Source organism: Mesorhizobium sp. P3_A8 (genome assembly GCF_056402995.1).
The window spans coordinates 57,040-261,491 of sequence record NZ_JBFUGI010000012.1 but is presented as its reverse complement, the minus strand read 5'-3'; the positions used below and the strand labels follow the sequence as shown (position 1 = coordinate 261,491).

Sequence of the window (204,452 nt, the reverse complement as noted above, 5' to 3'; positions counted from 1 at the left end):
GAGATTGAAGCAAAAGCGCCTTGAACAGGATCAACGGTGGCCAGGCAGCCCGACCCGGTCCACCATCGCGCAGCGGGTTGAGTAGCTTCTCGAAGCGGTACCACTTCACCAGACCTGACAATCGATCGAGTGGCGAAGAACCGCCTGCCAACTTGCCGCCCAGAAAGGCTTCCGCCAAGCTCAACTGACCCGTCTGCTTCACTGCCATCGTGATTCCCTCCGAGCGTCAATCTCAGAGAATCACAACCAGCGAATTACGCAACAGGCCCCTCGTGGGGGAGATGCCCGGCAGGGCAGAGGGGGGCGCGAAGGATCACTGCGTAGCGATGCTTGCGCCGCGCCCTGAAGCCATGAGGTAAACATTGGAAATGCCGGCGGGACAGCGCCCCCCTCTGGCCTGCCGGCCATCTCCCCCACGAGGGGGGAGATCGGCAGTTGTCCCTACAGCAACCCAGCCAGTTCCGCCTCGCGGCGCAGATTCTGCCTCGGCCTTGGGCCGATCTGCTGGATCACCAGGCCGGCGGCCAGCGAGCCGAGGTCGCCGCAGGTCTTGAGGTCGCGGCCTTGCGTGTAGCCGTGCAGGAAACCGGCGGCGTAGAGGTCGCCGGCGCCGGTCGTATCGACCAGTTCCCGGATCGCGGTCGCCTGGATGACCACGGTCTCGTCGCCGCGCACGATGACCGAGCCTTTTTCGGACCGCGTCACGGCGGCCATTCTGCAGTCCTTGCGGATCTTGGCCAGCGCCTCGTCGAAGGACGATGTCTGGTAGAGCGACTTGATTTCGTGGCTGTTGGCAAAGACGATGTCGACGGTGCCCGAGCGCATCAGGTCGAGGAACTCGTCGCGGTAGCGGTCGACGCAGAACGAATCCGACAGCGTCATCGAAACCTCGCGGCCCGCCGCGTGCGCCAGCTTCGCCGTCTGCCGGATCGCCTCCTTGGCGCGTGGCGGATCCCAGAGGTAGCCTTCGAAATAGGTGACTTTGGCGCCGGAGGCCTTGTCGGCCTCGACATCCTCCGGGCCGAGTTCGACGGCGGCACCGAGATAGGTGTTCATCGAACGCTCGCCGTCGGGCGTGACGAAAATCATCGAGCGCGCCGTCGGCGGTTCGCCCTTGAGCGGTTTGGTGTCGAAGGCGACACCCTGGGCATGGATGTCATGCGCATAGATATCGCCCAGCGCATCGTTGGAAACCTTGCCGAAGAAGGCGGCGCGTCCGCCGAAGGAGGCGACCCCGGCCGCCGTGTTGCCGGCGCTGCCGCCGGAGGCCTCGATCGCCGGGCCCATGCGGCTGTAAAGCAGTTCGGCGCGCTGCGTGTCGATGAGGTTCATCGCGCCCTTGATGATGCCGTTGGTCTCGAGGAATTCCTCCTCGCACTGGGCGATGATGTCGACAATGGCATTGCCGATGCAAAGCACGTCATAATCCGGCATCAATGTCTCCGCCAAAAACCCGAGCCGGCTTCTTGCCACGCTCGGGCGGGTCTACAGCATGACCCCGAAAATTGGCAACCGATTTTCTGTCGTCGCCCGTGTGATGGCAGCAGCCAGGCGCTACGACAATTCGACCGTGGACGAAGCATTTCTTCGCGGCGTTGCCTACAAGTCAGGCCCGACCGACCGCATCCGAAGACGGTAAGCCCATGTCCGCAAAGAACGACACGACAACCGACCTGGCGTTGCTCGGCGTGCTGGCCGTGCTGTGGGGCGCTTCCTACACCTTCATCAAGATCGGCGTCGAGACGATCCCGCCGGTCACCTTCATCGCCGCCCGCACCTTGATCGCCGGCGGCATCCTGTTCGCCATCATCCGCTGGCGTGGGCTTGCCATGCCGCGCGACGCGGCCACCTGGCGCCGTTTCGCCTTCCAGGCCTGCCTCAACAGCGTCATACCGTTCACGCTGATCGCCGCGGCCGAGCGCTCGGTCGATGCCGGCCTGGCCACCATCCTCAATTCCACCTCGCCGATTTTCACCTTCCTGCTGACGGCGCTCATCACCCGACATGAGCCGGTCACCGTGCGCAAGCTGATCGGTGTCGGCGCCGGCATAGCCGGCATCTGCCTCATTGTCGGCACCGAGGCGCTGGGTGGCATCGGTCACGAACTGTGGGCGCAGGTCGCCATCGTCGTCGCAACGATCTGCTACGCCGCTGCCGCGATCTTCGGCCGTGGCTTCAAGGGCCTCGATCCGATGCTACCGGCGGCCGGCTCGATGCTGTGCGGTGCGGTCATGCTGGTGCCGCTCAGCCTGGTGGTCGATCAGCCCTGGACGTTGACGCCCTCGACCGCATCGATCCTAGCCCTGCTTGGCCTGTCGGCGTTCTCGACGGCGATCGCCTTCGTTATCTATTTCCGCCTCATCCACACGCTGGGTTCGGTCGGCACGACGTCGCAGGCCTATCTGCGCGTGCCGATTGGCGTCGGCATCGGCGCCGTCTTCCTCGGCGAAAGCCTGGGGCCAACCGTGTGGCTCGGCATGGCCTGCGTCGTTGCAGGTGTCGCGGCCATGACCATTCCGGTCAGGAAACCTGCCTTTGCCCGATAGCGATACGTGCTTGTGCTCAAGAGCCGCGCTGCCTATCTCGTGAGCGTCCGCCTTTACGGCGCTGTCCGCTGACCTGGGGTTGAAGCACGGTGATTTTCGACGCTGCCCGCACTGCGGCCTTCGAGCTGCTCTCGCCGCCGTTTCGTGCCGTGTTCTTCAAGACGCTGGGCCTGACCGTGCTGGCGCTGGTTGCCTTGTGGTTCGGCCTGACCAGCCTTGTCGAGTGGCTGGCCCTGCCGTGGCTCCAGACCTTGTTGCCCGGCATACCGTCATGGGCCGGCTGGCTGGGCGGCATCATCGCGGCAATCGCGCTTGCCTTCGGCATGGCGCTGCTTGTTGCGCCGGTCACGGCGGTGATCGCCGGCCTGTTCCTCGACGATGTCGCCGAAGTGGTCGAGCGCACCGACTATCCACGCGACCCGCCCGGCCGTGCCATGCCGGCGCTGCGCTCGATGGTGCTGGCGATAAAGTTCCTCGGCGTCGTTATAGCAGGCAACATCTTGGCGCTCATGCTGCTGCTGGTGCCGGGCATCAACATCGCCGCCTTCTTCATCGTCAACGGCTATTTGCTCGGCCGCGAATTCTTCGAATTCGCCGCCATGCGCTTTCGCCCGGAGGACGAAGCCAGGGCCTTGCGCCGGCAGTATGCCGGCACGGTCTTCCTCGCCGGGCTGGTCATCGCGGCTTTCCTTGCCGTGCCGCTGCTCAATCTGGTGACGCCACTCTTCGCCGCCGCCATGATGGTGCATCTGCACAAGGCGGTTTCGGCGCGCGAAAGCCGCCGCTGAGGCCTTTGTTTTGCGCAATTCCCTAGGGAAAGCGCGATGCGCTTTTCCCGGGAAAACCGTGTCACACTTTTCCTGGAATTGCTTTAACCCGGGGATTTGCCGAACAGCGCCTGCAACTTGCCGAACGGCATGGCGGCGCGGGTGAAACCGAACGTGCCGTCCTGCTGGATTTCGCGCGCCGCCGTCTCCAGCATGCCGTAGGCGAAGTTGGTCAGCCATGGGCCGAGCGAAATGCGCTTCACACCAGCCATCGAAAGATCGGCGATGGTGAAACCCGGTTTCGCCATGACGTTGACCGGCTTGCCGACCGCCGAGCAGACCGTGCGCACCATCTCGACATCGCCGATCCCAGGCGCATAGAGCACGTCGGCACCGGCCTTCTCGAAGGCCTGCAGCCGCTTGATGGTGTCGTCGAGATCGGACTTGCCCCACAAGAAATTCTCGGCCCGCGCCGTGAACACGAAATCGCGTTTCAGCGCCCGCGCCGCCTCCACCGCCGCCGCGACGCGCTCGACCGCATGCGCGAAATCATAGATCGGCTTGTCGGGGTCGCCAGTGTGGTCCTCGATCGAGCAGCCGGCAAGGCCGGCCGCTTCCGCCGCGAAGATGGTTTCGGCGGCCTGCTCGGCGCTGTCGCCCTTGCCTTTCTCGAGGTCGGCCGAGACCGGCAGGTCGGTCGCCGCCGTCACCTCGCGGCAATGGTGGATCATCTGCTCGAAGGTCACGGCGCCGTCCGGCAGGCCGCGCGAAAAGGCAAAGCCGGCGCTGGTCGTCGCCAGCGCCTTGAAACCGAAGGAACCGAGCAACTTGGTCGTGCCCGGATCCCAGGGATTGGGCATGACGAAGGTCGAGGCGTGCAGGTCGCGAAAGATCTTGCCCTTGTCCATGAATGCTCCCCATCATGAATGTCGGGGCGGATGCTATCGCGCTGTCTCCGGCCGGGCAAACGAATGCGCTTGGTTCAGAAGCGTTTCTCGTTCTCTGCTGCCAATTTCTCGAACGCGTCGGAATCCGCGACGTAGCGCGCCGCCGTTTTGTCCCAGTGGTAGGTCACGGAAATGTCGGCGGAGGCGGCCTGTGGGGGCGGCTCATCACAATCCTCTTCGTTCGGCTCGGTCTTGTCGGTTATGGTGGCCTTGATCGCCGCATAGGGTTGGCCGTCGTCCAGCGACTGGAAAGCCAGGTTCTGCGAGCGTTTGTAGGCACAGACATTTTCGTCGAGCGTGTAGATGATGTCGATCAGTTCGAAACGGTCGCTACGCACCAGAATGACCGGTGTCGACAGATAACCCTGGTTCGAATTGAAATGCGTGCTGGAGATCATCAAGGCATCGTCATCTGCGCCCAGGGAGAGTTTGCCGGAGCTGCGAAAGAAGGTGAAGCGGTCGGTCGCCACATTGACTGCATCGAGCAGTTTCGGTTTGCCGGTGAGATCGTAAAGCGCCAGCACGGCATAGCCCTCGGCGCTGTCGGGTGACTCGCCGAGATCGACCAGCATGGCCAACCGGTCCTTGCCGTTGGCCTTTATCGCAAATAGGGCGGCGCTGAAAACGCTGGTTGCTTCCGGCGGCGAGGTGTCATTGTCGGGGCCGGCGATGTGCCGCATCTCGATCGGCGAGGAGCCGACAAAATAATCATCCTTCGCCGTCAAATCCGGGATGAACATCCGGACAAGATCGGCATAGGTGGTATCGGCGTGGCCAACGATGGATTTGCCGAGGTCCGGATTGGCGGCGTGTTCAGCGCCAGCCGTGCCCCACAGCAATGGCAGCAGCAGGCAGGCAAAGGCGAGGCGATGCAAAAATCCTGACATGCTGATTGTCGTCCCCGGCCGCAAGCACCCGCAAAGCTAGCATAGCTTGTAGAACCGTACAGCTCGCCCTTCAAACCCGGGCAATCAGTGGATCGGCACCAGCCCCGCCAGTTCGCGCATGTCGTCGAACAGGATGCCGCCGGCCTGGATCAGGCCATCGCGGTCGGAATAGGGGTCGCCGTGATAGGAGAACACCCGCATGCCGGCGGCTATGCCGGCTTGTGTGCCGGCGACGCTGTCCTCGATGACGATGCAGTCGGCGGGCGCGAAGCCCATGGTCTTGGCCGCATGCAGGAACAGGTCCGGGAACGGTTTGCCGCGTCCGACCATGGTCGAGGAAAACATCGCGTGTTCGAACAGCGGCAACAGCCCGGTCTGGCCGAGCGTGATGTGCATCTTCGAAATCCTGGCCGAGGTGGCGACGCAATAGGGGATGCCGGCCGCGCGGACCGCCTCGATGAACTCCCGCACATAGGGAATCGCCTCGACGCCATGAGAAAACAGGTCCGGCAGGCCGGCGTTCCAGCGATCGACGAAATCGGCGCCGAGCCGAACGTCGGTCGTCTCCTCGATTTCCTTCTGCACCGAGAGCATGCTGCGGCCGGAGAAATTCTTGCGGCAATATTCGAAGTTTGTCGGATAGCCGGCCGCGCTCAGCCATTCGGCAAGGCGCCGGTTGGCCAAGTTCTCCGTGTCGACCAGAATGCCGTCGCAGTCGAAGATCACAAGTTTGGGTATTGGCATCAGGCGGTGCCGGTCGATCCGAACCCGCCCGAGCCCCGCGCTGTGCCGCCGGCGAGCGAACGCTCTTCGACGGCCGCCTGCGTTACAACAGCGAAAACGATCTGGGCGATGCGCATGCCGCGCGTCACCGCAAAATCCTCGTCGCCGAGATTGATCAGCAGCACCTTCACCTCGCCGCGATAGTCGCTGTCGACCGTGCCGGGCGAATTGAGGACGGTGAGGCCGTGTTTGAAAGCAAGGCCGGAGCGTGGCCGCACCTGGCCTTCCATGCCTTCGGGGATTTCCAGGATCAGCCCGGTCGGCACCAGGGCGCGTTTGCCCGGCAGGATCAGCAGCGGCCGGTCGTCGGGCACAGCCGCACGCAGATCCATGCCGGCGGCGCCGGTGCTTTCATAGGCGGGGAGGGGTAGTCCTTCAGCGTGCGGCAATCTGACGAAGCCGACAGTCGGACCGATGACGGAGGAGTTTTGGAGGGCTGCGCGCATAAAATCGATCCTATCGGCGCGATTGCCGATTCGGTCAATTCGCCCACACCGCTATCAACGGCTTTCTTTCAGGCATCACTATGACCCGAGCACATCTCAGCGCAGTTCCATCGGAACCACCGTCGTCTCCTTGATCTCCTCCATCACGAAGGAGGCGGAAACGTCCGACAACGCGACCTTGGCGATCAGCCGCTGATAGAGCCGGTCATAGGCCTTCACGTCGGCAACGCGGGCACGCAAGACATAGTCGAGGTCGCCGGACATCCGGTAAACGCCGGTGATCTCGGGAAAACCGGTCACCGCCGCCCGGAATTTCTGCAGCCAGTCCGGATCATGGTTGGACGTGCGGATCAGGATGAACACCGACAGGCCAAGCCCGAGCTTTTCGGCATCGACCAGCGCCACGCGGCCGGTGATGACGCCATCCTCCTCCAGCCGCTTGACGCGACGCCAGCAGGCATTGCGCGACAGCGCCACGCGTTCCGACAGCTGGTCGACCGACAAGGTGCCGTCGCGTTGCAATTCGGCAAGCAGTTTTCGGTCTATTTCGTCGATATCCAGCGCCATATTGGGATAAATGTCCCATGGAGCGGCAATATACAAGGATATTTTGAGACCGATGAACCGGCGAAGCGTGTCAGGATACTCACTATCGGAACGCAAGCGCTGAAGGGGACCTCAATGTCGCTCGCAAGGATCTTCACGTCTCATCCGGCCAAGGTTGGCGAAACCTATTTCGGCCATATGGGTTTTGCCGCCTGGTTCTCCTCGCGTTTGCTGATGGCGGCGGGCGCCGCACTCATTCACGCTTTCTTGCCGTTTCTGTTTGAGACTACCGCCAGCCGAATCGTCCGCGAGCTTTACGAGCGGACGCACAACAGAGGCACACACGCGACCAAGGAGCCCATGGCTCTTCCGGATCGCGCCTAGAGGACGACAGAAGCGATGTGCCGGTGGGCGGCCTATCTCGGTGAAGCGGTCTTTCTCGAAGACATTCTGACCGCGCCCTGTCACTCGCTGATCGCTCAGAGCCATTGCGCCCAGGAAGCAAAGTCGCCGACCAATGGCGACGGTTTTGGCCTTGCCTGGTATGGCGACCGGCCCGAGCCTGGTCTCTACCGCGATATCCTGCCGGCCTGGTCCGATCCCAATCTGAAGAGCCTGTGCCGGCAGATCAAATCCGGCCTCTTCCTCGCCCATGTGCGGGCCTCGACCGGCGGCGCCACCAGCCGCATGAACTGCCATCCTTTCATCTCCGGTCCCTGGTCGTTCATGCACAACGGCCAGATCGGCGGCTTCGAGAAAATCCGCCGGGCGCTTGAGAATTCGCTGTCCGACGCCGTCTTCGACCAGCGCGAAGGCACCACCGATTCCGAACTGTTTTTTCTGCTGATGATCGACGAGGGGTTGGCTGGCGACCCGCAAGGTGCCGTGTCGCGCGCGACCAGTCGCGTGCTCGAAGCCTCGCGCCGGGCCGGCCTCGAACCGGCGCTGAAACTGACTGCCGCCTTCTCGGACGGGCAGGCGCTGCACGCGGTGCGCTACGCCAGCGACGCCCACGCGCCGACGCTCTACACTTCCGTCTTGCGCAGGGGCGGCCGCTGCATCGTCTCCGAGCCGTTTGATCGCGAAGGCGGCGACTGGCAGGCGATCCCGCCATCGAGCTTCGTCACTATGACTACGGATGGGATCAGCATTCGGCCGTTCGCGCCGGCATCGGCCAGACTGGCACTGGCAGTCTAATCGCAAATTGCGGCGACGCCGCGGGACAGCGCCCCCCTCTGTCCTGCCGGACATCTCCCCCTCAAGTGGGGAGATTGGCAGTTTCGCTTACCGCGCCATTCTTTCAACGTCTGAGATTGGGCGAAAGCCGTCATGACATCTGATCTCCCCACTTGAGGGGGAGATGTCCGGCAGGACAGAGGGGGGGCCGACGTAGAACGCCGACCTCGCTGGCGCAATTCCAATCAAACGCGGCTAATCTTCCGATGCTCAACTCCGCTTGAAGTCGCGCCGCCGCCCGCCATCTTGATTGGGCAAGTGCGGCCAAGCCGGAGCATGATCATGGACCTCGCCTTCTCCTCAACCACCGATCTCGCCACCGCCATCGCCCGTCGCAAAATCTCCGCCGTCGAAGCGCTCGACGCCCATCTGGCGCAGATCGACCGGCACAACGATGGCGTTAACGCCGTCATCTTGCTCGACAGGGAAGGCGCGTACGAAGGCGCTGGACAGGCCGACGCGACACTCGCACGCGGCGCCACGCCCGGACCGCTGCACGGCGTTCCCTTCACGCTGAAGGACACGCACGAAACCGGTGGCATGAAAACCACGGTCGGTTTCCCGCCCTTCGCCGACTATGTCGCCAAACACGACAGCCCGGTCGTTGCCAGGCTTAAAGCGGCTGGCGGTGTGCTGATGGCCAAGACCAATGTCGCGACCCTGCTGTCCGACTGGCAGTCGAACAATCCGCTGTTCGGCCGCACCAACAATCCCTGGAACCTTGAGCGCACCGCGGGCGGCTCCAGCGGCGGTGCTGCAGCGGCGGTCGCGGCCGGGATGACGCCATTCGATGTCGGCACCGACATGCAGGATTCGATCCGCCTGCCCGCCGCCTTCTGCGGTGTCTATGGCTTGAAACCAACGGAACATCGCATCTCGCTGGCCGGCGCCTTCCCCGATCCGGGTGGTGCGGCGCGCAGCGTGCGGCTGATGTCCTGCCTCGGACCGCTGGCACGTAGCGTGGACGATCTGTCGTTGATCTATCGGATCATCGCCGGGCCGGACGGACGCGACACCAATCTGGCGCCGGTGCCTGTCGAGGCCATGCCTAAGCTCGACCTCAAGGCACTGCGCATCGCCTTCGCACCGTCCTTCCCCGGTTTCCTGGTGGCCGGCGACATCAGCGCCGCGGTCGAAAATCTGGCAAACCAGCTGCAATTGGCAGGCGCGATCGTCGAGGAAGCGAATCTGCCCAAGCTCGATCTGCACGACGATCTTGCGCAAGGCGGCGCGCTGATCGGCATGATGATGGAAGCCGCGCAGCCCGAACCGCTGGAGCAGCCGACGTCAGTCTCGCGCTGGTTCGAAGCTCTCGCCCACCGCGACAAATCCATTCTCGCCTGGGAACAGTTCTTCGAAAACTGGGATGCGCTGCTCTGCCCGGTCGCCATGACCACGGCCTTCCCGCATTGCGCGCCGGGCACGCTGATCAAGGTCGACGGCAAGGACCAAAGCTACCGGATGCTGCCGGCCTATGGCGCCGTCTTCAACTACAGCGGCCATCCCGCGCTTTCCATCCCGTGCGGAGAAGATCGCGACGGCCTGCCGATCGGCTTGCAACTGGTCGGCAAGCGCTGGTCGGAATCCCGGCTGCTTGGTATTGCGGCGGCGATGGAGCCGTTCAGCGGCGGCTTCCGCCGCCCGCCCGGCTACTGAGCGAAGCGCGACAACCCATAGGGCGCCAGCAACGGGTCGCGCTCGCCGCCAAGAATCTCCCTTGTGGCAAACAGGCCGACGGCCGGCGCCAGCGTGATGCCGGAATGCATCACCGCGACATAGAGGCCGTCCATGCCTTCGGCACGGCCGATGATCGGAAAACCGTCGATCGGCTTGGGGCGGTAGCCGATGGTGTGGAAATCCAGTTCCAGCCCCTCGGCATCGCGCAACGCTGCCTTCGCCACCGCGAACACGTCGCGCGTGGTCGCTTCGGGGTTCTCGCCGGGATCGCCGCCGGCGAAATCCGAGCCGGCGATGATGCGGCCCTCGGCGGTCTGGCGCATGTGCAGCCTCTCGGCGTGCACCAGCCCGTTCAGCAGCCTTTTGTATGGCCGCGAATGGACGATCAGGCCAGATGGCGTCTCGATCGGCAGGCTGATCCCGGCCGTCGCGGCAATGGCCGGGGCGCCGACGCCAGCCGCGATCACCACCTCGTCGGCGGCAATCAGTCCATGCGATGTGTCCACGCCGGTAATCTTGCCGCCGGCCTGGGCCAGCGCCGAAACCGTGCTGGCAATGACCCGCGCGCCGTGCCGTTCGGCATCCGCGAGCAGGGTCCTGGCCGTCGCAACCGGCTCGGCCACGCCTTCTTCCGCAACATAAACGGCGAATTCTGGAGGCTCTACGAGATTAGGCTCGATTTGCGCCGCCCGCTCACGGCCAACGCGTTCGATGCCGTAGCCCCATGAAGAGTGTTCGGCCGCATAGGCTTCGAGCCGGTCGGGCGGCAGGTCCCAGCACAGCCCGCCGCACCAGGCGAGCGGCAGCCCGGGCAGCACATCTGCCAGCCGTCTCCACTCGGCCATGGCGCGGGTGCGCAGCCGGAAATAGACTTCGGGATTTCCCCAGCTGGCATTGATCCAGGCGAAGGAGTTGGGTGTGGCGACGCCGCCCGCACCGCTTTCGGAAACGACCGTCACCTGTGCACCGGCTCTGGTCAGATGCCAGGCGATCGAGGCACCGATGATACCGGCACCGATGACGATGACCTTTTTCGCCGCGGCCATGCCCGCTCCTCCGTCTCGTGATTCCAAGGGATGTTCATCCAAGTGGCATTCCTACGGCTGCTTGCCAATGTCGAAATGCACTTAGGCTTGATGGAGCGGCATCCGGCGGCGTCCGCGCTGCCGGAGCGGTCGACAGCCCGGCACTACGCTGCTAGAAGCCCGGCCTGTCACACGGAAATCCCAGAGAATGGCCGAAACAATACCAGAGGAAGTGGCGCGTCGCCGCACTTTCGCGATCATCGCGCACCCGGACGCCGGCAAGACCACGCTCACCGAAAAGCTGCTGCTGTTCGGCGGCGCCATCCAGCTTGCCGGCGAGGTCAAGGCCAAGAAGGACAAGATCCAGACCCGCTCCGACTGGATGAAGATCGAGCGCGAGCGCGGCATTTCGGTCGTCACCTCGGTGATGACCTTCGAGTACGAAGACAATGTCTTCAATCTGCTCGACACGCCCGGCCACGAGGACTTCGCCGACGATACCTACCGCACGCTGTCGGCGGTCGATAGCGCCGTCATGGTCATCGACGCCGCCAAGGGCATCGAGCCGCGCACGCTGAAACTGTTCGAGGTCTGCCGGCTGCGCGACATCCCGATCATCACTTTCGTCAACAAGATGGACCGCGAAAGCCGCGATCCCTTCGAGATCCTGGACGAGATCGAGCAGAAGCTGGCGCTGGATACAGCGCCCATCACCTGGCCGATCGGCCGCGGCAAGAATTTCTCCGGCACCTATCATCTGGCGCTGAACGCCGTACGCAGGGGCGACGACGAGAAGGAGCGCACGCCGGTCAACGGCCCCGATTCCAACCGCGTCGCCGGCCTGCTGCCGGAAAACGAGCGCGAGGCCTTCATCGAGGAGCTCGAGCTCGCGCGCGAAGCGTGCAGACCCCTAGACATAGAAGCCTTTCGCGAGGGCCATCTGACGCCGGTCTATTTCGGCTCGGCGCTGCGCAATTATGGCGTGCGCGACCTGATCGAGGCGCTCGGCGCCTTCGGCCCGCCGCCGCGCGCGCAGGAGGCCGACACTCGCAAGGTCGAGGCGACGGAGGACAAGATGACGTCCTTCGTCTTCAAGATCCAGGCCAATATGGACCCCAACCACAGAGACCGCATCGCGTTCGTGCGCGTCTGTTCGGGCAAGCTCGAGCGCGGCATGAAGGCCAAGCTGGTGCGCACAGGCAAGCCGATGAGCCTGTCGGCGCCGCAGTTCTTCTTCGCCCGCACCCGCGTCACTGCGGACGAAGCCTTTGCCGGCGACGTCGTCGGCATCCCCAACCACGGCACGCTGCGCATCGGCGACACGCTGACCGAGGGCGAGGAGATTCTTTTCAGAGGCGTGCCGAATTTCGCCCCGGAAATCCTGCGCCGCGTCCGCCTCGGCGACGCGATGAAGGCGAAGAAACTCAAGGAAGCGCTACACCAGATGGCCGAGGAGGGCGTCGTGCAGTTGTTCTCGCCCGAGGACGGCTCGCCGGCCATCGTCGGTGTCGTCGGCGCCCTGCAGCTCGACGTCTTGAAGGAGCGGCTGAATTTCGAATACACGCTGCCGGTCGAATTCGAGATGTCGCGCTTTTCCGTCTGCCGCTGGATTTCGGCCGACGACAAGGCGGAGACGCTTCGCTTCATCGAGGCGCATCGCGGCGACATTGCCAGGGATCTCGACAACGATCCGGTGTTTTTGGCCCAGCACGCTTTCTCGCTGAATTACGAGGCCGAACGCTGGAAAGCCATCCGCTTCGCCACCATCAAGGACTATCAGGTCCGCGACCAGGCGGCATAGGCGCCTCTTCCTTCTCCCCGTTCACGGGGAGAAGGTGCCCGAAGGGATGAGGGGCAGCGCCGGGGTTGAAGGCTTCTCTCAGCCTCTGGCCGCCTCTTCGATCTTGGCAATGTCGATCTTGCTCATCTGCATCATCGCTGACATCACCCGGCCGGCCTTGGCCCGGTCCGGATCACTGAGCAGGCGCGGCAGCTGTTCCGGCACGACCTGCCAGGAGACGCCGAACTTGTCCTTCAGCCAGCTGCATTGCGACGGTTCGCCGCCACCTTCGATCAGCTTGTCCCAGAAATAATCGACCTCTTCCTGCGTCTTGCAGTCGATCGACTGTGACATCGCCTCGTTGAACTTGAATTGCGGTCCGCCGTTGAGCGCCTGGAACTGCACGCCGTCGAGTTCGAACGTGGTCACCAGCGCTTTGCCTTCATCGGCGTGGCCTTCGGGCCAACGCATCACGCTCAGCACCTTCGAATTCTTGAAGATGGACACGTAGAAATTCATCGCCTCTTCGGCCTGGTTGTCGAACCACAGGCAGGTGGTGATCTTTTGCATGTCGTGCTCCTCCGTTTGCTCTTTGCTATCGCGGTGAAACGGCTGACTCCGAGAATGGTGCCATTTCCGTGCCGTCTACCCAAGGACGGCCGTGCGGCACGCAATCCGACAGGGGTGTGCAATTTATTCAAGGCTCTCGTTTTCGAGGAATCTGGCGCATTGCAAAATTGTGGCCAGACCATACTTGCGCGTCTATAACGCTTGCGGTCCGAATTCAGCTCCGCCGCGCCATTCCTTGGCTGCGGCCAGCCACCAAGGAAAAAACATGCCCGCCTATCGCTCCCGCACCACCACCCATGGCCGCAACATGGCCGGCGCCCGCGGCCTCTGGCGCGCCACCGGCATGAAGGACTCGGATTTCGGCAAGCCGATCATCGCGGTGGTCAACTCCTTCACCCAGTTCGTGCCGGGCCATGTCCATTTGAAGGATCTTGGCCAGCTGGTGGCGCGCGAGATTGAAAAGGCCGGCGGCGTCGCCAAGGAATTCAACACCATCGCCGTCGATGACGGCATCGCCATGGGCCATGACGGCATGCTCTATTCGCTGCCGTCGCGCGAACTGATTGCCGATTCCGTCGAATACATGGTCAATGCGCACTGCGCCGACGCCATGGTTTGCATCTCCAACTGCGACAAGATCACTCCCGGCATGCTGATGGCCTCGCTGCGCCTCAACATCCCAACCGTGTTCGTCTCCGGCGGGCCGATGGAGGCCGGTAAGGTGGTGCTGGCCGGCAAGACCCAGGCGCTTGACCTCGTCGACGCCATGGTGGCGGCCGCCGACGACAAGATTTCCGACGAGGACGTCAAGATCATCGAGCGCTCGGCCTGCCCGACCTGCGGCTCCTGCTCGGGCATGTTCACCGCCAATTCGATGAATTGCCTGACCGAGGCGCTCGGCCTGTCGCTGCCGGGCAACGGCTCGACGCTGGCCACGCACGCCGACCGCAAGCGGCTGTTCGTCGAGGCCGGCCATCTCATCGTCGATCTCGCCCAGCGCTATTACGAGCAGGATGACGAGACGGCACTGCCGCGCAGCATTGCATCGAAGGGCGCTTTCGAAAACGCCATGACGCTCGACATCGCCATGGGCGGCTCGACCAACACGGTGCTGCACATCCTGGCCGCCGCGCATGAGGGCGAGGTCGACTTCACCATGGAGGATATCGACCGGTTGTCGCGCCGTGTTCCGGTGCTCTGCAAGGTGGCGCCGGCCAAGTCCGACGTGCACATGGAAGACGTCCATCGTGCCGGCGGCATTATGGCCATCCTCGGCCAGCTCGATAATGCCGGGCTGCTCAACCGCGATCTGCCGACGGTGCACACCGCGAGCCTCGGCGAGGCGCTTGATCATTGGGATATTTCGCGCACTTCCAGCCAGAGTGTCCGCGATTTCTTCCTTGCCGCACCGGGCGGCGTGCCGACCCAGGTCGCCTTCAGCCAGGATCGCCGCTGGGACGATCTCGACCTTGACCGCGAGAAAGGTGTCATTCGCTCGGCGCAGACGCCATTCTCCAGAGATGGCGGCCTTGCCGTGCTGAAAGGCAATCTGGCGGTCGACGGCTGCATCGTGAAGACCGCCGGCGTCGACGAGTCGATCCTGAAATTCACCGGCCCGGCGCGGGTCTTCGAGAGCCAGGACGCCTCGGTCAAGGCAATCCTGTCGAACGAGATCAAGGCTGGCGATGTCGTCGTCATCCGCTATGAAGGCCCGCGCGGCGGCCCCGGCATGCAGGAAATGCTCTATCCGACCAGCTATCTGAAGTCGAAAGGCCTCGGCAAGGCCTGCGCACTCGTTACCGACGGTCGCTTCTCCGGCGGCACGTCGGGCCTGTCGATCGGCCATGCGTCGCCGGAAGCCGCCGAAGGCGGTGTGATCGGGCTGGTGCAGGAAGGTGACACGATCGAGATCGACATCCCCAACCGCACCATCCGTCTCGCCGTCAGCGACGAGGAGCTTGCCAGCCGCCGGGCCGTGATGGACGCCAAGGGTGCGTTGGCCTGGAAGCCCGAGGAAAAGCGCAAGCGCAAGGTGACAACGGCACTGCGCGCCTACGCCGCCTTCGCCACCAGCGCCGACAAGGGCGCGGTGAGGCACGTGCCGGAGTGAGGTCTGCGCCAGCCCCCTCATCCGACCGCTACGCGGCCACCTTCTCCCCGGCGGGGAGAAGAGGAGAGCGCTGGCGTTTACGACCTCTTCTCCCCTCGGGGAGAAGGTGGCCCGAAGGGCCGGATGAGGGGGCTTGGCTCCGACATCCGGAAAACACCCTTCACGGCATCAACTGATATTCATAAAGCTTCTGGTAAAGCCCGCCCTGCCTGAGCAGCGCCCGGTGCGCTCCGCTTTCCACCACCTTGCCGCCCTCCAGCACCACGATGGTGTCGGCCTGGTGCACGGTCGACAGGCGGTGGGCGATGACGATCGTCGTGCGGCCTTCGGTCAGCTGCTGCAGCGCCTCGCGGAACAGCGCTTCGGATTCGGCGTCGAGCGCACTGGTCGCTTCGTCGAGCAGCAGGATTTCGGCATCGCGCAGCATGGCGCGCGCGATCGAGATGCGCTGGCGCTGGCCGCCCGACAGCAGGCCGCCATTCTCGCCAACATCCGTCTCATAGCCCTTCGCTTGCGCCATGATAAAGTCATGCGCGTTGGCCGCCTTGGCGGCGGCGATCACCTCTTCATCGGTCGCGCCCTCGCGCCCGAGCCGGATGTTGTGCATGATGGTGCCGGCAAACAGGAACGTGTCCTGGCTGACATAGGCGATCTTTTCCCTGAGCGAGGCGAGCGTGGCATGGGAAATGTCCTGGCCGTCAAGCAGCACCTTGCCGCTCTTCGGGTCGTACATGCGCATGATCAGGTTCAGGATGGTCGACTTGCCGCCGCCTGAAGGCCCGACCAGCGCCGTCATCTTGCCGGGCGCAAGGGTCAGGTCGAACCCTTCGAGCACCGGCGGGCCATCCTGGTAGGCGAAGCTGACGGCATCGAACCGGATTTCGCCGGGCCCGGCCCGAAGCGGCTTTGCATCGTGCTTCTCGGCCAGCGTCAGCGGCGTGTCGGCGAGCTGGAACATCATGCGCACGCCGACAATGCCGCTTTCCAAGGAGATCCGGACGCGTGCGAGGCGCTTGGCCGGTTCATAGGCCAGCAGCAGCGCTGCGATGAAGGCCATGATGTTGCCCGGCATCTGGCCGCCCTGCAGGACCAGGAAGCCGCTGACCATCACGGCGCCGGCGATCGCCAGGCCGGCCAGCGTCTCCATCACCGGGCTGGTTACGGCCTCCAGCGCAGCGATGTTGTTGGCCCGATCCTCGACATCAGCCACTGCCTTGTACATGCGCTTGCGCATCAAGCCTTCGAGGTTGAAGGATTTGACCACACGCACGCCGATCGCGGTTTCCTGCATGACCTGAATGATCTGGCCGACCGAACGGAATTCCATCGCGGCGAATTTGCGCACGCGCTTCAGAATGCGGTTGACGCCATAGATGGCCAGCGGCCCGACGACGAAGCAGATCAGCGACAGCGCCGGCTGCTGCCAGACCATGACCCCAATCAGGGCAAGCAGGGTGACCAGGTCGCGCACATAGGAGGTGACGATCAGGTCGAGCACGTTGCGTGCCGCCTGCGCATTGTTGGTCATGCGGGTGATCAGGTCGGATGACGAGGTCGAATGGTAGAATTCGATGCCTTGCGCCAGGATGCGGTCGTAGATCTTGCGCTGCCGGTCGGCAATGATGGCATTGCCGACCCGGCTCATGAAATAGGCCTGGATGAAATTGGCGAGGCCCTTGAGAATGAAAATTCCGGCGACCGCCGCGGCAATCATGTTGACGCGGTCGATCCGTTTGTCGATCACGAATTCATTGGTGATTTCGCGCAGGATCCAGGCGCTGGCAGCCGTCGTGCCGGCCACCACCAGCATCGACAGGATGGCGGCACCGTATCCGAACTTATGCTGTCCGAACGATTCCCTGACCAGCCGCACGATAAGGCGCTGGTTCTCCGCCGAGCGTTCGTCGCGTTTCAGGAACGGCAAGTTCAAGTTCACAAGGGACTTCCATGGTTTGCGACTATGGCCTTGAGTCCGAAGCCGATCGCTGCGTGGACGAAAGGCGGCTTATAGAGCGAGTTAACGCCAGAGGGAACCTTTCGCGGCCGCCGAAAGAAACGGCTGCGGCAAGCTGCCTTTTGCGCCACCATGGCTGGGTGATTCTGCAGGGATGGCGACAGATGGATTTCGACCTTATCGTTCGTGGCGGCACGCTGCCGGATGGCAGGATTGCCGATATCGGCATCAGCGGCGAGACGATCGCGGCGATCGAGCCCAAACTGCAGGGGGCCGCGCGGAGCGAGGTCGATGCAAGCGGCAATCTGGTCTCGCCGCCCTTCGTCGATCCGCATTTCCACATGGATGCAACGCTGTCCTATGGCATTCCGCGCATCAACGCCTCGGGCACGCTGCTCGAAGGCATTGCGCTATGGGGGGAACTGAAGCCGCTTTTGACGCATGAGGCGGTGCGCGACCGCGCGCTCGCCTATTGCGATTGGGCGGTGTCGATGGGCCTGCTCGCCATCCGCACCCATGTCGATGTCTGCGATGACCGTTTGCTCGCGGTCGAGGCCTTGCTCGACGTCAAGAAAACGATCGCACCCTATATCGACCTGCAGCTCGTGGCTTTCCCGCAGGACGGCTTCTACCGCTCACCGAAGGCGCGTGAGAACACCATTCGCGCGCTGGACATGGGCGTCGACATCGTCGGCGGCATTCCGCATTTCGAGCGCACCATGGCCGACGGCACGCGATCGGTGACCGAACTTTGCCAGATCGCGGCAAACCGCGGCCTGATGGTCGACCTGCATTGCGACGAGACCGACGACCCGCTGTCGCGCCACATCGAGCAGCTGGCCTATGAGACGCAGCGCCTGGGCCTGCAAGGCAGGGCGGCCGGCTCACACCTCACGTCGATGCATTCGATGGACAATTACTACGTCTCGAAGCTGCTGCCGCTGATCGCCGAGGCCGGCGTCTCCGCCATCCCCAATCCGCTGATCAACATCATGCTGCAGGGCCGCCACGATACGTTTCCGAAGCGGCGTGGTATGACCCGTGTCAAGGAAATGCAGGCGCTCGGCATCCGTGTCGGCTGGGGCCAGGATTGCGTGCTCGATCCCTGGTATTCGCTGGGCACCGCCGACATGCTCGACGTCGCCTTCATGGGCCTGCACGTCGCCCAGATGTCGAGCCCGGCCGACATGGCGCGCTGCTTCGACATGGTCACCAACGTCAATGCCGCCATCATGGGGCTGGACCACCTCGGCCTGGCCGTCGGCAAGCGCGCCAGCCTTGTCATCCTCGACGCCGGCAATCCGATCGAGGCCCTGCGCCTGCGCGCCGAGCGCATCTGCGTCATCGCCAGGGGCAAGGTGGTGGCTGAGCGGACGAGGCAGGATACCAGGCTTTCCCTGCTTGGCAGGCCGGCGCTGGTGAACCGTAGGCACATAACCACCTAGATACAGCCGATTCCCGGCGCTGGCCTTGCCGATTTCGGGATTTCTCCTCGTCAAAGCGGGCGCTTCCGTTTAGGACGCGGCTGACGCGAGGGAGGAATCGGGATCGGCATGACGCAACCCGTGGCGCAGAATTCCACAATCAGGAACGTGCTTCTGGCCGGCATCTTGCTGATGCTGGCCGGCGACTTCCTGTTTGCGTTGAACGATGCCATGGGCAAGTGGCTGGTCGCCAGTTTCTCGGTCGGCCAGGTCGTGCTGATCCGCTCGATTGGCGCGTTTATCGTGCTTGGCCCGATGATCGCTAACCAGGGCGCCGGCAAACTGTTCCAGATGGAGCGGCCTGGGCTGCAGATCCTGCGCGTGTTGGCGACGACGCTGGACACCGCTTTGTTCTACGCCGCCGTCGTCTATCTGCCGCTCGCCGATGTGATGAGCTTCTACATGGCCGGGCCGATCTATGTCGCGGCGCTGTCGCATTTCCTGCTTGGCGAAAAGGTCGGCTGGCGCCGCTGGGTGGCGATCCTGCTCGGCTTCTGCGGCGTGGTGATCATGCTGAAGCCATCTTCCGCGGCATTCTCGCTGTCGTCGAGCTTTGCGCTCGTTGGCAGCCTCGCCTTTGCCTTCGCCATCATCCTCAACCGGCGGCTGCGCGGCACCAGCGACACCAATCTGGTGACATGGCAGACGATCGGCACGCTGCTGGTCGGCGGCGTGCTGACCATCGGCGCCTGGCAGACGCCTTCGGCACTCGATTTTGGCGCCATGTTGCTGCTCGGCATCGTCTCCTGCAGCGCCCATCTGATGATCACGCGGGCACTCAAGCTGGCGCCGGCCTCGACGCTGGCGCCGCTGCACTACACGCTGCTCCTGTGGGCGGTAGTGTTCGGGCTGGTGTTCTTCGGCGACGTTCCAGGCCCGCGCATCCTGATCGGCTCCGGCATCATCGTTCTCGCCGGCCTGTTCATCTTCCACCGCCAGAAGGTCGTCGACACCACGGTGCCACCCGAAAACGTGCCGAAGGGCGTCAATTGAGGCAGCTCAGGAAAGTATGAAATCGCTTTCCGTCCGCTACTGCATCCAGACAAAGCATACGGCGCGTCACACGAAGCGACGCGTTTAGTCGCTGAAGGCTATCACCCGGAATTCGCCTGGGTTTCCGGTCAAAAGGTCCGGTATTTACATCGATATTTTTTGCGGTGTACGTTGCTTTTGAGGAGCAATACGAGATTGATTCTTGGCCGGGAGAGGCAAGATCAATATCTCTGCAAAGACTGCGATAGAGGGGGGGATAATGGGCAGTTTCTCTATATGGCATTGGCTGATCGTTCTAGTCCTGATCGGCTTGCCATTGGTGTTTGTTCTAAGAGCAGCGCCAGCTGGCGGCAATCGCTTCGGAGAAATGCCGCCTCCGATGAATTTTACTGAAGCTATTTCGAGTTTCTTTCGAAATTATGTGAATTTTTCCGGCAGGGCCAGTCGCTCGGAGTTCTGGTATTCCTACCTCTTCCTTTTCATTGTCGGCGTCATTCTCGTCATAGTTGATGCCGTTGTGAAGAATGAAATTATCTCATCGATATGGAACCTGGCCGCCCTTCTGCCGACACTGGCCATGACCACCCGCCGGCTGCACGACATCAACCGAAGCGGTTGGCATCAGCTCCTGATGGGATTGTTTCCCATCGGTACCATCGCGCTGATCATTTGGTATTGCAAAAAGTCTGACGACACAGTGACGTTGAGTGAAATAGAGCGGGTTTTCAGGTAGACGCGACACAGGCATTCGGGCGCTTGATAGAATCGCGGGAGCGCCAAAGCCGCTGTCACTTGGAATTGCTCTACCCCAAACGCACAGCCGCCAGGTGCAGGGAAAATTCCGGGGCCTCCATCAATGCCTTGCAGCGGGCGAAGCGGCCGTCGGCATAGGCGCGGAAATCGTCGACCGGGTTGTTGTTGGCGAGCTGGATCAATCCCCATAGCGTCCACAACAGATCGCACATCGCCTTGTAGATGACGACCCGGCCGCGCTCCGCAGGCCTCGCCTCGCCGCCGAAATAGGCACGCATCAGCTCCTCGTCCTGGTCCGCGTCGAACTTGCCTTCGACGCTAAGGTCGCCGAGATCCCAGAGCGGGTCGTTCATCCCCGAATATTCCCAGTCGACGATCCACATCCGCTCGCCCGTATCGAGGAAGTTCTCGCATAGCGGGTCGCAATGGCAAGCGACAAGCGGCAGCGAATGGGCTGCCAGCGCCGAGCGCACGCTGTCGGCCTCGCGCACCACGTCGTGATAGCCGGCTGGCAGGGCGACGTCCTTGGTTGACAGCACTTTGAGATAGTCGTCGATCATCGCGAACAGCTCGAAGCGGAAGGGGAACACCGCACCGGAATTGTGCAGCTTGCGGAAGGCTTCGCCGGCGCGGGCGGGGCTGCCCGGCCTTTCCCTGAATTTCTCCGGCGACATCGTCTGCGCGCCAGCGATGAAGCGCGTCACCATCACGCCGGTGCCGGCCTCGGCATGCAGCACTTCCGGGCTGACCCCGGCCTTCGCTGCTTCGCGCGCGGCCACCGTTTCGTTGGCGCGGTTGATGTATTCCTCGGTGCCTTTGCCTGGAATGCGCAGGCAGAGATCGCCGGCCTTGAAGACGAGGTTGGTGAGGCCGCCAAGCCGGTCCAGTGGCCCGGTATAGCCGGCCAGCATGGGAATAGCGCCAAGCGCCGCTCGCACCTCGTCCATCGTCATGCCCCGTGTTTGCCTTCACGCCTTATTTATGGTCGGGACGGTTCCACAGTTTTCACCGTTTGGCTATGATCTGATCGAAGGCAACTCGATCAGGCGGCAAACCAACGATGACGGACGGTAAACAGCTGGGCGCGCTCAGCGCAGCCTATGCCGCGAAGCGGCCGGAGGAAGTGGCCGCCCTCTATGATCGCTGGTCGCAGACCTATGACGCCGATATGTCAGCCGCCGGTTACCGTCATCCGACGATCTGCCTCGCTCTGATCGCCCGCCATTTGCCGCGGGGCGCCGCACCGTTGCTCGATGCCGGCGCCGGCACAGGGCTCATCGGCGAATGGCTTGATATTACCGGCTATCCGCAAGTCGAGGCGCTGGACATCTCGCAAGGCATGCTGGATCAGGCCGCCCGCAAGGGCGTGTATACCGCGCTGCATTGCCTGGCGCTCGGTGGCCAGCTGCCCTTTGCCGACGATGCCTATGCCGGAATCGTTTCGGCCGGCGTCTTCACCTCAGGCCATGTCGGCGTTGAAGGGCTGGACGAATTGATCCGCGTCTGCCGCCCGGGCGGCGTGATCGTGCTGACGGTCAAGAACACGCTGTGGGATCAGGGCTTTGCCGCGCGCATCGCTGAACTCGAAGCGCAAGGCATCGTCACCCGCGCCGAGGAAACGCGCCCTTACGTCTCCATGCCGGGGGAGGCAGACACCGTGCCCAGCCGCGGTCTCGCCCTGCGGGTGAATTAGGCCTTCACTCTCTCCGCTGAAGGATCGTACATCGGCTCGAGATGGATTTTGGCCGGCGTCCGTTCCATCGCAACGACCAGCTCATAGTCGCCCCTGGTGAGAAAATCGTCGCTCACCCCGTCACCGTTGCGCACATAGCCATAGCCGATGTTCCTGCCCAGCGTGTAGCCATAGCCGCCGCTGGTGAGATAACCGACCGGTTCGCCATTGCGCAGGATGGTCTCGCGGCCAAGCAGCACGATTTCGGAATTGTCGACCGTGAAGCCGGCAAAACGCTTCTTCAACGGCGCGCCGCCAACCTTCTCGAGCGCCCGCCGTCCGACGAAATCGGTGTTCTTGCGCAACTTGACCGCCCAGCCGAGCCCGGCCTCCTGCGGCGTGTCGTTGGGCGTGATGTCGGAACCCCAGGCGCGATAGCCTTTTTCCAGCCGTAGCGATTCCAGCGCGCGGTAGCCGACCGGGCGGATGCCGTGCGTCTCGCCCGCCGTCATCAGCGCGTCGAAGACTTCGCCTGTCGCCGCGATCGGCACATGCAGTTCCCAGCCGAGCTCGCCGACATAGGTGACGCGCAGCGCTCGAACCGTGTGGCTGGCGATGGTGATCTCGCGAACATGGCCGAACGGGAAGCCGGCATTCGACACATCGGCCTCGCTCACCGCTGAAAGCACGTCGCGAGCACGCGGCCCCATCAGCGACAGCGTACCGAAATCCTCGGTGACGTCGGTCAGCCCGGCATCGAGGCCCTCGCCGATATGGTCGCTGATCCACGAGGCATCATGGGTGCGGAAACCGGTGCCGGTGACGATGTAGAATTTGTCCTCGGCCAGCCGCGCCACGGTCAGGTCGGCCTCGATGCCGCCGCGCGTGTTGAGAAGCTGCGTGTAGGTCAGCCGGCCGACCGGCTTGCTGACATCGTTGGCGCAGATCCAGTCCAGTGCCTTGGCGGCGTCGGGGCCGCTCAACTCGTATTTGGCGAAGGACGACTGGTCGAAGATGCCGACATGCTCGCGCACATGCCGGTGTTCGTCGCCGACCGCCGCGAACCAGTTCTGCCGGCCCATCGAATAGATGTCCTGCGGCTCGACGCCTTCGGGCGCGAACCAGTTAGGCCGCTCCCAGCCGAGCTTGGATCCAAACACGGCGCGCTGCTGTTTCAGCCTGTCGTAAAGCGGCGAGACGATGCGCGGCCTGCCTGACGCATACTCCTCGTGCGGGAAGCCGATCGTGTAATGCTTGCCATAGGCTTCCAGCGTGCGTTCGCGCACCCATTGTCGGTCGCGGTGCAGGTTGGAAAAGCGCCTGATGTCGACCACCCACAGGTCGAGCGGCGCCTCGCCATCGACCACCCACTGCGCCAATACCCAGCCGGCGCCGCCGCCCGAGGCGATGCCGAAGGCATTGAAGCCGGCGCCGACGAACATGTTGGCGCATTCGGGCGCTGTGCCGAGAATGAAATTGCCGTCCGGCGTGAAGCTTTCCGGCCCGTTGATCATCTGCTTGACGCCGACGGTTTCCAGCGCCGGCACGCGCGCGATCGCCTGGCTCATATGCTGCTCAAAGTGGTCGTAGTCGTCGTCGAACAGACGGAATTCCCAATCGTTGGGCACGTCGCCCCCGGGAAGACCGGTCGTCCATGCCTGTGGGTTCGGCTCGTAGCCGCCCATCACCAACCCGCCGACCTCCTCCTTGAAATAGGTGCGCCGGTCGGGATCGCGCAGCGTCGGCGCATCGGTCGCCAGCCCCGGAATCTTCTCGGTGATGATGTACTGGTGCTTGACCGGCTGCAGCGGCACGTTGATGCCGGCCATGGCGCCGACCTGCCGCGCCCATTGTCCGGCGCAGTTCACCACCTTGTCGCAGGCGATATCGCCCTGGTTGGTCTTCACCGCCGTGATGCGGCCATTCCTCATCTCGAAGCCGGTGACGCGGACATCCTCGAACAGCCTGGCGCCATGCATGCGCGCGCCCTTGGCCAGCGACTGGGTGATGTCGGAGGGGCTCGCCTGGCCGTCGGTCGGCAGCCAGGAGGCGCCGACGAGATCGCCGGTCTCCATCAGCGGCCACATCGCCTTGACCTCGGCCGGGGACAAAAGATGCATGTCCATGCCGAAGCTTTTCGCCGTCGTCGCCAGTCTTTTGTACTCGGTCCAGCGGTCGGCATTGGTGGCTAGCCGCAGGCAGCCGGTCATCTTCCAGCCGGTGGCAAGGCCGGTTTCGGCCTCCAGCCCCTTGTAGAGGTCGACCGAGTATTTGAGCACGCGGGTGATCGAGGCAGACGAGCGCAATTGCCCGACCAGGCCGGCGGCATGCCAGGTCGAGCCCGAGGTCAGCTTGCCCTGTTCGAGCAGCACGACGTCGGCCTTGTGGTCGCGCGCCAGATGATAGGCTGTCGAACAGCCGATGATGCCGCCGCCGATGACGACGACCGCGGCCTGGCTGGGCAAGGTCATGATTTCAGGATCCCGTATTTTGTCCGGTAGTTTTCCAGCGCCGCGTCGAGCCGAACCAGGTTTTCCTCGGTGTAGGCGACGTAGTCTATGCCGGGCGCGTCGAGATAGAGTTCCGACACCATGCTCCACATCGCCTCGCGCAACAGCGAGGCGCATTGCATGGCGGCGTGCGAGCGGCGGATTGCCTCGTCCGGCTCCTTCATGAAATAGGCGGTCAGGAAGGCGAAGGATTCCGCGTCGCTCATGCCGGCGTTGGAGGCGACGCCGGCAAGGTCGAACATGGCCGTGTTGAAGCCGGCATATTCGAAATCGATCAGCCACAGCCTGCTGCCGTCGTCGAGGATATTGGCCGGCAAAAGATCGTTGTGGCCAAAGACGATCGGCAGCAGTTTTTGCGCCCGCTCCAGTTCGTCGGCCAGCGTCAGCAGACGCGGCAAGTCGCTGCGCTTGCGGCTGCCGCCCTCTTCAAGCGTGCGTGCATAGTCGCGGATGACGTGGAACACCCAGAACATGAAGCCGGCGCCGGAAATATGGTTGGGCATCTCCCGATGGAAGCCGCGCATCAGCGCCGCGACGCGGCCAAGATTGGCGCGCACATCCGCGGCCAGATAGGTCCTGGCGCCAAGGAACGCCGTCACCATGATGCCCTGCTCGGAATAATGCACAGCCGGCGCGAAACCGGCGGCATGGGCCGCCCGCGCGGTCATCACCTCACGCTCACGGAAGACATGGTGGAAAGGATAATCCTGGCCGAAGCGCACGACATGCCGTCCGGCAGCGTCACTGACCACATAATTGGCGTTGCTCAGGCCGCCGGGCAGGGGGGCGATCTCGATGGCCCCGGTCCAGCAGGGCAGGGCGCGGATGCGATCTTCGACAATCACGGATTCATCCCTGGTTTGCTGAGCTTCGACTAAAGCGCGTTGCGTTGAAACAGATCCATGCGACGCGCTTTAGGTTCTTGTTTTTATGCATGTCGTTCTCCCAAAACCGAGGTCACTTTTGGGCGACATGCATTAAGCGCCTTGGACAGCGCAACGACGGCGGGGAGAAACGCAAATAATCTCGTCGGTGCGGGACGCCAGGATTGGTATCCCGCACCGCACCGACGAGCCCCTTGGCCAGGTTTTTGATCCCGGCATCCGCCCCCGCGGATCTCTGAATTCCTTGCGCCAGACGCATTCAAGGCGGCCTGGTCAGTGAGTTGCGGCTCTGCCATCGCCCTCCCGTTTTGCAGCTCCGAACCCCTGTTGATGCCTGGATTTCACGCCAGGGTTGCCCGGTTGTCAACAAAAACATGTGACTTTTTTTGGGTGTTTTGCCCGAAAGCAGCCTCCAATCCCTTTAAAAGCACTTGAATTACCTTAAAACCGGTCAAAACTCGAAGTCCGGGAAAACCAAATGGTCCATTCCAAACGCCACGGCGAAATCCTGCGGCTGCTGCAGGAAGAGGGAACCGTCACCATCGCCAGTCTGGCTGATCGGCTGGGTGTTTCGCTGGAAACCGTGCGCCGCGACGTCAAGCCGCTCACCAGCGATGGCTCGGTTCTGAAGATGCATGGCGCCATCGGCCTGCCGTCGATGATCGGCGAAGCGCCGTTCGAACGGCGCATGCGCGAGAATGCCGATGCCAAGCGCGTCATTGCCCGCATGGTCGCAGCCACCATCCGCGACGGCGAATCGGTCATGCTCGACACCGGCACCACGACCTCGTTCCTGGCGCGGGAACTGCTCGGCCACCGGCGCCTGACGGTCGTCACCAACTCGTCTGATATCGCCCGCACGCTGGCCACCATCAACGGCAACAAGGTCTATATGGCCGGCGGCGAACTGCGCAGCGATTCCGGTGCTGCGTTCGGCACCTCGGCCATCGAGTTCGTCAGCCGCTTCTCGGTCAGCCATGCCATCATTTCCACCGGCGCCGTCGATGCGGTGACCGGTGTCATGGACTATGATCTGGAAGAGTCGGAATTCGCCCGCATGGTGCTGTCGCGCGGCCAGCGTTCGCTTGTCATCACCGACCACACCAAATTCGGTCGCCAGGGCCTGGTCCAGGTCTGCGGCTTCGACGGATTTTCCGAACTCGCGACCGACCGCTCGCCGCCGCATGACATCGCCGCCGCCCTGGCGCAGGCCGGTGCGCGGCTCAGCATCGCCGGCGGCGAAGCCGGGTTCTGAGCCAAGGTGTGTTGAGAGTCAGGTTAGGCCGAGTCGGCACCGGAAGCACGGAAAGCCGCCATTTGCGGGCCGGCATCGCATGAGTATCAACATATTCAGCTGAGTTCTTGGGCAAGTCCGATGAGAAGCCCTTCAGGGCCACGGATGTAGCAGAGCCGATACACGTCTTTATACTGGGCGACTTCGCCTACGAGCTGCGCGCCGCGCGTGCGGAGCCTTTCAAGCGTCTCGTCGATGTCGTCCACGGTGAACATGACGCGCAGGTAGCCGAGCGCGTTGACCGGGGCGTTTCGGTGATCCGCGACGACAGGCGGCGTGAGGAAGCGGGAGAGCTCGAGCCGGCTGTGGCCGTCCGGTGTGCGCATCATGGCAATCTCGACATGCTGATCGCCCAGTCCGGTGACACGTCCGGCCCATTCCCCTTCGATCATGGCCTGTCCTTCGAGCTCGAGGCCGAGTTCGCGAAAGAAATCAATCGTCCCTCCGAGGTCTTCGACGACGATTCCTACGTTGTCCATCCGCTTGAGCGCCATGTTTCCAATCTCCAAGGTGTCGTTCCAATCTACAAGGCGTCGACTGGTCCAACAACGGCGGTGCTATGCGGGCAAGGCGCGAAAACTCATCCTGAAGCAGGCGCCGCTCGGCTGGCCGTCGAAAATCTCGATGCGCCCGCCATGCAGTTGCATGATTTCCTGCACCAGGTTGAGGCCGAGCCCGGCGCCATGATCCTGGGGACGCAGCCGATAGAAAGGCTCGAAGATGCGTTCGCGCTCGCCTAGTGGCACGCCGTCGCCTTCGTCCCGCACCTCGATGACGGCGGGCGCGATGACGCCGACGGTGATCTTGCCCGCGCGGCCGCCATGCTCGATGGCGTTCTGGACGATGTTGGTCACGGCGCGTTCGATGGCGGTGCGATCGCCGCTGGCGAAAACCGTTTCCCGTTCCGGCTCGAACGACATCTCGTACCCGGCCGAGAAGGCCATCGGCGCGAGGTCGACGATGACGCCGCGCGCGATGGCCACGAGGTCGACTTTCTCGAAGGATGCGGCTTGCCGGTCGAGGCGCTGCAGGTCGAGCAACTGGTCGGTCAGCGTTGAAAGCCGTGCTGCATCCTGCAGCAGCCGTGCCCGCTCGGGTGTTGCCGGCAGCGAAGCCAGGCGTGTGTTGAGGATGGCGACCGGTGTCCTCAGTTCATGGGCGGCATCGGTCAGGAAACGCTTGTGGCGTTCATAGCCTTTGTCGAGCCGCGCAAGGGCGGCGTTCACCGCTTTCACCAGCGGCGTCACCTCCATCGGCACGTCCTTCAGCGGCAGCTGCACGCCGCGCTGGTCGATGTCGATGCGTTCGGCCTCGGCGGCCGCATGGCCAAGGCCCGACAGCGCGCCGCGCACCACCCAGGGCGTCGCGAACAGCGTGGCCAGCGCCATCAGTCCGGCGAGCGGCAATATGCCCTGCAGGAAGAACTGCGGCGCCTGTCCGAGCAGACGCAGCAGTGAAAGCCCGCCCTTGGTGCCGGTGAAGATCTGGACGTTGCCGGCAGCGGTGTCGGTCCAGCGGATCTTCCCCTCCGGCGGCGCGCTTTGGCCGATTGTATGGTCGATACGCGCATCGCTGATGGTGTCCAGCAGCCCGACGAAAGGCTGGAAGATGGCTGGCACCGTGCCCTCCTGCAGCCGCTGCCCCTGCTTGTCGCGGATGATGAACCAGAGGTCGTGGACATCGGATCGCAGCTTCGTCAGATCCGAGGTCTCGCGCAGGACAAGCTTGCCGCCCGCATCGCGCGCCACCGCGTCCGCCAGCACGTCCATCGTACCGTCCTCATAGTCGTGTGGAATGAGGCCGGTGGCCAGCATGGCGCCGAGAATGCCGACGATGATCAGCGTCAGCATCGCGCATTGCAGCAAGGCAATGCGCAGCACCAGGCTCCATTTGAGCGAACGCGGGCGTTTGATACTCATCGCTCGGCGCTCACGTCGTTTCGCGCAGGAGATAGCCGACGCCGCGAATGCCGTTGATCGTCACCCCGGCATCGGCGTCGGCTAGCTTGCGGCGCAGACGCGAGACATGGGTGTCGAGCGCGTTGGACTGGATTTCGTCGTCGAGGCCGAACACCGCTTCCATCAACGCCTCGCGCTGCACCATGCGGCCGGTGCGTCGCATCAGCGCCTCCAGCACCAGGAGTTCGCGCCGCGGCAGGCTGAGCGGCTCGCCGCGGATTGCAGCCTCGCGATGTCCGACATCGAGTACAAGAAGCCCGGCGCGGATGAATTGCGACTGCATCGGCGCCGGCCGCCTGAGCAGCGCGCGCAAGCGGGCCAGCAATTCCTCGAAGGCGAACGGCTTTGCCAGATAGTCGTCCGCGCCCATGTCCAGCCCGTCGACCTTGTCAGACGTTTCGCCCTTCGCCGTCAGCACCAGAACGGGCGTCGTGTTCTTCGCCGCGCGCAATCTCGGCACCAGCGGCAGCCCGTCGCCGTCAGGCAATTGGCGGTCGAGCAGGATGACGTCGTAGCTGTCGACGGCAATGAAGCCCTCCGCCTCCAGCAATGTGCCGGCGTGATCGACCACCATGTCGTGACGTTTCAGCGCTGCACGCAGCGCCGAGACCATTTCGGGCTCGTCCTCGACCAGCAAGATACGCATCCACCATCCCCAGGTATTCACATCGCTTCGGGCGCTACCGCGCCAACATTGCGTAGACATGGCAAAGCCGAATGGACCGAGGCCGGCAAGTTCTTTCTTTGCGCCGGCGATGTTGCGCAATGTCTATGCAATCCAGTCCCGGCAAACAGCGCCGGTCGGCAGGAACCGCCCATGCCGGCGTCAAGGCGTCGGGCCCGGATATGCAGCAACAGGTTCGGGTCCGGCGCCGAAACGAAATCAAACGCGACACCAAACTGGTTGGCGTGCTGTCGTCGGGAATTGAGGTTGGTTATGTCTGCAAATGATGCTCTGTCTTTTCTCATGGCGTGGACACCGTGGCACCGTTCAGGGTCGGCTCCGTCACGCCATCCAGTTCCAGCCTGGCGGCCTTGATGACGCGCGACATCGGTCCCGAGACTGGCCCCGTGCTGGAGCTCGGTCCCGGAACCGGTCCGTTCACACGGGCGCTGCTGTCACGCGGGGTGAGGGAAGAGGATCTGACGTTGATCGAATCCGATCCGGATTTTGCGGCACTGCTTATGCGGCGCTTTCCCGCCGCCCGTATTTTCGAAATGGATGCCGTCGGTCTGCGCCATCTGTCGCTATTCCAGAATCCGGTGGTTGGTGCTGCTGTCAGCGGGTTGCCCTTCCGCCTGATTTCGCCGCGCAAGACGCTTGCCATCCTCGAAGGCGTCTTCGCCAACCTGCGCCCCGGCGGGGCGCTCTATCAGTTCACGCTCGGCCGGCGCTGCCCGTTCGACCAGTCGCTGCTCGACCGGCTCGATCTCGAGGTGACGCGGGTCGGCCATACCTTTCGCAATTTCCCGCCGGCAACGGTCTATCGCGTCGCCAGGATCAAGACGCTGGGAATCTATGATTGGCGCTTCGCATGACAGGTCCCATGACAGGTCCATTGTCGGCCATTCTCGACTTAGGCCTGGTCGGCGTCTTCTGCCTCGCCTTCACCGAAAAAATCCTGCCGATCCCGCCCTCGCATGTGCTGCTGCTGTTCCTCGGCATGACGGCGGCGCCGGATGTGTCCACACTGGCGATCCTGCTGGCGGTGACGACGCTTGCCTCCTTTTCCGGCTGCCTTGTCTGGTATGGGGTCGGCCGCCGGATCGGATTTGACCGTGCCGACAGGCTGATCGAACGTGCCGGCAGATATGTCTTCCTGCGCCCTGCGACCTACCGCAAGCTTGGCCAGGCCTACCGGCGCAATCATGTCCGAGTGTCCTTGCTGGCGCAGTTCATCCCGACCGTGCGCAATTACCTGCCGATCGCGGCCGGTGCGCTTTGCCTGCCCGCTCTGCCCTTCGCGGCCGCGACGCTGCTCGGCGCCACGCTGTGGAACTTCGGCTTTCTCGTAACCGGCTATCTCCTGCACGGCAGTGGCCAGGATACCTTCACGGTGGGCTTCCGCATCATTGTCGTCGTCGTGGCGCTGGAGACGGCCTTCATGCTGGCGCTGCGCTATGGCCCCGCATGCCGGCGGCGCATCAGGCTGATGCTCGGCTGAGCGTCAGCTCGCCAGTCATGGGATAAGCTCCGCCATCGGCTTTCCTTCGCTCGGCCGCCGGTGTTTAGTCCGGCCATGGCCTTCACCATCCGCCAGTTGCAGTTCTTCATCGCCGTCGCCGAGCAAGGCACGGTGTCGGGCGCCGCACAGAACCTCTCCATTTCGCAATCGTCGGTCACCGAAGCGATCAAGGAACTCGAAAGCGATCTCGGCGTCGAATTGTTCGAGCGCCATCCGCGTGGCCTCAACATCACCCACAAGGGCCACCAGTTCCTGCGCCACGCGACCAAGATCCTCGCCGACGTGTCGGACGCGCGCCGCTCCTTCTCCGGCGAGCAGGCGGTGGCGGGCGGTCGGCTGCAGCTCGGCGTCACCTCTTTGGTCGCCGGCTATGTGCTGTCGGATCTGCTTTCCCGCTACCGCCGCGCCTATCCGGGCGTCGAGGTCTCGGCCATCGAGGACAATGGCGACTACCTCGAACATCTGCTGATCGGTGGCAAGCTCGACATCGCCGTTATGGTCACCTCGAACCTGCGTGACCGCACCGCGCTGCAGTCGGAAATCCTCGAGGTCTCGGCCTACCGTCTGTGGCTGCCGCTCGGCCATCCGCTCGCCAGCGCCGACATTATCAGCATTGGCGATATCGCCGGCGAGCCGCTGATCATGCTGACTGTCGACGAGATCGAGGAGAACACCGGCAAGCTGCTGACGGCGATCGGCGCCAAGCCGCATGTCGCCTTCCGCACCCGCTCGGTCGAAGCGGTGCGCAGCCTGGTCGCCACCGGCGCCGGCGTGGCGCTTTTGCCCGACCTCGTCTACCGGCCATGGTCGCTGGAAGGCGACCGCATCGAATCGCGCGATGTTTCCGGCTCCTTGCCGGTGGTGCAGGTCGGCATGGTCTGGCGGCGCGGCTCCGGCCTGCCGCAGGCGGCGCGCGATTTCATCGGCCTTGCCCAGTCGCAGCGGACGGTCCGCCAGCGCCCCTGATTGAAGAGTGCCAACCTATCGGAAAAACCGATATCGCCTTTCTGATAAATGAATTTGCGAAACCGGAATTTTCCAAGCACCTTCCGTTCCAAGAACCAAAGCCGCCACAAGAGCGACATCAAGTCCACAGGACGAACCGGCAGTTTTACAGTCCGCGCGTGATCTGGCGAAAACCGGAGCGGTTTCGGGGTCATCCGCCAAAATGGGAGATCGATGATGAATTCATTCCTGAAGTCATGCACTGCGCTGACGGTCGCGCTGACCTTCTCGGGTCAGGCCATCGCCCAGGTCAAGGAACTCGGCAAGGGCGAAGGCCAGGTCAACATCGTTGCCTGGCCTGGCTATATCGAGCGCGGCGAGACCGACAAGGGCTATGACTGGGTCACTGCCTTCGAAAAGGAGAGCGGCTGCAAGGTAAACGTCAAGACCGCCAACACTTCGGACGAGATGGTCTCGCTGATGAACGAGGGCGGCTTCGACCTCGTCACGGCTTCCGGAGATGCCTCGCTGCGCCTGGTCGCCGGCAAGCGCGTGCAGCCGATCAACACCGATCTCGTTCCGAGCTGGAAGGCGGTCGACGACCGGCTGAAGGACGCACCCTGGTTCACCGTCGACAAGGTCCATTACGGCGTTCCCTATCAGTGGGGCCCCAACATCCTGATGTACAACACCGAAGTGTTCAAGGAAGCGCCGAAGAGCTGGAACATCGTCTTCGAGGAGATGAAGCTGCCGGACGGCAAGTCCAACAAGGGCCGCGTCCAGGCCTATGACGGGCCGATCCACATCGCCGACGCCGCCAACTATCTGATGTTCCACAAGCCGGAACTCGGCATCAAGGACCCCTACGAGCTGAACGAGGACCAGTACAAGGCGGCACTCGACCTGCTGCGCGTCCAGCGCACCCTGGTCGGCCGCTACTGGCATGACGCCGCCATCCAGGTCGACGATTTCCAGAATGAAGGCGTCGTCGCCTCGGGCTCGTGGCCGTATCAGGTCAATACGCTGGTTGCCGCCAAGAAGCCGGTTGCCTCGACCGTGCCGGAAGAAGGCGTCACTGGCTGGGCCGACACCACCATGATGGAAGCCGACGCGGCTCACCCGAACTGCGCCTATATGTGGCTCGAGCATTCGCTGTCACCCAAGGTGCAGGGCGACGTCTCGGCCTGGTTCGGCTCGCTCCCCGTGGTGCCCGCCGCCTGCAAGGGCAACGAACTGCTCGGCGAGGAAGGCTGCAAGACCAACGGCTACGACAATTTCGACAAGATCAAGTTCTGGAAGACGCCGGTCTCGAAATGCGCCACCCAGAACAACCAGTGCGTGCCTTATTACCGCTGGGTGTCGGACTATATCGGCGTCATCGGCGGACGGTAACGCCATACCCTCCCTTTGTGGGGAGGGCCGACGTGTAGCGTCGGGGTGGGGCCTGTCCGATAGGTCCGCACCATCACCCCACCCGCGGCTTCGCCGCGACCTCCCCCATCATCGAGGGGGAGGTGAAGCGGCGCGTGAATTCGTCCTTGTTTGACCCGGCAAAAACAGACTGACAGCCCATGACCTCTGCCGTCTCCTTCCAGAAAGTCTCGCGCCATTTCGGCAGCGTTCGCGCCGTCGACGCGGTCGATCTCGACATTGCGCCGGGCGAGTTCTTCGCCATGCTCGGGCCGTCCGGATCCGGCAAGACCACCTGTCTGCGCCTGATCGCCGGCTTCGAGCAGCCGACGGCGGGTTCGATCTCGATCTTCGGCGAACGCGCTGAGGGCGTGCCGCCCTATCGCCGCAACGTCAACACCGTCTTCCAGGACTATGCGTTGTTCCCGCATCTGAACGTGCTCGACAACGTCGCCTACGGGCTGATGGTCAAGGGCGTCGGCAAGGCCATGCGGCACAAGGCAGCTGAGGAAGCTCTGTCGCTGGTGCGGCTGCCCGGCTATGGCGCCCGCCGCCCCGGCCAGTTGTCCGGTGGCCAGCGCCAGCGCGTCGCGCTCGCCCGCGCGCTGGTCAACCAGCCCAAAGTGCTGCTGCTCGACGAGCCGCTCGGAGCGCTCGACCTCAAGCTGCGCGAAAACATGCAGGAAGAGCTGAAATCGCTGCAGAAGGCGCTCGGCATCACCTTCGTCTTCGTCACCCATGATCAGGGCGAGGCGCTGTCGATGGCCGACCGCGTCGCCGTCTTCAACGATGGCAGGATCATGCAGATCGGCACACCGGAGGACATCTATCAGCGCCCGAAGACGCGTTTCGTCGCCGATTTCGTCGGCTCCTCCAACGTGCTGCCGCCGGACTTCGTCCAGCGCTATTCCGGCCAGCATCGCTGGGGCAGTTTGCGCCCCGAATCCATTCGCGTTGGCCGCGCCGCAAGCGGCGAAGGTGTCGCCGCTCGCCTCATCTCGACCAATTATCTCGGCGCCACCACCAGGCTGGCGCTCGATGCCGACGGATTGAAGCTGCACGCCATTGTGCCGGCGGGCACGGCCCTGCCGGCAGAGGGCGAAGCGGTCGTGCTCACCTTCAACCGCGAGCATCTGCATCTGATGGACGAGCCGGCATGAGCCTCGACGCCACCATGCCGCGCGCCACGGCTCCCGCCATCTTGCCCGGCAGCGGCGGCATGCGTGGTGCGCTCTCGGACCTGTTCTGGCGCCGGCCGCAATTGCTTCTCCTGCTCATGCTTTTGCCGCCGGTCCTGTGGCTCGGCATTGTCTATATCGGCTCGCTGTTCGCCCTTTTGGCGCAGAGCTTTTTCTCCATCGACGAGTATTCCGGCCTCATCAACCGCCAGTTCACGCTGAAGACCTATGGCGACCTGCTCCAGCCGGCCAATCTCGACATCATCCTGCGCACGGTGACGATGGCGGCTCTGGTCACGCTGGCCTCGGCCATCGTCGCCTTCCCCATCGCCTATTACGCGGCCCGCTATGCCCGTGGCCGCTGGAAGGCGCTGTTCTATCTCGGCGTCATGCTGCCGCTGTGGTCGAGCTATCTGGTCAAGATCTACGCCTGGAAACTGATCCTCGCCAAGGAAGGCATTTTGACCTGGCTGCTGGCCAAGCTGCATTTGCTGTGGGTGCTCGATGCCTGGTTGTCGCTGCCGGTCGTCGGCGGCAATTCGCTGTCGGTGTCGTTCACCGGCACCTTCATCGTCTTCGTCTATGTCTGGCTGCCCTTCATGATCCTGCCGGTTCAGGCAGCGCTCGAACGTGTGCCCGGCAATCTGGTCGAGGCCTCGTCCGATCTCGGTGCTTCGCCAGGGCAGACGTTCCGCAATGTGCTGTTTCCGCTGGCGCTGCCCGGCATCGTCGCCGGCTCGATCTTCACCTTCTCGCTGACATTGGGCGACTACATCATCCCGCAGATCATCGGCACGTCGCGCCTGTTCATCGGCCAGGCCGTCTATTCGCAGCAAGGCACAGCCGGCAACATCCCGCTCGCCGCCGCCTTCACCGTCGTGCCCATCGTCATCATGGGTTTCTACCTCTGGGGCGCCAAGCGCATGGGGGCCTTCGATGCGCTCTGATCGTGGCCAGTCCGCACCTCTTTCGCTGAAGGTCGCCGCCGCTTGCGGCCTGCTGTTCCTGCATCTGCCGATCCTGCTGATCTTCGTCTACGCCTTCACCACGGAGGAGAAGAGCTTCGTTTGGCCACCGCCAGGGCTGACCACGCAGTGGTTCGCCGTCACCTGGAACCGGCCTGACGTCTGGGAGGCGCTGTCGCTGTCGGTGCGCGTCGCCGCCATCTCGACGGCGATTGCGCTGATCCTCGGCACGCTCTGTTCAGCGGCGGTGTCACGGACAAAATTCTTCGGCCGCGAAACCATCTCGCTGCTGGTCATCCTGCCGATCGCGCTGCCCGGCATCATCACCGGCATCGCGCTGCGCTCGGCTTTTTCGCTGGCCGAGATCCCGTTCTCGTTCTGGACGATCGTGCTCGGCCACGCCACCTTCTGCGTCGTCGTCGTCTACAACAATGCGGTCGCCCGCTTCCGCCGCACCTCCGGATCGATGATCGAGGCCTCGATGGATCTCGGCGCCGACGGCTTCCAGACCTTCCGCCATGTCGTGCTGCCCAACATCGCCACCGCGCTGCTCGCCGGCGGCATGCTGGCCTTCGCTTTGTCCTTCGACGAAGTCATCGTCACCACCTTCACCGCCGGCCAGCAGCAGACGGTGCCGATCTGGATGCTGGAGGAACTGATCCGTCCGCGCCAGCGCCCGGTCACCAATGTCGTGGCCATGGTCGTCGTGCTGGTGACGCTGCTGCCGATCCTGTTTGCCTATTACCTGACCCGCGACGGTGACCAGATCGCCGGCAGTGGAAAATGAAAACAGCGAATAGGGAGTAGCGAATAGCGAATAGGGAAGATCGATGGTCAAACCCTAATAGCTACTCGCTATTCGCTACTCGCTCCTGATCAAGGAGACCCCACAATGGACACCCAGATGCTGATCGGCTCGAAATTCGAGAAGGGCACAGAAGCCGAAGAGCCGATCCTCAATCCGAAGACAGGGGCGACCATTCTCAACCTGCCCGAGGCCAGCCAGGTGCAGATCGAGGCGGCGGTCATTGCAGCCGAACAAGCGTTCGTCTTGTGGTCGCGCACGACGCCGGCGCAGCGCTCCGGCTACCTCTTGAAGATCGCCGACCGCATCGAAGCCGAAGCGAAAGAGTTCGCGGCACTCGAAGCGCTCAATTGCGGCAAGCCGATCAATGCCGTGCTCAATGACGAGATCCCAGCGATCGTCGACTGCTACCGCTTCTTCGCCGGCGCTGTCCGCTCGATGCCGGGCGTTGTCGCCGGCGAATATCTGCCCGGTCACACCTCGATGGTGCGGCGCGACCCGATCGGCATCGTCGCTTCGATCGCGCCGTGGAACTATCCGCTGATGATGATGGCCTGGAAACTGGCGCCTGCGATCGCCGGCGGTAACACTGTCGTCTTCAAGCCGTCGGAGCAGACGCCGCTGACGGCGCTGAAGCTGGCCAAAATCCTCGCCGATGTCCTGCCCGAAGGCGTCGTCAATGTCGTGCTTGGCCGCGGCGACAGCGTCGGCAACACGCTGATCAACCATCCCAAGGTCAACATGATCTCGATCACCGGCGACGTCGCCACTGGCAAGAAGGTGCTGCAGGCCGCTGCCAAGTCGGTCAAGCGCACGCATCTCGAACTCGGCGGCAAGGCGCCGGTCATCGTCTTCGACGACGCCGATCTCGGTGCCGTCGTCAACGGGTTGCGCGCCTTCGGCTACTACAATGCCGGCCAGGACTGCACCGCCGCCTGCCGCATCTATGCCGGCAAGAAGATCTACGACAAGCTCGTCGCCGATCTCTCTTCGGCCGTCTCGACCATCAAGTACAACCAGCCCGACGACACCGAAAACGAGATCGGCCCGCTGATCTCGCGCCGCCAGCGCGACCGTGTCTCGAGCTTCGTCGAACGAGCTTCCGAGTTGAAGCACATCGAGATCACCACCGGCGGCAAGCCGGGCGAGGGGTCAGGCTTTTACTACCAGCCGACCGTCGTCGCCGGTGCGCTGCAGGAGGACGAGATCGTGCGCCGCGAAGTGTTCGGGCCGGTCGTCTCGATCACTCGTTTCACCGAAGTCGACGAGGCGGTGAATTGGGCCAATGACAGCGATTACGGCCTGGCGTCATCGGTGTGGACCAAGGATGTCTCGCGCGCCATGGCGACGGCGGCCCGCCTGCAATATGGCTGCACCTGGATCAACACCCACTTCATGCTGACCAACGAGATGCCGCATGGCGGGCTGAAGCAGTCCGGCTACGGCAAGGACATGTCGCTCTACGCGCTGGAGGACTATACCGCCGTGCGGCACGTGATGGTTGCACATGGGTAGCGTCTTCCTTCTCCCCGTTCACGGGGAGAAGGTGGCCCGAAGGGCCGGATGAGGGGCAGCGCAAACCTTGCAAAGTTGGCTCCGCCCCTCATCTGCCTGCCGGCATCTTCTCCCCGTAAACGGGGCGAAGACCTCTACTCCACGATGCGATAGATGTTCCACAGGCTGGTGCCCGACACGACATAGGGCTCTATCTCCTTGCCCCATTTGGCGTGCGCGTCGATCTTGCCGATCTTGGCGAAGAACGATTCCAGCTGGGCCAGGCTTTCGACCTGGTGGTGCGACTCGACCGTTGCCTCCCGGGCGCCGATCGATCCCGTCATGATCTGGAATTTGAGGTCGGCGATACCGACCTGGGAGCCGATCTCGCGTTCCCACTTTTTCAACAGTTCGAGCACGGTCTGCTTGTGCCCGAACTTGGCGTCGATCTGCCATCTGGCGCTGAACATGTTGGTCGTCCTCCGAGATTGCGGTTGAGCCCGCGGTTGATTTACTCGTCCCAGGCCTGCACGACGGTCTGCCGTGCGATGCGTCCGTTCTTCAGCTCCAGCATTGCCGCGGCGAACACTTTCGTGCCGTCCGGATAGGCGCAGGCCTGGGTGAAGGCGAGGCTGTCGCCGTCGGCGATCGTGGTGTCGACCTTGTGGGTCATCGCCCGGCTGCAAATGTCGTCCCAGAAGGTGGCGATCGCCGCGCGCCCGCGGACTTCGCGCGGCTTGCTCGGCGGGTTGTTGCGGTCGATCACCCGCACCACCGCGTCGTCGGCATAGAAGCTCGACAGCATCTTGCCGTCGCGGCCCTCGATCGCCTTCTTGATCGCCGCGCCATCCACAACTTGAGTCTTGGTCAGCATTTTATCCTCCATGTGCCCGTCTTCACGATCGGGCGGTTGATATTCGGTAGGCACTGCCCGGCGCTCGCCGCCAGGCAGGGATTTTCACTGCGACTTCGCCTTGACGGCCGCGAACACGTCGTCGGTCTGCTTCTTGAACGTGGCGAGATCGACCTGGCTGCCGTTGAGGATCGTCGACCAGTGGCGCACGATCGCCGCCATCGCGATCGTCTCCTTGATCTCCTCGTCGCTGGCGCCATTGAGCTTGGCCGCCTCGGTGTGGAAGTAGATGCAATATTGGCAGGGAATCTGTGAGGCGACCGCAAGGCCCATCAACTCCTTGGTCTTGCCGTCCAGAGCGGTTTTCGGGTTGAGCTGGACGCCCTTGATTTCAGCCCAGGCGCCGGCGATCGCGACATCAGGCAAGGTCTTGAACATATCCGGCACCGAGCCGAGCGTTGCCTGGATGTCCTTGTAGGCGGCCGTTGCCGCCGCATCCTCGGCTTTTGCGGGAGTGATCGTGAACAGCGCGCCAATGCTTGCCGCGATCACCAGTGATCTGACATTCCGCTTTGACTTGAGCATTTCATCCTCCGTTCGCAGCGCCTCCCGGCGATATCCGCCTTGGCCTGCATGGGGGAATTGATAGCGCTTACGTCGGCCTGGCCGCTTCGCCCGGACGGGCCATGGCTCTCATGGCCCGTCCGGGCCAGTGTGCCTGGCGGAAAATGCCGCCGCCGCCGCTCGCGATGGCAGGTCGAGCTTAAGCAATATGTTGGCGACGTGGCGCTTGACCGTGTGCTCGCTCAGCCTGAGTTCGGCGGCGATCGCGGCATTGCTCTTGCCGTCGGCAATCAGGCTCACCACCTCGCTTTCCCTCGCCGTCAGCACGGCCGGTTCGGTTGTTTTGGTCCTGGCGCGGCAGTCGGGCTCCAGATGCTGCTCCGACATTGCCCGCACCAGCGCCATCGGCTCGTCCAGGTCGTCCAGCGTGACCCGGCTGGCGTCTTCGAAATGCAGGCCCGAGCCGGTTGCCAGATCCGCGACCAGCCGCGACGCGAGGATGTCGCCTCGGCTGGCGTGCGCGGCGAGTTGCATCGTCACCCGCGCCGTCAGCCCCACGGGCGGCCCGCGCAGTTCGATCTCGCCGACATGCGCGCCCTGCGCGCTGGCCACGCCGATCCCTTGCGCCGCCTCGCGCAGTGCCGCCGCGCAGCGTATCGCGCGCGCCGGCCCATCGAAGCGCGAAATCATCATTTCGCCCTGCGTACCCAGCGCGCGGCCGCCATGGCGCCCGACCAGCGACCGCCAGGTTTCCTGGAAGCGCTCGCTGCGTTCGCTCCACATGCGGTCGCCCATCCGCGTCGTATCGTAGATGCGCGTCACCAGAAGAGCCGCCAGCACGCGATCCGCTTCGGTGACGGCGCGCTCGCCGGTCAGGAATTCCTCGATCAGGTCGGCGACGCGGTCGACATCGCCGGTCCAGATCGGATGGTCGCGCCCGGGGATCTCGACCAGCCGCGCATTCGGGATTTTCCTGGCCAGGAAGCGGCTGGCGTCTGGATCGACCCGCGCATCGTTGCGGCGATGGATGAGCAGCGTCGGCGCGCTGATCGCCGAAAGTATCCCACGCACGTCGATTTCCGCGTTCATGCGTGCCAAGGCTGCAGCTGCCGTCGGGCTCGCCGACAGCCGTTCGAAACGCGCCCACCACTGGGTGAAATGCGCGTCGTCGACCCGGCCCGGCGCGAAATTGGGCAAGGTGGCGCCCGTGCCCCAGGCCGTATCGGCTGTGGCGATGAAGGCCTCCAGGCGGTCCGGCGGCATCACCCATTTGTGGAAATGCGCATAGCCGCCATAGAGCGCCAGTGCCCGCGTCCGCTCTGGATAGGTGGCGGCGAACAGCATTGCCATCGGCGCGCCTTCGGAAGCGCCAAGCAGGGCAGCACGGCCGCTGCCGGTGGCGTCCATTACCGCGCGCACATCGTCCATGCGGGTTTCGAGGCTGGGCAGGTTGTGCGCATCGACACGGTCGGAAAGGCCGGTGCCGCGTTTGTCGAAGAGGATCAGCCGCGAGAACGCCGAAAGCCGCTTCAACAGCCTGGAATAGCCCTCGTCTTCCCAATGCAGGTCGAGATTGGAAATGAAGCCCGGCACGAAGACGAGGTCGAACGATCCCTGGCCGACCACCTGATAGGCGATCCGCACATCGCCACTGAGGGCATATCGGGTCTCGATCGGCCTCACGAGGTTCTTCCGCCCGGCCTGACGATTTCTGATCGTCAAACATAGCAGAGCCGCGTCGATTGCGGCAGCTCAAACTTTAGCGGAGAGGAATATAAGCCCGCGCGGCCGTCGGCGGTTACTCTTGCGAGGCGGCGACGTCGGCCGGGGAGGGCTTGAGCCCGAGCTTGAGATCGGCCTCGGCCGGCGTGATCGGTCGCTTGATCCTAGCCGCGGCCACCATGACGAGCTCGTCAAAACCTTTGTCGCCGCTGTCCAGTAGCTCGAAGAACTGCCGCCGCATCCTCGGCTCCCAGAATTTGTTGATATGCTCGGCGACGCCCGCAACGCCCTCCTCGCGCGGCCGCGAGTGAAAAAAGGCCGCGATCTGGTTGGCCATGCGCACCAGCTTTTCGCTCGTGCTGGTGATGTGGTCTTCGTCATGCGACATGCTGGGCAACTCCCAAGACCACCCGGTCGGGGTGGGTGAAAACATCGAAATCATCGCCGCGCACCAGCGCCACCAGTGTCATGCCGGCTTCTTCTGCGGTGCGGATGGCAAGGGCCGTCGGCGCCGAGACGGCGATGATGAAGGCCGCGCCGATAGAGGCGGTCTTCTGTACCATCTCGACCGACACGCGCGACGTCACCACGACGGCGCCCGAGGCGCCGTCGATGCCGGCTTTGGCCAACGCGCCGGCCAGCTTGTCGAGCGCGTTGTGGCGGCCGACATCCTCGCGCGCCATGACGACGCCCTTGCCGGGAATATAGAAGCCGGCGGCGTGTACGGCTCCGGTTTCCTGATGCAGCGGCTGCACCTTCGATAGCAGCTTGACGGAGCGGACGATGTCGTCGGCATCAAGCGTAAGCTTTGACACACCAACCGCATCGACCGAACGCATCGCTTCCTCAATGGATTCGATGCCGCAGAGCCCGCAGCCGACCGGGCCGGCCAGCCTGCGCCGTCGCGCCTCGAAGCGTGTATTGGCCTGATCCTTCAGCCGGATCTGGATGTCGATGCCGGCGCCATGATCTTCGACCTCGATCGCCTCGATTTCTTGCGGGTCAGCAATGATGCCTTCGGTCAGCGAGAAGCCGAGTGCGAAATCCTCGAAATTGGCGGGGCTCGCCATCATCACCGCATGCGTCGTGCCGGCAAAGGAGAATGCCACCGGCGTCTCCTCCGGCACCATGCGGTTCGCAGCAGCCGTGCCGCTGGCGCGGTGCGCCAGCCGCGATATCTGCGTCGTTGCTTTGCGGCGCGCGGCCAAGATTACTCCGCTGCCTGCAGCGTCGCGATGCGGCGGCTCTGCTCGGCTTGCTCATTATAGTCGCGCTGCCAGTCCGACGGTCCGTTCGAGGCGCCGACCTGAACGGCCGTGACCTTGTATTCCGGACAGTTGGTCGCCCAGTCGGAGAAGTCGGTGGTGATGACGTTGGCCTGCGTGTCGGGATGATGGAAGGTGGTGTAGACCACGCCCGGCGACACCCGGTCGGTGAGCAGCGCACGCAGTGTCGTCTCGCCGGAGCGGCTGGTCAGCCGCACCCAGTCGCCATCGCGCAGGCCGCGGTTCTCGGCGTCATGCGGATGGATCTCCAGCCGGTCCTCCGAGTGCCACATGACGTTGTCGGTACGCCGCGTCTGCGCGCCGACATTGTATTGGCTGAGGATACGGCCGGTGGTCAAAAGCAGCGGGAAGCGCGGTCCGGTCTTTTCGTCCGTCGCCACATATTCGGTGCGGATGAACTTGCCCTTGCCGCGCACGAAGCCGTCGACATGCACGATCGGCGTGCCTTCCGGCGCCTTGTCGTTGCAGGGCCACTGCACCGAGCCCATCTTCTCCAGATACTCGTAGGAAACCTTGGCGAAGCTCGGCGTCGTCATGGCGATCTCGTCCATGATTTCGGACGGGTGCTGGTAGTTCCAGTTCAGCCCCATCGTCTGGGCGAGCTTCTGCGTCACTTCCCAGTCGGCCAGGCCGTTCTTCGGCGCCATCACCTTGCGCACGCGGTTGATGCGGCGCTCGGCATTGGTGAAGGTGCCGTCCTTCTCGAGGAAGGTCGAGCCCGGCAGGAAGACATGCGCGTAATTCGCCGTCTCGTTGAGGAAGAGGTCGTGCACGACGACGCATTCCATCGCCGCAAGGCCGGCGGCGACGTGCTTGGTGTCGGGGTCCGACTGCAAGATGTCCTCGCCCTGCACATAGAGACCCTTGAAGGAGCCGTCGACGGCGGCATCCAGCATGTTGGGAATGCGCAGGCCGGGCTCGTCGTCGATCTTGACGCCCCACAGGGTCTCATAGATGTCGCGCACCGCGTCGCCCGAGACGTGGCGGTAGCCCGGCAATTCATGCGGGAACGAGCCCATGTCGCAGGAGCCCTGGACATTGTTCTGGCCGCGCAGCGGGTTCACGCCGACGCCCGGCCGGCCGATATTGCCAGTGGCCATGGCGAGGTTGGCGATGGCGATGACGGTGGTCGAGCCCTGGCTGTGCTCGGTGACGCCGAGACCGTAATAGATCGAGCCATTGCCGCCGCGCGCGTAGAGTCTTGCTGCACCGCGGATCAATTCCGGGTCGACATTGGCGAGCTTGCCGACGACTTCGGGGCTGTTTTCCGGCAGTGCCACGAACGAGGCCCAGTCCTGGAATTCATCCCAGTCGCAGCGTTCGCGGATGAATTTCTCGTCGAACAGGCCTTCGGTGACGATGACATGCGCCAGCGAGGTGACGACGGCGACATTGGTGCCGGGCTTCAGCGGCAGGTGATACTCGGCCTCGATATGCGCCGACTTGACCATCTCGGTGCGGCGCGGATCGAGCACGATCAGCTTGGCGCCCTTGCGCAGCCGCTTCTTCAGCCGCGAGGCGAATACCGGGTGCGCTGCCGCCGGATTGGCGCCGATGACCATCACCACATCGGTGTGCTCAACGGAATCGAAATCCTGCGTGCCGGCCGAGGTGCCGAAGGTCTGGCCGAGGCCGTAACCGGTCGGCGAGTGGCAGACGCGGGCGCAGGTGTCGACATTGTTGTTGCGGAAGCCCTGGCGGATCAGCTTCTGCACCAGATAGGTTTCCTCGTTCGTGCAGCGCGACGAGGTGATGCCGCCGATCGAGGTGCGGCCATATTGGTACTGGATGCGGCGGAATTCGTTTGCCGTATAGGTCAGCGCCTCTTCCCACGACACTTCGCGCCAGGGGTCGGTGATCTTCTCGCGGATCATCGGGTTGAGGATGCGGTCCTTGTGGGTCGAATAGCCGTAGGCGAAGCGGCCCTTGACGCAGCTATGGCCGCGATTGGCCTTGCCGTCCTTGTAGGGCACCATGCGCACCAGCTCGTCGCCGCGCATCTCGGCCTTGAACTGGCAGCCGACGCCGCAATAGGCGCAGGTGGTGACCATCGAATGCTCGGGCTGGCCGATCTGGATGACGGATTTTTCCGACAATGTCGCCGTCGGGCAGGCCTGCACGCAGGCGCCGCACGAGACGCACTCGCTATCGATGAACAGCTGGTGCATGCCGGGCGACACCCGGCTGCCGAAACCGCGGCCCTCGATGGTCAGCGCGAAGGTGCCTTGCACTTCCTCGCAGGCGCGCACGCAGCGCGAGCAGACGATGCACTTCGACGGATCATAGGTGAAGTACGGGTTGGACTCGTCTTTCGCCATCCATTTGAAGTTTTCCGCGCCGTCGTTTTTCTTGAAGACGTGGTTGTCGCCTTCGTAGCCGTAGCGCACGTCGCGCAGGCCGACGACACCGGCCTGTGTCTGCAATTCGCAGTCGCCATTGGCGGCACAGGTCAGGCAGTCGAGCGGGTGGTCGGAAATATAGAGCTCCATCACGCCGCGGCGGATGTCCTTGAGCTTGCCGGTCTGGGTGTGCACGACCATACCCGGCGCCACCGGCGTCGTGCAGGAGGAGGGCGTGCCGTTGCGGCCATCGATCTCGACCAGGCAAAGCCGGCAGGAGCCGAAGGCGTCGACCATGTCGGTGGCGCACAGCTTCGGGATCTTTATGCCGGCCTCCATCGAGGCGCGCATGATCGAGGTGCCTTCCGGCACCGTGACCGAAAAACCGTCGACCGTTAGCGTCACCTGCTTCTGCGAGGTCGAGGCCGGTGTGCCGAAGTCGATTTCCTGAATGAGACCCATAGCGAGGTTCCTATTCTGCTGCTTCGGCGACAGGCGCCGGCTTGAAATCATCGCGGAAATGGTTGAGCGCGCTCATCACCGGGTAAGGCGTGAAGCCGCCCAGCGCACAGAGCGAACCGAATTTCATCGTGTTGCAGAGGTCCGTGACCAGCGCGATGTTCTTTTCCGGCTCGATACCGCCGGCGATCTTGTCGATGGTCTCGACGCCGCGCGTCGAGCCGATGCGGCAGGGCGTGCACTTGCCGCAGCTCTCGATGGCGCAGAATTCCATGGCAAAGCGCGCTTGCTTCAACATGTCGGCGGTGTCGTCGAACACGGTGATGCCGGCATGGCCGATCAGCCCGTCCTTGGCGGCGAAGGCTTCATAGTCGAACGGCGTATTGAACAGCGCGCGCGGAAAATAGGCACCGAGCGGCCCGCCGACCTGTACTGCCTTCACCGGCCGGCCGGTTGCCGTGCCACCGCCGATGTCATCGACGATTTCGCCCAGCGTCATGCCGAAGGCCGCTTCGAACAGGCCGCCGAACTTGACGTTGCCGGCGATCTGGATCGGGATCGTGCCGCGCGAGCGGCCCATGCCGAAATCCTTGTAGAAGGCGGCACCCTTGTCCATGATGATGGGCACGGAGGCCAGGCTGATGACGTTGTTGATCACCGTCGGCTTGCCGAACAGGCCCTGGATCGCCGGCAGCGGCGGCTTGGCGCGCACCACGCCGCGCTTGCCTTCCAGGCTGTTCAACAGCGAGGTTTCCTCGCCGCAAACATAGGCGCCGGCGCCGACGCGGATTTCGATGTCGAAGGCATTGGGCGAACCCAGCACGTTGACGCCGAGCACGCCGGCCTTGCGGGCGACCTCGACAGCCTTGTTCATCATTGCCACCGCATGCGGATATTCCGAGCGGATATAGACGAAACCCTTGGTCGCGCCGGTGGCGACACCGGCAATCGCCATGCCTTCGATCAGCACGAAGGGGTCGCCTTCCATGATCATGCGGTCGGCGAAAGTGGCGCTGTCGCCTTCATCGGCGTTGCAGACGATGTACTTCTTGTCGGCGGTCGTATCGAGCACCGTCTTCCACTTGATGCCGGTCGGGAAGCCGGCGCCGCCTCGGCCGCGCAGGCCGGACTCGGTAACCTGCTTGACGACATCGGCCGGCGCCATGGCGACAGCGTTCTGCAGGCCCTTCAGCCCGCCGAGCGACTTGTAGGCGTCGAGCGACAGCGGGTCGTTGATGCCGCAGCGGGCGAAGGTCAGCCGGGTCTGCTTGGCCAGGAACGGAATCTTGTCGGGCGCGCCGAGCCAGCGCTTGTGATGGCCACCGGTGAGGAAGCCGCTGTCGAACAGGCTCTTGACGTCGGATGGCTTGACCGGCCCGTAGGCGACGCGGCCCTTTTCGGTCGCCACTTCGACCATGGGTTCGAGGAAATAGGCGCCGCGCGAGCCGTTGCGCACGATCTTTGCCTCGATGCCGCGTTCGGCGAGTTCGCTTGCAATCGCCTTGGCGACCTTTTCTGCACCCAGCGCCAGCGCGCCGGAATCGCCGGGAATGTAGATACGCGGGATCATGAGCGCATCTCCGCGACGATCTCTTCGAGTTTTTCGTCGTCGAGGCGGCCGATCACCTCGCCGTCCAGCATCGCCGAGGGCGCGCAGGCGCACAGGCCGAGGCAATAGACTGGCTCCAGCGTCACCAGGCCGTCGCGGGTCGTTTCGTGGAAGCCGATGCCCAGCAGCTGCTTGAGCTTGGCGGCAACCGCATCCGAACCCATCGACTGGCAGGCCTCGGCCTGGCAGACCTTGAGCACATGCCGGCCGGCCGGGTGGCTGCGATAGTCATGGTAGAAGGTGACGACGCCGTGGACTTCGGCATTCGAGATGTTCAGCGCTTCGGCGATGACCGGCAGCGAGGCCTGCGGCACATGGCCGAACTCTTCCTGGATGCCGTGGAGGATCGGCAGCAGCGGGCCTTCGAGGCCTTTAAGCTCTTGGATGATCGCCGCCGTGCGCGATGCGATCTCGGTACTTGCAGGCTGCATCGTCATGCAGCGCCCTCCCTGGTCGGTAGCGTTCTAGCGCTAAGTCGTTACAAAAACAGAGGAAACCCGCGAAATCAATAAAGCTGATCCGTCGCTTGATAGAAATTTTCTATCAAGCCCGCTCAGCCGCCTTTCTCTACCCTAGCGATGGGTGCGGAAATCGTCTGCCAGCGCCATCGCCTCGTCCAGCAGCGCCTGCACCAGCGGCGTGTGCGGCTCGCGCGGCGTGGCCACCAGCCCGACCGTGTGGCTGGCATCGGGCTCGACGATCGGAATGGCCCGGATCGGCTCGGAAAAGCCGAATGTTTCCGCGAGGTTGAGCGGCATGATCGACGACCATTTGCCGGTGCGGATATGCGAGAACAGCACGATCATCGAGTTGGATTCGAGCGTCGGCCGCACCTGCACGCCGGCCTCGGCAAGATGCTGGTCGATGATGCGGCGGTTCTGCATGTCCGGCGTCAAAAGGCAGAGCGGCAACTGGCTGATCTCGGCCCATGTCACTTTGTCGCGGTCGGAATAGGGGTTTCCGACCGCCGTGATCAGCTGATAGCGCTCGTCATAGAGCGGGACGCTGGTCACCCGCCCGAGCGGCTCGTTGTCGAGATAGGTGATGCCGGCGTCGATGTCGAAATTGCCGAGCAGCGACAGCACCTCGATCGAGGTGCGCGACAGCACCGAGAAGGTGACACCCGGGTGCTTTTCGCGAAACGGCGTCGTCAGCCGCGCCACCATGGCCAGCGCCGTCGGGATGGCGGCAATGCGGATGCGCCCGGAAAGACCATGGCGCGCCGCGCGCATTTCCTCGCGCATGGTCCTCGAATCGCCGACGATGCGGCGCGCCCAGACCAGCACCTGCTTGCCCTCCGGCGTCAGCCCCTGGAAACGCGACCCGCGATTGACCAGCATGACGCCGAGCTGACCCTCCAACTGCTTGATGCCGGCCGACAGGGTCGGCTGGGTGACCCCACACGCTTCCGCCGCCCGGCCGAAATGCTCTTCCTTGGCCAGTGCGATGAAGAATTCGAGTTTGTCGATCATGCCGCGAGCCCTTTTCGCGTGTCTGCAACGTCGCGCCGCTCAGCCACTCGTTAATCATCGTGGATGAGGCAGCCGATAGTGGCAACAGCCAATAACCAATTGATAATATTTGGCTTGCCATCATGGTCGATGCGGGTATCGCGGCAGGGGCGCCGAAGATAGGTTGGTTCGCATGCTCCAGGAGCATCCGCCGGAAATACAAGCGCCTTCCGCTGCCGACCTGCGCGAGGCGGCGCGGCTTCGGGCTGTCGAGCGTTTCGATATTCTGGATACGCCGCGCGAAGCGTCGTTCGACCGCATTACGCGATTGATCAAGACTGTCTTCGATGTCCCGATCGCCATCGTCTCGGTCATTGACGGGCACCGCCAATGGTACAAGGCTTGCGAGGGCTTGGCGACAAATGAAGTCGCACGCAAGGACACATTCTGCCAGTACACGATCCTTCAGGACGAGCCGCTGATCGTCGTTGACGCGACGAAGGATCCACGTTTCGCCGGCAATCCCCTCGTCACGAACGATCCCCATATCCGCTTTTACGCAGGCGTGCCTTTGCGCAGCCGGGATGGCCACAACATCGGCAGCGTCTGCGCGATCGGCTACGCGCCGAGGGAATTTGACGACCGCGACATCGCAATCCTCCAGGATTTTGCCGATCTTGCCATGGATGAGCTGGAACTGCGCCAGCATGCCTCCAGTGATGCGCTGACCGGTGTGCTGTCGCGCCGCGCGTTCATCGATCAGGGCGGCAGGGCCTTTGCGCTGGCGCAGCGGCAGCGCTTCGACTTCTCCTGCATCGTCTTCGATGTCGACCATTTCAAATCGGTCAACGACAATTTCGGCCATGCCGCGGGCGACGAGGTTCTGACTGGTGTAGCCCGGCAATGCAGCGCCATCTTGCGGGACGTCGACATATTCGGCCGCGTAGGCGGCGAGGAATTCGCGGTGCTTCTCTACGCCGGCCGCAACGGCGCGCTTGAATCCGCCGAGCGGCTGCGCGGCACCATCGAGGCCATGCGGCTTGCGCACGGCACGGATGAGATACGGGTCACCGCGAGCTTCGGTGTCGCCGCGTTCGATCCCGCGACAAGCAGCCTGCAGGAGCTGATCGAGCGCGCTGACGCGGCTATGTATCGCTCGAAACACGCCGGCCGCAACCGGACCACGGCGTGGAATCCCCCCGTGGGGGATCAGGCGCGGCCACGGCGCAGGGTGCTGAAGGCCGGCCAGATCGTCTTCAACGCCCGCATGTCGACCATCGACTGCACGGTTCGCAGTCTCGGCGAGGATGGCGCCACCATCGACGTTTCGAATATCGCCGGCATTCCCGGCCAGTTTGTGCTGGCCATCAGGGCGGATCGGTTCGAGGCGAAATGCCGGGTCGTCGCCCAGGCCGAAAGGCGTCTGGAACTCGCCTTCGATTGACCGGGCCCGGCGGTCGGGGCGCTCAATCCACATATTTGAGCCGGCTTACTGTTCCCTCTGAGGCGATGCGGCGTTATGGGGATGAAACCGGGAGATCGACAATGCTGGGCTGGTTCCGTAAGCTGCTGCCACGCGAAGATCGTTTTTTCGACCTGTTCGAGCGCCATTCCCGTACGGTGGTCGGTGGCGCGGAGGCGCTGCAGCAGCTTCTCCAGGGCAAGGACATCGACCGCTGGTGCCAGAAGATCGTCGAACTCGAGGACGAGGCCGATCATATCACGGCGGAAGTCCTGCTTGCCGTGCGGCGCTCTTTCATCACGCCTTTCGATCGCGGCGACATCAAGGATCTGATCCAGTCGATGGATGACGCCATCGACATGATGCACAAGACCGTCAAGACGGTAAGACTGTTCGAAAAGAAGGAATTCGACCCGCTGATGCAGGAAATGGGCGGCGTTATCGTCGCCGCCGCCAAGCTGGTGGCCGAGGCCATCCCGCTGCTCGCCAAGGTCGGTACGCACACGGTGCGCCTCAACGCCATTGCCGAAGAGGTCATGCGCGTCGAAAGCCGGGCCGACGATCTGCACGAGCAAGGGCTGAAAGACCTGTTCAGGCGGCATGGCGGCAGCGACCCGATGGCCTATCTGATCGGCAGCGAGATCTACGGCCAGCTGGAGAAGGTGGTGGACCGTTTCGAGGACGTCGCCAACGAAATCAGCGGCATCGTCATCGAGAACGTCTAGGCAATGGAAGCCACCATCGCCTTTCCCCTGCTGGTCGGCCTCGTCGCCGTCGCGCTGTTCTTCGATTTTCTCAACGGGTTGCACGATGCGGCCAATTCCATCGCCACCATCGTCTCCACACGCGTGCTCAGGCCGCAATACGCGGTGCTGTGGGCGGCCTTCTTCAATTTCATCGCCTTCATGTTCTTCGGCCTGCATGTCGCCGAAACCGTGGGGAAGGGCATCGTCGACGTCAGCATCGTCACACCGGCGGTGATTTTTTCGGCCCTTGTCGGCGCCATTGTCTGGAACATCGTCACCTGGATTGCCGGCATTCCGTCGAGCAGTTCGCACGCGCTGATCGGTGGGCTGGTCGGCGCCGGCGTCGCCAAGGCGGGCACCGGTGCCATCGTCTGGTCGGGCCTTGGCAAGACGGTCGCCGCGATCGTGCTCTCGCCGGCGACTGGTTTTGTCCTGGCGCTCGTCCTCATCCTTGTGGTTTCCTGGCTGTTCGTGCGCCAGACGCCATTCGCCGTCGACAGCACCTTCCGCGTCCTTCAATTCTTTTCCGCCTCGCTCTATTCACTCGGGCATGGCGGCAATGACGCCCAGAAGACGATGGGCATCATCGCCGTGCTGCTCTATTCGCAAGGCATGCTCGGCACGACGTTCTACGTGCCGCTCTGGGTCGTCCTGACCTGCCAGTCGGCGCTGGCGCTCGGCACGCTGTTCGGCGGCTGGCGCATCGTCCACACGATGGGTTCGAAAATCACCCGGCTCAATCCGATGCAAGGCTTCTGCGCCGAAACCGGCGGCGCCATCACGCTGTTCGCCGCCACCTGGCTCGGCGTTCCCGTATCGACCACGCATACGATTACCGGCGCCATCATCGGCGTCGGTGCCGCCCGCCGCGTCTCGGCGGTGCGCTGGGGCATCGCCGGCAACATCGTCATTGCCTGGATCGTCACCTTGCCGGCGACGGCGGCGATTTCGGCTCTCACCTATTTCGTCACAAACCTGGCAGGCTGACGCGGCGCGCCGAAGCCTATTTGTCCACGAGGTTCAGGATGTTGCCGTCAGGATCCTTGAACCATGCGACCTTCATCCCGTAGCCGACATGGATATCGCCTTCCAGCGTCAGGCCGGGCATGTCGTAATGCTCGAAGGTGACGCCCTTCGATTTCAGCGCTTTGACGACATTGCCGATCTCGCCGCCAACCATCCAGGTCACCGCTGTCGCCTTGTTGGTTCCGGCAAATTGGGAGTGATAGACGTTGATGGCGGTGTCGCCGCTTCTGTATACAATCAGTTCACCGCCCTCATCGTGTACCTGTGTCAGGCCAAGTGTTCCCTCGTAGAAGGCCTTCGCCTTCGCCAGGTCCTTCACCGCCAGATTGGCCGTTGCGTTGCTGTTTGCGAGCATGGTCGCCTCCTTCTCCGATTGTCGGTCCCGTGCTGATCGTTGAAATAGGTCGCCTCGATTGTTTGACGACCGCCGGCTGGCCCGATTGCTGACCGCACCGGCATTCGATCATCTGGAAGACGTTTAGCGGGGATGAAGTCCGACAAGCCCGGTCGTTTTTCCTGGCACGCCGAGGCAGCCATTGCTCCACGGCTTGGTTCTGTCCGGAAACTGCATTATCTCAGGCGCAAGCTGCGTAAGGAAAAACTGCCATGTCCGTCACCAAGGAAATCGTCACCGAGCGTCTGAAGACGGTCAACGGGCCGGACTTCACCGGCAACATCGTTGACCTCGGCATGGTTTCCGAGATTTTCATCGCTGATTCGAAAGTGTTCTTCTCGATCACTGTTCCGGCTGCCCGCGCGCAGGAGATGGAACCGTTGCGCGCCGCTGCCGAGCGCGTCGTCAAGGCTATCCCCGGCGTCGCCGGCGCCGTCGTGGCGCTGACGGCGGAGAAAAAGGGGGGCGGCATGGAGGCGCCGGTGCCAGTGCGCCCCGCACCCAGGCCAGCGCCGCCGGCTCAGCCCGCCGCGCCGCGCCCCGCTCCGCACGCTCCAGCCTCGCAAAGCTCGGGCAAGCGTGGCGTGCCCGGCATCGAGGCGATCATCGCGGTTGCTTCCGGCAAGGGTGGCGTCGGCAAGTCGACCACCGCTGTCAACATCGCGCTTGGTCTTGCCGCGAATGGCTTGCGCGTCGGCGTGCTTGACGCCGACATCTATGGCCCGTCCATGCCGAAGCTGCTCAACATCCACGGCCGGCCGCAGACGGTTGACGGCAAGATACTGAAACCGATGGAGAATTACGGCCTCAAGGTGATGTCGATGGGCTTCCTCGTCGATGAGGAGACGCCGATGATCTGGCGCGGCCCGATGGTGATGTCGGCACTGACGCAGATGCTGCGCGAGGTCGAATGGGGCCGGCTCGACGTGCTCGTCGTCGACATGCCGCCCGGCACCGGCGACGCCCAGCTGACCATGGCGCAGCAGGTGCCGTTGGCCGGCGCCGTCATTGTCTCGACGCCGCAGGACCTGGCGCTGATCGACGCCCGCAAGGGCCTCAATATGTTCAAGAAGGTCGACGTGCCGCTGCTCGGCATCGTCGAGAACATGAGCTACTTCATCGCCCCGGACACCGGCAAGCGTTATGACATTTTCGGCCATGGCGGCGCCCGCCGCGAGGCCGAACGCCTCGGCGTCACCTTCCTTGGCGAGGTGCCGCTGGAAATGGGCATCCGCGAAAGCTCGGATGCCGGTGAGCCGGTCGTTGTCTCCAAGCCCGACAGCGCCACGGCGAAAACCTATCGCGACATCGCCGCCAAGGTCTGGGACAGGGTCAATGAGGAACGCGGCGCGGCCGAAGCGGCGGTGCCGAGCATCGTCTTCGAGTGATTTCTGCCCTTCATGGGCTCAGCCGCCGACTTTCTCGCCAAAATTCGAGAAGAACTGCCCGGCCAGTTTCTTGGAGGTCGATTCGATCAGCCGGCTTCCGAGCTGGGCGATCTTGCCGCCGACTTCTGCCTTGGCCGCATATTTCAACACAGTGACATCCGGCCCGTCCGCCGTCAGCGTCACGTCGGCGCCGCCCTTGGCAAAGCCAGCAATGCCACCCTTGCCTTCGCCCTGGATGGTGTAGGAATGCGGTGGCTTGAGGTTCTTCAGCGTCACTTCGCCGTTGAAGGTCGCCTTGATCGGCCCGATCTTCAATACCACTGTCGCGGTCATTTCGGTTGGTGACTTCATCTCGAGGGTCTGGCAGCCGGGGATGGTTGCCTTCAAAACCTCGGGATCGTTCAGCGCTTCCCACACTTTTTGCAGGGGTGCGGCAATGCGCTCCTCGCCTTCGATCACCAAAGCCATGAAAACCTCCCGACAAGACTGTCCGAAGGCCTAACGCACGGCTGGGTGCGTGTCTATCGCACCAAAGTCCCGATTCAGATCGCGCCTGCCCCTTGCCTGCATCCGCGCGTTGTCATATCGATTTGTCATACAAATACGGAGACCATGATGGCTGGCGCCCCCACAGGAAAGAAGAAATTTCGCTCGCAGGAGTGGTTCGACAACCCCGACAACCCGGGCATGACGGCGCTCTATCTGGAGCGTTACCTGAATTACGGGCTGACGCGTGCCGAGCTGATGTCGGGCAAGCCGCTGATCGGTATCGCCCAGACCGGCTCGGATCTGTCGCCCTGCAACCGGCACCATATCGAACTCGCCAAGCGCGTGCGCGAAGGCATCGTTTCGATGGGCGGCATTCCCTTCGAGTTCCCCTGCCATCCGATCCAGGAGACCGGCAAGCGCCCGACCGCGGCACTTGACCGTAACCTCGCCTATCTCAGCCTGGTCGAGGTGCTCTACGGCTATCCGCTCGACGGCGTCGTGCTGACCATCGGCTGCGACAAGACCACGCCGGCGCTGCTTATGGCGGCGGCCACCGTCAACATTCCGGCCATCGCGCTGTCGGTTGGCCCGATGCTCAATGGCTGGCACAAGGGCAAGCGCACCGGCTCCGGCACCATCGTCTGGGAATCGCGCCAGCGCCTGTCGGCCGGCGAGATCGGCTATGACGAATTCATGGATATCGTCGCCTCCTCGGCGCCCTCCACTGGCTACTGCAACACCATGGGCACCGCCACCACGATGAATTCGCTGGCCGAGGCGCTCGGTATGCAACTGCCCGGCTCGGCCGCCATTCCAGCGCCATACCGCGAGCGCGGCCAGATTTCCTACGAGACCGGCAAGCGCATCGTCGAGATGGTGCATGAGGATTTGAAGCCCTCCGACATCATGACGCGCAAGGCCTTCGAAAACGCCATCGTCGTCAATTCGGCGATCGGCGGCTCCACCAACGCGCCGATCCACCTTAACGCCATTGCCCGCCATCTCGGCGTGCCGCTCGACAATGACGACTGGCAGGCGATCGGCCTCAAGGTGCCGCTCATCGTCAATCTGCAGCCGTCGGGCGAATATCTGGGCGAAGATTACCATCATGCCGGCGGCGTGCCCGCCGTGATTGCCGAACTGATGAAGGCGGGACTGCTGCCTTATCCCGAAGCCATGACCGTCAATGGCAAGTCGATCGGCGACAATTGCGAGGGCGTCGCCAACGAGAATACCGATGTCATCCGCACCGTTGCCGAGCCGCTGAAGACCAATGCCGGCTTCATCAACTTCAAGGGCAATCTGTTCGAGTCGGCGATCATGAAGATGAGCGGCATCTCGCCGGAATTCCGCGAGCGCTATCTGTCCAACCCGAAGGATCCGGAAGCCTTCGAAGGCAACGCCATGGTCTTCGACGGCCCCGAGGATTACCACGCCCGCATCGACGATCCGGCGCAAGGCATCGACGAGCACACGATCCTGTTCATGCGCGGCGCCGGCCCGGTCGGCTATCCCGGCGGTGCCGAGGTCGTCAATATGCAGCCGCCGGCCTATCTCATCAAGAAGGGCATCCACGCGCTGGCCTGCATCGGCGACGGCCGCCAGTCGGGCACGTCGGGCTCGCCGTCGATCCTCAACGCCTCGCCGGAAGCGGCAATAGGTGGCGGCTTGGCGCTGCTCAAGACCGGCGACCGCGTCCGCATCGATCTCAGGAAGGGCACCGCCAACATCCTGGTCAGCGACGACGAGATCGCCAAGCGACGCGCGGCGCTGCAGGGCAATGGCGGCTATCACTATCCCAAGCACCAGACGCCATGGCAGGAAATCCAGCGCGGCATGGTCGACCAGTTCGACCAGGGAATGGTGCTGAAGCCGGCGGTGAAATACCAGGATGTCGCCCACACCAGCGGCGTCCCCAGGGACAATCACTGATTGCTCCGGGGGCAATCATTTGATTGCTCCGGAGAACAGTATCTGTGCGCAAGTACTTACATTAACGACAAACGGCGGCTTGATCTGGATCAAGCCGCCGTTTGTCATCCTTGACAAGCGCGCCCAACAAATCCACGATCATGACCAAGGGGTGCATCGCGACGACCCCGTGAGGCGTCAGCCCAACGTTCGCGTCCAAGCTTCTCTATCAGGAGGTGGACGCCATGCCGTCAACAACCGCTATCACCCTATCGCAACTGTCCCGTCTGGTCGGTCTGCCGGGTGCGCCCGTCATCATCGATGTTCGCATCGATGAGGATTTCGACGCCGATCCGCGCTTGCTGCCGGCCTCATGCCGACGCAATTTCAAAACCGTTTCGACATGGGCCCCCGATTTCGCCGGCAGGCAAGTCTCGGTCGTCTGTCAGAAAGGTCAAAAACTCTCGCAAGGCGTGGCCGCATGGCTGCGGCACGAGGGAATTTCCGCTGAATCCCTCGAAGGCGGCTTCGAAGCCTGGCGCGACGCAAATGGGCTTTTGATCCGCACCGAAAATTTGCCGCCGCGCGACGAAAAAGGCCGCACGGTGTGGGTGACGCGGTCGCGCCCAAAGGTCGATCGCATCGCTTGCCCCTGGCTGATCCGGCGTTTCGTCGACCCGCACGCGGTCTTCCTGTTTGTCGAGGCGGCCGAGGTGGCTGCCGTGGCCGACCGCTTCAAGGCCGTGCCTTTCGACATCGACACTGTGTTCTGGAGCCATCGCGGCGAACGCTGCACCTTTGATACGATGATCGAGGAGTTCGGGCTGGAATCAGCCGCGCTCGATCGCCTTGCCTTGATCGTGCGCGCCGCCGACACTGCAAGCCTCGACCTTGTGCCCCAGGCCGCCGGCTTTCTGGCTGCCTCGCTCGGCCTGTCGCGGATGTTTCGCGACGATCTGGAACAGTTGGAAGCAGGCATTCTGCTTTACGATGCGTTCTTCCGCTGGTGTCGAGACGCCACCGAGGAAACGCACAACTGGCCCAGCGCAGGCAAACAGTCATGAGTGCTGTTGTGCCTGCCCATAGGTCGGGCAACGTCGAGGCGCCGGCTGCGCCGACCTTTGCCGAAGCCGTGAAGGTCTGGGCGAAGATCGGACTGCTTAGCTTCGGCGGACCGGCCGGGCAGATCGCCCTGATGCACAGGGAATTGGTCGAGGAGCGGCGCTGGATCGGCGAACAGCGTTTCCTGCATGCGCTCAACTACTGCATGCTGCTGCCTGGTCCGGAAGCCCAGCAACTCGCCATATATATCGGCTGGCTGCTGCACAAGACACTCGGCGGCCTCGTCGCCGGCATCCTGTTCGTCGTGCCCGGCGCGATCGTCATGCTGATCTTGAGCAGCCTCTACGTGCTCTATGGCGATGTGCCGCTCGTCGAGGCGCTTTTCCTCGGGGTGAAGGCGGCGGTGCTTGCCATCGTCATCGAGGCGGTGATCCGCATCGGACGGCGCGCTCTGAAAAACCCAGCCATGGTGTCGATCGCTGTTGCCGCCTTCATCGCCATCTATGCGTTGAATGTGCCGTTTCCACTCATCATCCTGCTGGCGGGCCTGACAGGATGGCTGGGAGACCGCGTTGCTCCCGGCCTGTTTTCCGGATCCGCGCATGGCAAGGGTGCGGTCGCCGATAGCAAGGGTGCGGTCGACCTGATGTTCGAGCGCGGCGAACTGACCCATGTCAAACCGACCAGATGGCATGCACCGCGCACAGTCGCCATCTGGCTGCCGATCTGGCTCGGGCCTGTTCTCGTGATCTGGTGGTTCACCGGTTCTGCCAGTGTGTGGACCGAGATAGGCAGGTTCTTCAGCCTGATGGCGGTCGTCACTTTCGGCGGCGCCTATGCGGTGCTGGCCTATGTCGCGCAGGCAGCCGTCCAGTCCTTCGGCTGGCTTGCGCCTGGCGAAATGGTCGATGGTCTCGGGCTTGCCGAAACCACGCCAGGTCCGCTCATCCTGGTGTTGCAGTTTGTCGGCTTCATCGCCGCGTTCCGCCACTCCGGGTCACTGAACCCGTTGCTTGCCGGATCGCTTGGAGCGCTGCTGACCTTGTGGGTGACGTTCACGCCGTGCTTCTTCTGGATCTTCCTTGGCGCGCCCTATATCGAGGCGCTGCGCGGCAACAGGGCATTGTCGGCCGCGCTCGGCGCGATCACCGCCGCTGTTGTCGGCGTCATCATGAATCTCGCTCTGTGGTTTGCCTTGCACGTCGTTTTCCGTGAGGTGCACGCAATGAGCCTCGGCATGAATGTGCCGGTGCTCTCGTCGATCGACTGGCGCGCGGCGCTGCTTTCCTGTGCCGCGATGATCGCCATCCTGAAGCTGAAGATCGGCATGCTGCCGACGCTCGCCGGATCGGCCCTGGCTGGTGTTTTGCTGCTGGCGGTAGGTGGCTAATGCATGTCGCCCAAAAGTGAACTCGGTTTTGGGAGAACGACATGCATAAAACAAAGACCGCCTGCCTTTGTATTCCGCCTGCTGACCACTTAAGTGGTTGAAAAACGGATTGGAACATCATGGCGCAACGACGCTCTTCCCTCGGTTTTCTCGGCATGTTCGGCCGCTCGGGTGATCTCAGGCAGCTCGACGACGCGCTGCGCGGCGCCGACCTGCATCCTGCCCTTGTGCCGGAAGGGGTAAAACTCACCATCGTCAATCTGATGAAGGATCACTGGCCCGACGAGCCGCCCAGCCAGGCCTATCCGGACGTGGCGCGGCTCTTCAGCTATTGCATTGCCGGACCGGAAACCTTCGAACGCTCGCATGGCTTGCAGCAGCGGCAGGACGTGGAGCGCCGGATCGAGGCCGCGGTCGAGGCCGGCGACAGTTTCGATGCGCAAATCGTGCTGATGGCGCTGCACGCCAAGCTGATCAACGCCGAGGTCGTTGAGCGTTTCGGGTTGGCCTCTGAATAACTTGTTCCGACGAGCGCCTCAGCCGCCCATATTGGCGCGCGGCAGCTTGATCATGTCGCCGAAGCGGGTGCGCAATCTGTCGTCGAGCAGTTTTGGGACATGGCGCGGAAAACGCTCAGCAAGCACGCGCTTCTTCTCGATGATCGCACGCTGCAAGATGTCGGGCCGGCCTTTCTCGTTCCATTCCTTCGGCGAAAAGCGGTCGCCGACGGCCGGATAGAAATATTCGGTCTGCATCAGCCTGAGCGTCTGCTCGTTGCCGAGGTAGTGGCCCGGGCCATTCAGGCAGACCTCTGCGATGGTGTCGATCGACAGCGATTCATCTGACACCTCGATGCCGCGCACGCAGCGCAGGCAGTGACCGAGCATGTCATTGTCGATGATCAGGCTTTCCAGGCAGAAGCCGAGCAGCGAGGCATGCATCCCGGCGGATTCGTAGACGAGGTTGAGCCCGGCAAGGCCGGCCATCACGTCGGTGATGCCTTTTTCGTAGCCGGACTGGATGTCGGGCAGTTTCGAATCCGTCATGCCGGCGGCCGAACCGCCCGGCAGATCGTAGAATTGCGCCATCTGCGCGCAGGCAGCGGTCAGCACCGCCTGCTCGGCCGAGCCGCCCGACATGGCGCCGGTCCGCAGGTCCGACACGAACGGCCAGGTGCCGAAGATCGCCGGATGTCCCGGCTTGATGGCGTTGACATAGACAAGACCGGCCAGCACTTCGGCCACCGCTTGCACCACGGCGCCGGCAATCGCCGCCGGAGCGGTCGCGCCGGCTTGTCCGGCCGACAAAAGCAGGATCGGGATGCCTCCGTCGACACAGGCCTCGAGCACGCCGCAGGCGTCCTCGGCGAACTTCATCGGTGGCACGACGAAGCAGTTCGAGTTCGACACGAACGGCCGTGCGCGGAAATTTTCCTCGCCGCCGGCGATGGCATAGAGCATTTCGAGCGCCGGCTGCACGTTCTCGCGCACCGTGAAAGAGGTGCCGACATGCTTGGACGTGCCCATCACGCAGGCGTAGAGCGTGTTGAAGTCCATTTCGAGCGGATCGGGAATGTCGCGCGGCACCATTGGCCGCTGGAAGAAATGGATGTTGTCGAGCCCTTCGACGAGGCGGGCCGCGTCATAAATGTCCTGCAGCAGCGATTCGCGATATTCGCGCTTCTCGACATCGACCAGATGGACCGCGGCACCCGCCGTGCCGTAGTGCACGCGCTTGCCCTGGATCAACATGTCGTGTTTGGGATCCTGGCCGTGCAGGGTGAAATTGCGTGCCGCCTTCTTGATCGTGTCGAGCACCAGCGCGCGCGGAAAGCGGATACGGCCGTCATCGCCATAGGTGGCGCCGGCCTTGGTCAGCGCCTCGATGCAGGAGGGGATGGCATTGGCGAAGCCGACGGTCTCCAGCAGCGTCAGCACAGCCTCGTGGATGCGTTCCTGGTCATGGTGCTTCAGCGGTCCGTAGCTGCCGCCCTCGAGGCCGGCGCGTACCGGCTTGATGTCGTCGGCCAAGGGCGCTGCCCGCATGGCGCGACGCGCTTCGCGTCCACCGGAGCGGCGCGAGCGTTGATCCGCCGCCGCTTCCTGCTTTTCAAGAACCACTGACATGGAGACGCTCCACCTTTTCTCGGAAACAGGGCGGCGGTTGGTCCACCATCGGCTGCTTCTGCCCCTTTATGCCACGACTATGCCGCCGGCATTGGCACAGCCTATGGGCCAGCCTGTCCGGTTGCATGTGCCAGAGCTAAAGGAGCCGGAGCCACTGCTGGTGGCTCCGGTGAAAGGCGATCAGGCGGCAGCGGGCCTGCGTCCAGCGGCCGTGGCCAATTCGCGGATGCCGGGTTCGATGTGCTGCAGCGCGATCGAGGAAATGCCCAACCGCATGAAACGCGAAGGCTTTTCGGTGCGGTCGAAGAAGCGGTCTCCCGGCTCGATGATCACGCTGCGCGAGGCGGCGGCCTCGGCCAAACCGCGGGAATCGGTGCCGCGTGGCCCTTCGAGCCAGAGCGATGTGCCGCCGGCCGAGTCGGTCGAGCGCCATTCCGGCAGGAAGGCGGAAATCGCATGGACCAGGCGCTTGCGCCGCTCGTCGAAGGCGCTCGACAGACGCCGCACCAGTGCCTCGTGATGGCCGAGCGACAGGAACAAAGCGACGGCGCGCTGGTTGTTGGCCGGCGGATGGCGCAGCATGAAACGGCGCAGTGCCCTGAGCTCGGAGATTAGTCCAGCAGAGGCGACGATGTAGCCTAGCCGCAGGCCGGGAGCCAGCGTCTTCGACATCGAGCCGACATAGACGACGCGGCCTGAACGATCGAGGCTCTTCAGCGCCTGCTGCGGCGCCTCGTCGAGAAGCTGGCTGTCATAGCCGTCCTCGATGATGATCTGGTTGTGCCGGTTGGCGCGCGCCAGAAGATCCTGCCGCCGCTCCGCCGACAACGGCACCATGGTCGGGCAATGATGGCTGGGCGTGACGAAGACGAAGCCGGAATCATTGGGGATGGAAGAGCTTACGATGCCGGACTGGTCGACCGGCACCGGCTGGATCTCGGCGCCCGCTAGCCGGAAGATCGAGCGTGCGTCGGGGTAGCCAGGATCTTCCATCGCCACCTTCGAGCCCTTGGTCATCAGCAGCGTCGCCAGCATGTAGAGCGCGTTCTGGGCGCCAAGCGTGACGATGATCTCGTCGGGATTGGCGAAGATGCCGCGCCGCGGCAACAGCCGCGCCTGGATCTGCTCGATCAAGAGCGGATCGTCGCGGTCGACCATGTCGGACGCCCAGTTGCGGATTTCGAGCACGGCCAACGCCATGCGGTTGCACTCGCGCCACTCGGCGGTCGGGAACAGCGCCGGGTCGAACTGGCCGTAGACGAAGGGATAGGACGACTTGATCCAGTTCTCGTGCTTGGCCGGCGGCGGCATGTCGCTGGCGGCGATCTGCCGGCGTGCCTTCCAGTCGATCTCGTTGGCCTGGTCAGGCGCCTTCTGGTGCGGCTTGGCCGGTGTCGCCAGCACGTCGGGATTGACGAAATGCCCGCGCCGCTCGCGCGCCACCAGGAAACCCTGGTCGACGAGCTGCTGGAAGGCCAGCACCACGGTTCCGCGCGCTACGCCGAGTTTTTCGGCCAGGATTCGGCAGGAGGGAAGTGGCATCGAAGCAGCGATCTGCCGGTCGAGAATGGCGGCCACGATGGCTTGGCGGATCTGCGCCTGCAGGGTCTGGCCGGATTCAGCCGAAATCCGGAACAGGCCGGACCATATCGCCGTGTCGTTTCTCTGTGGCATGGAAGATGTTCCTCGATGGCCAGCTTTTTTCGCTTGGCTGGACCAGTGGAATGTAACGGTGGCACAAGGGGTTGCGCCAATCAATTTTTCTGATCTTTGGGATTTATGCCAGTGATCCTTCCGGCCGAAATCGGGCGCTGCAGCCTCCCGGATCGACACATTGTGTCATCGCATCGTGATGCGATGCGGCATCGCCGCGTATTGACCGCACGGAGTTCGGCTCAATAGTTGTGCCGCGACGACACGCGCCGGAAACATCCGGTCTGATATGGTGCATCCAAAACGCCAGGAGCTACCCGCCAGTGGATAAGTCAGCCTTCCAGAAACAGCTTGCCGCCTTGCGCGACCATCGCGCCGCGGCACCTGCCAGCATGCGCCAGGCCTTCGCCGCCGATCCGCAGCGGTTCCATACATTCTCCGCCACCGACGACAATTTGTTGCTCGACTGGTCGAAATGCGCCGTCGACGCGACCACCATGGATCTGCTGGAAAAGCTCGCTGGCGCCGCCGATCTCGAGGGTCGCCGCGCCGCCATGTTCGCCGGCAAGAAGATCAACATCACCGAAGACCGCGCCGTGCTGCACACGGCGCTGCGCAATCTCAGCGGCAAGGGCGTCACGGTCGATGGCCAGGACGTCAAGGCGGACGTGCTTTCCGTGCTCGACGCGATGGGCGCCTTCGCCGATGCGATCCGCTCCGGCAAGGCTGCCGGCGCCACCGGCAAGAAGATCACCGACATCGTCAACATCGGCATTGGCGGCTCCGACCTCGGCCCGGCCATGGCGACGCTGGCGCTCGCCCCCTATCATGACGGGCCGCGCGCGCACTATGTCTCCAACATCGACGGCGCCCATATCCATGACACGCTGAAGGGCCTGTCCGCCGAAACCACGCTATTCATCATCGCCTCAAAAACCTTCACCACGGTCGAGACGATGACCAATGCGCAGACGGCGCGCGACTGGGTGCAGAAGGCGCTCGGCAAGCAGGCGGTCGGCAAGCATTTCGCCGCCGTCTCGACGGCGCTCGACCTGGTGGCCAAGTTCGGCATCGAATCCGATCGCGTCTTCGGCTTCTGGGACTGGGTCGGCGGCCGCTATTCGGTCTGGGGCGCGATCGGCCTGCCGGTCATGATCGCCGTCGGCCCGAGGAATTTTCGCGCCTTCCTCGATGGCGCCCACGAGATGGACGAACATTTCCGCACCGCGCCGATCGCAGGGAACCTTCCGGCGCTTCTGGGGCTGGTCGGCTGGTGGCATCGCGTCATCTGCGGCTATCCGGCCCGCGCGGTCATCCCCTATGACCAGCGCCTGTCCAGGCTGCCGGCCTATCTGCAGCAGCTCGACATGGAATCGAACGGCAAGGGCGTCACCCTCGACGGCACGCCGGTGACGACGCCGACCGGGCCTCTGGTTTGGGGCGAGCCCGGCACCAATGGCCAGCACGCCTTCTTCCAGCTCCTGCACCAGGGGACGGACTTCATCCCGGTCGAATTCCTTGCAGCGGCCGTCGGCCACGAGCCCGAACTCAAGCACCAGCATGATTTGCTGCTCTCCAATTGCCTGGCGCAATCGGAAGCGTTGATGAAGGGCCGCACGCTGGACGAGGCGCGTGCGCAGATGCTGGCCAAGGGCATGAAGCCGGCCGATGTCGACAAGATAGCGCCGCATCGTGTCTTCTCCGGCAACCGGCCTTCGGTGACCATCCTCTATCGCAAGCTCGACCCACGCACCTTCGGCCGGCTGATCGCGCTCTACGAGCACCGCGTCTTCGTCGAGGGCACGCTGTTCAACATCAATTCCTTCGACCAATGGGGCGTCGAACTGGGCAAGGAACTGGCGACCGGCCTTTTGCCTGTCGTGGAGGGCAAGGAAAGTGCCGCCAAGCGTGACGCATCGACGGCTGGCCTTGTGGGATACATCCACCAATTGCGTGGTTCGGAGTGAAAAATTTGGCAGACATCAAGGGCATACTGTTCGACAAGGACGGGACACTTGTCGACTTCAACGCGACCTGGCTCGGCGTCGCCGATTTCATGGCCATGGATGCCGCCGACGGCGATCGCTGGAAGGCCGACAGGCTGCTCGCTGCGGCCGGCTTCGATTTCGCCAACAGGCGCTTCAAGCCCGACTCGATCTTTGCCTCCGGCACCAATCTCGACGTTGTCGAACTCTGGTTTCCGCGCCTGTCGAACGAGGACCAGATGCTGGCCGTCGCCCGCTTCAACGAGATCACCTCGGTGCAAGGCTCGACGATGGCGGTGGCGCTGCCGGGCATCGTCGACACCTTGGCGGCGCTGCACAAAAGATCCTACCGGCTTGGCGTTGCCACCAATGATTCCACCAGCGGCGCGGAAAAGACCTTGGTCACGCTCGGCGTCGCCCAGTTGTTCGACGCCGCCTACGGTTACGACGCGGTGGCCAACCCCAAACCCGCGCCCGACACCATCCAGGCCTTTTGCGACCTTACCGGACTGAGAGCGGCGGAGATCGCCATGGTTGGCGACAACCGTCACGATCTCGAAATGGCGCGCGCCGGCGGCTGTGGTCTCGCGGTAGGCGTGCTCTCCGGCACCGGCACGCGCGAATCGCTGGCCGAGATCGCCGACGTCATCCTGGATTCGGTTGCCGACCTGCCAGACTTTCTTTCGGCGCGAGTCAGGGAGACGGTCTAACCGCCAGCTCGGTCTCGAAGCGAAAGACGCCGCTCGGCCTTGGGGCTGCGTCTTTCGCGTCGCCGAAATCCGGCACCGCGTATTCGGCAAGCAGCCGCAGCCGTGAACGCGGCAGACAGGCCCGGCCCGGATCGCCCACCAGCACCTCGATGCCGGCGGCGAGGCAGCGGTCGAGAAAGGGCATGACGCGCTCAGTGACGTCCTGCCCGTAGAAGACATCGCCGGCGAGCACGAGGTCGACCGCCGGTGGCGGACCTTTCGTGATGTCGTCTCCGAAAACGGTTATGGAGACGCCGTTCGCCGCCGCATTGAGGCCGATCGCGGCGACGCCATTGCGATCGATCTCGGCCGCGATCACCTCCCGCGCGCCGGCCTTGGCAGCGGCAATGCCGACAATGCCCGAGCCCGCGCCGAGATCGAGCACGCGACGGCCTGCCACGCAAAGCGGATGCTCGAAAATATGGCGCGCCAGCACCGCGCCGCCGGCCCAGATATAGGCCCAATAGGGCGGCTGTGGTTCCGGCGTATCTTCGTCAGTATCGTTGTCGTCTTCAGATCCGAGAAGCCGTCTCAACCCGCTGCCTGGATGGGCGGCGTAAAGCCTGATTTCGGGAAGCGCGGGCACGCTGACAAGGCGCATGTTCGCCTTGATGAATTCGGCCGGGTCGAGGCGCGAGTCCCGATTGAGCGCATTGTCTTCAGCAGCATCCACTATTCGCGCAGCGCCCGCCGCAGGATCTTGCCGACCGGCGTCTTCGGCAGTTCGGTCCTGAACTCGATGTATTTGGGCCGCTTGTAGCCGGTCAGGTTCTCGCGGCAGAAAGCGGTGATCGCTTCAGCGGTCAGGGCCGGGTCCTTCTTGACGATGAACAGCTTCGGCACTTCGCCGGAATGCTCGTCCGGCACGCCGATCGCCGCCACTTCGAGCACGCCCGGATGCATCGCCACGACCTCCTCGAGCTCGTTCGGATAGACGTTGAAGCCCGAGACCAGGATCATGTCCTTCTTGCGGTCGACGATCTTGGTGTAGCCGCGCTCGTCCATGAAGCCCATGTCGCCTGACTTGAAGTAGCCGTCCTTGGTCATCACCTTGGCGGTTTCGTCAGGCCGGTTCCAGTAGCCCGCCATCACCTGCGGTCCCCTGATACAGATTTCGCCGACCTCGCCGAGCGGCAAATTGTTGCCGTCGTCGTCACGGATAGCGATTTCCGTCGAGGGCAGCGGCAGGCCGATCGTGCCGGTGAAGTCGCCGGAACTGAACTTGTTGGCCGTGGCCACCGGCGAGGTTTCCGAGAGGCCGTAACCTTCAGTGACAGGGCAACCGGTCAACGCCTTCCAGCGTTCGGCGACGCCCTTCTGCACCGCCATGCCGCCGCCCAGCGTCAGCACCAGCGGCTTGAAGTCGAGCTTGCGGAAATCCTCATTGTTGAGCAGCGCGTTGAACAGCGTGTTGAGGCCCGGAAAGACATGGGTCGGATACTTTGCCAGTTCCTTGACGAAGCCGGGGATATCGCGCGGGTTGGGAATGAGCACGTTGCGTGCGCCCTGCTGCATGCCCATCAGAGCGTTCACCGTCAGCGCGAAGATATGATAGAGCGGCAGCGCGCAGATGAAGTTTGGGTGCGCGGGTTTCGGCTTGATCGTATAGGCGTCTTCCATCCACTGCGCGTTCTGCACGACATTGGAGAGCACATTGCTGTGCAGCAGCGTAGCGCCCTTCGACACGCCCGTGGTGCCGCCCGTATATTGCAGGAAGGCGACATCGTCGGCTGCAACCTTGACCGGCTTGAAGCCGCCCCCGGATCCCGCTTTCACCGCCACGTTGAACTTGACATGCCCGGGCAGCGACCATGCCGGCACCATCTTCTTCACGCGGCGCACGACGAAGTTGACGATCGTCCCCTTGAGGCCGCCGAGCATGTCGCCCATGGCCGCCACCACAACATGCTTGACCGCGGTCCTGGCGATCACCGCCTGCAAGGTGTTGGCGAAGTTTTCCAGGATGACGATGGCTTGTGCGCCGGAATCCTTGAGCTGATGCTCCAGCTCGCGCGGCGTGTACAGCGGATTGATGTTCACCACGACATAGCCGGCGCGCAGGATGCCCATCATCGCCACCGGATATTGCAGAACGTTAGGCATCATCAGGGCGACGCGAGCACCCTTTTGCAGCCCCTTCGATTGCAGATAAGCACCGAAGGCCGCCGACAACTGCTCGACATCGGCGTAGCTGATGGATTTGTCCATGCAGGTGAAGGCCGGCTGGGCGGAAAATTGCTTGCAGGCGCCGACCAGGAAATCGCCGATCGAACTGTAGGGCAACACACCGATTTCGGTCGGCACATTTTTTGGATAGCTCTTGAGCCATGGTTTTTCGGGCAGGCCGGCGGCAAGTTCCGTGAGTGCCTTCGGCAGCCGCTTGGTGGCCTCGACGGGCTTCGCGGCGGGCGCGGCTTTCGGTGCCACAGCTTTTTTGGCTGCTGCTGCCTTCGGCGGCACTGCCTTCGTCGCGGCGGTCTTTGGCGAAGCGGTTTTGGCTACCGTTTTAGCCGGGGTGGATTTTGCTGCCGGTTTTGCCTTCGTGGGTGCGGCCTTGGCCGCGGGCTTCGCTTGCACGTCAGCGCCGGCGGCTGGCTTCGAGGCCGCCTTGGCTGATGCTTTTGCCGGCGCCGTCGTCTTCGATGCTTTTGCCACCCGTTCCTCCCTCGATATTTCGTGGTCGCCTGTGCCGCGCCGCCTCCGAAATGACAGAGACGTCCTCCGCTGCCGCCAGCATATCCATCTATGTATTGCCTCTATCGGCGGCCGTGCAAGTCTTGCCCCTGCGGCAAGGCGCCGAAAGATTTGCCGCCGAAAATCTTTCCCGCCGGCGACACTTGGAACAGGTCTCTTCCACATCCGTGGCCGGAGGAAGACGGGACGTTGCGTCGATGTCGCCAGATGCCGGATCAATAAAAAAATGCGGTCGTTAATAATATCGTGAATGGAAAAAACTGCTAATTTTTTCTGCCATTTAGCAAAATGGCGGATTTTTTTCCTGCTTCCCGCGGGGTAAGCAAACGGGGTGTTCCAAAGCCGTAAAAACGGTGCTTATATGCGCGCTTCGCGAGCCTGATAGAGGGGCTTGGAAGAACATCAGGGAGTGCTCAATGAAAAAGAAACTCGCTTTTGCGGCCGCGTTGCTGGCCGCAAGCGTCCTGGGCGGCATGGCCAATGCAAAGACGCTTGTCTATTGCTCGGAAGCGTCGCCTGCCAATTTTGATCCGGGTACCACGACCGGCGGCAACGATTTCGATGCCTCGTCGCGTACCGTCTATTCGCGTCTGGTCGAGTTCAAGCATGGCGGCACCGAGGTCGAGCCCGGCCTCGCCGACAAGTGGGAAATCTCGGACGACGGCCTGGTCTATACGTTCCACCTGCATCCGGGCGTGAAGTTCCAGACCACCGACTATTTCAAGCCGACGCGCGACCTCAACGCCGATGACGTCGTCTTCTCCTTCGATCGCCAGTTCAACAAGGAAAACCCCTGGAACGGCGACAAGTATCTGCCCAACCTGACCTGGGACTACTACACCGGCATGGACATGCCGAAATACGTCGCCAAGTGGGAAAAGGTTGACGACCTGACCGTCAAGCTGACGCTGACCGAGCCGAACGCGCCGATGCTGGCCAATCTCGGCATGGACTTCGCGTCGATCATGTCGAAGGAATATGCCGACCAGCTGGCGAAGGACGGCAAGATGGCCGATTTCTCGACCAAGCCGATCGGCACCGGTCCGTTCCAGTTCGTCGACTACCAGCTGGATTCGGTCATCCGCTACGCAGCCAACCCGGACTATTTCAATGGCAAGGAGAAGATCGACGATCTCGTCTTCGCCATCACGCCCGACGCGACCGCGCGCATCCAGAAGGTGCTCGCCGGCGAGTGCGATATCGCGCCCTATCCGAATCCTGCCGACATCGGCACGATCAAGGCCAACAAGGACGTGACCCTGATGGATCAGGCCGGCCTGAACATCGGCTATATGAGCTACAACACCACCATCCCCCCGCTCGACAAGCCTGAAGTGCGCCATGCACTCAACCAGGCGATCGATCGGGAAGCTCTGATCAAGTCGCTGTTCCAGGATGCCGGCGCCACGCCTGCCGAAAACCTGATCCCGCCGACCATGTGGTCGTGGAACAAGGATGTGAAGTCCGACGCCTATGATCCCGATGCAGCCAAGAAGGTGCTGGCCGCTGCCGGGCTCACGGAAATCCAGCTCTGGGCTTCCGATCGCGTTCGTCCCTATAACCCGAACTTCCAGCGCGCCGCCGAACTGATCCAGGCCGACTGGGCCAAGGTTGGCGTCAAGGCGGAGATCGTCAACTACGAGTGGACCAAGTATCGCTCGGAAGGCAAGAAGAAGGACCGTCCCGGCGCGTTCCAGATCGGCTGGACCGGCGACAATGGCGATCCGGACAACTTCTTCGCCACGCTGTTCGCGTGCAACGCCGTCGGCGTCTCGAACTACTCGAGCTGGTGCGACAAGGACTTCGAGGACCTGATCCAGAAGGCCAAGAAGACCAGCGACCAGGCCGAGCGTTCCAAGCTCTATGGAGAGGCGCAGGTCGTCTTCCAGAAGCAGGCTCCGGCCTTCCTGCTGGCGCATAGCCAAGTCTACGCAGTCGTGCGCAAGAATGTCAGCGGTTTCATGATGGACCCGCTCGGCATTCACCGCTTCGACGGCGTCGACAAAGCCGAATAAGACATTGAGTGGGGCGGCGCTCTAGGGCGCCGCCCCCTTCGCCATGCTCAAATATATCCTCCACAGAATTGCACTTTTGATCCCGACGCTGGTCGGCATCACTATCTGTGCCTTCGCCTTCGTCAGGCTGCTGCCCGGCGATCCCATCCTTGCCATGGCCGGCGAACACGGCGTGGCGCCGGCTCGTTACGAGGAACTCAAGGAACAGTTCGGCTATAATTTGCCGATCTGGCAGCAATATGCGCGCTATGTCGGCGAGGTCGTGACCGGTGATTTCGGTGTTTCGATTTCTTCCAAGCGCCCGGTGATGGAAGAGTTCAAGACGCTTTTCCCGGCGACGCTGGAACTGTCAATCTTCGCGATGATTTTCGCCATGGTGCTCGGCATTCCGGCCGGCATCTTTGCGGCGATCAAGCGCGGCTCGTGGTTCGACCAGTCGCTGATGGGCACGGCGCTCGTCGGCTACTCCATGCCGATCTTCTGGTGGGGCCTGCTGCTGATCATCTTCTTCTCCGGCTATCTCGGCTGGACACCGGTTAACGGCCGCATCGACCTGCAGTACTTCTTCAAGCCGATCACCGGCTTCATGACCATCGACACCTTGCTCTACGGCAAATGGGATGCGTTTCGCTCGGTATTGCGCCATCTGGTGCTACCGACAATTGTGCTCGGCACCATTCCGCTGGCTGTGATAGCGCGCCAGACGCGCTCTGCCATGCTCGAGGTGCTGGGCGAGGACTACGTGCGGACTGCCCGAGCCAAAGGGCTTTCGTCGGCCCGAGTCATCGGCGTGCATGCTCTGCGCAATGCGCTCATCCCGGTGGTCACCACCATCGGCCTGCAGGTTAGCACGCTGCTCGCCGGCGCCATCCTTACCGAAACGATCTTCTCCTGGCCGGGCATCGGCAGGTGGATGGTCGAATCCATATCCAAGCGCGACTATGTCGTCGTGCAGTCTGGCCTGCTCTTGATCGCCCTTATCGTCATGGCCGTGAACCTGATCGTCGATCTACTCTATGCCGTCATCAACCCACGCATAAGGGCGGCGTGATGAGCCCGTCGACCGAAATCTCCCCAATGGCCGCCGGCAACCCGGACCGCCTCACCGGTCTCAGGACCTTCTGGTATTATTTCTCGGTGAACCGCGGCGCCGTCATCGGCCTGTTCGTCTTCATCCTGCTGGTCCTGGCGGCGCTATTTGCGCCGCTGCTGGCTCCCTATGCACCCGACATCCAGGACAAGACCGCATTCCTGCGGCCTCCGGCCTGGCAGGACGGCGGCTCGACACAATATCTGCTCGGCACCGATCCAGTTGGGCGCGACATCCTCTCGCGGCTGCTCTATGGCGCGCGCTTCTCGCTGCTGATCGGCGCGGTCGTGGTCACGCTGGCGCTCACCGGCGGCATCACGCTCGGCCTGCTGGCCGGCTATTTCCGCGGCTGGGTCGACGTGGCGATCATGCGCGTCATGGACCTCATCCTGGCGTTCCCGTCGCTGTTGCTGGCGCTGGTGATGGTCACCATCCTCGGCCCTGGCCTGTTCAATGCGATGCTGGCCATCGCGCTTGTCCTGCAGCCGCATTTCGCACGGCTGGTGCGCGCTGCCGTGATGGCCGAGAAAAGCCGCGAATATGTCGTCGCCGCCAAGGTCGCCGGCGCCGGCCATGTCAGGCTGATGCTTCGCACCATCCTGCCCAATTGCCTGGGGCCGCTGATCGTCCAGGGCACGCTGTCGTTCTCCAACGCCATCCTCGAGGCGGCCGCTCTCGGCTTCCTCGGCCTTGGCGCCCAGCCGCCGACTCCCGAATGGGGCACGATGCTCGCTTCGGCGCGTGAATTCATCCTGCGCGCCTGGTGGGTGGTGACCTTCCCCGGCCTGGCGATCCTGATCACCGTGCTTGCCATCAATCTGATCGGCGACGGCCTGCGTGATGCGCTCGATCCGAAACTGAGGAGGTCGTGATGGCGCTGCTCGACATCCAGAACCTCGTCGTCGAATTCCAGACAGCGTCCGGTCCGTTCAAGGCGGTCGATGGCGTTTCGCTGCATGTCGACGAGCGCGAAGTGCTGGCGATCGTCGGCGAATCCGGTTCCGGCAAATCGGTCTCGATGCTGGCAGTGATGGGCCTTTTGCCGTGGACAGCAAAGGTCACCGCTGATCGCATGAGCTTCAATGGCCGCGATCTCCTGAAGCTGAGCCCTGCCGAAAGGCGCAAGATCGTCGGCAAGGACATGTCGATGATCTTCCAGGAGCCGATGGCCAGCCTTAATCCCTGCTTCACCGTCGGCTTCCAGATCGAAGAGGTGCTGCGTTTCCATATGGGTATGGACGGTGCGCAGCGCCGGGCGCGCGCCATCGAGCTTTTGCAGCAGGTCGGCATTCCGGAGCCGGCTGATCGCCTGAACTCGTTTCCGCACCAGATGTCGGGCGGCCAGTGCCAGCGCGTCATGATCGCCATCGCCATTGCCTGCAATCCGAAGCTCCTGATCGCCGACGAGCCGACGACCGCGCTCGACGTCACCATCCAGAAGCAGATCCTCGACCTGCTGGTCTCGCTGCAGGCCAAATACGGCATGGGCCTGATCATGATCACCCACAATATGGGCGTGGTGGCCGAGACCGCCGACCGCGTCATCGTCCAGTACAAGGGCCGCAAGATGGAAGAGGCCGACGTGCTGTCGCTGTTTGAATCGCCGAAGAGCAATTACACCCGCGCGCTTCTATCGGCGCTGCCGGAGAACGCCGTGGGCGACCGCCTGCCGACTGTTTCCGACATGCTGTTCGAGCCGGCGCCCTCGGGAGCCGCAGCATGACCAAGGTCGTCGAAGGCAAGAACATCGTGCGCGACTACCATGTCGGCGGCGGGCTGTTTCGCGCGCAGCGCACCGTGCATGCGGTCAAGGGCGTCTCGTTCAGCGTCGACAAGGGCAAGACGCTGGCCATCGTCGGTGAAAGCGGCTGCGGCAAGTCGACACTTGCCCGCATCATCACGCTGATCGATCCCGCGACGTCGGGTGAATTGTTCATCGACGGCAACAAGGTCGACATTGCCAAGGATGGGTTGAGCAAGGAGATGCGCCGCAAGGTGCAGATCGTTTTCCAGAACCCTTACGGGTCGCTCAATCCGCGCCAGAAGATCGGCGACGTGCTGGGCGAACCGCTGCTCATCAACACTGGCAAGCCGGCCGAGGAGCGGCGCGACCTCGCTATGAAGATGCTGAAGAAGGTCGGCCTCGGACCCGAGCACTACAATCGCTACCCGCACATGTTCTCGGGCGGCCAGCGCCAACGCATCGCCATCGCCCGCGCGCTGATGTTGAACCCGAGCCTGCTGGTGCTGGATGAGCCGGTCTCCGCACTCGACCTGTCGGTGCAGGCGCAGGTACTGAACCTGCTCGCCGACCTGCAGGACGAATTCCAGCTGACCTATGTCTTCATCAGCCACGATCTGTCCGTGGTGCGCTACATCGCCGACGATGTGATGGTGATGTATTTCGGCGAGGCGGTCGAATACGGCTCGCGCGAGGAGGTCTTTTCAGACCCCAAGCACAGCTACACCAAGACGCTGTTTGCCGCGACGCCGCGCGCCGATGTCGCCTCGATCAAGGCGAGGTTGGCGAAGAAGAAGGCGGCCTGAGGTCGGTTGCCGCCAGCCAGGGGCAGCTAGACGGGTGCCTCAGGCATCGGCGCCTTTGCGAGCAGGACATTGGCGTGGCCGCGCGGAAAGTCCTCGAGTTGCACCAGCCGCTGAAATCCATGCTTTTCATAGAAGTCCGGCGCCTGGAAGGTGAAGGACGCGAGGTGGATGACATGGCATCCGCGCAGCCGAGCCTCCTGTTCTGCTGCTGCAAGGAGGCGCGAGCCGAGGCCTTTGCCGCGCTCGCTGTCGGCAATCCATAGAGTCTTGATTTCGCACACGCCTGCCCAACTGTGCCCGTGCAGACCTGCGTAGATCGTTCCGTCATTCCTCTTCAGGAAGATCGACAGATAGCGGCCGTCATCGACGCCGGTCGCAGCGACGTTGAAGCCGTAAAGGCCATCTTCCAGGGCGACAATGTCCTCTGGCGTCGGCTCGCTGAGGACAACAAGAGACGTCGCCCCGTTCGCGCTCTCATCATCGGCGTCGCCAGGACCAGTCATGTCACGACAGCTTGGCGATAATCGCGCGCAGCGCTTCGCCGAAGCGGTGGATTTCCTCGACCGTGTTGTAATGCACCAGCGAAGCGCGGATGGCGCCGCTGTCCATCGACAGGTTGAGGCGCTTCATCAGCCGCGGTGCATACATATGGCCGTCGCGGATGCCGATCTGCATCTCGGCCATTTCCTCGACGATCCGCTGCGGTGAGAGCTTGCCGATGTTGAAGCAGAAAGTCGGCACGCGCTCGTTGATGCGGGCCTCGTCGGCAACGCCATAGATGGTCGCACCGCAACCCTTCAGCACGGCGAGCATTTCGCGCGCCAGAAGCAGCTCGTAGTCGCGAATGGCGCCCATGCCGGCGACGATGTTTTCGCGCCGCGAGCGGTTGTTGGAGGGCGCCAGATTGCGCCCGATCAGTTCCAGATACTGCACGGCGGCATCCATGCCGGAGACATTCTCGTAGATGAAGGTGCCGGCCTCGACCTTGTAGGGCGGTTCGTCGGGAATGAAATCCTCGCGAAAAGTCGGCAGCCGCTTCAGTGTGTCGAAGCGACCCCAGAGGAAGCCCATATGCGGCGAGAAATTCTTGTAGCCGGAGCACACGAGATAATCGCAATCCCAGGCCTGCACGTCGATCAGCCCGTGCGGCCCGTAGTGCACGCAGTCGAGGAACACTTCCGCGCCGGCGGCATGAGCGATCTCGGCCACCGACGCGACGTCGACGATCGAGCCGATCGAATGCGCCGTCACCGTGCAGGCGACGAGGCGGGTGCGGTCGGACACCAGCGGGCGCAGATCGTCGACATGCAGATTGCCGTCCTCGCGCATACGCCACCACTTGAACTTGGCGCCGGCGGATTCAAGCGCCAGCCATGTCGCGATGTTGGCGTCATGGTCCATGTCGGTGATGACGATCTCGTCACGTTCCCCCGTTGAATCTCTGGCAAGCATCTGGCCGATGCCGAGGCTGACCAGGCGGATGAACGAGGTGGCGTTCATGCCGAAGCAGATTTCCGCCGGGCTGTAGGCGTTGATCAGCAGTGCCACGCTTGTCCGGGCATCGGCGACCGACTGGTCGACGGTGACGCTGCGGCCATAGCGGCCGCCGCGCTGCACATTGTGCGAAACCAGATGGTTGGTCACCGCGTCGAGCACGCTCTGCGGGATCTGCGCGCCGGCGGCGTTGTCCAGGAAGATAAAATCGCCGGCCCGCTGCAGGGCGGGAAACATGGCACGGATGGTGTCGACGGGGAACGCTGAGGCGTTCGCTGTGTCGGTTTGATGCTTGTTCACGGGGTAGGCTCCTACAAAGGACTTGGGCGAGTGGATCGGTTGGCGAGATCAGCGCGTCTTCTCGGTCTTGAAGCGGTCTTCAAGCATGCTGACGAGGCGGACCATCGGCCAGAGGAAGATGAGATAGACCAGTGCCGCGCCGATCAGCGGCGAGGGGTTGGCGTAGAGCGACTGCGCGTTGGTCGCTTCCTTCAAGAGTTCCGGCAGCGCCACGGTGGAGGCGAGCGAGGTGTCCTTGAACATCGAGACGCAGTTGCTGGTCATCGGCGGGATGACCACACGGATCGCCTGCGGCAGCACCACCTTGCGCAAGGTCAAAAGGAACGGCAGGCCAAGCGCTTGCGACGCCTCGAACTGGCCTTTCGGAATGCTCTCTATGCCGGACCGGAACACTTCGGCCGAATAGGCCGACATGATGAAGGCGAACGCCGTCACGGCGGAGGCCCAGGAGGACAGGCGGATGCCGAGGAAGGGCAGCGCGTAGTAGATCAGGATCAGCACGACCAGCACCGGCAGCGCGCGGAAAATGTCGGTGTAGCCGACCGCCAGCCAGCGCAGCGGCTTCGGCGCATAGAGCCGCACCAGGCTGATCCCCAGGCCGATGGGGATACCGATGCCGATGCTCAGGATGCCGAGCAGCAGCGTGTTCAGGAAACCGCGCAGCAGCGCCGGCAGGCTGGACATGATGACATCGGGATTGAAGAAGGTGTCGATCAGCGACATGGGAGCGTTCCCGAACTGTTTTGTGTCCCGCGACGCCAGAGCAAAGGGTGCTCCAGTTGAAACCAAACGACGTCGCCTACGGTGAGCCGGTCTGTGCGGCAGCAGGCGCTGAGCGTGAAATGAATCGTGCCGGCCTGGAAAGCCGGCACGATCTCAGTGCATCGCCACTCAGGCCTTAGGCAGCGGCATTTCCTTCACCGTCGAGGAATCGGCCGGCGCGTCGCTGCCGAACCACTTCTTGTGGATCGCGGCCAGCGTGCCGTCCTTCTTCATCGCGGTCAGCGCGTCGTTGAGCTTGCCGAGCAGCGGGTGGTCCTTGGTCATCATCAGGCCGTACTGTTCGCCGGTCTTGATGCGCTGCTTGACCTTCAAATCCTTCATCTTGGTGAAGGAATATTCCATGCCCGGAATGTCGCTGACGGCGGCGTCGACGCGGCCGGCGCTGAGGTCGAGCAGCAGGTTCTGCTGCGTGTCATAACCCTTCACGTCGCTGAAGCCGTCGGCTTCCTGATGTGCCTTGACCCAGGTCTCGCCGGTCGAGCCGGACAGCACGCCGACGATCTTGCCCTTGAGGTCGGCCTCGGTGTTAACAGCGCTGTCGGTCTTCGTCGCGATGCCCATGTCGGAATCATAATAGGGCTGCGTGAACGACTGCGACTTCAGCCGCTCCGCCGTGATGGTGATCGACGAGATGGCGACGTCGATGCGCTTCGACGTGGTGGCGGCGAACAGCGCCTGGAAGCCGAGGTCGGCGATGTCGGTCGTCATGCCGATGCGCTTGGCAGCTTCGTTGACGATGTCGACTTCAAAGCCTTCGAAAGTGCCGCTCTCGTTCTTGTATTCGAAGGGCGGATTGGTCGGGTAGGCGCCGACATTGAGCACATCGGCGGCATAGGCGGTGGCGGGGCCGGCGGCGATGCCGATGGCAGCGGCGAGCAGGATGAGATTGCGACGGTTGAGCTTCATTGGTGTTCCCTCTGGGGTATTCCCTCTGGTTGTTGATCGAACGGGGCTGGCCCCGCACGGTTTCTTGCCGTCCCACCTCCCAGCGGGGCGTCAATTCATGGCCGCGACCATGCGGTCGAGCGGTTGGCGATGTTTTCGGTGTGCAGATAGCGGATCTGGACGCGCACGCCATCGACGGCATAGCGCGCGCTGGACGACGACTGGGGCAGCATGAACGTCAAGGACTGAACCCCTCCCACCCGAACACCACGATGGACTGGCCGGCAACCCCCTCCGGCACGGCAGCCGCCATCGATTTTGAATGCTTATCCAAAGTGGGACGCTTTTCAAGGCGAAAGTTTTAAGCTTAAAAAGCTTGGCCGGCCTGTTGCGCCTGCGATACGCTTTTTGCCTGGCCGGGCTAGCCTATGCCAATTCGTCGCGTGCGGCGGCGCCGTTGGCTGCAGCGCCGGCGCCAAGAAACATTGTGTCGCTGGCCAGCACGAAGAAACTCGCGCCGATGGCTGCCCAGCGGCTGACAGTCTGTGGGCTGGCGCAAAATATGCCGGCAGTTTTTCCATGTGCGATCGTCGCGCCGATGATTGTCGCGATCGCCGCATTGAGCTTGTCAGCGCCTTGCGGTCCGATCGCATCGATCGACACCGAAAGGTCGCCGGGGCCGACGAAGATCACGTCGACGCCGTCGACGGCCGCGATCGCGTCGATGTTGGCGAGGCCCTCCGATGTCTCGACCTGAACCGCGACGACGGTTCTGTCGTTGGCGCCGGCAAGATATTCGGGAATGCGATAGCCGTAGCCGGCGGCCCGACCGGGTCCGACGCCGCGCTCGCCGAGTGGCGGATAGCGCGAGGCTTTCACGGCCATCGCCGCCTGTGCCGCGGTCGAGACGCGTGGCACCAGCACGCCTTGCGCGCCGCTGTCCAAAGCCGCCTGGATCGCTTCCGGCGCATGGCCGGGAACGCGCACCATCGCCGGCACGCGATGGACGTCGGCCGCGCGCACCATGGTCTCGATCATGTCGCGCGAAATCTGCGCATGCTCCCAGTCGATGCAGAGGAAATCGAGGCCGGCCTGCGCCATCACTTCAAGCGCGACGGGATGCGGAATGGCAGCAAAGGAGCCGACGAGGTTTGCCTTGCCGATGCATTTCTGACGAAACTCGCTCATGCCCATCCCTTTCTCATTCCGCCGAATTCATATCGGCAAACTATCGCAAGGCGAAGCTATTTCATGCTTGAAATATTTTCGCGGAGCCGTAGCGTGCGATCTTCGCCGGGAGGTCGCGACATGAACAAACCACATCCCTTGCACGGCTCCAACAAACTGAAGCTCGGCGTCTTTTCGACCAATGCGGATGGTGGCCTTGCCATCACCGATGTTCCGGAGCGCTGGACGGCGAGCTGGCAGGACAATCTGACGGCGGCGCAAATTGCCGACCGCGCCGGGCTGGAGTTCATGTTGCCGATTGCCCGCTGGCGCGGCTTTGGCGGCCGCAACAAGGTGCGCGAATGGTCGTTCGAGACCTTCACCTGGGCAGCGGCACTTGCCATGGCCACCGAGCAGATCGGGCTGTTCATGACCGTGCACGTACCTCTGGTGCATCCGCTCTATGCCGCCAAGGCGCTGGCGACGGTAGACCATATCTCCCAGGGTCGCGCCGGCCTCAACATCGTCTGCGGCTGGAACCCGAAGGAATTCGGCATGTTCGGCACGCCGCTGGTCGAGAAAGGTTATGACCAGGCGGCCGAATGGATCGAAATCCTCGAGAAGCTTTATGCGTCGGCCGAGCCGCTCGACTATGAAGGCACCTACTATCACCTCAAGGAAGCCGTCAGCCGGCCGGCCAGCCTGCAGGTTCCGCGCCCGGTGACCATGAACGCCGCTTTCGGCGGACCGGGCCGCGATTTCGCCGCCGCCCGATGCGACTACCTGTTCACGACCTTTTCCGAAATGTCCGATGCCGGCAAACATGTCGCCGATATCAGGGAGCGCGCCGACAAGGTTGGCCGGGACGTCGGCGTCTACACGGTGGCGCATGTCGTCTGCCGCCCGACGATGGAGGAGGCGCAGGATTATTACACGCGCTATGCCGTTGATATGGCCGACCACGATGCGGTCGATGCCCACATGGCCGGCAAGAAGGAATTCTCGCAATCGCACGACCCGCATGCCTATGACCGCTACCGGCAGCGTTTCGCCGGCGGCGCCGGCACTTATCCGCTGATCGGAACGCCGGAAACCATCGCCGCCGACATGGCCGCCATTGCCGGACATGGCTACCAGGGCATTGCGCTGTCCTTCGTCAACTACACCAGGGAGTTGCCCTATTTCTGCGATCACGTGCTGCCGATTTTGAGGCAGGCGGGGCTGCGCGCATAAATTATTCCGCGAGCAACGAATTCATTATTCCGGATTAACGAGTTCGTCCGGAATAACGGCTGTGGCCTGAATCTCGACCTTGGCACGGTCCTCGACCAGCGCCACCACCTGCATGGCGGCCATCGCCGGAAAATGCCGGCCGATCACCTCGCGATAGGCTTCGCCGATGCCCCTGAGATTGGCGAGGTATTCGGCCTTGTCGGTGAAGTACCAGGTCATCGAGGTGATGTGCCGCGGCTCAGCATCTGCCTCGGCCAGCACCGCGACGATGTTTTGCAGCGTCTGCCGCACCTGGCCGACAAACTCATCGGTTTCGAACTGGCACTGCCCGTTCCAGCCGACCTGTCCGCCAACGAAGATGAACCGCCCACGCGCCGCGACACCATTGGCGTAGCCGACCGGCTTGGCCCAGCCTTCCGGCTGCAAAATCTCGTGCATTTCTAGCCTCCCGGTATTCCCAAAAACCAAAGTCTCAAAATCGAATGCCTGCCAATTTCTTGCCGTCAGGCCGCGCCCATCACTTGCCTGGCGATGACCACTTTCTGCACGTCGGATGCGCCCTCATAGATGCGCAGCGCACGGATCTCGCGATACAGGCTTTCGACAATATGGCCTTTGCGGACGCCGTCGCCGCCATGCAGCTGCACCGCTCTGTCGATCACCTCTTGCGCCTTGTCGGTGGCGAACAGTTTTGCCATTGCCGCCTCGCGGGTGACCCGCGCCGCGCCCATGTCCTTGGTCCAGGCGGCGCGGTAGACCAGCAGGGCGGCCGCATCGACGTCGAGCGCCATGTCGGCGATATGGCCCTGTACCATCTGCAACTCGGCCATCGGCGCGCCGAACAGTTTGCGCTCGGCCACCCTCTTGATGCTTTCATCCAGTGCGCGGCGGGCGAAGCCGAGCGCTGCTGCACCAACGGTCGAGCGGAACACGTCCAGCACCGACATGGCGATACGAAAACCGTCGCCGGGCTTGCCGATCAGTGCGGCGGCAGGCAGGCGGACCTGATCGAAGGAAAGCCGCGCCAGCGGATGCGGCGCGATCACTTCGAGGCGTTCGGCAATGCCAAGGCCCTTGACGTCACCAGGCACAACAAAGGCGGAAAGCCCCTTGGCGCCCGGCGCCTCGCCGGTGCGGGCAAAGACGATGTAGAGATCGGCGATGCCGCCATTGGAGATCCAGGTCTTTTCACCGGACAGCACATAGCTGTCACCGTCGCGGGTCGCTGTCATCTCGGTGTTGGCGACATCCGATCCCGAGCGCGGTTCCGACAGGGCAAAGGCCGAGATCGCCTTGCCGGCACGCGTCTTCGCCAGCCATTGCTGCTGCTCCGGCGTGCCGAACAGGCTGAGCGCGCCGGTGCCGAGCCCTTGCATGGCGAAGGCGAAGTCAGCGAGCCCGTCATGGCGCGCCAGCGTCTCGCGGGTGACGCACAAAGTGCGCACGTCGAGGGGTGCCGGATTGTCGGTGTCAACAGCTGTCGGCTTCAGCCAGCCGTCCCGGCCAAGTTTTTGCACCAGCTCGCGGCAGGCCGCATCGACATCGTGGTGATCGACAGGGAGGTTTGTCGCGCACCATGCTTCGAGGTGCTCGGCCAGTTCGCGATGACGGTCCTCGAAGAACGGCCAATTGAGGAAGGAGCGGTCAGGCATTTCTCCCTCCGCAGTATTTGGAGCGTTGCGCTCTACGGCGCCCCCCTCTGTCCTGCCGGACATCTCCCCCACGAGGGGGGAGATTGGCAGCTTGGACGCCGGCACCCATCTTGCAGCGCTGGCGATTGGCGAAAGCGGCAATGACAGCCGATCTCCCCCCTTGTGGGGGAGATGTCCGGCAGGACAGAGGGGGGCGCTGTCCYGCCGACGTCTCTACGGAAAGCATCATCCTCAATCCCCCTCGAACACCGGCTTTTCCTTGGCCACGAACGCCTTGTAGGCGCGCTCGAAATCGCGCGTCTGCATGCAGATCGCTTGCGCCTGTGCTTCCGCCTCGATCGCCTGGTCGAGGCCCATCGACCATTCCTGGTTGAGCTGTGTCTTGGTGATGCCATGGGCGAAGGTCGGGCCGGAGACGATACGCGCCGCCATGTCGAGCGCGTCTGCCTCGAGCGCTGCCGCATCGACCAGCCGGTTGTAGAAACCCCAGCGCTCGCCTTCGGCCGCCGTCATCGTGCGGCCAGTGTAGAGCAGTTCTGCGGCGCGGCCCTGGCCGATGATGCGCGGCAGGATCGCACAGGCGCCCATGTCGCAGCCGGCGAGACCAACGCGGGTGAACAGGAACGCGGTCTTGGCTTCCGGCGTGGCGATGCGGATATCGGAGCTCATGGCGATGATGGCGCCGGCGCCGACCGCGACGCCGTCGACGGCGGCAATGATCGGCTTGCCGCAATTCAGCATCGCCTTGACGAAATCGCCGGTCATGCGGGTGAAAGCCAAGAGCTGTTTCATGTCCATCTTGACCAGCGGGCCGATGATGTCGTGGACATCGCCGCCGGAGCAGAAATTGCCGCCATTGGAGAGGAACACCACGGCGTCGACATCGTCGGCATAAACAAGGTCGCGGAATGTGTCGCGCAGTTCCGCATAGCTGTCGAAGGTCAGCGGATTCTTGCGCTCCGGCCGGTCGAGCCGGACCTTGGCGATCCTGCCCTCGACTTCCCACAGGAAATGCTTTGGCTTGATGTTGGCCATCCCTGTCATTCGCGTCCCTCCCAGTTGCTGCGGAACGAGGTCAGCATGCCGGTCAGCCGGCGCGCATCCTCTTCGCTGACCTTGCCCAGCAATTCGCCGATCCAGCCCTCATGCGCCGCGGCAATGGTGGCAAAGGACTTGGTGCCTTCATCGGTCAGCCGCACCATCGACGTCCGGCGGTCGCCATTGCGGCGGGCGCGGGCGACCAGCCCTTCCGACACCAGCCGGTCGACAATGCCGGTGACATTGCCATTGGAGACCAACAGGAAGCGCGACAGGTCGCTCATCAGCATGCCTTCCGGCACGCGGTAGAGGGCCGCCATCACGTCGAAGCGCGGCAAGGTCGTATCGAATTCTTTCTTCAGGCGCTCGCGCAGTTCGGCCTCGATCGTGCGGGAGGCGCGCAGCAGCCTGATCCACAGGCGCAGCCGGTCCTTGCCGGGTCCCGAGGGTGCGGGCAGGGGGCCGGCTACCATGTTTCGCCTCCTGAGATCGAGATTGCCTGTCCGGTAATCGATGCCGCCGCATCGCCGCACAGCCACAGCACGGCGGCGGCAACTTCCTGTGGCTGGATGAAGCGGCCCTGCGGGTTGGTCGAGGCGAGGCTTGTTCGCGCCTCTCCGGCCGAGCGGCCGGTCTTTTCCATGATGCGCTGGATGGACTCTTCCAGCATGTCGGTTTCCACAAACCCCGGGCACACCGCGTTGACGGTGACGCCGGATTTCGCCGTCTCGGCGGCAAGAGCCCGCATCAGGCCGACGACGCCATGCTTGGCGGCCACATAAGGCGCGACATAGGCATAGCCCTTCAATCCGGCGGTGGAGGCGATGAACACGATCCGTCCCGATTTCCGCGCGGCCATGCCGGCCAGCGCCGGCTTCACCGTCAGGAAGGCCCCGGTCAAATTGACGTCGAGCGTCCGCTGCCAGTCGCTGAGCGCGGTTCTGTGCGCCGGCGCGCTGCCGGACATGCCGGCATTGGCGACGACAATATCGAAGGGTCCGCGTGCGGCTTCCGCCGTCTGGTAGAGCGACGCCATCGACGCCTCTTTGGTGACATCGGCGGCAATGGCGAAAATGCCTTTGCTTTCGCTGGCCACCTTGGCCAGCTCAGCTTCACGTCGACCGCAAATGGTCACACTGACGCCGGTGCTAGCCAGCGCCAGCGCGATGGCCCGGCCGACGCCGGAACCGCCGCCAGTGACCAGCGCATGCTTACCGGTGATCGCTGTTGCGGCCGTCATACTTTCAGCCCCGCGGCGGCATCGCGCTCGGCCAGCCGGTAGAGCTGGTCGCGCCCGGGCAGATAGGGATCCGGCCACTTCACGCCACGGTCGCCAAGCGTCACCGCCGCATGCAGCGTCCAGTAAGGGTCGGCGAGATGCGGCCGTGCCAGCGCCACCAGATCGGCGCGGCCGGCCATCAGGATCGAATTGACATGGTCCGGCTCATAGATGTTGCCGACCGCCATCGTCGCCATGCCGACCTCGTTGCGGATGCGGTCCGAAAACGGTGTCTGGAACATGCGGCCATAGACCGGCTTTGCCAGCGCCGAAGTCTGGCCGGCCGAGACGTCACAGATGTCGACACCGGCCTCATGCAGCAGCCGCGCGATCTCCACCGCGTCGGCGGGCGTCACGCCTTCGATGCCGACCCAGTCATTGGCCGAAATGCGCATCGAGATCGGCTTTCCCGCCGGCCAGGCGGCGCGCACGGCGCGGAAGATTTCGAGGGGATAGCGCATGCGATTCTCCAGCGAACCGCCATATTCATCCGTGCGCCGATTGGTGACCGGGGTGATGAAGGACGACAGTAGATAGCCATGTGCTGCGTGGATCTCGAGCATGTCGAAACCGCAACGGTCGGCCATCTCGGCGGAGGCCACGAACTGGCCGCGCACCAGATCCATGTCGGCGCGATCCATCGCCTTCGGCACCTGATTCTGCGCCGACCACGCAACCGCCGATGCCGCCATGATGGGCCAGTTGCCGGACGCGAGCGGCACGTCCGTGCCTTCCCAGCCAAGCCGGGTCGAACCCTTGGCGCCGGAATGGCCGATCTGCGCGCAGATCTTCGCCTCGGTCTCAGCGTGGACGAAGTCGACCAGCCGCTTCCACGCCACTTCATGTTCGGGCGCGTAGAAGCCGGGACAGCCGGGCGTGATGCGGCCTTCGGGGCTGACGCAGGTCATCTCGATATAGATGAGCCCGGCGCCACCCTTGGCGCGCTCGGCATAATGGGTGAAGTGCCAGTCGGTCGGGCAGCCGTCGACGGCCTTGTACTGCGCCATCGGCGAGACGACGACGCGGTTGTTGAGTTTCATGTCGCGCAACTTGAACGGCGCGAACATCGGTGCCCGGCGCAGCCTGTTGCCGCCGGCGCCCGCTTGGCGCTGGAACCACTCTTCCGCACCACCCAGCCATTCGGCATCGCGCAGCCGCAGATTCTCGTGGCTGATGCGCTGCGAACGGGTCAGCAGCGAATAGTTGAACTGCACCGGATCGAGACCGAGATAGCGCTCGACCTCCTCGAACCATTCCAGCGAATTGCGCGCCGCCGATTGCAGCTTCAGCACCTCGGTGCGGCGGGCATCCTCATATCTACGGAAGGCGGCGTCGAGGTCCGGTTCGGTCTCGACATATTCCGCCAGCGCCACGGCACTTTCGAGCGCCAGCTTTGTGCCGGAGCCGATCGAGAAATGCGCCGATGCCGCCGCGTCGCCCATCAGCGCCAGATTCTTGTACGACCAGCGCTCGCACAGCACGCGCGGGAAATTGATCCAGGCCGAACCACGGATATGGTTAGCGTTGGTCATCAGCGCCTGGCCGCCAAGATGCTTTTCGAAGATCCGCTCGCACACCGCGATCGATTCCTGCTGCGTCATCGCGCCGAAGCCGAAGGCAGCCCAGGTCTGTTCGCTGCATTCGACGATGAAGGTCGCGGTCTCGCTGTCGAATTGGTAGGCGTGTGCCCACACCCAGCCATGCTCGGTCTTCTCGAAGATGAAGGTGAAGGCGTCGTCGAATTTCTGGTTGGTGCCGAGCCAGACGAACTTGCATTTGCGGGTGTCGATGTCGGGTTTGAAGATATCGACGAAGGTGTTGCGCGCCCTGGAGTTCAGTCCGTCGGCAGCGACGACCAGATCGTGCGTCTCCATGTAGGGCTTGGGGTCGGCAATATCGGTCTCGAACATCAGTTTGACGCCGAGTTCGCGGGCGCGGCGCTGCAGCAGGACCAGCAGCCGCTTGCGGCCGATGCCGCAGAAACCGTGGCCTGACGAGACCGTGCGCACGCCGTCATGGATGACGGCAATGTCGTCCCAGTAAGCAAAATGCTTCTTGATCCAGACGGCGCTGACCGGATCATTTTTGGCGAGGTTCTCGAGCGTCTCGGCCGACAGCACCACGCCCCAGCCGAACGTGTCGTCGGCGCGGTTGCGCTCGAACACCGTCACATCGTGCGCAGCGTCCCTCAACTTCATCGAAATGGCAAAGTAGAGGCCGGCTGGTCCGCCGCCGAGAACCGCAACCTTCATGTCTGCGATCTCCTCTTCGCTTGCTGTCTCGTGAGTATCGCGCCGGCGGCTAGATATTTCAAGCTTAAAGTTTTATGTCGAAATCATTATACGGACATCGGGCGGCGCGCTTGCGTGTCGTCCCGCAAGCGCGCGCCTGATGTCACTTCTCCGGATTCTTCGGGCTCCACAGAACCGTCTCGGCGCCCTTCTCATAGGCCATGCCGTCGGGATAGCTGATCGCTTCCAGCTGCAATCCCCAGGGCGCCTGGAAATAGAGAATGGTCTGGCCGGCGGCAGGTCCTTCCTTGACCGGCAGAGGCCCCATGCGCGTCTTGACACCCTTGCCATCGAGATAGGCTTTGGCCGCGGCGACGTCGTCGACATAGAAGGCGATGTGGAAGCCGCCAATGTCGCTGTTCTTTGGCGTCAAATCCTTCTGATCGGGCGCAGTGTATTTGAACAGTTCGATGTTCGATCCATAGCCGCAGCGGACCATGGTGACCTGCTCGATGACCGCCTTGGGATCGACACCCAGCAGATCCTGCATGAAGGTGCCTTTGTCGTCGGCGAACGGACCGAACGACATCGCCTTCTTGCAGCCGACCACTTCGGTGAAGAAGTCGACCGCCTGCTTCATGTCGGGGACGGTGATGCCGGTATGGTCGTGCCCGCGCATGCCTGGGATCGAATCCGCCGAGGCCATGCCGGCGCTGCCAAGGACAGCAGCGGCGAGCGTTGCATTTCGAAGTGTCGTCTTCATGTCAGTCCTCTCCATTGGCGGGACCTGGGTCTTTGCGGTCGCACGTCCGAAGCCCGCTTTTCGGCGTGCGTGTGCATTTCATGTCGGCGGCTTGGCGGCGGAAGGAATGTCCAGCCAGGTCGCGTCGATTTCAGGCAGTGGAATGGCGGCGATCAGATCGCGCGTGTAGGCCTGCTTGGGGTTGTCGAACAAAGCGTCGGTGGCGCTGGCCTCGACGATGACGCCTTCGCGCATGACGATCACTTGCTTGCACAGCCGCCGGATGACCGACAGATCATGGCTGATGAAGGCGACCGTGAGGCCCATCTCGGCCGCCAGCTTCTCCAGCAAGGTAAGGATCTGCGCCTGCGTCGAGACATCGAGCCCGGAGACGATCTCGTCGGCCAGCACGAATTTCGGCGACAGCGCCAGCGCGCGCGCAATGCCGACACGCTGGCGCTGGCCGCCCGACAGTTCGTGGCGGTATCGGCTGGCAAAGCTCTGCGGCAGGCCGACGCGCTGTAGGGCCTCTGCGACGCGGCCCTTCAAATTGTCGCCAAGACCGTTCTGCTTCAGCGGCGCAGCGACGATGCTGGCGATGGTGCGGCGCGGGTTGAGCGACGACATCGGATCCTGGAAGATCATCTGCAGATTGCGGCGCAACGGCCGCAGCTCCGCCTCCGGCAGATGCGTGATGTCGCGGCCATCGAAAGTGACGCTGCCGGCGCTGGGCTCCAGCAACCGCACCAAAGCGCGGCCGAGCGTCGATTTTCCCGACCCGGATTCGCCGACAATGCCGGTCACCGATCCCTTGGGCAGATCGAAGTCGAGCCCCTTTAGAATCTGGGCCAGCGGCGCGCGTCCGATCAGCGGCTTGCGCGTCATGTCGGGCAGCGCGACCTTCAGCCCGCGCACGGAAAACAGCGGCTCAGCCATGTGGCCGCCTCCAGGCTTGGTCGGCGGCAGCGATCTCCGAGGCGAGCCGGGCCAGCACGGCATCGTCTACAGGCTTCAACGAGGCGAACGGGTCGGTGTAGCGCGGGGTGGCGGCCATCAATGCCCGCGTATAGGGGTGTTGCGGCGCGGCGAAGAGCGCTGCCGTCTCGGCCTCCTCCACCACCTTGCCGGCATAGAGCACAGACACCTTCTGACTGATCTTGGCGACGACGCCGAGATCATGGGTGACAAACAGGATCGCGGTGCCGTGTTCACGTTGCAACGCAGCGATCAGGCGCAGGATCTGCTTCTGCACGGTGACGTCGAGCGCCGTCGTCGGCTCGTCGGCGACGATCAGCCGTGGTTCGGCAGCGAAGGCGGCCGCGATCAGCACGCGTTGCCGCATGCCGCCGGAGAGCTCGTGCGGATAGCTTTTCAGCACGCGGTAGGGGTCGCGGATCTGCACCTCGTCCAGCAATTGCCGGACACGCTTGTCCGCCCTCTCGCCGCTCCAGCCGAGGATGCGCACCAGCCGGTCGGTCATCTGCGGACCGATGCGGCGCGACGGGTTGAGCGCGGTCAGCGGATCCTGCGGGATCAGCGCCGTGCGGGCACCGATCAGCGTGCGTCGTGCCTTGGGGGGCAGCTTGCCGAGGTCTTCGCCTTCGAGCTTCATATCGCCTTCGACGATGCGTACGCTCGTCGGCAGCACACCAAGCACCGCCTTGCCGATCATCGTCTTGCCGGCGCCGCTCTCGCCGACCAATGCGCGGACTTCGCCGGGCTGCACGGCAAGCGATACAGAGCGCAGCACGCGCTGGCCGTTCGGCAGCACGGCGCTGAGATTGGCGATGTCGAGGCAGGCGCTCATCGCAGCACCGGGTCGAAGCGCGCTTTCAGCGCCTCGCCGAACTGGCTGAACGACAGCACGGTGAGGATCAGCGTGATCAGCGGAAACACCAGCACCCACCAGGCCTGGTGGATCGACAGCCGGCCCTCGGCGATGATGCTGCCCCAGGTCGGATCGTCGGTCGAGATCGACAGATTGACGAACGACAGGATCGCCTCGACGATGACGGCGATACCCATCTCCAGGGACAACAGCGCCACGATCGACGGCACCACATTGGGCAGCACTTCGCGCAGCATGATGCCGATACGGCCATAGCCGGCGATGCGGGCGTTCTCGACATAGTCCATGCGCGACTGGCCCATCGCCTCGGCGCGGATCACCCGGCAGAAACGCGTCCAGTCGATGATCGCAATCGCAAGGATGACGGAGCTCAAGCCGGTGCCGAGCACCGCGACCAGCAGGATGGCGAACAGCACCGGCGGAAACGCCATCCAGACATCGACGATGCGCGAGATGATGCGGTCGGCCCAGCCGCCGAAATAGCCGGCGATCAGCCCGAGCGTCGAGCCGACCAGGCAGGCGGCGATGGCCGCGGCAAAGGCGACGATGAAGGCGATGCGGCCGCCGAAGATCAGCCGGGACAACAGATCGCGGCCGAGGCTGTCGGTGCCCAGCCAATAGCCGGGCTCGGCGCCATTAATCCAGAACGGCGGCAGCCGCTCCAGCATCAAATCCTGCGCCAGTGGATCCTGCGGCGCGACCAGCGGCGCGAAGATCGCCGCCAGCAGCGCCAGCAGCAGCCAGCCGCCGGCGAGCCACAGCCTGGGGCTCAATCCGCGTCTTGAGGCTCTATCCATGGCGCAGCCTCGGATTGAGCAGCGCGTACATCATGTCGACGGTGAGGTTGATCAGCACGAACAGCAGCGCGAAGACCAGCACGATGCCCTGGATCAGCGGCAGGTCGCGGTTGATGACGGCATCGATCGCCATATTGCCGAGGCCTTCATAGGAGAACAGCCGCTCGACGATGACCGTGCCGCCGATGAGGAAGGTGAACTGCACGCCGACCAGGGTCAGCGTCGGCAAAGCGGCGTTCTTCAATGCCTCGCGCAGGATGACCTGCGTTTCCGAAAATCCCTTGACCCGCGCCAGCACGACATAGTCGAGGTCCAGCACCTCCTTCAGCGACTGTTTCAACAGCTGCGAGATGATCGCGGCCAGCGGCAGCGCCAGCGCCACCGCCGGCATCAGCATGTGCTTCAGCAGATCCCAGGTCAGGTCGAGGCGCAGGCGTAAAATGCTCTCGAACAAATAGAACTGGGTGACGAAGGGCAGGTCGAGCTGCGGCGAAACCCGGCCGGAAATGTCGAAGATCGGCACCAGCACGCCGAACAAAAGGATCAGCACCAGACCCCACAGGAAATCGGGAATGGAAAGGGTGGCACCGCTGACGATATCGATGCCGGCCTCGACCGCCGTGCCGCGTTCGCGGGCGCCGAGGATCGCCGTCGTGCCGCCGAGCCCCACCGCCATGATGAGGGCGACGATGGCAAGTTCCAGCGTTGCCGGCAGCCGGTTGAAGACCAGGCCGAGCACGTCTTGCCTGAGCGAGATCGAGGTGCCGAAATCGCCCCTGACGACACCGGACAGCCAGATGAAGAATTGCTGGACGATGGTCTTGTCGAGCCCGTAGAGCGCACGCAACCGGGCAATGTCGGCATCGGTCGCGCCAGGCGGCAGCATCATCGCGATCGGATCGCCGGGCGCGACGCGGATCACGACGAAGACGACGACGGCCACGCCGAACAGCGTGATCAGCATCGTCAGCAGACGGATCAGGAATCGTTGCAGAAGCATGTAAATCTTTGCGGGAGCCCGTCGGCTCGTATGCCCGATGGAAATGCGCGCCGTCATTGACGACGGCGCGCGGCAATTCCAGACCGATATCAGGCCGGGGTCATCAGGGCAGGCAGCAGCGCGCCGGAAATGTGCTGCACCACGTTGACGCCCTTGGCATGCACGATCGGCTGCGCGAACTGCAGCAGCGGCAGCACATAGGCCTGCTCGGCGATGTATTTGTCGACCTCTTTCCAGCCGGCAATGCGCTTGGCTTCGTCCTTCTCGCCCCACAGCGGTCCGATCTTGGCGTCGAGGTCGTCGGTCTTCCACGACGAGTGCGGCGACGGGCCGAACATGGCGAAACCGGTCGAGGTGGTCGGATCGCCGATGGCGTTGCCCCAGTTGTAGAAGGCGGCAGGCGCCAGCTTGTGCGCGGCACGCAGTTCATAGTGCTTGGCGATCTCATAGACCTCGATCGTCGCCTCGATGCCGACCTTGCGCCACATGCCGACGATCGCCTGCACCATCTCGTAGTCCTTGGGCTTGAAGCCCTTGGTCGTCTGGATGGTGATCTTGGCGGGCTTCTCCGGCGAGTAGCCGGAGGCAGCCAGCAATTCCTTGGCCTTCTCCGCATTGTGCTCGACCTTGATCGACGCATCGTAGGCGGCATATTCCGGCGTTTCCAGCGTCGCGATCGGCTGGCCGTAGCCGCGCAACAAGCGCTTGACCAGCAGCTCCTTGTCCACCGCCATCACCGCCGCCTGGCGGACGTTCTTGTCCAGCATGGCGTCCTTGTTGTTGAAGAAGATCATGCCGATGTCGGAGACGTTCTTGCATGAGCCGGCCAGACCGTCCTTGGCGATCAGCCGGTCATATTCCTCGTACGGGATCTCCAGCGTCACCTGCGAGGAACCGGACTCGATTTCGGCGACACGGCTCGCCGCGTCGGTGACGAACTTGATCGTCACATTCTCGAAGGCCGGCTTGTCGCCCCAATAGTTCGGGTTGGCCTTGAGCCGCAGGAAGGCGTTGCGCTCGAATTTTTCCACCATGTAGGGGCCGGTGCCGATCGGCGCCTTCTCGAAACCTTCGGCGCCGACCTTCTCGTAATACGCCTTCGGCAGGATGTAGCCGGTCAGGAACGACATCCACTTGAAATAGACCGGGTCGAACTGCACCACGTCGCCGGTGATCTTGTTGCCGTCGATCTTGAAGTTGTTGACGTTCTTCCAGACGAACTGAATCGGGTTGCCGGTCTTCTCGTCACCTGCCCGCTGCAGCGACCAGACGACGTCCTCGGGCGTGAAGGGCGAGCCGTCATGCCATTTCACGCCTTCGCGCACCGTCATCGTCACCTTGGTGCGGTCGTCGTTCCAGCCCCATTCGGTGAGCAGGCCCGGCGCGAAGGACAGGTCCGGCTTCTGCGGGATGAACTGGTCGAACACCGACTGGTAGAGACCCTGGATGGTCGGGTTGACGGCCGAGGGGCCGGTGGTCGGATCCCAGGACGGCAGGTTGACATTGTAGGCGATGGTCAGTTCGCCGGCGGCGGCCTTGGCGATCTTTGGCAAGCCGACGGCGGCCACGCCGAGTGCCGCGGCACTGTATCCCAGCAATTCCCGTCTGTTGATTGTCATGGTCGTTCCCCTTGTTGGTTATTTCTTTTGCGCGGCGTCTTCAGTTCATTGGTCCAGGCTTCGTGGGCAGCAGCGCCATGCCCCTCGTCGCCTCTGTGAAATCTTCGGCTCCTACCTCCCGCCAAGCTGTTGCGCGAGCATGTAGCCCGAGGCCGCCCCGGTGCCGGCGCCCGGCCATGTCGCGGCCCCGGTGAGATGCAGATTGCCAACCGGCGTGTTCCAGCCGGCATAGCCGCGCGCCGGGCGGAACAAAAAGTTCTGCGCCAGATGATGGCTGCCGCAGACCTGGTCGCCGCCGACAAGGTTCGGGTTCTCGCGCTCGAGATCGATGGGCGAGAACACCGAACGGCCGAGGATTTTCGCGCGCAAGCCCGGCGCGTAGGTCTCGATGATGTCGAGCACGCGGTCGGCGTAGGTGTCTTTGACTTGATCCCAATGCGCGGGCGCGATCTTGCCCGCGGCATCGCCCAGGATTTCGGCAGGCAGCATGCGCACCTGCACCCACAGCACATGCTTGCCCTGAGGCGCGCGCGACGGGTCGATCGCTGTGGGCTGGCCGACGACCAGCACCGGCTCGTCCGGAAGCGTGCCGGCCATCGCTTGCTGGTAGGTACGCGACATCGCATCGAGCGACGGCGACAGGTGGACATAGGCAAACTGTCGCAACTCCGCTCCGGCGCGCCAGTCCGGCAGATCATCGAGCGCCAGATGGATCATCATCGTGCCCGGCGCGTAGCGGAATTTCTGCATCGCCGTATCGAAGCCGGCATTGCCGGAACCGCTGGGCAGCAACTTCCCAGTCAGCGCCTTGGGTGCGACGCCGGCGATGACCGCCTTGATCGCTGTATGCGTCTCGCCGGATGCGAGCCGCACGCCGGTCGCCTTGCCGGCGGAAACCGTGATCTCGGCAACTTCGGCGCCGGTAACGATCGTGCCGCCGGCAGCCGTCACCATGCCAGACAGCGCCCGGATGATGGTATCGGCGCCGCCCTTGCCCAGCACCATGCCAAAGCTCTGGTTGGCCATCGATTCCAGATAGGGAAACACGGCGCCGCCGGCGATGTCGGGAGCGAAATCGAGATGCATGCCCCAGGTGGCGAGCGTCGCGCGCACATGGGGTGAATCGAAATTTTCCTCCAGCCACGCGCGTGGCGACGACAGCAGTAGCCGTGCGGTGTCGAGCGCGCCGGCGACACCCTTCTTGCGCCACAGGTTCCAGGCGGTGCCGGCCAGCGCGCGGGCGCTCATCGGCGAACCCAGCAGCCGGAACAGGTGTTCGGCCTCCGCCGGGAAGGCGGCAACCAATCTGCGCCATGTCGCGGCATCGGCTGTGGAGAAAGCTGCCATCCGGCTCGCTGTCTTTTCCAAGTCGTTGCTGACGCCGAACCAGCGTCCGTCCGGAAAGGCGCTGGCGAAACAGTCGGCGACCGGCGCGAACTCCAGCCCCTGCGCTTTCAATTCATTTGCATATTTCCGGTGGAAGGCGGAGCCGGCAAACAGGCTCAGATTCATCGCGCCGAAATCGTGACGGAAGCCGGGAAGGGTGAATTCGCGGGTCTGGACGGCACCGCCGATTGTTGCGCTGCGCTCGAAAATCCCGGTTTTCCAGCCTTTGAGCGCCAGATGCGCGGCGCATGCCAGACTGTTGTGGCCCGCCCCGACAAAGATGGCGTCGAACTCGCTCACGCCCCGTTCCCATTTCCTTTATGCTTAAAGATAATTGCAGATGCATATGTTTTCGTCTAGTAGGATATTAAGGGCCGAGACGAGCCTTGATCATCATCGAAAAGAGGGAACAGAGACAATGGACACCCAAAAACTCCTCGGCGAAGTCGCCGGCCAGTTGCTTTCAGGCGCCATCAAGGTGGTCGACCTCTCGGCGCCGCTCGGTCCCGACACACCGCTGATCAAGCTGCCGCCGGAGCTTGCCGTCGACACGCCGAAGGTCGAGATCCACAACATCTCCCGCTATGACAAGAACGGTCCGTGGTGGGCGTGGAATTGGCTGAAGCTCGGCGAGCATTCGGGCACGCATTTCGATGCGCCGCAACACTGGATCAGCGGCAAGGACTATCCGGACGGCGCCACCGACACCATTCCGGCGCAGAATTTTGTTGGCCCGGTCAACGTCATCGACTGCTCGAAGGAAGCCGCTGCCGACCATGATTTCCTGCTCACCGTCGACCACATCAAGGCGTGGGAAGCCAAGCACGGCGCGATCAATGCCGGCGAATGGGTGGTGATGCGCACCGACTGGTACAAGCGCAACGGTTCGGAAGCCGAGTTCCTCAACGCCAACGAGACCGGCCCGCACACGCCAGGCCCGACGGCCGAAGCCATCCAGTTCCTGATCAGCAAGGACATCAAGGGCTGGGGCTCGGAGACGATCGGCACCGATGCCGGCAAGGCCGGCGGCATGGAGCCGCCATTCCCGGCGCACACGCTGATGCACAAGGCCAACCGGTATGGTCTGGCCAGCCTTTGCAATCTCGACCAGCTGCCGCCGAAAGGCGCCATCCTGATCGCGGCACCGCTCAAGATCGAACACGGCACCGGCAGCCCGATCCGCGCGCTGGCGCTGGTTTCGAAAGGCTAGGCGAAGGCACACTGAGGTGGGCCAGCCCGATCACATCATTGTCGGCAGCGGCATCAACGCGCTGGTCTGCGCGGCGATGCTTGGCGGCAAGGGCGCTGATGTACTCGTCCTCGAGCGCAACGACCGCATCGGCGGCTGCATGCGCACCGAGGAGATCACCGCGCCCGGCTTTATCCATGACGTGATGGCGACGACCTTCGTGCTGTTCATCACCTCGCCGGCCTTTGCAGCATTGGGCGGCGACCTCGCCCGGCATGGGCTGGAGTTCTGCCATACGGCCAAGCCGACCGGCGTGCTGCGGCCGGACGGCAGCCATGCCGTGCTCAGCACCGACCGCGCCGCCAATGTTGCGGCAATCAATTTGATCGCCGCTGGCGACGGTGACCGGCATGCGGAGGATGTCGGCGGCATCGAGCGCAATGCCGGCCTGCTGTTCGGCCTGCTCGGCGGCAGCCTATGGTCTTATCCCACGGCCAAGCTGCTGACCGGCGATGCCTGGCGGCGTGGTCCGCGCGGCCTTGCCGCCTTTCTCGGCGAAGCGCTGGTGCCGGCGCGCAGCTGGCTGGAAAGCACCTACCAGTCCGAAACCATCCGCGCGCTTTGGGCGCCCTGGGTGCTGCATGCCGGGCTGGGGCCTGAGGATGCATTCTCAGGCCAGATCGCCAAGGTGATCGCCTTCGCGCTGGAAGCCGCCGGCGCGCCGATCGTCAAGGGCGGCGCGAAGAACCTGCTTGCCGCCTTCGAGGCCTTGATCCGGGAACGTGGCGGTGACATCCGCACCGGCGCCGATGTCGCCTCGATCGTCCAGACCGGTGGCCGCGCGACAGGCGTGCGGCTGGCTTCGGGCGAGACAATCACCGCCAACAAGAGCGTCATCTGCTCGGTCACGCCGACTCAGCTTTATGGTCGGTTGCTCGGCGCGGATGCTCCCAAAGCCGATGTCGAGGCGACACAGAAATATCGCTACGGCAAAGGCAATTTCCAGATTCACTATGCGCTGAACAAGCCGCCCGCATGGCGTGGCGAAGGCCTGGACAAGGTCGCGTTGCTGCATCTGACGCCTGGATTGGATGGCGTGTCCAAGGCTTGCAACGAGGCGGCGCGCGGCATGCTGCCGGAAGTGCCGACCATCTGCGTCGGCCAACCGCATGCGCTCGACCCGTCGCGCTGTCCGGAGGGCAAGGCGATCCTGTGGCTGCAACTGCCCGAGGCGCCCCGCCACATCAAGGGCGACGCCGCCGGAACGCTTCAGGCGCCGGCCGACGGACAATGGACCGATGCACTGCGCGAGGCCTATGCCGATCGCGCCGAAGCCATCCTTGCCAGCCATATCGACGGCTTCAAGGATAGCGTGATTGCGCGCCGGGCCTATTCGCCGGCCGATCTCGAAGCGATGAACATCAATCTCGTCGGCGGCGATCCCTATGGCGGCTCGTCGACCATCGACCAGGCCTTCCTGTGGCGGCCGTTCAAGACCAGCCGCAACCACCAGACCGGCATCAAAAACCTCTACCATATCGGCGCCTCGACCCATCCGGGTGCGGGCCTCGGCGGCGGCTCCGGCTTTCTGCTGGCGGGGAGGCTTTGATGGAGCAGAAGGTCGCGGAAAAGCGCCAGCGCATTTCGACCCTGGGTCAGATCGGCCTGCAACAATTCGCGCCCTATCTGATGAACCGCATCATGGGCCGCTACAACGCCACCTTGCGCGACGATTTCCGCAAGCAAGGGCTGACCATTCCGCAGGTGCGCACTCTCGCGGTCCTTTCGGTCGCCGACGGCGTCACCGTCAACGATCTCTCGGTCTACACCGTCATCGAGCAGTCGACCTTGAGCCGCACGCTCGACACGCTGGAGGGGCAAGGGTTCGTGCGGCGCGAGCAAGGTGTCACCGACAGCCGCATTCGCCACGTGTTCCTGACCGACGACGGCCGCGCCGAATTCACCCGCGCCTGGCCGGCGATGCATGACGCCTTCGAGGCGATGTTCGACGATATCGACGACGCCGAATATGCCGCGCTCATCGCCACGCTTTTGAAGATGCTGAAGAACATTCGCAAGCACGACATCTAGACGTACGCGCCGGTCGCATCGGCCGGCAACGGAAGGTTGGAAAAATGGCCGAACGGTCTTTTGCCAAGGAAGTCGAAAAGCTCCGGCTCGGCGCTGGCGAGGAGTTTGCCGGCGAAGGTATCCTCGCCATCACCAAGGCGCTGTTGCAATGCGGCGTCGGCTATGTCGGCGGCTACCAGGGCGCACCGATCAGCCATCTGATGGACGTGCTGGCCGACGCGCAGGATATTCTGGGTGAGCTCGGCGTGCATTTCGAGGCCAGTGCCTCGGAAGCCACCGCCACCGCCATGCTCGCCGCCTCGGTGCATTATCCCATTCGTGGTGCCGCGACCTTCAAGTCGACCGTCGGCACCAATGTCGCCTCAGATGCGCTTGCCAACCTCGCCTCCGGTGGCGTCACCGGCGGCGCGCTGATCATTGTCGGCGAGGATTATGGCGAGGGTTCCTCGATCATGCAGGAGCGCAGCCATGCCTTCGCCATGAAGAGCCAGGTCTGGCTGCTCGACCCGCGCCCGAACCTGCCGTCGATCGTCAAGGCGGTGGAAGATGGTTTCGAACTGTCCGAGATTTCCAACACCCCGGTCATGCTGCAGGTGCGCATCCGCTGCTGCCACGTCCATGGCCACTTCATCGCCAAGGACAACAAGCGCCCGCCGATGACGGTGGGCGATGCGCTCGACGCGCCACGCCGCGACACCGGCCGCATCGTGCTGCCGCCCGCCTCCTTTCTGCACGAGAAGGAAAAGGTGCAGAAGCGCTGGCCGGCTGCGGTGGATTTTATCGCCAAGAACAAGATCAACGAATTCTTCGGTTCGGATCATGGCTCGGTCGGCATCGTCATGCAGGGTGGCATGTACAATGCGGTCATCCGCGCGCTGCAGCGGCTTGGCCTTGCCGACACTTACGGCGAGACGGATGTGCCGCTCTATGTGCTCAACGCCGTCTATCCGCTGATCGACGATGAGTTCCTCACCTTCTGTGAAGGCAAGCAGGCGGTGCTGGTCGTCGAGGAAGGCCAGCCCAATTACATCGAGCAGGCCTTTGCTTCGATGCTGCACAAGGCTGGGCGCGGCACCAGGCTGGTCGGCAAGGAGTATTTGCCGATGGCCGGCGAATACACCGGCCAGGTCATGCTCGACGGCATCGGCACCTTCCTGCGCGCCGAGGCGCCACATCTGCTGCCGGGCGAGGTGCGCGCACCCAACAAGGTCGGCGACGGCGTCGACACCGCGGACCTGATCAATGTCGTGCCCGGTCGCCCGCCGGGCTTCTGCATCGGTTGTCCGGAGCGGCCGATCTTTGCCGCGACGAAGCTGGTCGAACAGGAACTCGGCAAGCATCACATCGCTTCCGACATCGGCTGCCATCTGTTCTCGATCATGCCGCCCTTCGAACTAGGCGCCACCACCATGGGCTACGGGTTGGGGCCGGCTTCCGCCTCGGCCTTCAATTCGCCCGACGCCAAGCGCCGCTCGATCTCCTTCGTCGGCGATGGTGGCTTCTGGCACAACGGCCTGACCTCCTCGATCGGCAATGCGGTGTTCAACAAGAATGACGGCGTCATCGTCATCGTCGACAATTTCTATTCGGCCGCCACGGGCGGACAGGACATCCTGTCATCGCGCGCGGGCAACAAGACCAAGTCGACCAAACATCCGATCACCGAGGCGGTGAAAGGCATGGGCGTCAAATGGCTGCGCCATGTCGACCGCACCTATGACGTGACCAAGATGCAGGACACGCTGCACGAGGCGCTGACGACGGACGAGAAGGGGCCGAAGGTCATCGTCGCCTCGTCCGAATGCATGCTCAACCGTCAGCGCCGCGAAAAGCCTCTGGTCGACAAAGCGATCAAGGGTGGCGAGCGTGTGGTGAAGCCGAAATTCGGCGTCGACGAGGACATCTGCACCGGCGATCATGCCTGCATGCGCCTGTCCGGCTGCCCGTCGCTGTCGGTGAAGTCGCTCGACGATCCGCTGCGCGACGATCCGGTGGCATCGATCGACCAGAGCTGCGTCGGCTGCGGCAATTGCGGCGAGGTGGCGGACGCAGCGGTGCTCTGCCCCTCCTTCTACCGCGCCGATGTGGTGCACAATCCGAGCCGCTGGGACCGCTTCCTTGAATCCGCGCGCCGCGCCACCATCGGCCTGCTGCAGCGCCGCCGCGAAAGCCGGCGCCTGACTTTCGCCGATGCTTGACGCTGTCCCGCCATTCCGCGCCAAGGCCGGCGCCCAGGACGACGAGCGCGTCATCAAGCTCGCCGTGCTGGCCGTTGGCGGCCAGGGCGGTGGCGTGCTGGCCGACTGGATCACCGATGTTGCCGAGCGCAATGGCCATGTCGCGCAGTCGACCTCGGTCGCCGGCGTTGCACAGCGCACCGGCGCCACGATCTATTATATCGAGATGGCCCGCGACACCGGCCGGCTGCCGGTCTTTGCGCTGTCGCCGTCGCAAGGCGACGTTGACATATTGATCGCCGCCGAATTGATGGAAGCTGGCCGCGCCATCATCAGGGGCTTCGTTACACCAGAGCGCACCACGCTGATCGCCTCCTCACACCGCATTGCCGCGGTGTCGGAAAAGATCGAGCCGGGTGATGGCCGGGCCTCGTCGTCAAAGGTGCATGCGACGGCGGAAGCGGCATCCAAGCGCTTCATCGCTTTCGACATGGAAAAGATCGCCGCCGACAATGGTTCGATGATTTCGGCCAGCCTGCTTGGCGCGCTGGCCGGATCCGACGCGCTGCCGTTCACGCGTGAAAGCTACGAGCAGGCGATCGGTGCCGGAGGGCGCGGTGTCAAAGCCAGCCTTGCCGCCTTCGGCGCTGCTTATGACCGCGCGCGTGGCACGGCCGCACCTGCGTCAAAGCCGGCAGAGCCGGCGATTGTCGAATCCGCCCTGGGGACAGGGCGCGTCAGCGGCCCGCAAAACCTGCTGCAAGGCTGGCAGGCGCTCGCCGCCCGCATCGACCTGATGCCCGTGGCTGTCCGCGACATGGCGCTCCGGGGACTGAGAAAGGTCGTCGACTATCAGGACATCGCCTATGGGCGGGAGTATCTCGACCGGCTGGACAAGGCTGTCGCGCTGGATGGCGCCGACCATGCCCATGGGCTGTCCATCGCCGCCGCCAAGCATCTCGCCAATGCCCTATGCTACGACGACATGATCCGTGTCGCGGACCTGAAGACGCGCTCGACACGTGACAAACGCGTGCGCAAGGAGGTCGGCGTCAAGGACGGCTCGATCCTGCAGGTGACGGAATATTTTCATCCGCGGATCGAGGAGTTCTGCGGCACGCTGCCGGCGGGGCTCGGCAGCTATATCGAGAACCGGCCGAAACTCGCCGCCTTCCTCGACCGCCGCATCAACCATGGCCGGCGTATCCGCACCGACAGCTTTGCCGGTTTCGCGGCCCTGTGGTTCATCGGCGGCCTGCGCCGCTGGCGCCGCAGCCTGCTGCGCCACAAGGTCGAGATGACCCATCTCGATCGCTGGTACGCGCTGGCGCTCAGCCATGTGCCCGAGGACTATGCGCTCGCCGTCGAAATCCTCAACTGCCGCCGGCTGATCAAGGGCTACAGCGACACTCATGTCCGCGCCCAGTCGAAATTCGACCGCGTGCTCTCAGCTCTCGACTTGCTCAAGGGCCGCGACGATGCCGCCGACTGGATCCGCCGCCTGCGCGAGGCGGCGCTGAAGGACGAGAAGGGCGACATGCTCGATGGCGCTCTGAAGACCGTGGCGACGCTGGGACCAGCTCCGGCAACCGGCAACTGAGGGCGCTTCCCCTAACAGACCTCCCAGTCGCAGGCTCCGTTTTCGGTTTCGGTGAACGTTGTTCATTTTCTGCTTGAACAATGTTCAAAACCTGATAGAGTGCGATTGTGAACGATGTTCATTTCGGGCAGATCGAAAGCCATGGATGGGCATCAAGCATAGTAAGGAAGTTTAATCAGCTCACTGATATCACTGAGATTGAAACACCGCCTTCAACCCGCAGAGCCTCCGGCGCATCGTCGCAGGTTCCGCAAAATGGAAATCGCCATGAACACGCATCTGATGTTGTCCCGGCGCTTTGCGCCTCTGTTCTGGACGCAGTTCCTGTCCGCCTTCAACGACAATTTCCTCAAGAACACACTGGTGTTCCTGATCCTCTTCACGCTGGCCGCCGACCAGGCGGCTTCGCTGGTCACTTTGGCGGGGGCCGTCTTCATGGCCCCCTTCCTGTTGTTGTCAGCCCTTGGCGGCGAGATCGCCGACCGCTTCGACAAGGCGCTGATCGCCCGCCGGCTGAAATTCGCCGAGATCGCCGCGGCGGCAGTCTCTGTCGCCGGCATCGCGCTGTCGTCGATCCCGGTGCTGATGACGGCGCTGCTGATGTTCGGCGTCATCTCGGCGCTGTTCGGACCGATCAAATACGGCATCTTGCCCGATCACCTCGAGCGCAAGGAACTGCCCAAGGCCAACGCCTGGATCGAGTCGGCGACGTTTGCCGCCATCCTCGGCGGCACCATTGCCGGCGGCGTCGTTTCGGCCGACGGCATCGGCGTCACGGTGTTCGGGCCGATCATGATGGCCTTGGCCATCGGCTGCTGGTTCGTCAGCCGCTACATCCCGTCCACCGGTTCGGCGGCGCCCGACCTTGCCATCGACAAGAACATCTTCCGCTCGACCTGGCGCCAGGTCAGCGAATTGCGCACCGACACGCGCATCTGGCGCGCCGGCCTGATGACCTCCTGGTTCTGGCTGATCGGCGCCATCGTGCTGTCGATCCTGCCGACCTTGATCAAGGATTCGCTCGGCGGCAACGAGATCGCCGTCACCGTCTATCTCGCGGTGTTTGCCGTCTCGATCGCGATTGGCTCCGCCATTGCCGCATGGATGTCGCAGGGGCGCATCGTGCTTCTGCCGGCACCGGTCGGCACGGCGCTGCTGGCGCTGTTCGGCCTGCATCTTGCCTGGACCATCTGGAGCATGCAGCCGTCGCCCAGGGCCGAAACACTTGGCCTGTTTTTCGCCGGGCCAAACACCATCCGCGTCGCCATCGACCTTGCCGGCATGGCCATCGCCAGCGCCTTCCTTGTGGTGCCGACTTTCGCCGCGGTGCAGGCCTGGTCGCCCGAAGCGCGCCGCGCCCGTGTCGTCGCTGCCGTCAGCATCGTCAATGCCGGCTTCATGACCGTCGGCGGCATTCTCGTCGCCGTGATCCAGACGAAAGTCTCGACCGGCGGCATCCTGTTCGGGCTCGCCGTGGCCAACGCCGTTGCTGCCTGGCTGATGCTGAAATTCCTGCCGACCAACGCGTTCCGCGACTTCGTCTCCATTCTGTTCCGCGCCTTCCTGCGCCTGGAGGTCGAGGGCATGGACAACCTCAAGGCGGCCGGCAAGGCGCCGATCCTGGCACTCAACCACGTCAGCTTCCTCGACGGTCCGCTGGCGCTGACGCTGACCGATGAAGAGCCGGTCTTCGCCATCGACTACACCATCGCCCAGGCCTGGTGGATGAAGCCGTTCATGAAGCTTGCCCGCGCTCTGCCGCTCAACCCGGCCAAGCCGATGTCGACCCGCACGCTGATCAAGGTCGTGCAGGGCGGCGATCCTCTGGTCATCTTCCCCGAAGGCCGCATCACCGTCACCGGCGGGCTGATGAAGGTCTATGACGGCGCCGCCATGGTGGCGGACAAGACCGGCTCGATGGTTGTGCCGATCCGCATCGATGGGCTGGAGAAAAGCCCGTTCTCCCGGCTGACGTCGCAGCATGTGCGCCGCCGCCTGTTCCCGAAGGTCAAGGTGACCATTCTGGAGCCGGTCAAGCTCGAAGTGCCGCAGGAACTGAAGGGCCGCCAGCGTCGCGCCGCAGCGGGTGCGGCCCTCTATCAGGTGATGTCGGATCTCGTCTTCCGCACCCAGGACATCGACAAGACGGTGCTGGAAAAGATCATCTTGACGGCGAATGAACGCGGCATGAAACGGCTCGCCGTGCAGGATCCGGTCACCGGCTCACTGAGCTACGGCAAGCTGCTGACGGCGGCCGCCGTACTCGGTGAGAAATTCCAGAACCTTTACGCCGATCAGCAGACGCTCGGCATCATGCTGCCCAACGCCAATGGCTCATGCGCCACGCTGCTTGGCGTGATGTCGGCCGGCAAGGTGCCGGCGATGATCAACTTCACCGCTGGTGCCGCCAACATCCTGTCCGCTTGCAAGGCGGCGCAAGTTCGGACTGTGCTCACGTCTCGCGCGTTCGTCGAGCAGGCAAAGCTCGGCGCGGTGGTCGAGGAAATCGGCCGCTCGGTTGACATCGTCTGGCTCGACGATCTGCGCAAAACGATCGGTCTCAAGGACAAGTTGCTCGGCCTGCTGCGCAAGTCGACGCCGCGTGCGCCGCGCAAGTCAACCGACCCGGCGGTGATCCTGTTCACCTCGGGCTCGGAAGGCACGCCGAAGGGTGTGGTGCTTACTCACCGCAACATCCTGGCCAATGCGGCGCAGGCGGCCTCGCGCATCGACTTCCACTCGGGCGACAAGGTGTTCAACGTCTTGCCGATCTTCCATTCTTTTGGCTTGACGGCCGGCACGGTGCTGCCGCTGATTTCGGGTGTGCCGGTCTATTTCTACCCATCACCGCTGCACTACCGCCTCGTGCCGGAACTGATTTACGCATCCAATGCGACGATCATCTTCGGCACCGATACGTTCCTCAGCGGCTATGCGCGCACCGCGCACCCGTACGACTTCCGCTCGATACGCTATTGCTTTGCCGGCGCTGAACCGGTCAAGCCGTCGACGCGTATGACCTATATGGAGAAGTTCGGCGTGCGCATCCTGGAAGGCTACGGTGTCACCGAGACCGCGCCGGTCATCTCCATCAACACGCCCATGTACAACCGTTCCGGCAGTGTCGGCAAAATCATGCCCGGCATGGAGTATCGCCTCGATCCGGTGCCAGGTGTCGACGAAGGCGGCAGGCTGCATGTCCGCGGGCCCAACGTGATGGCGGGCTATCTGCGCGCCGAGAAGCCGGGCGTGCTCGAAGCGCTGGCGGACGGCTGGCATGACACTGGCGATGTGGTCTCGGTCGATGAGGGCGGCTTCATCACCATTCGCGGCCGCGCCAAGCGTTTCGCCAAGATCGGTGGCGAGATGATTTCGCTCGCCGCCGTCGAGGCGCTGGCGGGAGAATTGTGGAAAGGCTTGTTGTCGGCAGTCGCTTCCGTGCCGGATGAGCGCAAGGGCGAGAAGCTCATTCTCATCACCGAGGCCCCCGGCGCCACACGTGCCGAACTCCTGGCCTTCGCCAAGGCGAACGGCGCCATGGACCTGATGGTGCCCGCCGAAGTGCGCGTCGTCCAGAAAGTGCCGGTGCTCGGCTCCGGTAAGCTCGACTTCGCCGGCGTGACCAGACTGGTGCGGGGAGAAGGTGCGCCCGCCGCCAAGGTCGAGGCCGCTTGATCAAGGCGACATGCTCAACGACGCCGCGCTGAAAATCGCGGCGTCGCCTGCCGAGCGTTTTGCCGCTAACGAATATGTGATCGGACCCCTCACGCGGCTTCAGCCGGCTCAGTGCTATGCTGTTCCCGGGAATGTGAACCATGGAGGACACGATCATGCTCACCAGATACATTCTGCCCATCGCAGTCGCAGCAGGCACGTTGATGCTGTCGAGCATCGGCTCGCAGGCGCTGCCCGTAGCAAAGCCCAGCGCCGCTCCGTTGCAGGCCGAAAGCGTCGGCTGGAGATGCGGCCCTGGCTGGCACATGAACCCGTGGAGGCGTTGCGTGCCCAACCATCGTCGTGTGATAATAATCGGGCCGGGACATTGGCGGCACCATCACCACTGGCACCACCACTTGTGATCACCGAGCGGATCGACGCGGCACCCGCTCCGAAGCGGTGTGGGCGTTTCCGCTAGAGCAATTCCAGGAAAAGTGTGAACGGTTTTCCGCCCGGAATTGCGTCAAAACAAAGAGTTAGAGGTGGCGTCCCCTGTGACGTCATCTCAATTCCTCATACGACGAGATCCCGCATCGGCTTCACCGCCGCGGACTCCGGAAACACCTTGTCGCCGAGCACTGAGGCCGAGAGTCCGAACTGGTCGGCGAGCAGGCCTTTCAGCACCGCCCTGACATCGCTGGTCGGGGCGAGGTCGCGCTGTTGGTAAAGCTGGGACGGCTTCAAGCCGGGCCAGTCGGCGATGACGCGGCCGCCCTTGATCGCGCCGCCGGCGAGCAGCACCACCGTGCCGGTGCCATGATCGGTGCCGACCGTGCCGTTGATCTGCGCCGTGCGCCCAAACTCGGTGATGGTAACGATCGCTGTGTCCTTCCAGCGCTCGCCGAGCCCCTTCTCGAATTCCTCGAAGGCGCCGTCGAGGCCACCGAGCAGCGTGGCGAGCCGGCCCGTCGCGCCACCTTCATTGACATGCGTGTCCCAGCCGTCGAAGGCGAGCGCTGCAACCCGTGGCCCGTCATCGGCCGCGATCAGTTTGGCGGCACCTTGCGCGGCCTGGCGCATGCCGGCGGCGCTGTCGAGGCCGCCCTTCGGCTTCATCGTCTTGCCGCCCATCTGTTCGTCGAGCGCCATGCGGTCGGCGTCGAGGCCTTTTCGCAGGGCCACCGCCAGCACCGGGTCGCGATGCTGGTAGAGATCGAGAACCCGCGCCGCGAGGTCGCCCGCCGGCGCCGGCAGCGATTGCGGCGCCCAGCCGAGCACAGGGGCAGCACCTCGGATCACCAGCGGCGTCGACGGGCCGACGGCCAGCCCGCCAAGCGTCGCCACACGGTCACCCGCCGGCAGGCTCTCCAGCGCCCGGTTGAGCCATCCGGTGGCAACATGGCCCGGACCGGCAAAACCGCTTTCCAGCACATCCTGGCCATCGAAATGCGAGCGTTCGCGATAGCCGGTCGCGGCGGCATGCACCACTGCCGCCTGGTTTGCCTTGAACAGCCGCGCAAAGACCGGCATCGCCGGATTGACCGCGAAGAAACCGTCGAGCGGCAGCGCCGCGTGCGGGCCGGCGAGTGAAAGAGCGATGTCGCCATGCAGGCCGGCATAGTCGGGATCGCCGATCGGACCGACCGCCGACAGGCCGTCGAGCGCGCCGCGCAGGACGATGACGATCAAGCGCGGATCGCGATTGTCGGCGGCGCGGGCGAAACGCGGCAGGTAGGCCCAGGCAAACAGTGCGCCGCCGGTTATCAGCACGGCGCGGCGGGAAGGATGCGGGGTTTCACACAGCAGGCTCATGACTTGGTCTCCATGGGAGTTGTCGGCGCCGGACCTGTCGCTCGCGCTATCGTCTCTGGAATTCCGGCGCCATCAGCAGCAGCGCCAGGCCTTGCTGCTTGGACTCGGCACGGGCGACCGCCTGCCGCGTCTCCGGCGAGGCGGAAGGGCCGATGACAGCGTCGAGCATGTCGTTGGGATTGCCGATATCCTTGACCTGGCGGGCCGCCTGCCAGGCGATGTCGAGGCGGATTTTCATGCCTTCGGCCGAGGCCCAGCTGTCCGCCTCGTCGGAAAAGCCGTTCGGTCCCGGCGGCTGCCAGAGCGGCTCGCCCAGCGCGTTGAGCCAGTTGAGCGATTGGCCGGGATCGTTTGCCGGACCCGGGCCGGCCGCCCGGCGGATGGCGGCGATGTAGTCGAAGGGCGAGCGCATCTTGGCGAGGGGCGTCGACCAGGCCTCCGGCATGTCGATGAGGGTCGCCGCCATTGCCCTGAGATTGCCGTCGCTCTTGGCGAAAACCTTGGCCAGGCGCGCGACCGCCGCGGGCGGCGGCTCGTCCGCTATGAAATGACGGGCGAGTTCGGTGGCGATGTGCTGCGCCGTCGCCGGATGGCTGGCGATGTCGTTGAGTGCGGCCTCGGCCTGGCCCATGCCGCCGGCCGGATAGGTCTTGCCCAGCAGCACCGCATCGCCCGGCTCATGGGCATTGGCGTTGAAGACAGAGCTGCCGGGTTCGCCCAGCCGACCTTCGCGCCCGGCCATCGTCCAGCCGGTCAGGATGCGCGCGAAGCTGGTGACATCGGCCTGGCTATAACCGCTGCCGACGCCCAGCGTGTGCAGTTCCATGATCTCGCGAGCGAGGTTCTCGTTGAGGCCGCGCTGGCGGTTCTTGCCGGCGCGGGAGTCCGGGCCGATCGACTGCTGGTTGTCGAGATAGAACAGCATCGCCGGATGCCGCTCCACCGCGATCAGCATGTCGGCGAAACGGCCGAGCACGAAGGGCCGGATGGCTTCCCGTTCGAAGGCACCGGCGCTCGCGCGCACGATGTTGTCCTTCGCCACTGAAACGCAGAAATGGTTCGACCAGAAATAGACGAGACGTTCGACAAAGCCGGCCTCGGCGCGCAGCGCCTTGTCGAAGCGCGCCTGGGCTTCTGCGCGGAACAGCGTGGCCTCGATTGGCGGCGCGGGCTTTGCCGCGGCTGTGGACTTTGCCGGGGCTGAGGATGGGGGCACGGCTTGGACAGGCGTAATCGGGGCCGGCGTGGCCTTCGCAGGTATATTCTGGGCGGCTGTATTCTGGGCAGGCATGGTTTGGGCGCTCGCCGTCGCCGGCTGCGCTACAGCTGCGGCCATATGCTCGCGGCCGAGCTTGCGCTGGAAATTCGCCGCCATGCTGGCCTGGATGGCCGGCGTGCTGCCCGGCAGGCTGGCATAGGCCGGATCATCGAGTGAGATCAGGGCGATGTCGGGCTGCCGCAGTTCCGCCTTCAGATAGCCGCGCGGGTCGTGGGCCACCCTGTCGCGGTCGCCGGGCCGCGCGCCGAGGCCGAAGCGGTTGAAAGCGACGAGGGCTGGATCTGGCGGGGAATTGGAAGCCGGGATAGCCAAGTCAGCTCTCCATTGCTGGGGCTTCCAACGCGCGGCGCCGGAAGCCCGTTCGAGCCGTTTCGTGCCTGTTCAACCGAGGTCGTGGGGCCGGCGCTGCGGACGGCCCCGGGCGATCCTACCAGCGATGCCAGCGGTGCCAGTGGCGGTGCGGATGCCCGATATAGAAGGCCGGGCCATGCCAATAATGGTAACCGGGGTAGACCACCACGCGGTTGGGGACGCAGCGGCCCCAGGGATTGGGATGCCAGCCAGGGCCGCAACCCCAGGCGACGTGCTCGACCAGCGCTGGGGCGGCAAGCGGCGCCAGCGGCATCGCCGAGGATGCCGCAACCGTCGCCGCCGTTCCGGTCACCGCGAGAGCGGCGGTGATCGCGTATTTTGTCAGATAGTTCATGACCATGCTCCGAAGTTGTCCGAGGTTGAAAACCTGTCGGCACCAGATGGTCCGGCAGGTCTGCCCTTCATCTCGTTAAACGGGCGCCGTCGGCATTTTCCGTCGGTCGTCACGGCGATTTTTTTGGAGTGGCGGATGGCTGTGTCCCGCTGCGTCTTGCGAGGCCCTCCGCCAGCACGCCGCGATCCTCGGCGGAACCCGCCGCCGCGAACTCGATAATGCGCTGCTCCAGCCGCGTGCGCACGGTGACGTCGGCATTGCGGGCCCGCTCGAGCGCCGCCGACAGGGCCGCCGTGTCGAGGACAGGCTGCCGCAGCAGATCCGCCGCCTCGCGCCTGGCCTGCTGGCCGTCGAGGATGATGTCGTGCGACTCGCGACGGACTTCGCGCAGCGCCTTGCGGAACAGTGTGCGTTGCTGGTCGGGAAGCCGGCCGCCGGCTGCTTCCAGCGAGGTGCCCTGGGCCGATTTGCCGCTTCTTATCCAGACCGCCCCGCCGGCAAGCGCGCCGGCCAGGAAGACGTTCAGCACCACCGAAGCGATAAGAAGATTGCGCCCTGTGCTCATAGGTCTTCCTCGATCGTTTCGGGTCCGGCATCGCCGAACGCCGTCGCATTGGCATCGAGCACATAGTGGTCGGGCTGAACCTCGGGCGTGACGACGGTCACAAGGGCCAGTCCGGCGATGGCGCCGGCCAGCCCAATGCCGGCCAGCCCCAACCCCAGCCACCAGAACCGCTGGCGCCGGCGCCGGACGATGTACCGGTCGGCGCTCCGCAGGATCGTGTCATGCAGCGCCCTGCCGGGGTGGGGGACGCTGTAGCTGTCAAGCAGGGCGTCAAGCGTGTCGGCCTTTCGCGAAATGGCTTGGCCCGCCTCGCTTGAAGCAAAGGCGGCGGCGGCTTCGCGCTCCGCTTGCGGCCAGCGCCGCAAATCGCCGCCATAGGCCTCGGCGAGCGCCGCGAAGCGTCGAGCGTCCATTGCCGGGTCGTCCTCGATGTCTTCAGCCATCTATCTTCCCCTTGCCCTTTGGTGCCGCGTGCCCACGCGGGTTGGAAATGAGCCGCCGGACACCCGCAAGGCGCGGTGAATGTGCGCCATTCATGGTCGCGCCTTTCTCAGTCATGGATGCCATCCCTGGCCAGGATCATCTGCAAGGCTCGCCGGCCGCGCGAGAGCAGGCTCTCCAACGCATCGACGCTGATCTCCAGGGTCGCGGCCGCCTCTATGTTGGACATCTCCTGATAATAGACCAGGATGATCGCCTCGCGCTGGCGTGGCGCGATTGCCTGCAACGCCTGCTCGATCCGATGCGGCTCTTCGCTTGCATCGGGAAGCGGAGCAGGGTCCACCATGTCCGGCACATCGTCGGTCACCACCTCGCGGCGCCGGCGCAGCCGGTCGTAGCAAAGGTTGAGCGTCACCCGGTGGATCCAGCTGTCGAAGCGCGCGTTGCCGCGCCGCCAGCTCGAGGCATGGCGCCAGATGCGCAGGAAGGTTTCCTGTGCGACGTCCTCGGCCTCCGCCGCGTCGCCCAGCATGCGTACGGCAAGCGAAAGGATGCGCGGCAATTTGCGCGCGACGAGCGTCTGCACCGCCGCGGGATCGCCGGCGCCGACCCGACGAACCAGCTCCTCGTCCGGATCGGCGCTCATCGGCTGGCGCACTCCCGATATTCATCACGCGTCATGGCCTCTTGGTCATTGCTCCGGCTTGGCAGCGGATTTGTGGCCTGGCATCTCGTCCGCCGTCAGAACGCCGTCGCCGTTCTTGTCCAGCCTGGCAAAGCGCTTGGCGAAGAACGCATCGAGCTCGGCGCGATCGATGAAGCCGTCATGATTGGAATCGATGCGCGCGAAGGATTTGGCGGCGTCGCCCATGGCGTTGCGCTTGGCCTGAAAAGCTTCCCACTCCAGCAGGCTGATCTTGCCATCACCATCCGTGTCGGCGGCCATGATCGCCTTCTCCCGCCGCTTCTGGAACTTGGCCAGCGTGATGTCGGACTTGGCCTTAGGCGCAGCAGGGGCGGCGGCGGCCGGCGGCGTGGCAGCAGGAGGCGTGGCGGCCGGGGGCTGCGTCGCCGTCTGGGCGAGAGCCGAAACGGTCAGCAGGCTCAAGGCAGCGGCAAGGATCGAACGGCGTATCATGCTCAGGCGTCTCCGGTTGGCGCATCGGCCACGGCCCATGCCGTAGTCACGCCTCAACCGTTAAACGCCGCGACAGGGGAAATCCGTCGGTCGCCTGTGCCAATCATTCGATTCGGCGACGCCGCCTCATCGGCGTCATCCGAATTCACGCCGGCCGGCCACCTCCCCTGGCGAACGGGCAGGAGCTACGCCGATGGGTCGGCGGCCACCAACTGGTCCGGTTTGAAGCCCGCATGTTGCGGGATCCAGACATCGCCCTCACGGTTGAACCAGTGACAGAGATACATGCCGGAAGCAGCGCCGTCGCTGACCGTCATCTTCGGCCCTCCGGACTTCAGCTTGACGACGTCTCCGGTCTTGAAAGTGTTGGGCATTTTGGACCTCCCATGCTGAGGCCCACGAGTTTCCCACCAAACCCGAGTCGCGACAATGGCGGATATGGGTCGCTGGCAGAGCGATCCATCATGCCAGCTATCAATCCGCAATCTTGCCCAACGTGTCGGCGACGACGGCACCGCGCTTGCCCATCGGGCGCGCTGGGCCCGTGGTGGAGTCGATGGCGGTCTGATGCTCCATCTCCGCATTGATGGCGGCGCCAGCTATGAGGATGATGACCGAAATCCATGTCCACATCATCAAGCCGACAACCGCGCCCAGCGAGCCGTATGTGGCGTTGTAATTGGCAAAATGCTGCAGGTAGAACGAGAACAGCCAGGACGCCGCGATCCACGCCACCGTCGCAATCAAGGCGCCCCAGCTCAACCAACGCCATTTCGCATGTTCGCGGCTAGGCCCGAAGCGATAGAGCAGGGAAATGCCGGTCAGCATGGCGCCGATCAGGATCGGCCACCGAGACACCGCGACGAGCGTTTCCGTCCAGGCATCAAGGTAGAAAAAGCGCAACAGTGCCGGAACCACGCCCACCGTCAGCAACAGCACGATGCCAATCAGCAGCGCTCCGACCGTAAACAGGATCGACATCGCGTTGAGCATGAGGAAGCTGCGTTTCTCGCGCTCTTCATAGGCGATGTTCATCGCGTCGAAGAGGGCCTTCATCCCGCTGTTGGAACTCCACAGCGCAATGCCAAGGCCGATGAAGAAACCGGTGCCGAGAGCGCCGGGTTTCTGACTGGCCAGTGCTTGCAACTGGCCGCGAATGAGGTCCAACCCACCCGATGGCAGCAATCCGCCGAGATAGGCGACATGGTCGGCAACTGTAACCGGGTCGGCGACAAAGCCGTAAATTGAAATGAACGCGGCGAGCGCCGGAAACAGTGCCAGCAACAGATAGAAGGTGGCGCCGGCCGCGACGAGCAGAACCCGGTCCTTGTTGAACTCTTCCCACAGCCGCCAAAAAATATCCTTCCAGCCGAGAGCAGGTATCTGTGATGGCCAAGCCGCGTCGCGCCCCCGATCACCCCGCTCCGCCCTCAGGGTCGCCTTACTATCCTGCGTCGTCGATGCAGCGCGACTGGCCGCTTCTTCATCGATCAACGAGACTTGTTTGCCTGCGGGCTGCGGGCTCTGCTTCGCTTTCGAGGCCACGCGGCGCTCCTTACTCAGCGCCGCGTTCGATCAGGATGGCTGCGGCGGCGGCCAGAGCGGCAAAGGCCTCCCTGGCCACCTCCTGTGCGGCGGCGATTTTGATTCCATCACTCAGACGCACTTTGACTGGGGTGCTGAATGCCTCGTCCTTCATGGCCCGCCTCCTTCGCTCGGATCGATGTCCGACGCGTGGTCAGTAACGCGGCGGAAGGACGACCTGTTCCCACGATGCGGCGTTGAAAACCTCGAGATCGAGGGCTCGACCCGACAGACAGCGATTTTCTCGTCAGCTCAATGCATCTTTTGGCGGCCCGTGGGCGTTGCAAGCAGGTCCATTGTTGAGGTGTGTCCCATGAAGGCGTTGACCAAGCATGAGCTGAAAACCGAGGCGGACCTTTCCGAAGACGCCGACCTCATCGTCAACCGAGCCGGCCACTTTGTGGAGGATTGGATCGAGGAGCACGTCGTCGAACAACCGACCCAGGTCCCCGCCGGGGCCGACGTGGCGCAGGAACTGGCTAGCCAGTGCATCGCCGATGCGAAGGATGAAGGCATCGCCGCCGAAGACATTCAAGATGAGGTCGGCGACCTCAGGGAATACATTGCCGAGGCTATCGCCGAGGAGAGTGGATCACTGGGTTCGGCCGATATCAAAAAGGGCAGCACCGCGTGAGCAAGGGAGCAATTCCCCAACCGGCAACATCGCCATAGCATCGCAGTCCAAGGCGCGTACCGATATGGCGCTCGGAGGGCGCAAAGCCTAATGCCAGAGACGGTCGAGCATGTGGAAAATATGGTGCCGCTTAGGTGACTCGAACACCTGACCCCCGCATTACGAATGCGGTGCTCTACCAACTGAGCTAAAGCGGCCCGGGAGGCCGAGGCCTCCAAGATGGGCTGGGTGATAGACTCAACCGGCCGCGAATTCAAGATGCGACTTGCCAAATCATGCACGAGCGCCCGCGACCACCGAAACCAGGGGTTCGCACCGCCTTGGTGCAAGAATCGCCGGCACATGCCGATTTTGTTTGCCGGAACATCGCCAAGATGGACTTTGGACTGCCCGTCGAGGCAGAATGCGGCGCCCGCCCGTTGATTGATTGGTCGCCTACGGCTAACCATCACGGAAGTTTGGGCAATTTGCAGAGGGAACCCGCTTGGACGCGATCGAAAAAGCGATCCGGAACGCCTTGGAAAAGGGCAATGCCGAGGACCGCGCGTTCCGCGAGAGGGTCTATCGGTCGGCCTTTGCCGCGCTTGATCGTGCGCTCCAGGCCAATCCCGGCGTGACCGTAGAAGTCGCCATCAAGCGCCGCAAGGCGATCCAGGCGACGATCACCGAAATCGAATCCGAGTTCCTGCCGGCGGTGCCGGATGTTGGCCTGGAGGTCGACGCCCCGGCGGGCGAGCCCGCAGCTACTGCGGCGCCCGCCATCGAGATCGGCGACAAAACGCCATCGTCCGCCGTCGCCGTCGACGGGGCCACGCCGCCCGCATCCGATGCGCCGCGCTCGCGCGTGCTGCCGGTCGTTCCCGACATCATGCCGGACGCGACGCTCCCTGGTGCGCCGGCCATCGACATGTCGGTTCCCGCCGCTTCGGGTGCCGCGACGGAAGTGGCGCCCGATCGCGACGAGCGGCGCATTCGCGGACGCCGCCTGCCGCTGACCGCCATTTTCTTCACCGTGACCCTGCTTGCGGCGATCGGCATCGGCGTGTTCTTCGCCATCCAGACCGGCGTGTTCAAGACGGCGGCGCAGCTCGATACGGCGCCGCCGGTGGCGCCGCCAACCGTCGAGGACGATGATTTCACCCCGGCCGATGGCGCCAACGCGCCGGCCAAGCCCGGTGCCGCGGACCAGTCGCGCAACTGGATCAATGTGTTCTCGCCGACCGATCCGACGCATGTCGCCGCTCCGTCGGACGCCAAGGCCGAGGTGATGAAGGACGACAGCGGTCCGTTCCTGCGCATCCAGTCCGGTGCCTCCGGTTCGGCGGTTGCTTTCGATGTCGGGCAGGGCGTGCTGGAGAAGATCGCCGGCAAGCACGCCGTGTTCGACATCATCGCCCGCGCCGAGGACGGCAAGGACACGCAGATCTCCGTCGACTGCAATTTCGGCGAGCTCGGCGATTGCGGCCGCAAGCGCTACGCGGTCGGCCAGCAGCGCAACGAATATCTGTTCGACGTGCAATTCCCCGACAAGCATCCGGGCTCGGCCGGAACCATCGCCGTCAATTCCGATTTCGACAAGCAGGGCAAGGCGGTCAACATCTACGAGATCCGAGTCTCGATCGAGCCGTAAGGACGTCTGCCGCGACCGCCTAACGGTCGAGCAATGCCTGCAGCGTCTCGATACGGTCGGCCTCGTTGGCCGGTTTGTCCCAGCGTAGCCGTGAAATGCGGGGGAAGCGCATGGCGACGCCGGATTTGTGCCGGGTCGAGCGGTTGAGCCCCTCGAAGGCGACTTCCAAGACCAGGCCATTGTCACGGTCCGCCCGCACCGAACGCACCGGCCCGAAACGCTCGACGGTGTTGTCGCGGACGTATTTGTCGATCTGCTTCAACTCCTCGTCGGTGAAGCCGAAATAGGCCTTGCCGACCGGCACCAGTTCCTCCTCGCCCTCAGCTCCGGACCAGACGCCGAACGTGTAGTCGGAGTAAAAACTCGAGCGCTTGCCATGGCCGCGCTGGGCATACATCAGCACCGCGTCCACCGTGTGCGGATCGCGCTTCCACTTGAACCATGGGCCTTTCGGCCGGCCGGCGACATAGGGCGAATCCCAGCGCTTCAGCATCACGCCTTCGATGATCGGGTGCGGCGGTGCCCGGCGCAGCTGCTCAAGCGCCTGCCAGTCAGTGAAGGTGACGAAGGGCGACAGGTCGAAACGGCTCGGGTCGAGCGTTTTCACGAAGGCTTCGAGACGACCGCGCCGCTCGCGGAAAGACAGTCCGCGCAAATCCTCATCACCGATCTGCAGCAGGTCGTAGCAGCGCATGAAGGCAGGATACTGCTGTTGCATCTTCGGCGTCACCGTTTTGCGGTTCAGCCGCTGCTGCAGGTCCGAGAAGGTTCCCGTCGCCTCTCTGGGGTCGCCGACAAGCAACTCGCCGTCGAGTGTCGCGGAAAAGTGCATGGCGTCGGCAAGGTCGGGAAAGGCGCCGGAGACATCGTCGCCGGTGCGCGAGTAAAGCCGGCGGATGCCGCCTTCCGCTACCGCCTGGACGCGGATACCGTCCCATTTCCACTCGGCCGCATAGTCCGCCGGATCGAGCTTTTCGAGATCGCCATCGCCAACCGGGTTCGACAACATTACCGGGCGGAACAGCGCCAGCGCCGTGTTGCGCGGCTGCTCAGCCTTGCCTTCCAGCCACGCGAACAGGGCCGTATAGGGTGGCGACAGCCCGTGCCAAAGCTCCTCGATCTCGGCGACGTCGACCTTGCCGAAATCCGCCAACGCCTGTTTGGCCAGCCGCGCCGACACACCGATGCGCAGGCCGCCGGTGACCAGCTTGATGATGGCAAAGCGTGCCGAGATGCCGGCGCTGTCGAGCAGCCCCGCCAGCACCTTCGGCCCGTCGGAACGGCTTGCCGCCTGCAGTCTTGCCACGACTTCGCCAAGTGTCGGCTCTCGGTTGGGGATCTTGCCGGGCGTTTGCGGCCAGACCAGCGACACCGTTTCGGCGAGATCGCCGACATAGTCGTAGGAATAGCCGAACAGCACCGGGTCCATACGTTCGGTGACCAGCGTGCGCAGCATCGCCGGCTTGACCGCGGCGATATTGAGATCGCCGGTGATGGCGGCCAGCGCCAGACCGCGGTCCGGATCCTCCACGGTGCGGAAATAGTCGACCAGCAGCGTCAGCTTGCCGTTGCGCGACGGCGTCAGCACCAGGCGGTCGAGGAGTTCGGCGAAGCGGTTCATGCCCTCAATCGCCCTCATCCTCATAGCCTACCAGATGCAGTGGCTTTGCGGCGATGCCTTCCAGCTCGCACCAGCGCACCAGCGCTTCCTCACGGCCGTGGGTCACCCAGATCTCTTCGGCGCCAGTCTCCTTGATGGTGGCGATCAGTTCGTCCCAGTCAGCATGGTCCGAGATGATCAGCGGCAGCTCGACGCCGCCTTGCTTGGCGCGCTGGCGGATGCGCATCCAGCCCGACGCGAAGCACGAGATCGGGTCTGGGAAGCGCCGCGCCCAGCGGTCGGCGAAGGCCGATGGCGGGCCGACGACGATGGCGCCGGCAAAGTCCCCCTTACCGCCTTCCACTGTCGCCGGTTCGAGTGTCCCCAGATCGATGCCTTGGCTCTGATAGTACTCGCTGAGCCTGGCCAGAGCGCCATGGATGTAGAGCGGCTTGTCGTAGCCGGCATCGCGCAACAGCCGCATCACCCGCTGCGCCTTCCCCAGCGCATAGGCGCCGACCAGATGCGAGCGTTCAGGAAACTGCGCCGCCGATTTCAGCAGGCGGGCGATCTCTTCCGTGTCGGGTGGATGGCGAAACACCGGCAGGCCGAAGGTCGCCTCGGTAATGAACACGTCGCAGCGGATCGGCTCGAACGGCGCGCAGGTCGCATCCTTCCGCCTCTTGTAGTCGCCGGAGGCGACGATGCGCATGCCCTGATGCTCGACCGATATCTGCGCCGAGCCCAGCACATGGCCGGCTGGATGGAAGCTGACGCTGACGCCATTGAGGCCGATCGTCTCGCCGAGCCGTGCCGCTTGGGTCGTTCCGGCAAAATCCTCGCCATAGCGCAGGCCCATAATGTCGAGCGTCTGCTGCGTCGCCAGCACCGAGCGGTGGCCGGACCGCGCATGGTCGGAATGGCCGTGCGTGATCAGCGCGCGATCCACCGGCCGCACCGGGTCGATGAAGAAGTCGCCCGGCGGGCAGTAAAGGCCCTCGGGCCGGGGATGAAGCAGGTCGCTGGCGCGCATGATCCCCAAGATAGGATATAATTCCGCCACGGGAAGTCTGTTGCCACGGACTGCTGACTCCAGCATACAGCATACAGCACCATCGGCCTCATGCGCCGATAGGACCCATGACATGAAACCGCTTCAGGCCTCGTCCGGCGACTTGAACGCCGATCGCCGCGCCGACTATGCCGAGATGCTTCATGCGGATGGCGATCACGCCGCTGCGGCGGAATTGCTGCTCGGGGCACTCGAATTGACACCGCAATGGGCGATGGGCTGGTTTCGTCTCGGCGAAATGCAGCAGGCGGCGGGTGCATCGGATCTGGCCGCGCAGGCATGGACGGTGTCGCTGCAACTCGATCCGTCTGATCGTCAGGGTGCTGCGCTGAACCTGCAATTGATCGGCAAGGCGCCGGCGTCCGACGCGCTCCCCAGCGCTTTCGTCGAGACGCTGTTCGACCACTACGCCGGGAGCTTCGATGAATCACTGGTCGACAGGCTGGGTTACCGGCTGCCTGAGTTGCTGGATCAGGCCATTCGAACGGCCAAGCCGGGTCGCTTCCCGCTGGCGCTCGATCTCGGCTGCGGCACCGGCCTGATGGGGCAGAGGCTGCGGCCGATTGCCGACCGGCTGGAGGGCTATGACATTTCGACTGGAATGCTGAAGCAGGCTCGGGCCAAGGGCGTCTACGATTTCCTGGGCAAGGCCGATCTGCGGGATTTTTCCTATGCCGGCCCGAAAGCCGAGTTGGTGACAGTGGCCGACGTTTTCATCTATGTCGGCGCGCTCGACGGCATGCTGAAGACAATCGCCGGCTTGCTGGCCGGGGATGGCCTGTTCGCCTTTTCCGTCGAGAAGTTGAGCGGCAGTGGCGATTTCGTCTTGCTGCCATCGCGCCGCTACGCGCACTCTGAAACCTATGTGCGTGAAATCCTGGCCGCCGGCGGATTTTCGATCCTGTCCCTGGAAGCAACCGTGATCCGGCAGGATCGTCGGGAACCGGTCGAGGGGTTGGTCGTTGTGGCCGGGAAAATCCACGCAGCCTGAAGCGTTCGCAATCGGGCCAATGCGGCGATCCTTCCCAACCCAAAAAGGGGGACTGCCCCACTTGTCTCTGTGAAGCCTCTGCTGCGAAAAAGCCCGAATCGCGTGCGCGGGTAAAAAGGGGGCGCGCGCGGAATATCAGGAGGGAGCATATTCGATGCGCTGGAACATGATGATCTTGGCCTCTTGCCTGGCAACAGCCGGCTGCGTCGGCAATTCGATGTCCGAGCGGCAGGACGCCAACATCGAGTCCTCCCTGCAATATGACACCGTGCCATGCGATCAGTTGCTGGCGCAGCGCAACGGGTTGGCGCAGCAGAACAACCTTCCGGTGACCGCGAAGCCGACCTTCTACAATCCCGCGATGGGTTTCGGCCCGTTCACGCCCGATATGCGTACCAAAGCCCAGCGCGACAGCGACAAGGCGGCAGGCGACATCGACGCCATGAACCGGTCGATCGAGCGCCGCGACTGCGGCAAGCCGGACAACCAGAAGAAGAAGTTCGCTCTGCCCAGCTGAAGATACGAAACAATCATTGGTCGCGAATTTATCGCAGGCAGCTGGCTATGTCCTCGCAAGGGCACGATCGGATGAAACTCTCGGACCTTGGAGACCGGATCTGCATCCTGGGGCCGTCCAACAGCGGCAAGTCGACCTTGGCCGACGCGATTGCCCGCAAGCGCGGCCTGGAGCCCATTCACCTCGATCTGCTTCATCATCTGCCCAACACGGACTGGGAACCGCGTCCAAAGGGCGAATTCATCGCCTTGCATGATGCTGCGATTGCCGGTGAGCACTGGGTGATGGATGGAAATTACTCGGTCGGCATGCCGCAACGCTTTCAGCGGGCGACGGGATTGATCCTGCTGGATATCTCCACACCGGCAAGTCTGCTGCGCTATTTCAGGCGAACCCTGTTCGAGAAGGCGAGGCGTGGTGCCTTGGAGGGTGGGCGCGACAGCGTCAAATGGGACATGATCCGCCATATTGCCGTGACGACGCCGAAAAACCGCCGGAGATACCAGGCGATGTTCGAAGAGCTCGACCTGCCAAAGCTGCGGCTATCCTCCGTGAGAGCAATCAAGCAATGCTTCCGGCAATGGGATCTGGCCAGGTAATCTTGGCTAATACCCCGCCTTGCGGTCCACCAGATTGTCGAGCTTTTCGCCGCGCTCGAAGGCGTCCATCTGGCGCAGCATGGTCGGCGCCAGGTGCATCGGATCGGAGGTCGCAGCGGCGTGCGGCGTCACGAACACTTTTGGATGGTTCCACAGCGGGCTGGTCTTCGGCAGCGGTTCGACCTCGAACACGTCGAGGCTCGCCTCTTTCAGCGTGCCGTCATCCAGCGCCCGCACGATGTCGGCGTCCTTCTGCAGGCGGCCGCGTCCGGCGTTGATCAGCACCGAACCGCCGAGGCCGTTGCGCTTGCGCAGCTCCTTCAGCACGCCGTAATTGATGATGCCTTGCGTGTCCGGCGTCAGCGGCAACAGCACGACAAGGATATCGGTCGCCTTGAGAAAGGGGATCAAACCGGCCTCGCCGGAATAGGTCGCGACCCCTTTCATCGGCCGGTCGTTGCGTGACCAGCCATTGACGGCGAAGCCGAGCGACAGCAGCACCGAGGCCGCGGCGCGGCCGAGATTGCCGAGCCCCATAATGCCGACGGAAATGTCGCCGGCCGGCCTCTGTGGCGGCTCGTGCCAGATCTTCTTCGGCTGTTGCTGCCGGTAGAGCAGGCCCTGGCGATGGTGATCGAGCACCCGCCAGACGACATATTCGGTCATGTACTGGGTGAGGTTGTCGGCGACGACCCTGACGATCGGCACGTCGGGCAGGCCTGGGTCGGCGAAGACATGGTCGACGCCGGCGCCGATCGAGAAGATGGCGCGCAGATTGGGCAGCAACGATAACAGGTTCGGCTTCTGCTTCCACACCACCGCATAGGTGATCGACGGATCCTTGGCGCCGTCCGGCTCCAGCACCACCTCGCGCTCGGCCGACAACAGGTCGCGCCAGCGCTGCGGATGAAAGCCGGTGACGGCAAGCAGGATACGGCCTTTTTCCATCGCGGTTCGTCTAGTCCCTCTCTACGCAAATTACTCGCTGACGATGCCGACCGGCGCTGTCTCTATCTTGAAGGCGGCCGAGATCAGTGCCCTAGTATAGTCGGTTTGCGGATTTTCAAAAATCTGCTGGGAAGGGCCGGCTTCGACAATCCTGCCATTGCGCATGACGATGACGTCGTTGGCAAGCGCCCGGATGACCTTGAGGTCATGGCTGATGAAGAGATAGGCGAGGTCGTGCTTGGCCTGCAGAGCGCGCAGGAGGTCGACGACCTGCGCCTGCACGCTCATGTCGAGCGCCGATGTCGGCTCGTCCAGCATAACGAAGCGCGGGTTGAGCACCATGGCGCGCGCGATGGCGACGCGCTGGCGCTGGCCGCCGGAAAACTCGTGCGGATAGCGGTTGCGGGTCGCCGGATCGAGGCCGACCTCCTTCAGCACGGCGGCCACCTTGTCGTCGCGTTGATCGGGCGACAGCTTCGGCTCGTGGATCTTCAGCCCTTCCTCGATGATCTCGGCAATCGACATGCGCGGGCTGAGCGAGCCGAACGGATCCTGGAACACGATCTGCAATTCGCGCCTGAGCGGCCGCATGGCGTTGAAGGTGAGCTGATTGATGTCGCGGCCGTTGAACTGGATGCTTCCGGTCGATGAGATCATGCGCGCCAGCGCCAGGCCGAGCGTCGTCTTGCCGGAGCCGGATTCGCCGACCACGCCCAGCGTCTGGCCGGCGCGCACGGTGACATCGATGCCGTCGACCGCCTTCACATGATCGACGGTGGTTCGGAAAAACCCCTTCTTGATCGGGAACCAGACCTTGATGTCCTTGCCGGTCATGACAGGCTTGGCGGCATCGTTGGCGGCCGGCGGCTTGCCCTTCGGTTCGGCCGCCAGCAAATGCCTGGTATAGGCGTGCTGCGGGTTGGCGAAGATGTCCTTGGTCGGTCCGGTCTCGACGATCTTGCCCTTGGTCATCACGCAGACCCGGTCGGCGATCTTGCGCACGATGCCGAGGTCATGGGTGATGAACAGCATCGACATGCCCTTGCGGCTTTTCAACCCCGCCAGCAGTTCGAGGATCTGTGCCTGCACGGTGACATCGAGCGCCGTCGTCGGCTCGTCGGCAATCAGGAGTTCGGGTTCGTTGGCCAGCGCCATGGCGATCATGACGCGCTGGCGCTGACCGCCGGAGAGCTGGTGCGGATAGGCGTCGAGGCGTTTTTCCGGCTCGCGGATACCCACTTCCTTGAGCAAGGCCAGCGTGCGTGCCTTGGCCGGGCGGTCGGCCATGCCTTGATGCAACTTCAGGATCTCGACAATCTGGTGCTCGATCGTGTGCAGCGGATTGAGCGAGGTCATCGGCTCCTGGAAGATCATGGTGATCTTGTTGCCGCGCACCTGCCGCAACTGCTTCTCGTTCATGGCAAGCAGGTCGGCGCCCTGGAACAGGATCTTTCCCGAAGGGTGGCTGGCCGTCGGATAGGGCAGGAGCTTCAGCACTGACAAGGCCGACACCGATTTGCCGGAGCCGGACTCGCCGACCAGTGCCACGGTCTCGCCCTTGGCGAGGTCGAAGGAAATGTGGTCGACAGCTATCGACTGGTTGCCGCCTTGGGTGAAGGCGACGCTAAGATCGCGGATAGAGAGCAGAATTTCGCTCATCTGAATGCCTTGCGCGGATCGAAGGCATCGCGCGCGGCCTCACCGATGAACACCAGCAGCGACAGCATCAGCGACACGACGACGAAGCCGGAAATACCGAGCCAGGGCGCGTTCAGGTTGCTTTGCGCCTGCTTCATGAGTTCGCCTAGCGACGGCGAGCCCGGAGGCAGGCCGAAGCCGAGATAGTCGAGCGAGGTCAGCGTCGAGATCGAACCACTGGTCAGGAACGGCAGAAAGGTCAGCGTCGCCACCATGGCGTTGGGCAACAGATGCCGGAACATGATCGTGCGGTTGGGCACGCCGAGCGCGCGCGCCGCGTTGACATATTCGAAATTGCGGGCGCGCAGGAACTCGGCCCGCACCACCCCGACCAGCGACACCCAGGAGAAGATCAGCATCAGGCCAAGCAGGATGAAGAAGCCGGGCGGCAGGATGGCGGAGACGATGAGCAGCAGATAGAGCACCGGGATCGCTGACCAGATCTCGATGACGCGCTGAAACAGAAGATCGGTCCAGCCGCCGAAATAACCCTGCATGGCGCCCGCGGCGACGCCGATCAGCGACGAGCCGGCAGTCAGGATCAGGCCGAACAGCACCGAGATCCTGAAACCGTAGATAAGCCGCGCCAGCACGTCGCGCGCCTGGTCGTCGGTGCCCAGCCAGTTCCAGTTGCCGACAATGCAGTCGGGATCGGCGGCCTTCTGCGGGTACTGGCTGCAGCGCTGGTCCGCATCATATTGCCATGACGGCTTTGCAGGAGCGGCATCGGGGATCGCATTGTTGACGGTGCGATAGGAGTAGCGGATCGGTGGCCAGATCATCCAGCCATTGGCGTTGATCTCGTCGCGGATGACCGGGTCGCGATAATCGGTCACGGCATAGAAGCCGCCGAATTTTTCCTCGGGGTAGGCGACCAGCACCGGAAACAGGATCTCGCCCTTGTAGGAGACGAGGATCGGCTTGTCGTTGGCGATCCATTCGGAAAACAGCGACAGACCGAACAGGACAAGGAAGATCCACAGCGACCAGTAGCCGCGCCGGTTGGCCTTGAAATTCTGCCAGCGCCGGCGGTTCAGCGGCGACAGCCAGGGCCGTTTGGCGCGTGTCGGCGTGTTCTCGACAACGGCTTCGGACATCAGATGTCTCTCCGCTCGAAATCGATGCGCGGATCGACCCAGGTGTACATCAGGTCGGACAGCAATCCGACGAACAGCCCAAGCAGCGAGAAGATGTAGAGATTGGCGAACACGACCGGATAATCGCGCGCCAACACCGACTTGAAGCCGAGCAGGCCAAGACCGTCGAGCGAGAAGATGTTCTCGATCAGCAGCGAGCCGGTGAAGAAGGCCGAGATGAAGGCGCCGGGAAAGCCGGCAATGACGATCAGCATGGCGTTGCGGAAGACATGGCCGTAGAGCACCTTGCGCTCCGACAGGCCCTTGGCGCGCGCCGTCACCACATATTGCTTGCGGATTTCCTCGAGGAAGGAATTCTTGGTGAGCAGCGTCGTCGTGGCAAAGGCCGACAGCACCAGCGCGGTCAGCGGCAAGGTCATGTGCCAGATATAGTCGACGATCCTGTCCGGCCAGGACAACTGGTCCCAATTGTCCGAAACGATGCCGCGCAACGGGAACCAGTCCCAGAACGAGCCGCCGGCAAACAGCACCATCAGCAGGATGCCGAACAGGAAGCCCGGTATGGCATAGCCGATGATGACGACGCCGCTGGTCCACATGTCGAACGCCGAACCATCCTTGACCGCCTTGCGGATGCCAAGCGGGATCGAGATCAGGTAGGACAGGATGGTGATCCAGATGCCGAGCGAGATCGACACCGGCATCTTTTCGAGGATCAGGTCGAGCACCGATATGTCGCGGAAATAGCTGTCGCCGAAATCGAACCGGATATAGTTCCACAGCATCATGCCGAAGCGTTCGAGCGGCGGCTTGTCGAAGCCGAACTGCTTTTCCAGCTTCTTGATGAACTCGGGGTCAAGACCCTGGGCGCCGCGGTATTTCGAACTGATATCGCCGGCCACATCGAAATTGCCACCGGTGCCGGCGTCGCCACCGCCGCCGCCGAGGCGATCGCTGCCGCCCTGGTTGGTCAGGCTGGCAATCACCTGCTCGACCGGACCGCCGGGCGCGAACTGGATCACGGCAAAGGAGATCGCCATGATGCCGAACAGCGTCGGGATCATCAGAAGGATGCGTCGCAGTATATAGGCGCCCATCAGCCCGCCAATCTTGCGCGAACGGTCATGTCAGGCTTTGCCAATTTTTGCCGCCTTGCCCTTGTCGACCCACCACAGCGCTTCGACCGGAAACTCGAAATCGGGTTTCCGCTCGGGAAAGCCGAACATGTCCCAATAGGCGCTTCGGTGATTCGCCAAGAACCAACTTGGAATCCAATCGCGCCGTGCACGCAAGACCCGGTCGAGCGCACGCATGGCAATTGTCAGGCTTTCGCGATCCTTGGCGGCGCCGGCGGCATCGACCAGGGCGTCGATGGCCGGGCTCGATGTTCCCGGCAGATTGCGTGTGCCCGACAGAGTTGCGGTTCGCGAGTGGAAAAAGGTTTCGAGGTCGTCACGGGTTGGTGTCGCCGGAAACCGGGCGGCAACCGAGATAAGATCGTAGTCGAACAAATTCTGTCGCAGCTGATACTGCGCGGCGTCGACCAGCCGGATAGAGGCATCAATGCCGACCGCCTTCATGTTTTCCACCCAGGGCGAGTAAACCTGCTCGAAGACCTCGTCATCGACAAGGAACTCTGCCGACAGTCGACCGTCCTTGTCGTTGACGACGAAATTACCGGAGCGTTTCCAGCCGGCGTCGGTCAGGAGCTTGGCCGCCTTGCCGAGCAGCTGGCGGTCGCGACCGGAGCCGTTCGACACGTCTTGTGTGACGGCTTCGCCAAAAGCCTCGGCCGGAATCTGGCCGCGTAGTGGCTCGAGCAAGGCAAGTTCCTGCGGCGACGGGACGCCCTCGGCACGAAAATCGGATTGCTCGAAGCAGGATTGCGAGCGCTCATAGGAGCCGTAAAAGAAATTGCGCTTCGTCCATTCGAAGTCGAAGCAGAGCCCGATCGCTTGCCGCACGCGCGGGTCGTGGAATTGCTCGCGCCGCTGATTGACGGCGGTGGCCTGCATGGAAGGCATCGTTTCGGCCGGGAATTCGCGCTTCACCACCTTGCCGGCAATGAAGGCGGGGAAGTCGTAGCCCGTCGCCCAGACACGCGACACGAATTCCTCCTTGTAGAGGATCTCTCCCTTCTTGAACGCTTCGAAGGCAACGTTGCGGTCCTGGTAGAACTCGACACGAATGCGCTGAAAATTGTTCTGGCCGCGATTGATCGGCAGGTCGTTGCCCCAATAGTCGGCCACACGCTCATATTCGATCCAGGCTCCTGCCGACCAGTGGCCGACCTTGTAGGCGCTTGACCCAAGCGGCGGGTTCATCTGCGAGGAATCGAACGGATTGGCCGTATAGAAAGCCTTCGACAGGATCGGGAACGCAACGACGTTGAGGATGGTGCGGGTTGTCTGCTTGCCGGAGAAGGCAAGCTTCAACGTGTGAACATCGATGGCGATAGCGTCGTTCAGATGCGTCAGCGGCAGCGAATAGTCCGGATGCCCCTTGTCCTTCAACAGCTTGAAGGTGAAGGCGGCGTCTTCGGCCGTCAGCGGCGTGCCGTCATGGAAACGCGCCTGCGGACGCAGCGAGAAGGTGAAACCGTTACGGTCGTCTGAAATCGTCACGCCGTCAGCGATCAGCCCGTAGACGGCGTCAGGCTCGTCGAGCGCTCTCACCATCAGCGAATCGAAGCACATCTCCATGCGCTGCGGCGAATCGCCTTTGGGAACGAACGAGTTCAGCGTGTTGAAGGTCAGCGGCGTCTGGTTGGCGCCCCAGTTGCGCGGCAGGAAGTTGAAGGTGCCGCCTTGCGGCGCATCGACATTGACATAGTCGAAATGGGTGAAGTCCGGCTTGTATTTGAGATCGCCGAAGGCCGACAGCCCGTGCAGTTTCACGCCGGTCGGGCTGGCGGCAAAAGCCTTGCCCGGCAGCAGCGCGGCGGCGGTTGCCGCGGCGCCGAGCGCCAGGAAGTCGCGACGTGGAAGCATCGGCTGCTGCCCCATCAATCGCTGCCCCTGTATTTGGCCGCGAGCGCCTTTTCCTTTTCGGTGTCGATCCACCAGGAATCGATATCGGCGCCGCGGTAGCTTGGCTGCTTGTCCGGAATGCCGAACTTGTTCCAGTAGGCGAGCCACACCACCGCACGGTAATATTGTGGCACGACATAGTAGTTCCACAGCAGCACCCGGTCGAGCGCATGGGTGACGGCCACGAGATCGTCGCGGTCGGTGGCGAAGATGATGCGGTCGACAAGGGCATCGACGACCGGATCCTTGATGCCGGAATAGTTGCGCGCTCCCGGTGTGTCAGCGGCCTTCGAGCTCCAGAAATCGCGTTGCTCATTACCGGGCGATTCCGATTGCTGCAGCTGGCTGGTGATGACGTCGTAATCGAAATTGTTGACGCGGTTGATGTATTGGCTCTGGTCGATGATGCGCAGCGTCGCATCGACGCCGATTTTGCGTAGATTGGCGATGTAGGTGCCGGAAAGGACCTGGTCCGTTTCACTCGAGCCGATGATCTCGAACTTGAACGGCTCGCCGGTCTTGGCGTTGACCATCTTGCCGCCCTTGATCACCCAGCCGGCCTTGGCGAACAGATCGACCGCCTGCCTCAGATATTTGCGCTCGGCTTGCGGCGTGTCATAGACCGGCAGCTTGAACTCCTGCGTGAACAGCTCGGGCGGCAGCTTGTCGCGGTATTTCTCCAGGATTTCCAGTTCCTTGCCTTGCGGCAGGCCGCTCGATGCCAGCTCCGTGCCCTGGAAGTAACTGCTGGTACGGGTGTTGAAGCCGAAGAACAGCGTCCGGTTCATCGTCTCGAAATCGTATGCATAGGTCAGTGCCTCGCGTACCAGGCGATCCTGGAACAGCGGCCGCCTCTGGTTGAGCATGAAGGCCTGCATCGGCTCCGGCGAGGTGGTCTTGAATTCCTGCTTGATCACGTCGCCGGCCTTGATCGCCGGGAAATCATAAAACGTCGCCCATTTCTTCGAGCTGTTTTCCGGCTTGATATCGTCGAGCCCCCCCTTCTTGAAGGCTTGCCAGGCAGCATTGTCGTCAAGAATGTAGGTGAAGCGCTGGGTGTCGAAATTCTCGCGCCCGATCTTCACCGGCAACTTGGCGCCCCAATAATCCGGTACGCGCTGCCAGACGATCTCCGAGCCCGGCTTGAAGCTGGCAATCTTGTAGGCTGCCGAGCCAAGCGGCGGCTCCAGCGTCCCCTTGGTGATGTCGCGTTTCTTGCCGGCAGCATCGGTGCCTTCCCACCAATGCTTGGGCAGAACGACCAGGTCGCCAAGGATCTTGGGCAGTTCGCGGTTGCCCTTTTGGCTGAAATGGAATTCGACCTCGCGGTCGGAGATCGCCACCGCCTCGGTGACGTTCTCGAAATAGCGGCTGTACATCGGGCTGTTCGCCTTCAGCATCTGGAACGACCAGATCACGTCGTCGACGGTGATCGGCTGCCCGTCATGCCATTTCGCGCGCGGGTCCAGCCGGTAGGTCGCCGAGGAATAGTCGGCCGGATATTTATAGGCGTCGGCGATCAGCGGATGGCTGACGCTGCCTTCGTCGGTCGCCTGGTCCATAAGCGTGTCGTAGAGCAGGCCGCCGCCGAACGGCTGAAAGCCGGCGGCCGGCGCGCCTTGCACGATGTAGGGATTGAAGCTGTCGAATGTCCCCTGGACGACGGAGTTGTAGTTGCCGCCCTTGGGTGCATTCGGGTTGACGTAGTCGTAGTGCTGGAAATTGTCGCCGTATTTGGACTCGCCGATCAGCGATGAGGTGGTGCGCCACTCGTCGGCCCGGGTCGTCTGCAACCCCGCTACCAGCAGGGTCGCCGCCAGCAGCGACTTGAGAAGCGTTCGGCCAACCGTCATGCACTATCCTCTTCGCCATGCGTGCCAGATCATCCAGAAGGGCAATCTAGATGATTTGCCGCGCGTGAAAACCGCCATGCGCGGCTTTGTCGCCGCATATGCATTTTTCCTAACAAAAAAGCCGGGCAGAACCCGGCTTTTTCAAGGTCGTCGCGATGATATCTGGTTATTTGGCCGGAGCCGCGGGAGCTGGTGCTGCCGGTGCGGCAGGCTTGGCCGGTGCGGCGCCGTCAGCGGGCTTGGCCGGGGCGGCTGCATCGGCCGGTTTGGCAGGCGCGCTGGCGTCAGCGGCGGCACCCGGTGCCGGCAGCGGCTTGGGATTGTCCGACAGCGTGCGCAGATAGGCGATGACGTTGGCGCGGTCCTCGTCCTTGGGCAGGCCGGCGAAGCCCATGGCCGTGCCCTTCACGAACTTCTTCGGCGAGGTGATGAAGTGGTTGATGTTGTCGTAGGTCCACTTCTCAGTACCGCCCTTGGAAAATTCCTTCATGCCGGCCGAATAGGCGAAGCCTTCATGTTCGGCGACCGGGCGGTCGACGAGGTCCCACAGATCGGGACCGACCTTGTTGGGGCCGCCCTTTTCGCCGGAATGGCAGGCCTGGCATTTCTTGAAGACGGCGGCACCTTGCTCGACATTGGCGGTCGCCAGCAGGTCGGCGATCGGCTTGGCTGGAGCAGCCGGCGTGGCAGGGCCGCCTTCGGCGGGCTCAGCGGCCTCGATGATGAAGCCGGGCTTTTCCGGGGCCGGCGAGGCAAACAGCGCGTCCGACACCAGGCCGACCGAGAAAACGACGAAAACGGTTCCAAGCAATCCGGCGAGCAGTTTGTTGACTTCGTTGGAATCCATTCGCCCCTTGCTCCCTTTTCCGGCGGACTGATCCGTCCACTCCGTCCGTCGGTATCGAGACCTGCCCTCCAGAGCCGGTCAAATCGGGCGGAAACTAGGTCTTTTGCTGCGGCGTTGCAACACCTATAAGGGCGCTGCCAGTGAGACCTTTTGCCACTTTTCCCTGTCCTCTTTTCGAACGCCTCGCCATACCGATGTCCACCTTGATCCTGATCCCGGCCCGCATGGCCTCGACCCGACTACCGGGCAAGCCGCTGGCCGACATTGCCGGCGCGCCGATGATCGTCCATGTCGCCCGCCGCGCGGCCGAAGCCGGCCTCGGCCGGGTGGTGGTGGCAACCGACACGCAAAGCGTCGCCGAAGCGGTGCGCGCGCATGGGTTCGAGGCGGTGATGACGCGCGTTGACCACGAGTCCGGCTCCGACCGCATCCACGAGGCGCTGCTCGCGCTCGATCCCGGGCACGAGGTCGAAACGATCGTCAATGTCCAGGGTGACCTTCCGACCATCGATCCCGGCATCATCGCCGCCTCGCTCAGGCCGTTCGAGGACGCAGCGGTGGATATCGCCACGCTCGGCGTCGAGATCGTCCGCGACGAGGAAAAGACCAATTCCAATGTCGTCAAGATCGTCGGTTCGCCGCTGTCGGCGACGCGGCTGCGGGCCCTCTATTTCACCCGCGCCACGGCACCTTGGGGCGAGGGGCCGCTCTATCACCATGTCGGCCTCTACGCCTATCGTCGCTCGGCACTCGAGCGTTTCGTCGCGCTGAAGCCGTCGCCGCTAGAGCGCCGCGAGCGGCTGGAGCAGTTGCGGGCGCTGGAAGCCGGCATGCGTATCGACGCCGAGATCGTCCAGTCGCTGCCGCTTGGCGTCGACACGCCGGAAGACCTTGAGCGCGCCCGAACCATCCTTTCAAACTGAGCAATCCCTTCGCCCCCTTGAATCGAGACCCGGCCATGCCTGAAAAGACCAACAGAATATCCTTCCAGGGCGAGCCGGGCGCCAATTCCGACACCGCCAGCCGCAACATGTTCCCGTCGATGGAGCCGTTGCCGTGCCCGACCTTCGAGGATGCCTTCAACGCGGTCGAGACCAACAAGGCCGACCTCGCCATGATCCCGATCGAGAACACGATCGCCGGGCGCGTCGCCGACATCCATCATCTGTTGCCGGAATCGAAGCTCCACATCGTCGGCGAGTATTTCCTGCCGATCCACTTCCAGCTGATGGTGCTGCCGGGCGTCAAACGCGAGGAGATCAAGACCGTCCACAGCCACATCCATGCGCTCGGGCAGTGCCGCAAATACATCCGCAAGAATGGCTGGAAGCCGGTGATTGCCGGCGACACAGCGGGCTCTGCGAAGCTGGTGTCGGAGCTCAAGGACCGCACCATGGCCTCGCTCGCCCCGGCGCTCGCCGCCGAACTCTACGGGCTCGACATCATCGAGAGGAATGTCGAGGACACCGATAGCAACGTCACCCGCTTCGTCGTCCTGACCAAGGACAAGCGATTGGCCGAACGGCCCTCGGCCGACATCAAGATGATGACGACCTTCATGTTCCGCGTCCGCAACGTGCCGGCCGCGCTCTACAAGGCCATGGGCGGCTTCGCCACCAACGGCATCAACATGACCAAGCTGGAGAGCTACCAGCTCGGCGCCTTCACGGCGACGCTGTTTTACGCCGACATCGAAGGCCATCCCGATGATCCGCTGGTCAAGCTGGCGCTGGAGGAACTGCGCTTCTTCTCCCGCGAGGTGCGGATTTTGGGCGTCTATCCGGCCAGCGAGTCGCGTGAGCAGTGGAAGGTCGCGGATTAGCTCCTATTGAGCATGATCTCTTCCGAAAACCGGTTTCCACTTTTCGGGATCATGCTCTAAACCACCGAGCCCAGCGGCACGTAATCGATCTCGAGAAATTTCTCGACTTCCGGCACCCAGCGGTCGCGCACGAAGGCGACGTGGTCGGGGTGGTCGTTGTACCTGGTGTAGGCCGCCTGGTCGGCGAACTCCATCGAGAAGCCGAACTGATAGTCGTTCTTGGGGCTGATCTGCCGCAGCTGTTCGAAATGCGTGACGCCGCGTATCGCCGAGAGGATTTTCTTGGCATCGACCAAGAACCGCTTTTCGTCCAGTGAGTGCGGTGCATGTTTCAGCGTGAAGACGACGGTGTGACGGATCATTTGTCTCTCCTGCAATGTCTTTCGGTATTGGTTATTCGCTGTCGACCCAGGCGCGGATGAGGTGATGCGCGATTGCCCCTTTGGGCGGTGTGACCAGATTGTCGGGATGCTCCCGCGCCAGCATCAGCCGGACCTCGTCGCGGCCAAACCAGCGGCAATCCTCCAGCTCGTTGAGGTCGGCCTGGATGTCTTCATTGAGCGGCTCGCCGAAGCAGCCGATCATCAGCGAATAGGGAAACGGCCAGGGCTGGCTGGCGTGGTAGACGACGCGGCCCAGCCGGATGCCGGCCTCCTCCAGCGTTTCGCGGCGCACCGCCGCCTCGATCGTCTCGCCCGGCTCGATGAAGCCGGCAAGTGCGGAATACATGCCCGGCGCGAAGTGTCGGCCGCGGCCGAGCAGGCATTTCTCCCGCGTCGCCGTCAGCATGATCGCCACCGGGTCGGTGCGCGGGAAATGCTCGGTGCCGCAATTCGGGCAGTGCCGCTTGTAGCCGCCGGCCCGCATCTGCGATTCGGTGCCGCATTTGCTGCAGAAACGGTGGCTGGCATGCCAGGCGAGCAAGGCGGCCCCTTGCGCCATCGCGCCGGCCGCCGCCTCGTCGACCAGCCCTTGCATATAGACCGATCGGTAGTCGATCGCCTTGACGGTCTCCGGCAGCTGTTCGGCCTCGATTCCGACTGGCATCGCCAGCACCGGCCCCTGTTCGGAAAAGCCGAGCAGGACACCCCCGGCGAAGGAAGGCTTGAAGGGCTCGCTCTCGGCGGTGCCGAACCAGGGATCGAGGCCGCCACCCCCGTCGAGCTTCAGGTGGAGCCGGCCGCCATTCATCAACAGCAGCCGCGTCGTCGGATCGGCCAGCGCCTTCTCGACCGAATCGTCGGCGCGGTTCTCGGATTGCCGGTCGATCGTGTTGCCGGCAAAGCCGACGGACTGGCTCGGCTCGCGCAGGGGCGCGTCAAAAAGGCTGAAGCTCATGCGGACTCTGATGCTCTGGGATGGACATGTCTGGGGATGAACATGTTTTTAAGATGGATACTGGGGAAGGCTTATAGCGCCGCCCTTATCGTTTCGGCAAACCGGCGCAGGTCGGAACCCTGATAGGGTTCGCGCAGGCCATGCCCCCATACCGGGCCGGGCCAGCCGGGATCGCCTTCGGACCGGGCGATGATGTGGATATGCAATTGGCGCACGATATTGCCGAGCGCGCCGGTGTTGATCTTGGTGCAACCGCTCACTTTCTTCAGCGCCTGCGCCACCATATTGGTCTCGAAGGTCAGCATCGCCTGGTCGAGCGGCGTCATGTCGTGGATTTCTTCCGCGCCCGGCCGCTGCGGCACCAGGAGCAGCCACGGCCAGCGGCGATCGTTCATCACCCGCAATTCGCAGAGCCCAAGCCACATCAACTGCTCGCTGTCCGCCTCCAGCCGGGCATCCAGCGTAAATCCGGCCTTCAGGCCCGGCAGCATCGGCGTTTCCCTTGCTTTTCTTGGTTTCTTAAAACGCATGAACGCTAGAGCGCTGGCACGGGGGCTGCAAGCGAATCATTGTTGCTCTCATGGTTTGGTGCGCCAAATCGCCTGCGCACTTGCATTTCATCGCGCAATTGCCGATATGGACAGCGGGAGGTTGGTGGTGGACGATCCACTCGCCAACCGGGTCAGGTCCGGAAGGAAGCAGCCCTAACGAGCCCGGAACGGGTCATTGTTCCAGCCTCCCACCTCATCGGCCCTCCTCGCGACATTGACGACGCATTGCAGCGCGGGCGAGACTATGCGCAGGAATCGGCGCCTTTGGGCGCGGCCTTTTGGAGCTTAACGGGCGAATGAGCGAAGCCGGAAATTCGGGGCCAAAAAGCCTGGAGCCAAAAAGCCCGGAAAATGGAAAGGCCGCTGCCTACCGCGTGCTGGCGCGCAAATACCGTCCGTCGAATTTTTCCGAGCTGGTCGGCCAGGAGCCGATGGTGCGCACCCTCACCAATGCCTTTGCCACCGGCCGCATCGCCCAGGCCTGGATGCTGACCGGCGTTCGCGGCGTCGGCAAGACCACCACCGCGCGCATCCTGGCGCGGGCGCTGAACTACAGGAACGCGACCGTCGACCAGCCCTCGGTCGACCTCGCCGTGCTCGGCGAGCATTGCCAGGCGATCATGGAAGGCCGCCATGTCGACGTCATCGAGATGGACGCTGCCTCGCATACCGGCATCGACGACATCAGGGACATCATCGAGCGCGTGCGCTACGCGCCGGTCTCGGCCCGCTACAAGGTTTACATCATCGACGAAGTGCACATGCTGTCGACACAGGCCTTCAACGGCCTGCTGAAAACGCTGGAGGAGCCGCCTCCGCACGTGAAATTCATCTTCGCCACCACCGAAATCCGCAAGGTTCCGATCACCGTCCTGTCGCGCTGCCAGCGTTTTGACCTGAGGCGCATCGATGCCGGCGCGCTGGTCGCGCATCTTTCCTCGATCGCCGGCCAGGAAGGCATTTCGGTCGACGACGACGCGCTGGCGATGATCGCGCGCGCGGCGGAAGGCTCCGCCCGCGATTCGCTCTCCATCCTCGACCAGGCGATCGCGCACGGCGCCGGCTCCGTCAGCGCCGAAGCGGTGCGGGCCATGCTGGGTCTGGCCGACCGCGCCCGCATCGTCGACCTGTTCGAACATGTGATGAAGGGCGATGTGGCGGCGGCCCTGGCGGAATTCCGCACTCAATACGACACCGGCGCCGATCCGGCCGCGGTGCTGACCGATCTTGCCGAGTTCAACCACCTCGTCACCCGGCTGCGTTTCGTGCCGACCGCCATGGACGACGCTTCGCTGTCGCAGGACGAGCGCGAGCGCGGCGCCGATTTTGCCAGGGCGCTGTCGGTCAGGGTGCTGTCGCGAACCTGGCAGATGCTGCTCAAGGGCATTCCCGAGGTACAGTCCTCCAACCGGCCGGTGAGTGCCGCCGAGATGGTGCTGATCCGGCTGGCGCATGCCGCCGACCTGCCGACGCTGGACGAGGCGTTGCGGTCGCTCGATGGGGCCGCGCCGGCACAAAATGGCGCATCGCGCCCGAATGGCGCGCCCGCGGGTTCCGGCAACGGCAATGGCGGTGGGGCCAGCGCGGTGGCGCAGACGCGCATGCCATCCGGGTCCGGTGGCGCGCAGACCATGCGGCTGGTCGAGGCCACGCCAGCGCCGGTCGCCTTCGTCGCCCCGCCCGCGCCGGTGTCCGAGCCGCAGCAGGTGCCGGTCAGGTCGCTGGCCGATATCGTTGCGCTTGCCGACGCGCAGCGCGACATCGCCTTCAAGGTGCTGGTCAAGCGCTGCATCCGTCCCGTGCGCTTCGAGCCCGGCCGTATCGATGTCAGCCTGACCGACGATGCGCCGAAGCTGCTGCTCAACGAGCTGACGACGAAACTGCGCGCCTGGACCGGCCGCAACTGGCTGGTGTCGCTGTCGAAGGAAGATGGCGGCCAGACGCTGGCTGAAATGGAATCGACCAAGCGCGAAAACGCCTTCCTCGATGCCAAGAGCGATCCGACGGTTGCCGCCTTCCTGGCGCGCTTTCCCGGTGCCAAGATCATCGACGTGCGCATCCCAGACGCGCCGGAGGCGGAAACGGCCGAGGCAGAAGTGCCGGTCGAGCCGCCGGCGGATGACGACGAGACCTGACAAACCAAGAACCTCTGACAAACCAAAAACCAAGGATCGGACCATGAAAGATCTTCTCGGCCTGATGGGCAAGGCGAAGGAAATGCAGGCCAAGTTTCAGGCCATGCAGGATGAGATCGCCACGCTGGAAGCATCCGGCCAGGCTGGTGGCGGCCTGGTCAACGTCACCTTGACCGGAAAGTTCGAGATGAAGTCGCTGAAGATCGACCCGTCTCTGTTCAAGGAGGACGATGTCGAGATCCTCGAGGATTTGATCCTCGCCGCCCACAATGACGCCAAGGTGAAGGTCGAGCAGATCATGCAGGAGAAGACCAAGGCGCTGACCGCCGGCCTGCCGATCCCGCCGGGAATGAAACTGCCTTTCTAACCTTCAGCGGCGGTGCGTCCATGACCGAAGAGCCGTCCGAAAGACTGATCGAGCAGCGTATCCGCAACAGGATCTATGAGATTCTGGAAATCCTCGCCGATTGCGATGCCGGCGTCGATCTCGTCGGCATCAAGGGCTACTTCTACCTGTTCGAGGATTTCGTGCACCGCCCGTCGATCGAGGCCGGCACATCGGCGCTTTCGAAGGATGAGCGCGCGGTCGTGCTGGAAATCGCCGAATTCCTCGAGGCGGCCTCCGAAACAAATCCCGATTTCACCAAGGCCGAATTCATCGACAGCGACTGGCCGGGAAAGATCGCGCCGGCGGCGAGGGATGCGCGGGCCTTGTTCCTCAGGCGCGGCCTGTTTTCGGAGAAAGTCGAGGAACTCGAGCCGGGCCAGTCGGCCGTGATTGCGGCCGGGCGGTAGCGATTCCAGGAAAAACGTGACGCGGGTTTCCGTTTTCAATTGCGGCGAAACCAAGAGAGAGTGGTCATCGCTTTTGTGAAATGACGGCTCGATCTATCTGGAAAGCCTCGAAATTGTGCCTTTTAGGCAACAGTATGTGGTTAATAACGTTTTGGCCATCATTTTGCCTGAAAGTGTCTCATTCTTGCCGCAGCCTGGGGGCGGGCATCGAAGTGAGAGGGTAACCTGTTGATTGTTACGCGATGGAAGGCGCCGCTGTTGCTCGGCGTCATCACGTCTCCCCTGTTCCTGGCCGCCTGCAGCCAGACCACTTCGCATGGCATGTCTGTTGCCAGCCTGACCGATGCCATCACGCCGAATTTCCTGAGCCGGCCCTTCAGCCACACGCCGAAGGACAGGGAGTGCCTGGAAAGGGCGATGTTCTTCGAATCCAACCGCTCGAGCCGCGACGGCATGATCGCGGTGGGCACGGTGGTGATGAACCGCTTGCGCTCCGGCAACCACGGCAGCACCATCTGTGACGTGGTGGGTGAACCGGGGCAGTTCGCGCCGGGCGTCATGACCAGGTCGATGAATTCGCGCGCTATGCCTGATGTCGAGGAAGCGGCCGATGCCGTGCTCAAGGGCGAGCGCAAGGCCAAGCTGAAGAACACGATGTATTTCCACACCGCCGGCCTGCATTTCCCTTACAAGAACATGCACTACACCATGGTTGCCGGCGGCAACGCCTTCTACGAGAAGCGCGGCCGCAACTGGCAGCCGCTGCCCGACGAGCCAATGATTGCCTCGGCGGCGCCCGAAATGGTCAAGCCGGCGGCACCGGTGACGATGGTTGCCTCGGCGGAGCCGGTGCGTCCGGCCAAAGCCTCCCGCACCGCTCCGGCACAACAGGTCTTTATGACCGCCTCTGTGGAACCGGCCCGTCAGCCCAAGACCAAGATCGCCCCTGCCCAGCAGACCTATGTGACCGCGGCCGCGGCGCCGACGGCAAAGTCGGCGCGCGTAACCGGGAAGCAGACGATGGTCGCCATGCAGGAGCCGATGGAAGAACCGGATGCCGCCCGTTTTGGCGGAACCTTGAACACCCGCGTCATCTCATCGGTTCAGGGTGAGCCGCAAGAGGCGGCGATGGGCTTCCAGTCGACGCCTGAGAACACCGACGCCATTGGCGCGATGATCGTCAGCCAGGGGCGGCCGCTCGAAGCCAATTGATCTGTTCCCATGATCCGCCATGGCAGCATGGTGGGTCGTGCTGGACGGGAACTGTTCCAAAGCGCTCCGAAAAATCCTAGATCAAGGCGATGTCCAAGCGAATCGCCGGTCCCGAGATCGAACGCCTGATCCAGCTGCTGGCCAAGGTGCCGGGGCTTGGGCCCCGTTCGGCCAGACGCGCCGCCCTTCATCTTATCAAGAAGAAGGAGCAGCTGCTGTCGCCGCTTGCCGCCGCCATGGGCGAGGCCGCCGACAAGGTTCGTATTTGCACGACCTGCGGCAATGTCGATACATCCGACCCCTGCATGATCTGCACGGACCCGCGCCGCGACGCTGCCACCCTTATCGTCGTCGAGGACGTCTCCGATCTCTGGGCGCTGGAGCGAGCGGCGGCGATGAACGTGCGCTATCATGTGCTCGGCGGCACGCTGTCGCCGCTCGACGGCATCGGCCCCGACCAGCTCAACATCCGCTCGCTGATCGACCGCGTCGCCGGCGGCGAGGTCAAGGAGATCATCATCGCTGTCAACGCCACGGTCGAGGGCCAGACCACCGCGCATTACCTCACCGACCAGTTGTCGGGCTTCGACATCAAGGTGACAAGGCTGGCGCACGGCGTGCCGGTCGGCGGTGAGCTCGACTATCTCGACGAGGGCACGCTGGCCGCGGCACTGCGCGCGCGGACGGCGTTTTGACAAGATTGGCGGAGAGGGTGCGGATCATGAGTGTTGCGCGTCCTTTCAGATTGGCACTGCTTTCCTTTTTTACAGTCATTCTTGCCGTCGTGCTCGCCGCCCCCGCCTCCGCTGCCAAGATCGACGATCAGTTCCGCACCTGGCTGCAGAATGACCTCTGGCCGGAGGCCAAGGCGAATGGCATATCCAAGCAGACTTTTGATGCCGCCTTCGACGGCATAAAACCCAACCTGAAGCTACCCGACCTCGTCATGCCCGGCGAGAAGCCGAAGACGCCGCAGAAGCAGCATCAGGCCGAGTTCGGCTCGCCCGGCGCCTATTTCGCCGAGAAGACGGTTCGTGCGGTGACATCAGGCGGACGCACGCGTGAAACCAGCAACGCAAAGACACTGGCCGCAATCGAAAAGCGCTATGGCGTGCCCGGCGAGATCGTTCTGGCGATCTGGGGCCGCGAAACCGGCTTCGGCGCGGCGAAGATGCCTTATGACGCCTTTGAAGTGCTGGGCACCAAGGCGTTCATGTCGACCAAGAAGGATTTCTTCCGCACCGAGCTGCTTGCCGCGCTGGAAATCGTCCAGCGCGGACTGGCGCCGGTCGGCGCGATGAAATCGTCCTGGGCCGGCGCGCTCGGCCAGCCGCAATTCATGCCGACCTCCTTCCTCAAGCATGCCGTGGATTTCGATGGCGACGGCCGCGTCGACATTTGGAACTCGACGCCTGACGTGCTCGCCTCGATCGCCAACTATCTCGTCCACTATGGCTGGGTGAGGGGCCGTGGCTGGGGCTTCGAGGTGACCGTGCCCGACAGCGTCTCCTGCTCGCTGGAAGGCCCTGATCAAGGCAAGAAGATCTCCGAGTGGGCGGCGATGGGTATCAAGCGCGTCGGCGGAAAAGCATTTCCGGCGAGTGAGATGAAGGCCGAAGGCTTCCTGCTGATGCCTGCCGGCCGCAGTGGTCCAGCTTTCATCGCCACCCCCAATTTCTACGTGCTGAAGGAATACAACACCAGCGACCTCTACGCGCTGTTCATCGGCCATGGCGCCGACCGCATTGCGCATGGCGATCAGAATTTTTCCGGCAGCTGGGGCCCGGTCGGCGATCTCCACCGTTCCGACATTGCCGCCCTGCAACGGGCGCTGGAAGCCAAGGGCTATGATGTCGGCAGCGCCGACGGCCTGCCCGGCTTCAAGACCCGCCGCTCGATCGGCAAATGGCAGACAAAGAACGGCCAGGCCGCGACCTGCTTTCCCGACGCCGGCCTGGTCGCCGCACTGAAATAGCTTAAAAATTAGCAGATTTTTCTCATTCCGCTGCCCCGATTGGCTGGCCTGTGTGTCGACACACCGCCCGTCTTTCTGGCCCAATGAGCCGTCGCATAAATGCTCGTTGCCGGCCACGAGGTCGCCGGATATGGTGTTGACCAACTGGACAAAAACCGCAACGGTAAGAGGTCGGACGGTCGTCTTCAGGCCCGAAAAGAATTCCGCAACCCTGAGCCGGGAACTCAGGTTCAACAAACAACAAAACAGGGAACAATCACCATGATGATGGAAAAGTTTGCTCTACGCTCACGCATCCTGCTTGCGGGTGCCGCCATGTCCGCGCTGCTTCTGGCCGGAGCGCCGGCTGGCGCGGTCACGCCTGCCGACACGCTGGTCGAAGGCTTCGCGATCGACGATATCATCTCCATGGATCCGGGTGAGGCGTTCGAACTGTCGACCGCCGAAGTCACCGGCAACACCTATGATCTGCTTGTCCGCCTCGACCTCAGCGACACCTCCAAGGTCAAGCCGGATCTCGCCGCGAGCTGGACCGTTTCTGATGACGGCCTGACCTATACATTCAAGCTCAAGCCGGGCCTCAAATTCGCCTCGGGCAACCCGATCACCGCGGCCGATGTCGCCTATTCGTTCGAGCGGGCCGTCAAGCTGGACAAGAGCCCGGCCTTCATCATCGGCCAGTTCGGCATCAGCGGCGACAACGTCGCCGAAAAGGCCAAGGCCGTCGACGACTCGACCTTCCAGTTCACCGTCGACAAGGCCTATGCGCCGAGCTTCGTGCTGAACTGTCTCTCGGCAACGGTCGCCTCGGTGGTCGACGCCAAGCTGGTCAAGGAACACGTCGCGGCGGTGACGCCGAGCGCCGACTACAAATGGGATAATGATTTCGGCAATGCCTGGCTGAAGACCGGCTATGCCGGCTCCGGCGTCTACAAGCTACGTGAATGGCGCGCAAACGAAGCCGTGGTCATGGAGCGCAACGACAACTATTACGGCGAGAAGGCCAAGCTCGCCCGCGTCATCTACCGCAACATGAAGGAAAGCTCGGGCCAGCGCCTGGCGCTCGAAGCCGGCGACATCGACGTTGCCCGCAACCTCGAGCCGAACGATCTCGACGCCATTGCCAAGAACGCCGACCTCACCACCACCAGCGCGCCGAAGGGCACGGTCTACTACATCAGCCTCAACCAGAAGAACCCGAACCTCGCCAAGCCCGAGGTACGCCAGGCCTTCAAATATCTGGTCGACTACGATGCTTTGAGCACGACCATCCTCAAGGGCATCGGTGAAATCCACCAGTCCTTCCTGCCCAAGGGCGACCTCGGCACCGTGGACGATAACCCGTTCAAGCTCGATGTCGCCAAGGCCAAGGAACTGCTGGCCAAGGCCGGCCTGCCGGACGGCTTCAGCGTCACCATGGACGTGCGAACGGGACAGCCGACGACAGGCATGGCGGAATCGATCCAGCAGACGCTGGGTCAGGCTGGCATCAAGCTGGAGATCATCCCGGGTGACGGCAAGCAGACGCTGACCAAATACCGCGCCCGCAATCACGACATCTATATCGGCAATTGGGGCCAGGATTATTTCGATCCGAACTCCAATGCCCAGACCTTTGCGTCGAACCCCGACAATTCGGATGCCGGCAAGTCGCACACGCTCGCCTGGCGCAATAGCTGGGACATTCCGGACCTGACCAAGGAAACGGAAGCGGCCCTGCTGGAGAAGGATTCTGGCAAACGCGCCGACATGTACAAGGATCTGCAGAAGAAGATCCTCGACACCAGCCCCTTCGTCATCATTCACCAGCAGCTGGAAGTGGTTGGCCTGCGCAAGAACCTCAAGGGCCTCGTGCTCGGCCCGAGTTTCGACACCAATTTCGTCGGGTCGGTCTCCAAGGAATAATGCCGACGGACGCGCCGCATGAGCGCGGTTGAAAACGAGAGCGGGCGCGGCAGCGCCCGCGCCGTCGCTATTGCATCGGCGATCGGCCGCTTCCTGGTCATCGCGGTCACGACCTATCTTGGCCTGCTCGCGGTTACCTTCTTCATTGGCCGGGTCATCCCGATCGATCCGGTGCTGGCTGTGCTCGGCGATCGCGCGCCTCTCAATGTCGTCGAACGCACACGTCGCGAGATGGGCCTCGACCTGCCGCTGGTCGAGCAGTTCTACATCTATGTGAAAAATGCCCTGAACGGTGATTTCGGCACCTCGGTGTTGACCACCAATCCGGTCATGACCGACATCCGCCGCGCCTTCCCCGCGACCATCGAGCTGGCGACGCTGGGAACGCTGATCGGTTCGGTGCTCGGCGTGCCGCTCGGCGTGCTGGCAGCGGTAAAACGCGGCAGCGTTATCGACCAGATCGTGCGCATTGTCGGCCTGATCGGCTATTCCGTGCCGATCTTCTGGATCGGGCTTTTGGGGCTCGTCCTGTTCTACGCCAAGCTGCAATGGGTGGCGTTTCCCGGCCGCCTCGACGTCGTCTACGAATACACGTTCACACCGATCACCGGCTTTTATCTTCTCGATGCGCTGTGGCAGCGCCAGTGGGATGTCTTCTATGACGCCTTTCGCCACATCATTTTGCCGGCAGGCCTGCTGGGCTATTTCTCGCTGGCTTACATCAGCCGCATGACGCGCTCGTTCATGTTGAACGAGCTGGCGCAGGAATACATCGTCGCCGCGCGCGCCAAGGGCCTGTCGGAAACCCGCATCATCTGGGGTCACGCGCTGCGCAACGCCGCCGTGCCGATGGTCACGGTGATCGCGCTGTCCTACGCCAATCTGCTCGAGGGCTCGGTGCTGACCGAGGTCGTCTTCTCCTGGCCCGGCATCGGCCTCTACATCACCAATTCGCTGCAGAACGCCGACATGAACGCCGTACTCGGCGGCACCATCATCATCGGCTCGGTGTTTATCGGCATCAATCTCCTGTCCGACCTGCTCTACCGCGTGCTCGATCCGAGGACGAAGGTCCGATGAGCGCCGACATCGTCCAATCCCGTCGCGACTGGTTGCTCAGCGAGCGCCCGGCCTCGCGCATGCAGGCAAGGCTCGGCCGCGCCTATGTCGCGTGGCGGCGTTTTTCCGCCAACCGGTTGGCCTTTGTCGGCCTGCTCATCATCATCGCGCTGCTGGTCATCGCCGCCCTTGCCGGCGTGCTGGCGCCTTACTCGCCGACATTCGGCGATCTCAAGAATTCACGGCTGCTGGCGCCAAGCGCCGAGCACTGGTTCGGCACCGACGACCTCGGCCGCGATATCCTGTCGCGCATTCTCTACGGCTCGCGCTGGACGCTTTACGTGGTCATCCTGGTCGCCATCATCGCCGCACCCATCGGCCTGCTGGTCGGCACCGTCGCCGGCTATGCCGGCGGCTGGACCGATGCCATCCTGATGCGCATCACCGACATCGTCCTCGCTTTCCCCAAGCTGATCCTTGCGCTGGCTTTCGTCGCCGCCCTTGGCCCCGGCATCGAGAATGCGGTGCTGGCCATCGCCATCACCTCCTGGCCGCCTTACGCGCGAATTGCCCGCGCTGAAACGCTGACGGTGCGCAATTCCGATTACATCAAGGCGGTGCAATTGATGGGCGCCTCGCCGTTCCGCATCGTGTTGCGCCACATCATGCCGCTCTGCATCTCCTCGCTGATCGTCAGGGTGACGCTCGACATGGCCGGGATCATCCTGACCGCCGCCGGCCTCGGCTTCCTCGGCCTCGGCGCGCAGCCGCCGCTGCCCGAATGGGGCACGATGATCGCGTCGGGCCGCCGCTTCGTGCTCGACCAGTGGTGGGTGGCCGGCGCGCCGGGCTTTGCCATCCTCATCGTCAGCCTCGGCTTCAACCTGCTTGGCGACGGCCTGCGCGACGCGCTCGATCCCCGGAGTGGTGACCAATGAGCAGGGAGACGAAGACACTTCTCGACGTCGACGATCTGCGCGTCACCTTCCCGACGCGCACCGGGTTGATCGAAGCGGTGCGCGGCGTCTCCTTTTCGCTCGGCCGCGAACGCCTCGGCATCGTTGGTGAGTCCGGCTCGGGCAAGTCGCAGACCGGCCGTGCCATCATGGGCGTGACGCCGCCCCAGGCTAGGATATCGGCCAACAAATTGGCCTTCGACGGCATCGACCTGCTCCGCATCTCGCCACGCGAACGCCGGGCGCTGCGGGGCAACCGCATCGCCATGATCCTGCAGGATCCGAAATATTCGCTCGACCCGGTTATGAGCATCGGCCGGCAGATCGTCGAAACGCTGCGTACGCATGAGAAAGTCTCCAAGTCCGAGGCGCGCGAGCGGGCGCTGGCCATGCTGGAAGCAGTGCAGATCCGCGACCCCAAGCGCGTCTACGACCTGCATCCGCACGAAGTCTCCGGCGGCATGGGCCAGCGTGCCATGATCGCCATGATGCTGATCGCCGGACCGGAAATGATGATCGCCGACGAACCGACTTCGGCGCTCGACGTCACGGTGCAACTCGACGTGCTGGGCATCCTCGATAAATTGGTCAGCGATCGTGGCATGGGGCTGATCTTCATCTCGCATGATCTGCGTCTGGTCTCGTCATTCTGCGACCGCGTCATCGTCATGTATGCCGGCAAGGTCGTCGAGCAGCTCAAGGCCTCCGAACTCGGCCAGGCCCAGCATCCCTACACGCGCGGCCTGCTCAACTGCATGCCCAGGATCGGCTTCGAACGCCATCCGCTGCCGGTGCTCGACCGCAAGCCGGAGTGGGCGGCATGACTTCTGCGATTGCCGTCGACGGGCTGGAAGTGATCTTCGACCGCTTTCGCGCGCTGAAAGGCGTCGGCCTCGAGGTCAGGTCAGGCGAATCCTTTGGCCTTGTCGGCGAATCCGGTTCCGGCAAATCGACGCTGCTCAGGGCCATCGCCGGCCTTGCGCCGGTCGCCTCGGGCAGCATCACCGTCAATGGCAAGAAGCTTGGCGCGCGCCGCGACAAGGCCTTTTACCGCGAGGTGCAGATGGTCTTCCAGGACCCGTATGGCTCGCTGCACCCGCGCCAGACCGTCGACCGCCTGCTGCAGGAGCCACTTGCCATCCATGGTTTTGCCGACGGCGAAAAGCGCATCCAGCAGGCGCTTGACGAGGTCGGTCTCGGCAATGGCTTTCGCTTCCGCTACTCGCATCAATTGTCGGGTGGCCAGCGCCAGCGTGTGGCCATTGCCCGCGCGTTGATCCTTGAACCCTCGATCCTGCTGCTCGACGAGCCGACCTCGGCGCTCGATGCCTCGGTGCAGGCGGAAGTGCTCAATCTGCTGGAAGAAGTCCGCCGGCGGCGCAAGCTGACCTTCCTGATGGTCAGCCACGACCTCGCCATCGTCACCCATATGTGCGAGCGGCTGATGGTGATGCAGGGCGGCGAGGCGGTGGAGAACCTCACGGCGGCCCAACTTGTCGCGCACCGCGTGACCGAGGATTATACGCGCAATCTGCTCAGGGCCAGCGAGGGGTTTGTCCGCACGGGTTAAGGGATTTCAGGCTGCCCCACCTTCCTGTACCGTTTCCCCGTGTGCGCCTTCACCATCTTGCACCGGTTTCGGCTCCTTGATCCGGAACCACGTCACATAAAGCGCCGGCAGGAACAGCAGCGTGATCGCTGTACCGGCGATGATACCGCCCATCATGGCATAGGCCATCGGTCCCCAGAACACTTCCCGCGCGATAGGGATCAGCGCGAGGCTGGCGGCGGCCGCCGTCAGCGCGATCGGCCGCATGCGGTGTTCGGTCGCTTCGATGACGGCCGCCCAGCGGTCCTTGCCCTCGCGGACGAGATCCTCGATCTGCACGATCAGGATGACCGAGTTGCGGATCAGGATGCCGATCAGCGCCAGCACGCCGAGGATGGCGACGAAGCCGAGCGGCGCGCCGCTCGGCACCAGGGCCGCCACTACGCCGATCAGGCCGAGCGGCGCCACCGCTACGACCAGGAACAGGCGCTGGAAGCTTTGCAACTGCACCATCAGGATCGTCGCCATGACGAACAGCATCAGCGGCACCACCGCTGCGATCGGTCCCTGGCTCTTGGCGCTTTCCTCGACCGAGCCGGCGGTCTCGACCGAATAGCCCGGCGGCAGCTTGGCGATGAAGGCGCCGACCGATGGCTTCAACTCGTTGACCACGGTAGCCGGCAGCACGTCGCCGACCAGGCCGGCGCGCACGGTGATGGTCGGAATGCGGTCACGCCGCCACACCGTCGGCTGTTCGAGGTCGTAGCGGAAATTGGCCACCGCCGCGAGCGGGATGGCCTCGCCTGTGCTGGTCGGCAGCTGCAAGTTCTGCAGCGTTCCGATCGAGCCGCGCTCAGCCTCGCGCGAACGGGCCACGACATTGATCAGGTAGGTCGCGTCGCGCACCTGGGTGATGGCGGCGCCGCCGACCGTGCTGTTCAGCGCGCTGGCGATGTCGGAGGAGGTGATGCCGAGCTGGCGCGCCTTGTCCTGCAGCACGTCGACCCTCAGCACGCGCTGCGGCTCGTTCCAGTCGAAGGTCGGCGCGGCAAGCTTCGGGTTGGCTGAAATGACACCGGCGAATTGCTGCGCCAGTTCGCGCACTGTCTGGATGTCGGGACCGCCGACGCGGTACTGCACGGGGCGGCCGACCGGCGGCCCAAGCTCCAGCGGCTTGACGAAAGCGTCGGTGCCGACGAACTCCGCGCGCAGCAGCTTTTCCAAAGCCGGCTTGACCCGGTTGCGCGCCTCGATGCTCTTGGTGACGATCACCGTCTGGCCGAAATAGGGGTTGGCCGGCTGCACGTCATAGGCTAGCACGAAGCGCACCGCGCCCTGGCCGATATAGGACGAGAAATGGTCGATGTCGGGATTGCCGACCAGCGCCCGCTGCTCGAAACGCTCCATCTGGTCGCGTGTCTCGGCGATCGAGGAATTCTGCGGCAGGTTCCAGTCGACGATCAGCTCCGGCCGGTCCGACGGCGGAAAGAACTGCTGCTGGACCAGGCCGAAGCCGGCGATCGAGCCGGCAAACAACAGCACCGTGACGATAATGGTCAGCCAGTGATGGCGCACCGAGCCGACAAGCACGCGCCGGAACACCGCGGTGAAGCGTCCCGGCTGGTCGTGATGCTTTGCCTTCATCGTCGCCGGCAGGATGGTGACACCGAGCAGCGGCGCGAACAGCACCGCCACGATCCATGACACCAGCAGAGACACGGCGATGACGACGAACAGCGTGAAGGTGTATTCGCCGGCAGCGCTCGAATTGAGGCCGATCGGGATGAAGCCGGCGACCGTCACCAGCGTGCCGGTCAGCATCGGAAAGGCGGTCGATGTGTAGACATAGGTCGCTGCCTTGCGCAGATTGTCGCCGACCTCGAGCCGCGCCACCATCATCTCGACCGCGATCATCGCGTCGTCGACCAGCAGCCCGAGCGCGATGATCAGCGCGCCCAGCGAAATACGCTGCAGCGATATGCCGAGATAGGCCATGACCGTGAAGGTGATGGCCAGCACCAGCGGGATCGACAGCGCGACGACGAGGCCGGCACGCACGCCGAGGCTGATGAACGACACCGCAAGCACGATCGCCACCGCCTCGAACAAAGCGCGCGTAAAGCCGGAGACGGCCTCCTCGACGATGACAGGCTGGTCGGCGACCAGATGCACGCCGACGCCGACCGGAAGGTCGGCCAGCACCTTGTTCATCTCCTTGTGCAGCGCCTCGCCGAATTCGAGCAGATTGGCGTTGGGCTTCATGCCGATGGCGAGCCCGATGGCGTCCTGGCCATTGAAGCGGAACAGCGCCGTTGGCGGATCGGCATAGCCGCGCGTGATCGTCGCCACGTCGCTCAGCCGGAAGAAGCGGTCGTTGACGCGCAGATTGATGGCGCGAAGGCTGTCCTCGGAGGTGAACTGGCCACCGACGCGCACGCTGATGCGCTCCGGTCCGGACTGGATGACGCCGGACGGCGTGATCGCGTTCTGCGCCTGCAGGCTTGCCACGATCGCCTGCTGGTTGAGGCCAAGGGCGGCGATCTGGCGGGTCGAGAATTCGAGATAGATGGCTTCGTCCTGCGCGCCGACCAGGTCGACCTTGCCGGCATTCGGCACGGTCAGGATCTTGGTGCGGGCATCCTCGACATAGTCGCGCAGCTGGCGCGGCGTCAGCCCGTCCGATGTGAAGGCGTAGATGTTGCCGTAGACATCGCCGAAGCGGTCATTGAAGAACGGTCCCTGCACGCCTTGCGGAAATTGCGCCTTGATGTCGTTGACCATGTTGCGCACCTGAATCCAGTTCGGCACGACATCGCGCGCCTTGGTGGTGTCCTTCAGGTTGACGAAGATGACGGTCTGGCCGGCGGTGGTGACGGATCTGGTGAAGTCGAGACTGTCGAGCTCCTCGAGCTTCTTCTCGATGCGATCGGTGACCTGTTGCAATGTCTCCTTGACCGACGCGCCCGGCCAGTTGGCCTGGATGATCATCGTCTTGATGGTGAAGTTGGGGTCTTCCTCACGGCCGAGATTGAGGTAGGAGAAGATGCCGGCGACCACGAAGACCAGCATGAAATACCAGACCATGGAGCGGTGGCTGAGTGCCCAGTCGGAGAGATTGAAGCCCTTCATCAGACGCCACCCTCCAGCACTTTGACCTTCTGGCCTTCGCTCAGGCTGTGGACGCCCGCGGTGACGACGCGCATCCCGGCCTCCAGCCCCTCGGTGACGGTGAAGGTGGCGGCGCCCTTGGCGGCCACCTTGATCTCTTTCGCGCTCACGCTCGAGGTTTGTGGGTCGACGATCCACACCTTGTCTGCACCGTTCTTTTCGAGCAGCGCCGAGATGGGCAGTTCGATCGTCGGCGCAACCTTGGTCACGCGGGTCGCCGTCACCGTCGAGCCGAGCCGGAAGGCCTGCGGCGGATCGGTGAGCGTCAGCTTGACACGCCGCGTGCGCGTCGAGCCCTCGGCCTGTGGCGCGATCTCGCGCAGCTTGGCCTCTGTCTGGATCGTCGGCAGCGATTGCAAGATGACCTGGAACGGCGTGCCGGCGGTGAGATCGCCGGTCAGCTGGTCGGGAATATCGACCACCGCTTCGCGCAGATCCGAGCGCGCCACGGTGACCACCGTCTGGCCGGCCGAAACGGTCTGCCCAACCTCGGCGCCGACCGCGGTGACGACGCCGTCGAAATCCGAAAACAGCCTGGCGTAGCCAAGCTGCTCCTGCGATTTGGCAAGCGCGGCCTTGGCCCGCTCGACACTGGCTTCTGCTGCTTTGCGTGCCTGCTGGGCGGTGTCGAAGACGGCCTGCGTGGTGTTGGCGGAGGCAAGCAGCTGGCGCTGGCGCTCCTCGCTCGCGGCGGCGTTGGCGAACTGCGCCTCGGCATTGGAGAGCTCGGCCGTGGCCGCTTGCGCCGCCAACTCCAGCGCGGTCGGGTCGAGTGCGGCGATCGTCGTGCCCTTGCTGACGATGTCGCCGACCTTGACGTCGCGCGAGACGACGCGGCCGAGCAGGCGGAAGGCGAGGTCGGCGCTGACCTGCGGCTCGACCGAGCCGGCAAAGCCATAGATCTGCGTGGTGCGCGGCTCGATCACCACCGACAGCACCGGCCGGATGATCTCCGGTGGCTTTTCCTCGGACTTCGAGCAGGCGGCGAGCGCGCCAAGTGCGAACAGGCCAAGCAGCATGCGCGGCAACCGGTTCATTGGCTCGCCCCCGATATCTCGACCGTCTGGCCGGGACTGAGCAACTGCCCGCCTGCGGTGACGACGCTTTGGCCCTCGTTCAGCCCGCCGGCGATGACGACGGTGCCCGAATCGTAGGCCAGCACCTCGACCGGCGTCGTCGCCACCGCCTTGGTCGAGGGATCGACGATCCAGACAGCCGGTTTGCCGGCGCTGGACGTCAGCGCCTGCCAGGGCAGCAGGATCGCCTTCGCCGGCTTGGCGCTGACCGAGCCGATGACGGCCGCCCCCAGCGGCATGCCGGCCGGCGTGTCGGGAATGCCGATCTTGACCCTGATCGAACCGGAGGCCTGGTCGACCGCCGGCGCGATTTCGCGCACCGTGCCTTTTGCCCGGACCTGCGGGTCCGACAACAGCGTGATCGTCACCGCCGGCGACGGCGGCGTCCTGGCGACCAGCGTCTCCTGCACGTTGAACACCGCGTCGCGGTCGCCGTCCTCGGCGACGGTGAAGACGGTTTGCGCGGCTTGCACTACTTGGCCGGCTTCGACCTGGCGGGCGGTGATGACGCCGGGGGCGCCGGCCTTGAGCTCGGTGAAGGACAGGTTTTGCTGGGCGTTGGCGAATGCGCTCTGCGCGGCGTCGACACTGCCTTGCGCCACCTTCAGCGCCTGGTCGGCGGCGTCATAGTCGCGCCTGGTGGTGAAGCCCTGGGCAAGCAGCGTCTTCTGCCGCTCGAAGGCGGCGGCGGACTGGGTCAGTTGCGCTTGTGCCGCGTCAAGATCGGCTTGTGCGGAGCGCAGATCGGATTGCTGCTCCTGCGGATCGATGCGGGCAAGCACCGCACCCTGGTCGACATGCTGGCCGACATCGACAAGCCGCTCGGCGACGCGGCCGCCGACCCGGAACGACAGATTGTTCAGCGTGCGCGCCGCGATCACCCCGGTCAGCGAGGTTCTCGGCGCATAGTCGGCCATCGCCACCGTTTCGGTGCGCACCATGACCGGCAGTTTCTTGTCCGCCGCTTCCAGCTTCTGGCAGCCGGCGAGCAGCAATGCGGCTGTGCAGACGCACACTGCAGACACGGTTGGAAAAGACAAAAGGCTGGAGGTTCTGACGGATGGCGGCGAGACGGACGATGTCGCGTTCCTGCTCATGGGCTCCCCCAGCCGCGGGTCGCTCGCTGATCGCGATGCCTCGCGGACATCTGGAGGATAGTCGATCTCCGGAAAAAGGAAACCTGTCTCGTACGCGTATCGGATGACTGGCTAAGGAGATCAGGCCCAATCGCCTGCCGATGGTGCCGACTTGAGGAAAACGTGAAATAAGGTCAGAAGACATCTGATCAACGAGAACGGGCGCCGGCCCGATGAGGGATATCATGAAGAATTCAGCCATTTCCGAACGCAAGAACCAGTCGATCTCGCGCGGCGTCGGCATGACCACGCAAATCTACGCCGACCGGGCTGAAAACTCGGAAATCTGGGATGTCGAAGGCCGCCGCTACATCGACTTCTCGTCGGGCATCGCCGTCGTCAACACCGGCCACCGCCATCCCAGGGTGATCGAGGCGGTCAAGGCGCAGCTCGATCGCTTCACCCACACCTGCCACCAGGTGGTGCCCTATGAGAGCTATGTGCGGCTCGCTGAACGGCTGAACGCCATGCTGCCGGGCAAGTTCGAGAAGAAGACGATCTTCGTCACCACCGGCGCCGAGGCGGTCGAAAATGCCATCAAGATCGCCCGCAACGCCACAGGCCGCCAGGCCGTCATCGCCTTCGCCGGCGGCTTCCACGGTCGCACCTTCATGGGTATGGCGCTGACCGGCAAGGTCGTGCCCTACAAGGTCGGTTTCGGCGCCATGCCGGGCGACGTCTATCACGCGCCGTTCCCGGTGCCGCTGCACGGCGTGTCGGTGGCAGACTCGCTGGCCGCGCTCGACAGGCTGTTCAAGGCCGATGTCGACCCGGCCCGCGTCGCCGCCATCATCATCGAGCCGGTCCAGGGCGAGGGCGGCTTCTACGACGCGCCTCGCGAATTCCTGACGGCACTGCGCAAGCTCTGCGACCAGCACGGCATGCTGCTCATCGCCGACGAGGTGCAGACCGGCTTTGCCCGCACCGGCAAGATGTTCGCGATGGATCATCATGAAGTCGCGGCCGACATCACCACCATGGCCAAGAGCCTGGCCGGCGGTTTCCCGCTGTCGGCGGTCACCGGCCGCGCCGAGATCATGGATGCGCCCGGCCCCGGCGGCCTCGGCGGCACCTATGGCGGCAGCCCGATCGGCGTTGCTGCCGCACACGCCGTGCTCGATGTGATCGAGGACGAAAAGCTCTGCGACCGCGCCAACTCGCTGGGCGCAAGGCTGAAGCAGCGCCTGCAGTCGATCCGTGACGACGTGCCCGAGATCGTCGACATAAGGGGTCTCGGCTTCATGAACGCGGTCGAGTTCAACGACGTCAAGAAGGGCCTGCCGTCGGCTGAGATCGCCAATGCCATCCGGTTGAAGGCGCTCGACAAGGGCCTGATCCTGCTGACCTGCGGCGTCTACGGCAACGTCATCCGCTTCCTGGCGCCGATCACCATCCAGGACGAGATCATGAACGAAGCGCTCGACATCCTGGAAAGCTCGATCCGCGAAGTTTGCGCTGCCTGAACTGGAGCTCGCCTTCTCCCCGTCACTATACGGGGAGTTGAGGAATGGTCCGCTAGTGGACGAAAAGCCAATTGCTTGGCTTTTCGAATGACGAACGCCGGCAGGCGGATGAGGGGCAGCGCCGGCGCTCCAGATCGGGATCTTCCCGCAGCCTTGCCAACTATCCCGCAGCGCGGGCAGGTTCATCCTGCTGGAAAGCGGCCAGTGCCGCCTTCAGTCCATCCGGCCCCGCCGCAACAGTTTCCGGCGTCGGCGAGAAGCCGGCGCCGAGCATCTTGCGGCCGAGCATATGGTCGCCGGGGCGGTTGACGGATTCGATGCCGAGCAGCCGGTCGCCGGCATAGTGGTAGATCGAGAACTTGTTGTCGGGCAGGTCGCCCAGCACGACATGGCCGTCGCCGCCGGCGGTCAGCCCGACCATCTGCAGCTTCATGTCGCCAATGTCGGACCAGAACCATGGCACCGCCGAATAGGCATCGGCATGGCCCGTGATGGTGCGGGCGGCAAGCCGCGCCTGGTCGGTGGCGTTCTGCACCGATTCCAGCCGCACGTCGCCGCCGGTGAACCAGTGCCGGTAGGAGGCGGCGTCGCCAATAGCCAGGATTTCCGGCATCGAACTGCGCATCTGGTGGTCGACGCGGATGCCGTTGGCGATGGTGAGGCCGGCTTCCTGCGCCAATTCGACATTGGGCACTGCGCCGATGCCGACAATGACCATGCGCGCCAGCAGCCTTTCGCCTGATGAGGTGATCGCGGCGACGACATGGCCGTTTTCGCCTTCGAGTTTTGAAATCGAGGTGCCAGTCAGGATGCGCACGCCTGTCGCTTCCAGCCTTTGCCGGACATGGCTCGCCACCACCGGTGCCACCGCGCGGCCAAGCAGTCGGTCGACCGCTTCCACCACCGTTACCGTGCGGCCGGCCGACCGCAGTGTCGCGGCGATCTCCAGCCCGATGAAGCCGCCGCCGAGGATGACGACATCTTCGCTCTGCGCGCTCAACTCACGGATCCGCCGCGCATCGGCCAGCGAACGCAGCGACAAAACGCCGGAAAGATCTGAGCCCGGCAGCGGCAGGACGCGTGGGCGCGATCCGGTCGCCAGGATCAGATGGTCGAAGGCAAGCGTGCCGCCGCCGGCGATGTCGACGCGTCGTCCGCCGGCATCGATGCGGTCAATCCGGATGCCCGCCCGGTAGTCGATGGCGTTGCCGGTATAAAAGGCCTCGCCCCGCAAGGGTTGCGGTTTGGCCTCGGCATCCTTGATGAAGGTCTTTGACAGCGGCGGCTTGTGATAGGGTAACTCGTTCTCGTCACTGATGAGGATCACCGGCGCGTCATAGCCGTCCTCGCGCAGACTGGCGGCCGCCTGCACGCCCGCATGACCCGCACCGACAATGACCACGCCGTTCTTCATCGCATTCCAATCCCGATTCGATTCTAGGATGTCTCGCCAACTGGCAATTGTCTGGCGCCGCCGCAAGACGGCGCTTGCGGGTCGCACTCGGAATGGTGGCTGTCAATCATACAGTTCGGCGGCAAAGCCGGTGCAGCCGGGACGTAAAGTTGAGCGTTGTAGTTTAGAATAATTCTAAACTGTTGTTTCGATTGGCTTTTCCCGTAGATTTTCGTTGACTTCCACCAGCGTCGAAGCTTTATGGAAGCCTGCGCGTTAGCGCATCCCTTTGATGTTTGGGCCTTGAACCCGTTCGATTGGAGGCATTTTGGTGTCTTTCTTCCGCGAACCGCGCGATGGCGCGGCAAGTCTTGTGCCTTATGGCATCGATATGGCCTGGCGCCGGTTGCCGTGCGCGCCATTCATAGAATTCCCGAGAAACTGGAGAGCGATAATGACAGCACGATACGGCGGCAGGCTTGCGGCGATTGGTGCCACGGCGCTGCTGACGGCGGCGGTGTTCGTGCTGCCTGCCAAGGCGGAAACCGATGCCAAGCCGGTCATCAAGACCTATTCCGACATGGCGCTTGCCAAATATGAGGACTCGCTGACCACGGCGCAGGCCCTCGACAAGGCGGTAGACGCGCTGTTGGCCAATCCGTCGGCGGAAACGCTCAATGCCGCCCGCGACGCCTGGAAGGCATCGCGCGTGCCCTACCAGCAGACCGAGGTCTACCGCTTCGGCAACAAGATCGTCGACGACTGGGAAGGCAAGGTGAATTCCTGGCCGCTGGACGAAGGCCTGATCGACTATGTCGCCAAGAGCTACGGCACCGAATCCGATGCGAATGCGCTCTATACGGCCAATGTGATCGCCAACAAGGAAATCGAGATCAACGGCAAGAAGGTCGATGCCTCGAAGCTTTCGCCGGAATTTCTCTCCGGCACGCTGCAGGAGGCCGGCGGCATCGAGGCCAATGTCGCCACCGGCTATCACGCCATCGAATTCTTGCTCTGGGGCCAGGATCTGCACGGCACCGGGCCGGGCGCCGGCGAGCGCCCCTACACCGACTACGACCTCAAGAACTGCACCGGCGGCAATTGCGACCGCCGCGCCGAATATCTGAAGTCCGCCAGCACGCTTCTGGTTTCCGACCTGCAGGAAATGGTCGGCAACTGGAAGGAAGACGGCGCGGCGCGCAAGAACCTGGTCGATGGCGAGCCGAACACCGCGATCTCGGTCATCTTCACCGGCATGGGCTCGCTCTCCTACGGCGAACTCGCCGGCGAGCGCATGAAGCTCGGCCTGCTGCTGCACGATCCAGAAGAGGAGCACGACTGCTTCTCCGACAACACCTACAATTCCCATCTCTATGACGCGATCGGCATCCGCGCTGCCTACCTGGCCAGCTATACCAGGCTAGACGGCACCATCGTTTCGGGGCCTTCGGTGCATGACATGGTCAAGGTGGCCGATCCGGCGATCGACAAGGAACTGTCCGATAAACTCGATGTCACCGTCGCCAAGATGGAGGCGATCAAGGCGCGGGCACTGGCGGGCGAGGCCTATGACCAGCAGATCGCCGAGGGCAACACGGCAGGTAATGCCACCGTGCAGGCGGCGATCGACGCGCTGATCGACCAGACCAAGTCGATCGAACGCGCCGTTGGCTCGCTGAAACTCAACGCCATTGCCTTCGAGGGATCCGACAGCCTCGACGCACCGGACAAGGTGTTCAAGTAAACGCCGAAACCTGGAGCTTGGTCCGGAGCCTGATAATCGGCTTCGGAATGGGCTCCGGGACCAAAACAAGCCAAACGGCGCGGGAGGCGCCGTCAGCCATCCGAGCGCTATAAATGCTGATCTGCCATTGCAATATCATCACCGAGAGGGAGATCGAGCAGACGATCATCGGACTGCTGGACCAAGACCCCTGGCAACTCATCGTGCCGGCCAAGGTCTATCACACGATGCAAAAGCGCGGCCGCTGTTGCGGCTGCTTCCCAAATGTGGTCGAAACGATCATTCGGGTCACCGAAAATTACCACGCCCGCTCGGAGGCGAGCGGCGTGGATGTCGTTTCACATCTGGATCGCGTCAGAGGCCTGCGCGTCCAATACGGGAGCAGAACCCATGAAAGGCGAAATTCAGATCATCGAGCGGCTTAACGAGGCTCTTTTCCTGGAGCTTGGAGCCGTCAATCAATATTGGGTGCATTTCCGTCTGCTGGAGGATTGGGGATACACCAAGCTGGCCAAGAAGGAGCGGGCCGAATCGATCGAGGAGATGCATCACGCCGACAAGCTCATCGCCCGCATCATCTTTCTTGAAGGCCATCCGAACCTGCAGTCCGTGGCGCCGCTGCGCATTGGCCAGAACGTCAAGGAAGTGCTCGAATCCGATCTTGCCGGCGAATATGACGCGCGCACTGCCTACAAGCGTTCGCGCGAAATCTGCCACGAGGTGGGCGATTACGTGACGATGAAACTGTTCGAGGATCTGCTGGCTGACGAGGAAGGTCACATCGACTTCCTCGAGACGCAGCTCGACCTGCTCGCCTCGATCGGCGAGGAGAAGTACGGCCAGCTCAACGCAGACGCGGCCAACGAGGCGGAGTAAAGGCATGCGGGAATGCGGCGCCTGCTAGAATTCCTGCGCCGCTTGCGGCGGGCCGCCGGCTCGCCGCTTCTCCTGAGAAGACCAGCCGGACCGGCTCGTCGGCGTTTTACCATTCTAGCGCTGGCGCTGACATCGTCGGCGCTTGCCGGCGACCTTCAGCCAGCCGGGCTCGCCACCACGCGCAGCGACCTTAATCAAAAAGATCAGGCGCGCGTCATCGCCGTCACCAGGCCGACCACGGATTTCTCCAAACCCGAGGCGTTCGAGCTGATGCAAGGTGGCGCCCGCACCTCGAAGAAGAACGTCGACCGCGACGCCTTCTCGCAATCCTCGGCCAACCTCACCTTCGAGGAAGAGGGCACTTTCAAGCTCGGCAACGCTTTGTTTCGCAAGAACTGGGTCTCGTCGCCATCCTCGACGCAGGCGTCCGACGGGCTTGGTCCGCTGTTCAACGAACGCGCCTGCCAGAACTGCCATCTGAAGGATGGTCGCGGCCGTCCGCCGCAAGGCGATACCGGCACCACCTCGATGTTCCTGCGGCTGGCGCGCGACGCCAGCAACGCCGAGGAGAAAGCAGCCATTGCCAGCCACCAATTGCTCAACTTTCCCGACCCGGTCTATGGCACGCAGTTGCAGGAACTGGCCGTACCCGGTCTGCGCGGCGAAGGTCGGATGCGTGTCGACTATCTCGATCGTAAGGTGGAACTGACGGACGGCACGGTGGTTTCCCTGCGCAAACCCGGCTACGCCGTCACCGATCTTGCCTATGGGCCGCTTGATCCGCGCACCACGCTGTCGCCACGCCTGACGCCGCCGATGATCGGCCTTGGCCTGATCGAGCAGATCGCGCCGGCGGACATTCTGGCCAATGCCGATCCGGACGATCGAAACGGCGATGGCATTTCCGGCAGGCCGAACATAGTGCGCGACAGCCTGAGCGGGGAGCTGATGCTTGGCCGTTTCGGCTGGAAGGCGCAGACAGCATCGATCCGCCAGCAGGCGGCGGACGCCTTTGCCGGCGACATCGGCATCTCGACGCCGGAAGAACCAAAACATTGGGGCGACTGCACCGCGGCGCAAGCAAAATGCCTCGCCATGCCGAATGGCGTCCAGGAGCGGCTCGGCCCGGTCGAGGCACCGCCGCCGGTGATGGATCTCGTCACCTTCTATTCGCAAAACCTGGCCGTGCCGGCACGCCGCGATCTCGCCGCGCCTGATGTGCTCGCCGGCAAGAAGGTCTTCTATGAAATCGGCTGCGTTTCCTGCCACACGCCGAAATTTGTTACCCGCCGCGACGCGCCCAACAAGGCGCAGGCCTTCCAATTGATCTGGCCCTATTCCGACTTCCTGCTGCACGACATGGGTCCCGATCTGGCCGACGGCCAGGCTGTGGGCGATGCGACGGGAAGCGAATGGCGCAGCCCGCCGCTTTGGGGCATCGGCCTCACCGAAACCGTCAACGGCAATTCCTTCTTTCTGCACGATGGCCGCGCGCGCAGCCTGACCGAGGCGATCCTGTGGCATGGTGGCGAGGCGCAAAAGGCGCGCGACCGCTTTGCCGCCGCCAACGCGGCCGAGCGCGATGCGCTGCTCAAATTCCTGGAGTCATTCTAATGCTGAAGCGTTCCGCACTGGTTCTCGTTCTGCCGCTGGTTCTGCTGGGCGTTCTCCCGGCATCGGCGGCGGTGAAAGCCTCCGACATCATCCAGCGGGCGATCGACGGCTTTGTCAGGCCGGCCTATGCCGACCTGCAGCAGCATGCGGAAGCCCTGACGAAGGCGATGCACAAGCTTTGCGAAGCGCCTTCGCAAGGGGAACTCGACGCGGCGCAGGCCGAATTTTCGGCCACGGTCTATGCCTGGTCATCGGCCGAGATCATCGGCTTCGGGCCGATCAAGGAGAACAACCGTCTGGAGCGCACGCTGTTCTGGCCGGATCGCAAGAGCATCGGCCTGAAACAGGTGCAGGCCGCGCTGTCGAACAAGGACGCCGGCGCTACCGATCCGGCACAACTGGCCGGCAAGAGTGTCGCCATGCAGGGGCTCGGCGCGTTGGAATTCGTGCTCTACGGCGACGGCGCCGACGCGCTGGCGGGCAAGGATGATCCCTATCGCTGCGCCTATGGCGCTGCGATTGCCGGCAATATCGAAACCATGGCTGGTGAAGTCAGCGCAGCCTGGAACAAGCCGGACGGTTTTGCCGCACTCTGGGCCAATCCGGGACCGCAGAACGCCCTCTACCGCGACGGCAACGAAGCGGTGACCGAACTGGTCGGCGTCTTCATCAACGAGCTGGAAATGGTGAGGGATGTCCGCCTGAAGGGCTTTTTCGGCGGCAAGCCCGAGGCGGACAAGCCGAAGCAGGCAATCTATTGGCGTTCGCAAAACACCGCCAATTCGCTTGCGGGAAATCTCGCCGGCATCGATGCGCTGTTCCAGGCCTCGAAACTTGGCGATGCCTTGCCTGAAGATGCGCGCTGGATGGCGGAATCGATCCACATCCAGCTGGTCAACGGCGTCGCCACCGCGAAGTCCATTCAGGGTCCGATCGACAAGACGTTGGCGGACCCGGCGATGCGCGAAAAACTCGAGCATTTCGCGCTGATCACCTCCAGCCTGTCGACGCTGATCGGCACCAGGCTGACCGCCGAATTCGGCCTGACCGCTGGCTTCTCCTCGCTGGATGGGGACTGATCTTGAAGACGCCTCTCATCGATCGCCGGGATTTCCTCAGGGCCGCAGGCATCGGCTTTGCTGCCGTGATGGCGCCGTCGGCCTGGGCGAAGACGCTTGCTGTCGACGCCGTTTTCGCCACGGCTTTCGTCAAGCGTGACGGCAGTTTTGGCGCCGCCGTCCTGTCCGAGGCCGGCAAGCTGCTCCATGCGATCGACCTGCCCGATCGCGGCCATGACGTCACCTTCGATCCCGTCTCGAAGCGTTCGGTGGTCTTCGCCCGCCAGCCCGGCACCTTTGCCGTCGTTTTCGATCACACCGGGCGCGACGCCCCGCTGACCATCGCCAGCGTCAGCGGCCGGCATTTCTTCGGCCATGGCGTGTTCTCGCCCGACGGGGCGCTGCTCTATGCCACCGAGAACGATTTCGACAACGCCGCCGGTGTCGTCGGCGTCTACGACGCGCGGGCGAAATTCAAGCGCATCGGCGAATTCCCGACCTACGGCATGGGCCCGCACGAGCTTCTGCTGCTGGGTGACGGCAGGACGATCGCGGTGGCCAATGGCGGCATCGAGACCCATCCCGATTATGGTCGCGCCGAGCTCAACATCGCCACCATGAAGCCGTCCTATGTACTGATCGACCGCGTCTCCGGCGACTTGATCGAAAAGCACGAATTGCCGGCTTCACTGCACCAGCTGTCGATCCGTCACATGGACACTGACCCATCCGGCACCGTCTGGTTCGGCTGCCAATACCGGGGTCCCGGCACCGATCGTCCGCTGCTGGTCGGCCGCGCCACGCGCGGCAAGGAGTTGCAGCTGCTCGACATGCCGCAGGACGTACTGTCCGGCTTCCGCAACTATATCGGCTCGGTTGCCGCCAATCCTTTGGCCGGCACCGTCGCCGTCTCATCGCCGGAAGGCAATTCGCTTGTGGTGATCGATGCGGCCAACGGCCAGGTTCTCTCGAACAGTGCGCTGGTCGAGGTCTGTGGCGTGGCTCCCGACGGAGCTGGCTTCATGGCCACCACCGGCGCCGGCGCGATCATCGAGGGCAGCGGCGCGATGCGGTCCGAGCCGGACTATGTCTGGGACAACCACATGCTGCGCATCGAACAGGTCTGATAGCGCGCTGGGAAGCGAAGCCGCTTAACAAATTATGCTTGCGGTGGCGCGCCGTGGCGGGCACAGGGAGGTGTTTCTCGGAAGCGGTCACCTCATGAAAGTGCTTGCCATCGACTGTGCCGCCAGCCTCTGCGCCGCCTGCGTCTACGACGCGGCGGCTGGGATGGAGCTTGGCCGCTCGGTGCTCGATCTCGGCAAGGGCCATGCCGAGCACCTGATGGCCGTCATCGCCGAGGCGCTGACGGCGGGCGAAACCAACTATGCCGGCCTTGGCGCCATTGCCGTCTCCATCGGTCCCGGTTCCTTCACTGGCCTGCGCGTCGGCGTGTCGACCGCGCGTGGTCTGGCGCTGGCGCTGAAAATTCCTGCGATCGGTGTGACGACGCTCGAAGCGCTCGCGGCTGAAGCTGCAGCGGCATTTCCCGGCCGTGCAGTCCTGGCGGCGCTCGATGCCGGGCGTGACGAAATCCATGCCGCGCTTTACGACAAAGCGTTAGTTTTAACTTACGGACCAGCGGTGACCACATTGCCGGAAGCCACTGTCTTAGCGATCGAGTACGCTGCGGTGCTTGCCGGCACCGCGGCGGTAGAGATCGCCGCATCGGCGGGCCGGGATTTCGATACAGGGCCCCGGACGGCCACCGCCGACATTGCCACATATGCACGTCTGGCCGCCGCCAAAGGCGAGGGCGAAAGGCCGAAACCACTTTATTTGCGCGGCGCGGACGCCAAGCCGCAGGCCGGGTTCATTTTATCAAGGCAACAAAATTAATGCGCATACCTTTTCTCCAATCGCGCCGCCGGGATTATGCGCTCGAGCCGCTCAGGATCACCGACAGCCCGACAGTCTCGTTGCTGCACCGCGAGGACTTCGTCCGCCCGTGGACCGATGGCGAGTTCGCCGCCTTGCTCGAGCAGGACACCGTCTTCGGCTACGCGGCGCGCGAAACCGGGCAGGGCGCCAAGCCGCCAGTCGGCTTCGTGCTGGCGAGGCTGGCTGCCGGCGAAGGCGAAATCCTGACCGTCGCGGTGGCGCGATCGCATCGTCGCCAGGGGCTGGGCTGGCAGTTGATGGATGCGGTACTGCGCGAACTGCATGTGCAGCGCGCCGAAGCGCTATTCCTCGAGGTCGACGAGACCAATGTCGCCGCGATTGCCCTCTATCGTCGGCTGGGCTTCCGCGAAGTCGGCAAGCGCCCGGACTACTACAAGTCGCCCGATCGCGGGCCGACCGGCGCGCTTGTCATGCGCCGGGATCTTCGCTAGCCAGACGCCGGGATAAGGCCAGGACAGTATGATCGGAAGAATCAGGATTTTCCTGGCCCTGGGCCTTGTCGTCGCCGGTTCGCTGGTCCTGGTGCCATTGCAGATACTGTCGATGAAGACCGGCTGGTGGCCGGAAACCGTCATCCTCAAAATCTGGCACAGGCTGATCCTCAGAGCGCTCGGCATGCGCGTCCATATCAAGGGGGCGTTGTCCGACAAACGGCCCCTCCTGGTTGCCGCAAACCACATCTCCTGGACCGACATCATGGTGCTGGGCTCCTTTGCCGATGTGAAATTCATCGCCAGGGCCGATATGGAAGGCTGGCCGCTGATCGGCATGCTGTCCAAGTTGCAGCGCACCGTTTTTATCGAGCGCGAACGCAAGCGTTCCTCGGGAGACCAGGCCAGCGAGATCGCCAGCCGCATGGCCAAGGGCGACGCCATGGTGCTGTTCGCCGAGGGCTCGACCGGTGACGGCAATGCTGTCCTGCCCTTCAAAAGCACACTGTTCGGCGCCGCCTCGATGGCGATTTCGGAGGGTGCTGCCGAGCAGGTGTTCATCCAGCCGGTGGCGATCGCCTACACGCGCCTGCACGGCGTGCCGCTCGGCCGCCGCCATCGGCCGATCTCGGCCTGGATCGGCGACGAGGATTTGATGCCGCATCTGAAAGTGCTGATGGCGGAAGGCGCGCTCGACGTCGAGGTGCATTTCGGCGAGCCGATCGCCTTTGCCAAGGGCTCGAACCGCAAGGAAACGGCCAGGCTGATGGAAAGCCAGGTGCGCGAGATGATGCAGGCGGCACTCGCCGATCCGCGTCCGAGCCGCTAGCCCCGGCATACGCCAGCAGGCGCATGCCGAGAATCGTCTGTTTTTTGTCGCGGAAAGGCGTTAGAAGCCGCCGGATGGACTTGAACACGATTGAAAGCGACGACATCGGCACCGTGGCCGGGCAGCCGGCTGCTGGCGCCACGGCAGCGAAAAAGGTCTTCATCAAGACCTATGGCTGCCAGATGAACGTTTATGATTCACAGCGCATGGGCGATGCGCTGGCAGCCGACGGCTATACCGCGACCGATGCCATCGACGAGGCCGATCTGGTGCTGCTCAACACCTGCCACATCAGGGAAAAGGCGGCGGAAAAGGTCTATTCCGAACTCGGCCGCATCCGCGACATGAAGGCGGAGCGCGCCATTGCCGGCCGCGAACTGCTGATTGGCGTCGCCGGCTGCGTGGCGCAGGCCGAGGGCGCGGAGATCATCCGGCGTTCGCCGGCCGTCGATCTGGTCATCGGGCCGCAGACCTATCACCGTCTGCCCGACGTGCTGGCGAGAGTGCGCAACGGCGAAAAGATCGTCGAGACCGACTACGCCATCGAGGACAAGTTCGACCATCTGCCGCAACCCAAGCGCGCCGAGGTGATCAAGCGCGGCGTCACCGCATTCCTCACCGTGCAGGAAGGCTGCGACAAGTTCTGCACCTTCTGCGTCGTGCCCTACACCAGGGGATCTGAAGTGTCGCGGTCGGTGGCGCAGATCGTCGCCGAGGCCGAGCGCCTGGCCGAAGCCGGCGTGCGCGAGGTGACGCTGCTTGGCCAGAACGTCAATGCCTGGCATGGCAAGGGCGACAACGGCGAGGAATGGGGCCTTGGCCGGCTGCTGTTCAGGCTGGCCGAAATCCCCGGTCTGGCGCGGCTGCGCTACACCACCAGCCATCCGCGCGACATGGACGACGAACTGATCGCTGCCCATCGCGACCTGCCGTCGCTGATGCCTTATCTGCATCTGCCGGTGCAATCGGGGTCCGACCGCATCCTGAAAGCGATGAACCGCAGGCATACGGCCAAGGATTATCTGGCATTGCTCGACCGTATCCGCGCGGCACGGCCCGATATCGCGCTGTCCGGCGATTTCATCGTCGGCTTCCCCGGCGAGACCGAGGCCGATTTCGAGGCGACCATGGATCTTGTGCGCCAGGTGAATTACGCCTCGGCCTTTTCGTTCAAATATTCGCCGCGCCCCGGCACGCCGGGCGCCGACATGCCCGATCACGTGCCGGAAACGGTCAAGGACGAGCGCCTGCAACGCCTGCAGGCATTGCTCTTGAAACAGCAGCAGGATTTCGGTTTGAGCCTGGTCGGCAGCACCATCGACACGCTGATCGAGAAGCCCGGACGGCAGGCAGGCCAGAAGGTCGGCCGCTCACCTTGGCTGCAGCCGGTTATTGTTGATGAAAAGGCCGGCGAAATCGGTGACATTATCCAGGTGCGAATCACGAAGACGGGCTACAATAGCCTGTTCGCCGAATTGGCCTGATGGTCTCGGCAGATGAGGAGAGACGGTTGAGCGCAGCAGAGCTGAAGAACCTGCCCCCGGTACCGGCATCTGGGGCTTCTGACATGGCGCACATCGTTCTGACTTTCGACAACAACAAGCTTGCCAGCGCCCTTTACGGTCAGTTCGACGAGAACCTCGCCCGGCTCGAGCAGAAGCTCGGCGTCGATATCCGCTCGCGCGGCAACCAGCTGACCATCAAGGGGTCGGCTTCTGCCGCCGAACAGGCGCGCCGCGCCTTGGACAATCTCTACGGGATTCTGCAGAAGGGCGTCGATATCGGCCAGTCCGACGTCGATGGCGCCGTGCGCATGGCGGTCGCCGCCGACGATCAGCTGACGCTGCCGACGCTGGAGCGCAAGGGCAAGGTCTCCGCCGCCCAGATCGCCACCCGCAAGAAGACGATCTATGCCCGCTCGCTGAACCAGGACGCCTATATGCGGGCGCTGGAGCGGTCGGAACTGGTGTTCGGCATCGGTCCGGCCGGTACCGGCAAGACCTATCTGGCGGTGGCGCATGCGGCGATGCTGCTGGAACGCGGCATGGTCGAGCGGATCATCCTGTCGCGGCCGGCCGTCGAGGCCGGCGAACGCTTGGGCTTCCTGCCCGGCGACATGAAGGAAAAGGTCGATCCGTATCTGCGGCCGCTTTATGACGCGCTCTACGACATGATGCCGGCCGACAAGGTCGAGCGTGCCATTGCCGCCGAGGTGATCGAGATCGCGCCGCTCGCCTTCATGCGCGGCCGCACGCTGGCGCATGCCGCCGTCATTCTCGACGAGGCGCAGAACACCACGCCGATGCAGATGAAGATGTTCCTGACCCGTCTCGGCGAGAACTCGCGCATGATCGTCACCGGCGATCCGACCCAGATCGACCTGCCTCCGAGCACCAAATCAGGCCTGGTCGAAGCCTTGCGTGTCCTCGACGGCGTGGCCGGCGCGGTCACCGTGCGCTTCAACGATATCGACGTCGTTCGCCATCCGCTGGTGGCGGAAATCGTCAGGGCCTATGACCGCGACGCCAAGCTGGCGCGCGGCCTGGGCGCCGAGAATTGATCTTGACGATGCGGCTTCATGCCTGAGGACAAAATATCCGGCGACGGGAATCCTCCCGTCGACATCGATATATCGGTCGAAGCCGGCGACTGGCCCGATGAGGCCAGCCTGACGCGGCTGGTCGACCGCGCGGTTGGCGCCGCTTTTGCCGAGACCGGCTTGACGGGTTCTTCCGAACTCAGCATCGTTTTTTCCGACGACGCCCATATCCGGACCCTCAATGCCGACTGGCGCGGCAAGGACAAACCCACCAACGTCTTGTCTTTCCCGGCTTTTCCACATGTGAAAGGCGGCCCATTGCCACCGATGCTGGGCGATATCGTGCTCGCCGCTGAGACGGTTTCACGCGAAGCGGCACTGGAAGACAAGCCGGTGCAGAACCATATCACCCATCTCGTCATCCACGGCCTGCTGCATTTGCTGGGCCATGATCACGAGACCGACGCCGAGGCCGAGGAGATGGAAGCCATCGAACGCGCAGCCCTTGCAAGGCTTGCCATTCCCGATCCCTACGCGTAACTACATCTGACAATTGACCGGACGACGATGAACGACAAACCAGAAACTGCCGCCCGCCCCGACGCCGGCAGTGCGCCCAAGGCTTCCGATACGTCGGAAGAGGGATCAAGTCCGAGTACCGTTACCCCTGGTGCTGCCAGCACCGGCAGCGCTGCCAGCGAGCATTCGCCTGCCGGCCCCTCCCTGTTCGACCGCGTTTTGGGCCTGTTCAGGCAACGCAACGGCACCAGCCTGCGTGAGGAAATCGCCGGCGCGCTTGCCGAGACGGCCAGTGACGCCGAATCCTTCTCGCCTGGCGAGCGCGCCATGCTCAACAACATCCTGCGGCTGCGCGAAGTGCGCGTCGAGGATGTCATGGTGCCGCGCGCCGACATCGAGGCGGTCGAGATCACCACGACGCTCGGCGATCTCCTGGGCACCTTCGAACAGTCCGGCCATTCCCGCATGCCGGTCTATTCCGAGACGCTCGACGATCCGCGCGGCATGGTCCATATCCGCGACGTACTGGCCCACATCACCAAGCTCGCGCGCGTCAAGAAGGGCCGCGCGACCAGGAAGACGCCTGTCGTCACGCAGCTGGATCTCGCTCAGGTCGACCTCGCACGCACCATCGGCGAGCTCAATCTGATCCGCCAGGTTCTGTTCGTACCGCCATCGATGCTGGCCTCCGACCTGATGGGCCGCATGCAGACCACGCGCACGCAGATGGCGCTGGTCATCGATGAATATGGCGGCACCGACGGGCTTGTTTCGCTCGAAGACATTGTCGAGATGGTCGTCGGCGACATCGAGGACGAGCATGACGACGATGAGCCGATGATCACCCAGGCCGGTGACGGCATTTTCATCGTTGACGGCAAGGCCGAGATCGACGAAGTCGCCAAGATGATCGGCGAGGACTTCGCTGCCGGCGAACATGGCGAATATGTCGACACGATCGGCGGCATGATCTTCAACACGCTCGGCCGCGTGCCGGCGCGCGGCGAGGTGGTGCAGGCCATTCCAGGCTTCGAGTTCCATGTGCTCGACGCCGATCCGCGCCGCGTCAAACGCGTGCGCATCGTGCAGAGCCAGAAGGGCGAGCGCCGCCGGCGTGCCACGGCGCGCACCGAGCAGGCGTGAGTTTTCCGCTCGCTCGATGACGATCGACGACCCGTTCAAGCACGCAAGTCTGGGGTCCGGTGTCTTCTACAGGGATCCTCGTGCCGCGCTGGCGTGGCTGGAAGCGGCTTTCGGCTTCGAGCGCAGCATGGTGGTCAGTGATGCCGAGGGAAAGCTCGTCCATGCCGAGATGCGGTTTGGCGATTGCACTATCATCGTCGATTCCGAATGGAGTGAGTATGTCGCGAGCCCGGCTTCGGTCTCGGGCAAGAACACGCAATCGGTCTATGTCAGGCTCAAGGACGGCCTGGATGCGCATTGCGAACAGGCGAGGGCGGCCGGCGCAGACATAATCCAGGAGCCCGCGGACCAGTTCTACGGCGAACGCCAGTATCGGGCCCGCGATCCCGAGGGCCATGTCTGGACCTTCACCCAGCCCATCCGTTCCGTCTCCCGCGAAGAGGCCGAGCGGTTGAGCGGTCTGCGCATTGACGGCTGGCACCGTTAGCGCGGCGGCTGACAGGCCGGCGTTTGGAGCGCGGGCCGCGGCCTGATAAATCTTGCGTCCTGATTCGCGCGACTCGGAAGTATGCATGGAGCGCCTGGCCGGCCGGATAATTCTGCTTTGGGGTTGGCGGCGCGCACTCGTGGCGTTTCTTGCAGGCGCCCTGGCGGTGCTTGGCCAGGCGCCCTACGATTTTTTCGCCGCCTGCTTCATCTCGTTTCCGCTGCTGGTCTGGCTGCTCGACGGCGCGACCGGCGAGGCCTCCGGCAGCCTGTTCCGGCGCCTGCGGCCGGCCTTCGCCGTCGGCTGGTGGTTTGGTTTCGGCTACTTTCTCGCCGGTCTCTGGTGGATCGGCTCCGCGCTGCTGGTCGAGGCCGACGACTTTGCCTGGGCGCTGCCCTTTGCCGTGATCGGCATTCCCTTCGCGCTCGCCTTTTTCTACGGCTTCGCAACCATGGTCGCCCGGCTGCTGTGGAGCAGCGATATCGGCCGCATCGCCGCCCTTGCCTTCGGCTTCGGGCTGACCGAGTGGCTGCGCGGCTTCCTGTTCACCGGTTTTCCCTGGAATGCCATCGGCTACGCCGCGATGCCGGTACCCCTGATGATGCAGAGCGTGTCGGTGACCGGCATGATCGGCATGAACGTGCTTGCCGTGTTCCTCTTTTCGCTGCCGGCGCTGCTGGCGGCGCGCCGGCACCGTCGCCTGGGCGCCGCACTGTTCGTCCTGCTTGCATCAGCCCATGTCGGCTTCGGCTATGTCAGGCTTACCGCTCCTGAAAAGCCGGCGGAGCGCAGCCTGGATGTCCGCATCGTCCAGCCGGCCGTCGACCTCAGTGAAAAATGGGACGCCTCGGTGCGCGACCGCATCTTCGCCACTTTGCTCGGCCTGTCCGCCAAGGCGCCTGACCCGGGTCACGGCAAGCCACAGCTCATTATCTGGCCGGAAACCTCGGTGCCGTTCCTCTTCACCGAGCGCCCGGACGCATTGACGGCGCTGGGTGACATGCTGGCCGACGGTCAGATGCTGATCGCCGGCGTCGTTCGCGAGGAAGGCAGGTCCGCGGCCGCCGACAGCCGCTATTACAATTCCGTCGTGGCGATCAACGACAAGGGCGAAATCGCTGACGCCGTCGACAAGGTCCATCTGGTGCCGTTCGGCGAGTACCTGCCTTTCGCCGACCTTCTCAACCGTTTCGGCATTGCACAGCTTGTCGCCGGTCCGGTGACGTTCGCCGCCGGCAACGAGCGCCACGCCATCACGCTGCCGGGCGGCATCCGCGCCCTTCCATTTATCTGTTATGAGGTGATCTTTCCCGATCTTGTGGCAGTTGACGCTACGTCAGCGCAGCTTATTGTGAACGTTACCAATGATGCCTGGTTCGGGGACACACCGGGACCGTATCAGCATTTCAGGCAGGCCCAGATTCGTGCGGTGGAGAACGGATTGCCCTTGCTGCGTGCTGCCAACAACGGCATCTCGGCCGTCGTCGATCCACACGGTCGCATCGTCGATGCGCTGGCGATCAATGCGCGCGGAGCCATCGATGTGAAGGTGCCGATTGCCGGACAGACGGTCGTTTCCTCGGGCCAGCGGCGCATTAACGGAATGCTGATCATGTTGCTGTTTGCGCTCATGGGGGCGCTGTTGAACGTAAGGCAAAGGCTACGGGTGAATTGACAGTCGACACATTAGAAACTCATACTGTATCGCCTGAAAATTTCTCGAAGCCGGTGGATCGTACTGTTGGGGCAGTCGCCTCCGGCCTTTTTTGGGCGAGAAAAAAATCACAAAGCCGAAAAAATTCGGCGAGGAAAAAATGACAGAAGAAAACAAGAAGAAACCGAATCCCATCGACATCCACGTTGGAAGTCGCATCCGGCTTCGGCGCAACATGCTCGGAATGAGCCAGGAAAAGCTGGGTGAGAATCTCGGCATCACATTTCAACAAATCCAGAAATACGAAAAGGGCACCAACCGCGTCGGCGCCAGCCGGCTGCAGGCGATAGCCTCCATACTCGGCGTGCCCGTCGCCTTCTTCTTCGAGGATGCGCCTGGCCAGGAAGCGGTGGCCGGCCGTGGCTTTTCGGAGGACGCATCGATGGCTTTCGCCGTTGAGTTCTGCGGCAGTCCCGAAGGCCTTCAGCTCAACCGGGCCTTCGTCAAGATCGCCGACGTCAAGGTGCGTCGCAGGATCATCGACCTGGTGAAGTCGCTCGCCGCGGACGATCTCGACTGACCCTCAATGCGCCTCGAACCGGCGGCATTCGCCGCCGGTGGCACAAGATATCGACATCGACAGTCGTGCCAGAATGGCGGCAACGCTTGACGAGCGGCGCTTTGCCCCGCTAACACGTGGCGCGCCAAAATCGGCAGCCTGCCGATCGTTTTTCAAGAGGGGACACCCGTGACGCGGCAGAACTACTTCTTTACCTCGGAATCCGTTGCCGAGGGCCATCCCGACAAAGTCTGTGACCGGATCTCCGACGAAATTGTCGATCTGGTCTACCGCGAAGCCAAGAAGACCGGCATGGACCCATGGAAAGTCCGTGTCGCCTGCGAGACGCTCGCCACCACCAACCGTGTCGTCATCGCCGGCGAAGTGCGCGTCCCCGAGACGCTGCTGAAGAAGGACAAGGCCGGCAATATCCTCAAGGATGCGGCCGGACATTCGATCATCAACCCAGCCAAGTTCAAGTCGGTCGCCCGCAAGGCGATTCGCGAGATCGGCTACGAACAGGCCGGTTTCCACTGGAAGACCGCCAAGATCGAGGTTCTCCTGCACGGCCAGTCGCCCGACATCGGCCAGGGCGTCGACAACGCCGCCGACCGCCAGGGCGAGGAAGGTGCCGGCGACCAGGGCATCATGTTCGGTTACGCCTGCCGCGAGACGCCGGACCTGATGCCGGCGCCGATCTACTACAGCCACAAGATCCTGGAACTTCTGGCCGCCGCCCGTCACGAAAACAATGGCGAGGCCGGCAAGCTCGGCCCGGACGCGAAGAGCCAGGTTACTGTCCGCTACATTGACGGCAAGGCCGCCGAGGCAACGCAGATCGTGCTGTCGACTCAGCATCTCGACGCCACGTGGGATTCAAACAAGGTCCGCAAGGTCGTCGAACCCTACATCCGCGAGGCACTTGGCGACCTCAAGATTGCCGACGATTGCATGTGGTACATCAACCCGACCGGTAAGTTCGTCATCGGCGGTCCGGACGGCGACGCCGGCCTTACCGGCCGCAAGATCATCGTCGACACCTATGGTGGCGCGGCACCGCATGGCGGCGGCGCGTTCTCCGGCAAGGACACCACCAAGGTCGACCGTTCGGCGGCCTACGCGGCGCGCTATCTGGCCAAGAATGTCGTGGCGGCGAAACTTGCCGACCGCTGCACCATCCAGCTTTCCTACGCCATCGGCGTTGCCCAGCCTTTGTCGGTCTATGTCGACCTGCACGGCACCGGCAAGGTCGACGAGGCAAAGCTCGAGGATGCGCTGCGCACCGTGATGGACCTGTCGCCGTCAGGCATCCGCCGCCATCTCGACCTCAACAAGCCGATCTACGCCAAGACGTCGTCTTACGGCCATTTCGGCCGCAAGGCTGGCCGTGACGGGTCTTTCTCCTGGGAAAAGACCGATCTCGCCAAGGCGCTCAAGGATGCTGTCGCGGCCTGAGTGCCACGACAGACCTGCCACCAGATGAGCCCGCAAGACAGGCCAAACCGTGCGACCGAAGCTTTTTTCGGTCGCCGGCGCGGCAAGCCCGTTCGCCCGCAGCAGGCAGCGGCCCTGGAAAGCGGGCTCGACGCCTATCGGCTCGATCTGACGGCCGAAGCGCCGTCGAATCTGCGCACTCTGTTTGAAACTGACGTTTCGGCTGTCCGACTCGAGATCGGCTTTGGCGGCGGCGAACATCTTCTGCACCGGGCGATCGAGGCGCCGACGATAGGCTTCATCGGTGTCGAACCCTTCGTCAACGGCATGGCCAAGATGATGATGGCGGTGCGAGCAAGGCCACTGGCCAATCTCAGGGTCCATGACGATGACGCCACCCGGCTGCTCGACTGGCTGCCGCCGGCCTCGCTCGACGGCATTGACCTTCTCTATCCCGATCCGTGGCCGAAGAAGAAGCACTGGAAGCGGCGCTTCGTCAGCCCGGTCAATCTCGACCGTTTCGCGCGCGTCCTGAAGCCGGGTTCAAAATTCCGCTTCGCGTCCGATATCGACACCTATGTGAACTGGACCTTGCTGCATTGCCGGGCGCATGGTGCCTTCGCATGGCAGGCATCTGGGGCTGCCGACTGGCACGGCCCTTACGAGGGCTGGCCAGGTACGCGTTACGAGGCGAAGGCCATCCGCGAGGGCCGTCGGCCGGCCTATCTGACCTTTGTCAGGAAATAGGCGCCGTCACGACGCCTCTCGCGAAGTTTTCAGAAACGGCCAATCCTATTGAAGATGGCTGGGTCCATGCCGAGCGCGCGCAAATCGTCAGCGCGCGGCTTACGGCCGGCTTCCACGGCGCGCGATGCGGCGATAGCGCTGCCGAATGTGGTGAAGAGATTGCCCAAGGCGGAAAATAGTCTGCGGTTGCTCATGATCTTGTCCTTTCGCGCGCCACCGCGCGCCACTTCTGTTCGTGTCGTGGCTAATAAATAAGAGCGCACCGCAGGCTGTCACAGGGGGATTGCCGCATGGGCGCCATGCGCCTGGAGCAAGGCTGATGCTGTCAGGGCTTTTGCCGGCCCGGCACGGCGGGCTTGAAACACCGGCCGTGTTCGTCTATATCAGCCTCAAATTCTTGGTCGGTATGACGAAGAGTGGGTCCACCCGGTCCCGCTCTTTTTTATTACCTGCCGATAGGTTCGAAACGAACGACAGGTACTTGATGACTGCAACGGCAAGCGAAGGTGACGACCGCATCATCCGCGAAAGCGGCATCGATGCGCGCATTGCGCTGATCGTCCAGCCGGTGCTGCGCGGCATCGGCTTTCGCCTGGTGCGCGTGCATCTGTCCGGCCAGAACGGGCTGACGCTGCAGATCATGGCCGAGCGCGACGACGGCACCATGACAGTCGAGGATTGCGAAGAGGTCAGCCGCGCGGTATCGCCGGCGCTCGATGTCGATGATCCGATCGAAAAGGCCTATCATCTCGAAGTGTCTTCGCCCGGCATCGACCGGCCGTTGGTGCGCAAATCGGATTTTGTAACCTGGACCGGTCATCTGGTGAAGATGGAAACATCGGTCGTCGTCGCCGATCGCAAGCGCTTCAAGGGCAAGATCGCCGAGGCCGGTGAAAACGACGTGCTGATCGAGCGCGACAAGGCGGCCTATGGCGAGGAGCCGACGGTGCGCGTTCCCTATGACGCGATCGCCGATGTGCGGCTGATCCTTACCGACGACCTCATCCGTGAGGCGTTGTCGAAGGACAACCGGGAACGCAAGGAAGCCAAGAAACGCCGCGGCGAGCCTGATGATGCCCCCGAGGGTGCTGAAGGCGGCGCGGAAGACGAAATCGAACAGGAACTATGATTGAGCGGCCGGGCGTAAAAGCTCGGCAACAAGCTCGGGAGAAATAAGATGGTTGTTAGCGCCAACAGACTTGAACTGCTGCAGATTGCCGATGCGGTCGCGCGTGAAAAGTCGATCGACAAGTCGATCGTCATCGCCGCCATGGCCGATGCGATCCAGAAGGCGGCGCGCTCGCGTTATGGCCAGGAAACCAACATCCGCGCCGACATCAACCCGAACACCGGCGAGATGAAGCTGCAGCGGCTGATGGAAGTGGTCGAAAAGGTCGACGACTACGCCACGCAGATCGCCATTTCCTCGGCCCGCGAGCGCAATCCCGACGCCCAGCTTGGCGACTTCATCGCCGAACAGCTGCCGCCGATGGATTTCGGCCGCATCGCCGCCCAGTCGGCCAAGCAGGTCATCGTGCAGAAGGTGCGCGAGGCCGAGCGTGACCGCCAGTACGACGAATACAAGGATCGCATCGGCGAGATCGTCAACGGCACCGTCAAGCGCGTCGAATACGGCAACGTCATTGTCGACCTCGGCCGTGGCGAGGCGATCATCCGCCGTGACGAGCTGATTCCGCGTGAGAACTACAAGTATGGCGACCGCGTCCGCGCCTATGTCTACGACGTGCGTCGCGAGCAGCGCGGCCCGCAGATCTTCCTGTCGCGCACCCATCCGCAGTTCATGGCCAAGCTCTTCACCATGGAAGTGCCGGAAATCTATGACGGCATCATCGAGATCAAGTCGGTTGCCCGCGATCCGGGCTCGCGCGCCAAGATCGCCGTCATCTCGCGGGACAGTTCGATCGATCCGGTCGGCGCCTGCGTCGGTATGCGCGGCAGCCGCGTCCAGGCCGTCGTCGGCGAATTGCAGGGCGAGAAGATCGACATCATTCCGTGGTCGCCTTCGGCTGCCTCTTTCATCGTCAACGCGCTGCAGCCGGCGGAAGTCGCCAAGGTCGTGCTCGACGAGGACGCCGAGCGCATCGAGGTGGTGGTTCCCGACGATCAGCTGTCGCTGGCCATCGGCCGCCGCGGCCAGAACGTGCGTCTCGCCTCGCAGCTCACCGGCTGGGACATCGACATCCTGACCGAAGCCGAGGAATCCGAGCGCCGCCAGAAGGAATTCGTCGAGCGCTCGGCGCTGTTCATGGAAGCCCTCGACGTCGACGAGATGGTCGGCCAGGTGCTGGCCTCCGAAGGCTTCACCAGCGTTGAGGAAGTCGCCTATGTCGACTCTGGTGAGATCGCCTCGATCGACGGCTTCGACGAAGATACCGCTTCGGAAATCCAGACCCGCGCCCGCGAATATCTGGAGAAGATCGAGGCCGAGCACGACGACAAGCGCAAGGCGCTCGGCGTCGCGGACGAGCTGCGCGAAATCCCCGGCATCACCACCGCCATGCTGGTGACGCTCGGCGAGGACGGCGTGAAGACGATCGAGGATTTCGCCGGCTATGCCGCTGATGACCTGACCGGCTGGAAGGAACGCAAGGACGGCGAGACCAAGGTATTCCCGGGCGTGCTCGCCAATCACGGCGTGTCGCGCGCCGATGCCGAGCAGATGGTTCTCAATGCCCGCCTCAAGGCCGGCTGGATCACCGAAGACGAGCTTGCGGCCGAAGAAGTGTCGGCTGACGAAGCCGTCGGTGCGTGAGGTGAAACCGCATCGCACCGAACCCGCCCCTGGACGAGATGAACGATCGCACCTGCATCGTTACACGCAAGCAGGCCGAACCGGATGAATTGATCCGGTTCGTCGTCGGCCCGGATTCGGCCGTCGTTCCCGATCTCAAGAGAAATCTGCCCGGCCGTGGTTGCTGGGTGAGCGCTGACCGCCTACATATTGACAAGGCGGCGGCCAAGAACCTTTTTGCCCGCGCCTTCAAGGCACAGGTGGTTGTGCCGCCGGATCTTGGCGGCATGGTCGATGGGCTGCTTTCCAGATCCGCTCTGGGCATGCTGGGTCTCGCCCGCAAGGCAGGCGCGATTTCTCTTGGTGCTACCAAGGTAGAGAGTGCGGTGCGCGGCGGGCTGGCGCTTTTTGTGCTCCACGCAACCGAAGCGTCAGACGACGGCGTGCGCAAGATCAGCCAGGCGCGACGGGCGACTGTCCATCTCGGCGGCCCTTCCATCCTTGCCTACAAACTTTTCTCCGAGGCCGAGTTGAGCTTGGCATTGGGGGGCACAAATGTGATACATGCTGCCGTTCTCGCGGGAGACGCGGGCAAGGCGGTCCAGAAGCGCATGGTTGCGCTCGACCGATATCGGGGCGGTACCCCGGACGATTTGGCAATGCTTGCGGCTGTTGCTGACGAAGATGATGCCGCAGAGGATATGGAATGAGCGATACGAAATCGGGTGACGACAATACGCTGAGTGTGACGCCGAAGAAGACCTTGACGCTGAAGCGCCCCGGCATGGAGCAGGGCACTGTGCGTCAGAACTTCTCGCACGGCCGCACCAAGCAGGTCGTCGTCGAAACCAAGAAGCGCAAATTTTCGATGCCCGGCGACAAGCCGGAGCCGGTCGCTGCTCCCGTCTTCACACCGAAGCCGGTGGTTGTGGCCGCGCCTGTCGTACAGGAAGCGCCCAAGGCACCTCCTCCGCCTCCTCCGCCGCCACCACCAGCCCCGGTCGAACGTGGCGGTATGGTGCTGAACGAGCTGTCGCGCAGCGAAATGGAAGCGCGCCGCAGGGCGCTTGAGGGCTCGAAGGTCCGCGAGGTCGAAGACCGCCAGCGCGCCGCCGAAGATGCCAAGCGCCGCGCCGATGACGAAGAGCGCCGCAAGCGCGAACGCGAGGACTCCGCGCGCCGCCAGGCCGAGGAAGAGGCACGGTTGCAGACCGAGGCCGAATCCCGCCGCCGCGCCGAGGAAGAGGCGCGCCGCCGGGCGCCGCAAGCCGCTGAATTGGCAACCGCCGATGACGAGGAAGAGGTCAAGCCGAAGCGGGCCGTAGCCGGTGCGCCAGTGCGCCGTCTGGTCACGCCCGAAGTGGCGCGTCCGGCCAAGCCGACCAAAAGCGAGGAAGACCGCCGCCGTGGCAAGCTGACGCTGAATTCCGCGCTATCCGACGAGGATGCGCGGGCCCGTTCGCTGTCGTCGATGCGTCGTCGCCAGGAAAAATTCAAACGCGCGATGCACAATGAGCCGCGCGAGAAAGTCATGCGCGAAGTGATCCTGCCGGAGACCATCACCATCCAGGAACTGGCGCAGCGCATGTCCGAGCGTGCGGTCGATCTGGTGAAGTACTTCATGAAGCAGGGCCAGATCCTGAAGCCGGGCGACGTCATCGACGCCGACACGGCCGAGCTGGTCGCCACCGAGTTCGGCCATACGGTCCGCCGCGTCGCCGAGTCCGACATCGAGGAAGGCCTGTTCAACATCGCCGACAACACCGAGGACCTGGTGTCGCGTCCGCCTGTCGTGACCATCATGGGCCATGTCGACCACGGCAAGACCTCGCTGCTCGACGCGATCCGCAATGCCAATGTCGTCTCCGGCGAGGCCGGCGGCATCACCCAGCATATCGGTGCCTATCAGGTCGAGAAGAATGGTCACAAGATCACCTTCATCGACACGCCCGGCCACGCTGCCTTCACGGCGATGCGCGCCCGCGGCGCCCAGGCCACCGACATTGCCATCCTGGTGGTGGCGGCCGACGACAGCGTCATGCCGCAGACGATCGAATCGATCAGCCATGCCAAGGCGGCCGGCGTTCCGATCATCGTGGCGATCAACAAAATCGACAAGCATGACGCCGATCCGCAGAAGGTTCGCTCCGAACTGCTGCGCCATGAAGTCTTCGTCGAATCTATGGGCGGTGAGGTGCTGGACGTCGAAGTGTCGGCGACCAAGGGTACCAATCTCGACAAGCTGCTCGAGGCGATCCTGCTGCAGGCCGAAATCCTCGACCTGAAGGCCAATCCAGATCGTACCGCCGAAGGCGTCGTCATCGAGGCGCAGCTCGACAAGGGCCGTGGCCCCGTTGCCACCGTGCTGGTGCAGACCGGCACGCTGATGCCCGGCGACATCCTTGTTGCCGGCAACGAATGGGGCCGGGTGCGCGCGCTGGTCAACGATCGCGGCGAACAGATCAAGGAAGCGCCGCCGGCAATGCCGGTCGAGGTGCTCGGCCTTCAGGGAACCCCGCAGGCTGGCGACCGCTTCGCCGTGGTCAACAACGAGGCCCGCGCTCGCGAGATCACCGAGTATCGCCAGCGTCTGGCACGCGAGAAGGCTGTGGCCAAGCATGCCGGCCAGCGCGGCTCGCTCGAACAGATGATGTCGCAGCTGCAGACGAGCGGGCTGAAGGAATTCCCGCTGGTCATCAAGGGTGACGTGCAGGGTTCGATCGAAGCCATCAACGCCGCGTTGGACAAGCTCGGCACCGACGAGGTGCGTGCGCGCATCGTCCATGCCGGCGCCGGCGCCATCACCGAAAGCGATGTCTCGCTGGCTGAAACGTCGGGTGCGGCGATCATCGGCTTTAACGTTCGCGCCAACGTGCAGGCACGTGCCGCGGCCGCGGCCGCGGGCATCGAGATCCGCTATTACTCGATCATCTACAACCTCGTGGATGATGTGAAAGCGGCTCTGTCGGGCCTGCTGTCGCCGGAGCGTCGCGAGACCTTCATCGGCAATGCCGAGATCCTCGAGATCTTCGACATCACCAAGGTCGGCAAGATCGCCGGCTGCCGTGTCACCGAAGGCAAGGTCGAGCGTGGCGCGGGCGTGCGCCTGATCCGCGACAACGTCGTCATCCACGAAGGCACGCTGAAGACGCTCAAGCGCTTCAAGGACGAAGTTTCGGAAGTCCCCGGCGGCCAGGAGTGCGGCATGGCCTTCCAGAACTACGAGGACATGCGCGTCGGTGACGTCATCGAGTGCTTCCGCGTCGAGATGGTGACCCGGACACTCTGAGTTCGAGTAACTTGTCTGTCTCGGGCGGTGGTCGAAAGACCGCCGCCCATCACATTTGAGACATGCGGCACGGTCCCATCCCGCGCCCCACGCTTTCAGGATTGAGAAAAATGCCCCGTCCAACCACATCCAGCCCATCCCAGCGTATGCTGCGCGTTGCCGAACAGGTGCGCCATGCGCTCTCCGAAACCTTGCAGCGCGGTGAGATCATCGATCCGCTGATCGAGAACACCGTGGTTTCGGTCTCGGAGGTGCGCATGTCACCCGACCTCAGGGTCGCAACCGCTTTCGTCTCGCCACTTGGTGCCAAGGACGCCGAGGCGGTGATCGAGGCGCTGAACAAGCATGCGAAATTCGTCCGTGGCCGTGTCTCCGGCGCACTGCGGCAGATGAAGTTCATGCCGGAGTTCCGCTTCAAGCTCGACACATCCTTCGACAATTTCGCCAGGATCAACGATCTCCTGAAGTCGCCCGAGGTGGCGCGTGATCTGGGTGCCGAAGGCCAGAACAACGACGACAAGGCCAAAGACGACAAGGCCAAAGATACCAAGGACGTGGAATAATGGGGCGTCGCGGCAAGAAAAAGGGCCGGCCGATCTCCGGCTGGGTGGTGCTGGACAAGCCGGTCGGCATGGGCTCGACCGAGGCCGTGTCCAAGATCAAATGGCTGTTCCAGGCGGAAAAGGCCGGCCATGCCGGTACGCTCGATCCGCTGGCGTCCGGCATGCTGCCGATCGCGCTCGGCGAAGCGACCAAGACCGTGCCCTATGTGCAAGACGGCGCCAAGATCTATCGCTTCACCGTTGCCTGGGGCCAGGAGCGCTCCACCGACGATCTTGAAGGGCCGGTGACGAAGAGTTCCGACCTGCGTCCGGCGGAAGCCGAGATCAAGGCGCTGCTGCCGAAATACACCGGCGTCATCATGCAGACGCCGCCGCAATTCTCGGCCATCAAGATCGCTGGCGAACGCGCCTATGACCTCGCCCGCGAAGGCGAGACGGTCGACATTCCCGCGCGCGAGATCGAGATCGGGCGTCTGGACATCATCGAGCACCACGCCGACGACACCGTTTTCGAGGTCGAATGCGGCAAGGGCACCTATGTGCGCTCGCTGGCCCGCGACATGGGCCGCGACCTCGGCTGCTTCGGCCATATTTCCAACCTGCGCCGGGTCGAGGTCGAGCCGTTCACGCCTGAGGATTTCGTCACCATCGCCGAACTCGAGGCTGCTCGCTTCGGCGTGCAAGGTGAGGAGAAGCCTGAGTCTGCCGACGATGCTGATACAATTGAAGTGCCCATAGACTTCGGCGCGATTGACGCGCTTCTTGTCGATACCTCAGCGGCTCTCGACTGCCTGCCGCAGATCGCCATCAGCGATGATGCGGCGACAAAGATCCGCCTCGGCAATCCGGTCATTATCCGTGGTCGCGACGCGCCCGTGGAGGCCGAGGAAGCCTGCGCGACCGCCCGCGGCAAGCTGGTTGCTATTGGCGCCATCGAGCAAGGCATGTTCAAGCCGAAGCGGGTCTTTGCCGGCTGACAGCTCTCGGCTACCTTCACGTCGACTCTACGCTCGAGGGACACATGGCAAAGGCCGAGGCGGTGAAGAAGCGGGCGCCGGTGAAGACGCGGCGGCCACCGGTCGGCGCTTCGCCGGGTACGCTGATCGCCGATCCGGCGGCGCGGCGCAGCGAGCTCAGGCTGACGCTGATTTCGCCGGAAAAATTCGAGACCATCGACAATGCCAGCATCGATGACCTCAACACCCATTGTGACAGCTGGCCGGTCGTCTGGCTGGATTGCACGGGCCTCGCCAACATCCAGCTGATCGAGGAGATCGGCCGGATCTTCAGCCTGCATCCGCTGGCGCTGGAAGATGTCGTCAATACCGGCCAGCGGCCGAAGGTAGATTTCTTCGAGGACCACGCCTTCGTCGTCATGCGTATGATCGACGACGTCAAGGTGCATCGCTATGAGCAGATCGCGGTGTTCTTCGGCAAGAATTTCGTCGTCACCTTCCAGGAGCGCGAAGGCGATCCCTTCGATCCCGTGCGCAAGCGCATTGCCGCCTCCCTGCCCAACCGGTTGCGTTCGCGCGGTGCCGATTATCTTGCCTACGCGCTGATCGATGCCATCGTCGACAGCTACTTCCCGCCGATCGAGACGGCAAGCGATGAGGTCGATGGCATCGAGGACGAGATGCTGACCACGCCGCACAAGCATCAGATGCGGCAGCTGCACGAATTGCGACGCGACGCCAATGTGTTGAAAGGTGTGCTGTGGCCGATGCGCGATGCGCTGGCGACGCTGATCCGCAACGATGTGCCCTATGTGAAGCCTGAAACGAAAATCTTCTTCAACGACACGCTCGACCATGCGCTGCGGCTGATCGAGCTGGTCGAGAACCAGCGCGACATGCTGACCGGCCTGATCGAAATGCATCTGTCGCTGAGCCAGGCGCGCACCAACGACGTTATCTCCTACCTGACCATCGTCTCGGTGATCTTCATGCCGCTCACCTTCCTGGTTGGCATATGGGGCATGAATTTCGACCCTGAGAGTTCGCCGTGGAATATGCCGGAACTGAAGGCCTATTATGGCTATCCGGCTTCGCTGCTGTTCATGCTGGCCGTTGCTGTCGGGCTGATCGTCTTCTTCAAGCGGAAGAAGTGGCTATAAAAGCGAAAAACTTGCCGGTTTGGCGCGAAAAGCCGGCTTCGTGAATTGGGCTGGTGTTTTGCCGGGAATTGCACTATATGCGCCGCAGCATAGCGCCAAGACGCTTTTGCTTGCACCGGCCCCTGCTGGACGACATCCCGGCTGAGGGCGACCCGTTTCCTCAAACAGATAAGGAAAAACACGATGTCGATTACTGCCGAGCGCAAACAGGAATTGATGGGTGAATTCGCAACCGCCAAGGGCGATACCGGGTCTCCGGAAGTCCAGGTGGCCATCCTTTCCGAGCGCATCAAGAACCTGACCGACCACTTCAAGGACCACAAGAAGGATAACCATTCCCGCCGTGGTCTGCTCGCTCTCGTCTCCCAGCGCCGCAGCCTGCTTGATTATCTCAAGCGCAAGGATGACGCGCGCTACCAGACGTTGATCGAGAAGCTCGGTCTGCGCCGTTGACGAATTGACCGGCGGGCTTTCTTCGGAGAGCCCGCCGGTCGCGCATTCTGCCAGTCGAATAGATTGGCCAGACCCGGTTTCGAGCGCGCAGAGGGCCACTCGAAACCGCCCATGGACGGTCATGGGGCAGGATTGCAGGACGCTCGTGCGCTTAGCCCGCGCCGAAATTTACCCGAGCTTCCCGTTGTCTTGCCCGTGGCTGCCCGAGAAAGGAAGCCAGGGAAAGGGCATCCGCGCACCGTGAAACGGCGCGGCCCTTTCCGCTTATTAAGGACAAGATATGTTCAATCACCACAAAGTGGAAATCGAATGGGGCGGTCGCCCGCTCATCCTCGAAACCGGCAAGATCGCGCGTCAGGCTGACGGCGCTGTGCTCGCCACCTACGGCGAGACCAAGGTTCTGGCCACCGTCGTTTCGATGAAGGAGCCCAAGCCGGGCCTCGATTTCTTTCCGCTGACCGTCAATTACCAGGAAAAGACCTATGCCGCCGGCAAGATCCCGGGCGGCTATTTCAAGCGTGAAGGCCGTCCGAGCGAAAAGGAAACGCTGGTTTCCCGCCTCATCGACCGCCCGATCCGTCCGCTCTTCGCCGCTGGCTACAAGAACGACACCCAGATCGTCGTTACCGTCGTCCAGCACGATCTCGAAAATGACCCGGACATCCTGTCGATCGTTGCCACCTCGGCCGCTTTGACCCTGTCGGGCGTTCCCTTCATGGGTCCGATCGGCGGCGCGCGCGTCGGCTACATCAACGGCGAATACGTGCTCAATCCGCATGTCGACGAGATGCAGGAATCCAAGCTCGACCTCGTCGTCGCCGGCACCGCCGACGCCGTGCTGATGGTCGAGTCCGAAGCCAAGGAACTTGGCGAAGAGTTGATGCTCGGCGCCGTCATGTTCGGCCACAGGGGCTTCCAGCCGGTGATCGACGCCATCATCAAGCTGGCTGAAGTTGCCGCCAAGGAACCGCGCGACTTCACCGCGCCGGACTATTCCGCGCTTGAAGCCGAGATGCTGAAGATCGTCGGCGACGAGCTCAGCGCTGCCTACAAGAACGTCGACAAGCAGAAGCGCTACGCCGCCGTCGACGCCGTCAAGGCGAAGGTCAAGGCCGCGTTTGCTCCGGCCGAAGGCGAAGACGCCAAGTACACCTCCGAACAGATTGGCTCCGTGTTCAAGGAACTGCAGGCCAAGGTCGTGCGCTGGAACATCCTCGACACCGGCTCGCGCATCGATGGTCGCGACCTGAGCACCGTTCGCAAGATCGTCTCCGAAGTCGGCGTTCTGCCGCGCACCCATGGTTCGGCGCTGTTCACCCGCGGCGAGACCCAGGCGCTGGTCGTTGCCACGCTCGGTACCGGCGAGGACGAGCAGTATGTCGATTCGCTGACCGGCATGTACAAGGAGAAGTTCCTCCTTCACTACAACTTCCCTCCCTACTCCGTTGGTGAGACCGGCCGCATGGGTTCGCCGGGCCGCCGCGAAATCGGCCACGGCAAGCTCGCCTGGCGCGCTATCCGCCCGATGCTGCCGAGCGCTGACCAGTTCCCCTACACGCTGCGCGTCGTCTCGGAGATCACCGAGTCCAACGGTTCGTCGTCGATGGCCACGGTCTGCGGCACTTCGCTGGCGCTGATGGATGCCGGCGTGCCGCTGGCGAAGCCCGTTGCCGGTATCGCCATGGGCCTGATCAAGGAAGGCGAGCGCTTCGCCGTGCTCTCCGACATCCTTGGCGATGAGGATCATCTCGGCGACATGGACTTCAAGGTCGCCGGCACCGAAGGTGGCATCACCTCCCTGCAGATGGACATCAAGATCGATGGCATCACCGAAGAGATCATGAAGATCGCGCTTGGCCAGGCCAAGGACGGTCGTCTCCATATCCTCGGTGAAATGGCGCATGCCCTGACCGGCGCCCGCCCCGAACTCGGTGAGTTCGCACCGCGCATCGAGGTCATGCACATCCCGACCGACAAGATCCGCGACGTCATCGGTTCGGGCGGCAAGGTCATCCGCGAGATCGTCGAGAAGACCGGCGCCAAGATCAACATCGAGGACGACGGCACGGTCAAGATCGCTTCGTCGAACGCCAAGGAGATCGAGGCGGCGAAGAAGTGGATCCACACCATCGTTGCCGAGCCGGAAGTCGGCGAGATCTACGAAGGCACGGTCGTCAAGACCGCCGACTTCGGCGCCTTCGTCAACTTCTTCGGTCCGCGCGACGGCCTCGTCCACATCTCGCAGCTTGCCAACGACCGGGTCGCCAAGACCTCCGACGTCGTCAAGGAAGGCGACAAGGTCTGGGTCAAGCTGATGGGCTTCGACGAGCGCGGCAAGGTCCGCCTGTCGATGAAGGTCGTCGACCAGGCCACCGGTAAGGAACTCGCCCGCGACAAGAAGACCGAAGGCGAAGAAAACGCCGCCTGAGTGGTCTGACAGAAAAATCGAAACGGGCGCGGCTTAGGTCGCGCCCGTTTTCGTTTGGAAGGTAGAGGGAATGTCCGCTGAGGCGCTGAAGACGCTTTTCCATCCGTTCGAGGCCGAGGCTCTTGCCTTGCCGCGAAAGGGCGAGCGCGTTCTCTTTCTCGGCGCCGAGCCAGGCTTTCGCCTGCCTGAAGGCTTCGAGGCCGAGCTCCACCTAGTACAGGGCTTCCGGCCGTACTTTCGCCCGCTGCAGGCATCTGGTTTCGCTGTCACGCCGCAAGTGGAAGGCGGCAGCTTTGATATGGCGCTTGTGTTTGCCGGCCGTCATCGTGGCCAGAACGAGTTGCGTATTGCCGACGCCCTCGAGCGCGTGGCGCCGGGCGGACTGGTTGTCATTGCCGGCGGCAAGGACGATGGCATTGCCAGTCTGCGCAGGCGCGTCGACGAGCTTGTGCCGCTCGACGGCCATATGCCGAAATATCACGGCATCGCCTTCTGGCTGCGGCGCCCGGTGGATATGCAAGCTGCCGCGGCAGTTCGCGCCGCCAATCCCGGGCAACTGGTCGATGGCCGATTCCACACCGCACCTGGCATGTTCTCCTTCGATCGCGTCGATGCGGGTTCGAAACTGCTGGTCGACAATTTGCCCGGTGACCTGCGCGGCAGTGCGGCCGATTTCTGCGCCGGCTGGGGTTATGTGGCGGCTGAGATGGCCGCCCGTTCGTCAGGCCTGTCGACGCTCGATCTTTATGAGGCCGATTTCGCTGCGCTGGAGGCGGCCAAAGGCAACCTCGCCAACAGCGTGGCGCAAGGCTTCTTCTGGACGGATCTGCTCGCCGAGCCGGTCGAGCGCCGATACGACGTCATCGCCATGAACCCGCCCTTTCACCGCAGCCGTGCGGCGGAGCCGGAGATCGGTGCCGGCATGATCCGCGCGGCAGCCAAGGCGTTGAAGCCCGGTGGCAGGCTGTTCATGGTCGCCAACCGCCAGCTTCCCTACGAGCCCGTGCTGTCGGCCGCCTTTGCCAGCCATGCTGAACTCGCCCGCGACGGTATGTTCAAGGTGTTTTCCGCGCGGCGCTGAAACGATGCGTATCGCGTTCAGTGCAGATTGGCCACGCGTCTGACCTCGTCGGTGGCATATCCGTCGCCGGCGCTGAACTTGAGCGGCGCCGGACGGCCGAACAGGTAGCCCTGCACCACCTCGCAGCCGGCGGCGCGCAGCAAAGTCGCCTGGTTCTCGGTCTCGACGCCTTCGGCAATGATGCTGACGCCGAGTGCCCGCGAAAGCCCGACAATGGTCGACACGACGGCGCCGGAGCTGGAATCGGTATCCATGCGGCTGACGAAGGAGCGATCGATCTTCAGCTTGCCGAACGAGAAATCGATCAGGTAGCTCAGATTGGAATAGCCGGTGCCGAAATCGTCGACGGCAACGGAGATGCCCATGTCGGCAAGCTCTTTCAGGATAGCGGCAGCGCGGTCGCGGTCCTGCATCATCGCCGTCTCGGTCACTTCCAGCTCCAGCCGTGATGGCTTGATGCCGGTGGCCCGCATTGTGTCACGCACGATGCCGACGAAATCCTTGGTCATGAACTGAACCGGCGAGATGTTGACGGCGACGAAGCAGTCGTCCGGCAAATGGCGGGCGTCGCTGCAAGCCTTGCGCAGAACCCATTCGCCGATAGGGTTGATCATCCCCGTTTCTTCGGCGATCTGGATGAATTCCATGGGCGGGATCATGCCGCGTTCGGGATGGTTCCAGCGGATCAGCGCCTCGTAGCCGACGATACGGCCGGTCGGCAGGTCGAGTTGCGGCTGATAATGGAGGTCGAAGTCTCCTCGCTCGAAGGCGGTGTGCAGTTCGGATTCGACCCATTGGCGATAATCGGCAACGCGCCCCATCTCGCTGTCGAACACCGCCCAGTTGCCGACCCCGCTGGCGCGCGCATTCTGCAGCGCCAGGTTGGATCGGCGCAGGATAAGGACCGGATCGACGCCATCCTTGGGCATGGCCACGATACCCACCGACAGACCCACCGATTGCTGATGGCTGCTGAGTTCATAGGGCTCCGTCATCTCGTCGATGAGCCTTTCGACCATGCTTTCCAGCGTTCCCTGGATCTGATGATCCGGGAGCAGCACGGCGAACTCGCCGGCGCCGATGCGCCCGATCAGGGCGCGTGCGGGCACACAGCCCTGCAGCCGTTTGGTGAAGGCGCGGATCAGCTCATCACCCTGGCTGTAGCCGATCGCATCGTTGATGTGCTTGAAGCGGTCGATGTCGATGTCGATCAGGAACATCGGTTCCCCGGTTCGGCTTGTCGCGCACGCCGCCTCGGCGATCTTGCCGACCATCGCCGGACGCGCCAGCAGTCCGGTCAGCTTGTCGAAATGGGTTTCGTTGAAGACGAAATCCGCCGATTCATCGACGCCGGCGAAGAACGACATCGCCGCCACCGACGCCGCCAGCGCGCAAAGCGCAGCCATGATGGCGACCATCATGTCGGCTGATATGCCGGCAAAACCACTGCCGAGGCCAAGCTTCAGGCCCCAGATGCCGAGGATGAAACTGCCTATGCCCGAGCTCGCTATCGTGAGCAGTCGGAACACCGGTGTTCGCTTCGGGTTGCTGACGGCAGACATTCAAAGGTCCCCAGATTGCCGGACTCTATAGCGGAAATCTTCTTAAAATGAGTTTCCGCGAATGCATCCAATTTTACTGGAGAAGACTATTTTTTTACTGGAAATGGGCCATTTCTCCGAAACAATTGCCCAAAGCGCGTCGCCTTGGTCCGTTTCAGGGCCGATTAACCATCTGTCTGCTTCAACTCATCGAGCGTCGGCATCGAGACGATGTGATAGCCGGAATCGACATAGTGGATTTCGCCGGTGACGCCGGAAGCGAGATCGGACAGCAGATAGAGCGCCGAGCCGCCGACCTCGTCGATGGTCACGGTACGGCGCAGCGGCGAGTTGCGCTGCTGGTAGGAGAACATGTGGCGGGCGTCCGAAATGCCGGCGCCGGCCAGCGTGCGCACCGGCCCTGCCGAGATGCCGTTCACCCGGATGCCGCGCGGACCGTAGTCGTTGGCGAGATAGCGCACACTGGCTTCGAGGCCGGCCTTGGCGACGCCCATGACATTGTAGTTCGGCATGACGCGGACCGAACCGGCATAGGTCAGGGTGATCATCGAGCCGCCCTGCGTCATCAGTGCCGCTGCATTGCGGGCCACTTCGGTGAAGGAGTAGCAGGAGATCACCATGGTACGGACGAAATTGTCCCGGCTGGTGTCGGCGTAAAGGCCCTTCAACTCATTCTTGTCGGAAAAGCCGATGGCATGGACGACGAAGTCCAGTCCGCCCCAGGCGTTGCCCAGCGTTTCGAACGTGGCGGCGACCGAAGCGCTGTCCTCGACATCGCAGGGCACGACCAGCGAGGCGCCGAGCTTGTCGGCGAGCGGCTTGACCCGGCGGCCGAAGGCCTCGCCCTGGTAGGTAAAGGCGAGCTCCGCCCCATGTTCGGACAATTTCTGGGCGATGCCCCAGGCGATCGAATGATCGTTGGCGACACCCATGACAAGCCCGCGCTTGCCCTTCATCAGTCCGTCCATGGCTGGCAAATCCTTTTAGAAAAAACGCTGGCCTATGCGGAATAGCGCTGGAAAACGAGCGTTGCGTTGGTGCCACCGAAACCGAAGGAATTCGACAGGACGGTGTCGATCTTGGCGTTGTCGATGCGCTTGCGCACGATCGGCATGCCCTCGAATTCGGGGTCGAGGGTCTCGATATGGGCGCTTTCGCCGATGAAGCCGCCTTGCATCATCAGGATCGAATAGATGGATTCCTGCACGCCGGCCGCGCCCAGCGAGTGGCCGGTCAGCGATTTCGTCGAGGTGATGAACGGCATTTTCTCGCCGAACACCTCGCGGATGGCGCCCATTTCCTTGGAATCCCCCACCGGTGTCGAGGTGCCGTGGGTGTTGATGTAATCGACCGGCGTGGAGACGGTTGCCAGCGCCTGGCGCATGCAGCGGACCGCGCCTTCGCCGGAAGGCGCTACCATGTCGTGGCCGTCAGAGGTCGCGCCGTAGCCGACGATCTCGGCGTAAATCTTGGCGCCGCGTGCCTTGGCGTGCTCGAGTTCTTCCAGGATGAGCACACCCGCGCCGCCGGCAATGACGAAGCCGTCGCGATTGGCGTCATAGGCGCGGGAAGCGGCGGAAGCCCTGTCGTTGAACTTGGACGACATGGCGCCCATGGCGTCGAACAGGTCCGACATCGTCCAGTCGAGGTCTTCGTGGCCGCCGGCAAACATCACATCCTGCTTGCCCCATTGGATGAGCTCATAGGCGTTGCCGATGCAATGCGCCGAGGTCGAGCAGGCCGACGAGATCGAATAGTTGACGCCGTGGATCTTGAACCATGTGGCCAGCGTTGCCGACGCGGTCGACGACATCGCCTTCGGCACGGCAAAGGGGCCGATACGCTTGGGGCTGCCGTTCTTCAGCGTCGTTTCGGCCGCCTCGACGATGGTGCGGGTGGAAGGGCCACCCGAACCCATGACGATGCCGGTGCGCTCATTGGTGATGTCGCTTTCGCTCAAGGCGGCATCGGCGATCGCCTGGTCCATGGCGACGTGGTTCCAGGCAGCACCCTGGCTCAGGAAGCGCATCGCGCGGCGATCGATCATGGCGGACGGGTCGAGCGTCGGAGCGCCCCAGACCTGGCAACGGAAGCCGTGCTCGGCGAAGGAATCGGAAAAGCTGATGCCGGATCTGGCGTCATGCAGCGAGGTCTGCACCTCGTTGGCATTGTTGCCGATCGACGACACGATGCCGAGGCCTGTGACTACGACACGTCTCATTCGCAACTCCTTCCAGGGATACTGGCCAGTGGGTCGACCAGGGCTGTGGTCAAGCGACCGCCGACTGCTTGGACAGACCGACCTTCAGGTCCGTCGCCGCATATATGGGCTCGCCATCCGCCTTCATCCAGCCATCGGCGATGCCCAGAACCAGCCGGCCACGCATAACGCGCTTGAAATCCACGCCATACTCGACCTTCTTGACCGATGGCGTGACCATGCCCTTGAACCTGACCTCACCGGTCGACAACGCCATGCCTTTACCGGGTTCGCCAAGCCAGCCGAGATAGAAACCAGTCAACTGCCACAAGGCGTCCAGACCGAGGCATCCTGGCATGATCGGATTGCCGATGAAATGGCAGGCAAAGAACCACAGGTCCGGCTTGATGTCGAACTCCGCGCGGATGAAACCCTTGTCGAAGGCGCCGCCGGTCTCGCTGATCTCGGTGATGCGGTCGAACATCAGCATGGGCGGGTAGGGCAGTTGGGCATTGCCCTCTCCGAACAGCTCGCCGCGGGCACAGGCCAGCAATTCTTCGTAGTCGTAGCTGGATTTACCCGCCATCAATCTCGTCCCCATATCGTCCGGGCGGTAGCGCGCCCTTGTCGTTGGTGTCCTAACACAATCTGTTTCAGGCCGGAAACCGGCGTTTGCGCTTAACCCGCCAGTCTGCCCGGGTCAATGCGCGCTATTGATCGCATTCGGACGACAGAATATATGTCAACAGGGGTCCGGGTTCGGCAGACATTCATTTTTTTGCCATTCTGGGCGTGTCTTGAAGCGGGACTGTGAGCTTGGAAGACCAGATGGACCGGGGCTGCCGGAAGGAAAATGTCGCTGTGGACAAGCGGGTACGTGAAGCCGGCCTGAGGCCGACGCGGCAGCGCATCGCGCTGGCCGACCTGCTTTTTGCCAAAGGCGATCGCCATTTGTCGGCCGAGGAACTGCACGAGGAGGCGCTGGCTGCCGGCGTGCCGGTGTCGCTCGCCACCGTCTACAACGCGCTCCACCAGTTCACCCAGGCTGGACTGTTGCGCATCCTCGCCGTCGAGGGCGCCAAGACTTATTTCGACACCAACACCTCCGACCACCACCATTTCTACATCGAAGGCGAAAACCGGATTTTCGACATCGCCAATGGCCCGGTGACGGTCACCAACCTGCCGGAGCCGCCCGAGGGCATGGAAATCGCCAATGTCGACATTGTGGTGAGGCTGAGGCCCAAGCGCCAGGAACGGCCGGCGGCGTCAGAATAATCGGCCGGAAATGAAACCCCTCGATCTGATAGTCAGGCTCGAATGGGCTGCTGTGGCGGCCGCCGCTATTGTCTTCTACGCTTGGTCGGGCGTTTCCTGGTGGCCCTTCGCAGTGCTCATCCTTGCGCCGGATCTGTCGATGTTTGGCTACCTCGTCGGGCCGCGCATCGGTGCCATCGCCTACAACGCCCTGCACATCCTGATACTACCGGTGCTGCTGCTGCTCGTCGGGTACTTGTCCGGTCATGCGGCGGCAATCGCGGTCGCGCTGATCTGGATCGCCCACATCGCCATCGACCGTGCGCTGGGCTATGGCCTGAAGCTGTCAACCGGTTTTCAGGACACAAACCTCGGCCGAATCGGGCGAGCGCAACGACCTCAGTCCTTGACCCGCTCGCCGGGATAGGCGCCCCAGACCGCCGACTGGGCGAGCCAGCCGGTATGCCCGTCGAGCGTCATTTCGCACCACTGGCCGTCGCAGGCCTTGATCGTGCCCATGACGCCCGGCTCGACGATCGCCACCACGCTGGCATCTTTGTCGGGGCTTCTGAGCATATTGATCTGGGCGCCCTTGCCGCGTTGCCATGGTGCGATGATCGCGGTGCGCCGGCCCGACAGCAGCGACTGGTTGATCCAGCCTTCCGAACCGTCGGCATCGCGCACGCGGCGCCACGTGTCGAATTCCTGGATGATCTCCATCGGCAGGCCGGCCTTCATATACATCCAGTCGACCGAATAATTGGCACCCGGGCCGACGCGCGAGTTGACGCGGCCGGATTTAAGGCTGACGAATCGCGGCAATGGCAGGCCGCTCGGCCCGAGCGTGATGGCGCTCTGGGCGGGTGCGGCCGCGCTCTGTGCCGCGGCCAGCGGGGAATAGAGGAGAGCGCCGAGAAATGCTGCGCTGAGGGTCAGGCGAAGTGGCGCGAAACCAGACACTTTCGTTCCTTTCGGCGCTTGCCTCTCGGCCTCGGCGCCCCTTTTTCTTTGTCTTCGGCGGCACCGCTTGTTACATGGGTAAATCGGCTACCGCGACCGGCTTTCAGTTTCGCCGGTCTTGGTTAAAGAGGTCTCAACGAGGGAAACAATGGTAGGCAAAAAGAAGCCTCTCGTGGTCATCACGCGAAAGCTGCCCGACCCGGTCGAGACCCGCATGCGCGAGCTGTTCGACGCCAGGCTGAATGTCGAGGACAGGCCGATGACGCAGCCGGAGCTGGTTGCCGCGGTCAAGGAAGCCGACGTGCTGGTGCCGACAGTGACCGACCAGATCGACGCGGCGCTGATCGCCCAGGCCGGCGACAACCTCAAGCTGATCGCCAATTTCGGCAATGGCGTCGACAAGATCGACGTGGCGGCGGCGGCCAAGAGGGGCATCACCGTCACCAACACGCCCAATGTGCTCACCGAAGACACCGCCGACATGACCATGGCGCTGATGCTGGCTGTACCGCGCCGGCTGGCGGAAGGCGCCAATGTGCTCACCGGCGACAAGAAATGGGCCGGCTGGTCGCCGACCTGGATGCTTGGCCGGCGCATCTGGGGCAAGCGGCTCGGCATTGTCGGCATGGGCCGCATCGGCACCGCCGTTGCCAGGCGGGCCAAGGCCTTCGGCCTTTCCATCCACTACCACAACCGCCATCGCGTGCTGCCGGCGGTCGAGGACGGGCTGGAGGCGACCTATTGGGAGAGCCTCGACCAGATGCTGGCCCGCATGGACATCATCTCGGTCAATTGTCCGTCGACGCCCGCGACTTTTCATTTGCTGTCGGCCCGGCGCTTGGCCCTGCTTCAGCCCACCGCCTATGTGGTCAACACCGCGCGCGGAGACATCATCGACGAAGAGGCGCTGGTCAAGCTGATCCAGGACGGCAAGATCGCCGGCGCCGGCCTCGACGTCTACGAGCACGAGCCGGCGCTCAATGCCAAGCTGCTCAAGCTCGCCGCCAGGAACAAGGTCGTGCTGTTGCCGCATATGGGCTCGGCGACGCTCGAGGGCCGCATCGACATGGGCGAGAAGGTCATCATCAACATCAGGGCGTTCGTTGACGGCCACCGCCCGCCGGACCGTGTGCTGCCGCTGAGGACCTGACGGTATCGGCGCTTGCCATTGTTGGGTAAGCAAAAACTTACGAAATAGATTTGCGCATGGTGATCGAGGTTGGCCTGGCGTAGCCTTCATGTGCCGTTCGCTCGGTCTCGTGGAAACCGAGGCGGGCAAAGGCGGCATGATTGGCGGTGAGCTCGATGCGTGTCTGAAGCTCCAGCGCCGCCTTACCGCGGTCGAGCGCGAGATCTTCGACCGCCCGCATCAGCCGCCGGCCGATGCCTTGCCCCTGGCGGTCCGGGGAGACGGCGAGTTTGCCGACATAAAGATCGTCGGCCCTTTCAAGAGCAAAGACGCAGCCGACGATCCTGCCGCCGTCGAGGGCCGCGAAGCCGTTCTCCCGCCCGGCCTTGTCGCGCAGTCCATCGACGGTGAGCAGATGGGTCGAGGACGGCGGGTCGATGACGCCGTCCATGAAGGCGAAGGCCTGCATGATCAGGGCAAGCACCTCGTCCCAGCGGTCGAAACCGGCCGGGATGCGGTCGATGGAGAGGGTCATGGTCCGCTCCAAGATCAGCGCCTGCTGTAGCGGATCGTTTCGAAGCGCGCGGAGAGCGCATCGTAGAGCAGCAGCCGCCCGACCAGCGGCTCGCCGATGCCGGTGATCAGCTTGATCGCCTCCATCGCCTGTAGCGTGCCGACGACGCCGGTCAGCGCGCCAAGCACACCGGCCTCGGCGCAGGACGGTACAAGGCCCGGCGGCGGGGCTTCGGGGAAGAGATCGCGATAGCCAGGGTTCGGCTTGCCATCCTTGCCGGCCTCGAAAGGCTTCAGCACCGTCACCGAACCATCGAAACGGCCGACGGCGGCATGCACCAGGGGTTTGCGCTCGTTCGCGCAGGCGTCGGCCACCGTATAACGGGTCTCGAAATTGTCGGAACCGTCGACGGTGATGTCATAGCGGGCGATGAGGGCAGGGGCGTTGTCCGCGCTCAGCCGGAACGTGTGCGTCTCGACCACGGTGTTGGGATTGATACGGGTGATTGCCGCCTTGGCGCTGTCGGTTTTCAGCATGCCGACCGTATCCGTGCCGTGGATGACCTGGCGCTGCAAATTGGAGAGCGACACGGTGTCGTCATCAACGATGCCAAGCGTGCCGACGCCGGCCGCCGCAAGATATTCGAGCACCGGTGCGCCCAGCCCGCCGGCGCCGATCACCAAGACCCGCGCTTGCTTGAGCTTCTGTTGGCCCGCGCCGCCGACTTCGGGCAGCACGATGTGGCGGGCATAGCGTTCGATCTCGTCGGCGGTGAGCGCGGTGGTCATGTCAGGACCATATAGCGGCTGAAAAACCTTGTCAGGCGTCTTCGGTTGGCCCAACCGTGCCATGGTCGACGGTCAGGAATTGCGCACGGCCCTTGAGGCTGGAAAACAGCGCGGCATCGGTTCCCGTCATGAAAGCCTGGCAGTTCAACTCCTCCAGGATCGAAAACAGCGCCGCCCGCCGCCCGCCGTCGAGATGGGCGGCGATCTCGTCGAGCAGCAGGATCGGCGTCATGCCGGACATCTCGCCGGTCAGCCGGGCATGCGACAGGACGATGCCGACCAGCAATGCCTTCTGCTCGCCGGTCGAACAGAGTTCTGCCGGCATTGCCTTGGGCCTGTGCCGCACCAGGAGATCGGAACGGTGCGGGCCTTCAAGCGTTCGTCCCGCGGCACGATCACGATCACGGCCACCGGCAAGAGCCCGGCGGAACCGCTCCTCGACGTCGACCGCCGGCGCGGTGGAAACCTCGGTTTCCAGATCGCCCGAAAGGCTGATATCGGCCTGCGGGAACGGTCCCGTGTCGGGCAGCCTGTCGATCATGGCGGCGAGCAGGCGCACCAGTTCGGCGCGCGCCGCCGCAATGGCGACGCCGGTTTCGGCCATCTGTGTCTCGATCGCTTCGAACCAGCTGATATCCCGCGAGCCCTCGGTAAGCAGGCGATTACGGCCGCGCATCGCCTTCTCGTAGTCGAGCGCCCGCTGGCCGTGGCCGGGGTCGATCGCCAGCACCAGCCGGTCGAGAAAGCGCCGGCGGTCAGCAGCCGGTCCGGTGAACAGCGCATCCATGGCCGGCGTCAGCCACACCACGCGCAGCCATTCCAGCATGTCTTCGGCCGAGCGGGCCGTCGCGCCATTGATGCGAACCCGCCTGCCGCCTTCGCCCTCGCCGACCGAAATGCCCGTGCCGATCTCGATCTGGCCGTCGGGCCCGTCGAGCCGGGCGTGCAGGGCAAAGCCGCCGTCGCCGCCTTCGCGTGCGACATCGGCGTAAGGCGCGCGGCGCAGGCCGCGCCCCGGCGTTAGAAAGGAAATTGCTTCGAGGAGGTTGGTCTTGCCGGCACCATTGTCGCCGGAAAACACCACGGCGCCCGGATCGAGATCGATCGTCAGCGTCGCATAGTTGCGGAAATTAGTAAGTGTAAGCTTACTTATATGGGTTTGTGCCGGCAACCGCTATCCGCCTGTAGAAGTCGCCATTGTTTCCGCTGCCGGCCCGTCGCAGAGCCGGATCGATGATGCCGTGCCGGGCTATACCCGCATCGGCATCAGCACGTAAAGCGCGGTCTCGTCGGCCATGTCGTGGATCAGCGTCGGCGAACCGGCATCGGCCAACATGAATTTGGCTTCCGTGCCGGTCAACTGAGCGGCAACGTCGAGCAGGTATTTGGCGTTGAAGCCGATTTCGATCGGGTCGGACGAATAGTCGGCCGCCAGTTCCTCGGTGGCGCTGCCCGAATCCGGGTTGTTGACCGCAAGCGTCACCTGGCCTTCGCTGATCGAAAGCTTCACCGCGCGGCCACGTTCGGAGGAAATGGTCGAGACACGGTCGACCGCGGCGGCAAAGCTCTGGCGGTCGATGATCAGCTTCTTGTCGTTGCCGGTCGGAATGACCCGCTGATAATCGGGGAAGGTGCCGTCGATCAGCTTCGAGGTCAGGACCACGCTGCCGATGGTGAAGCGGATCTTGGTGTCCGACAGCTCCGTGGTCACGGCGACATCAGGGTCGTCGACCAGCTTCTGCAGCTCGCTCACCGTCTTGCGCGGAATGATGATGCCCGGCATGCCCTCGGACCCCGCCGGCGCGTCGATTTCGGCGCGCGCCAGGCGGTGGCCGTCAGTGGCCACCGAGCGCAGCTTCAGCTTGCCGCCGACCTCATGCGTGTGCAGGTAGATGCCATTGAGATAATAGCGCGTCTCTTCGGTGGAAATGGCGAACTGCGTCTTCTCGATCAGCCCCCTCAGGGCAACCGAGTCGAGCCGGAAGATATGCGAGAAGGATCCGGCCGAAAGCTCGGGAAAGTCGGATTGCGGCAGGCACTGCAGCCGAAAGCTCGAGCGGCCCGACGTCACCGTCATGGCGTTGCCGTCCTCGTCCGTCTTCAGCATCACCTCGGCGCCGTCCGCGAGTTTGCGCACGATGTCGTAGAGCAGATGCGCCGGAACCGTCGTCGCCCCGCCGCGCTCCACCTTGGCTGGCGTCGCTTCCGTCACCTCCAGGTCAAGGTCGGTCGCCTTCATTTCGAGGCTGGCGCCCTCGGCGCTGAGCAGCACGTTGGACAGGATCGGTATCGTGTTGCGCCGTTCGACCACACGGTGGACGTGGTTGAGCGACTTCAGGAGATTTGACCGTTCCAGGATAACACGCATGACGAAACAGGCTCGCTTGAAAGGATGAGCGGGTCTCCGGCTGGCGGCGCCCCGCGAAAGGTCTGAACAGGCTCAGAATCTGCGTAAACTGACAGGAAAAAGCCAGCAAACGCAAGCCCGCGCCACCGGTTCGGTCCGGCTGCGCGGGCTTTCTGGGGATAAAGGCCTGGATGACCGCCAGCCAGTGTGCTGAATCCCGAATCCAGATCGTCGCCAGGCTCTGTTTTGACGCAATTCCCAAGGGAAAGCGCTACGCGCTTGCCCCGGGAAAAACCGTTCACACTTTTCTTGGAATTGCTCCAGGCCTCGAGCCCATGTCAGGGGCGCTGCCGGGCAGGCAAGCCATTGAATTCCAGTGCGGTTCTGGCTTGCCCGTTCCGGACCGGTCAGGCCTGGTCGTTGATCAGCCGCCGCAGCAGCTCAAGTTCCTGCGCCAGCGTGTTGTCGTTGCCGGAAAGGTCCTCGATCTTGCGCACGGCGTGCAGCACCGTGGTGTGATCGCGGCCACCGAAGCGCCGTCCGATTTCGGGCAGGGAGCGCGGCGTCATCACCTTCGACAGGTACATGGCGACCTGCCGTGGCTTGACGATTGTGCGCGTGCGCCGGTTGGACAGCAATTCGGTCTTCGACACGTTGTAGTGGCGCGCCACGATGCGCTGGATGTCCTCGATGCGGACCCGCTTCGGCTCGCCGGTGCGATAGATGTGGCCGAGGATCTCGTCGATACGGTCGATGGTGATCTGCGGCTCGAACGACTGGCGAAACAGCAGCTGGTTGAACGCGCCCTCCAGTTCTCGTCCGCTGCCGGTCACGGTGCGGGCGACGTGGTTGAGGATTTCGTCGGAAATATCCAGCGATGCGTCGTCGACCCTGGCCGTGGCCAGGCGTAGTTTGAGCATGCCGAGGCGCATGGAGAAATCAGGCGCCGACATTTCGAGCGCGACGCCGCCATTGAGGCGCGAGCGGACACGCGGCTCGAGCGATTCCAGCTCGGACGGCGGCCGGTCGGCGGCGACAACGACTTGCTTGGCGCTGTCGAGCAGCATGTTGATCAAATGGCAGAATTCATGCTGGATCGACTTGCCCTGCAGGAACTGCATGTCGTCGATGATCAAGAGGTCGATGTCGCGCAGCTGCTCCTTGAGCGTCAGCGCGTTGTTGTCGCGGATCGCGGTGGCGAAGCGCCACATGAAATACTCCGCGGTGAGATAGACGACGCGGGATTTCGGGTTCTGCTTCAGCGATTCCGCCGCGATGGCCTGCAGCAGGTGGGTCTTGCCGAGCCCGACGGTCGCATGCAGGAAAAGCGGATTGAAGCGCACAGCGCTCGATTGCGATTCCGCCACGGCCTTGGCGGCGGCGAAGGCTACCCGGTTCGACGGGCCTTCGATGAAGGAGCCGAACGTGTAGCGGGGATCAAGCGGCGATCCCAGCACGTTGTGGCGGAACTCGGTCTCGACCGCGGCACCTGGGCGCGGCACGGGAGGCCGTTCCACCCTGCCGGGGCTCACAGTGCCGGCGGCCAGCGCCGTTTGCGTCTGCCGTGTCATCTTGCGTGCCGGCGTCAATTCCGGTTCGACAGGGCTGCGCCCCTGGCGGGTGGCCGTGCGCACCACGATCTCGATCTTGAGGAGATCGGCATCCTCCTGCTTCCACAGTTCGGAGATGAGGTCGAGATAGTGGCCGTTGATCCACGAGCGCAGGAACGCGGTGGGCACCGAGATGCGGACAATGCCCTTGGACGCCTCCGCGACCTTCATGCGGCCGAACCAGCTCGAATAGACTTCAGCCCCCAGACGCGCCTTCAACTGGATCTTGACCCGGTCGAACTTCTGTTCCGCGTCGCTGGAGACCGCCATCTCGTTTGCTCCGATCAAAGTTCCAGGAAATGGGAGGTCGCCCGTAAGCTCCCTTTCGATGCCGCTCTGCATGATCGAGTTCCTTGCTTTTCTGTACCTGTTTTCCGCTGGGGATGCGCCTCCTGCATCCGTTTTCCAGCGACTATGTCTTCGCTACGATGCCCGTTGCCGCCGCCGGCAATGAACGTCGCCCACTATTCGGAGGGAACCGGTGCCGGCCCATGGAAGCCAGTCCGCGTTGGGTATGTCAGGGCAATACAACACCGTCCGGCGAAAGAGCGCCGGCGCGCCGTCTACCTGCCATGTCTAGTTACGCCAGTCCCCTTACCCACATCAAAAAAGACAAACCAATCCCGTTCACGGACTTGATCCGCGTTGCAAATCCGGCCAATTTACGCTGGCTGATTCGGACTGGGTTAAGGGCCACGGGCCCGTCCCTCTTGATGACCCAACATTACCGAAATCGCTGTGGATAGGGCAAGGCCACCCCTAACTGATTTTTAAGGAATCTGGTTACCTCGGGCTGGTTCGAGCCGCATGCCGCAACGGCATATTTTGACAAAGCCATTGTGATTCAAACTCTTTTCCGGCGAATATGAAAAAGTCGGGCCGGCGCGAAATATTCTGAAATAATTCGCTTGACAGCCAGTTGCCCTCCCGTCCCTTCGAGACGTTGTGGACAAGCTGTGGATGACCATAGCTAACTATCTGAAAAATATCGCTTATTTTTGATAGTTAAGAATTTTGAAGCCGCCATTTTTCAACGCTGTCAACCATCAGCAGGCAGGCATGTGCCGGCAAAGCATTTCGAATACTGGAATCCGCTTTGGGCACCGTTTCCGAGCATTCTTTTTAAGTACTTGCCGGCAAACGAAAAAACCCGGCACGACTGGCCGGGTTTTAAAGAAGCTTAGTCTGTAAAGGCGATGTTAGGCCGACAGCACCTTGAGGCGCGCGGCCAGACGCGACACCTTGCGGGACGCGGTGTTCTTGTGGATCACGCCCTTGGTCGCGGCACGCATCAATTCCGGCTCGGCGACCTTGAAAGCGGCCTGTGCGGCAGCCTTGTCGCCGGAGGCGAGCGCCTCCTCGACCTGGCGGACGTAGGTGCGCACGCGCGAGCGGCGGTTCTTGTTGATCGCCGCGCGGCGGACAATCTTACGCGTTGCCTTTTTGGCCGAGGATGTGTTGGCCATGATGCCTCTCTTCTGATCTGGTCGGCGCATGCGGCATGCCGCAGGGCGCAAAAAACAAACGGGCAGCCACAGGGCCGCCTCGGTTGGTGCGGCTTATAGTTCAGCTTTTCCGGCGCGTCAACGCTGCCTGGCGTTCTTTTTGGCCGACGCCACGGGGTTTCGATCGCTAGCCGGCAACGCTCTAGCGATTGGTGAAATTCGGCTTCCGCTTCTCGGCGAAGGCCGCCATGCCTTCCTTCTGGTCTTCGAGCGCGAAAAGCGAGTGGAACAGGCGGCGTTCGAACCGCAATCCCTCGGCCAGCGTCGTCTCGTAGGAACGGTTGACGGCTTCCTTCGTCATCATCACCGATGGCAGCGAGAAATCGGCGATCTTGGCCGCCGCCTTGATAGCCTCCTCGACAAGCTCGGCTGCGGGCACGACCCGTGACACCAGCCCCGAGCGTTCGGCTTCCGCTGCATCCATCATTCGTCCGGTCAGGCACATGTCCATCGCCTTCGACTTGCCGACGAACCGGGTCAGGCGTTGCGACCCGCCCATGCCGGGAATGACGCCGAGCGTGATTTCTGGCTGGCCGAATTTGGCGGTGTCGGCGGCAATGATGAAGTCGCACATCATTGCCAGCTCGCATCCGCCGCCCAGCGCATAGCCGGCCACCGCGGCAATGATCGGCTTTCGTGTGCGTGTGAACTCCTCCCAACCTGCGAAGAAGTCCTGGCTGTAGGCGTCGACATAGGAGATAGCCTGCATCTCCTTGATGTCGGCGCCAGCGGCAAAGGCCTTGTCGGAACCGGTAAGAACCATGGCGCCGATACCAGGATCGGCGCCGAAACCGTTCACGGCTGCGACGAGTTCGGCAAGGATCTGGGAATTCAGCGCATTGAGCGCCTTTGGCCGGTTCAGCGTGATCAGTGCGACCTTGCCGCGCGTCTCGGCGATGATCGTCTCGTAGGCCATGGCTGCTTCTCCTCGCTAGACCCGGTCCATCTTTTTGTTTTGACGCAATTCCCTGGGGAAAGCGCTATGCGCTTTTCCCGGGGAAAACCGTTCACACTTTTCCTGGAATTGCTCTAACTCAGCTCTGACACGTCCGGCAATAGAAGGTCGAGCGTCCGCTCTGCACGATGCGCTCGATGTGGCCGCCGCAGCCGGGCTTCGGGCAAGGCTCACCTTCGCGGTCGTAGACGGCGAAGGAATGCTGGAAATAGCCCAGTGACCCGTCGGTGTGCACATAGTCGCGCAGCGACGACCCGCCAGCCGCGATGGCATCTGATATGACCGAGCGGATCGCCTCGGCCAGGCGTTCGCTTTGTTCCTTGGCCCTCTTGCCCGGCTTGGCGATGGTGCCCGCCTCGCGCAAGGGCGACAGGCCGGCACGCCAGAGCGCCTCCGAGACGTAAATATTGCCAAGTCCCGCGATCAGCTTCTGGTCGAGAAGCGCTGCCTTCAGCGGCGATCTGCGGCCTTTCAGCAACGAGGCGAGCAGCACGCCGTCCAGCGCATTGCCGGTGGGCTCGACGCCCAGTCCGGCCAGCATAGGATGCGTCTCCGGCGGCCCTTCCGCAAACAGCATGAAACCGAAGCGGCGCGGGTCGTTGAAGATCACGCGGGACCGGGCGCCGTTGGCGGCGACGACATCGAACACGACATGGTCGTGCGCCGTGCTTTTCGAACGTTCGTGGTGGAACACGCCTTGTGTCTCGCCGTCGTCGTCGGTCTCGATGCGAAAGGAGCCCGACATGCCGAGATGGCAGATCAGCACCGGGCCGTCCTGCACATGCATGGTCAGATATTTGGCTCGGCGACCGAGCGCCGTGATGGTCCTGCCGGTCAGCCGTTCCGAAAACCGTTCGGGAAAGGGAAACCGCAGATCCGGCCGTCGCGCCTCGACCTTGGTCAGACGGGCACCTTCAAGGACCGGCTGCAGGCCACGCCGGACTGTTTCGACTTCGGGCAATTCAGGCATGGCCGCCAATCATCGCATGGAAAGAAGTGCCGTGGCGGCCGGGCGCCAGCCCGAGGTGTTCTGCGACGGTCTCGCCGATATCGGCGAATGTCGTTCTCAGTCCGATGTCGCCACCTCTCAAACCGGGTCCCATGCCAATCACCGGGATGCGTTCACGCGTATGATCTGTCCCTCTCCAGGTCGGATCATTGCCGTGGTCGGCCGTCAGGATGAGAAGGTCGCCCAGCTGCAGCTTTGCGAGTGCTTCCGGCAGCCGCCGGTCGAAGGCCTCGAGCGCGGCGGCATAGCCGGCGACATCGCGGCGATGGCCGAATTCGGTGTCGAAATCGACGAAATTGGCGAAAACGAGATCGCCGTTACCGGCATCATCCATCGCACCGAGCGCCTTGTCGAACATGGCCATGTTGCCGGCGGCCTTGCGCACTTCCGAAATACCGCGATGGGCAAAGATGTCGCCGATCTTGCCGACGGCGATAACGCGGCTTCCCCGCGCCGTCAGCCGGTCGAGCAAGGTCGGCTCCGGCGGCGGCACCGCGTAGTCATGGCGGTTGTAGGTTCGCTGGAAGGTGGCGGCGGTCTCGCCGACGAATGGCCGCGCGATCACGCGTCCGATCCTGAGCGGATCGACCAGCCGGCGCACCACCTGGCAGAATTCATAAAGCCGCTCCAAGCCGAAATGGACTTCATGCGCGGCGATCTGCAGGACCGAGTCGACGGAGGTGTAACAGATCGGCTTGCCGGTGCGGATGTGTTCCTCACCGAACCGTTCGATGATCTCTGTGCCCGGCGCATGGCAGTTGCCGAGAATGCCTGAAACCTCGCCCTCGCGGATCATCGCCGCGGTCAGATCAGCCGGAAAGGCGGGAACCGTATCCGGGAAATAACCCCAGTCGAACCGCACGGGCAGGGCCGCGATCTCCCAGTGTCCGGAGGGTGTGTCCTTGCCGCTCGAAACTTCCTGCGCCGCACCATGGAAGGCATTGGCGAGCAGATCCGTCCCGAAATGGGCAAAACCCAATCCTGTCGCCGTCTCGGCCGCCTTGCCAAGTCCGAGCGATGCCATGTGCGGGACAAACAGCGGCCCTTGTCGAAGCCCCTCGCGATCCGCGCGCCCTTCGGCGCAAGCTTCGGCGATGTGCGCGAGCGTGTTGGCGCCGGCGTCGCCATAGCGTTCGGCGTCGGCCGCGCCGCCGATGCCGAAGGAATCCAGGACAAAGAGAAAAGCACGCGCCATCGGGTCATTGTTGCCAGTGTGGACGCCCAGACATAGGGTTCCACGGCGGCATTGGCAATTCGGAAACCAAACGGCAACGGCTTGGCGCGATAGTGGGCATGCATCGGATAAAACGCAGGACGGTCTTGCCATGAACGCTGTGCTGAAGGCGTGCACCGCTCTCATGATCGTGCACGGCGCGCTCTGGTGTGGACCGGCGCTGGCCGACTGGCGTGATGATATCGGCACATTTCGCATCGGCATCGTCGCCGAGCCTGGCGGCGGCAACACTGTTCCGGGGCTGGCGCTGCTGACGCAATCCTTTACCAACGCGCTTGGCATGAAGGTCGAGTTCGTCGTTGCGCGCGATTATGCGGCACTGATCGAGGCGCAAGCCAACGCCCGGATCGAGTACGCCATCTATTCGGCGACGGCTTATGCCACGGCGCTGCAGCGTTGCGGATGCATCGAGCCGCTTGTGGCGCCGGTCGATTCCGACGGTGCGGCCGGCATCCGCTCCGTACTGCTGACCAGGGACGGCAAGCTGTCCGACCTGGCGGCGATGGAGACGCAACGGATCGCTATGCCGCCGCCGGACAGCGTCGGGGGCTCGCTTTTGCCGCTGGCGGAGCTGGCCGCCGAACACGTCAAGATCACTGAGGATGCCCCGTTTCTGATCCATGCCGATTCCACGTCCGCGGCCGAAACCATGCTTGTCGACGGCCAGGCTGACGCCTCGTTCGGCTGGGTGAGGGCAGCAGCCGACGGTCAGCCGCTGCTATCTGATGGCACGCAGGCAAGGCTCGAAGCAGCCGGCCTTTCGCCGTCGGCTCTCCAGGTCGTGTGGATGTCGGGCCTGCTGAGGTACGGTCCCCATGCCGTACGCACTGATCTCGACCCGGAAGCCAAGCGTCGGCTGACCGTGTTCCTGACCAACCTCAAATCGACGACGCCGGATGTTTACGATCTCCTGGAATCGAAACACTCCGGCGGCTTTCTGACCGTGGCCCCAAAGGACTATGCGACGGCGCAAGCCATCGTGCGCCTGGTGTCGACAGGTGGTGAGCAGCAGTAAAGTCTTCAGCAATCGCCGCAGGGGATCGTCAGGCTTCTGCGCGGGCGCAGATAGTAGGTCTCGCCCATCGGGATCGTCGTGGTGAGCGATTGTGTCAATCCGAGCTTTTGCTGGGTGTCCGACTGCCAGTTGATCATCGGCGAATAGCTCAGATTGCTTTCGACGCGGATGAGGAAGGTGCCGGCCACCCTGAGCGTTGTCGGAACCGTGGTGGCTGTGCCTGCGGCGGCCCCGACACTATAAACGCCACTGGCAACCTTGCGTGACCACACCACCTTCACCAGGGGCGTCGCATCGGTGGTGACCTGTATTGCCGTGATGGTGATGTTCGGCGTCGAGCGGTTGTAGGGCTGGATGGTCGAGGTGCCGATTTTCATGATGGCGTCGAGATCCGCCTTGACGATGGTCGGTTGCTGCGTGACGAGGTCGGCAACCATGCTGCCGATGCGGCTGACCTTCTTGCTGGTCTCGATGGCCTGCGAAGCCTCCATCGTCATGAAGTACATGACCAGCAGGATAGGAACGATAAGAGCGAACTCGACCGCCGCCACCCCACGGCGATTGGAGCAGAATCCGACTGCCTTGCTCCAGAGTCCTGCAATTCCCGGATGTGCCCCCGCACGCATCATGCCATTGCCTTTTTTCTTGTTGGTGCTTCCGTACTCAATTGTCGAACGGCTCGTTCTGCCAGGTCACCGAAGCAAAATGCAGTGTCCTGCCGCCATTCAGATTGGCCATCGACTTGGCCATCAGATCGGTCACGACAGGCCATTTGTAGAAGACCCGCAGCATGTTCTTCGATTCCGCCAGGCCAGGCGTGTTTGCAAAAGTCTGTGAGTTCGTGCCTTGCATCAGCACGACATCGCCATTCTGGATCTTGAAGCCCGCTGTGGCTGCGTCCGCGAAAGTCGGATACTCGCGAAGGTCCACGAGCAGCTGATCGGGACAATCCGTCGAGACGATGATCTGCAGCCTGCCGCAGATCAGGGTCGTCAATTTGTTCCCGGCGACATCGGCCGGTCTCAACTGGCCCGTGCGCAACTGGCGCGCAACATCGTCGGTGATGTTGGCCATCACTTCCTGGCCGGCAAAAGAGATGCAGCTTTCAAGGATGCCAAAGACCAGAAGCGCGAACGGCAATGCAAGAATTGCGAATTCGATGGCCGTGCTGCCACGGCGGTTGCGAACGAAGCGCTTCAAAAATCCGAAGCGCTCCACCTTGTGCTGACCTGTCGAGCCGAATTCGTTGCCCATACCTTGTTCCTGCCACCCCTGGACGGTTCCGACAGGTGTATTAGCGCAAACCAATTGAGGTCCGGTTTGAATGATCGTTAAAGTCGGCGCGAGTGTCTTAACCGGCCGGTAACCTGGGCGGCTCCCAGAGCGACGTAAGCCTATTTGCTAACGCTCATCTCGGCCTCGGAGGATTTTTCAGCCTCGCTCTTGTAAGAGCTTTCGCAATAGGGCGTGCAAGACATGGTCTGGACCTCGGCACGCCGGTAAATACGAACCGACGAGGCTGCCTGCCGCACGACGGTAACCTGTGCGTCGACAATCGGGCTGCCCTCCTGGTCGAGAACAACGAGATTGGTGACACCGAAACCCTTGCCGGTGAGCACGATCGTCGAGGCGTCCTGAACCGAGGCATCGGCGATTGCCGGGTTGCCGACGACGATCGTGTCGGCGGGACGCGACAGTTTCACGATCTTGGCCTGATTCATGGTGACTTCTATATCGGCAGCCGCAATGGCGGGCGTGATCAAGCTCGTGGCGGCAAGAAGCACGGCAATCAGGATTGAGGATCTCTGCACGGCCATCGAGGCGCTCCACAAGCAAACTGTTCAACGGAACATGAACGAGATTGGTGAACCAACGGTTAAGTCGGCTTGCTTGTGCCGGATGTGGCGATCGGCATGGTTGCTCGCATGGCCAGATCCACGCCGAGTTGCAAACTTCCTCAAGCCCTTGCCTTTTGCGGCGTTGGCCTAGGGCACGGTACTTTAGCCGGCACTTAGCATGGAGTTAACCACGCACTCCGATCGCGCCGGGAAAGGAATCGGTAAGGCTGTTTATTAAGCCGATCGAAAGAGCTTCTCCCTAGATTGGCAAGCATCCGATCAACCATCACAGAAGTTGACGGAAGTGCTGTAACACGTGGAGTAGGAGCTCTCAAATGTCTAACCTTTTTGCACGTTTCGTGAAGGACGAATCCGGCGCGACCGCTATTGAATATGGTCTGATCGCCGCCCTCATCGCGCTTGCCATCATCACCGGCGCCGGCGCCCTTGGCAACGCAATCAACGCCAAGTTCACCTCGATCGGCACCACGCTGAACTCCAGCGGCAGCTGATCTGCCGTACTGCTGACAATCAGCTTGTTTGTTACAGCAAGGGCCGCCCACTGGCGGCCCTTGCTTCGTTTCACCTGCTTCACAGCCAGTTCTGGTCCCGATTTTTAGGGAACCACCTCATCAATCGTTAATTGAAAATACCTAGGCTTGGCTCATTGGAATTGAACCTTAGGCGCGACACCGATGCTTGAAGCCCTGATCTTCGTCGTCTTTCCGTTCTGCATGCTGTTTGCCGCGATCTCCGACATGCTGTCGATGACGATTGCCAACCGCGTGTCGGTGCTGCTTGTCGTCGTCTTCGCGCTGGTTGCGCCGCTGACGGGTATGGAATGGGCAGCCTATGGTTGGCATTTCGCCGCCGGTGCCCTGGTCCTTGCCGTGACCTTCGGCCTGTTCGCGATGGGTGGCATGGGTGGAGGCGATGCCAAGCTGCTGGCCGCAACGGCCGTGTGGATGGGGTTGAACATCCATCTCGTCGAATACCTTGTTGTCTCGACAATGATCGGCGGCCTGCTGACGCTCGCCATCCTGCTTTATCGGAAGTCGCCGCTGGCGGTTATGACCGGCCGCAATGCATTCCTGCGTCATTTCGCGGATGACACCACCGGCGTTCCCTATGGGATCGCACTCGGCCTTGGCGGCCTGCTGACCTATCCGGATTCGCCCTTGATGGTGTGGGCGCTGGCAAGGCTTGCAAGCTGAACACGATCTGATTTCCGTCACCCCGGAGCGCGTTGCCCGACCGCTTTGAAAAGAGCAGTGGCCGGGCTCTTTGCGTGCGTGGCGGCGCGATCCAGCTAATTTATGTAAACCTTAAATTAATCACGATCGTAAGCATTACATTAACCTTGTTTTGACGATTGCCGCTGCAAAGTCCGGCTTGGCTACGTGGTTTGCCAAGGGCGAGGGTTCGGACAGATGCCAGCATCCCGACTGATTATTCTGAGCGTGGCGGTGGCCGCGGCGGGCGGCGCTGGCTATGTCGCAAAAAATATGGTCGCTGCCCCACCGCCGCAGATCGTCGTCGATTCCGGGCCCCAGGCTCCTGCCGTGCCCCTGCAGGACGTTCTTGTGCTCTCGGGTGATGTCTTGATGGGTAACGCGCTTCAGAACAACATCTCCTGGCAATCTTGGCCGGCCGACGGCGTCAACGCGAATTTCATCACCAAGACCAATGCTCCCGACGCCCTGGAGAAATTGAAGGGGTCGATTGCCCGTGTGCCGATGTACGCGGGCGAGCCCGTGCGGCGCTCCAAACTGATCGGCGAGGGGCAAAGCTTCATGTCGTCCATCCTGCCTTCCGGGATGCGGGCGGTCGCCACAACCATATCGGCCGACACTTCGGCCGGCGGTTTCATCCTTCCAAACGATTTCGTCGACGTCATCATGACCCGCAGGGCCGATGCCAGCGGTGGCGGCACCGGTTTCAACACCGAAACCATCCTCAAGAACATCCGCGTCCTGGCAATCGACCAGACCATCCAGGAGGACGAGGAGGGCAAGAAGACCAGGGTTGGCCAGACCGCCACGCTGGAGCTCACGCCCAAACAGGCGGAGATCATCACCGTCGCCCAGCAGATGGCGGATCGCCTGACGCTGGCGCTGCGGGCGATCACGGACACCCAGGAAAAGAATGTGGACGAGGCCGACTATCTCGTTTCCGGCAATGGCCGCAAGGGAACGGTGAGACTGATCAAGTCGGGTGAAGTCTCCGAAGTAGGGGCAAGGAAATGAGGCTAAGCGGTAAACTGCCGGCAATCGCAGCCGCGGCATTCGGCCTGCTGCTCGTCGGAACGAATGTGCAGGGCGTTGCCGAGGCGAAGAGCACGCAGGTGACGGCTACGACCGCCACCCAGCGCGTCAAGCTTGGCCTCAACAAATCGGTGGTCATAGACCTGCCAAGCGATGCCTACGACATTCTTGTCGCCAACCCGACCGTTGCCGATGCGGTGACCCGCACCGCAAGGCGTATCTACCTGTTCGGCAAGGCGGTCGGCGAGACCAACATTTTCGTCTTCGGTCCGAACGGCGAACAGATCGCCAGCCTGGACCTGGCCGTCGAACGCGACGTCGCCGGCCTGGAGGATTACATCAAGCGCTTTATTCCGACCTCGGACGTCAAGGTGGAACTGCTGAACGACAACGTCGTCCTGACCGGCATGGTCGATACGCCGCTGGACGCCAAACGCGCAGTCGACCTTGCGACGATCTTCGTCTCGGGCGGTGAGGCGACGACCGGACAATATTCGCAGACCGCGGCCGGCGGCTCGGCCCAGAGCGGTGTCGACATCAACAACCCGGACCAGGAACGCCGTACCAGCAAGATCGTCAACCTGCTGCAGATCATTGGTGACGATCAGGTCACGCTCAAAGTGACGGTCGCCGAAGTCAGCCGCTCGGTGATGAAGCAGCTTGGCGTCAACATGGTCGGCAGCGGCAACAGCAACGGCATCAGCTGGAATGCGCTGACTTCTCCCGCCTATGGATTGGGCAAGCCGCTATCGCAGTTTTCAGGCCTTAACCTCGGCAGCGCCACCTCGCCTTTTCAGGCCTACATCAATGCGATGGAGCAGTCCGGAGTCATGAAGACCCTCGCCGAACCGACGCTGACGGCGGTGTCGGGTGAAAAGGCGACATTTAAGGTCGGCGGTGAGTTCAATATCATTACCGGACGTTCAAGCAACGTCTCAAGCGACAACCAGACGGGTCAGGTCACCTACACCAATCAGCAAATTGAATACGGCATTGGTCTGGAGTTCCAGCCGGTCGTGCTGTCGGCCGGCCGCATCAGTCTCAAGGTCAGGACTTCCGTGTCTGAGCCGACTATGGAAGGCGCCACCACCTTGGAGGGAGTAGGCAGCCTGCCCGGAACCACCTTGCTCTCGATCCGCAAGCGCTTGGCAGACACCACGGTCGAACTTCCTTCCGGCGGATCCATGATGATCGCCGGCCTGGTTCGCGACGACGTGCGTCAAGCGGTCTCCGGACTGCCAGGCCTCACCAAGATTCCGGTCCTTGGCTCCTTGTTCCGCAGCCGGGACTTCGTGCGCAACGAAACCGAGCTGGTCATCTTCATCACGCCCTATCTGGCGAAGCCCGTGGCACGCAACGATCTCGCCAAGCCGGACGACAATTTCAACCCTGCAAGCGATGGTGCCGCCATGTTCCTTGGCAAGGTCAAT

Annotated in this window: 194 protein-coding genes, 1 tRNA gene and 1 other RNA gene (1 of these 196 running past the window's edge); 100 read left to right on the top strand and 96 right to left on the bottom strand. The window is 63.3% G+C overall.

Annotated features, from left to right (window positions below; translation table 11 throughout):
- A partial coding sequence (locus tag AC1DX4_RS26775) for a transposase (protein ID WP_477223168.1) occupies positions 1-208 on the bottom strand: 208 nt, incomplete at its 3' end.
- 233 nt (positions 209-441) lie between these two features.
- A complete protein-coding gene (locus tag AC1DX4_RS26770) occupies positions 442-1,434 on the bottom strand; it encodes an adenosine kinase (RefSeq protein ID WP_477223167.1) in 993 nt (330 codons plus the stop codon).
- A gap of 209 nt (positions 1,435-1,643) precedes the next feature.
- Between AC1DX4_RS26770 and AC1DX4_RS26765 the strand changes: the two genes are divergently transcribed.
- Together AC1DX4_RS26765 and AC1DX4_RS26760 are read left to right on the top strand one after the other, a co-directional pair.
- Positions 1,644-2,546 (top strand): DMT family transporter, encoded by a 903-nt coding sequence (locus AC1DX4_RS26765; RefSeq protein ID WP_477223166.1) that lies wholly within the window; start codon positions 1,644-1,646, stop codon positions 2,544-2,546.
- An 89-nt stretch (positions 2,547-2,635) separates the two neighbouring features.
- Positions 2,636-3,334 carry a sulfate transporter family protein gene (locus AC1DX4_RS26760; protein WP_477223165.1) on the top strand — a complete coding sequence of 233 codons (699 nt, stop codon included), beginning with the start codon at positions 2,636-2,638 and terminating at the stop codon, positions 3,332-3,334.
- A gap of 83 nt (positions 3,335-3,417) precedes the next feature.
- Here the strand turns inward: AC1DX4_RS26760 and AC1DX4_RS26755 are convergent, their stop codons facing one another.
- The 5 genes from AC1DX4_RS26755 to AC1DX4_RS26735 all read right to left on the bottom strand — a co-directional run bounded on the left by AC1DX4_RS26755 (position 3,418) and on the right by AC1DX4_RS26735 (position 6,943).
- A complete protein-coding gene (locus tag AC1DX4_RS26755) occupies positions 3,418-4,221 on the bottom strand; it encodes an isocitrate lyase/PEP mutase family protein (protein ID WP_477223164.1) in 804 nt (267 codons plus the stop codon).
- Positions 4,222-4,295: 74 nt separating this feature from the next.
- Entirely contained in the window at positions 4,296-5,147 is an 852-nt protein-coding gene (locus AC1DX4_RS26750) for a hypothetical protein (RefSeq protein ID WP_477223163.1), read from the bottom strand.
- An 84-nt stretch (positions 5,148-5,231) separates the two neighbouring features.
- Complete coding sequence (locus AC1DX4_RS26745) at positions 5,232-5,891, bottom strand: HAD family hydrolase (RefSeq protein ID WP_477223162.1); 660 nt, start codon at positions 5,889-5,891, stop codon at positions 5,232-5,234.
- Positions 5,891-6,376, bottom strand: a complete 486-nt coding sequence (gene dut, locus AC1DX4_RS26740) for a dUTP diphosphatase (protein WP_123168781.1) — start codon at positions 6,374-6,376, stop codon at positions 5,891-5,893. The genes AC1DX4_RS26745 and dut overlap by 1 nt, the downstream gene beginning before the upstream one ends.
- Before the next feature lie 96 nt (positions 6,377-6,472).
- A complete protein-coding gene (locus tag AC1DX4_RS26735; protein ID WP_477223161.1) occupies positions 6,473-6,943 on the bottom strand; it encodes an Lrp/AsnC family transcriptional regulator in 471 nt (156 codons plus the stop codon).
- A gap of 114 nt (positions 6,944-7,057) precedes the next feature.
- On the opposite strand from AC1DX4_RS26735, the gene AC1DX4_RS26730 reads away from it, so the two are divergent.
- The 3 genes from AC1DX4_RS26730 (at position 7,058) to AC1DX4_RS26720 (ending at position 9,814) form a co-directional block, all read left to right on the top strand.
- On the top strand, positions 7,058-7,306 hold the full coding sequence (locus AC1DX4_RS26730) for a DUF6356 family protein (RefSeq protein WP_477223160.1): 249 nt from the start codon (positions 7,058-7,060) through the stop codon (positions 7,304-7,306).
- 15 nt (positions 7,307-7,321) lie between these two features.
- Positions 7,322-8,119, top strand: a complete 798-nt coding sequence (locus AC1DX4_RS26725) for a class II glutamine amidotransferase (protein WP_477223159.1) — start codon at positions 7,322-7,324, stop codon at positions 8,117-8,119.
- Positions 8,120-8,440: 321 nt separating this feature from the next.
- Positions 8,441-9,814, top strand: a complete 1,374-nt coding sequence (locus AC1DX4_RS26720; protein ID WP_477223158.1) for an amidase — start codon at positions 8,441-8,443, stop codon at positions 9,812-9,814.
- On the opposite strand, the gene AC1DX4_RS26715 is transcribed toward AC1DX4_RS26720, so the two are convergent.
- Positions 9,808-10,881, bottom strand: coding sequence for an NAD(P)/FAD-dependent oxidoreductase (locus AC1DX4_RS26715; protein ID WP_477223157.1), 1,074 nt, complete (start codon positions 10,879-10,881; stop codon positions 9,808-9,810). The two genes, AC1DX4_RS26720 and AC1DX4_RS26715, sit on opposite strands and share 7 nt — an antisense overlap.
- A gap of 187 nt (positions 10,882-11,068) precedes the next feature.
- Between AC1DX4_RS26715 and AC1DX4_RS26710 the strand changes: the two genes are divergently transcribed.
- Positions 11,069-12,661, top strand: coding sequence for a peptide chain release factor 3 (locus AC1DX4_RS26710; protein WP_477223156.1), 1,593 nt, complete (start codon positions 11,069-11,071; stop codon positions 12,659-12,661).
- Positions 12,662-12,739: 78 nt separating this feature from the next.
- On the opposite strand, the gene AC1DX4_RS26705 is transcribed toward AC1DX4_RS26710, so the two are convergent.
- Positions 12,740-13,210, bottom strand: a complete 471-nt coding sequence (locus AC1DX4_RS26705; RefSeq protein ID WP_477223155.1) for a VOC family protein — start codon at positions 13,208-13,210, stop codon at positions 12,740-12,742.
- A 265-nt stretch (positions 13,211-13,475) separates the two neighbouring features.
- Here AC1DX4_RS26705 and ilvD point away from each other — a divergent pair, with 265 nt between their 5' ends.
- The gene (gene ilvD / locus AC1DX4_RS26700) at positions 13,476-15,320 is read left to right on the top strand and encodes a dihydroxy-acid dehydratase (protein WP_477223154.1); all 1,845 of its coding nucleotides are present in this window, start codon (positions 13,476-13,478) and stop codon (positions 15,318-15,320) included.
- Between the two features lie 160 nt (positions 15,321-15,480).
- On the opposite strand, the gene AC1DX4_RS26695 is transcribed toward ilvD, so the two are convergent.
- Entirely contained in the window at positions 15,481-17,235 is a 1,755-nt protein-coding gene (locus AC1DX4_RS26695; protein ID WP_477223176.1) for an ABC transporter ATP-binding protein, read from the bottom strand.
- A gap of 203 nt (positions 17,236-17,438) precedes the next feature.
- Between AC1DX4_RS26695 and AC1DX4_RS26690 the strand changes: the two genes are divergently transcribed.
- The 3 genes from AC1DX4_RS26690 (at position 17,439) to AC1DX4_RS26680 (ending at position 20,484) form a co-directional block, all read left to right on the top strand.
- Positions 17,439-18,719 carry an amidohydrolase family protein gene (locus tag AC1DX4_RS26690; RefSeq protein ID WP_477223153.1) on the top strand — a complete coding sequence of 427 codons (1,281 nt, stop codon included), beginning with the start codon at positions 17,439-17,441 and terminating at the stop codon, positions 18,717-18,719.
- A 108-nt stretch (positions 18,720-18,827) separates the two neighbouring features.
- On the top strand, positions 18,828-19,751 hold the full coding sequence (locus tag AC1DX4_RS26685) for a DMT family transporter (protein ID WP_477223152.1): 924 nt from the start codon (positions 18,828-18,830) through the stop codon (positions 19,749-19,751).
- 259 nt (positions 19,752-20,010) lie between these two features.
- Complete coding sequence (locus AC1DX4_RS26680) at positions 20,011-20,484, top strand: DUF805 domain-containing protein (RefSeq protein WP_477223151.1); 474 nt, start codon at positions 20,011-20,013, stop codon at positions 20,482-20,484.
- 70 nt (positions 20,485-20,554) lie between these two features.
- Here the strand turns inward: AC1DX4_RS26680 and AC1DX4_RS26675 are convergent, their stop codons facing one another.
- The gene (locus AC1DX4_RS26675; protein ID WP_477223150.1) at positions 20,555-21,457 is read right to left on the bottom strand and encodes a phosphotransferase; all 903 of its coding nucleotides are present in this window, start codon (positions 21,455-21,457) and stop codon (positions 20,555-20,557) included.
- Between the two features lie 107 nt (positions 21,458-21,564).
- On the opposite strand from AC1DX4_RS26675, the gene AC1DX4_RS26670 reads away from it, so the two are divergent.
- Positions 21,565-22,197: a class I SAM-dependent DNA methyltransferase gene (locus AC1DX4_RS26670; RefSeq protein WP_477223149.1), complete on the top strand. Its 633-nt coding sequence runs from the start codon at positions 21,565-21,567 to the stop codon at positions 22,195-22,197.
- Here the strand turns inward: AC1DX4_RS26670 and AC1DX4_RS26665 are convergent.
- The gene (locus AC1DX4_RS26665) at positions 22,194-24,647 is read right to left on the bottom strand and encodes a GcvT family protein (protein ID WP_477223148.1); all 2,454 of its coding nucleotides are present in this window, start codon (positions 24,645-24,647) and stop codon (positions 22,194-22,196) included. The two genes, AC1DX4_RS26670 and AC1DX4_RS26665, sit on opposite strands and share 4 nt — an antisense overlap.
- Complete coding sequence (locus AC1DX4_RS26660) at positions 24,644-25,531, bottom strand: phosphotransferase (RefSeq protein ID WP_477223147.1); 888 nt, start codon at positions 25,529-25,531, stop codon at positions 24,644-24,646. The genes AC1DX4_RS26665 and AC1DX4_RS26660 overlap by 4 nt, the downstream gene beginning before the upstream one ends.
- A gap of 517 nt (positions 25,532-26,048) precedes the next feature.
- On the opposite strand from AC1DX4_RS26660, the gene AC1DX4_RS26655 reads away from it, so the two are divergent.
- Positions 26,049-26,825, top strand: a complete 777-nt coding sequence (locus tag AC1DX4_RS26655; protein WP_477223146.1) for a DeoR/GlpR family DNA-binding transcription regulator — start codon at positions 26,049-26,051, stop codon at positions 26,823-26,825.
- A 95-nt stretch (positions 26,826-26,920) separates the two neighbouring features.
- Here AC1DX4_RS26655 and AC1DX4_RS26650 read toward each other — a convergent pair whose 3' ends face one another.
- From AC1DX4_RS26650 to AC1DX4_RS26640, 3 genes are all read right to left on the bottom strand, one after another.
- Complete coding sequence (locus AC1DX4_RS26650) at positions 26,921-27,358, bottom strand: VOC family protein (RefSeq protein ID WP_477223145.1); 438 nt, start codon at positions 27,356-27,358, stop codon at positions 26,921-26,923.
- Between the two features lie 63 nt (positions 27,359-27,421).
- Positions 27,422-28,783, bottom strand: coding sequence for a sensor histidine kinase (locus AC1DX4_RS26645; protein WP_477223144.1), 1,362 nt, complete (start codon positions 28,781-28,783; stop codon positions 27,422-27,424).
- Between the two features lie 10 nt (positions 28,784-28,793).
- A complete protein-coding gene (locus AC1DX4_RS26640) occupies positions 28,794-29,468 on the bottom strand; it encodes a response regulator transcription factor (protein WP_477223143.1) in 675 nt (224 codons plus the stop codon).
- 119 nt (positions 29,469-29,587) lie between these two features.
- Between AC1DX4_RS26640 and AC1DX4_RS26635 the strand changes: the two genes are divergently transcribed.
- The 9 genes from AC1DX4_RS26635 to AC1DX4_RS26595 all read left to right on the top strand — a co-directional run bounded on the left by AC1DX4_RS26635 (position 29,588) and on the right by AC1DX4_RS26595 (position 37,826).
- Positions 29,588-29,773 carry a hypothetical protein gene (locus tag AC1DX4_RS26635; protein WP_477223142.1) on the top strand — a complete coding sequence of 62 codons (186 nt, stop codon included), beginning with the start codon at positions 29,588-29,590 and terminating at the stop codon, positions 29,771-29,773.
- A gap of 30 nt (positions 29,774-29,803) precedes the next feature.
- Positions 29,804-30,361: a class I SAM-dependent methyltransferase gene (locus tag AC1DX4_RS26630; RefSeq protein WP_477223141.1), complete on the top strand. Its 558-nt coding sequence runs from the start codon at positions 29,804-29,806 to the stop codon at positions 30,359-30,361.
- A gap of 8 nt (positions 30,362-30,369) precedes the next feature.
- On the top strand, positions 30,370-30,987 hold the full coding sequence (locus AC1DX4_RS26625) for a DedA family protein (RefSeq protein ID WP_477223140.1): 618 nt from the start codon (positions 30,370-30,372) through the stop codon (positions 30,985-30,987).
- A gap of 75 nt (positions 30,988-31,062) precedes the next feature.
- Complete coding sequence (locus AC1DX4_RS26620) at positions 31,063-31,974, top strand: LysR family transcriptional regulator (protein WP_477223139.1); 912 nt, start codon at positions 31,063-31,065, stop codon at positions 31,972-31,974.
- A gap of 216 nt (positions 31,975-32,190) precedes the next feature.
- Positions 32,191-33,345, top strand: a complete 1,155-nt coding sequence (locus AC1DX4_RS26615; protein WP_477223138.1) for an ABC transporter substrate-binding protein — start codon at positions 32,191-32,193, stop codon at positions 33,343-33,345.
- Positions 33,346-33,524: 179 nt separating this feature from the next.
- The gene (locus tag AC1DX4_RS26610; RefSeq protein ID WP_477223137.1) at positions 33,525-34,523 is read left to right on the top strand and encodes an ABC transporter ATP-binding protein; all 999 of its coding nucleotides are present in this window, start codon (positions 33,525-33,527) and stop codon (positions 34,521-34,523) included.
- The gene (locus AC1DX4_RS26605) at positions 34,520-35,488 is read left to right on the top strand and encodes an ABC transporter permease (protein ID WP_477223136.1); all 969 of its coding nucleotides are present in this window, start codon (positions 34,520-34,522) and stop codon (positions 35,486-35,488) included. The genes AC1DX4_RS26610 and AC1DX4_RS26605 overlap by 4 nt, the downstream gene beginning before the upstream one ends.
- On the top strand, positions 35,478-36,293 hold the full coding sequence (locus AC1DX4_RS26600; RefSeq protein WP_477223135.1) for an ABC transporter permease: 816 nt from the start codon (positions 35,478-35,480) through the stop codon (positions 36,291-36,293). The genes AC1DX4_RS26605 and AC1DX4_RS26600 overlap by 11 nt, the downstream gene beginning before the upstream one ends.
- A 105-nt stretch (positions 36,294-36,398) precedes the next feature.
- Entirely contained in the window at positions 36,399-37,826 is a 1,428-nt protein-coding gene (locus AC1DX4_RS26595) for a gamma-aminobutyraldehyde dehydrogenase (RefSeq protein WP_477223134.1), read from the top strand.
- Between the two features lie 134 nt (positions 37,827-37,960).
- Here the strand turns inward: AC1DX4_RS26595 and AC1DX4_RS26590 are convergent, their stop codons facing one another.
- The 10 genes from AC1DX4_RS26590 to AC1DX4_RS26545 all read right to left on the bottom strand — a co-directional run bounded on the left by AC1DX4_RS26590 (position 37,961) and on the right by AC1DX4_RS26545 (position 48,109).
- The gene (locus AC1DX4_RS26590; protein ID WP_477223133.1) at positions 37,961-38,275 is read right to left on the bottom strand and encodes a hypothetical protein; all 315 of its coding nucleotides are present in this window, start codon (positions 38,273-38,275) and stop codon (positions 37,961-37,963) included.
- A gap of 41 nt (positions 38,276-38,316) precedes the next feature.
- Complete coding sequence (locus AC1DX4_RS26585) at positions 38,317-38,679, bottom strand: nuclear transport factor 2 family protein (protein ID WP_027043650.1); 363 nt, start codon at positions 38,677-38,679, stop codon at positions 38,317-38,319.
- Positions 38,680-38,763: 84 nt separating this feature from the next.
- Positions 38,764-39,243, bottom strand: coding sequence for a carboxymuconolactone decarboxylase family protein (locus tag AC1DX4_RS26580; protein ID WP_477223132.1), 480 nt, complete (start codon positions 39,241-39,243; stop codon positions 38,764-38,766).
- A gap of 108 nt (positions 39,244-39,351) precedes the next feature.
- Positions 39,352-40,905 (bottom strand): alpha/beta fold hydrolase, encoded by a 1,554-nt coding sequence (locus AC1DX4_RS26575; RefSeq protein WP_477223131.1) that lies wholly within the window; start codon positions 40,903-40,905, stop codon positions 39,352-39,354.
- 115 nt (positions 40,906-41,020) lie between these two features.
- Positions 41,021-41,332 carry a formate dehydrogenase subunit delta gene (locus tag AC1DX4_RS26570; protein ID WP_477223130.1) on the bottom strand — a complete coding sequence of 104 codons (312 nt, stop codon included), beginning with the start codon at positions 41,330-41,332 and terminating at the stop codon, positions 41,021-41,023.
- Positions 41,322-42,152 (bottom strand): formate dehydrogenase accessory sulfurtransferase FdhD, encoded by an 831-nt coding sequence (gene fdhD, locus AC1DX4_RS26565; RefSeq protein ID WP_477223129.1) that lies wholly within the window; start codon positions 42,150-42,152, stop codon positions 41,322-41,324. Before fdhD ends, AC1DX4_RS26570 begins: the two co-directional genes overlap by 11 nt.
- A 2-nt stretch (positions 42,153-42,154) precedes the next feature.
- Positions 42,155-45,031, bottom strand: coding sequence for a formate dehydrogenase subunit alpha (gene fdhF / locus AC1DX4_RS26560; RefSeq protein WP_477223128.1), 2,877 nt, complete (start codon positions 45,029-45,031; stop codon positions 42,155-42,157).
- 10 nt (positions 45,032-45,041) lie between these two features.
- The gene (locus AC1DX4_RS26555) at positions 45,042-46,598 is read right to left on the bottom strand and encodes a formate dehydrogenase beta subunit (protein WP_477223127.1); all 1,557 of its coding nucleotides are present in this window, start codon (positions 46,596-46,598) and stop codon (positions 45,042-45,044) included.
- Entirely contained in the window at positions 46,595-47,074 is a 480-nt protein-coding gene (locus AC1DX4_RS26550) for a formate dehydrogenase subunit gamma (RefSeq protein WP_477223126.1), read from the bottom strand. The genes AC1DX4_RS26555 and AC1DX4_RS26550 overlap by 4 nt, the downstream gene beginning before the upstream one ends.
- 135 nt (positions 47,075-47,209) lie before the next feature.
- The gene (locus AC1DX4_RS26545; RefSeq protein WP_477223125.1) at positions 47,210-48,109 is read right to left on the bottom strand and encodes a LysR family transcriptional regulator; all 900 of its coding nucleotides are present in this window, start codon (positions 48,107-48,109) and stop codon (positions 47,210-47,212) included.
- Positions 48,110-48,281: 172 nt separating this feature from the next.
- Here AC1DX4_RS26545 and AC1DX4_RS26540 point away from each other — a divergent pair, with 172 nt between their 5' ends.
- The 3 genes from AC1DX4_RS26540 (at position 48,282) to AC1DX4_RS26530 (ending at position 51,283) form a co-directional block, all read left to right on the top strand.
- On the top strand, positions 48,282-49,532 hold the full coding sequence (locus AC1DX4_RS26540) for a sensor domain-containing diguanylate cyclase (RefSeq protein WP_477223124.1): 1,251 nt from the start codon (positions 48,282-48,284) through the stop codon (positions 49,530-49,532).
- A gap of 101 nt (positions 49,533-49,633) precedes the next feature.
- On the top strand, positions 49,634-50,275 hold the full coding sequence (locus tag AC1DX4_RS26535) for a DUF47 family protein (protein ID WP_477223123.1): 642 nt from the start codon (positions 49,634-49,636) through the stop codon (positions 50,273-50,275).
- Between the two features lie 3 nt (positions 50,276-50,278).
- The gene (locus AC1DX4_RS26530; RefSeq protein ID WP_477223122.1) at positions 50,279-51,283 is read left to right on the top strand and encodes an inorganic phosphate transporter; all 1,005 of its coding nucleotides are present in this window, start codon (positions 50,279-50,281) and stop codon (positions 51,281-51,283) included.
- Positions 51,284-51,299: 16 nt separating this feature from the next.
- On the opposite strand, the gene AC1DX4_RS26525 is transcribed toward AC1DX4_RS26530, so the two are convergent.
- A complete protein-coding gene (locus tag AC1DX4_RS26525) occupies positions 51,300-51,677 on the bottom strand; it encodes a VOC family protein (protein WP_477223121.1) in 378 nt (125 codons plus the stop codon).
- 251 nt (positions 51,678-51,928) lie between these two features.
- Here AC1DX4_RS26525 and AC1DX4_RS26520 point away from each other — a divergent pair, with 251 nt between their 5' ends.
- The gene (locus tag AC1DX4_RS26520; protein WP_477223120.1) at positions 51,929-53,104 is read left to right on the top strand and encodes an Mrp/NBP35 family ATP-binding protein; all 1,176 of its coding nucleotides are present in this window, start codon (positions 51,929-51,931) and stop codon (positions 53,102-53,104) included.
- An 18-nt stretch (positions 53,105-53,122) separates the two neighbouring features.
- Here the strand turns inward: AC1DX4_RS26520 and AC1DX4_RS26515 are convergent, their stop codons facing one another.
- On the bottom strand, positions 53,123-53,572 hold the full coding sequence (locus AC1DX4_RS26515; RefSeq protein WP_477223119.1) for an SRPBCC family protein: 450 nt from the start codon (positions 53,570-53,572) through the stop codon (positions 53,123-53,125).
- Between the two features lie 147 nt (positions 53,573-53,719).
- Here AC1DX4_RS26515 and AC1DX4_RS26510 point away from each other — a divergent pair, with 147 nt between their 5' ends.
- The 4 genes from AC1DX4_RS26510 (at position 53,720) to AC1DX4_RS26495 (ending at position 58,474) form a co-directional block, all read left to right on the top strand.
- On the top strand, positions 53,720-55,525 hold the full coding sequence (locus AC1DX4_RS26510; protein ID WP_477223118.1) for an IlvD/Edd family dehydratase: 1,806 nt from the start codon (positions 53,720-53,722) through the stop codon (positions 55,523-55,525).
- 224 nt (positions 55,526-55,749) lie between these two features.
- Positions 55,750-56,568: a chromate resistance protein ChrB domain-containing protein gene (locus AC1DX4_RS26505; protein WP_477223117.1), complete on the top strand. Its 819-nt coding sequence runs from the start codon at positions 55,750-55,752 to the stop codon at positions 56,566-56,568.
- On the top strand, positions 56,565-57,956 hold the full coding sequence (gene chrA, locus AC1DX4_RS26500; RefSeq protein WP_477223116.1) for a chromate efflux transporter: 1,392 nt from the start codon (positions 56,565-56,567) through the stop codon (positions 57,954-57,956). The genes AC1DX4_RS26505 and chrA overlap by 4 nt, the downstream gene beginning before the upstream one ends.
- Positions 57,957-58,075: 119 nt before the next feature.
- A complete protein-coding gene (locus AC1DX4_RS26495; protein ID WP_477223115.1) occupies positions 58,076-58,474 on the top strand; it encodes a hypothetical protein in 399 nt (132 codons plus the stop codon).
- Between the two features lie 18 nt (positions 58,475-58,492).
- Here AC1DX4_RS26495 and AC1DX4_RS26490 read toward each other — a convergent pair whose 3' ends face one another.
- Entirely contained in the window at positions 58,493-60,082 is a 1,590-nt protein-coding gene (locus tag AC1DX4_RS26490) for a trimethylamine methyltransferase family protein (RefSeq protein WP_477223114.1), read from the bottom strand.
- Positions 60,083-60,262: 180 nt separating this feature from the next.
- Entirely contained in the window at positions 60,263-61,756 is a 1,494-nt protein-coding gene (gene pdxR, locus AC1DX4_RS26485) for a MocR-like pyridoxine biosynthesis transcription factor PdxR (protein ID WP_477223113.1), read from the bottom strand.
- A 302-nt stretch (positions 61,757-62,058) separates the two neighbouring features.
- Here pdxR and pgi point away from each other — a divergent pair, with 302 nt between their 5' ends.
- Both pgi and AC1DX4_RS26475 read left to right on the top strand, forming a co-directional pair.
- Positions 62,059-63,702, top strand: coding sequence for a glucose-6-phosphate isomerase (gene pgi, locus AC1DX4_RS26480; protein ID WP_477223112.1), 1,644 nt, complete (start codon positions 62,059-62,061; stop codon positions 63,700-63,702).
- A 5-nt stretch (positions 63,703-63,707) separates the two neighbouring features.
- A complete protein-coding gene (locus tag AC1DX4_RS26475; protein WP_477223111.1) occupies positions 63,708-64,430 on the top strand; it encodes an HAD family hydrolase in 723 nt (240 codons plus the stop codon).
- On the opposite strand, the gene AC1DX4_RS26470 is transcribed toward AC1DX4_RS26475, so the two are convergent.
- Positions 64,414-65,142: a class I SAM-dependent methyltransferase gene (locus tag AC1DX4_RS26470; protein ID WP_477223110.1), complete on the bottom strand. Its 729-nt coding sequence runs from the start codon at positions 65,140-65,142 to the stop codon at positions 64,414-64,416. The genes AC1DX4_RS26475 and AC1DX4_RS26470 overlap by 17 nt on opposite strands.
- Entirely contained in the window at positions 65,142-67,124 is a 1,983-nt protein-coding gene (locus AC1DX4_RS26465; RefSeq protein WP_477223109.1) for a long-chain-fatty-acid--CoA ligase, read from the bottom strand. The genes AC1DX4_RS26470 and AC1DX4_RS26465 overlap by 1 nt, the downstream gene beginning before the upstream one ends.
- A gap of 455 nt (positions 67,125-67,579) precedes the next feature.
- On the opposite strand from AC1DX4_RS26465, the gene AC1DX4_RS26460 reads away from it, so the two are divergent.
- Genes AC1DX4_RS26460 through AC1DX4_RS26440 form a run of 5 tightly spaced genes read left to right on the top strand, consistent with a single transcriptional unit; the run spans position 67,580 to position 72,815 of the window.
- Positions 67,580-69,178, top strand: coding sequence for an ABC transporter substrate-binding protein (locus AC1DX4_RS26460; RefSeq protein WP_477223108.1), 1,599 nt, complete (start codon positions 67,580-67,582; stop codon positions 69,176-69,178).
- A 43-nt stretch (positions 69,179-69,221) separates the two neighbouring features.
- Positions 69,222-70,229: an ABC transporter permease subunit gene (locus AC1DX4_RS26455; protein WP_477223107.1), complete on the top strand. Its 1,008-nt coding sequence runs from the start codon at positions 69,222-69,224 to the stop codon at positions 70,227-70,229.
- A gap of 26 nt (positions 70,230-70,255) precedes the next feature.
- The gene (locus tag AC1DX4_RS26450) at positions 70,256-71,140 is read left to right on the top strand and encodes an ABC transporter permease subunit (RefSeq protein ID WP_477223175.1); all 885 of its coding nucleotides are present in this window, start codon (positions 70,256-70,258) and stop codon (positions 71,138-71,140) included.
- Positions 71,140-71,991 (top strand): ABC transporter ATP-binding protein, encoded by an 852-nt coding sequence (locus AC1DX4_RS26445; protein WP_477223106.1) that lies wholly within the window; start codon positions 71,140-71,142, stop codon positions 71,989-71,991. Before AC1DX4_RS26450 ends, AC1DX4_RS26445 begins: the two co-directional genes overlap by 1 nt.
- Positions 71,988-72,815, top strand: coding sequence for a dipeptide ABC transporter ATP-binding protein (locus tag AC1DX4_RS26440; protein ID WP_477223105.1), 828 nt, complete (start codon positions 71,988-71,990; stop codon positions 72,813-72,815). The genes AC1DX4_RS26445 and AC1DX4_RS26440 overlap by 4 nt, the downstream gene beginning before the upstream one ends.
- 26 nt (positions 72,816-72,841) lie before the next feature.
- On the opposite strand, the gene AC1DX4_RS26435 is transcribed toward AC1DX4_RS26440, so the two are convergent.
- From AC1DX4_RS26435 to AC1DX4_RS26410, 6 genes are all read right to left on the bottom strand, one after another.
- The gene (locus AC1DX4_RS26435; protein ID WP_477223104.1) at positions 72,842-73,318 is read right to left on the bottom strand and encodes a GNAT family N-acetyltransferase; all 477 of its coding nucleotides are present in this window, start codon (positions 73,316-73,318) and stop codon (positions 72,842-72,844) included.
- 1 nt (position 73,319) lies between these two features.
- Positions 73,320-74,609 carry a cysteine desulfurase-like protein gene (locus AC1DX4_RS26430; RefSeq protein WP_477223103.1) on the bottom strand — a complete coding sequence of 430 codons (1,290 nt, stop codon included), beginning with the start codon at positions 74,607-74,609 and terminating at the stop codon, positions 73,320-73,322.
- A 48-nt stretch (positions 74,610-74,657) separates the two neighbouring features.
- Positions 74,658-75,332: an amino acid ABC transporter permease gene (locus tag AC1DX4_RS26425; RefSeq protein WP_477223102.1), complete on the bottom strand. Its 675-nt coding sequence runs from the start codon at positions 75,330-75,332 to the stop codon at positions 74,658-74,660.
- A 168-nt stretch (positions 75,333-75,500) separates the two neighbouring features.
- Positions 75,501-76,298: an ABC transporter substrate-binding protein gene (locus tag AC1DX4_RS26420; protein ID WP_477223101.1), complete on the bottom strand. Its 798-nt coding sequence runs from the start codon at positions 76,296-76,298 to the stop codon at positions 75,501-75,503.
- Positions 76,299-76,393: 95 nt separating this feature from the next.
- Complete coding sequence (locus AC1DX4_RS26415) at positions 76,394-76,519, bottom strand: hypothetical protein (RefSeq protein WP_477223100.1); 126 nt, start codon at positions 76,517-76,519, stop codon at positions 76,394-76,396.
- A 184-nt stretch (positions 76,520-76,703) separates the two neighbouring features.
- The gene (locus AC1DX4_RS26410; protein WP_477223099.1) at positions 76,704-77,465 is read right to left on the bottom strand and encodes an HpcH/HpaI aldolase family protein; all 762 of its coding nucleotides are present in this window, start codon (positions 77,463-77,465) and stop codon (positions 76,704-76,706) included.
- A 120-nt stretch (positions 77,466-77,585) separates the two neighbouring features.
- Between AC1DX4_RS26410 and AC1DX4_RS26405 the strand changes: the two genes are divergently transcribed.
- Entirely contained in the window at positions 77,586-78,677 is a 1,092-nt protein-coding gene (locus tag AC1DX4_RS26405) for an LLM class flavin-dependent oxidoreductase (RefSeq protein ID WP_477223098.1), read from the top strand.
- A gap of 24 nt (positions 78,678-78,701) precedes the next feature.
- Here the strand turns inward: AC1DX4_RS26405 and AC1DX4_RS26400 are convergent, their stop codons facing one another.
- The 13 genes from AC1DX4_RS26400 to AC1DX4_RS26340 form a co-directional block, all read right to left on the bottom strand.
- Positions 78,702-79,115 (bottom strand): RidA family protein, encoded by a 414-nt coding sequence (locus AC1DX4_RS26400; protein WP_477223097.1) that lies wholly within the window; start codon positions 79,113-79,115, stop codon positions 78,702-78,704.
- Between the two features lie 65 nt (positions 79,116-79,180).
- The gene (locus AC1DX4_RS26395; RefSeq protein ID WP_477223096.1) at positions 79,181-80,329 is read right to left on the bottom strand and encodes an acyl-CoA dehydrogenase family protein; all 1,149 of its coding nucleotides are present in this window, start codon (positions 80,327-80,329) and stop codon (positions 79,181-79,183) included.
- 231 nt (positions 80,330-80,560) lie between these two features.
- Complete coding sequence (locus AC1DX4_RS26390) at positions 80,561-81,373, bottom strand: enoyl-CoA hydratase family protein (RefSeq protein WP_477223095.1); 813 nt, start codon at positions 81,371-81,373, stop codon at positions 80,561-80,563.
- The gene (locus tag AC1DX4_RS26385; protein ID WP_027043615.1) at positions 81,370-81,840 is read right to left on the bottom strand and encodes a MarR family winged helix-turn-helix transcriptional regulator; all 471 of its coding nucleotides are present in this window, start codon (positions 81,838-81,840) and stop codon (positions 81,370-81,372) included. The genes AC1DX4_RS26390 and AC1DX4_RS26385 overlap by 4 nt, the downstream gene beginning before the upstream one ends.
- Entirely contained in the window at positions 81,834-82,607 is a 774-nt protein-coding gene (locus AC1DX4_RS26380) for an SDR family NAD(P)-dependent oxidoreductase (protein WP_477223094.1), read from the bottom strand. Before AC1DX4_RS26380 ends, AC1DX4_RS26385 begins: the two co-directional genes overlap by 7 nt.
- Complete coding sequence (locus AC1DX4_RS26375; protein WP_477223093.1) at positions 82,604-84,898, bottom strand: bifunctional salicylyl-CoA 5-hydroxylase/oxidoreductase; 2,295 nt, start codon at positions 84,896-84,898, stop codon at positions 82,604-82,606. Before AC1DX4_RS26375 ends, AC1DX4_RS26380 begins: the two co-directional genes overlap by 4 nt.
- Positions 84,899-85,040: 142 nt before the next feature.
- Entirely contained in the window at positions 85,041-85,640 is a 600-nt protein-coding gene (locus AC1DX4_RS26370; protein WP_477223092.1) for a VOC family protein, read from the bottom strand.
- Positions 85,641-85,718: 78 nt separating this feature from the next.
- A complete protein-coding gene (locus tag AC1DX4_RS26365) occupies positions 85,719-86,555 on the bottom strand; it encodes an ATP-binding cassette domain-containing protein (RefSeq protein ID WP_477223091.1) in 837 nt (278 codons plus the stop codon).
- The gene (locus AC1DX4_RS26360) at positions 86,548-87,426 is read right to left on the bottom strand and encodes an ABC transporter ATP-binding protein (RefSeq protein ID WP_477223090.1); all 879 of its coding nucleotides are present in this window, start codon (positions 87,424-87,426) and stop codon (positions 86,548-86,550) included. Before AC1DX4_RS26360 ends, AC1DX4_RS26365 begins: the two co-directional genes overlap by 8 nt.
- Positions 87,423-88,265 (bottom strand): ABC transporter permease, encoded by an 843-nt coding sequence (locus AC1DX4_RS26355; RefSeq protein ID WP_477223089.1) that lies wholly within the window; start codon positions 88,263-88,265, stop codon positions 87,423-87,425. Before AC1DX4_RS26355 ends, AC1DX4_RS26360 begins: the two co-directional genes overlap by 4 nt.
- A complete protein-coding gene (locus AC1DX4_RS26350; RefSeq protein WP_477223088.1) occupies positions 88,258-89,265 on the bottom strand; it encodes an ABC transporter permease in 1,008 nt (335 codons plus the stop codon). Before AC1DX4_RS26350 ends, AC1DX4_RS26355 begins: the two co-directional genes overlap by 8 nt.
- Positions 89,266-89,354: 89 nt before the next feature.
- Complete coding sequence (locus AC1DX4_RS26345; RefSeq protein WP_477223087.1) at positions 89,355-90,884, bottom strand: ABC transporter substrate-binding protein; 1,530 nt, start codon at positions 90,882-90,884, stop codon at positions 89,355-89,357.
- Positions 90,885-90,995: 111 nt separating this feature from the next.
- Positions 90,996-92,570, bottom strand: coding sequence for a phytoene desaturase family protein (locus tag AC1DX4_RS26340; protein WP_477223086.1), 1,575 nt, complete (start codon positions 92,568-92,570; stop codon positions 90,996-90,998).
- 118 nt (positions 92,571-92,688) lie between these two features.
- Here AC1DX4_RS26340 and AC1DX4_RS26335 point away from each other — a divergent pair, with 118 nt between their 5' ends.
- The 7 genes from AC1DX4_RS26335 (at position 92,689) to AC1DX4_RS26305 (ending at position 103,406) form a co-directional block, all read left to right on the top strand.
- A complete protein-coding gene (locus tag AC1DX4_RS26335; protein WP_127373568.1) occupies positions 92,689-93,480 on the top strand; it encodes a cyclase family protein in 792 nt (263 codons plus the stop codon).
- Positions 93,481-93,496: 16 nt separating this feature from the next.
- Positions 93,497-95,068 (top strand): phytoene desaturase family protein, encoded by a 1,572-nt coding sequence (locus tag AC1DX4_RS26330; RefSeq protein ID WP_477223085.1) that lies wholly within the window; start codon positions 93,497-93,499, stop codon positions 95,066-95,068.
- Positions 95,068-95,550 (top strand): MarR family winged helix-turn-helix transcriptional regulator, encoded by a 483-nt coding sequence (locus AC1DX4_RS26325; protein ID WP_027043603.1) that lies wholly within the window; start codon positions 95,068-95,070, stop codon positions 95,548-95,550. Before AC1DX4_RS26330 ends, AC1DX4_RS26325 begins: the two co-directional genes overlap by 1 nt.
- A gap of 44 nt (positions 95,551-95,594) precedes the next feature.
- Positions 95,595-97,748, top strand: coding sequence for a thiamine pyrophosphate-dependent enzyme (locus AC1DX4_RS26320; RefSeq protein WP_477223084.1), 2,154 nt, complete (start codon positions 95,595-95,597; stop codon positions 97,746-97,748).
- Entirely contained in the window at positions 97,741-99,327 is a 1,587-nt protein-coding gene (locus AC1DX4_RS26315) for an indolepyruvate oxidoreductase subunit beta family protein (protein WP_477223083.1), read from the top strand. Before AC1DX4_RS26320 ends, AC1DX4_RS26315 begins: the two co-directional genes overlap by 8 nt.
- A 267-nt stretch (positions 99,328-99,594) precedes the next feature.
- Positions 99,595-103,002, top strand: coding sequence for an acyl-[ACP]--phospholipid O-acyltransferase (locus AC1DX4_RS26310; RefSeq protein WP_477223082.1), 3,408 nt, complete (start codon positions 99,595-99,597; stop codon positions 103,000-103,002).
- Between the two features lie 155 nt (positions 103,003-103,157).
- On the top strand, positions 103,158-103,406 hold the full coding sequence (locus AC1DX4_RS26305) for a GCG_CRPN prefix-to-repeats domain-containing protein (protein WP_477223174.1): 249 nt from the start codon (positions 103,158-103,160) through the stop codon (positions 103,404-103,406).
- A gap of 151 nt (positions 103,407-103,557) precedes the next feature.
- On the opposite strand, the gene AC1DX4_RS26300 is transcribed toward AC1DX4_RS26305, so the two are convergent.
- The 10 genes from AC1DX4_RS26300 to AC1DX4_RS26255 all read right to left on the bottom strand — a co-directional run bounded on the left by AC1DX4_RS26300 (position 103,558) and on the right by AC1DX4_RS26255 (position 110,624).
- A complete protein-coding gene (locus tag AC1DX4_RS26300; protein WP_477223081.1) occupies positions 103,558-104,796 on the bottom strand; it encodes a DUF1501 domain-containing protein in 1,239 nt (412 codons plus the stop codon).
- 46 nt (positions 104,797-104,842) lie between these two features.
- Positions 104,843-106,387 carry a DUF1800 domain-containing protein gene (locus tag AC1DX4_RS26295; RefSeq protein WP_477223080.1) on the bottom strand — a complete coding sequence of 515 codons (1,545 nt, stop codon included), beginning with the start codon at positions 106,385-106,387 and terminating at the stop codon, positions 104,843-104,845.
- Positions 106,388-106,502: 115 nt separating this feature from the next.
- The gene (locus AC1DX4_RS26290) at positions 106,503-106,781 is read right to left on the bottom strand and encodes a GCG_CRPN prefix-to-repeats domain-containing protein (protein WP_477223079.1); all 279 of its coding nucleotides are present in this window, start codon (positions 106,779-106,781) and stop codon (positions 106,503-106,505) included.
- Positions 106,782-106,890: 109 nt separating this feature from the next.
- A complete protein-coding gene (locus tag AC1DX4_RS26285) occupies positions 106,891-107,346 on the bottom strand; it encodes a periplasmic heavy metal sensor (protein WP_477223078.1) in 456 nt (151 codons plus the stop codon).
- Positions 107,343-107,789: a hypothetical protein gene (locus AC1DX4_RS26280; protein WP_477223077.1), complete on the bottom strand. Its 447-nt coding sequence runs from the start codon at positions 107,787-107,789 to the stop codon at positions 107,343-107,345. The genes AC1DX4_RS26285 and AC1DX4_RS26280 overlap by 4 nt, the downstream gene beginning before the upstream one ends.
- 107 nt (positions 107,790-107,896) lie before the next feature.
- Positions 107,897-108,433 carry an RNA polymerase sigma factor gene (locus AC1DX4_RS26275; protein ID WP_477223076.1) on the bottom strand — a complete coding sequence of 179 codons (537 nt, stop codon included), beginning with the start codon at positions 108,431-108,433 and terminating at the stop codon, positions 107,897-107,899.
- A gap of 45 nt (positions 108,434-108,478) precedes the next feature.
- A complete protein-coding gene (locus AC1DX4_RS26270) occupies positions 108,479-108,925 on the bottom strand; it encodes an EF-hand domain-containing protein (protein ID WP_477223075.1) in 447 nt (148 codons plus the stop codon).
- A gap of 185 nt (positions 108,926-109,110) precedes the next feature.
- Positions 109,111-109,299 (bottom strand): YodC family protein, encoded by a 189-nt coding sequence (locus AC1DX4_RS26265; protein WP_019863018.1) that lies wholly within the window; start codon positions 109,297-109,299, stop codon positions 109,111-109,113.
- A 100-nt stretch (positions 109,300-109,399) separates the two neighbouring features.
- Positions 109,400-110,470, bottom strand: a complete 1,071-nt coding sequence (locus AC1DX4_RS26260) for a YihY/virulence factor BrkB family protein (RefSeq protein WP_477223074.1) — start codon at positions 110,468-110,470, stop codon at positions 109,400-109,402.
- Positions 110,471-110,480: 10 nt separating this feature from the next.
- Positions 110,481-110,624, bottom strand: coding sequence for a hypothetical protein (locus AC1DX4_RS26255; protein WP_477223073.1), 144 nt, complete (start codon positions 110,622-110,624; stop codon positions 110,481-110,483).
- 198 nt (positions 110,625-110,822) lie between these two features.
- On the opposite strand from AC1DX4_RS26255, the gene AC1DX4_RS26250 reads away from it, so the two are divergent.
- A complete protein-coding gene (locus tag AC1DX4_RS26250) occupies positions 110,823-111,143 on the top strand; it encodes a hypothetical protein (protein WP_477223072.1) in 321 nt (106 codons plus the stop codon).
- A gap of 121 nt (positions 111,144-111,264) precedes the next feature.
- On the opposite strand, the gene AC1DX4_RS26245 is transcribed toward AC1DX4_RS26250, so the two are convergent.
- A tRNA-Thr gene (locus AC1DX4_RS26245) sits at positions 111,265-111,340 on the bottom strand.
- A 287-nt stretch (positions 111,341-111,627) separates the two neighbouring features.
- On the opposite strand from AC1DX4_RS26245, the gene AC1DX4_RS26240 reads away from it, so the two are divergent.
- Positions 111,628-112,773, top strand: coding sequence for a hypothetical protein (locus AC1DX4_RS26240; protein ID WP_477223071.1), 1,146 nt, complete (start codon positions 111,628-111,630; stop codon positions 112,771-112,773).
- Between the two features lie 19 nt (positions 112,774-112,792).
- On the opposite strand, the gene AC1DX4_RS26235 is transcribed toward AC1DX4_RS26240, so the two are convergent.
- Positions 112,793-114,394 (bottom strand): cisplatin damage response ATP-dependent DNA ligase, encoded by a 1,602-nt coding sequence (locus tag AC1DX4_RS26235; protein ID WP_477223173.1) that lies wholly within the window; start codon positions 114,392-114,394, stop codon positions 112,793-112,795.
- Positions 114,395-114,398: 4 nt separating this feature from the next.
- Positions 114,399-115,406 (bottom strand): ligase-associated DNA damage response exonuclease, encoded by a 1,008-nt coding sequence (locus AC1DX4_RS26230; protein WP_477223070.1) that lies wholly within the window; start codon positions 115,404-115,406, stop codon positions 114,399-114,401.
- Positions 115,407-115,518: 112 nt separating this feature from the next.
- Here AC1DX4_RS26230 and AC1DX4_RS26225 point away from each other — a divergent pair, with 112 nt between their 5' ends.
- The 3 genes from AC1DX4_RS26225 to AC1DX4_RS26215 all read left to right on the top strand — a co-directional run bounded on the left by AC1DX4_RS26225 (position 115,519) and on the right by AC1DX4_RS26215 (position 117,552).
- On the top strand, positions 115,519-116,436 hold the full coding sequence (locus AC1DX4_RS26225; protein WP_477223069.1) for a class I SAM-dependent DNA methyltransferase: 918 nt from the start codon (positions 115,519-115,521) through the stop codon (positions 116,434-116,436).
- 154 nt (positions 116,437-116,590) lie between these two features.
- Positions 116,591-116,953, top strand: a complete 363-nt coding sequence (locus tag AC1DX4_RS26220; protein WP_477223068.1) for a hypothetical protein — start codon at positions 116,591-116,593, stop codon at positions 116,951-116,953.
- A 71-nt stretch (positions 116,954-117,024) separates the two neighbouring features.
- The gene (locus tag AC1DX4_RS26215; RefSeq protein ID WP_477223067.1) at positions 117,025-117,552 is read left to right on the top strand and encodes a P-loop NTPase family protein; all 528 of its coding nucleotides are present in this window, start codon (positions 117,025-117,027) and stop codon (positions 117,550-117,552) included.
- Between the two features lie 6 nt (positions 117,553-117,558).
- On the opposite strand, the gene AC1DX4_RS26210 is transcribed toward AC1DX4_RS26215, so the two are convergent.
- The 7 genes from AC1DX4_RS26210 to AC1DX4_RS26180 form a co-directional block, all read right to left on the bottom strand.
- Positions 117,559-118,500, bottom strand: coding sequence for a 2-hydroxyacid dehydrogenase (locus AC1DX4_RS26210; protein ID WP_477223066.1), 942 nt, complete (start codon positions 118,498-118,500; stop codon positions 117,559-117,561).
- Positions 118,501-118,530: 30 nt separating this feature from the next.
- Positions 118,531-120,159, bottom strand: coding sequence for an ABC transporter ATP-binding protein (locus AC1DX4_RS26205; RefSeq protein ID WP_477223065.1), 1,629 nt, complete (start codon positions 120,157-120,159; stop codon positions 118,531-118,533).
- The gene (locus AC1DX4_RS26200) at positions 120,156-121,295 is read right to left on the bottom strand and encodes an ABC transporter permease (protein ID WP_477223064.1); all 1,140 of its coding nucleotides are present in this window, start codon (positions 121,293-121,295) and stop codon (positions 120,156-120,158) included. Before AC1DX4_RS26200 ends, AC1DX4_RS26205 begins: the two co-directional genes overlap by 4 nt.
- On the bottom strand, positions 121,295-122,392 hold the full coding sequence (locus tag AC1DX4_RS26195) for a microcin C ABC transporter permease YejB (RefSeq protein ID WP_475453724.1): 1,098 nt from the start codon (positions 122,390-122,392) through the stop codon (positions 121,295-121,297). Before AC1DX4_RS26195 ends, AC1DX4_RS26200 begins: the two co-directional genes overlap by 1 nt.
- A gap of 30 nt (positions 122,393-122,422) precedes the next feature.
- Positions 122,423-124,285, bottom strand: a complete 1,863-nt coding sequence (locus AC1DX4_RS26190; RefSeq protein ID WP_477223063.1) for an extracellular solute-binding protein — start codon at positions 124,283-124,285, stop codon at positions 122,423-122,425.
- 14 nt (positions 124,286-124,299) lie between these two features.
- Positions 124,300-126,177: an extracellular solute-binding protein gene (locus AC1DX4_RS26185; RefSeq protein WP_477223062.1), complete on the bottom strand. Its 1,878-nt coding sequence runs from the start codon at positions 126,175-126,177 to the stop codon at positions 124,300-124,302.
- A 166-nt stretch (positions 126,178-126,343) separates the two neighbouring features.
- Entirely contained in the window at positions 126,344-127,024 is a 681-nt protein-coding gene (locus AC1DX4_RS26180) for a c-type cytochrome (protein ID WP_477223061.1), read from the bottom strand.
- A gap of 194 nt (positions 127,025-127,218) precedes the next feature.
- On the opposite strand from AC1DX4_RS26180, the gene AC1DX4_RS26175 reads away from it, so the two are divergent.
- Together AC1DX4_RS26175 and AC1DX4_RS26170 are read left to right on the top strand one after the other, a co-directional pair.
- A complete protein-coding gene (locus tag AC1DX4_RS26175) occupies positions 127,219-127,947 on the top strand; it encodes a 3-deoxy-manno-octulosonate cytidylyltransferase (protein ID WP_477223060.1) in 729 nt (242 codons plus the stop codon).
- Between the two features lie 35 nt (positions 127,948-127,982).
- Complete coding sequence (locus tag AC1DX4_RS26170) at positions 127,983-128,846, top strand: prephenate dehydratase (RefSeq protein WP_477223059.1); 864 nt, start codon at positions 127,983-127,985, stop codon at positions 128,844-128,846.
- A gap of 56 nt (positions 128,847-128,902) precedes the next feature.
- On the opposite strand, the gene AC1DX4_RS26165 is transcribed toward AC1DX4_RS26170, so the two are convergent.
- The 3 genes from AC1DX4_RS26165 to AC1DX4_RS26155 all read right to left on the bottom strand — a co-directional run bounded on the left by AC1DX4_RS26165 (position 128,903) and on the right by AC1DX4_RS26155 (position 130,675).
- The gene (locus AC1DX4_RS26165; RefSeq protein WP_258585983.1) at positions 128,903-129,208 is read right to left on the bottom strand and encodes a Dabb family protein; all 306 of its coding nucleotides are present in this window, start codon (positions 129,206-129,208) and stop codon (positions 128,903-128,905) included.
- A 31-nt stretch (positions 129,209-129,239) separates the two neighbouring features.
- Complete coding sequence (nudC, locus tag AC1DX4_RS26160) at positions 129,240-130,184, bottom strand: NAD(+) diphosphatase (RefSeq protein WP_477223058.1); 945 nt, start codon at positions 130,182-130,184, stop codon at positions 129,240-129,242.
- A 71-nt stretch (positions 130,185-130,255) separates the two neighbouring features.
- Positions 130,256-130,675 carry an HIT domain-containing protein gene (locus AC1DX4_RS26155; protein WP_477223057.1) on the bottom strand — a complete coding sequence of 140 codons (420 nt, stop codon included), beginning with the start codon at positions 130,673-130,675 and terminating at the stop codon, positions 130,256-130,258.
- A 155-nt stretch (positions 130,676-130,830) separates the two neighbouring features.
- On the opposite strand from AC1DX4_RS26155, the gene ffs reads away from it, so the two are divergent.
- From ffs to AC1DX4_RS26095, 12 genes are all read left to right on the top strand, one after another.
- An RNA gene (ffs, locus tag AC1DX4_RS26150) (signal recognition particle sRNA small type) lies at positions 130,831-130,927 on the top strand.
- A gap of 104 nt (positions 130,928-131,031) precedes the next feature.
- The gene (locus AC1DX4_RS26145; RefSeq protein ID WP_477223056.1) at positions 131,032-132,870 is read left to right on the top strand and encodes a DNA polymerase III subunit gamma/tau; all 1,839 of its coding nucleotides are present in this window, start codon (positions 131,032-131,034) and stop codon (positions 132,868-132,870) included.
- A gap of 43 nt (positions 132,871-132,913) precedes the next feature.
- On the top strand, positions 132,914-133,237 hold the full coding sequence (locus AC1DX4_RS26140) for a YbaB/EbfC family nucleoid-associated protein (RefSeq protein ID WP_027043571.1): 324 nt from the start codon (positions 132,914-132,916) through the stop codon (positions 133,235-133,237).
- Positions 133,238-133,257: 20 nt separating this feature from the next.
- Positions 133,258-133,665, top strand: a complete 408-nt coding sequence (locus tag AC1DX4_RS26135) for a hypothetical protein (protein ID WP_477223055.1) — start codon at positions 133,258-133,260, stop codon at positions 133,663-133,665.
- 228 nt (positions 133,666-133,893) lie between these two features.
- The gene (locus AC1DX4_RS26130) at positions 133,894-134,877 is read left to right on the top strand and encodes a cell wall hydrolase (RefSeq protein WP_477223054.1); all 984 of its coding nucleotides are present in this window, start codon (positions 133,894-133,896) and stop codon (positions 134,875-134,877) included.
- Between the two features lie 89 nt (positions 134,878-134,966).
- A complete protein-coding gene (gene recR / locus AC1DX4_RS26125; protein WP_475453706.1) occupies positions 134,967-135,572 on the top strand; it encodes a recombination mediator RecR in 606 nt (201 codons plus the stop codon).
- Positions 135,573-135,598: 26 nt separating this feature from the next.
- Positions 135,599-136,852: a lytic murein transglycosylase gene (locus AC1DX4_RS26120; RefSeq protein WP_477223053.1), complete on the top strand. Its 1,254-nt coding sequence runs from the start codon at positions 135,599-135,601 to the stop codon at positions 136,850-136,852.
- A gap of 261 nt (positions 136,853-137,113) precedes the next feature.
- Entirely contained in the window at positions 137,114-138,757 is a 1,644-nt protein-coding gene (locus AC1DX4_RS26115) for an ABC transporter substrate-binding protein (RefSeq protein WP_477223052.1), read from the top strand.
- 18 nt (positions 138,758-138,775) lie between these two features.
- Complete coding sequence (locus AC1DX4_RS26110; protein WP_477223051.1) at positions 138,776-139,837, top strand: ABC transporter permease; 1,062 nt, start codon at positions 138,776-138,778, stop codon at positions 139,835-139,837.
- Positions 139,834-140,754, top strand: coding sequence for a nickel transporter permease (gene nikC / locus AC1DX4_RS26105; protein WP_477223050.1), 921 nt, complete (start codon positions 139,834-139,836; stop codon positions 140,752-140,754). The genes AC1DX4_RS26110 and nikC overlap by 4 nt, the downstream gene beginning before the upstream one ends.
- Entirely contained in the window at positions 140,751-141,596 is an 846-nt protein-coding gene (locus AC1DX4_RS26100; RefSeq protein ID WP_477223049.1) for an ABC transporter ATP-binding protein, read from the top strand. Before nikC ends, AC1DX4_RS26100 begins: the two co-directional genes overlap by 4 nt.
- Complete coding sequence (locus AC1DX4_RS26095) at positions 141,593-142,342, top strand: ABC transporter ATP-binding protein (RefSeq protein WP_477223048.1); 750 nt, start codon at positions 141,593-141,595, stop codon at positions 142,340-142,342. The genes AC1DX4_RS26100 and AC1DX4_RS26095 overlap by 4 nt, the downstream gene beginning before the upstream one ends.
- Before the next feature lie 6 nt (positions 142,343-142,348).
- Here AC1DX4_RS26095 and AC1DX4_RS26090 read toward each other — a convergent pair whose 3' ends face one another.
- From AC1DX4_RS26090 to AC1DX4_RS26080, 3 genes are read right to left on the bottom strand one after another with little or no spacing between them, the layout of a single operon-like run.
- Positions 142,349-145,450 (bottom strand): efflux RND transporter permease subunit, encoded by a 3,102-nt coding sequence (locus tag AC1DX4_RS26090; protein ID WP_477223047.1) that lies wholly within the window; start codon positions 145,448-145,450, stop codon positions 142,349-142,351.
- Complete coding sequence (locus AC1DX4_RS26085) at positions 145,450-146,526, bottom strand: efflux RND transporter periplasmic adaptor subunit (protein ID WP_477223046.1); 1,077 nt, start codon at positions 146,524-146,526, stop codon at positions 145,450-145,452. Before AC1DX4_RS26085 ends, AC1DX4_RS26090 begins: the two co-directional genes overlap by 1 nt.
- Positions 146,523-147,662 (bottom strand): efflux RND transporter periplasmic adaptor subunit, encoded by a 1,140-nt coding sequence (locus AC1DX4_RS26080; RefSeq protein ID WP_477223045.1) that lies wholly within the window; start codon positions 147,660-147,662, stop codon positions 146,523-146,525. Before AC1DX4_RS26080 ends, AC1DX4_RS26085 begins: the two co-directional genes overlap by 4 nt.
- 224 nt (positions 147,663-147,886) lie before the next feature.
- Between AC1DX4_RS26080 and AC1DX4_RS26075 the strand changes: the two genes are divergently transcribed.
- A complete protein-coding gene (locus AC1DX4_RS26075; RefSeq protein WP_477223044.1) occupies positions 147,887-149,164 on the top strand; it encodes a 4-aminobutyrate--2-oxoglutarate transaminase in 1,278 nt (425 codons plus the stop codon).
- Between the two features lie 160 nt (positions 149,165-149,324).
- Here the strand turns inward: AC1DX4_RS26075 and AC1DX4_RS26070 are convergent, their stop codons facing one another.
- A complete protein-coding gene (locus AC1DX4_RS26070; RefSeq protein WP_477223043.1) occupies positions 149,325-150,578 on the bottom strand; it encodes an NAD(P)/FAD-dependent oxidoreductase in 1,254 nt (417 codons plus the stop codon).
- Positions 150,579-151,011: 433 nt separating this feature from the next.
- On the opposite strand from AC1DX4_RS26070, the gene AC1DX4_RS26065 reads away from it, so the two are divergent.
- The 18 genes from AC1DX4_RS26065 to trmB all read left to right on the top strand — a co-directional run bounded on the left by AC1DX4_RS26065 (position 151,012) and on the right by trmB (position 168,153).
- Complete coding sequence (locus tag AC1DX4_RS26065; RefSeq protein ID WP_477223042.1) at positions 151,012-152,301, top strand: imelysin family protein; 1,290 nt, start codon at positions 151,012-151,014, stop codon at positions 152,299-152,301.
- Between the two features lie 113 nt (positions 152,302-152,414).
- Positions 152,415-152,726 carry a (2Fe-2S)-binding protein gene (locus AC1DX4_RS26060; RefSeq protein WP_477223041.1) on the top strand — a complete coding sequence of 104 codons (312 nt, stop codon included), beginning with the start codon at positions 152,415-152,417 and terminating at the stop codon, positions 152,724-152,726.
- Entirely contained in the window at positions 152,692-153,177 is a 486-nt protein-coding gene (gene bfr / locus AC1DX4_RS26055; protein ID WP_477223040.1) for a bacterioferritin, read from the top strand. Before AC1DX4_RS26060 ends, bfr begins: the two co-directional genes overlap by 35 nt.
- A gap of 12 nt (positions 153,178-153,189) precedes the next feature.
- Entirely contained in the window at positions 153,190-154,791 is a 1,602-nt protein-coding gene (locus AC1DX4_RS26050; RefSeq protein WP_477223039.1) for a di-heme oxidoreductase family protein, read from the top strand.
- Positions 154,791-155,870, top strand: a complete 1,080-nt coding sequence (locus AC1DX4_RS26045) for an imelysin family protein (RefSeq protein ID WP_477223038.1) — start codon at positions 154,791-154,793, stop codon at positions 155,868-155,870. Before AC1DX4_RS26050 ends, AC1DX4_RS26045 begins: the two co-directional genes overlap by 1 nt.
- A gap of 2 nt (positions 155,871-155,872) precedes the next feature.
- Positions 155,873-156,976 carry a DUF1513 domain-containing protein gene (locus tag AC1DX4_RS26040; RefSeq protein ID WP_477223037.1) on the top strand — a complete coding sequence of 368 codons (1,104 nt, stop codon included), beginning with the start codon at positions 155,873-155,875 and terminating at the stop codon, positions 156,974-156,976.
- A gap of 94 nt (positions 156,977-157,070) precedes the next feature.
- On the top strand, positions 157,071-157,748 hold the full coding sequence (gene tsaB / locus AC1DX4_RS26035; protein WP_477223036.1) for a tRNA (adenosine(37)-N6)-threonylcarbamoyltransferase complex dimerization subunit type 1 TsaB: 678 nt from the start codon (positions 157,071-157,073) through the stop codon (positions 157,746-157,748).
- Entirely contained in the window at positions 157,748-158,242 is a 495-nt protein-coding gene (locus tag AC1DX4_RS26030) for a GNAT family N-acetyltransferase (protein ID WP_477223035.1), read from the top strand. The genes tsaB and AC1DX4_RS26030 overlap by 1 nt, the downstream gene beginning before the upstream one ends.
- 28 nt (positions 158,243-158,270) lie before the next feature.
- Positions 158,271-159,071: a lyso-ornithine lipid O-acyltransferase gene (gene olsA, locus AC1DX4_RS26025; protein WP_477223034.1), complete on the top strand. Its 801-nt coding sequence runs from the start codon at positions 158,271-158,273 to the stop codon at positions 159,069-159,071.
- Between the two features lie 74 nt (positions 159,072-159,145).
- Positions 159,146-160,555 (top strand): tRNA (N6-isopentenyl adenosine(37)-C2)-methylthiotransferase MiaB, encoded by a 1,410-nt coding sequence (miaB, locus tag AC1DX4_RS26020; protein WP_477223033.1) that lies wholly within the window; start codon positions 159,146-159,148, stop codon positions 160,553-160,555.
- Positions 160,556-160,638: 83 nt separating this feature from the next.
- Positions 160,639-161,631, top strand: coding sequence for a PhoH family protein (locus AC1DX4_RS26015; protein ID WP_023766987.1), 993 nt, complete (start codon positions 160,639-160,641; stop codon positions 161,629-161,631).
- A gap of 18 nt (positions 161,632-161,649) precedes the next feature.
- Positions 161,650-162,150 carry an rRNA maturation RNase YbeY gene (gene ybeY, locus AC1DX4_RS26010; protein WP_477223032.1) on the top strand — a complete coding sequence of 167 codons (501 nt, stop codon included), beginning with the start codon at positions 161,650-161,652 and terminating at the stop codon, positions 162,148-162,150.
- Between the two features lie 27 nt (positions 162,151-162,177).
- On the top strand, positions 162,178-163,272 hold the full coding sequence (locus AC1DX4_RS26005; protein ID WP_477223031.1) for a hemolysin family protein: 1,095 nt from the start codon (positions 162,178-162,180) through the stop codon (positions 163,270-163,272).
- Between the two features lie 16 nt (positions 163,273-163,288).
- Complete coding sequence (locus AC1DX4_RS26000; protein WP_477223030.1) at positions 163,289-163,759, top strand: VOC family protein; 471 nt, start codon at positions 163,289-163,291, stop codon at positions 163,757-163,759.
- 85 nt (positions 163,760-163,844) lie between these two features.
- The gene (gene lnt / locus AC1DX4_RS25995) at positions 163,845-165,434 is read left to right on the top strand and encodes an apolipoprotein N-acyltransferase (protein ID WP_477223029.1); all 1,590 of its coding nucleotides are present in this window, start codon (positions 163,845-163,847) and stop codon (positions 165,432-165,434) included.
- A gap of 139 nt (positions 165,435-165,573) precedes the next feature.
- Positions 165,574-165,993: a helix-turn-helix domain-containing protein gene (locus tag AC1DX4_RS25990; protein ID WP_027047724.1), complete on the top strand. Its 420-nt coding sequence runs from the start codon at positions 165,574-165,576 to the stop codon at positions 165,991-165,993.
- Between the two features lie 168 nt (positions 165,994-166,161).
- The gene (gene metK / locus AC1DX4_RS25985) at positions 166,162-167,427 is read left to right on the top strand and encodes a methionine adenosyltransferase (RefSeq protein WP_477223028.1); all 1,266 of its coding nucleotides are present in this window, start codon (positions 166,162-166,164) and stop codon (positions 167,425-167,427) included.
- Positions 167,428-167,451: 24 nt separating this feature from the next.
- Entirely contained in the window at positions 167,452-168,153 is a 702-nt protein-coding gene (gene trmB / locus AC1DX4_RS25980; protein ID WP_477223172.1) for a tRNA (guanine(46)-N(7))-methyltransferase TrmB, read from the top strand.
- A gap of 29 nt (positions 168,154-168,182) precedes the next feature.
- On the opposite strand, the gene AC1DX4_RS25975 is transcribed toward trmB, so the two are convergent.
- The gene (locus AC1DX4_RS25975) at positions 168,183-168,347 is read right to left on the bottom strand and encodes a hypothetical protein (RefSeq protein WP_477223027.1); all 165 of its coding nucleotides are present in this window, start codon (positions 168,345-168,347) and stop codon (positions 168,183-168,185) included.
- A gap of 290 nt (positions 168,348-168,637) precedes the next feature.
- Between AC1DX4_RS25975 and rimP the strand changes: the two genes are divergently transcribed.
- The 10 genes from rimP (at position 168,638) to AC1DX4_RS25925 (ending at position 180,835) form a co-directional block, all read left to right on the top strand.
- Complete coding sequence (rimP, locus tag AC1DX4_RS25970) at positions 168,638-169,282, top strand: ribosome maturation factor RimP (protein ID WP_477223171.1); 645 nt, start codon at positions 168,638-168,640, stop codon at positions 169,280-169,282.
- A gap of 48 nt (positions 169,283-169,330) precedes the next feature.
- The gene (nusA, locus tag AC1DX4_RS25965; protein ID WP_477223026.1) at positions 169,331-170,926 is read left to right on the top strand and encodes a transcription termination factor NusA; all 1,596 of its coding nucleotides are present in this window, start codon (positions 169,331-169,333) and stop codon (positions 170,924-170,926) included.
- A 38-nt stretch (positions 170,927-170,964) separates the two neighbouring features.
- Positions 170,965-171,615, top strand: coding sequence for an RNA-binding protein (locus AC1DX4_RS25960; protein WP_477223025.1), 651 nt, complete (start codon positions 170,965-170,967; stop codon positions 171,613-171,615).
- The gene (gene infB, locus AC1DX4_RS25955; RefSeq protein ID WP_477223024.1) at positions 171,612-174,194 is read left to right on the top strand and encodes a translation initiation factor IF-2; all 2,583 of its coding nucleotides are present in this window, start codon (positions 171,612-171,614) and stop codon (positions 174,192-174,194) included. The genes AC1DX4_RS25960 and infB overlap by 4 nt, the downstream gene beginning before the upstream one ends.
- 110 nt (positions 174,195-174,304) lie before the next feature.
- Positions 174,305-174,757 carry a 30S ribosome-binding factor RbfA gene (rbfA, locus tag AC1DX4_RS25950; protein WP_477223023.1) on the top strand — a complete coding sequence of 151 codons (453 nt, stop codon included), beginning with the start codon at positions 174,305-174,307 and terminating at the stop codon, positions 174,755-174,757.
- A complete protein-coding gene (truB, locus tag AC1DX4_RS25945) occupies positions 174,757-175,734 on the top strand; it encodes a tRNA pseudouridine(55) synthase TruB (protein WP_477223022.1) in 978 nt (325 codons plus the stop codon). The genes rbfA and truB overlap by 1 nt, the downstream gene beginning before the upstream one ends.
- A gap of 44 nt (positions 175,735-175,778) precedes the next feature.
- Positions 175,779-176,873 carry a magnesium/cobalt transporter CorA gene (corA, locus tag AC1DX4_RS25940; protein WP_477223021.1) on the top strand — a complete coding sequence of 365 codons (1,095 nt, stop codon included), beginning with the start codon at positions 175,779-175,781 and terminating at the stop codon, positions 176,871-176,873.
- Between the two features lie 183 nt (positions 176,874-177,056).
- On the top strand, positions 177,057-177,326 hold the full coding sequence (rpsO, locus tag AC1DX4_RS25935; protein WP_006202929.1) for a 30S ribosomal protein S15: 270 nt from the start codon (positions 177,057-177,059) through the stop codon (positions 177,324-177,326).
- Between the two features lie 280 nt (positions 177,327-177,606).
- A complete protein-coding gene (pnp, locus tag AC1DX4_RS25930; protein ID WP_477223020.1) occupies positions 177,607-179,754 on the top strand; it encodes a polyribonucleotide nucleotidyltransferase in 2,148 nt (715 codons plus the stop codon).
- Between the two features lie 70 nt (positions 179,755-179,824).
- Positions 179,825-180,835, top strand: a complete 1,011-nt coding sequence (locus AC1DX4_RS25925) for a methyltransferase (protein WP_477223019.1) — start codon at positions 179,825-179,827, stop codon at positions 180,833-180,835.
- Positions 180,836-180,852: 17 nt separating this feature from the next.
- Here AC1DX4_RS25925 and AC1DX4_RS25920 read toward each other — a convergent pair whose 3' ends face one another.
- From AC1DX4_RS25920 to fabA, 4 genes are all read right to left on the bottom strand, one after another.
- Complete coding sequence (locus AC1DX4_RS25920; RefSeq protein WP_477223018.1) at positions 180,853-182,397, bottom strand: putative bifunctional diguanylate cyclase/phosphodiesterase; 1,545 nt, start codon at positions 182,395-182,397, stop codon at positions 180,853-180,855.
- Between the two features lie 164 nt (positions 182,398-182,561).
- Positions 182,562-183,365 carry an enoyl-ACP reductase FabI gene (gene fabI / locus AC1DX4_RS25915; RefSeq protein ID WP_477223017.1) on the bottom strand — a complete coding sequence of 268 codons (804 nt, stop codon included), beginning with the start codon at positions 183,363-183,365 and terminating at the stop codon, positions 182,562-182,564.
- A gap of 32 nt (positions 183,366-183,397) precedes the next feature.
- The gene (gene fabB, locus AC1DX4_RS25910) at positions 183,398-184,618 is read right to left on the bottom strand and encodes a beta-ketoacyl-ACP synthase I (protein ID WP_477223016.1); all 1,221 of its coding nucleotides are present in this window, start codon (positions 184,616-184,618) and stop codon (positions 183,398-183,400) included.
- A gap of 49 nt (positions 184,619-184,667) precedes the next feature.
- Positions 184,668-185,183 (bottom strand): 3-hydroxyacyl-[acyl-carrier-protein] dehydratase FabA, encoded by a 516-nt coding sequence (fabA, locus tag AC1DX4_RS25905; protein ID WP_475453632.1) that lies wholly within the window; start codon positions 185,181-185,183, stop codon positions 184,668-184,670.
- Between the two features lie 242 nt (positions 185,184-185,425).
- Here fabA and irrA point away from each other — a divergent pair, with 242 nt between their 5' ends.
- Both irrA and AC1DX4_RS25895 read left to right on the top strand, forming a co-directional pair.
- On the top strand, positions 185,426-185,875 hold the full coding sequence (gene irrA, locus AC1DX4_RS25900; protein ID WP_477223015.1) for an iron response transcriptional regulator IrrA: 450 nt from the start codon (positions 185,426-185,428) through the stop codon (positions 185,873-185,875).
- A 10-nt stretch (positions 185,876-185,885) separates the two neighbouring features.
- On the top strand, positions 185,886-186,281 hold the full coding sequence (locus AC1DX4_RS25895; RefSeq protein WP_477223014.1) for a DUF4260 domain-containing protein: 396 nt from the start codon (positions 185,886-185,888) through the stop codon (positions 186,279-186,281).
- Here the strand turns inward: AC1DX4_RS25895 and AC1DX4_RS25890 are convergent.
- Positions 186,254-186,814, bottom strand: coding sequence for an SH3 domain-containing protein (locus AC1DX4_RS25890; protein WP_477223013.1), 561 nt, complete (start codon positions 186,812-186,814; stop codon positions 186,254-186,256). The two genes, AC1DX4_RS25895 and AC1DX4_RS25890, sit on opposite strands and share 28 nt — an antisense overlap.
- 148 nt (positions 186,815-186,962) lie before the next feature.
- Here AC1DX4_RS25890 and AC1DX4_RS25885 point away from each other — a divergent pair, with 148 nt between their 5' ends.
- Positions 186,963-187,964, top strand: a complete 1,002-nt coding sequence (locus AC1DX4_RS25885) for a 2-hydroxyacid dehydrogenase (protein WP_477223012.1) — start codon at positions 186,963-186,965, stop codon at positions 187,962-187,964.
- A gap of 37 nt (positions 187,965-188,001) precedes the next feature.
- Here AC1DX4_RS25885 and AC1DX4_RS25880 read toward each other — a convergent pair whose 3' ends face one another.
- The 9 genes from AC1DX4_RS25880 to AC1DX4_RS25840 all read right to left on the bottom strand — a co-directional run bounded on the left by AC1DX4_RS25880 (position 188,002) and on the right by AC1DX4_RS25840 (position 197,866).
- Positions 188,002-188,478 carry a GNAT family N-acetyltransferase gene (locus AC1DX4_RS25880; protein WP_477223011.1) on the bottom strand — a complete coding sequence of 159 codons (477 nt, stop codon included), beginning with the start codon at positions 188,476-188,478 and terminating at the stop codon, positions 188,002-188,004.
- A gap of 14 nt (positions 188,479-188,492) precedes the next feature.
- Positions 188,493-189,245, bottom strand: a complete 753-nt coding sequence (locus AC1DX4_RS25875; RefSeq protein WP_477223010.1) for a molybdopterin-synthase adenylyltransferase MoeB — start codon at positions 189,243-189,245, stop codon at positions 188,493-188,495.
- 31 nt (positions 189,246-189,276) lie between these two features.
- Positions 189,277-190,416 carry a DNA replication/repair protein RecF gene (gene recF / locus AC1DX4_RS25870; protein ID WP_477223009.1) on the bottom strand — a complete coding sequence of 380 codons (1,140 nt, stop codon included), beginning with the start codon at positions 190,414-190,416 and terminating at the stop codon, positions 189,277-189,279.
- Between the two features lie 78 nt (positions 190,417-190,494).
- Positions 190,495-191,613, bottom strand: a complete 1,119-nt coding sequence (dnaN, locus tag AC1DX4_RS25865) for a DNA polymerase III subunit beta (RefSeq protein WP_109666422.1) — start codon at positions 191,611-191,613, stop codon at positions 190,495-190,497.
- A 386-nt stretch (positions 191,614-191,999) separates the two neighbouring features.
- Positions 192,000-193,544 (bottom strand): chromosomal replication initiator protein DnaA, encoded by a 1,545-nt coding sequence (gene dnaA / locus AC1DX4_RS25860; RefSeq protein ID WP_477223008.1) that lies wholly within the window; start codon positions 193,542-193,544, stop codon positions 192,000-192,002.
- Positions 193,545-194,401: 857 nt separating this feature from the next.
- Entirely contained in the window at positions 194,402-194,668 is a 267-nt protein-coding gene (gene rpsT / locus AC1DX4_RS25855) for a 30S ribosomal protein S20 (RefSeq protein ID WP_027043520.1), read from the bottom strand.
- Between the two features lie 181 nt (positions 194,669-194,849).
- Entirely contained in the window at positions 194,850-195,623 is a 774-nt protein-coding gene (locus tag AC1DX4_RS25850) for an enoyl-CoA hydratase (protein WP_477223007.1), read from the bottom strand.
- Positions 195,624-195,741: 118 nt separating this feature from the next.
- On the bottom strand, positions 195,742-196,632 hold the full coding sequence (gene mutM, locus AC1DX4_RS25845) for a bifunctional DNA-formamidopyrimidine glycosylase/DNA-(apurinic or apyrimidinic site) lyase (RefSeq protein ID WP_477223006.1): 891 nt from the start codon (positions 196,630-196,632) through the stop codon (positions 195,742-195,744).
- The gene (locus tag AC1DX4_RS25840; protein WP_477223005.1) at positions 196,625-197,866 is read right to left on the bottom strand and encodes a phosphopentomutase; all 1,242 of its coding nucleotides are present in this window, start codon (positions 197,864-197,866) and stop codon (positions 196,625-196,627) included. The genes mutM and AC1DX4_RS25840 overlap by 8 nt, the downstream gene beginning before the upstream one ends.
- Before the next feature lie 130 nt (positions 197,867-197,996).
- Here AC1DX4_RS25840 and AC1DX4_RS25835 point away from each other — a divergent pair, with 130 nt between their 5' ends.
- Positions 197,997-198,920, top strand: coding sequence for a phosphate/phosphite/phosphonate ABC transporter substrate-binding protein (locus tag AC1DX4_RS25835; RefSeq protein ID WP_477223004.1), 924 nt, complete (start codon positions 197,997-197,999; stop codon positions 198,918-198,920).
- A 5-nt stretch (positions 198,921-198,925) separates the two neighbouring features.
- Here the strand turns inward: AC1DX4_RS25835 and AC1DX4_RS25830 are convergent, their stop codons facing one another.
- The 3 genes from AC1DX4_RS25830 to AC1DX4_RS25820 all read right to left on the bottom strand — a co-directional run bounded on the left by AC1DX4_RS25830 (position 198,926) and on the right by AC1DX4_RS25820 (position 200,737).
- A complete protein-coding gene (locus AC1DX4_RS25830; protein WP_477223003.1) occupies positions 198,926-199,549 on the bottom strand; it encodes a TadE/TadG family type IV pilus assembly protein in 624 nt (207 codons plus the stop codon).
- A gap of 34 nt (positions 199,550-199,583) precedes the next feature.
- Positions 199,584-200,174, bottom strand: coding sequence for a TadE/TadG family type IV pilus assembly protein (locus AC1DX4_RS25825; protein WP_477223002.1), 591 nt, complete (start codon positions 200,172-200,174; stop codon positions 199,584-199,586).
- Between the two features lie 140 nt (positions 200,175-200,314).
- Entirely contained in the window at positions 200,315-200,737 is a 423-nt protein-coding gene (locus tag AC1DX4_RS25820) for a pilus assembly protein N-terminal domain-containing protein (RefSeq protein WP_477223001.1), read from the bottom strand.
- Positions 200,738-201,093: 356 nt separating this feature from the next.
- Here AC1DX4_RS25820 and AC1DX4_RS25815 point away from each other — a divergent pair, with 356 nt between their 5' ends.
- From AC1DX4_RS25815 to AC1DX4_RS25800, 4 genes are all read left to right on the top strand, one after another.
- Positions 201,094-201,270 (top strand): Flp family type IVb pilin, encoded by a 177-nt coding sequence (locus AC1DX4_RS25815; RefSeq protein ID WP_027043512.1) that lies wholly within the window; start codon positions 201,094-201,096, stop codon positions 201,268-201,270.
- Positions 201,271-201,453: 183 nt separating this feature from the next.
- Positions 201,454-201,972 carry an A24 family peptidase gene (locus tag AC1DX4_RS25810; RefSeq protein WP_477223000.1) on the top strand — a complete coding sequence of 173 codons (519 nt, stop codon included), beginning with the start codon at positions 201,454-201,456 and terminating at the stop codon, positions 201,970-201,972.
- Positions 201,973-202,188: 216 nt separating this feature from the next.
- Positions 202,189-203,004, top strand: a complete 816-nt coding sequence (cpaB, locus tag AC1DX4_RS25805) for a Flp pilus assembly protein CpaB (RefSeq protein WP_477222999.1) — start codon at positions 202,189-202,191, stop codon at positions 203,002-203,004.
- Positions 203,001-204,452, top strand: partial view of a type II and III secretion system protein family protein gene (locus AC1DX4_RS25800; protein ID WP_477222998.1) — the 5' portion only. The gene runs 75 nt beyond the window's last position; only the first 1,452 of its 1,527 coding nucleotides appear in the window; it begins with the start codon at positions 203,001-203,003; its stop codon lies off the right edge, out of view. Before cpaB ends, AC1DX4_RS25800 begins: the two co-directional genes overlap by 4 nt.

What these genes read in the sequence shown, in the direction of transcription:
- AC1DX4_RS26770 (WP_477223167.1), bottom strand. Translation starts at nt 1,434, where the DNA reads ATGCCGGATTATGACGTGCTTTGCATCGGCAATGCCATTGTCGACATC.
- AC1DX4_RS26765 (WP_477223166.1), top strand. Translation starts at nt 1,644, where the DNA reads ATGTCCGCAAAGAACGACACGACAACCGACCTGGCGTTGCTCGGCGTG.
- AC1DX4_RS26755 (WP_477223164.1), bottom strand. Translation starts at nt 4,221, where the DNA reads ATGGACAAGGGCAAGATCTTTCGCGACCTGCACGCCTCGACCTTCGTC.
- AC1DX4_RS26750 (WP_477223163.1), bottom strand. Translation starts at nt 5,147, where the DNA reads ATGTCAGGATTTTTGCATCGCCTCGCCTTTGCCTGCCTGCTGCTGCCA.
- AC1DX4_RS26745 (WP_477223162.1), bottom strand. Translation starts at nt 5,891, where the DNA reads ATGCCAATACCCAAACTTGTGATCTTCGACTGCGACGGCATTCTGGTC.
- dut (WP_123168781.1), bottom strand. Translation starts at nt 6,376, where the DNA reads ATGCGCGCAGCCCTCCAAAACTCCTCCGTCATCGGTCCGACTGTCGGC.
- AC1DX4_RS26735 (WP_477223161.1), bottom strand. Translation starts at nt 6,943, where the DNA reads ATGGCGCTGGATATCGACGAAATAGACCGAAAACTGCTTGCCGAATTG.
- AC1DX4_RS26730 (WP_477223160.1), top strand. Translation starts at nt 7,058, where the DNA reads ATGTCGCTCGCAAGGATCTTCACGTCTCATCCGGCCAAGGTTGGCGAA.
- AC1DX4_RS26725 (WP_477223159.1), top strand. Translation starts at nt 7,322, where the DNA reads ATGTGCCGGTGGGCGGCCTATCTCGGTGAAGCGGTCTTTCTCGAAGAC.
- AC1DX4_RS26720 (WP_477223158.1), top strand. Translation starts at nt 8,441, where the DNA reads ATGGACCTCGCCTTCTCCTCAACCACCGATCTCGCCACCGCCATCGCC.
- AC1DX4_RS26715 (WP_477223157.1), bottom strand. Translation starts at nt 10,881, where the DNA reads ATGGCCGCGGCGAAAAAGGTCATCGTCATCGGTGCCGGTATCATCGGT.
- AC1DX4_RS26710 (WP_477223156.1), top strand. Translation starts at nt 11,069, where the DNA reads ATGGCCGAAACAATACCAGAGGAAGTGGCGCGTCGCCGCACTTTCGCG.
- AC1DX4_RS26705 (WP_477223155.1), bottom strand. Translation starts at nt 13,210, where the DNA reads ATGCAAAAGATCACCACCTGCCTGTGGTTCGACAACCAGGCCGAAGAG.
- ilvD (WP_477223154.1), top strand. Translation starts at nt 13,476, where the DNA reads ATGCCCGCCTATCGCTCCCGCACCACCACCCATGGCCGCAACATGGCC.
- AC1DX4_RS26690 (WP_477223153.1), top strand. Translation starts at nt 17,439, where the DNA reads ATGGATTTCGACCTTATCGTTCGTGGCGGCACGCTGCCGGATGGCAGG.
- AC1DX4_RS26685 (WP_477223152.1), top strand. Translation starts at nt 18,828, where the DNA reads ATGACGCAACCCGTGGCGCAGAATTCCACAATCAGGAACGTGCTTCTG.
- AC1DX4_RS26680 (WP_477223151.1), top strand. Translation starts at nt 20,011, where the DNA reads ATGGGCAGTTTCTCTATATGGCATTGGCTGATCGTTCTAGTCCTGATC.
- AC1DX4_RS26675 (WP_477223150.1), bottom strand. Translation starts at nt 21,457, where the DNA reads ATGACGATGGACGAGGTGCGAGCGGCGCTTGGCGCTATTCCCATGCTG.
- AC1DX4_RS26670 (WP_477223149.1), top strand. Translation starts at nt 21,565, where the DNA reads ATGACGGACGGTAAACAGCTGGGCGCGCTCAGCGCAGCCTATGCCGCG.
- AC1DX4_RS26665 (WP_477223148.1), bottom strand. Translation starts at nt 24,647, where the DNA reads ATGACCTTGCCCAGCCAGGCCGCGGTCGTCGTCATCGGCGGCGGCATC.
- AC1DX4_RS26655 (WP_477223146.1), top strand. Translation starts at nt 26,049, where the DNA reads ATGGTCCATTCCAAACGCCACGGCGAAATCCTGCGGCTGCTGCAGGAA.
- AC1DX4_RS26650 (WP_477223145.1), bottom strand. Translation starts at nt 27,358, where the DNA reads ATGGCGCTCAAGCGGATGGACAACGTAGGAATCGTCGTCGAAGACCTC.
- AC1DX4_RS26645 (WP_477223144.1), bottom strand. Translation starts at nt 28,783, where the DNA reads ATGAGTATCAAACGCCCGCGTTCGCTCAAATGGAGCCTGGTGCTGCGC.
- AC1DX4_RS26640 (WP_477223143.1), bottom strand. Translation starts at nt 29,468, where the DNA reads ATGCGTATCTTGCTGGTCGAGGACGAGCCCGAAATGGTCTCGGCGCTG.
- AC1DX4_RS26635 (WP_477223142.1), top strand. Translation starts at nt 29,588, where the DNA reads ATGTCTATGCAATCCAGTCCCGGCAAACAGCGCCGGTCGGCAGGAACC.
- AC1DX4_RS26625 (WP_477223140.1), top strand. Translation starts at nt 30,370, where the DNA reads ATGACAGGTCCATTGTCGGCCATTCTCGACTTAGGCCTGGTCGGCGTC.
- AC1DX4_RS26620 (WP_477223139.1), top strand. Translation starts at nt 31,063, where the DNA reads ATGGCCTTCACCATCCGCCAGTTGCAGTTCTTCATCGCCGTCGCCGAG.
- AC1DX4_RS26615 (WP_477223138.1), top strand. Translation starts at nt 32,191, where the DNA reads ATGAATTCATTCCTGAAGTCATGCACTGCGCTGACGGTCGCGCTGACC.
- AC1DX4_RS26610 (WP_477223137.1), top strand. Translation starts at nt 33,525, where the DNA reads ATGACCTCTGCCGTCTCCTTCCAGAAAGTCTCGCGCCATTTCGGCAGC.
- AC1DX4_RS26605 (WP_477223136.1), top strand. Translation starts at nt 34,520, where the DNA reads ATGAGCCTCGACGCCACCATGCCGCGCGCCACGGCTCCCGCCATCTTG.
- AC1DX4_RS26600 (WP_477223135.1), top strand. Translation starts at nt 35,478, where the DNA reads ATGCGCTCTGATCGTGGCCAGTCCGCACCTCTTTCGCTGAAGGTCGCC.
- AC1DX4_RS26595 (WP_477223134.1), top strand. Translation starts at nt 36,399, where the DNA reads ATGGACACCCAGATGCTGATCGGCTCGAAATTCGAGAAGGGCACAGAA.
- AC1DX4_RS26590 (WP_477223133.1), bottom strand. Translation starts at nt 38,275, where the DNA reads ATGTTCAGCGCCAGATGGCAGATCGACGCCAAGTTCGGGCACAAGCAG.
- AC1DX4_RS26585 (WP_027043650.1), bottom strand. Translation starts at nt 38,679, where the DNA reads ATGCTGACCAAGACTCAAGTTGTGGATGGCGCGGCGATCAAGAAGGCG.
- AC1DX4_RS26580 (WP_477223132.1), bottom strand. Translation starts at nt 39,243, where the DNA reads ATGCTCAAGTCAAAGCGGAATGTCAGATCACTGGTGATCGCGGCAAGC.
- AC1DX4_RS26570 (WP_477223130.1), bottom strand. Translation starts at nt 41,332, where the DNA reads ATGTCGCATGACGAAGACCACATCACCAGCACGAGCGAAAAGCTGGTG.
- fdhF (WP_477223128.1), bottom strand. Translation starts at nt 45,031, where the DNA reads ATGGGTCTCATTCAGGAAATCGACTTCGGCACACCGGCCTCGACCTCG.
- AC1DX4_RS26555 (WP_477223127.1), bottom strand. Translation starts at nt 46,598, where the DNA reads ATGATCCCGCGTATCTACATTCCCGGCGATTCCGGCGCGCTGGCGCTG.
- AC1DX4_RS26550 (WP_477223126.1), bottom strand. Translation starts at nt 47,074, where the DNA reads ATGACGATGCAGCCTGCAAGTACCGAGATCGCATCGCGCACGGCGGCG.
- AC1DX4_RS26545 (WP_477223125.1), bottom strand. Translation starts at nt 48,109, where the DNA reads ATGATCGACAAACTCGAATTCTTCATCGCACTGGCCAAGGAAGAGCAT.
- AC1DX4_RS26540 (WP_477223124.1), top strand. Translation starts at nt 48,282, where the DNA reads ATGCTCCAGGAGCATCCGCCGGAAATACAAGCGCCTTCCGCTGCCGAC.
- AC1DX4_RS26535 (WP_477223123.1), top strand. Translation starts at nt 49,634, where the DNA reads ATGCTGGGCTGGTTCCGTAAGCTGCTGCCACGCGAAGATCGTTTTTTC.
- AC1DX4_RS26530 (WP_477223122.1), top strand. Translation starts at nt 50,279, where the DNA reads ATGGAAGCCACCATCGCCTTTCCCCTGCTGGTCGGCCTCGTCGCCGTC.
- AC1DX4_RS26525 (WP_477223121.1), bottom strand. Translation starts at nt 51,677, where the DNA reads ATGCTCGCAAACAGCAACGCAACGGCCAATCTGGCGGTGAAGGACCTG.
- AC1DX4_RS26520 (WP_477223120.1), top strand. Translation starts at nt 51,929, where the DNA reads ATGTCCGTCACCAAGGAAATCGTCACCGAGCGTCTGAAGACGGTCAAC.
- AC1DX4_RS26515 (WP_477223119.1), bottom strand. Translation starts at nt 53,572, where the DNA reads ATGGCTTTGGTGATCGAAGGCGAGGAGCGCATTGCCGCACCCCTGCAA.
- AC1DX4_RS26510 (WP_477223118.1), top strand. Translation starts at nt 53,720, where the DNA reads ATGGCTGGCGCCCCCACAGGAAAGAAGAAATTTCGCTCGCAGGAGTGG.
- AC1DX4_RS26505 (WP_477223117.1), top strand. Translation starts at nt 55,750, where the DNA reads ATGCCGTCAACAACCGCTATCACCCTATCGCAACTGTCCCGTCTGGTC.
- chrA (WP_477223116.1), top strand. Translation starts at nt 56,565, where the DNA reads ATGAGTGCTGTTGTGCCTGCCCATAGGTCGGGCAACGTCGAGGCGCCG.
- AC1DX4_RS26495 (WP_477223115.1), top strand. Translation starts at nt 58,076, where the DNA reads ATGGCGCAACGACGCTCTTCCCTCGGTTTTCTCGGCATGTTCGGCCGC.
- AC1DX4_RS26490 (WP_477223114.1), bottom strand. Translation starts at nt 60,082, where the DNA reads ATGTCAGTGGTTCTTGAAAAGCAGGAAGCGGCGGCGGATCAACGCTCG.
- pdxR (WP_477223113.1), bottom strand. Translation starts at nt 61,756, where the DNA reads ATGCCACAGAGAAACGACACGGCGATATGGTCCGGCCTGTTCCGGATT.
- AC1DX4_RS26460 (WP_477223108.1), top strand. Translation starts at nt 67,580, where the DNA reads ATGAAAAAGAAACTCGCTTTTGCGGCCGCGTTGCTGGCCGCAAGCGTC.
- AC1DX4_RS26455 (WP_477223107.1), top strand. Translation starts at nt 69,222, where the DNA reads ATGCTCAAATATATCCTCCACAGAATTGCACTTTTGATCCCGACGCTG.
- AC1DX4_RS26450 (WP_477223175.1), top strand. Translation starts at nt 70,256, where the DNA reads ATGGCCGCCGGCAACCCGGACCGCCTCACCGGTCTCAGGACCTTCTGG.
- AC1DX4_RS26445 (WP_477223106.1), top strand. Translation starts at nt 71,140, where the DNA reads ATGGCGCTGCTCGACATCCAGAACCTCGTCGTCGAATTCCAGACAGCG.
- AC1DX4_RS26440 (WP_477223105.1), top strand. Translation starts at nt 71,988, where the DNA reads ATGACCAAGGTCGTCGAAGGCAAGAACATCGTGCGCGACTACCATGTC.
- AC1DX4_RS26435 (WP_477223104.1), bottom strand. Translation starts at nt 73,318, where the DNA reads ATGACTGGTCCTGGCGACGCCGATGATGAGAGCGCGAACGGGGCGACG.
- AC1DX4_RS26425 (WP_477223102.1), bottom strand. Translation starts at nt 75,332, where the DNA reads ATGTCGCTGATCGACACCTTCTTCAATCCCGATGTCATCATGTCCAGC.
- AC1DX4_RS26420 (WP_477223101.1), bottom strand. Translation starts at nt 76,298, where the DNA reads ATGAAGCTCAACCGTCGCAATCTCATCCTGCTCGCCGCTGCCATCGGC.
- AC1DX4_RS26410 (WP_477223099.1), bottom strand. Translation starts at nt 77,465, where the DNA reads ATGAGCGAGTTTCGTCAGAAATGCATCGGCAAGGCAAACCTCGTCGGC.
- AC1DX4_RS26405 (WP_477223098.1), top strand. Translation starts at nt 77,586, where the DNA reads ATGAACAAACCACATCCCTTGCACGGCTCCAACAAACTGAAGCTCGGC.
- AC1DX4_RS26400 (WP_477223097.1), bottom strand. Translation starts at nt 79,115, where the DNA reads ATGCACGAGATTTTGCAGCCGGAAGGCTGGGCCAAGCCGGTCGGCTAC.
- AC1DX4_RS26395 (WP_477223096.1), bottom strand. Translation starts at nt 80,329, where the DNA reads ATGCCTGACCGCTCCTTCCTCAATTGGCCGTTCTTCGAGGACCGTCAT.
- AC1DX4_RS26390 (WP_477223095.1), bottom strand. Translation starts at nt 81,373, where the DNA reads ATGACAGGGATGGCCAACATCAAGCCAAAGCATTTCCTGTGGGAAGTC.
- AC1DX4_RS26385 (WP_027043615.1), bottom strand. Translation starts at nt 81,840, where the DNA reads ATGGTAGCCGGCCCCCTGCCCGCACCCTCGGGACCCGGCAAGGACCGG.
- AC1DX4_RS26380 (WP_477223094.1), bottom strand. Translation starts at nt 82,607, where the DNA reads ATGACGGCCGCAACAGCGATCACCGGTAAGCATGCGCTGGTCACTGGC.
- AC1DX4_RS26375 (WP_477223093.1), bottom strand. Translation starts at nt 84,898, where the DNA reads ATGAAGGTTGCGGTTCTCGGCGGCGGACCAGCCGGCCTCTACTTTGCC.
- AC1DX4_RS26370 (WP_477223092.1), bottom strand. Translation starts at nt 85,640, where the DNA reads ATGAAGACGACACTTCGAAATGCAACGCTCGCCGCTGCTGTCCTTGGC.
- AC1DX4_RS26365 (WP_477223091.1), bottom strand. Translation starts at nt 86,555, where the DNA reads ATGGCTGAGCCGCTGTTTTCCGTGCGCGGGCTGAAGGTCGCGCTGCCC.
- AC1DX4_RS26360 (WP_477223090.1), bottom strand. Translation starts at nt 87,426, where the DNA reads ATGAGCGCCTGCCTCGACATCGCCAATCTCAGCGCCGTGCTGCCGAAC.
- AC1DX4_RS26355 (WP_477223089.1), bottom strand. Translation starts at nt 88,265, where the DNA reads ATGGATAGAGCCTCAAGACGCGGATTGAGCCCCAGGCTGTGGCTCGCC.
- AC1DX4_RS26350 (WP_477223088.1), bottom strand. Translation starts at nt 89,265, where the DNA reads ATGCTTCTGCAACGATTCCTGATCCGTCTGCTGACGATGCTGATCACG.
- AC1DX4_RS26345 (WP_477223087.1), bottom strand. Translation starts at nt 90,884, where the DNA reads ATGACAATCAACAGACGGGAATTGCTGGGATACAGTGCCGCGGCACTC.
- AC1DX4_RS26335 (WP_127373568.1), top strand. Translation starts at nt 92,689, where the DNA reads ATGGACACCCAAAAACTCCTCGGCGAAGTCGCCGGCCAGTTGCTTTCA.
- AC1DX4_RS26325 (WP_027043603.1), top strand. Translation starts at nt 95,068, where the DNA reads ATGGAGCAGAAGGTCGCGGAAAAGCGCCAGCGCATTTCGACCCTGGGT.
- AC1DX4_RS26320 (WP_477223084.1), top strand. Translation starts at nt 95,595, where the DNA reads ATGGCCGAACGGTCTTTTGCCAAGGAAGTCGAAAAGCTCCGGCTCGGC.
- AC1DX4_RS26315 (WP_477223083.1), top strand. Translation starts at nt 97,741, where the DNA reads ATGCTTGACGCTGTCCCGCCATTCCGCGCCAAGGCCGGCGCCCAGGAC.
- AC1DX4_RS26310 (WP_477223082.1), top strand. Translation starts at nt 99,595, where the DNA reads ATGAACACGCATCTGATGTTGTCCCGGCGCTTTGCGCCTCTGTTCTGG.
- AC1DX4_RS26305 (WP_477223174.1), top strand. Translation starts at nt 103,158, where the DNA reads ATGCTCACCAGATACATTCTGCCCATCGCAGTCGCAGCAGGCACGTTG.
- AC1DX4_RS26300 (WP_477223081.1), bottom strand. Translation starts at nt 104,796, where the DNA reads ATGAGCCTGCTGTGTGAAACCCCGCATCCTTCCCGCCGCGCCGTGCTG.
- AC1DX4_RS26290 (WP_477223079.1), bottom strand. Translation starts at nt 106,781, where the DNA reads ATGAACTATCTGACAAAATACGCGATCACCGCCGCTCTCGCGGTGACC.
- AC1DX4_RS26285 (WP_477223078.1), bottom strand. Translation starts at nt 107,346, where the DNA reads ATGAGCACAGGGCGCAATCTTCTTATCGCTTCGGTGGTGCTGAACGTC.
- AC1DX4_RS26280 (WP_477223077.1), bottom strand. Translation starts at nt 107,789, where the DNA reads ATGGCTGAAGACATCGAGGACGACCCGGCAATGGACGCTCGACGCTTC.
- AC1DX4_RS26275 (WP_477223076.1), bottom strand. Translation starts at nt 108,433, where the DNA reads ATGAGCGCCGATCCGGACGAGGAGCTGGTTCGTCGGGTCGGCGCCGGC.
- AC1DX4_RS26270 (WP_477223075.1), bottom strand. Translation starts at nt 108,925, where the DNA reads ATGATACGCCGTTCGATCCTTGCCGCTGCCTTGAGCCTGCTGACCGTT.
- AC1DX4_RS26265 (WP_019863018.1), bottom strand. Translation starts at nt 109,299, where the DNA reads ATGCCCAACACTTTCAAGACCGGAGACGTCGTCAAGCTGAAGTCCGGA.
- AC1DX4_RS26255 (WP_477223073.1), bottom strand. Translation starts at nt 110,624, where the DNA reads ATGAAGGACGAGGCATTCAGCACCCCAGTCAAAGTGCGTCTGAGTGAT.
- AC1DX4_RS26250 (WP_477223072.1), top strand. Translation starts at nt 110,823, where the DNA reads ATGAAGGCGTTGACCAAGCATGAGCTGAAAACCGAGGCGGACCTTTCC.
- AC1DX4_RS26235 (WP_477223173.1), bottom strand. Translation starts at nt 114,394, where the DNA reads ATGAACCGCTTCGCCGAACTCCTCGACCGCCTGGTGCTGACGCCGTCG.
- AC1DX4_RS26230 (WP_477223070.1), bottom strand. Translation starts at nt 115,406, where the DNA reads ATGCGCGCCAGCGACCTGCTTCATCCCCGGCCCGAGGGCCTTTACTGC.
- AC1DX4_RS26225 (WP_477223069.1), top strand. Translation starts at nt 115,519, where the DNA reads ATGAAACCGCTTCAGGCCTCGTCCGGCGACTTGAACGCCGATCGCCGC.
- AC1DX4_RS26220 (WP_477223068.1), top strand. Translation starts at nt 116,591, where the DNA reads ATGCGCTGGAACATGATGATCTTGGCCTCTTGCCTGGCAACAGCCGGC.
- AC1DX4_RS26215 (WP_477223067.1), top strand. Translation starts at nt 117,025, where the DNA reads ATGAAACTCTCGGACCTTGGAGACCGGATCTGCATCCTGGGGCCGTCC.
- AC1DX4_RS26210 (WP_477223066.1), bottom strand. Translation starts at nt 118,500, where the DNA reads ATGGAAAAAGGCCGTATCCTGCTTGCCGTCACCGGCTTTCATCCGCAG.
- AC1DX4_RS26205 (WP_477223065.1), bottom strand. Translation starts at nt 120,159, where the DNA reads ATGAGCGAAATTCTGCTCTCTATCCGCGATCTTAGCGTCGCCTTCACC.
- AC1DX4_RS26200 (WP_477223064.1), bottom strand. Translation starts at nt 121,295, where the DNA reads ATGTCCGAAGCCGTTGTCGAGAACACGCCGACACGCGCCAAACGGCCC.
- AC1DX4_RS26195 (WP_475453724.1), bottom strand. Translation starts at nt 122,392, where the DNA reads ATGGGCGCCTATATACTGCGACGCATCCTTCTGATGATCCCGACGCTG.
- AC1DX4_RS26190 (WP_477223063.1), bottom strand. Translation starts at nt 124,285, where the DNA reads ATGCTTCCACGTCGCGACTTCCTGGCGCTCGGCGCCGCGGCAACCGCC.
- AC1DX4_RS26185 (WP_477223062.1), bottom strand. Translation starts at nt 126,177, where the DNA reads ATGACGGTTGGCCGAACGCTTCTCAAGTCGCTGCTGGCGGCGACCCTG.
- AC1DX4_RS26180 (WP_477223061.1), bottom strand. Translation starts at nt 127,024, where the DNA reads ATGGATTCCAACGAAGTCAACAAACTGCTCGCCGGATTGCTTGGAACC.
- AC1DX4_RS26175 (WP_477223060.1), top strand. Translation starts at nt 127,219, where the DNA reads ATGTCCACCTTGATCCTGATCCCGGCCCGCATGGCCTCGACCCGACTA.
- AC1DX4_RS26170 (WP_477223059.1), top strand. Translation starts at nt 127,983, where the DNA reads ATGCCTGAAAAGACCAACAGAATATCCTTCCAGGGCGAGCCGGGCGCC.
- AC1DX4_RS26165 (WP_258585983.1), bottom strand. Translation starts at nt 129,208, where the DNA reads ATGATCCGTCACACCGTCGTCTTCACGCTGAAACATGCACCGCACTCA.
- nudC (WP_477223058.1), bottom strand. Translation starts at nt 130,184, where the DNA reads ATGAGCTTCAGCCTTTTTGACGCGCCCCTGCGCGAGCCGAGCCAGTCC.
- AC1DX4_RS26155 (WP_477223057.1), bottom strand. Translation starts at nt 130,675, where the DNA reads ATGCTGCCGGGCCTGAAGGCCGGATTTACGCTGGATGCCCGGCTGGAG.
- AC1DX4_RS26145 (WP_477223056.1), top strand. Translation starts at nt 131,032, where the DNA reads ATGAGCGAAGCCGGAAATTCGGGGCCAAAAAGCCTGGAGCCAAAAAGC.
- AC1DX4_RS26140 (WP_027043571.1), top strand. Translation starts at nt 132,914, where the DNA reads ATGAAAGATCTTCTCGGCCTGATGGGCAAGGCGAAGGAAATGCAGGCC.
- AC1DX4_RS26135 (WP_477223055.1), top strand. Translation starts at nt 133,258, where the DNA reads ATGACCGAAGAGCCGTCCGAAAGACTGATCGAGCAGCGTATCCGCAAC.
- recR (WP_475453706.1), top strand. Translation starts at nt 134,967, where the DNA reads ATGTCCAAGCGAATCGCCGGTCCCGAGATCGAACGCCTGATCCAGCTG.
- AC1DX4_RS26120 (WP_477223053.1), top strand. Translation starts at nt 135,599, where the DNA reads ATGAGTGTTGCGCGTCCTTTCAGATTGGCACTGCTTTCCTTTTTTACA.
- AC1DX4_RS26115 (WP_477223052.1), top strand. Translation starts at nt 137,114, where the DNA reads ATGATGATGGAAAAGTTTGCTCTACGCTCACGCATCCTGCTTGCGGGT.
- AC1DX4_RS26110 (WP_477223051.1), top strand. Translation starts at nt 138,776, where the DNA reads ATGAGCGCGGTTGAAAACGAGAGCGGGCGCGGCAGCGCCCGCGCCGTC.
- nikC (WP_477223050.1), top strand. Translation starts at nt 139,834, where the DNA reads ATGAGCGCCGACATCGTCCAATCCCGTCGCGACTGGTTGCTCAGCGAG.
- AC1DX4_RS26100 (WP_477223049.1), top strand. Translation starts at nt 140,751, where the DNA reads ATGAGCAGGGAGACGAAGACACTTCTCGACGTCGACGATCTGCGCGTC.
- AC1DX4_RS26095 (WP_477223048.1), top strand. Translation starts at nt 141,593, where the DNA reads ATGACTTCTGCGATTGCCGTCGACGGGCTGGAAGTGATCTTCGACCGC.
- AC1DX4_RS26090 (WP_477223047.1), bottom strand. Translation starts at nt 145,450, where the DNA reads ATGAAGGGCTTCAATCTCTCCGACTGGGCACTCAGCCACCGCTCCATG.
- AC1DX4_RS26085 (WP_477223046.1), bottom strand. Translation starts at nt 146,526, where the DNA reads ATGAACCGGTTGCCGCGCATGCTGCTTGGCCTGTTCGCACTTGGCGCG.
- AC1DX4_RS26080 (WP_477223045.1), bottom strand. Translation starts at nt 147,662, where the DNA reads ATGAGCAGGAACGCGACATCGTCCGTCTCGCCGCCATCCGTCAGAACC.
- AC1DX4_RS26075 (WP_477223044.1), top strand. Translation starts at nt 147,887, where the DNA reads ATGAAGAATTCAGCCATTTCCGAACGCAAGAACCAGTCGATCTCGCGC.
- AC1DX4_RS26070 (WP_477223043.1), bottom strand. Translation starts at nt 150,578, where the DNA reads ATGAAGAACGGCGTGGTCATTGTCGGTGCGGGTCATGCGGGCGTGCAG.
- AC1DX4_RS26065 (WP_477223042.1), top strand. Translation starts at nt 151,012, where the DNA reads ATGACAGCACGATACGGCGGCAGGCTTGCGGCGATTGGTGCCACGGCG.
- AC1DX4_RS26060 (WP_477223041.1), top strand. Translation starts at nt 152,415, where the DNA reads ATGCTGATCTGCCATTGCAATATCATCACCGAGAGGGAGATCGAGCAG.
- bfr (WP_477223040.1), top strand. Translation starts at nt 152,692, where the DNA reads ATGAAAGGCGAAATTCAGATCATCGAGCGGCTTAACGAGGCTCTTTTC.
- AC1DX4_RS26050 (WP_477223039.1), top strand. Translation starts at nt 153,190, where the DNA reads ATGCGGCGCCTGCTAGAATTCCTGCGCCGCTTGCGGCGGGCCGCCGGC.
- AC1DX4_RS26045 (WP_477223038.1), top strand. Translation starts at nt 154,791, where the DNA reads ATGCTGAAGCGTTCCGCACTGGTTCTCGTTCTGCCGCTGGTTCTGCTG.
- tsaB (WP_477223036.1), top strand. Translation starts at nt 157,071, where the DNA reads ATGAAAGTGCTTGCCATCGACTGTGCCGCCAGCCTCTGCGCCGCCTGC.
- AC1DX4_RS26030 (WP_477223035.1), top strand. Translation starts at nt 157,748, where the DNA reads ATGCGCATACCTTTTCTCCAATCGCGCCGCCGGGATTATGCGCTCGAG.
- olsA (WP_477223034.1), top strand. Translation starts at nt 158,271, where the DNA reads ATGATCGGAAGAATCAGGATTTTCCTGGCCCTGGGCCTTGTCGTCGCC.
- miaB (WP_477223033.1), top strand. Translation starts at nt 159,146, where the DNA reads ATGGACTTGAACACGATTGAAAGCGACGACATCGGCACCGTGGCCGGG.
- AC1DX4_RS26015 (WP_023766987.1), top strand. Translation starts at nt 160,639, where the DNA reads ATGGCGCACATCGTTCTGACTTTCGACAACAACAAGCTTGCCAGCGCC.
- ybeY (WP_477223032.1), top strand. Translation starts at nt 161,650, where the DNA reads ATGCCTGAGGACAAAATATCCGGCGACGGGAATCCTCCCGTCGACATC.
- AC1DX4_RS26005 (WP_477223031.1), top strand. Translation starts at nt 162,178, where the DNA reads ATGAACGACAAACCAGAAACTGCCGCCCGCCCCGACGCCGGCAGTGCG.
- AC1DX4_RS26000 (WP_477223030.1), top strand. Translation starts at nt 163,289, where the DNA reads ATGACGATCGACGACCCGTTCAAGCACGCAAGTCTGGGGTCCGGTGTC.
- lnt (WP_477223029.1), top strand. Translation starts at nt 163,845, where the DNA reads ATGGAGCGCCTGGCCGGCCGGATAATTCTGCTTTGGGGTTGGCGGCGC.
- AC1DX4_RS25990 (WP_027047724.1), top strand. Translation starts at nt 165,574, where the DNA reads ATGACAGAAGAAAACAAGAAGAAACCGAATCCCATCGACATCCACGTT.
- trmB (WP_477223172.1), top strand. Translation starts at nt 167,452, where the DNA reads ATGAGCCCGCAAGACAGGCCAAACCGTGCGACCGAAGCTTTTTTCGGT.
- AC1DX4_RS25975 (WP_477223027.1), bottom strand. Translation starts at nt 168,347, where the DNA reads ATGAGCAACCGCAGACTATTTTCCGCCTTGGGCAATCTCTTCACCACA.
- rimP (WP_477223171.1), top strand. Translation starts at nt 168,638, where the DNA reads ATGACTGCAACGGCAAGCGAAGGTGACGACCGCATCATCCGCGAAAGC.
- nusA (WP_477223026.1), top strand. Translation starts at nt 169,331, where the DNA reads ATGGTTGTTAGCGCCAACAGACTTGAACTGCTGCAGATTGCCGATGCG.
- AC1DX4_RS25960 (WP_477223025.1), top strand. Translation starts at nt 170,965, where the DNA reads ATGAACGATCGCACCTGCATCGTTACACGCAAGCAGGCCGAACCGGAT.
- infB (WP_477223024.1), top strand. Translation starts at nt 171,612, where the DNA reads ATGAGCGATACGAAATCGGGTGACGACAATACGCTGAGTGTGACGCCG.
- rbfA (WP_477223023.1), top strand. Translation starts at nt 174,305, where the DNA reads ATGCCCCGTCCAACCACATCCAGCCCATCCCAGCGTATGCTGCGCGTT.
- truB (WP_477223022.1), top strand. Translation starts at nt 174,757, where the DNA reads ATGGGGCGTCGCGGCAAGAAAAAGGGCCGGCCGATCTCCGGCTGGGTG.
- corA (WP_477223021.1), top strand. Translation starts at nt 175,779, where the DNA reads ATGGCAAAGGCCGAGGCGGTGAAGAAGCGGGCGCCGGTGAAGACGCGG.
- rpsO (WP_006202929.1), top strand. Translation starts at nt 177,057, where the DNA reads ATGTCGATTACTGCCGAGCGCAAACAGGAATTGATGGGTGAATTCGCA.
- pnp (WP_477223020.1), top strand. Translation starts at nt 177,607, where the DNA reads ATGTTCAATCACCACAAAGTGGAAATCGAATGGGGCGGTCGCCCGCTC.
- AC1DX4_RS25925 (WP_477223019.1), top strand. Translation starts at nt 179,825, where the DNA reads ATGTCCGCTGAGGCGCTGAAGACGCTTTTCCATCCGTTCGAGGCCGAG.
- AC1DX4_RS25920 (WP_477223018.1), bottom strand. Translation starts at nt 182,397, where the DNA reads ATGTCTGCCGTCAGCAACCCGAAGCGAACACCGGTGTTCCGACTGCTC.
- fabI (WP_477223017.1), bottom strand. Translation starts at nt 183,365, where the DNA reads ATGGACGGACTGATGAAGGGCAAGCGCGGGCTTGTCATGGGTGTCGCC.
- fabB (WP_477223016.1), bottom strand. Translation starts at nt 184,618, where the DNA reads ATGAGACGTGTCGTAGTCACAGGCCTCGGCATCGTGTCGTCGATCGGC.
- fabA (WP_475453632.1), bottom strand. Translation starts at nt 185,183, where the DNA reads ATGGCGGGTAAATCCAGCTACGACTACGAAGAATTGCTGGCCTGTGCC.
- irrA (WP_477223015.1), top strand. Translation starts at nt 185,426, where the DNA reads ATGGACCGGGGCTGCCGGAAGGAAAATGTCGCTGTGGACAAGCGGGTA.
- AC1DX4_RS25895 (WP_477223014.1), top strand. Translation starts at nt 185,886, where the DNA reads ATGAAACCCCTCGATCTGATAGTCAGGCTCGAATGGGCTGCTGTGGCG.
- AC1DX4_RS25885 (WP_477223012.1), top strand. Translation starts at nt 186,963, where the DNA reads ATGGTAGGCAAAAAGAAGCCTCTCGTGGTCATCACGCGAAAGCTGCCC.
- AC1DX4_RS25880 (WP_477223011.1), bottom strand. Translation starts at nt 188,478, where the DNA reads ATGACCCTCTCCATCGACCGCATCCCGGCCGGTTTCGACCGCTGGGAC.
- AC1DX4_RS25875 (WP_477223010.1), bottom strand. Translation starts at nt 189,245, where the DNA reads ATGACCACCGCGCTCACCGCCGACGAGATCGAACGCTATGCCCGCCAC.
- dnaN (WP_109666422.1), bottom strand. Translation starts at nt 191,613, where the DNA reads ATGCGTGTTATCCTGGAACGGTCAAATCTCCTGAAGTCGCTCAACCAC.
- dnaA (WP_477223008.1), bottom strand. Translation starts at nt 193,544, where the DNA reads ATGCAGAGCGGCATCGAAAGGGAGCTTACGGGCGACCTCCCATTTCCT.
- rpsT (WP_027043520.1), bottom strand. Translation starts at nt 194,668, where the DNA reads ATGGCCAACACATCCTCGGCCAAAAAGGCAACGCGTAAGATTGTCCGC.
- AC1DX4_RS25850 (WP_477223007.1), bottom strand. Translation starts at nt 195,623, where the DNA reads ATGGCCTACGAGACGATCATCGCCGAGACGCGCGGCAAGGTCGCACTG.
- mutM (WP_477223006.1), bottom strand. Translation starts at nt 196,632, where the DNA reads ATGCCTGAATTGCCCGAAGTCGAAACAGTCCGGCGTGGCCTGCAGCCG.
- AC1DX4_RS25840 (WP_477223005.1), bottom strand. Translation starts at nt 197,866, where the DNA reads ATGGCGCGTGCTTTTCTCTTTGTCCTGGATTCCTTCGGCATCGGCGGC.
- AC1DX4_RS25835 (WP_477223004.1), top strand. Translation starts at nt 197,997, where the DNA reads ATGAACGCTGTGCTGAAGGCGTGCACCGCTCTCATGATCGTGCACGGC.
- AC1DX4_RS25830 (WP_477223003.1), bottom strand. Translation starts at nt 199,549, where the DNA reads ATGATGCGTGCGGGGGCACATCCGGGAATTGCAGGACTCTGGAGCAAG.
- AC1DX4_RS25825 (WP_477223002.1), bottom strand. Translation starts at nt 200,174, where the DNA reads ATGGGCAACGAATTCGGCTCGACAGGTCAGCACAAGGTGGAGCGCTTC.
- AC1DX4_RS25820 (WP_477223001.1), bottom strand. Translation starts at nt 200,737, where the DNA reads ATGGCCGTGCAGAGATCCTCAATCCTGATTGCCGTGCTTCTTGCCGCC.
- AC1DX4_RS25815 (WP_027043512.1), top strand. Translation starts at nt 201,094, where the DNA reads ATGTCTAACCTTTTTGCACGTTTCGTGAAGGACGAATCCGGCGCGACC.
- AC1DX4_RS25810 (WP_477223000.1), top strand. Translation starts at nt 201,454, where the DNA reads ATGCTTGAAGCCCTGATCTTCGTCGTCTTTCCGTTCTGCATGCTGTTT.
- cpaB (WP_477222999.1), top strand. Translation starts at nt 202,189, where the DNA reads ATGCCAGCATCCCGACTGATTATTCTGAGCGTGGCGGTGGCCGCGGCG.